The 224,530-nt window shown below is 66.6% G+C and carries 209 protein-coding genes, 5 tRNA genes, 1 other RNA gene and 2 pseudogenes (2 of these 217 only partly in view); 114 read left to right on the top strand and 103 right to left on the bottom strand.

The window, feature by feature from the left end; genetic code table 11:
* The 8 genes in view from gspF to ACW170_RS10890 are tightly spaced (at most 40 nt apart) and all read left to right on the top strand, a layout consistent with a single transcriptional unit that may run on beyond the window.
* Positions 1-85, top strand: partial view of a type II secretion system inner membrane protein GspF gene (gene gspF, locus ACW170_RS10855; RefSeq protein WP_492086695.1) — the end only. 1,136 nt of this gene lie to the left of the window's left edge; 85 of the gene's 1,221 nt are visible here — the last part of the coding sequence; its start codon lies off the left edge, out of view; its stop codon occupies positions 83-85.
* A gap of 13 nt (positions 86-98) precedes the next feature.
* Complete coding sequence (gspG, locus tag ACW170_RS10860) at positions 99-548, top strand: type II secretion system major pseudopilin GspG (protein WP_492086696.1); 450 nt, start codon at positions 99-101, stop codon at positions 546-548.
* Positions 549-588: 40 nt separating this feature from the next.
* On the top strand, positions 589-981 hold the full coding sequence (locus ACW170_RS10865; RefSeq protein WP_492086697.1) for a GspH/FimT family pseudopilin: 393 nt from the start codon (positions 589-591) through the stop codon (positions 979-981).
* Positions 974-1,366 (top strand): type II secretion system minor pseudopilin GspI, encoded by a 393-nt coding sequence (gene gspI, locus ACW170_RS10870; RefSeq protein WP_492086698.1) that lies wholly within the window; start codon positions 974-976, stop codon positions 1,364-1,366. Before ACW170_RS10865 ends, gspI begins: the two co-directional genes overlap by 8 nt.
* Positions 1,367-1,392: 26 nt before the next feature.
* Positions 1,393-1,977, top strand: coding sequence for a type II secretion system minor pseudopilin GspJ (gene gspJ / locus ACW170_RS10875; protein ID WP_492086699.1), 585 nt, complete (start codon positions 1,393-1,395; stop codon positions 1,975-1,977).
* A gap of 26 nt (positions 1,978-2,003) precedes the next feature.
* The gene (gspK, locus tag ACW170_RS10880) at positions 2,004-2,960 is read left to right on the top strand and encodes a type II secretion system minor pseudopilin GspK (RefSeq protein ID WP_492086700.1); all 957 of its coding nucleotides are present in this window, start codon (positions 2,004-2,006) and stop codon (positions 2,958-2,960) included.
* On the top strand, positions 2,957-4,057 hold the full coding sequence (gene gspL, locus ACW170_RS10885; protein ID WP_492086701.1) for a type II secretion system protein GspL: 1,101 nt from the start codon (positions 2,957-2,959) through the stop codon (positions 4,055-4,057). The genes gspK and gspL overlap by 4 nt, the downstream gene beginning before the upstream one ends.
* Positions 4,054-4,524 carry a type II secretion system protein M gene (locus ACW170_RS10890; RefSeq protein WP_492086702.1) on the top strand — a complete coding sequence of 157 codons (471 nt, stop codon included), beginning with the start codon at positions 4,054-4,056 and terminating at the stop codon, positions 4,522-4,524. Before gspL ends, ACW170_RS10890 begins: the two co-directional genes overlap by 4 nt.
* 4 nt (positions 4,525-4,528) lie before the next feature.
* Here ACW170_RS10890 and ACW170_RS10895 read toward each other — a convergent pair whose 3' ends face one another.
* The 3 genes from ACW170_RS10895 to ACW170_RS10905 all read right to left on the bottom strand — a co-directional run bounded on the left by ACW170_RS10895 (position 4,529) and on the right by ACW170_RS10905 (position 8,875).
* On the bottom strand, positions 4,529-5,545 hold the full coding sequence (locus ACW170_RS10895; protein ID WP_492086703.1) for an SMP-30/gluconolactonase/LRE family protein: 1,017 nt from the start codon (positions 5,543-5,545) through the stop codon (positions 4,529-4,531).
* 34 nt (positions 5,546-5,579) lie between these two features.
* Positions 5,580-6,674: a Gfo/Idh/MocA family protein gene (locus ACW170_RS10900; protein WP_492086704.1), complete on the bottom strand. Its 1,095-nt coding sequence runs from the start codon at positions 6,672-6,674 to the stop codon at positions 5,580-5,582.
* Between the two features lie 113 nt (positions 6,675-6,787).
* Positions 6,788-8,875, bottom strand: a complete 2,088-nt coding sequence (locus ACW170_RS10905; protein WP_492086705.1) for a TonB-dependent receptor — start codon at positions 8,873-8,875, stop codon at positions 6,788-6,790.
* Positions 8,876-8,925: 50 nt separating this feature from the next.
* Here ACW170_RS10905 and ACW170_RS10910 point away from each other — a divergent pair, with 50 nt between their 5' ends.
* Complete coding sequence (locus ACW170_RS10910; RefSeq protein ID WP_492086706.1) at positions 8,926-10,125, top strand: acetyltransferase domain-containing protein; 1,200 nt, start codon at positions 8,926-8,928, stop codon at positions 10,123-10,125.
* A gap of 318 nt (positions 10,126-10,443) precedes the next feature.
* On the opposite strand, the gene ACW170_RS10915 is transcribed toward ACW170_RS10910, so the two are convergent.
* Positions 10,444-10,519, bottom strand: a tRNA-Lys gene (locus ACW170_RS10915).
* Positions 10,520-10,675: 156 nt separating this feature from the next.
* Here ACW170_RS10915 and ACW170_RS10920 point away from each other — a divergent pair.
* Both ACW170_RS10920 and ACW170_RS10925 read left to right on the top strand, forming a co-directional pair.
* Positions 10,676-12,097: an amino acid permease gene (locus tag ACW170_RS10920; protein ID WP_492086707.1), complete on the top strand. Its 1,422-nt coding sequence runs from the start codon at positions 10,676-10,678 to the stop codon at positions 12,095-12,097.
* Complete coding sequence (locus ACW170_RS10925; RefSeq protein WP_492086708.1) at positions 12,097-12,450, top strand: Hpt domain-containing protein; 354 nt, start codon at positions 12,097-12,099, stop codon at positions 12,448-12,450. The genes ACW170_RS10920 and ACW170_RS10925 overlap by 1 nt, the downstream gene beginning before the upstream one ends.
* Here the strand turns inward: ACW170_RS10925 and ACW170_RS10930 are convergent.
* From ACW170_RS10930 to ACW170_RS10950, 5 genes and pseudogenes are all read right to left on the bottom strand, one after another.
* Complete coding sequence (locus tag ACW170_RS10930) at positions 12,411-12,506, bottom strand: hypothetical protein (RefSeq protein ID WP_492086709.1); 96 nt, start codon at positions 12,504-12,506, stop codon at positions 12,411-12,413. The genes ACW170_RS10925 and ACW170_RS10930 overlap by 40 nt on opposite strands.
* 115 nt (positions 12,507-12,621) lie before the next feature.
* Positions 12,622-12,717 (bottom strand): annotated as a pseudogene (locus ACW170_RS10935) (type II toxin-antitoxin system RelE/ParE family toxin); the annotation flags it as partial.
* Positions 12,710-12,898, bottom strand: a complete 189-nt coding sequence (locus ACW170_RS10940; protein ID WP_271166428.1) for an antitoxin — start codon at positions 12,896-12,898, stop codon at positions 12,710-12,712. The gene ACW170_RS10940 and the pseudogene ACW170_RS10935, both read right to left, overlap by 8 nt.
* A 25-nt stretch (positions 12,899-12,923) precedes the next feature.
* Positions 12,924-13,256 (bottom strand): chorismate mutase, encoded by a 333-nt coding sequence (locus ACW170_RS10945; protein ID WP_492086710.1) that lies wholly within the window; start codon positions 13,254-13,256, stop codon positions 12,924-12,926.
* A gap of 40 nt (positions 13,257-13,296) precedes the next feature.
* Entirely contained in the window at positions 13,297-14,124 is an 828-nt protein-coding gene (locus ACW170_RS10950) for a ferredoxin--NADP reductase (RefSeq protein ID WP_492086711.1), read from the bottom strand.
* Positions 14,125-14,232: 108 nt separating this feature from the next.
* Here ACW170_RS10950 and ACW170_RS10955 point away from each other — a divergent pair, with 108 nt between their 5' ends.
* From ACW170_RS10955 to egtB, 6 genes are all read left to right on the top strand, one after another.
* Positions 14,233-16,482, top strand: coding sequence for a S9 family peptidase (locus ACW170_RS10955; RefSeq protein WP_492086712.1), 2,250 nt, complete (start codon positions 14,233-14,235; stop codon positions 16,480-16,482).
* Positions 16,416-17,924: an amidase gene (locus ACW170_RS10960; RefSeq protein WP_492086713.1), complete on the top strand. Its 1,509-nt coding sequence runs from the start codon at positions 16,416-16,418 to the stop codon at positions 17,922-17,924. Before ACW170_RS10955 ends, ACW170_RS10960 begins: the two co-directional genes overlap by 67 nt.
* Positions 17,925-17,956: 32 nt before the next feature.
* Positions 17,957-18,235 carry a SemiSWEET family sugar transporter gene (locus ACW170_RS10965; protein WP_492086714.1) on the top strand — a complete coding sequence of 93 codons (279 nt, stop codon included), beginning with the start codon at positions 17,957-17,959 and terminating at the stop codon, positions 18,233-18,235.
* Positions 18,236-18,509: 274 nt separating this feature from the next.
* The gene (locus tag ACW170_RS10970; RefSeq protein ID WP_348684333.1) at positions 18,510-18,815 is read left to right on the top strand and encodes an SCP2 sterol-binding domain-containing protein; all 306 of its coding nucleotides are present in this window, start codon (positions 18,510-18,512) and stop codon (positions 18,813-18,815) included.
* Between the two features lie 172 nt (positions 18,816-18,987).
* Positions 18,988-20,199, top strand: coding sequence for an acyl-CoA dehydrogenase family protein (locus tag ACW170_RS10975; RefSeq protein ID WP_492086715.1), 1,212 nt, complete (start codon positions 18,988-18,990; stop codon positions 20,197-20,199).
* 117 nt (positions 20,200-20,316) lie between these two features.
* Positions 20,317-22,485, top strand: coding sequence for an ergothioneine biosynthesis protein EgtB (gene egtB, locus ACW170_RS10980; protein ID WP_492086716.1), 2,169 nt, complete (start codon positions 20,317-20,319; stop codon positions 22,483-22,485).
* A gap of 849 nt (positions 22,486-23,334) precedes the next feature.
* Here the strand turns inward: egtB and ACW170_RS10985 are convergent.
* From ACW170_RS10985 to ACW170_RS10995, 3 genes are all read right to left on the bottom strand, one after another.
* Positions 23,335-24,360, bottom strand: coding sequence for an IS110 family RNA-guided transposase (locus ACW170_RS10985; protein WP_492086240.1), 1,026 nt, complete (start codon positions 24,358-24,360; stop codon positions 23,335-23,337).
* A 237-nt stretch (positions 24,361-24,597) separates the two neighbouring features.
* Complete coding sequence (locus ACW170_RS10990) at positions 24,598-24,819, bottom strand: con-10 family general stress protein (RefSeq protein WP_291752576.1); 222 nt, start codon at positions 24,817-24,819, stop codon at positions 24,598-24,600.
* 117 nt (positions 24,820-24,936) lie between these two features.
* Positions 24,937-25,101 carry a hypothetical protein gene (locus ACW170_RS10995; RefSeq protein WP_197019705.1) on the bottom strand — a complete coding sequence of 55 codons (165 nt, stop codon included), beginning with the start codon at positions 25,099-25,101 and terminating at the stop codon, positions 24,937-24,939.
* 109 nt (positions 25,102-25,210) lie between these two features.
* On the opposite strand from ACW170_RS10995, the gene ACW170_RS11000 reads away from it, so the two are divergent.
* Positions 25,211-25,504: a hypothetical protein gene (locus ACW170_RS11000; RefSeq protein WP_492043289.1), complete on the top strand. Its 294-nt coding sequence runs from the start codon at positions 25,211-25,213 to the stop codon at positions 25,502-25,504.
* A 161-nt stretch (positions 25,505-25,665) separates the two neighbouring features.
* On the opposite strand, the gene ACW170_RS11005 is transcribed toward ACW170_RS11000, so the two are convergent.
* Complete coding sequence (locus ACW170_RS11005; RefSeq protein WP_492086717.1) at positions 25,666-26,367, bottom strand: MBL fold metallo-hydrolase; 702 nt, start codon at positions 26,365-26,367, stop codon at positions 25,666-25,668.
* Between the two features lie 192 nt (positions 26,368-26,559).
* Between ACW170_RS11005 and tig the strand changes: the two genes are divergently transcribed.
* The 4 genes from tig to ACW170_RS11025 all read left to right on the top strand — a co-directional run bounded on the left by tig (position 26,560) and on the right by ACW170_RS11025 (position 30,125).
* Positions 26,560-27,903 carry a trigger factor gene (tig, locus tag ACW170_RS11010; protein WP_492086718.1) on the top strand — a complete coding sequence of 448 codons (1,344 nt, stop codon included), beginning with the start codon at positions 26,560-26,562 and terminating at the stop codon, positions 27,901-27,903.
* Positions 27,904-28,077: 174 nt separating this feature from the next.
* Positions 28,078-29,001, top strand: coding sequence for a hypothetical protein (locus tag ACW170_RS11015; RefSeq protein WP_492086719.1), 924 nt, complete (start codon positions 28,078-28,080; stop codon positions 28,999-29,001).
* Positions 29,002-29,082: 81 nt separating this feature from the next.
* Positions 29,083-29,730 (top strand): ATP-dependent Clp protease proteolytic subunit, encoded by a 648-nt coding sequence (locus ACW170_RS11020; protein ID WP_492086720.1) that lies wholly within the window; start codon positions 29,083-29,085, stop codon positions 29,728-29,730.
* Between the two features lie 74 nt (positions 29,731-29,804).
* On the top strand, positions 29,805-30,125 hold the full coding sequence (locus tag ACW170_RS11025) for a hypothetical protein (RefSeq protein WP_492086721.1): 321 nt from the start codon (positions 29,805-29,807) through the stop codon (positions 30,123-30,125).
* A 13-nt stretch (positions 30,126-30,138) separates the two neighbouring features.
* Here the strand turns inward: ACW170_RS11025 and ACW170_RS11030 are convergent, their stop codons facing one another.
* A complete protein-coding gene (locus tag ACW170_RS11030) occupies positions 30,139-30,795 on the bottom strand; it encodes an HAD-IB family hydrolase (protein WP_492086722.1) in 657 nt (218 codons plus the stop codon).
* Positions 30,796-30,989: 194 nt separating this feature from the next.
* Between ACW170_RS11030 and clpX the strand changes: the two genes are divergently transcribed.
* The 4 genes from clpX to ACW170_RS11050 all read left to right on the top strand — a co-directional run bounded on the left by clpX (position 30,990) and on the right by ACW170_RS11050 (position 36,230).
* Positions 30,990-32,258, top strand: a complete 1,269-nt coding sequence (gene clpX / locus ACW170_RS11035; RefSeq protein ID WP_066551632.1) for an ATP-dependent Clp protease ATP-binding subunit ClpX — start codon at positions 30,990-30,992, stop codon at positions 32,256-32,258.
* Between the two features lie 1,080 nt (positions 32,259-33,338).
* Positions 33,339-35,735 (top strand): endopeptidase La, encoded by a 2,397-nt coding sequence (gene lon / locus ACW170_RS11040; protein ID WP_492086723.1) that lies wholly within the window; start codon positions 33,339-33,341, stop codon positions 35,733-35,735.
* Between the two features lie 110 nt (positions 35,736-35,845).
* Positions 35,846-36,121: an HU family DNA-binding protein gene (locus tag ACW170_RS11045; protein WP_492086724.1), complete on the top strand. Its 276-nt coding sequence runs from the start codon at positions 35,846-35,848 to the stop codon at positions 36,119-36,121.
* A gap of 32 nt (positions 36,122-36,153) precedes the next feature.
* Positions 36,154-36,230: transfer RNA gene (locus ACW170_RS11050), tRNA-Val, on the top strand.
* A gap of 53 nt (positions 36,231-36,283) precedes the next feature.
* Here the strand turns inward: ACW170_RS11050 and ACW170_RS11055 are convergent.
* From ACW170_RS11055 to ACW170_RS11080, 6 genes are read right to left on the bottom strand one after another with little or no spacing between them, the layout of a single operon-like run.
* Positions 36,284-38,218 carry an alpha-L-fucosidase gene (locus tag ACW170_RS11055; protein WP_492086725.1) on the bottom strand — a complete coding sequence of 645 codons (1,935 nt, stop codon included), beginning with the start codon at positions 38,216-38,218 and terminating at the stop codon, positions 36,284-36,286.
* Positions 38,219-38,231: 13 nt separating this feature from the next.
* Positions 38,232-40,553: a GH92 family glycosyl hydrolase gene (locus ACW170_RS11060; protein ID WP_492086726.1), complete on the bottom strand. Its 2,322-nt coding sequence runs from the start codon at positions 40,551-40,553 to the stop codon at positions 38,232-38,234.
* Entirely contained in the window at positions 40,550-41,977 is a 1,428-nt protein-coding gene (locus ACW170_RS11065) for a glycoside hydrolase family 125 protein (RefSeq protein ID WP_492086727.1), read from the bottom strand. The genes ACW170_RS11060 and ACW170_RS11065 overlap by 4 nt, the downstream gene beginning before the upstream one ends.
* A complete protein-coding gene (locus ACW170_RS11070; RefSeq protein ID WP_492086728.1) occupies positions 41,974-44,565 on the bottom strand; it encodes a glycoside hydrolase family 3 C-terminal domain-containing protein in 2,592 nt (863 codons plus the stop codon). Before ACW170_RS11070 ends, ACW170_RS11065 begins: the two co-directional genes overlap by 4 nt.
* On the bottom strand, positions 44,562-47,168 hold the full coding sequence (locus tag ACW170_RS11075) for a beta-mannosidase (protein WP_492086729.1): 2,607 nt from the start codon (positions 47,166-47,168) through the stop codon (positions 44,562-44,564). The genes ACW170_RS11070 and ACW170_RS11075 overlap by 4 nt, the downstream gene beginning before the upstream one ends.
* Entirely contained in the window at positions 47,165-49,465 is a 2,301-nt protein-coding gene (locus tag ACW170_RS11080; RefSeq protein ID WP_492086730.1) for a beta-N-acetylhexosaminidase, read from the bottom strand. Before ACW170_RS11080 ends, ACW170_RS11075 begins: the two co-directional genes overlap by 4 nt.
* 194 nt (positions 49,466-49,659) lie before the next feature.
* Here ACW170_RS11080 and ACW170_RS11085 point away from each other — a divergent pair, with 194 nt between their 5' ends.
* Complete coding sequence (locus ACW170_RS11085; protein WP_492086731.1) at positions 49,660-50,397, top strand: GntR family transcriptional regulator; 738 nt, start codon at positions 49,660-49,662, stop codon at positions 50,395-50,397.
* A 50-nt stretch (positions 50,398-50,447) separates the two neighbouring features.
* Positions 50,448-53,345, top strand: a complete 2,898-nt coding sequence (gene galA / locus ACW170_RS11090) for a beta-galactosidase GalA (protein ID WP_492086732.1) — start codon at positions 50,448-50,450, stop codon at positions 53,343-53,345.
* Positions 53,346-53,393: 48 nt separating this feature from the next.
* Here the strand turns inward: galA and nagE are convergent, their stop codons facing one another.
* The 7 genes from nagE to ACW170_RS11125 form a co-directional block, all read right to left on the bottom strand.
* On the bottom strand, positions 53,394-55,097 hold the full coding sequence (gene nagE, locus ACW170_RS11095) for an N-acetylglucosamine-specific PTS transporter subunit IIBC (RefSeq protein WP_492086733.1): 1,704 nt from the start codon (positions 55,095-55,097) through the stop codon (positions 53,394-53,396).
* Positions 55,094-57,610, bottom strand: coding sequence for a phosphoenolpyruvate--protein phosphotransferase (gene ptsP, locus ACW170_RS11100; protein ID WP_492086734.1), 2,517 nt, complete (start codon positions 57,608-57,610; stop codon positions 55,094-55,096). Before ptsP ends, nagE begins: the two co-directional genes overlap by 4 nt.
* A 29-nt stretch (positions 57,611-57,639) precedes the next feature.
* On the bottom strand, positions 57,640-58,782 hold the full coding sequence (nagA, locus tag ACW170_RS11105; protein WP_492086735.1) for an N-acetylglucosamine-6-phosphate deacetylase: 1,143 nt from the start codon (positions 58,780-58,782) through the stop codon (positions 57,640-57,642).
* Positions 58,779-59,813: an SIS domain-containing protein gene (locus ACW170_RS11110; RefSeq protein WP_492086736.1), complete on the bottom strand. Its 1,035-nt coding sequence runs from the start codon at positions 59,811-59,813 to the stop codon at positions 58,779-58,781. Before ACW170_RS11110 ends, nagA begins: the two co-directional genes overlap by 4 nt.
* A gap of 67 nt (positions 59,814-59,880) precedes the next feature.
* Entirely contained in the window at positions 59,881-60,624 is a 744-nt protein-coding gene (locus ACW170_RS11115) for a copper homeostasis protein CutC (protein WP_492086737.1), read from the bottom strand.
* Positions 60,624-61,619 carry a glycosylasparaginase gene (locus ACW170_RS11120; protein ID WP_492086738.1) on the bottom strand — a complete coding sequence of 332 codons (996 nt, stop codon included), beginning with the start codon at positions 61,617-61,619 and terminating at the stop codon, positions 60,624-60,626. Before ACW170_RS11120 ends, ACW170_RS11115 begins: the two co-directional genes overlap by 1 nt.
* 174 nt (positions 61,620-61,793) lie before the next feature.
* Positions 61,794-62,363: a chemotaxis protein CheD gene (locus tag ACW170_RS11125; RefSeq protein WP_492086739.1), complete on the bottom strand. Its 570-nt coding sequence runs from the start codon at positions 62,361-62,363 to the stop codon at positions 61,794-61,796.
* 164 nt (positions 62,364-62,527) lie between these two features.
* On the opposite strand from ACW170_RS11125, the gene ACW170_RS11130 reads away from it, so the two are divergent.
* Positions 62,528-63,043, top strand: coding sequence for a Dps family protein (locus tag ACW170_RS11130; RefSeq protein WP_492086740.1), 516 nt, complete (start codon positions 62,528-62,530; stop codon positions 63,041-63,043).
* Positions 63,044-63,123: 80 nt separating this feature from the next.
* Positions 63,124-63,486: a hypothetical protein gene (locus ACW170_RS11135; protein WP_492086741.1), complete on the top strand. Its 363-nt coding sequence runs from the start codon at positions 63,124-63,126 to the stop codon at positions 63,484-63,486.
* Between the two features lie 103 nt (positions 63,487-63,589).
* Here ACW170_RS11135 and ACW170_RS11140 read toward each other — a convergent pair whose 3' ends face one another.
* The 3 genes and pseudogenes from ACW170_RS11140 to ACW170_RS11150 form a co-directional block, all read right to left on the bottom strand.
* Complete coding sequence (locus ACW170_RS11140; protein ID WP_492086742.1) at positions 63,590-64,684, bottom strand: tyrosine-type recombinase/integrase; 1,095 nt, start codon at positions 64,682-64,684, stop codon at positions 63,590-63,592.
* Between the two features lie 68 nt (positions 64,685-64,752).
* A pseudogene (locus ACW170_RS11145) lies at positions 64,753-64,869 on the bottom strand (helix-turn-helix domain-containing protein); the annotation flags it as partial.
* Positions 64,869-65,441: a hypothetical protein gene (locus ACW170_RS11150; protein WP_492086743.1), complete on the bottom strand. Its 573-nt coding sequence runs from the start codon at positions 65,439-65,441 to the stop codon at positions 64,869-64,871. The gene ACW170_RS11150 and the pseudogene ACW170_RS11145, both read right to left, overlap by 1 nt.
* 533 nt (positions 65,442-65,974) lie before the next feature.
* Between ACW170_RS11150 and ACW170_RS11155 the strand changes: the two genes are divergently transcribed.
* The 3 genes from ACW170_RS11155 to ACW170_RS11165 are packed head-to-tail and all read left to right on the top strand — an operon-like array spanning position 65,975 to position 68,453.
* Entirely contained in the window at positions 65,975-66,304 is a 330-nt protein-coding gene (locus ACW170_RS11155; protein ID WP_492086744.1) for a plasmid mobilization protein, read from the top strand.
* The gene (gene traI / locus ACW170_RS11160) at positions 66,301-68,094 is read left to right on the top strand and encodes a TraI/MobA(P) family conjugative relaxase (RefSeq protein ID WP_492086745.1); all 1,794 of its coding nucleotides are present in this window, start codon (positions 66,301-66,303) and stop codon (positions 68,092-68,094) included. The genes ACW170_RS11155 and traI overlap by 4 nt, the downstream gene beginning before the upstream one ends.
* 8 nt (positions 68,095-68,102) lie before the next feature.
* Positions 68,103-68,453, top strand: a complete 351-nt coding sequence (locus ACW170_RS11165; RefSeq protein WP_492086746.1) for a DUF2293 domain-containing protein — start codon at positions 68,103-68,105, stop codon at positions 68,451-68,453.
* A 399-nt stretch (positions 68,454-68,852) separates the two neighbouring features.
* On the opposite strand, the gene ACW170_RS11170 is transcribed toward ACW170_RS11165, so the two are convergent.
* The 5 genes from ACW170_RS11170 to ACW170_RS11190 form a co-directional block, all read right to left on the bottom strand.
* Positions 68,853-69,014: a hypothetical protein gene (locus ACW170_RS11170; RefSeq protein ID WP_492086747.1), complete on the bottom strand. Its 162-nt coding sequence runs from the start codon at positions 69,012-69,014 to the stop codon at positions 68,853-68,855.
* 461 nt (positions 69,015-69,475) lie between these two features.
* Positions 69,476-69,928: a colicin E5-related ribonuclease gene (locus tag ACW170_RS11175; RefSeq protein WP_492086748.1), complete on the bottom strand. Its 453-nt coding sequence runs from the start codon at positions 69,926-69,928 to the stop codon at positions 69,476-69,478.
* Between the two features lie 603 nt (positions 69,929-70,531).
* The gene (locus ACW170_RS11180) at positions 70,532-74,692 is read right to left on the bottom strand and encodes an RHS repeat-associated core domain-containing protein (RefSeq protein ID WP_492086749.1); all 4,161 of its coding nucleotides are present in this window, start codon (positions 74,690-74,692) and stop codon (positions 70,532-70,534) included.
* Between the two features lie 519 nt (positions 74,693-75,211).
* Positions 75,212-75,445, bottom strand: coding sequence for a hypothetical protein (locus ACW170_RS11185; protein WP_492086750.1), 234 nt, complete (start codon positions 75,443-75,445; stop codon positions 75,212-75,214).
* Between the two features lie 357 nt (positions 75,446-75,802).
* Entirely contained in the window at positions 75,803-76,738 is a 936-nt protein-coding gene (locus tag ACW170_RS11190; protein ID WP_492086751.1) for a helix-turn-helix domain-containing protein, read from the bottom strand.
* Between the two features lie 153 nt (positions 76,739-76,891).
* On the opposite strand from ACW170_RS11190, the gene ACW170_RS11195 reads away from it, so the two are divergent.
* Positions 76,892-76,976, top strand: a tRNA-Leu gene (locus ACW170_RS11195).
* A gap of 145 nt (positions 76,977-77,121) precedes the next feature.
* On the opposite strand, the gene ACW170_RS11200 is transcribed toward ACW170_RS11195, so the two are convergent.
* Positions 77,122-78,696, bottom strand: a complete 1,575-nt coding sequence (locus ACW170_RS11200; protein ID WP_492086752.1) for an amino acid permease — start codon at positions 78,694-78,696, stop codon at positions 77,122-77,124.
* Between the two features lie 154 nt (positions 78,697-78,850).
* Here ACW170_RS11200 and hrpB point away from each other — a divergent pair, with 154 nt between their 5' ends.
* Together hrpB and ACW170_RS11210 are read left to right on the top strand one after the other, a co-directional pair.
* Positions 78,851-81,286, top strand: coding sequence for an ATP-dependent helicase HrpB (gene hrpB / locus ACW170_RS11205; RefSeq protein WP_492086753.1), 2,436 nt, complete (start codon positions 78,851-78,853; stop codon positions 81,284-81,286).
* A 62-nt stretch (positions 81,287-81,348) separates the two neighbouring features.
* On the top strand, positions 81,349-82,635 hold the full coding sequence (locus ACW170_RS11210) for an MFS transporter (RefSeq protein ID WP_492086754.1): 1,287 nt from the start codon (positions 81,349-81,351) through the stop codon (positions 82,633-82,635).
* On the opposite strand, the gene ACW170_RS11215 is transcribed toward ACW170_RS11210, so the two are convergent.
* Genes ACW170_RS11215 through ACW170_RS11225 form a run of 3 tightly spaced genes read right to left on the bottom strand, consistent with a single transcriptional unit; the run spans position 82,632 to position 85,753 of the window.
* Positions 82,632-83,441: a TrmH family RNA methyltransferase gene (locus tag ACW170_RS11215; RefSeq protein ID WP_492086755.1), complete on the bottom strand. Its 810-nt coding sequence runs from the start codon at positions 83,439-83,441 to the stop codon at positions 82,632-82,634. The genes ACW170_RS11210 and ACW170_RS11215 overlap by 4 nt on opposite strands.
* Positions 83,438-84,349 carry an RsmD family RNA methyltransferase gene (locus ACW170_RS11220; protein ID WP_492086756.1) on the bottom strand — a complete coding sequence of 304 codons (912 nt, stop codon included), beginning with the start codon at positions 84,347-84,349 and terminating at the stop codon, positions 83,438-83,440. The genes ACW170_RS11215 and ACW170_RS11220 overlap by 4 nt, the downstream gene beginning before the upstream one ends.
* An 18-nt stretch (positions 84,350-84,367) precedes the next feature.
* Positions 84,368-85,753, bottom strand: a complete 1,386-nt coding sequence (locus tag ACW170_RS11225; protein WP_492086757.1) for a glycosyltransferase — start codon at positions 85,751-85,753, stop codon at positions 84,368-84,370.
* A gap of 129 nt (positions 85,754-85,882) precedes the next feature.
* Between ACW170_RS11225 and ACW170_RS11230 the strand changes: the two genes are divergently transcribed.
* From ACW170_RS11230 to ACW170_RS11245, 4 genes are read left to right on the top strand one after another with little or no spacing between them, the layout of a single operon-like run.
* A complete protein-coding gene (locus tag ACW170_RS11230) occupies positions 85,883-86,512 on the top strand; it encodes a TetR/AcrR family transcriptional regulator (protein WP_492086758.1) in 630 nt (209 codons plus the stop codon).
* On the top strand, positions 86,509-87,312 hold the full coding sequence (locus tag ACW170_RS11235) for an ABC transporter substrate-binding protein (RefSeq protein ID WP_492086759.1): 804 nt from the start codon (positions 86,509-86,511) through the stop codon (positions 87,310-87,312). Before ACW170_RS11230 ends, ACW170_RS11235 begins: the two co-directional genes overlap by 4 nt.
* On the top strand, positions 87,309-88,298 hold the full coding sequence (locus ACW170_RS11240) for a FecCD family ABC transporter permease (RefSeq protein WP_492086760.1): 990 nt from the start codon (positions 87,309-87,311) through the stop codon (positions 88,296-88,298). The genes ACW170_RS11235 and ACW170_RS11240 overlap by 4 nt, the downstream gene beginning before the upstream one ends.
* Positions 88,298-89,053 carry an ABC transporter ATP-binding protein gene (locus tag ACW170_RS11245; RefSeq protein WP_492089169.1) on the top strand — a complete coding sequence of 252 codons (756 nt, stop codon included), beginning with the start codon at positions 88,298-88,300 and terminating at the stop codon, positions 89,051-89,053. The genes ACW170_RS11240 and ACW170_RS11245 overlap by 1 nt, the downstream gene beginning before the upstream one ends.
* On the opposite strand, the gene ACW170_RS11250 is transcribed toward ACW170_RS11245, so the two are convergent.
* A complete protein-coding gene (locus ACW170_RS11250) occupies positions 89,047-91,107 on the bottom strand; it encodes a lytic transglycosylase domain-containing protein (protein ID WP_492086761.1) in 2,061 nt (686 codons plus the stop codon). The two genes, ACW170_RS11245 and ACW170_RS11250, sit on opposite strands and share 7 nt — an antisense overlap.
* 125 nt (positions 91,108-91,232) lie before the next feature.
* Between ACW170_RS11250 and dapA the strand changes: the two genes are divergently transcribed.
* Positions 91,233-92,117 (top strand): 4-hydroxy-tetrahydrodipicolinate synthase, encoded by an 885-nt coding sequence (gene dapA, locus ACW170_RS11255; RefSeq protein ID WP_492086762.1) that lies wholly within the window; start codon positions 91,233-91,235, stop codon positions 92,115-92,117.
* The gene (gene smpB, locus ACW170_RS11260; protein ID WP_008259266.1) at positions 92,117-92,590 is read left to right on the top strand and encodes an SsrA-binding protein SmpB; all 474 of its coding nucleotides are present in this window, start codon (positions 92,117-92,119) and stop codon (positions 92,588-92,590) included. Before dapA ends, smpB begins: the two co-directional genes overlap by 1 nt.
* A gap of 311 nt (positions 92,591-92,901) precedes the next feature.
* Here smpB and ACW170_RS11265 read toward each other — a convergent pair whose 3' ends face one another.
* Together ACW170_RS11265 and ACW170_RS11270 are read right to left on the bottom strand one after the other, a co-directional pair.
* Complete coding sequence (locus ACW170_RS11265; RefSeq protein ID WP_492086763.1) at positions 92,902-93,540, bottom strand: uracil-DNA glycosylase; 639 nt, start codon at positions 93,538-93,540, stop codon at positions 92,902-92,904.
* Complete coding sequence (locus tag ACW170_RS11270) at positions 93,537-94,079, bottom strand: LabA-like NYN domain-containing protein (RefSeq protein ID WP_492086764.1); 543 nt, start codon at positions 94,077-94,079, stop codon at positions 93,537-93,539. Before ACW170_RS11270 ends, ACW170_RS11265 begins: the two co-directional genes overlap by 4 nt.
* Here ACW170_RS11270 and folK point away from each other — a divergent pair.
* The 10 genes from folK (at position 94,078) to ACW170_RS11320 (ending at position 103,125) form a co-directional block, all read left to right on the top strand.
* Entirely contained in the window at positions 94,078-94,653 is a 576-nt protein-coding gene (gene folK / locus ACW170_RS11275; protein ID WP_492086765.1) for a 2-amino-4-hydroxy-6-hydroxymethyldihydropteridine diphosphokinase, read from the top strand. The genes ACW170_RS11270 and folK overlap by 2 nt on opposite strands.
* 85 nt (positions 94,654-94,738) lie before the next feature.
* A complete protein-coding gene (gene rpoZ / locus ACW170_RS11280; protein WP_492086766.1) occupies positions 94,739-95,098 on the top strand; it encodes a DNA-directed RNA polymerase subunit omega in 360 nt (119 codons plus the stop codon).
* 89 nt (positions 95,099-95,187) lie between these two features.
* The gene (locus ACW170_RS11285; RefSeq protein ID WP_492086767.1) at positions 95,188-97,389 is read left to right on the top strand and encodes a RelA/SpoT family protein; all 2,202 of its coding nucleotides are present in this window, start codon (positions 95,188-95,190) and stop codon (positions 97,387-97,389) included.
* Positions 97,390-97,428: 39 nt separating this feature from the next.
* A complete protein-coding gene (gene pyrE, locus ACW170_RS11290; protein ID WP_492086768.1) occupies positions 97,429-98,013 on the top strand; it encodes an orotate phosphoribosyltransferase in 585 nt (194 codons plus the stop codon).
* Positions 98,014-98,037: 24 nt separating this feature from the next.
* On the top strand, positions 98,038-98,778 hold the full coding sequence (locus tag ACW170_RS11295; protein ID WP_492086769.1) for a pyridoxine 5'-phosphate synthase: 741 nt from the start codon (positions 98,038-98,040) through the stop codon (positions 98,776-98,778).
* A complete protein-coding gene (gene acpS / locus ACW170_RS11300; protein WP_492086770.1) occupies positions 98,775-99,176 on the top strand; it encodes a holo-ACP synthase in 402 nt (133 codons plus the stop codon). The genes ACW170_RS11295 and acpS overlap by 4 nt, the downstream gene beginning before the upstream one ends.
* 330 nt (positions 99,177-99,506) lie before the next feature.
* Positions 99,507-100,220 carry a signal peptidase I gene (gene lepB, locus ACW170_RS11305; RefSeq protein ID WP_492089170.1) on the top strand — a complete coding sequence of 238 codons (714 nt, stop codon included), beginning with the start codon at positions 99,507-99,509 and terminating at the stop codon, positions 100,218-100,220.
* Positions 100,220-100,930, top strand: a complete 711-nt coding sequence (gene rnc / locus ACW170_RS11310; protein ID WP_492086771.1) for a ribonuclease III — start codon at positions 100,220-100,222, stop codon at positions 100,928-100,930. Before lepB ends, rnc begins: the two co-directional genes overlap by 1 nt.
* Positions 100,927-101,874 carry a GTPase Era gene (era, locus tag ACW170_RS11315; RefSeq protein WP_492086773.1) on the top strand — a complete coding sequence of 316 codons (948 nt, stop codon included), beginning with the start codon at positions 100,927-100,929 and terminating at the stop codon, positions 101,872-101,874. The genes rnc and era overlap by 4 nt, the downstream gene beginning before the upstream one ends.
* A 6-nt stretch (positions 101,875-101,880) precedes the next feature.
* Complete coding sequence (locus tag ACW170_RS11320) at positions 101,881-103,125, top strand: serine hydrolase domain-containing protein (RefSeq protein ID WP_492086774.1); 1,245 nt, start codon at positions 101,881-101,883, stop codon at positions 103,123-103,125.
* A gap of 205 nt (positions 103,126-103,330) precedes the next feature.
* Here ACW170_RS11320 and scpC read toward each other — a convergent pair whose 3' ends face one another.
* Complete coding sequence (scpC, locus tag ACW170_RS11325; protein WP_492086775.1) at positions 103,331-104,842, bottom strand: succinyl-CoA:acetate CoA-transferase ScpC; 1,512 nt, start codon at positions 104,840-104,842, stop codon at positions 103,331-103,333.
* 186 nt (positions 104,843-105,028) lie between these two features.
* On the opposite strand from scpC, the gene ACW170_RS11330 reads away from it, so the two are divergent.
* From ACW170_RS11330 to recO, 3 genes are read left to right on the top strand one after another with little or no spacing between them, the layout of a single operon-like run.
* A complete protein-coding gene (locus ACW170_RS11330) occupies positions 105,029-105,634 on the top strand; it encodes a flavodoxin family protein (RefSeq protein ID WP_492086776.1) in 606 nt (201 codons plus the stop codon).
* A gap of 22 nt (positions 105,635-105,656) precedes the next feature.
* Entirely contained in the window at positions 105,657-106,169 is a 513-nt protein-coding gene (locus tag ACW170_RS11335) for a nuclear transport factor 2 family protein (RefSeq protein ID WP_492086777.1), read from the top strand.
* Complete coding sequence (recO, locus tag ACW170_RS11340; RefSeq protein ID WP_492086778.1) at positions 106,169-106,900, top strand: DNA repair protein RecO; 732 nt, start codon at positions 106,169-106,171, stop codon at positions 106,898-106,900. Before ACW170_RS11335 ends, recO begins: the two co-directional genes overlap by 1 nt.
* Positions 106,901-106,932: 32 nt before the next feature.
* Here the strand turns inward: recO and ACW170_RS11345 are convergent, their stop codons facing one another.
* On the bottom strand, positions 106,933-107,424 hold the full coding sequence (locus tag ACW170_RS11345) for a hypothetical protein (protein WP_492086779.1): 492 nt from the start codon (positions 107,422-107,424) through the stop codon (positions 106,933-106,935).
* Between the two features lie 372 nt (positions 107,425-107,796).
* Here ACW170_RS11345 and ACW170_RS11350 point away from each other — a divergent pair, with 372 nt between their 5' ends.
* The 11 genes from ACW170_RS11350 to ACW170_RS11400 all read left to right on the top strand — a co-directional run bounded on the left by ACW170_RS11350 (position 107,797) and on the right by ACW170_RS11400 (position 111,532).
* Positions 107,797-108,135, top strand: coding sequence for a RebB family R body protein (locus ACW170_RS11350; protein ID WP_267513023.1), 339 nt, complete (start codon positions 107,797-107,799; stop codon positions 108,133-108,135).
* Between the two features lie 35 nt (positions 108,136-108,170).
* Positions 108,171-108,494 (top strand): RebB family R body protein, encoded by a 324-nt coding sequence (locus ACW170_RS11355; protein WP_492086780.1) that lies wholly within the window; start codon positions 108,171-108,173, stop codon positions 108,492-108,494.
* Positions 108,495-108,567: 73 nt separating this feature from the next.
* Entirely contained in the window at positions 108,568-108,945 is a 378-nt protein-coding gene (locus ACW170_RS11360; RefSeq protein ID WP_492086781.1) for a RebB family R body protein, read from the top strand.
* The gene (locus ACW170_RS11365; protein ID WP_492086782.1) at positions 108,942-109,298 is read left to right on the top strand and encodes a hypothetical protein; all 357 of its coding nucleotides are present in this window, start codon (positions 108,942-108,944) and stop codon (positions 109,296-109,298) included. The genes ACW170_RS11360 and ACW170_RS11365 overlap by 4 nt, the downstream gene beginning before the upstream one ends.
* 23 nt (positions 109,299-109,321) lie before the next feature.
* On the top strand, positions 109,322-109,546 hold the full coding sequence (locus tag ACW170_RS11370; protein WP_267513027.1) for a RebB family R body protein: 225 nt from the start codon (positions 109,322-109,324) through the stop codon (positions 109,544-109,546).
* 3 nt (positions 109,547-109,549) lie between these two features.
* A complete protein-coding gene (locus tag ACW170_RS11375; protein WP_492086783.1) occupies positions 109,550-109,885 on the top strand; it encodes a RebB family R body protein in 336 nt (111 codons plus the stop codon).
* Between the two features lie 18 nt (positions 109,886-109,903).
* Positions 109,904-110,137 (top strand): RebB family R body protein, encoded by a 234-nt coding sequence (locus ACW170_RS11380; protein WP_008262209.1) that lies wholly within the window; start codon positions 109,904-109,906, stop codon positions 110,135-110,137.
* A gap of 31 nt (positions 110,138-110,168) precedes the next feature.
* Positions 110,169-110,549, top strand: coding sequence for a hypothetical protein (locus ACW170_RS11385; RefSeq protein WP_492086784.1), 381 nt, complete (start codon positions 110,169-110,171; stop codon positions 110,547-110,549).
* Between the two features lie 22 nt (positions 110,550-110,571).
* Positions 110,572-110,922 (top strand): hypothetical protein, encoded by a 351-nt coding sequence (locus ACW170_RS11390; RefSeq protein ID WP_492086785.1) that lies wholly within the window; start codon positions 110,572-110,574, stop codon positions 110,920-110,922.
* A 20-nt stretch (positions 110,923-110,942) separates the two neighbouring features.
* Positions 110,943-111,224, top strand: a complete 282-nt coding sequence (locus ACW170_RS11395; RefSeq protein WP_492086786.1) for a hypothetical protein — start codon at positions 110,943-110,945, stop codon at positions 111,222-111,224.
* Positions 111,221-111,532 carry a hypothetical protein gene (locus ACW170_RS11400; RefSeq protein WP_492086787.1) on the top strand — a complete coding sequence of 104 codons (312 nt, stop codon included), beginning with the start codon at positions 111,221-111,223 and terminating at the stop codon, positions 111,530-111,532. Before ACW170_RS11395 ends, ACW170_RS11400 begins: the two co-directional genes overlap by 4 nt.
* A gap of 99 nt (positions 111,533-111,631) precedes the next feature.
* On the opposite strand, the gene ACW170_RS11405 is transcribed toward ACW170_RS11400, so the two are convergent.
* The gene (locus ACW170_RS11405; protein ID WP_492086788.1) at positions 111,632-114,925 is read right to left on the bottom strand and encodes an autotransporter outer membrane beta-barrel domain-containing protein; all 3,294 of its coding nucleotides are present in this window, start codon (positions 114,923-114,925) and stop codon (positions 111,632-111,634) included.
* A 324-nt stretch (positions 114,926-115,249) separates the two neighbouring features.
* Here ACW170_RS11405 and ACW170_RS11410 point away from each other — a divergent pair, with 324 nt between their 5' ends.
* Positions 115,250-116,500, top strand: a complete 1,251-nt coding sequence (locus tag ACW170_RS11410; RefSeq protein ID WP_492086789.1) for a glycosyltransferase — start codon at positions 115,250-115,252, stop codon at positions 116,498-116,500.
* Between the two features lie 84 nt (positions 116,501-116,584).
* Here ACW170_RS11410 and ACW170_RS11415 read toward each other — a convergent pair.
* A tRNA-Asp gene (locus tag ACW170_RS11415) sits at positions 116,585-116,661 on the bottom strand.
* An 84-nt stretch (positions 116,662-116,745) separates the two neighbouring features.
* Positions 116,746-116,822: transfer RNA gene (locus ACW170_RS11420), tRNA-Asp, on the bottom strand.
* Positions 116,823-117,214: 392 nt separating this feature from the next.
* On the opposite strand from ACW170_RS11420, the gene ACW170_RS11425 reads away from it, so the two are divergent.
* Positions 117,215-117,943, top strand: coding sequence for an RNA polymerase sigma factor (locus ACW170_RS11425; RefSeq protein ID WP_492086790.1), 729 nt, complete (start codon positions 117,215-117,217; stop codon positions 117,941-117,943).
* On the opposite strand, the gene ACW170_RS11430 is transcribed toward ACW170_RS11425, so the two are convergent.
* Positions 117,940-119,670 carry a cytochrome c biogenesis protein DipZ gene (locus ACW170_RS11430; protein WP_492086791.1) on the bottom strand — a complete coding sequence of 577 codons (1,731 nt, stop codon included), beginning with the start codon at positions 119,668-119,670 and terminating at the stop codon, positions 117,940-117,942. The two genes, ACW170_RS11425 and ACW170_RS11430, sit on opposite strands and share 4 nt — an antisense overlap.
* A 149-nt stretch (positions 119,671-119,819) precedes the next feature.
* Between ACW170_RS11430 and parC the strand changes: the two genes are divergently transcribed.
* Entirely contained in the window at positions 119,820-122,033 is a 2,214-nt protein-coding gene (parC, locus tag ACW170_RS11435; protein ID WP_492086792.1) for a DNA topoisomerase IV subunit A, read from the top strand.
* Between the two features lie 172 nt (positions 122,034-122,205).
* Here the strand turns inward: parC and ACW170_RS11440 are convergent, their stop codons facing one another.
* Both ACW170_RS11440 and ACW170_RS11445 read right to left on the bottom strand, forming a co-directional pair.
* Positions 122,206-122,943, bottom strand: coding sequence for an arginyltransferase (locus ACW170_RS11440; RefSeq protein ID WP_492086793.1), 738 nt, complete (start codon positions 122,941-122,943; stop codon positions 122,206-122,208).
* Positions 122,944-123,057: 114 nt separating this feature from the next.
* A complete protein-coding gene (locus tag ACW170_RS11445; RefSeq protein ID WP_492086794.1) occupies positions 123,058-123,957 on the bottom strand; it encodes a flagellar motor protein MotB in 900 nt (299 codons plus the stop codon).
* Positions 123,958-124,082: 125 nt separating this feature from the next.
* Here ACW170_RS11445 and ACW170_RS11450 point away from each other — a divergent pair, with 125 nt between their 5' ends.
* A complete protein-coding gene (locus tag ACW170_RS11450; RefSeq protein ID WP_492086795.1) occupies positions 124,083-124,943 on the top strand; it encodes an NAD(P)-dependent oxidoreductase in 861 nt (286 codons plus the stop codon).
* A gap of 4 nt (positions 124,944-124,947) precedes the next feature.
* On the opposite strand, the gene ACW170_RS11455 is transcribed toward ACW170_RS11450, so the two are convergent.
* Both ACW170_RS11455 and ACW170_RS11460 read right to left on the bottom strand, forming a co-directional pair.
* A complete protein-coding gene (locus tag ACW170_RS11455; protein ID WP_492086797.1) occupies positions 124,948-125,373 on the bottom strand; it encodes a GNAT family N-acetyltransferase in 426 nt (141 codons plus the stop codon).
* Between the two features lie 68 nt (positions 125,374-125,441).
* Positions 125,442-127,676, bottom strand: coding sequence for a S9 family peptidase (locus tag ACW170_RS11460; RefSeq protein ID WP_492086798.1), 2,235 nt, complete (start codon positions 127,674-127,676; stop codon positions 125,442-125,444).
* 92 nt (positions 127,677-127,768) lie between these two features.
* Here ACW170_RS11460 and ACW170_RS11465 point away from each other — a divergent pair, with 92 nt between their 5' ends.
* Positions 127,769-128,587 carry a trypsin-like serine peptidase gene (locus tag ACW170_RS11465; RefSeq protein ID WP_492086800.1) on the top strand — a complete coding sequence of 273 codons (819 nt, stop codon included), beginning with the start codon at positions 127,769-127,771 and terminating at the stop codon, positions 128,585-128,587.
* A gap of 20 nt (positions 128,588-128,607) precedes the next feature.
* Here the strand turns inward: ACW170_RS11465 and ACW170_RS11470 are convergent, their stop codons facing one another.
* On the bottom strand, positions 128,608-130,392 hold the full coding sequence (locus ACW170_RS11470) for an acyl-CoA dehydrogenase (RefSeq protein ID WP_492086801.1): 1,785 nt from the start codon (positions 130,390-130,392) through the stop codon (positions 128,608-128,610).
* 119 nt (positions 130,393-130,511) lie between these two features.
* Here ACW170_RS11470 and ACW170_RS11475 point away from each other — a divergent pair, with 119 nt between their 5' ends.
* Positions 130,512-131,063, top strand: coding sequence for a cytochrome b (locus tag ACW170_RS11475; RefSeq protein ID WP_492086802.1), 552 nt, complete (start codon positions 130,512-130,514; stop codon positions 131,061-131,063).
* A complete protein-coding gene (locus ACW170_RS11480) occupies positions 131,060-131,989 on the top strand; it encodes an L-threonylcarbamoyladenylate synthase (RefSeq protein WP_492086803.1) in 930 nt (309 codons plus the stop codon). The genes ACW170_RS11475 and ACW170_RS11480 overlap by 4 nt, the downstream gene beginning before the upstream one ends.
* Before the next feature lie 13 nt (positions 131,990-132,002).
* Here the strand turns inward: ACW170_RS11480 and ACW170_RS11485 are convergent, their stop codons facing one another.
* From ACW170_RS11485 to yaaA, 3 genes are read right to left on the bottom strand one after another with little or no spacing between them, the layout of a single operon-like run.
* Positions 132,003-133,067, bottom strand: a complete 1,065-nt coding sequence (locus ACW170_RS11485) for a patatin-like phospholipase family protein (protein WP_492086804.1) — start codon at positions 133,065-133,067, stop codon at positions 132,003-132,005.
* A 24-nt stretch (positions 133,068-133,091) separates the two neighbouring features.
* Complete coding sequence (locus tag ACW170_RS11490) at positions 133,092-133,949, bottom strand: 3-hydroxybutyrate dehydrogenase (protein WP_492086805.1); 858 nt, start codon at positions 133,947-133,949, stop codon at positions 133,092-133,094.
* 53 nt (positions 133,950-134,002) lie between these two features.
* Entirely contained in the window at positions 134,003-134,773 is a 771-nt protein-coding gene (yaaA, locus tag ACW170_RS11495; RefSeq protein WP_492086806.1) for a peroxide stress protein YaaA, read from the bottom strand.
* Positions 134,774-135,047: 274 nt separating this feature from the next.
* On the opposite strand from yaaA, the gene ahpC reads away from it, so the two are divergent.
* Both ahpC and ahpF read left to right on the top strand, forming a co-directional pair.
* Complete coding sequence (ahpC, locus tag ACW170_RS11500; RefSeq protein WP_492025561.1) at positions 135,048-135,611, top strand: alkyl hydroperoxide reductase subunit C; 564 nt, start codon at positions 135,048-135,050, stop codon at positions 135,609-135,611.
* A 159-nt stretch (positions 135,612-135,770) separates the two neighbouring features.
* On the top strand, positions 135,771-137,357 hold the full coding sequence (ahpF, locus tag ACW170_RS11505) for an alkyl hydroperoxide reductase subunit F (RefSeq protein ID WP_492086807.1): 1,587 nt from the start codon (positions 135,771-135,773) through the stop codon (positions 137,355-137,357).
* 41 nt (positions 137,358-137,398) lie between these two features.
* Here the strand turns inward: ahpF and ACW170_RS11510 are convergent, their stop codons facing one another.
* From ACW170_RS11510 to ACW170_RS11525, 4 genes are all read right to left on the bottom strand, one after another.
* Positions 137,399-137,596 carry a hypothetical protein gene (locus tag ACW170_RS11510; protein WP_492086808.1) on the bottom strand — a complete coding sequence of 66 codons (198 nt, stop codon included), beginning with the start codon at positions 137,594-137,596 and terminating at the stop codon, positions 137,399-137,401.
* A gap of 122 nt (positions 137,597-137,718) precedes the next feature.
* A complete protein-coding gene (locus tag ACW170_RS11515) occupies positions 137,719-138,375 on the bottom strand; it encodes an HAD family hydrolase (RefSeq protein ID WP_492086809.1) in 657 nt (218 codons plus the stop codon).
* A gap of 8 nt (positions 138,376-138,383) precedes the next feature.
* Positions 138,384-139,148, bottom strand: coding sequence for a nucleoside triphosphate pyrophosphohydrolase (gene mazG, locus ACW170_RS11520; protein WP_492089171.1), 765 nt, complete (start codon positions 139,146-139,148; stop codon positions 138,384-138,386).
* 26 nt (positions 139,149-139,174) lie between these two features.
* Complete coding sequence (locus tag ACW170_RS11525; RefSeq protein ID WP_492086810.1) at positions 139,175-140,533, bottom strand: MFS transporter; 1,359 nt, start codon at positions 140,531-140,533, stop codon at positions 139,175-139,177.
* Between the two features lie 135 nt (positions 140,534-140,668).
* Here ACW170_RS11525 and ACW170_RS11530 point away from each other — a divergent pair, with 135 nt between their 5' ends.
* The 3 genes from ACW170_RS11530 (at position 140,669) to ygiD (ending at position 143,035) form a co-directional block, all read left to right on the top strand.
* Positions 140,669-141,526 carry a D-alanyl-D-alanine carboxypeptidase family protein gene (locus ACW170_RS11530; RefSeq protein ID WP_492086811.1) on the top strand — a complete coding sequence of 286 codons (858 nt, stop codon included), beginning with the start codon at positions 140,669-140,671 and terminating at the stop codon, positions 141,524-141,526.
* Positions 141,527-141,669: 143 nt separating this feature from the next.
* The gene (wrbA, locus tag ACW170_RS11535) at positions 141,670-142,272 is read left to right on the top strand and encodes an NAD(P)H:quinone oxidoreductase (protein WP_492086812.1); all 603 of its coding nucleotides are present in this window, start codon (positions 141,670-141,672) and stop codon (positions 142,270-142,272) included.
* A 4-nt stretch (positions 142,273-142,276) separates the two neighbouring features.
* A complete protein-coding gene (gene ygiD / locus ACW170_RS11540; RefSeq protein ID WP_492086813.1) occupies positions 142,277-143,035 on the top strand; it encodes a 4,5-DOPA-extradiol-dioxygenase in 759 nt (252 codons plus the stop codon).
* A 43-nt stretch (positions 143,036-143,078) separates the two neighbouring features.
* Here the strand turns inward: ygiD and ACW170_RS11545 are convergent, their stop codons facing one another.
* Complete coding sequence (locus ACW170_RS11545) at positions 143,079-144,623, bottom strand: AMP-binding protein (protein ID WP_492086814.1); 1,545 nt, start codon at positions 144,621-144,623, stop codon at positions 143,079-143,081.
* A 171-nt stretch (positions 144,624-144,794) separates the two neighbouring features.
* Here ACW170_RS11545 and lipA point away from each other — a divergent pair, with 171 nt between their 5' ends.
* From lipA to lpdA, 14 genes are all read left to right on the top strand, one after another.
* On the top strand, positions 144,795-145,757 hold the full coding sequence (gene lipA, locus ACW170_RS11550) for a lipoyl synthase (RefSeq protein WP_492086815.1): 963 nt from the start codon (positions 144,795-144,797) through the stop codon (positions 145,755-145,757).
* Between the two features lie 7 nt (positions 145,758-145,764).
* Positions 145,765-146,217, top strand: a complete 453-nt coding sequence (locus ACW170_RS11555) for a type II toxin-antitoxin system RatA family toxin (protein WP_492086816.1) — start codon at positions 145,765-145,767, stop codon at positions 146,215-146,217.
* A complete protein-coding gene (locus ACW170_RS11560) occupies positions 146,214-147,329 on the top strand; it encodes an NAD(P)/FAD-dependent oxidoreductase (RefSeq protein ID WP_492086817.1) in 1,116 nt (371 codons plus the stop codon). The genes ACW170_RS11555 and ACW170_RS11560 overlap by 4 nt, the downstream gene beginning before the upstream one ends.
* Positions 147,326-147,850 (top strand): GNAT family N-acetyltransferase, encoded by a 525-nt coding sequence (locus ACW170_RS11565; RefSeq protein ID WP_492086818.1) that lies wholly within the window; start codon positions 147,326-147,328, stop codon positions 147,848-147,850. Before ACW170_RS11560 ends, ACW170_RS11565 begins: the two co-directional genes overlap by 4 nt.
* A gap of 145 nt (positions 147,851-147,995) precedes the next feature.
* On the top strand, positions 147,996-148,178 hold the full coding sequence (gene rpmF, locus ACW170_RS11570; RefSeq protein ID WP_035305966.1) for a 50S ribosomal protein L32: 183 nt from the start codon (positions 147,996-147,998) through the stop codon (positions 148,176-148,178).
* Positions 148,179-148,289: 111 nt separating this feature from the next.
* The gene (locus ACW170_RS11575; protein WP_492086819.1) at positions 148,290-148,907 is read left to right on the top strand and encodes a hypothetical protein; all 618 of its coding nucleotides are present in this window, start codon (positions 148,290-148,292) and stop codon (positions 148,905-148,907) included.
* An 87-nt stretch (positions 148,908-148,994) separates the two neighbouring features.
* Positions 148,995-150,272, top strand: a complete 1,278-nt coding sequence (eno, locus tag ACW170_RS11580) for a phosphopyruvate hydratase (protein ID WP_267513073.1) — start codon at positions 148,995-148,997, stop codon at positions 150,270-150,272.
* A 138-nt stretch (positions 150,273-150,410) separates the two neighbouring features.
* Positions 150,411-150,710, top strand: a complete 300-nt coding sequence (locus tag ACW170_RS11585) for an FtsB family cell division protein (protein WP_492089172.1) — start codon at positions 150,411-150,413, stop codon at positions 150,708-150,710.
* Between the two features lie 133 nt (positions 150,711-150,843).
* Positions 150,844-151,872, top strand: coding sequence for a pyruvate dehydrogenase (acetyl-transferring) E1 component subunit alpha (gene pdhA / locus ACW170_RS11590; RefSeq protein ID WP_271165954.1), 1,029 nt, complete (start codon positions 150,844-150,846; stop codon positions 151,870-151,872).
* Positions 151,873-151,875: 3 nt separating this feature from the next.
* Positions 151,876-153,246 carry a pyruvate dehydrogenase complex E1 component subunit beta gene (locus ACW170_RS11595; protein WP_492086820.1) on the top strand — a complete coding sequence of 457 codons (1,371 nt, stop codon included), beginning with the start codon at positions 151,876-151,878 and terminating at the stop codon, positions 153,244-153,246.
* Complete coding sequence (locus tag ACW170_RS11600; RefSeq protein WP_492025543.1) at positions 153,243-153,542, top strand: DUF5076 domain-containing protein; 300 nt, start codon at positions 153,243-153,245, stop codon at positions 153,540-153,542. Before ACW170_RS11595 ends, ACW170_RS11600 begins: the two co-directional genes overlap by 4 nt.
* Positions 153,539-154,831, top strand: coding sequence for a pyruvate dehydrogenase complex dihydrolipoamide acetyltransferase (locus tag ACW170_RS11605; protein WP_492086821.1), 1,293 nt, complete (start codon positions 153,539-153,541; stop codon positions 154,829-154,831). Before ACW170_RS11600 ends, ACW170_RS11605 begins: the two co-directional genes overlap by 4 nt.
* Before the next feature lie 15 nt (positions 154,832-154,846).
* On the top strand, positions 154,847-155,326 hold the full coding sequence (locus ACW170_RS11610; RefSeq protein ID WP_492086822.1) for a glutathione peroxidase: 480 nt from the start codon (positions 154,847-154,849) through the stop codon (positions 155,324-155,326).
* Between the two features lie 2 nt (positions 155,327-155,328).
* Positions 155,329-156,735: a dihydrolipoyl dehydrogenase gene (gene lpdA, locus ACW170_RS11615; RefSeq protein WP_492086823.1), complete on the top strand. Its 1,407-nt coding sequence runs from the start codon at positions 155,329-155,331 to the stop codon at positions 156,733-156,735.
* A 59-nt stretch (positions 156,736-156,794) separates the two neighbouring features.
* Here the strand turns inward: lpdA and ACW170_RS11620 are convergent, their stop codons facing one another.
* The 5 genes from ACW170_RS11620 to ACW170_RS11640 form a co-directional block, all read right to left on the bottom strand.
* Entirely contained in the window at positions 156,795-156,977 is a 183-nt protein-coding gene (locus ACW170_RS11620; RefSeq protein ID WP_055753752.1) for a DUF3606 domain-containing protein, read from the bottom strand.
* A 79-nt stretch (positions 156,978-157,056) separates the two neighbouring features.
* A complete protein-coding gene (locus tag ACW170_RS11625; RefSeq protein ID WP_492086824.1) occupies positions 157,057-158,148 on the bottom strand; it encodes a PLP-dependent cysteine synthase family protein in 1,092 nt (363 codons plus the stop codon).
* Between the two features lie 95 nt (positions 158,149-158,243).
* Positions 158,244-160,601 (bottom strand): ATP-dependent helicase, encoded by a 2,358-nt coding sequence (locus ACW170_RS11630; RefSeq protein ID WP_492086825.1) that lies wholly within the window; start codon positions 160,599-160,601, stop codon positions 158,244-158,246.
* Between the two features lie 353 nt (positions 160,602-160,954).
* Positions 160,955-161,674, bottom strand: a complete 720-nt coding sequence (locus ACW170_RS11635) for an SIMPL domain-containing protein (RefSeq protein ID WP_492086826.1) — start codon at positions 161,672-161,674, stop codon at positions 160,955-160,957.
* Between the two features lie 25 nt (positions 161,675-161,699).
* Entirely contained in the window at positions 161,700-161,924 is a 225-nt protein-coding gene (locus tag ACW170_RS11640) for a ribbon-helix-helix domain-containing protein (protein WP_492086827.1), read from the bottom strand.
* A 152-nt stretch (positions 161,925-162,076) separates the two neighbouring features.
* On the opposite strand from ACW170_RS11640, the gene ACW170_RS11645 reads away from it, so the two are divergent.
* Positions 162,077-162,970: a DMT family transporter gene (locus tag ACW170_RS11645; RefSeq protein ID WP_492086828.1), complete on the top strand. Its 894-nt coding sequence runs from the start codon at positions 162,077-162,079 to the stop codon at positions 162,968-162,970.
* Positions 162,971-162,972: 2 nt separating this feature from the next.
* On the opposite strand, the gene ACW170_RS11650 is transcribed toward ACW170_RS11645, so the two are convergent.
* Together ACW170_RS11650 and ACW170_RS11655 are read right to left on the bottom strand one after the other, a co-directional pair.
* Positions 162,973-163,164 (bottom strand): DUF4169 family protein, encoded by a 192-nt coding sequence (locus tag ACW170_RS11650; RefSeq protein WP_492086829.1) that lies wholly within the window; start codon positions 163,162-163,164, stop codon positions 162,973-162,975.
* Between the two features lie 2 nt (positions 163,165-163,166).
* On the bottom strand, positions 163,167-164,405 hold the full coding sequence (locus ACW170_RS11655) for a patatin-like phospholipase family protein (RefSeq protein ID WP_492086830.1): 1,239 nt from the start codon (positions 164,403-164,405) through the stop codon (positions 163,167-163,169).
* Positions 164,406-164,561: 156 nt separating this feature from the next.
* Here ACW170_RS11655 and ACW170_RS11660 point away from each other — a divergent pair, with 156 nt between their 5' ends.
* Both ACW170_RS11660 and ACW170_RS11665 read left to right on the top strand, forming a co-directional pair.
* Positions 164,562-164,801, top strand: a complete 240-nt coding sequence (locus tag ACW170_RS11660) for a DUF2171 domain-containing protein (RefSeq protein WP_492086831.1) — start codon at positions 164,562-164,564, stop codon at positions 164,799-164,801.
* 89 nt (positions 164,802-164,890) lie between these two features.
* Entirely contained in the window at positions 164,891-165,286 is a 396-nt protein-coding gene (locus tag ACW170_RS11665; protein WP_492086832.1) for a YccF domain-containing protein, read from the top strand.
* A 157-nt stretch (positions 165,287-165,443) separates the two neighbouring features.
* Here ACW170_RS11665 and ACW170_RS11670 read toward each other — a convergent pair whose 3' ends face one another.
* On the bottom strand, positions 165,444-166,355 hold the full coding sequence (locus ACW170_RS11670) for an alpha/beta hydrolase family protein (protein WP_492086834.1): 912 nt from the start codon (positions 166,353-166,355) through the stop codon (positions 165,444-165,446).
* 92 nt (positions 166,356-166,447) lie between these two features.
* On the bottom strand, positions 166,448-167,839 hold the full coding sequence (fumC, locus tag ACW170_RS11675) for a class II fumarate hydratase (protein WP_492086835.1): 1,392 nt from the start codon (positions 167,837-167,839) through the stop codon (positions 166,448-166,450).
* 81 nt (positions 167,840-167,920) lie between these two features.
* Here fumC and ACW170_RS11680 point away from each other — a divergent pair, with 81 nt between their 5' ends.
* Positions 167,921-168,541, top strand: coding sequence for a peptidylprolyl isomerase (locus tag ACW170_RS11680; protein WP_492086836.1), 621 nt, complete (start codon positions 167,921-167,923; stop codon positions 168,539-168,541).
* Entirely contained in the window at positions 168,538-168,894 is a 357-nt protein-coding gene (locus ACW170_RS11685; protein ID WP_492086837.1) for a RusA family crossover junction endodeoxyribonuclease, read from the top strand. The genes ACW170_RS11680 and ACW170_RS11685 overlap by 4 nt, the downstream gene beginning before the upstream one ends.
* Here ACW170_RS11685 and ACW170_RS11690 read toward each other — a convergent pair.
* The 4 genes from ACW170_RS11690 to miaA all read right to left on the bottom strand — a co-directional run bounded on the left by ACW170_RS11690 (position 168,863) and on the right by miaA (position 171,520).
* Positions 168,863-169,624 carry a C13 family peptidase gene (locus tag ACW170_RS11690; protein WP_492086838.1) on the bottom strand — a complete coding sequence of 254 codons (762 nt, stop codon included), beginning with the start codon at positions 169,622-169,624 and terminating at the stop codon, positions 168,863-168,865. The two genes, ACW170_RS11685 and ACW170_RS11690, sit on opposite strands and share 32 nt — an antisense overlap.
* A gap of 63 nt (positions 169,625-169,687) precedes the next feature.
* Complete coding sequence (locus ACW170_RS11695) at positions 169,688-170,158, bottom strand: SspB family protein (RefSeq protein ID WP_492086839.1); 471 nt, start codon at positions 170,156-170,158, stop codon at positions 169,688-169,690.
* Positions 170,159-170,248: 90 nt separating this feature from the next.
* Positions 170,249-170,616: a transfer-messenger RNA gene (gene ssrA / locus ACW170_RS11700) on the bottom strand.
* A 10-nt stretch (positions 170,617-170,626) separates the two neighbouring features.
* Complete coding sequence (miaA, locus tag ACW170_RS11705) at positions 170,627-171,520, bottom strand: tRNA (adenosine(37)-N6)-dimethylallyltransferase MiaA (RefSeq protein WP_492086840.1); 894 nt, start codon at positions 171,518-171,520, stop codon at positions 170,627-170,629.
* Positions 171,521-171,573: 53 nt separating this feature from the next.
* On the opposite strand from miaA, the gene ACW170_RS11710 reads away from it, so the two are divergent.
* Both ACW170_RS11710 and ACW170_RS11715 read left to right on the top strand, forming a co-directional pair.
* On the top strand, positions 171,574-172,650 hold the full coding sequence (locus ACW170_RS11710) for an Mrp/NBP35 family ATP-binding protein (protein ID WP_492086841.1): 1,077 nt from the start codon (positions 171,574-171,576) through the stop codon (positions 172,648-172,650).
* Positions 172,651-172,725: 75 nt separating this feature from the next.
* A complete protein-coding gene (locus ACW170_RS11715) occupies positions 172,726-173,823 on the top strand; it encodes an NADH:flavin oxidoreductase (RefSeq protein ID WP_492086842.1) in 1,098 nt (365 codons plus the stop codon).
* A gap of 19 nt (positions 173,824-173,842) precedes the next feature.
* On the opposite strand, the gene ACW170_RS11720 is transcribed toward ACW170_RS11715, so the two are convergent.
* The 5 genes from ACW170_RS11720 to udk form a co-directional block, all read right to left on the bottom strand.
* On the bottom strand, positions 173,843-174,163 hold the full coding sequence (locus tag ACW170_RS11720; protein ID WP_159851431.1) for a YbjQ family protein: 321 nt from the start codon (positions 174,161-174,163) through the stop codon (positions 173,843-173,845).
* A gap of 9 nt (positions 174,164-174,172) precedes the next feature.
* Positions 174,173-174,700 (bottom strand): dihydrofolate reductase, encoded by a 528-nt coding sequence (locus ACW170_RS11725; RefSeq protein WP_492086843.1) that lies wholly within the window; start codon positions 174,698-174,700, stop codon positions 174,173-174,175.
* The gene (locus ACW170_RS11730; protein ID WP_271165981.1) at positions 174,697-174,996 is read right to left on the bottom strand and encodes a nucleoside triphosphate pyrophosphohydrolase family protein; all 300 of its coding nucleotides are present in this window, start codon (positions 174,994-174,996) and stop codon (positions 174,697-174,699) included. The genes ACW170_RS11725 and ACW170_RS11730 overlap by 4 nt, the downstream gene beginning before the upstream one ends.
* A complete protein-coding gene (locus ACW170_RS11735) occupies positions 174,996-175,853 on the bottom strand; it encodes a thymidylate synthase (RefSeq protein ID WP_492086844.1) in 858 nt (285 codons plus the stop codon). The genes ACW170_RS11730 and ACW170_RS11735 overlap by 1 nt, the downstream gene beginning before the upstream one ends.
* A gap of 101 nt (positions 175,854-175,954) precedes the next feature.
* Entirely contained in the window at positions 175,955-176,602 is a 648-nt protein-coding gene (gene udk / locus ACW170_RS11740; protein WP_492086845.1) for a uridine kinase, read from the bottom strand.
* Between the two features lie 159 nt (positions 176,603-176,761).
* Between udk and ACW170_RS11745 the strand changes: the two genes are divergently transcribed.
* Both ACW170_RS11745 and ACW170_RS11750 read left to right on the top strand, forming a co-directional pair.
* Complete coding sequence (locus ACW170_RS11745; protein WP_492086846.1) at positions 176,762-178,396, top strand: long-chain-fatty-acid--CoA ligase; 1,635 nt, start codon at positions 176,762-176,764, stop codon at positions 178,394-178,396.
* 15 nt (positions 178,397-178,411) lie between these two features.
* Positions 178,412-179,098: a DUF1499 domain-containing protein gene (locus ACW170_RS11750; RefSeq protein WP_492086847.1), complete on the top strand. Its 687-nt coding sequence runs from the start codon at positions 178,412-178,414 to the stop codon at positions 179,096-179,098.
* Here the strand turns inward: ACW170_RS11750 and ACW170_RS11755 are convergent.
* The gene (locus tag ACW170_RS11755; RefSeq protein WP_492086848.1) at positions 179,095-179,997 is read right to left on the bottom strand and encodes an MBL fold metallo-hydrolase; all 903 of its coding nucleotides are present in this window, start codon (positions 179,995-179,997) and stop codon (positions 179,095-179,097) included. The two genes, ACW170_RS11750 and ACW170_RS11755, sit on opposite strands and share 4 nt — an antisense overlap.
* A gap of 546 nt (positions 179,998-180,543) precedes the next feature.
* Here ACW170_RS11755 and ACW170_RS11760 point away from each other — a divergent pair.
* Together ACW170_RS11760 and ACW170_RS11765 are read left to right on the top strand one after the other, a co-directional pair.
* Positions 180,544-183,630, top strand: a complete 3,087-nt coding sequence (locus ACW170_RS11760) for a TonB-dependent receptor (RefSeq protein WP_492086849.1) — start codon at positions 180,544-180,546, stop codon at positions 183,628-183,630.
* A 132-nt stretch (positions 183,631-183,762) separates the two neighbouring features.
* Positions 183,763-184,332, top strand: coding sequence for a hypothetical protein (locus ACW170_RS11765; protein ID WP_492086850.1), 570 nt, complete (start codon positions 183,763-183,765; stop codon positions 184,330-184,332).
* A 42-nt stretch (positions 184,333-184,374) separates the two neighbouring features.
* Here the strand turns inward: ACW170_RS11765 and metH are convergent, their stop codons facing one another.
* From metH to ACW170_RS11785, 4 genes are all read right to left on the bottom strand, one after another.
* Complete coding sequence (gene metH / locus ACW170_RS11770) at positions 184,375-187,041, bottom strand: methionine synthase (protein WP_492086851.1); 2,667 nt, start codon at positions 187,039-187,041, stop codon at positions 184,375-184,377.
* Between the two features lie 169 nt (positions 187,042-187,210).
* A complete protein-coding gene (locus tag ACW170_RS11775; protein ID WP_492086852.1) occupies positions 187,211-188,305 on the bottom strand; it encodes a homocysteine S-methyltransferase family protein in 1,095 nt (364 codons plus the stop codon).
* Positions 188,305-189,258 carry a methylenetetrahydrofolate reductase [NAD(P)H] gene (gene metF / locus ACW170_RS11780; protein WP_492089173.1) on the bottom strand — a complete coding sequence of 318 codons (954 nt, stop codon included), beginning with the start codon at positions 189,256-189,258 and terminating at the stop codon, positions 188,305-188,307. The genes ACW170_RS11775 and metF overlap by 1 nt, the downstream gene beginning before the upstream one ends.
* Positions 189,258-190,232 carry an ArsR/SmtB family transcription factor gene (locus ACW170_RS11785; protein WP_492086853.1) on the bottom strand — a complete coding sequence of 325 codons (975 nt, stop codon included), beginning with the start codon at positions 190,230-190,232 and terminating at the stop codon, positions 189,258-189,260. Before ACW170_RS11785 ends, metF begins: the two co-directional genes overlap by 1 nt.
* Positions 190,233-190,349: 117 nt before the next feature.
* Here ACW170_RS11785 and ACW170_RS11790 point away from each other — a divergent pair, with 117 nt between their 5' ends.
* Positions 190,350-190,751, top strand: coding sequence for an EF-hand domain-containing protein (locus ACW170_RS11790; RefSeq protein WP_492086854.1), 402 nt, complete (start codon positions 190,350-190,352; stop codon positions 190,749-190,751).
* Between the two features lies 1 nt (position 190,752).
* Here the strand turns inward: ACW170_RS11790 and ACW170_RS11795 are convergent, their stop codons facing one another.
* The 7 genes from ACW170_RS11795 to ACW170_RS11825 form a co-directional block, all read right to left on the bottom strand.
* Positions 190,753-191,679, bottom strand: coding sequence for a 2-hydroxyacid dehydrogenase (locus tag ACW170_RS11795; RefSeq protein ID WP_492086855.1), 927 nt, complete (start codon positions 191,677-191,679; stop codon positions 190,753-190,755).
* On the bottom strand, positions 191,676-192,008 hold the full coding sequence (locus ACW170_RS11800) for a DUF5615 family PIN-like protein (RefSeq protein ID WP_492086856.1): 333 nt from the start codon (positions 192,006-192,008) through the stop codon (positions 191,676-191,678). The genes ACW170_RS11795 and ACW170_RS11800 overlap by 4 nt, the downstream gene beginning before the upstream one ends.
* Positions 192,005-192,238 (bottom strand): DUF433 domain-containing protein, encoded by a 234-nt coding sequence (locus ACW170_RS11805; protein ID WP_492086857.1) that lies wholly within the window; start codon positions 192,236-192,238, stop codon positions 192,005-192,007. The genes ACW170_RS11800 and ACW170_RS11805 overlap by 4 nt, the downstream gene beginning before the upstream one ends.
* A 24-nt stretch (positions 192,239-192,262) precedes the next feature.
* Positions 192,263-193,930, bottom strand: a complete 1,668-nt coding sequence (gene ettA / locus ACW170_RS11810; RefSeq protein ID WP_492086858.1) for an energy-dependent translational throttle protein EttA — start codon at positions 193,928-193,930, stop codon at positions 192,263-192,265.
* 883 nt (positions 193,931-194,813) lie between these two features.
* A complete protein-coding gene (locus tag ACW170_RS11815; RefSeq protein WP_492086859.1) occupies positions 194,814-196,604 on the bottom strand; it encodes a response regulator in 1,791 nt (596 codons plus the stop codon).
* 69 nt (positions 196,605-196,673) lie between these two features.
* The gene (cobS, locus tag ACW170_RS11820) at positions 196,674-197,678 is read right to left on the bottom strand and encodes a cobaltochelatase subunit CobS (RefSeq protein ID WP_492086860.1); all 1,005 of its coding nucleotides are present in this window, start codon (positions 197,676-197,678) and stop codon (positions 196,674-196,676) included.
* Positions 197,679-197,735: 57 nt separating this feature from the next.
* Entirely contained in the window at positions 197,736-198,164 is a 429-nt protein-coding gene (locus ACW170_RS11825) for an organic hydroperoxide resistance protein (protein WP_492086861.1), read from the bottom strand.
* A gap of 138 nt (positions 198,165-198,302) precedes the next feature.
* On the opposite strand from ACW170_RS11825, the gene ACW170_RS11830 reads away from it, so the two are divergent.
* Both ACW170_RS11830 and prfB read left to right on the top strand, forming a co-directional pair.
* Positions 198,303-200,720: a penicillin-binding protein 1A gene (locus ACW170_RS11830; RefSeq protein ID WP_492086862.1), complete on the top strand. Its 2,418-nt coding sequence runs from the start codon at positions 198,303-198,305 to the stop codon at positions 200,718-200,720.
* A gap of 121 nt (positions 200,721-200,841) precedes the next feature.
* Positions 200,842-201,964, top strand: a protein-coding gene (prfB, locus tag ACW170_RS11835) for a peptide chain release factor 2 (RefSeq protein ID WP_492086863.1) whose coding sequence is annotated in 2 segments (ribosomal slippage) — positions 200,842-200,910 and positions 200,912-201,964 — 1,122 coding nt in all. Because the reading frame shifts where the segments join, the coding sequence is not laid out codon by codon here.
* 40 nt (positions 201,965-202,004) lie between these two features.
* On the opposite strand, the gene ACW170_RS11840 is transcribed toward prfB, so the two are convergent.
* The 5 genes from ACW170_RS11840 to ACW170_RS11860 form a co-directional block, all read right to left on the bottom strand.
* Positions 202,005-202,607 carry a bactofilin family protein gene (locus ACW170_RS11840; RefSeq protein ID WP_492086864.1) on the bottom strand — a complete coding sequence of 201 codons (603 nt, stop codon included), beginning with the start codon at positions 202,605-202,607 and terminating at the stop codon, positions 202,005-202,007.
* The gene (locus ACW170_RS11845) at positions 202,588-203,736 is read right to left on the bottom strand and encodes a M23 family metallopeptidase (RefSeq protein WP_492086865.1); all 1,149 of its coding nucleotides are present in this window, start codon (positions 203,734-203,736) and stop codon (positions 202,588-202,590) included. The genes ACW170_RS11840 and ACW170_RS11845 overlap by 20 nt, the downstream gene beginning before the upstream one ends.
* Before the next feature lie 192 nt (positions 203,737-203,928).
* Positions 203,929-204,396, bottom strand: a complete 468-nt coding sequence (locus tag ACW170_RS11850; protein ID WP_492086866.1) for a peroxiredoxin — start codon at positions 204,394-204,396, stop codon at positions 203,929-203,931.
* A gap of 137 nt (positions 204,397-204,533) precedes the next feature.
* Complete coding sequence (gene tyrS / locus ACW170_RS11855) at positions 204,534-205,787, bottom strand: tyrosine--tRNA ligase (RefSeq protein WP_492086867.1); 1,254 nt, start codon at positions 205,785-205,787, stop codon at positions 204,534-204,536.
* A 66-nt stretch (positions 205,788-205,853) separates the two neighbouring features.
* Positions 205,854-206,588, bottom strand: coding sequence for a class I SAM-dependent methyltransferase (locus ACW170_RS11860; protein WP_492089174.1), 735 nt, complete (start codon positions 206,586-206,588; stop codon positions 205,854-205,856).
* Positions 206,589-206,793: 205 nt separating this feature from the next.
* Between ACW170_RS11860 and ACW170_RS11865 the strand changes: the two genes are divergently transcribed.
* The gene (locus ACW170_RS11865; RefSeq protein WP_492086868.1) at positions 206,794-207,312 is read left to right on the top strand and encodes a DOMON-like domain-containing protein; all 519 of its coding nucleotides are present in this window, start codon (positions 206,794-206,796) and stop codon (positions 207,310-207,312) included.
* The gene (locus ACW170_RS11870; protein ID WP_492086869.1) at positions 207,309-208,511 is read left to right on the top strand and encodes an exo-beta-N-acetylmuramidase NamZ family protein; all 1,203 of its coding nucleotides are present in this window, start codon (positions 207,309-207,311) and stop codon (positions 208,509-208,511) included. Before ACW170_RS11865 ends, ACW170_RS11870 begins: the two co-directional genes overlap by 4 nt.
* A 7-nt stretch (positions 208,512-208,518) precedes the next feature.
* Here ACW170_RS11870 and ACW170_RS11875 read toward each other — a convergent pair whose 3' ends face one another.
* The 4 genes from ACW170_RS11875 to metC all read right to left on the bottom strand — a co-directional run bounded on the left by ACW170_RS11875 (position 208,519) and on the right by metC (position 214,739).
* Positions 208,519-209,931: an FAD-binding oxidoreductase gene (locus tag ACW170_RS11875; protein WP_492086870.1), complete on the bottom strand. Its 1,413-nt coding sequence runs from the start codon at positions 209,929-209,931 to the stop codon at positions 208,519-208,521.
* Between the two features lie 185 nt (positions 209,932-210,116).
* Positions 210,117-212,213: a DNA topoisomerase IV subunit B gene (gene parE, locus ACW170_RS11880; RefSeq protein WP_492086871.1), complete on the bottom strand. Its 2,097-nt coding sequence runs from the start codon at positions 212,211-212,213 to the stop codon at positions 210,117-210,119.
* Entirely contained in the window at positions 212,188-213,537 is a 1,350-nt protein-coding gene (locus ACW170_RS11885; RefSeq protein WP_492086872.1) for an O-antigen ligase family protein, read from the bottom strand. The genes parE and ACW170_RS11885 overlap by 26 nt, the downstream gene beginning before the upstream one ends.
* A gap of 23 nt (positions 213,538-213,560) precedes the next feature.
* Positions 213,561-214,739 (bottom strand): cystathionine beta-lyase, encoded by a 1,179-nt coding sequence (gene metC / locus ACW170_RS11890; RefSeq protein ID WP_492086873.1) that lies wholly within the window; start codon positions 214,737-214,739, stop codon positions 213,561-213,563.
* An 81-nt stretch (positions 214,740-214,820) separates the two neighbouring features.
* Between metC and ACW170_RS11895 the strand changes: the two genes are divergently transcribed.
* Together ACW170_RS11895 and ACW170_RS11900 are read left to right on the top strand one after the other, a co-directional pair.
* Positions 214,821-215,915 (top strand): amino acid ABC transporter substrate-binding protein, encoded by a 1,095-nt coding sequence (locus ACW170_RS11895; protein ID WP_492086874.1) that lies wholly within the window; start codon positions 214,821-214,823, stop codon positions 215,913-215,915.
* 33 nt (positions 215,916-215,948) lie between these two features.
* On the top strand, positions 215,949-217,277 hold the full coding sequence (locus ACW170_RS11900) for a dicarboxylate/amino acid:cation symporter (protein WP_492086875.1): 1,329 nt from the start codon (positions 215,949-215,951) through the stop codon (positions 217,275-217,277).
* A 6-nt stretch (positions 217,278-217,283) separates the two neighbouring features.
* Here ACW170_RS11900 and sseA read toward each other — a convergent pair whose 3' ends face one another.
* From sseA to ACW170_RS11915, 3 genes are read right to left on the bottom strand one after another with little or no spacing between them, the layout of a single operon-like run.
* Positions 217,284-218,123 (bottom strand): 3-mercaptopyruvate sulfurtransferase, encoded by an 840-nt coding sequence (gene sseA, locus ACW170_RS11905; RefSeq protein ID WP_492086876.1) that lies wholly within the window; start codon positions 218,121-218,123, stop codon positions 217,284-217,286.
* Positions 218,124-218,138: 15 nt separating this feature from the next.
* Positions 218,139-219,359 (bottom strand): class I SAM-dependent methyltransferase, encoded by a 1,221-nt coding sequence (locus ACW170_RS11910; protein WP_492086877.1) that lies wholly within the window; start codon positions 219,357-219,359, stop codon positions 218,139-218,141.
* A gap of 22 nt (positions 219,360-219,381) precedes the next feature.
* Positions 219,382-220,848: a cryptochrome/photolyase family protein gene (locus ACW170_RS11915; RefSeq protein WP_492086878.1), complete on the bottom strand. Its 1,467-nt coding sequence runs from the start codon at positions 220,846-220,848 to the stop codon at positions 219,382-219,384.
* Positions 220,849-220,945: 97 nt separating this feature from the next.
* Between ACW170_RS11915 and kdsA the strand changes: the two genes are divergently transcribed.
* The 4 genes in view from kdsA to ACW170_RS11935 are tightly spaced (at most 18 nt apart) and all read left to right on the top strand, a layout consistent with a single transcriptional unit that may run on beyond the window.
* Positions 220,946-221,824 (top strand): 3-deoxy-8-phosphooctulonate synthase, encoded by an 879-nt coding sequence (gene kdsA / locus ACW170_RS11920; protein ID WP_492086879.1) that lies wholly within the window; start codon positions 220,946-220,948, stop codon positions 221,822-221,824.
* Positions 221,825-221,842: 18 nt separating this feature from the next.
* On the top strand, positions 221,843-223,297 hold the full coding sequence (rfaE2, locus tag ACW170_RS11925; RefSeq protein ID WP_492086880.1) for a D-glycero-beta-D-manno-heptose 1-phosphate adenylyltransferase: 1,455 nt from the start codon (positions 221,843-221,845) through the stop codon (positions 223,295-223,297).
* 8 nt (positions 223,298-223,305) lie between these two features.
* Positions 223,306-224,295, top strand: coding sequence for an ADP-glyceromanno-heptose 6-epimerase (gene rfaD / locus ACW170_RS11930; protein ID WP_492086881.1), 990 nt, complete (start codon positions 223,306-223,308; stop codon positions 224,293-224,295).
* Positions 224,292-224,530: the 5' end (the start) of a DUF3089 domain-containing protein gene (locus ACW170_RS11935; protein WP_492086882.1), read on the top strand. It continues 859 nt past the right edge of the window; only the first 239 of its 1,098 coding nucleotides appear in the window; it begins with the start codon at positions 224,292-224,294; its stop codon lies beyond the right edge, outside the window. The genes rfaD and ACW170_RS11935 overlap by 4 nt, the downstream gene beginning before the upstream one ends.

Below are 224,530 nucleotides of genomic sequence, written 5' to 3' on the forward strand. Positions count from 1 at the left end.
CGTGGTCATGGGCGGGGTGGTCGCGATGATCGTCCTGTCGATCCTGCTGCCCATTCTTCAGATCAACACCCTGGCCATGGGGTGAGGAGAGTTTAGTCATGACGTCAGAACATCAGAACAAGCGGCGCAAACGTCAGGGTTTCACCCTGGTCGAGCTCATGGTGGTCATCGTCATCATCGGCCTGCTGGCGACGGTGGTGGCGCTGAATGTCCTGCCCAGCCAGGACCGGGCCATGGTCGGCAAGGCCAAGGCGGACATCTCGGTTCTGGAACAGGCGATCGAGACCTATCGGCTGGACAATCTGAACTTCCCCACTGACCAGCAGGGGCTTCAGGCTCTGGTCGCCGCGCCCGCCGGCCTGGCCCAGCCGGAACGCTATCGCGAGGGCGGCTATGTGCGCCGCCTGCCCGAAGATCCGTGGGGCAACCCCTACCGCTACCGTCGTCAGAGCACGCACGGCCAGCAGTTCGACGTCTTCTCCCTGGGAGCGGACGGCAAGGAAGGGGGCGAGGGCAATGACGCGGACCTCGGCAACTGGCAGGGCTAGGCTTCAGCGTCGCCGTTCGGGATTCACTCTGGTCGAGCTGATGGTCACGATCACGGTCATCGGCCTGGCGGCCGGGGCGGTGGTCCTGTCGATGCCGGACCCCCGACCGGCCGTGGGGCTGGAAGCGGAACAGTTCGCCGCCCGGCTGTCGCGCGCCCGTGAAGAGGCGATCCTGACCAACCGCCCCGTGGCGGCGGAGGCGGACGCCTCGGGCTACGGATTCGCCAGCTTCGACGGCGCGACGTGGACGCCGTTGACCGGCGTCTTCATCGCCCGGACCTGGGGCGAGGGCGTCGCCGCGCCCGCCGATCCGATCCGTATCGTCTTCGATCCCACCGGGATCGCCGACCCGGCGCAGGTGCGCCTGACCCGCGACAACCAGTCCCGCACAGTGGCGGTCGACGGTGCGGGCGAGGTGTCGATCAATGATTGACGAAATTCCTGTTCAAGCCGCGAAACGCTCAGCGTCGCGCCACGGCTTCACGCTGATCGAAATGCTGGTGGCCCTGGCGGTCTTCGCCCTGGCGGCCATGGCCTTGCTGAACCTGTCGGGCGAAAGCACACGGTCGGCGGTGCGGGTCGAGGCGCGCACCCTGGGCGGGGTCGTGGCCGAGAATATCGCGGCGGAGACCATGATCGCCCCCAGCCTGCCGGTCGGGGAAAGCGCCGGGGAGGTGCAGATGGCCGGTCGCATCTGGCGCTGGCGTCGGATCGTCACGGGAACCGAAGTCCCCGGCATGGGACGGATCGACGTGCGGGTTTCCACCGATGAGGGGCAGGTGGCGGACCGCGTTCTGTTCCGGGCGGCGGGATCATGAGGCCCGGGCGCATGAGGTGGGGGCGCATGAGGCGAGGCGGCTTCACCCTGGTCGAGGTGCTGGTGTCGCTGGCGATCTTCGCTGTGCTGGCCGGCGCGGGGGCCCTGATGCTGAGCCAGACCATCGACACCCGGTTCGCCGTGCGGGCCGAGACCGACCGGGTCGGCGACATCCAACGGATGCGGGCCCTGCTGAAGGCCGACCTGGCCCAGGCCGCGCCCCGTCGCACCCGCGCGCCGACCGGCCGCCCCCTGCCGCGCGCCCTGATGGGGCAGGAAACGCCGGGCGATCCGATCCTGACCCTGGTCCGCAACGGCTGGTCCAATCCGAGCGAGGCGGCGCGGCCGTCGTTGCAGCGGGTCGAATACCGGGTGGTCGACGGGCGGCTGGAGCGACGGGTCTCGCCCTATCTGGACGGCGCCCGCGCCGGCCCGCCCCAGGTGCTGTGCCGGGGGGTCAAGGACGCCGTCGTGACCTTTATCCAGGACGGGTCGGAGGCCCAGGCCTTCATCTCGTCCAGCGATCGGCCCCTGCCGGACGCCGTGCGTATCGTCATGACCCTGGACGGCGTCGGTCGGCTGGAACAGCTGTTCCTGGTGGCCTCGGCATGAGCAGGGGACGGGCGTCGCGCGAGGGCATGGCCCTGTTGACCGTTCTGCTGCTGGTTGCGGTGATGGCGGTGGTGGCGGTCGCCATTCTGGACGACGTCCGCTTCTCGGTGCGCCGCACGACCAACGCCGAAACCCAGGCCCAGGCCCAGTGGTACGCCGCCGGCGCCGAAAGCCTGGCGCGGCGCCAGATCGCCGATCTGATCCAGGCGAACGGGACGCGCACGCCGATGGAGCCGCGCTGGAACGGTCGGGTCATGGAATTCCCGGTCGAGGAGGGGGCGATCCGCGCGGTCGTCACCGACGGCCAGAACTGTTTCAACCTGAACGCCCTGGTCTATGGCCAGGGCGAGGATCTGTTCGCCCGGCCCGAGGGCGCGGCCCAGTTCATCGCCCTGGGAACCGCCCTGGGTCTGTCGCGCGCTCGTATGACCGCCGCCGCCGCCGCCCTGACCGATTGGATGGACAATGACGCCGAGGCCTCGGCCGGCGGGGCGGAAGATGCACGCTACGCCGGTCTGGCGACCCCCTATCGCACCGGCGGCGTCATGCTGGCCGACGTCAGCGAGATGCGGGCGGTCGCGAACATCGACGCCGACCTGTACCGGCGGCTGCGGCCCTATGTCTGCGCCCTGCCGACGACCGCCCAGGCGCGGCTGAACCCCAACAGCCTGACCCCGGCCCAGGCGCCGCTGCTGGTGATGTTGACGCAAGGGGCGGTGGGCTTGCAGACCGCCCGCGCCGTTATCGCCGCCCGCCCTGTTTCCGGCTGGTCCAGCGTCGAGGCCTTCTGGACGCAACAGGCCCTGAAGAACTTCACGCCTGATGAGGAAACCCAGGCGCAAGTCTCTCTGCTGACCCGCTATTTCGATCTTCGGGTCGATATCGACTACGGCGGCGCCCACGCCGTCCGCACCGCTCTTTTGTACGCTGCGCCGGACGGCGCCGTGCGTACCATCATTCGCCGCTGGACCCCTGAAGAATGAGCCAGACCCGTATCGTCATCATCCCGCCGGCGGCCTCGATGCCGGCCAATTTCCTGACGTTCGACGCGAACGGACGGGTGCTACAGCGCGGAGCCCTGCTGCTGGAGGACGCGGCGGCGACGCCGGACGTCCGCACGGTGGCCGTGGCCCCCGGCGCCGACGTCCTGGTGCGCTGGCTGGACCTGCCGGTCGGGGGCGCGGCCCAGGTGCGGGCCGCCGCGCGCTGGGCGCTGAAGGACGATCTGGCCGGGGATCCGGAACGGACCGTGGTGGCGGTCGGACCCGTCACGGCCGAGGGGCCGCGTCTGGTCGCCGCCGTCGGGGCGGGCCTGCTGGAGGCCTGGATCGACTATCTCGCCGGGCTGGGGATTACGCCGGTCGTCATCGTGCCCGATTGTCTGGCGCTGCCGGAACCGGAGGGGGAGGGGCTGAACGCCGCCGCCTTCGGCGCCGACATCGCCCTGCGCGGCGCCCGGTTCGCGGCCACCGTCCAGCCGGACCTGGTCGAAGTGGTGGCGGCGGGTCGTGCCGTGGTCGGCATCAAGGATCGCGAGACGCTGGAGCGGTTGCTGGCGGTCGCCGCCGCTGCGCCGGCCATCGATCTGTTGTCGGGCGTCGAGCGTCGGCGCGAGACCGCGCGCGGCGGCTGGCGCTTGGCCGCAGCCCTGGCGGCGGCCCTGGTCGTCTCGCCCCTCATTCTGACGGTTGCCGCGGGTGCGCGCGACCAGATCGCCGCCGACCGGGCCGAGCGCCGCACCCTGGCGCTGATTGCCGAAATCATGCCGGACGCAGCCGAGGCCGCCGATCCGGTGGAGGAGGCGCGTCGTCGCCTGGCCGTCGCCCCGCCGCCCGGGGGGCTGACGACGGCCGCCGCCGCCCTGTTCGCCGCAGTGGAACAGGTCGAGGGGGCGGAACTGGACAGTCTCAGCGCCGATCCCGCCAAGGGGGTGCGCGCCACCGTCAGCTATCCGGCCTTCTCGGACCTGGAGACCCTGCGCACCGCCATGGCGGCGGCGGGCTTGTCGATGTCGGACGCCTCGACCGTCGAGGACGGCGGCAGGGTGGTCAGTGAAGTCGTGATAGGAGGCGCCGTATGAACGGCCTGATGTCTCAAGCCGCCGCCTGGTGGGACGGCCGCACCCTTCGCGAGCAGCGGATGTTGGCGGTCATGGGGCTGGCGATCGGCGCCGTCCTGGTCTGGCTTCTGGTCGTGCGGCCGGTCTGGGCCTGGCGCGCCGACACCGCCGATGCGCGCGTCGTCGCCGAGGCGGACCTGGCGATGGTCCAGGCCGCCGGCGGTCGCCTGGCTCACGCCGCTGCGCCGGGCGACGTCGATGTTTCGGCCGTGGTCGCCGAGGTCGGGTCGATGACGGGTCTGACGCCGGTCATGGGCATGTCGGCGGACGGGGGCCTGGGCTTCAGCCTGACCAATGTGTCCTCGACGGCCGCCTTCGGCTGGCTGGCGGCCCTGCAGGAGCGCAAGATTCAGGCGACCGCCCTCAATGTCGTCGAGAACGCCGATGCGACCCTGAGCCTGGAAGGGACGCTCGCGCCCGCGCCCTGACCGCTCAGCCGCGCGTCACGGTGCGCAGTTTCAGCAGCCGGTCGCCCGCCGTGATGAACAGGGTGCGGCCGTCCTCGCCGAAGGTGCAGTTGGCCGCCGCGCCCCCGGTCTGGATCAGGCCGAGCGCCCGGCCGTCCGCCGCCAGCACATGGACTCCGCCCGGGCCGGTGACGAACAGACGGCCCTCGCGGTCCACGGCCATGCCGTCGGGCAGGCCGGGATTGGCCGGACCGACCAGATCGGTGAAGTCCTTCAGCACCCGGCCGCTGGCGGCGATGTCCGCCGCGGTCAGATCGTAGGCCATCAGCACGGCCCGCGCCGGGTCCGACACCGCGACATAGAGGGCGCGCTGGTCGGGCGACAGCGCGACGCCGTTGGGGAAGGTCAGGTCGGCGACCACCAGGGTCACCCCGCCCTGGGGGGCCAGTCTATAGACGCCGTTGTGCGCCTGCTCCTTCAGCGGCGACTGGTCCATGTCCTTCAGCCCATAGGGCGGGTCGGTGAAGAAGATCGCGCCATCTGACGCCTGAACCAGGTCATTGGGCGAGTTGAACCGCTTGCCCTCGTATTGCGTCGCCAACAGGGTCTTGGCCCGCGTGGCCAGATCGACCCGAGCGACGGCGCGGTTGCCGTGATCCGCCATCAGGATCGAGCCCGTCGGACCGACGATCAGGCCGTTCGATCCCGGCTCGCGGAAGCCCGAGGCGTCCGGTCCGTCATAGCCGGACGGCTCCATGAAGACCGAGGCGCCGTCTTGTTCCGACCAGCGGTGGATCCGGTTGTTCGGCACGTCGCTGAACAGCAGATAGTCGCCTTCGGCGATCCAGACGGGGCCTTCCGACCAGGTGAAGCCGGACGCCAGGGTCTCGATCCGGGCGTCCGGGCCGATCAGCCTGTCCAGCGCGGGGTCCAGGCGCACGACGCCGACGGCGAGAGGCGACTCCTTCGCCTGCGCCAGGGTCGAAAGGCCGGCGGCGCCGGCGACACCACCGGCAAGAACGAGGCGACGCGAAAGGGTCAAGGCGGATCTCCGGAAGAGGCGATGGGTCTGGGGTTCAGAGCGAGACGGCGCGGCGTTCGCGGGCGGAGCGATAGATGGCCTCGATGATCCGCATGTCCCGCAGGCCTTCTTCGCCCGCGACAATGGGCTCGGCGCCGGTCATCACACACTGCGACAGATGGTCCAGCTGGGCCGAGAACTGGTTCTGCGGCGCTTCCGGAACGGGATGATCCTCGGTGCGCCAGTCCTTGAGGCGGCGCAGGCGGTTGCCCGAATAGGCAGTCGCCGGCTCGGCGTCGACCCAGCCCTTGTCGCCGACCATGCGGAAGCGGTTGTGGTTCGACCCATAGGAAGAGACGCAGTTGGCCTGGGCGCCCGAGGGAAAACGAAGCTGGAAATTGATCATGTCCTCGACCTCGCGGAACTTCGGGTCCGACCGGTCGGTCGTTTCCGTCGCCGTCACCTCCACCGGCTCTTCGCCCGTCAGATAGCGCGCGGCCTGGAGGCTGTAGATGCCGATGTCCATCAGCGAGCCGCCGCCGGCTAAGGCCCGGTTCAGCCGCCATTGGGTTGGATCGCCGATAGTGAAGCCATGTTCGGCCGTGACCACGCGGGGCCGGCCGATCTCACCTGAGCGGGCGATCCTCATCGCCTCGCGGTTGGCCGCCTCGAAATGGCAGCGATAGCCGATCATCAGCTTGCGGTCGGCCGCGCGGCAGGCGGCGATCATTTCTTCCGCCTCGGCCGCCGTATTGGCCATGGGCTTTTCGCACATGACGTGCTTGCCGGCCGCGGCGGCGCGCAGGGTGTATTCGTGGTGCATCCCGTTCGGCAGGATCACATAGACGATGTCCACGTCCGGGTTGTCACGGATCGTGTCAAAGGTCTGGTAGTTGTAGAGGCCGCGGTCGGGGACGCCGTATTTCGCGGCGTAGCGCCGCGCCTTCTCGGGCGAGCCGCTGACCAGGGCCGTGACGCGCGAATGGCGGCATTCGGCGAAGCGCGGCAGGATGACGTCCGCATAACCGCCCAGACCGACGATGGCGTAGCCCAGCCGCCGCTCCGGCGCCTGCGCGGCCAGGGCCGAGGCCGGGGCCAGGCCGGCCGCGGCGGCGCCTAGTTTCATCATGGTTCGGCGCGTGGGGGTCATGATCGTCCGCTCTTCCACTGGATTTTGACGCGCCGACATACTGACCGGCGTTTGCCGCCGGGGGCAAGCCATGATCCTCGGGACCTGCCCCCTCGGCTTCGAACTTTGTCCTTCTACAGGGCCAGCCGCAGCGAGGCGCGGATGCTGCGCGGCGCGCCCGGGAAGATCCATAAGGCGCTGTACGAGCTGGCGGCGTAGCGCTCATCGAACAGGTTATCGATCTCGACCCGCGCCGTGACCTGAGGCGTGATCCCGTATTCGACCGCCGCCTTGGCCTTCCAATAGTCCGGCAGGCGCACCGGGTTGACGGTCAGGGCGCCGGCCCGGTCTCCGACGTAGGCTGCGCCCGCCATCAGGGACCAGTCCGTGCCGTGCGGCGTTGCGAACCGGCCGATCACGAACAGCGATCCAGAGTGTTCCGGCACATTCAGCACCGCGTCGGTGGCGAAGGCGCTGTCGTCGGCCTTGGCGTCGGTAAAGGCGTAGTTGGCGACCACCTGCCACGCCTCGCCGACCCGCACCGATCCGTCCAGCTCGATCCCGCGCGAAGTCAGCTTGCCGACCGGCGCCAGATAGTTGGCGTCCACCGGGTCACTGGTCAGGATGTTGGTCTTTTCGATGTCGAAGACGGTGGCCGCCAGGTCTATCCCCTCCCAGGCGCCAGACAGGCCGATCTCGTAGCCCTTGCCCTCTTCCGGGGCGAAGCCGGCGCCGGTCCGGCCCGTGCCCGAGTTCAGCACGAAGGATTCGCCGTAGCTGGCGTGGGCCGTCAGATTGTCGGTCAGGCGATAGCGGGCGGCGAAGCGATAATCGACCGGGCTGTCCTTGTTCTCGCCCACGGCGCCGGTGCGGTTGTTGCGGATGGTCTGGCTGTAGTCGTCCCAGCGCAGGCCCGCGACCAGGCTGAGACGGTCGTTCACCTCCCACAGGTCCTGGGCGTAGACGGTGACGACCTCGCGCGTTTCGAGATTGTCGGTGAAGGGCAGGGGCGTGGGGCTGGGGACCGCGCCATAGACGGGATTGAACAGGTTGATCGGATAGGGGTTGGCCGCCGTCGGATTGATCCTCAGCCACTTCTCGCCATAGGTCAGTTGATAGGCCTTCACGCCGAAGCCCAGAGTGTGGACGCCCAGGCCGGTGGCGACCACGCCGTTCAGTTCCAGACGGGCCGACAGGTCCTCGACCGTGAAGTCGCGGCCCCGACGTTGGCGCCACAAGGTGTCGCCGACCAGGCGCGAATGGTCGCTGGACAGGCCCTTCAGCGAGCCGCCCCGCCAGGCCACGCCGCCGTTCAGGCTCCAGTTGTCGCTGATCTGGTACTCGCCGGTGATCTGGTGCCGTTCGTTGCGGAACCGCGTCGGGCCGTCGCTGGGCTCGCCGTAATAGTTCGACTCCGGCAGGGCCAGGGCGTCGCCGTTGACCGCCGGCATGCCTCGGTCGAACAGGGTCGAAAAGACGGTGAACTCGCCGACATAGGTCAGGCGGAGGGCGTCGTTGGGCCGCCAGGTCAGGGACGGGGCGACCGAGGTGCGGTCCATCCCCACATGGTCGCGCCAGCCCTCGCTGGTCTCGCCCGCCAGCACCAGCCGCCCGGCAAGGGTTTCCGAGATAGGGCCGGTCACGTCCAGTTCGCCGCGCCTCAGGCCGAAGGAGCCGACCGTGCCGGTGAAGACCGCATCGGGAGTGAAACGCGGAGTCTTGGAGACGATGTTGATCCGGCCCGCCGCGTCGATGTCGCCGAACAGGGCGCCGGCCGGGCCCTTCAGCACCTCGATCCGCTCGGCCGTGGCGGGGTCGCGCGGCGGCGCCATGCCCCGGTTGGCCAGGAAGCCGTCGACATAATATTCCGCCCCGCCGTCGGGCGTGCCCAGGAAACCGCGGATAGCGAAATTGTCCATCACCCCGCCGCGGTTGTTCTGCTGGCTGACGCCGCTGACCAGTTCCAGAGCGTCGGACAGGCGGGTGGCCCCGACGGCGTCCAGCAGGTCGCTTTCGATGGAGCGGCTGGACGGAGACATCCGCTCGGTCACCGCGCCGACGCCCAGGGTGCGGTCGTGCGGGGCCGTGCGACGACCCAGAACCACGATCTCGCCGACGGTCGCGTCCGCGCCCGGCTCCAGGGTCGGCTCCAGCGCGGCGGGGGATTCGGCGTTGGCGGCGGCCAGCAGGCACAGGCTGGCGCAGCTCGAAAGCAGGGACACGTGAAACTCCGTTGAAACGTTATAAAGTATCGGCTATCCGCTTCCGCCTGATGATGTCAACCGCTGCAACGCTTGCGCCCGCCTCCGTCGCCCCGCCCGAACAGGTCCGTTCGGCCGGTCGCATCCGCTCGATCGACGCCCTGCGCGGCCTGGTGATCCTGCTGATGCTGGTGGACCATGCGCGGGAGTTCTTTTTCATCCACGCCCAGGTCTCGGACCCGATGAACCTGGAGACCACATCTCCAGCCCTGTTCTTCACCCGTCTGTCGGCCCATCTGTGCGCGCCGGTGTTCGTGGCCCTGACCGGACTGGGCGCTTGGCTTTATGGCAACGGCAGAGGGGGAGGGGCGGTCGGCGCACGGGCGGCGTCCGACTTCCTGCTGAAACGCGGCCTGTTTCTGGTGGCGCTGGAGCTGACGCTTGTCGGTTTCGGCTGGAGCTTTTCCTTCTCGCCCCAGATCATCTATCTCCAGGTCATCTGGGCCATCGGCCTGTCGATGATCGCCCTGGCCGCCCTGGTGCATCTGCCGCGCCCGATCCTGATCGCCGTCGGCCTGATCATCATCCTGGGTCACAATCTGCTGGATCCCATCACCATCGCGGCGGGCCAGCCGGGCCATGTCCTGTGGGCGGTGCTGCACGACCGCACCCTGATCGACCTGCCCTGGGGCGGTCAGGTTCGGACCTCCTATCCCCTTCTGCCCTGGATCGGCATCGCGGCTCTGGGGTACGCGATCGGGCCTTGGTTCGTCGGCGATGCGTCGTCGCGTCTAAGGCGTCTTGTCCTGACGGGCCTAGGCGCCCTGACGCTGCTGGTCGTGCTCCGGGGGCTCAATGTCTACGGCGATCCGACGCCCTGGGCCGTCCAGGCCACGCCGCTTCATACGGTCATGAGCGTGCTGAACCTGACCAAATATCCGCCCTCGGCCGACTTCGTCCTGCTGACGCTAGGCGTCGGCGCCCTGGGTCTCGCCGCCCTCGAGCATGGGCCGGCGCGATTGACGGGCCTCCTGGCCGTCTTCGGCGGGGCGCCGCTGTTCTTCTATCTGATCCACATCTACGGGCTGCACCTGCTGTACCTGTCGGCCCTGGCCCTGTTCGGCGCCAACCAGGGCGACAGCTTCGGCGTGCCCGGCGTCGGCTGGCTGTGGACCATCGCCGCGGTCGTCGCCATGCCCTGCTGGTTCGCCTGTCGCTGGTTTGCAGGGGTCAAGCGACGCAGTTCCCAGCCGTGGATGCGCTACCTCTGAACGTCCTTACGTGGCGGCTCATCGTCGCGCTCGCCCTTGTCGTGATTGTCTCGCGCCTCGGACGCGGCATCCAGCATTCGGATGGCCGACAAGTCGGCTTCCTGGGCCGTCATGCGGATCGAATCCTGCGACGGGTCCTCGACAACGACGGCGTCCTTTGACGCCCGTGGCGTTAGAGGGCCTTGGCGGGTTGAACTACGGTCAGTCATGCCAACTGAACACAGCGACCTGTGTGCGGTTCCTGCCCTTTGGCCAAACGCGCAAAAAGCGCCCTTAGGGGCGCCGACCGCTAACCAGTTGATTTTAAGGGAAAGACGATGGTGGGTGATGTAGGGTTCGAACCTACGACCCGCTGATTAAGAGTCAGCTGCTCTACCAACTGAGCTAATCACCCGACCGGTCGTCTTGTCTGCGGCGAAGGCGACTGCCTTGCCGAAGGGCGCTCCTACTACCCACCCGCCGGGGAGTTGGCAAGCGCTTTCGCAAACTTTCTTTGACGGGCATGGTCCGCACGGAATCGGTCGCGTGGGGCGGCGGGGGAGTGAGCATCATGGCCTTCTGGAACCGGCGTCGTTCGATCGACGTCATGACGGTGCCGCACGACGGACCGGCGCTGAAGAAGACCCTCGGCTGGCCGCATCTGATGCTGCTGGGCATCGGGGCCATTGTGGGCACGGGCATCTATACGCTGACGGGCGTGGGGGTGGAAAAGGCGGGACCGGGGATCATCGTGGCCTTCGCCATCGTGGGCGTGATCTGCGCCTGCGTCGCCCTGGCCTATGCCGAACTGGCGACCCTGATGCCGGCCTCAGGCGGGGCCTATACCTATAGCTATGCGGCGCTCGGCGAGGCGATCGCCTGGATCATCGGCTGGAGTCTGATCCTGGAATATTCGCTGGTGGTCAGCGCCGTGGCCGTCGGCTGGTCCGAATATGCGGTCGGTTTCCTGCGAACGCTCGATATCCTTATTCCCCAGGCCCTGGCGGCGGGGCCTCATGCGGACGGGATCGTCAATGTCCCGGCGATCGCCATCATCCTGGCGGTGACCGGCCTTCTGCTGCTCGGCACCAAGGAGAGCGCAACGGTCAATGCCGTGCTGGTGGTGGTCAAGTGCAGCGCCCTGCTGGTCTTCATCGCCGTGGTCGCGCCCGCGTTCGACCCGGCCAATTTCGAGCCGCTGATGCCCTACGGCTTCAACAAGAACGGCCCGGCGGGGGCGGAGGTCGGGGTCATGGCGGGGGCGGCCATCGTCTTCTTCGCCTTCTACGGCTTCGACGCCGTGGCGACGGCGGCGGAGGAGACGCGCAATCCGGCCCGCGACCTGACCATCGGCATCTTGGGCTCCATGATCATCTGCACCATATTGTACATGCTGGTGGCGGCCCTGGCGGTCGGATCCATGCCGTTCGGCCAGTTTGCCGACAGCGGCGAGCCCCTGGCCCTGATCCTGCGCATCCTGAACCAGCCGCTGGCGGCCCAGATCGTGGCCGCGGCCGTCATCGTCGGCGTGCCGACGGTGATCCTGGCCTTCTTCTATGGCCAGACCCGCATCTTCTACGTCATGGCGCGCGACGGCCTGCTGCCGCGCCGTCTGGGCCGGGTGTCGCAGCGCGGGGTGCCGGTGGTGGTCACCCTGTTCACCGCCGTGATCGTCAGCATCCTTGCCGGCCTGCTGCCGCTGGACGAGATCGCCGCCCTGGCCAATGCGGGGACGCTGGCGGCCTTCACCGCCGTCTGCGCCAGCCTGCTGGTCCTGAGGGTCCGCGACGCGGTGCGCACGCGGGTGTTCAAGGCTCCTCTGGCCTGGATCATCGGTCCGCTCGGCATCGCGGGTTGCCTGTATCTGCTCTTCAGCCTGCCCGTGAGCACCCAGGTCTGGTTCCTGATCTGGAACCTCGGCGGCCTAGTCGTCTATTTCGTCTGGTCGTCGAAAAACTCGCGCCTGGCCAAGGGCGAGGAAGAGGCCGCCTGATGGCGCGTCGCGACCTGACCGGCGCCGTCGACTTCAGCGTGCTGGAAGGCATGACCGGCGGCGACGCGGCGATTTCGGAAGAGGTGCTGGGCCTGTTCGTCGAACAGGCCGCCCTCTGGTCCGCCCTGCTGAATCCGAAAGTCGACGGCTGGCGCGACGGGGTCCACACCATCCGGGGCGCGGCGGCGGGCATCGGCGCCGGCGACCTGGCTGCGATCTGCGCCGAGGCGGAAGCCGCAGAACAGGCCCTGGCGGCGCCGGCGCTGGAGCGGGTCCGAACGGCGATGGACGCCGCTCTAACTGACGTCGCCGCCTATCGGCACGAGCTGATGCTGCGGGGGTTGCGGGGGTAGTCCAAATCCTGTGCGGCGTGGCGAATGTCGAGGATGACGACCAGGTCGTTCGCCACGCGATAGCGGATCAGATACGGCGGAATATGGGTCAGCTGGCGACCCGCCGCTGATCGGCGCGCCGCGCTCCGGAAACTCGGACAGACTGTCGCCCGCCGTCTTCAGGCGCGTGGAAATCCGCTGACTGGCCAGCGGGTTAAAGTCGGAAATATGGGCTTTGATCGAACGGAGGTTCCGAAGAGACCGGACCGTCCAGATCACCCTAGTCATCCAGGCCCCAGGATGCGGGCGGCGGTCCTTCCTCGGGCGTGCCCCAGGTCAGAAGCCACTTCGAGACCTCTTCATGAGGCACGACCCGACCGGCCGCGAAGTCAGCCTCGGCCTCCGCCAGCGAACGTTCGTCCGCTTCGGCGTCAGGCGGGTTGAAGATGGAAGGTTCCGGGCGAGCCATGGCTGAAGATTACCACCGTTAGGCGTCAGCGCCGAGTCCGGTCGTAGGCGGCGAACTCATGCGCGATGCATCGGTCGATCAGCAGGCGCCAGACCGGCTCGGCGATCTCGGGCGACAGGTGATGGGCCTCGGCGGCGGTCAGGACCTTGGCCACCACGTCGTCGATGCGGGCCTGGTCGAAGACGGCGTCGCGGTCGGGCTTGATGCGGGCGGCCGCCTCCATATAGCGCTGGCGTTCGGCCAGCAGGGCGACCAGGGCGCGGTCCAGGGCGTCTACGCCCTGACGGACCTCGGCCATCGACTGGCATTCGGCGGGATCGACGCGGGCGTCGACGGCGACAAGGGCAGGGTGGTGCATGGTCGTGGGGTTAGCCGCTCAAGCCGCCCAAGCCAAGACGTCAGCCGACGAAGGCGCGTTCCAGCACATAGTCGGCGGGTTCGGCGTTGGAGCCTTCTTTGAGCCCATAGGTCTCCAGCAGTTCGCCCGCTTCCTTGATCATGGCCATGGAGCCGCACAGCATGGCGCGGTCGCGGGCGGGGTCAAAGCCCTCGGGCAGGCCCAGGTCGCGGAAGAAGTCGCCCGACTTGATGCGGTCGGTGATCCGGCCGGGGGTCTGGAACTCCTCTCGCGTGACTGTCGGATAATAGGTCAGCTGCGCCCTGGCCTCGTCGCCGATCAACGGGTCGTCGTGGATCTCGCGGGTGAAGAAGTCGCGATAGGCTAGGTCCGCGACACTGCGCACCGTGTGGATCACATAGACATGGCCGAAGCGGGAATAGGTCTCGGGGTCACGCGCCACGCTCAGCCAGGGCGCCAGCCCTGTGCCCGTGCCGATCAGGAACAGCCGCTCGCCGCCGGTCAGGGCGTCCAGCACCAGGGTGCCGGTCGGCTTCTTGCCCATCAGCACCGTGTCCCCGGCCACGATCTTTTGCAGCCGCGAGGTCAGGGGGCCGTCCGCGACCTTGATCGAGAAGAACTCCAGCTCCTCGGCCCAGCAGGGGCTGGCGATGGAATAGGCGCGCAATACGGGTTTCCCGCCGTCTTCGCCCGGCAGGCCGATCATCACGAACTCGCCCGAGCGGAAGCGGAAATCCTCGGGCCGTTTCAGCGCGAAACTGAACAGGCTGTCGGTCCAGTGGCGGACCCACAGAACCTCCAGTTCGTTGAACGGGCTGGCTTTCATAGGAGCGGGCACAGGAGCGGGGGAGAGGGCTGCGTCTGTCATCGAGCGCCTCTCTAATCTGAGAACCCCTCGCAGGGAAGGAAAAGCCGCCACTGGAACGGCGACTTTTCCTAGTGACGGCTTGCAGAAGCGCCGCTAGCGTCACCGACCATGCGCACAGTTCTCCTTGCTTCGACCATCCTCCTCTCGGCCGGTTCAGCGGTCGCCCAGGAGACGCCCTCCAACATCCTGACGCCGGAACGGGTCTTCTCCAGCCCCAGCCTGAACGGCCCGGTGGCCAAGGGGGTCAGCCTGTCGCCGGACGGCCAGCTGGTCGCCTTCCTGCGCTCGCGCGAGGACAATGTGGACGTCCAGGACCTGTGGGCCGCCCCGACCGGCGAGGGCGAAGCCTACAAGCTGATCGACGCCCGCGCCCTGGTGCCTGACGCCGGCGAACTGTCCGAGGCCGAGAAGGCGCGGCGTGAGCGGATGCGCATCAGCGCGCGCGGCGTGGTCGATTACTCGTGGGACAAACAGGGCCGCTACATTCTGGCGCCGCTGGAAGGCGACATCTTCCTGGCCAGCCGGGGCGACGGCAAGGTCCGCCGCTTGACCGAAACCGCCGCCGACGAGATCGACGCCAAGGTCTCGCCAAAGGGCAATTACGTCTCATACGTCCGCGACCAGAACCTGGTGATCTATGACCTGGCCACCGGCCAGGAGACGTCGATCACCGATGACGGCGCCGGCCTGATCACCTGGGCCACGGCCGAGTTCATCGCCCAGGAAGAGATGGACCGCGACACCGGCTATTGGTGGAGCCCCGACGAACGCTACATCGCCCTGACCCGCGTGGACGAAAGCCCGGTGGACATCGTTCCTCGGTTCGAGATCACCGGCGCCGGCGCCACCATGGTCGAGCAGCGCTATCCCCGCGCCGGCCGCCCCAACGCCCTGGTCGAACTCTATGTCAGGGATCAGCAGACCGGCGCACGGGTCAAGGTGGACCTGGGGTCGAACACCGACATCTATCTGGGGCGGGTTGATTGGGCTGACGACGGCAAGACCCTGTATGTCCAGCGGCACTCGCGCGATCAGAAGACCCTGGACCTGCTCAGCGTCGATCCGGCCACCGGCACCGCGCGCGTGATCCTCAGCCAGAAGGCCCAGGCCTGGGTCGATCTGAACAATGACTTCCATGTGCTGCCGGACGGCCGGTTCATCTGGTCGAATGAGGACAGCGGCTGGCGCCACCTGTATCTGTACGACCGCAACGGGCGTCAGCTGCGGTCCATCACGCGGGGCGACTATCCGGTCAAACATCTCGACGGCGTCAACGCACAGACCGGCGAGGTCTATTTCACCGCCTCGATGCGCGACGGCAAGGAACTGCCGATCGAGCAGCAGATGTTCCGCGCCAGCCTGAACCGCACGGTCGATCCCGTGGCGGTGACCCCGGCCGGCGGTTGGTGGAACGTCTCGGTCAATGGGCCGGCGACGGCCTATGTCGGCAACTATTCCGATCCGAAGACCCCGCCCCAGTCGGCCCTGTACCGTATCGACGGCACGCGGATCCGCTGGATCGAAGAGAACAAACTCGACGCCGACCACGCCTTCGCCCCCTATGTCTCGCGCCTCCAGACGCCCGAGTTCGGCACGATGCAGAGCCACGGCGAAACCCTGGTCTGGCGCATGACCACGCCGCCCGACTTCGATCCGTCGAAGAAGTACCCGGTGGTGATGCAGGTCTATGGCGGCCCCGGCACCGGCGCCGGCGTGCAAAAGAGCTGGCAGCCTCTGACCAACCAGCTGCTGACCGAGGCCGGCTATATCGTCTTCCGCGTCGACAACCGCGGCGAGGGCGACCGGTCCCAGGCCTTCGAGACCAGCATCTATCGCCGCCTGGGCATTCCTGCGGTCGAGGATCAGACACTGGCCGCCAAATGGCTGAAAACCCTGCCCTATGTCGATGCGGACCGGATCGCCATGATGGGCTGGAGCTTCGGCGGCTTCCTCAGCCTGCTGGCCGTCACCGAGCCCGAGGCCGGGCTGGCCTCGGCCCTCGCCGGCGCCGCGCCGACCGAGTGGAGCCTGTACGACACCCATTATACCGAACGCTACTTGTCCACGCCTCAGGACAATCCGGACGGCTACGCCGCCACCGACGTCCTGCCGCGCCTCGATGATCTGACCGGTCGTCTGCTGATCCTGCACGGCATGGCCGACGACAATGTCATCTTCGGCAACGCTACCCGAGTGATCGACGCCCTTCAGGCCAAGAGCACGCCGTTCGAGATGATGCTCTATCCCGGCCAAAGACACGGCGTCCGCGGCGAACCGAGGCAACTGCAGCAATGGCGAACCTATCTCGACTTCCTGGACCGCACGATCGGCAAGCGCGCGGAACCGGCCGCCGACTGATCCTGTCAGCTGCGGTCGCGCTGTCCCTGGCGGGATGCGCGGCCGGTGCGGGCGGTCAGGCCGGTGAATATCCGTCGGCAGCGACGGTGGTCGCGGCCGGTCGTCTGAACGACAGCGCCCATTCGGTCTTGTTCTGGAACGAGGCTTCGCCGACCGGCGGCGGCGTATCCGCCGTGTCCGGCATGCCGATCCTGCTGAAGGACAATATCGAAACCGCGGACATGCCGACCACTGCCGGGTCTCTGGCTTTGGCGAACAATGCGCCGGGCCGCGACGCCGCTCTGGTGGGCCGGCTGCGGGCCGGGGGCGCGGTCATCGTCGGCAAGACCAATCTGTCGGAATGGGCCAACATCCGGTCGTCGGACTCGATCAGCGGCTGGAGCGCGGTCGGCGGCCAGACCCTGAACCCCTATGACCCCGCCCGCACCCCGTGCGGCTCTTCTTCCGGCAGCGGCGCGGCGGTTGCCCTGGGGCTTACGCCCGCCGCCATCGGCACTGAGACCGACGGCTCGATCACCTGTCCCGCCTCGGTCAACGGGATCGTTGGATTCAAGCCCACGGTCGGCTTGGTCTCGCGCACCCACATCGTGCCGATCAGCCATTCCCAGGACACCGCAGGCCCGATGGCGGCGACCGTTCGCGACGCCGCGCGGGTGCTGACCGTCATCGCCGGTTCGGACCCTGCCGACGCCGCCACGGTCGAGGCGGATGTTCGCAAGACCGACTATGTCGCCGCCCTGGACGCCGGGTCGCTGCGCGGCGCGCGGATCGGGGTTATGCGCTTCCTCCGGGGCTATTCGCCCGAAACCCAGGCCGTGTTCGAACAGAACCTCCAGGCCCTCCGCGACGCGGGCGCCGTGCTGGTCGACTTGCCGGAAGGCCCCAACAGCCGCACCCTAGGCGAGGCCGAGTTCAAGGTGCTGCTGTATGAGCTGAAGCACGATCTGAACGCCTATCTGGCCTCGACCGACCCGACCCAGGTCAGGGCACGCACCCTGGCTGACGTCATCGCCTTCAACGCCGCCGAACCGCGCGAGACCGTGCTTTTCGGCCAGGACATCTTCGAACAGGCCCAGGCCTTGGGCGGGCTGGACGACCCCGACTATATCGCCGCTCGCGCCACCTCGCTGCGACTGGCGGGGGATGAGGGGATCGATCGGCTGATGCGCGGCGAGAATCTGGTGGCCCTGATCGCACCCACGACCTCGCGCGCCTGGACCAATGATCCCAAGGACGACGACGACATGCAGGGCGCGGCCAGCCGTCTCGCCGCCGTCGCCGGCTATCCCCACCTGACCGTGCCGATGGGGTTTGATCGGGATATGCCCGTAGGCCTCAGCTTTATTGGGGGAAAATGGGATGACGCGCGCATCCTTTCGCTCGGTTACGCCTTCGAACAGGCGACGCAGGCGCGGCGGCCACCGCCTGTCTCCCGGCCCTGACATCGGGCGGTTGCGGCCGCAGGGAATGCGGCATGAGCGACCTGATCGCCAATATCGTCGGCTCGGCTGCTGCGGTCTGTTCCGTGACCAGTTTCGCGCCCCAGGCGATCAAGATTTGGAAGGAACGCGACGCCTCGTCGGTCAGTCTGAAGACCTATTCCCTGACCGTGACCTGTTTCGCCCTGTGGGTGGTCTATGGGGTGATGACCCAGGCCTGGCCGGTGACCATCGCCAACTCATCCGCCCTGGTCATGGCCTCGGGCGTGCTGGCGATGAAATGGCGCTTCCGTGACGGCGATCCCGACGCCTGACTGCCGGATTCTCCAGGTTTGATCCGGATCAAGGCGAGGCCCGAGCAGCGGCGCGAGGGTAGGGCAAAGGAGATTTTCCATGCCCCACGACGCCGTTCCCTTCGTCGCCGCCATCGTCGCGGCCTTCGTCTTCTTCATGGGCGCGCTGGGCCTGGCCAGCCTCTATTCGCGCTCGTCCTCCGACAAGTGACGACAGCTTTACCCGACGTGATCTTGGCGCCTCGTCCGATGCGGGCTACGGCAGGGGTCTCAACGTCCAAGGGAGACGCCCCCAATGCCTGATCTCGCACAAGTCACCGACCACATCCGCAACGCCGTCGGCGACAACTCCGGTCTGGGCAAGACCGTGAAGCTCGACCTCGGCGACGAAGGCAAGATCTTCATAGACGGCGCCTCGGTGCCGAACACCGTCACCAACGAAGACAAGCCCGCCGACGCCACCGTCTCGATGAAGTGGGACGACTTCATGGCCCTGTCGGAAGGCAAGCTGGACCCGATGATGGCCTTCATGCAGGGCAAGCTGAAGATCGCCGGCGACATGATGATCGCCCAGAAGCTGGCCCCGCTGCTGAAGCGCTGATGCCAGGCTGAGCAACAGTTGATTGCGGCGCGGCTCCCCCGGAGCCGCGCCGTTTTCGTATCAGCGCCCGCAAGCGCATGATCGTTTCAGGAGGAACCGCTCTGCGGTTCCGATGGAAGCGTGAATCATGCGCTCGCAGAAAATTGGCGCGACCGAAAAACGAGGAAACGACATGGACTTCAGACATTCCGACCGCGCCCTGGACTGGCACGCCCGCGTGCGCCGTTTCCTCGACGAACAGGTCATCCCGCGCGAGGCCGAATATTTCGCCCAGGTGCGCGAGAACCCGAACCGCCAGCCCCCGGTCATGGAGGCCATGAAGGCCGCCGCGCGCGAGGCGGGCCTGTGGAACATGTTCCTGCCCGGAGACCACGGCGCCGGCCTGACCAACCTCGACTACGCCCCCCTGGCCGAGATGATGGGCGCCCATCTGTGGTCGTCGGAGGTGTTCAATTGCAACGCCCCCGACACCGGCAATATGGAAGTCCTGCACATGTACGGCGACGCCGCCCAGCAGGACCGTTGGCTCAAGCCCCTGATGGCCGGCGAAATCCGCTCGGCCTTCCTGATGACCGAGCCCGAGGTCGCCTCGTCCGACGCCACCAATATCCAGACCCGGATCGAGCGCGACGGCGACCACTATGTCATCAACGGCCGCAAATGGTGGTCGACCAATATGGCCCATCCGAACGTCGCCGTGACCATCGTCATGGGCAAGACCGACCCGGACGCCGCGACCCACGCCCAGCAGTCCCAGATCATCGTCCCCGTCGACACGCCCGGCTTCCGCGTCGAGCGGATGCTGTCGGTGTTCGGCTATGACGAACGTCCCATCGGCCACGCCGAGGTGGTGCTGGAGAACGTCCGCGTCCCCGCCTCGAACCTGATCGCCGGCGAGGGCCGGGGGTTCGAGATCGCGCAAGGGCGCCTCGGCCCCGGCCGTATCCACCACTGCATGCGCGTGATCGGCGCGGCCGAGCGGGCGCTGGAGCTGATGGTGAAGCGCCTCTTGAACCGCACCGCCTTCAGGAAACAGCTGGCCGAACATTCGGTCTGGGAGCAGAGGGTCGCCGACGCCCGCACCAACATCGAGATGTGCCGCCTGCTGGTGCTGAAGGCCGCCTGGATGATGGACGAGGCGGGGGCCAAGAACGCCCGCTCCGAGATCGCCCAGATCAAGGTCGCCGCCCCCCGCATGGCGCTTCAGGTCATCGACGACGCCATCCAGGCCTTCGGCGGCGCCGGCGTCTCGGGCGACACGCCCCTGGCCGAACTCTATGCGACGGTGCGCACCCTGCGGATCGCCGACGGCCCGGACGAGGTTCACAACCGCAGCATCGCCCGGCTGGAATACGCCAAACACGGCGGCAAGCCGGTACGTTGAATTCACCGTTACGCTTCCTAGATCAGGGGAACTCCGGCTGAGGCGTGACGTTCGTTCTGCTTGGACGACGCGACGCCCGCCGGGGCTTCGGGGCTGAGGCGGGACGGAACGGCTGACATGAATGCTCGCTTCGAGCCCGATACGCGGGCGGCGTCGGATGTGGCGCGTTTCAGGGAGACCCGGGCCGCCATGCCCGCCCTGGCCGACGGCCTTTCGCCCGAGGACCTGTCGGCCCAGTCCATGCCGGATTGCAGTCCCGGCAAATGGCACCTGGCCCACACCAGCTGGTTCTTCGAGGCCCTGATCCTGGCGGCAGACCCGGATTACCAGCCGGTCGATCCGCGCTTCCAGCAACTGTTCAACTCCTACTACGAGGCCCTGGGCGAACGGGTGCCCCGGCCCCAGCGCGGTCTGATGACCCGTCCCTCGGTGGACGAGGTCCTGGCCTATCGGCGCGAAATCGACCGGCGCATGGCCGCCTGGCTGGCCTCGGGGCCGTCCAGCGGTCAGCAACTCTATCTGTTCGAACTGGGCCTGCACCACGACCAGCAGCATCAGGAGCTGTTCCTGATGGACCTGCTGAACCTGATGTCCCGCTCGCCGCTGGACCCGGCCGCCTACGCGGTCGAGCCGCGACAGGCCCCGTTGGAGCCCCCGCGCGGCGGCGTCGTCGCCTTCGACGGCGGCCTGGTCTCAATCGGCCACGACGGCGCCGGTTTCGCCTTCGACAACGAGGGGCCCTCGCACCGGGTCTGGCTCGAGCCCTTCGCCCTGGCCGCCGACCTCGTGACCAACGGCGACTGGCTGGGCTTCATCGCCGATGGCGGCTACGCCCGACCCGAGCTGTGGCTGTCCGACGGCTGGGCCACGGTCAAGGCCGAGGCCTGGACCGCGCCTCTCTATTGGCGCCGCGACGGCGACGGCGACGACTGGACGGTCATGAGCCTGACCGGCCGCGTTCCCGTCGATCCCGCCGCCCCGGTGCGTCATGTCAGCTTCTACGAGGCCGACGCCTACGCCCGCTGGGCCGGCAAACGCCTGCCGTCCGAGGCGGAATGGGAGCACGCCGCCACCACGGCCCCCGACGCCTTCTCCAACCTGTCGGGCGAGGTCTGGCAGTGGACGTCCAGCGCCTACGCCCCATACCCCGGCTTCCAGCCGACGCCGGGCACGGCGGCCGAGTACAACGGCAAGTTCATGGCCAATCAGATGGTGCTACGCGGCGGGGCCTTCGCCACGCCGCCCGGCCATGCCCGCATCACCTATCGCAACTTCTTCTACCCCCAACAGAGGTGGGCCTTCATGGGTCTCAGACTGGCCGAAGACGCCCCGCACGAGCGCAAGGTTTCCCCCGAGGACGACCCCCAGACCGCCGCCTTCCGGCGTGACCTGGTCCAGGGCCTGTCGCGTGGCCAGAAGGCCGTGCCGCCCAAATGGTTCTACGACGCCGAGGGCTCGCGCCTGTTTGAGGACATCACCGCCCTGCCGGAATATTATCCGACCCGTCAGGAGACGACCCTGCTGCGCGACCGCGCCGCCGCCCTGACCGCCGACTTCGGCCCCGACGCCGTCCTGGTCGAGTTCGGATCGGGGGCCAGCGAAAAGACCCGTCTGCTGCTGGACGCCGCGCCTGACCTCGGCGCCTATGTGCCGCTGGACATCAGCGAGACCGCCCTGCTGGACGCCGTCGCCCGCCTGTCCGCCGACTATCCGGCCCTGCGGGTCCAGCCGGTTCTGGGCGATTTCGAACATCTGTCGCCCTTGCCGGACGATCTGCCGCATGGCCGGCGCATCGGTTTCTTCCCCGGATCGACCATCGGCAATCTGGAGCCTGACGAGGCGGTGCGGTTCCTGGCCTCGGCGCGCCGGATGCTGGGGGAGGGGGGCCTGTTCATTCTCGGCGTCGATCTGGTCAAGGATCCCGCGACCCTGGTCGCCGCCTATGACGACAGTCAGGGCGTCACCGCCGCCTTCAACCGAAACCTCCTCGTCCGGGCCAACGCCGACCTGAACGCCGATTTCGACCTCGACGCCTTCGCCCACCGCGCCGTCTGGAACCCGGATCAGTCCAGAATGGAGATGCACCTCCAGGCCGCGCGCCAAACCGGCGCCCGCGTCGGCGACAGGGCATTCAGCTTCATGGCCGGAGAGACGATCCATACCGAAAGCTCGCGCAAGTTCACGCAGGATTCGGTCGAGGCACTGGCCAAGGAGTCCGGCTGGTCCATGGCCGGTTTCGAGGTTTCGCCCGAACCCCGCGTGGCCCTGGCCCTGCTGCGGGGGTGAACCCTGTGGCGAGCCTTAGCCAAGGCCGACGACGCCTACAGTCGCGATCTGAAGGTCGGCTTTCTGACGGTGGGTCAATTTCACTTCGCGACCCGTTGCGGACCTTTAGAAAGTCCGCTTCGGAGTTATAGCCAAGCTGTGGCCGGTGGAAATTTTCCCTTAGTCAGGCGTCGGCCTGGGACCCCATAGTACTTGTCTGTTCGGGCTCGGCCCCTCTCATTTTCGACGGTGACGGTGAATGTCCTCAGCGCCCCAAGAGTGGACCGTTCTACGGACCAACAAACCGTCACCCCACGAATGAGCGCAGGATCTACGTGGTGGCTTTCACACATCGATGTTAGCACCTGAGGCGCATGCGAGAGGCCAGCCGCCAAGGAAGCACCGGCCACACCACGAAGCACCGTTCCCCTAAGAAAATCTACCTCCAACACCTTCTCGGCGCTTTGTTCGGCGTCTCTGTAGACATCAATGTCCCACAGATTGAATGCAAGGCTTGAGCCGCTGCCAAGCGAGTCAGCGAGGTTGTGGCCGATCGAGGCTAAGACGCCGAGCTTCATCGATTTATGCTATCACTCCTCAGTCCGCTTCCCATCTGTGGACGCCCCCCTTCAGCGCAAGAGTGAATCCGAGAGTTTCTGACACGTAGTCGGATGCTGCCATCTGTCCGGCCTTTACTGCGGCGGCGTACCGTCGCTGGCCTATATGGGAGTTCGCGGATCCGGTCCAAATCACCCAAAGCGTGCTCGAGGCACGGTGGAAAGCCCTGGTTTTCCTGATCCCGTCTCGCCGACTGTTGCGCCATATGCTCCTTCGCTCATCCTACGCTTCGACGTCTCGCGTTCGTGCTGGCTAGGCCTGCACGCCCGGAGCTCGGTAGACATCGCCCTTGGCCATGAGCGCCCAGACGATGCGGGCGTTCTTGTTGGCCAATGCGACGATGATCAGCATCTTCGGCTTTCGCGCCAGCATCTGGTCGAGCCATGACCCTGCCGGCGCGCCTCGGATGGCGGCCTGTTTTATGACGGCGCTGGCACCGATGGTCAGAAGCCGTCGAAGTGTTCGCTCGCCCATTTTGGTGATCGCGCCGAGCTTTTGCTGGCCACCGGTGGATCGCTGTCGCGGCGTGAGGCCCAGCCAGGCGGCGAAGTGACGGCCGCTCTTGAAGGCTTCGTGGGAGGGAGCGAGGGCGACCAGAGCCGTCGCCGTGATCGGACCGATCCCCGGGATGGTCATCAATCGACGTGCGACCGGATCATGCCTGGCGCGCGAGGCGATCTCCGCGTCGAGCACAGCGATCTGCTGGTCGAGCGTTCGCAAGGTCGAGACCAGAACCAGCAAAATGGTGCGCGCGGCGGGCGGAAGCGCTTCGGCCGGATCCTCCACGCGAGCGATCAGGCGCTCGACGTGCGGCACGCCCTTGGGAACGATCCAGCCGTACTCAGCCAAGTGACCGCGCAGGGCGTTGATCGTCTGGGTGCGCTGACGCACCAGCAGGTCGCGGGCGCGAAAGACCACACTGCTGGCCTGCTGCTCTTCCTGCTTGAGCGGCACGAACCTCATGCTGGGCCGCTGCGCCGCCTCGCAGATCGCCTCTGCGTCGGCCATGTCATTCTTCTGACGCTTCACGAACGGCTTCACATAGACCGGCGGGATCAGCCGGACTGTATGGCCCTGGCGGGTCAGCTCTCGACCCCAATGATGGGCGCCAGCACAGGCCTCCATCGCCACGACACAGGGGGGAAGGCCCGCGAAGAACGCCAGCAAACGTCCTCGCCCCAACTTCTTGCGAAACACCACCTCGCCCGCAGCATCCGCGCCATGCGCTTGAAAGATGCTCTTGGCGAGATCCAGACCAACAGTGCTAACCTGTCCCATGGACGCCTCCTTCGAGTGTTGTTCAACACCCTCACTCTGGCACATCGATGCCGTCGGGGGGCGTCCACCCCATCACCCATAACAGCCGTTTGAAAGGTCCGCTTACGGGCGCCGGCGTCCGACCTTTGCCCGTGTCGCTGTCTCTCTCATTCAGGACTTGTCCGCAGAGCCACGGGGAACAGAAAAAGGGCGGCGCATCTTCGACGCGCCGCCCTGCAGACTCTCACTGAAGCCGTATCACTCGGCTTCGTTCGAAGCCGCGTCCTTCTTCGGCCCATGCGAGGCCTCGCCGCCCTTGCGTCCGGCCTGGGCCGCCAAACTGCGGTCTTGAGAGAAGCTTCTCTTTTCGCTGGGGACGCTGGCGCCCCCTTTGCGCGCGATCTCGCGCTGCCGTTCCGGATCCATCGAGGCGAAGCCTCGCTTGGAAACGCCGGAGGGTCGCGTGGGTTGGCTGTCCATCGGTGTTCCTTTCAGTGCTGCGGTTGCGCTTGCCGAAGTGAACCCTGTGACTCCGTGACGGTTCCGTGCGGAACTTCGTTTTACTGTCCCGCCTCTGAACGTCTTTGTGGTTTGACTTCAATCGGCTCCGTAGGGGCGGGAATCACCTTCGCCGCCGCCGCCGGGCTCCATCGGCGGCATTTCGTCGGGCGTGTCGGACGGATCGATTTCGGGCTGGGGCGTCGGGTCCGGCTGGATCTCGGGTTGCGGCGTTCCGGGGGGCGTGGGTTCGACATAGGTCATGGTCTTCTCCTTTGACGCTGAAAGAACGCCACGCGACCCGCAATGTTCACGGCCGGGTTGGAACTGGATCGGGGCGCGCCGGTTCAGTGTCCGAACCCCGGAGATCCCCATGACCCAGACCCCCATCACCCCCGCATCGCCCGACGACATCGTCCTGGAAGACGACACCCTGACCCAGCGCCTGGACCGTCAGGCCGACGCCATCCTGGCCGAAGGCGAGCGCCGCAGCTTTGAAGACACGACGTCCCTGCGTCAGGCCCTGCGCGACGACGCCGAACTGATCCGCAGCAAGGTTGTCGGCCGGGTCGAAACCGCCCGCGACGGCATCCGCGACCAGCCGATGAAGACCACCCTCTACGCCCTGGGCGTCGGCGTCATCATCGGCATGCTTCTGCGCCGCTAAACAGACACCCTCTCCCATCGGGAGAGGGCTTGAGCGCACGAGAGCGCAGCGATCGTCCTTGCGCGAAAGGGTGAGGGTAAGGTGGTGCGAGTTGGCCCGCCGCCGGACCCCTCATCCGGTCCTTCGGGCCACCTTCTCCCGCAAGGGGAGAAGGAAGGATTCTAAGCCGGCCCCACCGGTTCCCGCTGGATCGGCGCCCTTTGCAGCGCCGCATCCGACACGAAGGGATTGGTCCGCCGCTCCTCGCCGAAGGTCGAGATTGGCCCATGTCCCGGCACGAAGGTCACGTCGTCGCCCAGCGGCCACAGCTTTTCGACCACGGCGCGGATCAGGGCGGGCGGATCGCTCATCGGGAAGTCGGTGCGGCCCACCGACCCCTTGAACAGCACGTCGCCGACCTGGGCGAATCGCGTCGCGCGATTGAAGAAGATCACATGGCCCGGCGTGTGACCGGGGCAGTGGCGCACCTCCCAGGTCGTTTCGCCCAGACCGACCGTGTCCCCGTCTTCCAGCCAGCGGTCGGGGGTGAAGGGCCGCGCGTCCGGCAGGCCGTACATCCGGCCGCTTTCCACGATCCGGTCGATCCAGAACTGATCGGCCTTCTGCGGCCCTGTGATCTGGACTCCGGTCTTCTCCTGCATCTCGGCCGCGCCGCCGGCGTGATCAAGATGGCCGTGGGTGATCCAGATCTGGTCCAGGGTCAGGCCGCGCCGCGTCACCTCGCCCAGAACTGCATCCACCGAACCGCCCGGATCGATCACCGCCGCTTTGTTCGTGGCGGTGCACCAGACGGTGGTGCAGTTCTGCTGAAGCGGCGTGACGGGCGTGACGAAGACGCCGATGGGGGAGGCGGGCTGGCTCATCCGTCCTACATAATCGCCCCTGCGGCGCGAAACCACCGTCTGACGCCACGCTCGCGTTGACCTTTGGGGCCCTTCTCGACATAAGGGCGGGCTTCGAGGCGCCGCTCTGCAAGGGGCGGCCTTCTTGCTTTATCCATTTCGCGCCGACCGTTTCGACGGTCCATGCGCCCCAGAGCGTCAGAAATCCCGACCATGCAAGTCGTCGAAAAGTCGAACGAAGGCCTCAGCCGCGTGCTCGCGGTCACCATTCCCGTCGCGGAGCTGAACGAGAAGCTCGAAGCCCGCGTCAAGGAAGTCGCCCCGCAGGTGAAGCTGAAGGGCTTCCGTCCGGGCAAGGTGCCGGTCGCCCACGTCAAGAAGACCTTCGGCCGCGAGTTCATGGGCGAGATCATCAACGCCGAACTGAACGAGACCAGCCAGAAGGCCCTCGACGAGGCCAAGATCCGTCCGGCCGCCCCGGCCGAGATGAAGCTGACCTCCGACATGGACAAGGTCATGGCCGGTCAGGAAGACCTGGCCTATGAAATGGCCCTGGAAATCATGCCGGACTTCACCCCGGTCGATCCCAAGACCCTGAAGCTGGACCGCCCGACCTACGAAGCCTCGGACGCCGATCTGGACGAGGCCCTGACGGAGCTGGCCGGCCAGGCCAAGTCCTACGAGGACAAGAAGGGCAAGACCGTCAAGGCCGCCGAGGGCGACCAACTGACCATCGACTTCCTGGGCAAGCTGGACGGCGAACCCTTCGACGGCGGCGCCGCCGAGGACGCGGACCTGGTGATCGGCTCGGGCCGCTTCATCCCCGGCTTCGAAGAACAACTGACCGGCGCCAAGGTGGGTGAAGAGAAGACCATCGAGGTCACCTTCCCCGAGAACTACCAAGCCGCCCACCTGGCCGGCAAACTGGCCACCTTCGACGTCAAGGTGAAGGCCATCAAGGCCGAGGTCGAAGCCAAGGTCGACGAGGACTTCGCCAAGCGCATCGGTCTGGAATCGCTGGACAAGCTGAAGGAACTGCTGAGCCAGAACCTGAACCAGCAATACGCCGGCGCCGCCCGTTTCAAGCTGAAGCGCGCCCTGCTGGACCAGCTGGACACGGCCCATGACTTCCCCCTGCCGCCGAAGATGGTCGAGGCCGAGTTCGACGGCATCTGGCAACAGGTCGAGGCCGACAAGACCGCCGGCCGTCTGCCGGAAGAGGACGCCGCCAAGTCCGACGCGGACCTGAAGGCCGAATATCGCAAGATCGCCGAGCGCCGCGTGCGCCTGGGTCTGGTCCTGGCCGAGATCGGCCGCGCCAACAACGTCCAGGTCACCGACCAGGAGCTGAACGCCGCCCTGCTTCAGGAAGCCCGCAACTATCCGGGCCAGGAACAGGCCGTCCTGAACTTCTACCGCCAGAACCCCAACGCCGCCGCCCAGATGCGCGCGCCGATCTATGAGGAAAAGGTTGTCGACCTGATCGTCGGCCTGGCCGAAGTGACCGACACGCCGATCACCAAGGAAGAGCTTCTGAAGGAAGACGAAGAGGCGTAATCGCCCTTCGTCCTCTCAGGGCGGAAACGAACCGTTTCAAGGGGTTCGCGCTTGCGCGAGCCCCTTTCTTTATCTGAACGGGAGAAGCGGGTCGCCTCTGCCGACCGCCGTCTTTTGCCCTCCCGTTGCATTCCAGAGGATTTGAGGTAGCGTCGCTCCAGTAAAAGCGGAGGGATGCAGATGCCGTCGGCCTTGTTAGCCTTGTCTCTCGCCCTTGCGACCCAGGATCCGTCCGCCGTTCTCGACGATGTGGTGGTGACGGCGCCGCCGCTGACGCCAGAGGTCGCGCGATCCTATGTCGATCGCATAGCCAATCCTCCGCTTCGCGCCCTAAGTCTGGCCACGTGGCGAACGCCCGTGTGTCTGCTGGTCGAAAATCTGGCCCCTGAGGCGAAGTCGGTCGTGACGGCGCGGATTGTCGCCCGGGCTGAGAACCTCGGAATCAAGGTCGGGGAGGGATGCCGACCGAACCTGGTCGTGATTTTCACATCGGACGGCTCAGCAACCGCGACCGATCTGGTTTCCGCCGTGCCAACTCTGTTCCGTTTGAAGGCGGGTGAGCCGCAGGGGGACCGGCAAGAGCTTGCTGCGTTCGAGACGACAACGGCCCCCGTCCGCTGGTGGACCATGTCCGGCGACTTCAGCACGTGGCGAGGGGCGTTTTTGACGTCGACGCAAGGTGAGGATCAGTTCGGGCTAAACTCGGAGCAAAACGGCAGTGCGCCGACCCGGACGTCTGATCCGGGAGAGATCTATTCGAACCAAAGTCAGGTCCGAGCCATCATTCGATCCACTGTCGTTGTCGACACCCGTCAGACGGGCGGCGTTTCGACCGAAGCCTTGGCGGACTACATCGCCATGGTGGCCTTGGCCGAAGTGGATCCGGACGCAGACACGAAGAAGTTTCCGACCATCCTCAATCTTTGGGACGAACAGGCGGATCTCCCGGCGATGACGACTTGGGGCTGGGCCTATCTGCGCGGGCTTTACAAGGCCCAGGATCTTCGGATTACAGGCAGCATCTCGCCCATGCGCTCGCGCTTCCAGCTCAATGAGATCGCCCGGTCCATGACTCGCGTGGACCCGCAATCCCCCTAGACTTGCGTCCTGGGCGATGCGACGCGATATGAAGGGTTGCTGCGGTGCTGCGACAGCGGCCGATTCCCTTCAAGGACCTTTATGCGCGATCCGATCGAACTGATGAACATGAACCTGGTCCCCATGGTGGTGGAGCAGTCCAGCCGGGGCGAGCGCTCCTTCGACATCTTCTCGCGCCTGCTGCGCGAGCGGATCATCTTCCTGACGGGCCCCTTCGAGGACGGCATGGCGTCGCTGATCTGCGCCCAGCTGCTGTTCCTGGAGTCGGAGAACCCCAAGAAGGAAATCTCCATGTATATCAACAGCCCCGGCGGACAGGTGTCCTCGGCGCTCGCGATCTACGACACCATGCAATACATCAAGAGCCCGGTTTCGACCGTGGTCATGGGCATGGCGGCCTCGGCCGGCTCGCTGATCCTGACGGCCGGCGCCGCAGGCCAGCGCATCGCCCTGCCGAACGCACGCATCATGGTGCACCAGCCGTCGGGCGGCTTCCGCGGCCAGGCTTCGGACATCGAACTGCACGCCGCCGACATCCGCTACACCAAGAAGCGTCTGAACGAGATCTACGTCCACCACACCGGCCGGACCTACGAAGAAGTCGAAAAGACCCTGGACCGCGACCACTTCATGTCGGCCGAGGACGCCAAGACCTGGGGCATTGTCGACCACGTCTACGACAAGCGCGAACAGGCTGACGCCGACGGCGTCAAGACCCCGGGCAACTAGGCCCTTCCACGACACGGCGAGAAGGGCGCGCCCTGGCGGCGCGCCTTTTTCCATTTTCGACTATCGGAACCGAGATGCAGTTCACACGCGATCCCAGCGGCACGGTCGAGGTCGACGGCGAGACCTACGCCTGGGAGATCCGCCGCCAGCCCCAGCCCAAGGGCGGCAACACCTGGGAGGGCATGGCCGTCTCCCTGCGCCACGTCGATTTCAAGCGCGAGGCCATCATCCAGTTTCCGCCGCCCTTGCGCCCCAACGGCCGGCCGGACGTCGAGAAGCAGCGGGTCAATGTCGACGCCGTGCGCAACGCCGTCGCATCGGCCATCGAGGCGGGATGGGACCCGGCGTCGCGCGGCAAGGCCGTGGTCTTCGACGTCGACGCCGACGGGAACTGACCCCGCCGAAGCCTCAAGGCCGGCCGGTGAAGACCCGGAACCCGGCCTCCTGCGCCATCGCCAGCATCTCGCGGTCGCCCGAGGTGTCGCCATAGGCGGCGCTCAGCGTCATATCGTCGCCGTAGGCGGCCTTCAGCCGCCGCACCTTCTCCTCGCCCCGGCAATTGGGGCCGGCGAAGGCGTCGGTCACGCGGTCCTGCGCATCGAAGGCCAGCTGCGTGCCCAGCAGGGCCTCGGCCCCCAGCCGACGCGCGAAGGGCGCCACCGTCGTCTCGGGCGAGGCGGTCACAATTACGCGATGAGCGCCGCGCCGGCCCCAGTCTTCCCAGACCGCCAGCGCATCGGGCCGCATCAGCCGCGACCAGGTCTCGTCTGCGAACCGCTCCGCCTCGGCCTCCAGCCTTTCCCGCGTCTCTCCAGCGAGGAATTCCTTCACCGAGGCGGCCTTGATCCGGCCCCGGTCCCGGTGCCGCCCATAGGCCGCCAGGGCAGGGGCCAGCTTGACCAGCCCCAGGGCCCAGCCGCCCGGCCCGGCCTTCCAGCGAAGGAATTCGGTGAAACTGTCGCGCACGGTCAGTGTGCCGTCGAAATCGAAGGCCACAATGGGCGCCGCCTGTCCCGATTTGATCTGGGACTGGCGCAAATCCTGCAGGCTTCCCATGTCAGACATTCGCCTTGATCCCCAACGAAACTGATCCATCCACGCACTGCAACAATCCCATGCCGCCTTCGGGGTTGTCGTCGAACGTGGGATGGGTGATTGTCATTTTTTGAAGACCTTTGCGTCCAGAGTGCTGGAATCAACGTGGAGGAAGCGCGTCTCGGGCCATTTCGGTCCGCTCCGCGGGAGTGAGATAAGGGTCTATGACCAAAGCAGCCGGCACCGACGCCAAAAGCACCCTCTACTGCTCGTTCTGCGGAAAGAGCCAGCACGAGGTCCGCAAACTTATTGCGGGCCCGACCGTGTTCATCTGCGATGAATGTGTCGAACTGTGCATGGACATCATCCGTGAAGAGCACAAGATCGGGTTCAAGAAGACCACCGACGGCGTCCCCACGCCGAAGGAGATCCGCGACGTCCTTGATGACTACGTCATCGGCCAGTCGCACGCCAAGAAGGTCCTCTCGGTCGCGGTCCACAATCACTACAAGCGCCTGAACCACGCGACGAAGAACAACGACGTCGAACTGGCCAAGTCCAACATCATGCTGATCGGCCCCACCGGTTCGGGCAAGACGCTGCTGGCCCAGACCCTGGCCCGAATCATCGACGTGCCCTTCACCATGGCCGACGCCACGACCCTGACCGAAGCCGGTTATGTGGGCGAGGATGTCGAGAACATCATCCTGAAGCTGCTCCAGGCCTCGGACTACAATGTCGAACGGGCCCAGCGCGGCATCGTCTACATCGATGAAATCGACAAGATCAGCCGCAAGTCGGACAATCCCTCCATCACCCGCGACGTCTCGGGCGAGGGCGTGCAGCAGGCCCTGCTGAAGATCATGGAAGGCACCGTCGCCTCCGTGCCCCCGCAAGGCGGCCGCAAGCATCCGCAGCAGGAGTTCCTGCAGGTCGACACCGCCAACATCCTCTTCATCGTCGGCGGCGCCTTCGCCGGCCTGGAGAAGGTGATCTCGGCGCGCGGGGCAGGGGCCTCGATCGGCTTCGGCGCCCAGGTCAAGGAGATCGACGAACGTCGCACCGGCGACATCCTCAAGGGCGTCGAGCCTGACGACCTGATGCGCTTCGGCCTGATCCCCGAATTCATCGGCCGTCTGCCCGTGCTGGCGACGCTGGAAGACCTAGACGAAACCGCCCTGGTCACCATCCTGACCGAGCCCAAGAACGCCCTGGTCAAACAGTACAAGCGCCTGTTCGAGATGGAGAATGTCGAACTGACCTTCACCGACGACGCCCTGATCGCCGTCGCCAAGAAGGCCATCACCCGTAAGACCGGCGCGCGGGGCCTGCGTTCGATCCTGGAAGGCATCCTGCTCGAAACCATGTTCGAACTGCCGACCTTCGAGGGCGTCGAAGAGGTGGTGGTCAACGCCGAGGTCATCGACGGCAAGGCCCAGCCCCTGCTGATCTATTCCGAAGCCTCCAAGAAGAAGGCTGACGGCGCCGCCTGATCGGGCATCGCCTTTGCACTGAAATGAAGGGCCGGAGCGACAACGCTCCGGCCTTTTTTTCACCTCCCCGTCGGCGAAGGCCGACGGGGAGGACAGGCGGGAGCGTCAGCGAGCGCCAGGCGGGGGCGACTCGGTGTCAGACGCTGGCGTGGTCATCACCACCGCCAGAGTCGCCCCCTCCTGGTCGCAAGCGCGACCTGTCCTCCCCCCGCGCCTTCGCGGGCGGAGAGGTGACTTGCTCCTCAGACCCTCCCCCGCTGCGGGGGAGGTGGGCCGGCGTCCGCGCAGCGGACCAGGCTCGGAGGGGGGAGTGTCGCCTGAAGTAAGACTTCCCCCATCGTCAGGCGTGTCGCTGCGCGCCACGGCCTGACACTTCCCCCGCAAGCGGGGGAAGGTCTTCAGCGCGCACAATGACGCTGGTCCGCTCCTAAAGATTTCAACGCTCTAACAGAATCTCACCCCCCACTTCTAACCACCCCTCAAAACGCGCGCATACTCCTGTCGGTCTCGTCGCTAGGAGGGCTCGTAAGGCCTGCGACCTTGCGGCGGCGGGAGCGTAGGGATCAGGGGCGGGGGTGGGATTCCCTCGCGCCGCATGACGGTGCATCGGTGGGCTCATCCCGCGCAGAAACGTCGGCGGAGGACTCGGGGTTAGGAACCCGGTCGCACTCGGGACGATCCTTCGCAGGGATCGCCGACCTGACGCAGGCCATGGGGAAGAGGCATCACAACTGCCGCTTCAATATCCCCGGCCGGCAGAAACACCCTGCGCGCGGAGCGTCTGTCTTCGTCGAAACGGTAAAAACTATTCTCTCCGGGCGAGGCCCGGCGCTCCGTCCCGCCCTCCGAACTTCGCAGCGAAAGCGCGTCGGCGCCGCCGCTCGCCCGGCGTCACCCGATGCCCTTAAACCACGCAGATGTGGGCGGTTCGGCCGTCACGCTTGAACCGGGGCGCTTTCAAACCACATACTCATCCGAACGCCGTCGGAATCGACGGGCCGTCATGCGCCGGTCGGGCCTCTTGCCCGATCGACTGTGGCGGCGGGCCGGCGATCATCAATGGCCCAGGAGTACGCATCCATGACTGAATCCAAGATCCTGCCCGTCCTGCCGCTGCGCGACATCGTCGTCTTCCCGCACATGGTCGTGCCGCTCTTCGTCGGCCGCGAGAAGTCGGTGAAGGCCCTCGACGAGATCATGAAGGGTGACAAGCAGATCCTTCTGGCCACCCAGAAGAACAGCGTCGACGACGATCCGTCGCCCGACGCCATCTATCCCATCGGCGTGCTGGCCAGCGTGCTGCAGCTGCTGAAACTGCCCGACGGCACCGTCAAGGTCCTGGTCGAGGGCAAGGGCCGCGCGCGCCTGACCCGCTTCACCGATCGTGAGGACTATTTCGAGGCCGAGGCCGTCGAGATCGAGGACGAGCCCGGCGAGGCCTCCCAGGCCGAGGCCATGCTGCGCGCCGTGGTCGAGCAGTTCGAGAACTATGTGAAGCTGAACAAGAAGGTCCCGCCCGAGGCCCTCAGCTCCATCCCCCAGATCACCGACGCCTCCAAGCTGGCGGATTCGGTCGCCGCCCATCTGTCGGTCAAGATCGCCGACAAACAGGGGCTGCTGGAAACCATCGACGTGCCCAAGCGGCTGGAGAAGGTCTATGGCCTGATGGAGGGCGAAATCTCCGTCCTTCAGGTCGAGAAGAAGATCCGCTCGCGCGTGAAGCGCCAGATGGAGAAGACCCAGCGCGAATATTATCTGAACGAGCAGATGAAGGCGATCCAGCGCGAGCTGGGCGAGACCGACGACGCGCGCGACGAGATCATGGATCTGGAGAAGCGCATCCGGAAGACGCGCCTGTCCAAGGAGGCGCGCACCAAGGCCGAGGCCGAGGTCAAGAAGCTGCGCAACATGTCGCCGATGTCGGCCGAATCGACCGTGGTCCGCAACTATCTCGACTGGCTGCTGTCCGTGCCGTGGGGCAAGGCCAAGCAGAAGACGATCGACCTCAACAAGGCGGAGGAGATCCTCGAGGAGGACCACTTCGGCCTGGAGAAGGTCAAGGAACGGATCATCGAATATCTGGCCGTCCAGGCCCGCACCGGCAGCCTGAAGGGGCCGATCCTGTGCCTCGTCGGCCCTCCCGGCGTCGGCAAGACCTCGCTGGCCAAGTCCATCGCCAAGGCGACCGGGCGTGAATATGTCCGCATGTCCCTGGGCGGCGTGCGCGACGAGAGCGAGATCCGCGGTCACCGCCGGACCTATATCGGCTCCATGCCCGGCAAGATCATCCAGTCGATGAAGAAGGCCAAGACCACCAACGCCTTCGTCCTGCTGGACGAGATCGACAAGCTGGGGTCCGACTGGCGCGGCGACCCGTCCTCGGCCCTGCTCGAGGTGCTGGATCCGGCTCAGAACTCGACCTTCGGCGACCACTATCTGGAAGTGGACTACGACCTGTCCCAGGTGATGTTCGTGACGACGGCGAACAGCCTGAACATGCCGCAGCCGCTGATGGACCGGATGGAGATCATCCGGGTCTCGGGCTACACCGAGGACGAGAAGGTTGAGATCGCCAAGCGTCACGTCCTGCCCAAGCAACTGACCGACCATGGTTTGAAGCCGGGCGAGCTTGTCATTCCGGAAGACACCATCCGCGACCTGATCCGCTACTACACCCGTGAAGCCGGCGTGCGCTCGCTGGAACGCGCCCTGGGCGGTCTGGCCCGCAAGGCCGTGCGCGAGATGGCCAAGACCAAGGTCGCCTCGATCACCGTCGATGCGGAAAAGCTGGCCGACTATGCGGGCGTGAAGAAGTTCCGCTACGGCGAGACGGACGAGGAGGATCAGGTCGGCATCGTCACCGGTCTGGCCTGGACCGAGTTCGGCGGCGATATCCTCACGATCGAAGCCATCAAGATGCCGGGCCGCGGCCGCATGACCGTGACCGGCAATCTGAAAGACGTGATGAAGGAGTCGATCTCGGCGGCGGCCTCCTATGTCCGCTCGCGGGCCCTGGACTTCGGCGTCAAGCCGCCGGTGTTCGAGAAGACCGACATCCACGTCCACGTGCCGGACGGCGCCACGCCCAAGGACGGTCCGTCCGCCGGCGTCGCCATGACCGTGGCCATGGTCTCGGTCCTGACGGGGATCCCGATCCGCAAGGACATCGCCATGACCGGCGAGATCACCCTGCGCGGACGGGTCACCGCCATCGGCGGCCTTAAGGAGAAGCTGCTCGCGGCGCTCCGCTCGGGCGTCAAGACCGTGCTGATCCCGCAGGAGAACGAGAAGGACCTGGCCGACGTGCCCGACAATGTGAAGTCGGCGTTGGAGATCGTGCCGATCTCCACGGCGGACGAAGCCCTGAAATGGGCCCTGATCGGTCCGTTGACGCCGGTCGAATGGGACGAGGCCGCCGAGCCTCTGCCTGCGCCTGTTCCGCCGCTTGAAGGGGCGACGGCGACCGTCAGCCACTGAGACCCGACTTAAGTCGAATGCTAAACGCCGCCGACATTCATGTCGGCGGCGTTTTCGCTTTTGACGCGAGCGCCAATCCGCCGTTTACTGACGGTCAAGGGGAGGACGACATGACAAAAGCCGAACTTATCGGCCGCATGGCCGCAGCCGCGAACATCAGCCGTGATCAGGCCAAGACGGCGCTCGAAGCCTTCACCGAGGGCGTGGTGGAGGCCCTGACCCAAGGGCGAGACGTCAAGCTGATCGGCTTCGGCAGTTTCACCCCGATCGATCGCAAGGCCGGCGTGGCCCGCAACCCCCAGACCGGCGAGACCATCGCCCGCGCCGCCTCCCGCACCGCGCGCTTTCGCCCCGGCGAGGGTCTGAAAAGCGCCTTGAACGGCTGACGACCGCAGGGCATAAGCCCGCTTCGGTTCAAGGGCGGCTAGCTCAGCTGGTCAGAGCATCTCGTTTACACCGAGAGGGTCGGCGGTTCGAACCCGTCGCCGCCTACCACCGTCCTGGGAACGGCCGTGCCGACGGTGTTCCGATTGTCCCCGCCTCTTTCCTTAGGGTTTGAAACCGCCGATGCCGGCGATGGCGAGCCGAGCGGCGGGAACGGCGGTCTCGGCAAAGCTGAAGCGCATGTACCGGGCTGTTCTGGGGCCGGCGAAGGCGACCCTCTGGGTGGAGAGGGCGTAGGCGATGTTGGACAGTTCGCCGGTCGCCTCGGGCGTCCAGCGGGTTCCGTCGGTGCTGAGTTCGACGCGGTAGCCGCGCGGAGGCGCAGCGCCCCGGATGGGATGGCGGGCCGGGGTCAGGCTGAAGCCGCCCAGATCCTGGACCGCGCCCAGGTCGAGGGTGACGGTCGCTGGTTGCGACGGCGTCGGCGCAGGCAGGATCCAGGCGGTGGAGACCTCAGTATCGAGCAGGGCCTCGGCGCCCGGAGCGCTCGATTCGACGATCCGCCAGCCGGCGGTGGACAGGACCTTCGGATCGCTGGACGCAACCGGCGGGACGGCGACGGGCGCGACCGAACGGAAGACAGAGAATTCGCTGATGGCGGGGCAGGCCGGCGCCTCCAGCACGCGCAGCCGCAGACGACGGGCCTTGATCGGCTGGTCCAGGCGGATGATGCGCTGGGCCGAGATACACTCATGCTCGGCCAGGACGCGCCATGCGCCCTCCACCTCGGCCTCGACGGCGAAACGGGTGACGCGCACGCCGAGCGGCAGATATTCGCGCAGACGGATCAGGTCGAAGCTCTGTTCAGACGCCAGGTCCAGCGTCAGGCTGGGGGTGACGACGTCGTCGGGCGTGGACCAATAGGTTTCGCGGTCGCCGTCCAGCACCCGGGCGGGCTCATAGCCGTGGCCGCGCACATGGCTGGCCGAGACCGCGGCGCCGTCCGCCAGATTGACGGCGAAACTGGCCCGGATCGCATCGCCGAAGCTCTTCAGGATGCGGACGTCCTGATCCGGGATGCGGCCGCGCCGGTCGGGCGGGATGTTCAGGTTCATATTGGTGCCGCGCCCGACCGAGGTGTCGAAATAGCGGACCAGATTGGCGGGGCTCCGGACCTTGCCGTCCTCGTCGGCGTGGAAGAACCAGCCGGGGCGGATCGAGGTGTTGGTCTCGGCCGGCCACCACAGGGGGGCGCCGCGCACGCCCGAATTGCCCTCGCTCTGGACATAGGGATGGGCGGGCATGGTTGGCCAGCAGGGATCGCCGGCGATCCCGTCCTCGTTGCCCACCCAGCGAATGTCGGCGCCCATGGGATCGAAGGTGCAGGCCATCGGCTGATGGCTGTGGACCAGGGCGACGATCGAGGGCCAGTTGTAATAGGCGGGCGCGTCGATCTGGCGCGTCTCGCGCGCGCCGCCGTAGTAGCCGTCGCCGCCGTTGGCCCCGTCGAACCAGAACTCGAACAGCTCGCCGTAGCGGGTGCACAGCTCGACCACGTGCTTGCGGAAATAGTCGATATAGGCGGGGCGGCCGTATTCGGCGTGGTTGCGATCCCACGGCGACAGATAGATGCCGAAGCCCATGCCCGCGCGGCGACAGGCGGCCGCGACCTCGCCGACGATGTCGCCCTTGCCGTCCTTGTAGGGGCTGTTGCGGATGCAATGCTCGGTCAGCATCGTCGGCCACAGGCAGAAGCCGTCGTGGTGTTTGGCGACCAGGATGACGCCCTTCAGATTGCCGGCCTGGGCGGCGGCGACGATCTGGTCCGCATCGAAATCGGTCGGGTCGAACATCGACGGAGATTCGTCGCCGTAGCCCCATTCCTTGTCCGTGAAGGTGTTCATGGCGAAGTGGACGAAGGCGTATTGTTCACGCTGATGCCACCGCCACTGACGTTCCGAGGGCACGGCGCCCCACGGTGCGGGCGAGGCTGCGGGCGGGGGAGCGAGCGGTCGGTCGGCGGCGAGCGCCGGCAGGGCCGGCAGCGCCGATGCGAGCACGCCCGAGGCGATCAGGGTGCGGCGGGAAATCTCGGTCATTTGAGGCTCCGGATCAGGCAGGCGTGCGGCCGTTGGAGGGGGGGCGGTCGGCCAGGGCGCGGCCAAAGGCGGGGTTCGGCGTGGCGGCCATGGTGAAGTGCAGCGTGCCGCCTTGGGCCAGTTCAGCGTGGGAAATCCAGCTCCTGGTCCAAGGGTGGCCATTCCAGGCGACGGCAGCGACATAGGGTGTGTCCGGCCGGTTGCCTGGCGCATCGATGATCAGGGTGCGCCCCTCGCCGAGGCTGACCTCGGCCCGCTCGAACAGCGGCGACCCGAAGACATAGGCCGCCTCGACCGGATCCACAGGATAGAAGCCCAGGGCGGAGAAGATGAACCATGCGCTCATCTGGCCGCAGTCGTCATTGCCGATGATGCCGTCAGGATCGTTCTTGTACATCTCGGCGCATAGTCGGCGAACCATGGCCTGGGTCTTCCAGGGCGCGCCGACATAGGCATACAGATAGGCGGCATGCTGATCGGGCTCATTGCCATGAGCATACTGGCCGACCAGACCGGAGATGTCGGGCGGAGCATTGTCGGGAAGAGTGGACGGGGCGTTGAACAGGGCGTCGAGCTTGGCCTCATAGCGGGCGTCGCCCCCCATATGGTCGATCATGCCGTACAGGTCGTGCTGGTTCAGGAAGGTGGCCTGCCAGCCGTTCGCCTCGGTATAGTCGCGCCACCACGGCTTGGGCATATGGCCGAGCTGGATCGGATCATAGGGAGTCCACCAGCTGCCGTTCTCGAAGCGTGGGCGAGCGAAGCCGATGTCGCCGTCGATGACGTTGCGCCAGTTGCCCGACCGTTTGGCCAGCCGCTCTGCGTCGTCCGTCTGGCCCGCCGCCAGGGCGAGGCGGGAGGCCGCCCAGTCGTCATAGGCGTATTCCTGGGTGCGGCTGACGCTTTCGAACACCTTGTCGGCCGGCACATAGCCCAGGCGGTCGTAGGGCTCGCGGCCCAGACTGTTGTCCTTGTCCGGGGCGGAGAAATCAAAACTGCGCTTGGCGATGGCGGGCCAGGCGGCGGCGTAGTCGGCGGGTATCCCCTTGGCCAGAGCTTCGGCCAGCACGGGGACGGCGTGCCAGCCGATCATCGTGCCGGTCTCCTTGCCCTGCAGCGGCCAGACAGGCGGCCCGTAAGGCGACTGAACGGTCTGACGGATCAGGTCGTCGACGAACTGTTTCGTTCGAGCCGGCGCGATTAGCGTCAGCAGCGGGTGCAGGGCGCGGTAGGTGTCCCACAGGGAGTAGGTGCTGAACGCGGCCTCGCCGGAGGCCGCAGCGTGCATCTGTCCGTCCAGTCCGACGTAGCGCCTATCGACGTCCGAAAACAGGGTCGGCGCCAGCTGGGCGTGATAGAGGGCGGTCGTCAGGATGACGCGTTGATCCTCCGTGCCGCCCCGCACCTTCACGGTGTCCAGATGCTCATGCCAAAGGTTTGCGGCCTGGCGGCGCACCTGATCGAAGTCCCAAGCCTGGGCCTCGACCGCCAGGTTCGCGCGTGCTCCAGCCGCATCGACGGCGGACAGGCCGCAGCGCACCAGCAGAGGCGCGGAACCGGCGTCGTCAAAATGGAGCACGGCTTTTAACCGCTTGCCCGCCACGCCGTCGCTGCCGGCCGGCTGGGGGGCGTCGTCTTCGCCGTAGAAGTCGATCCGATCCGGCGCGCGTGAGAATTGCATCGCAAAGAAGATGCGTCGGCCCTTGGCCCAACGGAACACGCGTCGCGTTCCCGTCAGCGTCCCGTCGGCCTCCATATTCAGCAAGGCCTCGTCGATCAGCGGTCGGGTGTCGGACGAGTCGAGCACGAGGTGCGACAGGTCCAGCAGAAGATGGCCCTGACCCGCAGGGAAGCGATAGCGGTGCCAGCCGACGCGAGGGGTGGCGGTCAGCTCGGCTTCGACGCCGGACTCCAGCAAGACGCGATAATAGCCGGGCTCGGCCTGTTCGCCGCTGAAGTGCTGACGATAGCCCGATGCGGGATCATTCTCGGCGCCCGGCAGCAATTTGACCGGGCCGACGCGCGGGGTCACCAGGACGTCGAGCATGTCGCCGATACCGGTCCCCGACAGGTGGGTGTGCGAGAAGCCCAGGATGGTCTTGTCATCGCGATGGTAGCCGGAACAGGTCTCCCATCGTTCGACGCCGGTGTCGGGGCTGAGCTGAACCATGCCGAAGGGCAGGGTGGCCCCGGGATAGGTGTGGCCGGTCCCACCGGTGCCGATGAACAGGTTGGCGACAGAACGGGAGGGGCGGTCGCCGGCTGCGGCCGGTAGGGCGGCCAAGGCGAGGCCTGCGCCGGTGGTGGCGAGGAGTTGGCGGCGCGAGGGGGTCATAGCGACTCCGACAACAGCTGGGGGTGGGCGTCGGCGAGGTGGACGATCAGTTCGCCGAACAGGCCGTTGGCCCAGGCGAACCAGGATCGGGTGAAACGGGTCGGATCGTCCTGGTCGAAGGCCTCGTGCATGAAGCCCGTGGCGGCGTCGGTGTCGCGCAACTGGTGCAGACAGGCCCGGATCACGGCGGGATCGTCGGACGACAGGGCGCGGATGATCAGGGACATGGGCCAGACCTGGCCCAGGCCGACATGGGGGCCGCCTATGCCCTCGGCCGCGCGGCCCTTGAAGAACCAGGGATTGTCGGAGCTCCAGGCCGCATCGCGGGTGCGGCGCCACAGCGGGTCGGCGGGGCTGACGCAGTTCAGATAGGCGAGGCTGGACAGGGAGGGGGCGTTGGCGTCGTCCATGAAGACGGCGTTGCCGAAGCCGTCGACCTCATAGGCCCAGACCTCGCGCCCGTCGCGCAGGCGCATGGTTCCCCATTGGCGCAGGGCGGCCTCGACCTCGTCGGCCAGGGCCGTGGCCTGGGCGGCCAGGACGGGATCGGGACGGGCCTCGACCGCCAGGACGGCCAGCTCGCGCAGGGTGGCCACGGCGAACAGGTTGGCGGGGATCAGGAAGGGATAGAGACAGGCGTCGTCCGAGGGCCGGAAGGCCGAATGGATCAGCCCGACCGGCCGGGTCGGATTGCCCTGGCCCCACAGCAGGGTCTCGGTCGGCTGGTTGGCCTTGCGCCGGAAACGATAGGGTCCGGGACCGTCCTTGCGCTGCTGTTCGCGCAGGGTCCGCACGGACGCGGCCGCCGCTGCGGCCCAGGTCGCGTCGAAGGGGCGCTGGTCGCGGGTCTGGCGCCAATAGCCGTAGGCGAGACGGATCGGATAGCAGAGGGAGTCGATCTCCCATTTCCGCTCGGCCACGCCGGGCTTCATCTCCGTCTCGTCGGACAGGGCCCATTCAAGATTCGAGGCGGCCGAAGGGTCTTCCATGAAGGCGTTGGCGTAGGGGTCGATCAGGATCGACCGGGCCTGGCGGGCGATCAGCCCCCGGAAGACGTCGGCCAGGGCGGAGTCACGGTTCGCCAGATGCAGATAGGGCTTCAGCTGCGCCGCCGAGTCCCGCAGCCACAGGCAGGGGATGTCGCCGGTGATGACGAAGGCGTCGGGCGCACCGTCCACCTGGGACATCCGTACGGTGGTGTCGAGGGTGTTCGGATAGCAGTTGGCGAACATCCAGCGCAGTTTCGGATCTGCGATACGGGCCGAGACGCGCTGGATTTCCGCCTCGACGGCGACGTTGGTGAAGCGGCGATCCGACACGGCGGGGCGGCGGCTGATGAAGGGGGCGGCGGGGGGCGCTGCGAGCGCCGGGGCAGCGGCCAAGGCGGCGCCCGTGGCGAGAAGGGCGCGTCGGGTCGGGATCATTTCGGCAACTCCACAGCCTGGCCGGTGACGACGAACTGGGTCCAGACGCCGTCGGCGTCGCCCGGCTGACCGCCGCCCAGCCAAAGACGATAGGCGCCCGGCAGGACGCGGCGCGTACCCGTGCGGTCCACGCTGCTCATGGCGCGCGGGTCGATGGTCAGTCTGACCTCGCGGGTCTGGCCCGGCGCGACGGACACCCGCGCGAATCCGGCCAGCTGACGTTGCAGCACCGGGTCGGTCAGATTGCCCTCGCGTCCGGCGTCGGGCGGCAGGAGATAGGCCTGGACCACCTCCTCGCCCGGGCGCGCGCCGGTGTTGCGGAGCGAGACGGCGACCTCAAGCGGCTGGCCCGCGCCGATCGTCTCGGGGAGGCGGGGCGGCTGATAGGCGAAGCGGGTGTAGCTGAGGCCGTGACCGAAGGACCAGGCGGGCGTGCCCGTGAAGTAGCGGTAGGTCCGCTCCTTCATGCCGTAGTCGGTGAAGGCCGGGAGGTCGGCGCTGGAGGCGTAGATCGTCACCGGCAGACGGCCGGACGGATTGACGTCGCCGCTGAGGACGGAAGCCAGGGCGGTTCCGCCCTCGACGCCGGGGTACCAGAGTTGCAGGACCGCCTCGGGCTTTAGGTCGCCCAGCGACACCGCGCTGCCAGAGGCGATGACCACCACCAGGGGCTTCCCGGTCGCGGCCAGCGCCTTCAGCAGGTCGATCTGGGGCTCGGGCAGGATCACCTCGGAGCGGTCGCCGCCGACGAAGCCGGGGGCCGAGACGCGCAGGGCCTCGCCTTCCAGATCGGGCGACAGGCCGACCACGGCGACCACGACGTCAGACGCCGCCGCTGCGGCCACGGCTTCGGCGCGTTGATCCTCGGCGGGGGCGATCCAGCGCAGCCGGATCCCTTCGTCGCCGCCGTTGTGATCCAGCTCCAGCCGGATGTCCGAGGGGCGGTCGCCGGCGACTTCAACCTCGAGGCCGGAGCCGCCGATGATGCTGTCGATCTGTTTGACCCCATCGACCCAGAGCCGCACCGCGTCATGGGCGGGGCAGGCGTGCCAGCAGGCGGGGCCGTCGATCATCAGGCGATAACGGCCGGGCGCGGGGGGCGTGAACAGGCCGGTCCAGCGCGCCTTGAACGGCGCCGTCTTGGTCAGGTTCAGGTCGATGCGGCGGTCGCGGCCGCTGCGGATCACGCGGCCGTCTGCGTCGCGGACCTCGACCTCCAGGCCGGGCCGGCCGCCGCTGCTCAGCGCCGTTTCGGGGACGACCACCGGGGTGTTCTCGGCCAGAGGACCGCCCTGGGCGTAAGAGATCCGCGCCGCGCCGAAGCGCGCCCGCAGACCTTCCAGCGGCGTGACCGGATCCATGGCCGCGCCGTGGTAGTTGCCCTCGAGAACATTGAGGTCGTCGGCGTTGGCGCCGATGACCGCGATCTTCTGGTTCTTCAGGGGCAGAAGGTCGGTGCGGTTTTCCAGCAGGACGATGGACTTCTCGGCGGCTTCGCGCGCCAGGGCGCGGTGGTAGGCCGTGCCCACGGCGGTCGCCGGGATCGAGTCCCAGGGCGAGCGGCCGTCGATGACGGCGCCCAGGGCGCGACGGGCGGCCAGCGCGCGATCCAGGGCGGCGTCTACCAGGGCTTCATCGACCAGGCCCGCGCGCACGGCGGCGGGCAAGGCGCGATAGGCGCCGCCGCAGTTGATGTCGGTGCCGCCTTTCAGGGCGGCGGCGGCGGCGTGGGCGGCGTCGGGCTGGCTGTGATGGAACAGATAGATGTTGGCCACGGCGTCGCAGTCCGACACCGTCACGCCGGTAAAGCCCCAGTCGCCGCGCAGACGGTCGATCATCAGGGCCGATGAGGCGCAGACCGGCACGCCGTGGATGGCGTTATAGGCGCACATCAGGGACTGGGCCTTGCCGTCCACCACCGAGGCGCGGAAGGCGGGCAGATAGGTGGCCTCGAGGTCATGCGGCGAGACATTGACGGAGAAGCTGTCGCGCCCCGCCTCGGGCCCTGAGTGGACCGCCAGATGTTTGGGCGCAGCGATGACCTTGGGATGGTCCGGGTCCGGGCCCTGTAGCCCCTGGACGAAGGCGACGCCGAGGCGGCCGGTCAGATAGGGGTCTTCGCCATAGGTCTCCTGACCCCGGCCCCAGCGCGGATCGCGGAAGATATTGATGTTGGGGGACCAGATTGTCAGGCCCTCGAACAGGTCGCGGCCGGCGTTGGTCGGACGGGCGTTCCACTTGGCGCGGGCCTCGGTCGAGGTTACGTCCCCGACGCGTTGCACCAGATCGACGTCCCAGGTCGCGGCCAGGCCGATGGCCTGGGGGAAGACCGTGGCCTGGCCGTTGCGGGCCAGGCCGTGCAGGCCCTCGTTCCACCAGTCATAGGCGGGCAGCCCCAGCAGGGGCTCGGCCGGGGCGGCGTTCATCAGCTGGGCCGCCTTGCGCTCCAGGGTCAGGCCTTCGCCTGAAGTCGTCGGAGCGGGGGCGTCCGAGGGGGCGCAGGCGGCGCAGTTGACCGATTGGGCCGCTGCGGGGGCGGCGAAGCCGGCCGCCATCAGCAAGGCCAGAACTGCGGTGCTGTGTCTCATGGTTGGGCCAGGGTGCGAAGGGTGAGGGCCTGACGCAGCGCTTGCGGATTTGCGGCGCTGTCCACCGTCACCGTCACGCTCTCGCCGGGCAGGAGATCGAATCCATTGTCGGACGGGGTCGCCGCGACGACGCCGAAATCGATCATGACCGCGCGCGCCAGATTGGCGGCGGTGACGGTCAGGCGGTCGCCGTCCCAGCGAGTTGAAAGGCCGGGGTCGGGATAGGCCATGTCCTTGGGCTCGGCCCGTTCGATGACGGCGCGGCTGACGCGGCGTCCGTCCAGGCTCAGTTCTGCGACGGCATAAGTGCTCTGGGCCGGGGCGGCGCCGAACAGCTCGGCGTCGTCAATATTGAGGACATCGACGGCGGACAGCGGATTCAGCGTCACAGCGCCGCCGCGCTCGGCCAGAACCTGGCCGTCCATGCTCAGGGTGCGCAGCGTCCAGCGACCGGCCACCGGGGTCGTGGCGTCGGACACCAGGGCGATCCGGGTCAGTTCGGCGCGGCGTTCGGCGACGATGGCCTGGGGCGCGAAGAAGCGGCGGGCGGCGTGGTGCAGCAGCTTGGGCCGGCCGTACCAGTCGATGCTGGACCAGGAGATGGCCGGCCAGGTGTCGTTCAGCTGCCAGTACAGCGAGCCCATGGTCACGGGACGGCAGGCGCGATGGTGCAGGGCCGCCGTGCGGATGGCGTCGGCCTGCATCACCTGGCTGAGATAGACCAGGTCGGCGAAGTCGCGCGGCGTACGGTGGTGCTGGGCCAGATAGAAGAGGATGCGGGCATTGCCTTCACCCGAGAGGAATTTCTGGTGGGCCTTCATCACCGGACTGTCGGCGGTCAGGTCTGTCGTCCCGGCAAAGGCGGCGATGGTGGCCAGGCCCGGCATGGCCTGGAAGCCGTATTCCGACATGAAACGCGGGCAGCCGTCGGTATAGCGTTCGATCGGCTTCGAGCCCGACCAGACGTCCCAGAAGTGACGGTCGCCGTCCCGGTCGGTGTCGGTGGGGGTCTCGTAGTCGGTCGAGGGCGAACCCGGCCAATAGGGCACGTCGGCGTCGCCGCGCGTCACCGCCTCACGCAGGACCCGGTCGAACAGAACCGCCATATGGGTTCCGATCCGTTCCTGCTCGTCCGGCCCGACCGCCCGTTTGAAGGCCTTGCGGTCGGACCAGTTCTCCCAGCCGGACAGGACCTCGTTGTTGCCGGCCCAGATCACCAGCGACGGGTGGGCCTGCAGCCGTTCGACCTGTTCCGTCGCCTCGACCGCCACATTGTCGCGGAAGTCGGCGCCGGGGGGCGTGACGGCGCCGCCGAACATGAAGTCCTGCCAGACCATCAGACCCAGCTCGTCGGCGACCTCGTAGAAGGCCTCGTCGGGATAATAGCCGCCGCCCCAGACGCGGATCATGTTCATATTGGCGTCGGCGGCCATACGCAGCACGTGCGCCTGATCCTGGCGGCTGACCCGGGCGGGGAAGTTGTCGAACGGGATCAGATTGGCGCCCTTCATGAAGATGGGCACGCCGTTGATCTTGAGCCCGAAACCGCCGTCGTCGCGCATCAGTTCGACGGTGCGAAGCCCTGTGCGTTTCGAGGCGGTGTCGCTGTCGCGGCCGTCTTCGACCAGGGTTGCGGAGACAGTGTAGAGTGGTTGGTCGCCATAGCCGATCGGCTGCCAGCGACGCGGGGCCGGGATGGTCACCGGGACAGAAAGCCGGTTGGCGCCGGGGGCGAGGCCGGCGGGGCGGGTCTGGGTCTGGGTCCGGCCGTCGGGGCCGGTCAGATCGACGCGAACCAGCACCGCAGTCGCGGTGTCCGCCGTGATGTCGAGGCGGGCGTTGATCCGAGCCTCGGCGTCGGTCACGGCCTCCTGGTCGATGGTCAGGGTGTCGATCCGGGCGTCGTCCCAGGCGTCGAGCGACACCGGCCGCCACAGGCCGATGTTGACGATCCGGGGACCCCAGTCCCAGCCGTAATGATATTTGGGCTTGCGGATATAGGGGGAGGTCTGGCGCCCCTTGGGTTCGTCGCCGAAGGCGCTGTCGTACTCGCCGGGCAGGGGATGGGCCTCGGCCAAGACCATGGGCTGAAGCGTGTCGATCGGCGAGGCGAAGGTCACGGTGATCGTATTGGCCCCCAGCTTCAGCAGGGGTTTCGCATCGGCGCGCCAGCGCCGATGGGCGTTGTTCGCCGACAGTAGGACCGTGCCATTGACTCGCACCGTGGCGAAGGTGTCGAGCCCGTCGAACACCAGATCGAGATGGCCGCGCGCCATCATCTCGGGCGTGACCTCAAGCGTGCGTCGGTATTCCCAATCGGTCAGTCCGGCCCACTGGATGTCCGCCTCGTTCCTGCCGACGAAGGGGTCGGTGACGAGACCAGCGGCGATCAGGTCCTGCTGCACGCTGCCGGGCGTCCGGGCCGGCAGCCAGCGGGCGGCGCGTGGGTGGGCGCGAACGGCCTCGACGTCGGCCGGATCGATCCGGAACGACCAGCCGCTGTCGAGCGGAGTGGTCTGGCGTTCGCCGGCGAAGGTGGGGGCCGTAATGGCCCAGGACAGGGCTATGCCCAGGGCGAGTACGCTGACGCGATGCGATCTCACTGTGCCGCCTCCAGGGTGACGCCGCCGACGGCGTAGAAATAGTCGCCGATGGGAGAGGTGAAGGTCATGCACAGGTCGCTGTCGGTCAGACCGGCGGGCAGGGCGCCGGCGAAACGCATCTGCACCGGCGCGGCGGCGGGGTCGGGCAGGGGGAAGGTTCCGACCGGGGTTCCTTCGCATCCGCCAGCGCGGACGATCAGTTCGCCGAACTGGGTTGCGGCGAAATAGTGTTTCATCCGCTTGAAATCATTGGCGATGCCGAAGTTGTAGGGCAGGCGCGACACGTCGATGTCAAAGCCCTTGGCGACCGAGAGCGGCGCGTTCCGCCAGTTCATGCAGTCGTCGAAGATGTTGGCGTTATAGGCCGGGGCCACCGCGCCGGAATCCGGATCCAGCGGCAGGCGCAGCTCGATCCCGCCCATACAGGCGGACAGGGCGTTGACGTCGGCGGTGAGCAGGGCTGCGGGGCGGGTCTCATAGGTGCGGGGCGCGGCCAGGGCCTGGTCCCCGGCGCCGAAGGAGGTCGCGCGGATGGTCACGCCCAGGGGCGTGGTCAGGGGTTGGGCGTAGGCCGCCGAGGTCGGCGAGGGTTCGGAGCCGTCCAGGGTGTAGCGGATCACGCCCTGTCCGGTCTGGCTGGCTAGGGCGACGGTCGCCTGGCCGGTGCGGACGGCGTCGGAGCGGGCGACCTGGAGCGTGTAGCCGACGGCGAAGGCGCTGTCGGCGGCGGGCACGCCGGCCCGTTTCCAGCGGGCCATCTGGGGCTCCAGCCGGTGGAGGAAGCCGGGGAAGTCGCGGGTCTGCGAGCCGGACCAGATATTGTCGGCGAAGGCGGCCAAGCGCGGGAAGGTGGCGTGCCACACCAGGGCCGGGGTCGAGAGATATTCCGACCAGGCGTTCATCTGGGCGCCCAGCACATGGTGGCGGTCGGCGGGCGCTATGGCCTGGGGCATGGGGTCGTAGCCATAGACCCGTTCCAGGGTCATGGCCGGATTGGCCGGCCGCATCGGCGGCTCGCCCGGCAGCCAGGACTGGATATTGTCGAGATACAGGATGGGCGCGGGCGACAGGACGACGTCATGCCCCTCGGCCGAGGCTTCGATCGCGCCCTTCTCGCCCTGCCAGGACATGACGGCGGCGGACTGCGGCAGGCCGCCGCCCTCGAGGATTTCGTCCCAGCCGATAAGCACCCGGTCATGGGCCCGCAGATAGGCGTCGAACTCGCGGATCAGCGCGGACTGAAGGCCGTTTTCGGTCGCGATCCCTTGTTCGCGCATCAGGGCCTGGACGCGGGGCGAGCGTTTCCACTGGTCCTTGATCGCTTCGTCGCCGCCCAGATGGATGTACTGGCCGGGGAAGATGTCCATGATCTCGTCCAGCACCGCCTTGACGAAGGCGATCCCTTCCGGACCGGGGTCGAGCAGATAGGGATTGACGCCCCAGTCGCCCGAGACGGGCGGACGGTCGCCGAAGACGCCCAGCTCGGGATAGGAGGCGACGATGGCCTGGGCGTGGCCCGGCAGGTCGATTTCGGGGACGATGGTGACGCCCCGCGCGGCGGCATAGGCGACCAGATCGCGCATCTCGTCCTGAGTATAGAAGCCGCCATAGCGTTTGGGCGGTTCGTTTCCGGCCGACGGCGTGGTGCGCCAGGCGCCGATCCGCGTCAGCTCGGGGTAGCGCTTGATCTCGATGCGCCAGCCCTGGTCGTCGGACAGGTGCAGATGGAGGACGTTCAGCTTCAGCGCCGCCATCTGGTCGATGGAGGTCTTCAGCGCCGAGACCGGTTGGTAGTGGCGCGCCACGTCGGCCATATAGCCGCGCCAGGGGTAGGCCGGACGATCCTCAATGATCATGGCCGGGACGGCGACGGGCTGGCCGAAGGCGGTGTCGGGCGACAGCAGTTGAGCCAGGGTCATGGCGCCGTACAGCAGGCCTGAATCCGTCGAAGCGGTGATCCGCACTCCGGTGTCCGACACCTCGAGCCGATAGGCGCCCTCGCCGACGACGCTCGCGTCGCGGTCAAGACGCACGGCGCCGTTGGTCGCTGTGCGCAGCTCAAGCCCCCGCGTCGTTCGAACCTGATTGATCAGCAGTCGCGCCACGGCGGCCGCGCCCGCGCCCGAACCGACGACGCCGGCGCCGTTCGTGATGGAAAAACCGCCCGCCGTCCGCGTGACCGACGCCGGCATGGGAATTAGCGGCAGGGGGGAGGCGGTCTCGGCAGTGGCCGAGGCTGATGATGCGTGAAGAAGGGCCCCCGCCCAAACCGCCGCGATCATGGCTTTCTGCATCATCCCACCCTCTTTGGTCCGATTTTGGTACTGTCGCACGATGGCGCCCTCTCGACGGGGCGTCCAGCCCTATCCGGTGTGACGAATCGTCGTTTTCCAGCCGCTATGCCGCTTAATGGTATTGTGAATTCCCTATTCTCCATGCGAGGACGAACATGGATCGGTTCTGAACCGGCGGCAGGAAGATCGAGAGGGGCATGTCTTTTTCGCAACGGATCGGCGCGCTGTCGCCGAGCAATGTGGCGCCACTTTACATCCAATTGCGCCAGCTGATTCGGGACGCCATCGCCGCCGGAACCCTGGCGGAGGGCGACGCCTTGCCGGCGGAGCGGGATCTGGCGACCGAATATGACGTGTCGCGCATCACGGTGCGCCGCGCGATCGGCGATCTGGTGGAAGACGGGCTGCTGAGCCGTCGTCGTGGCGCGGGCACCTTTGTCGCCGGCCGGGTCGAAAAGAATTTCTCAAAACTGTCCTCCTTCTCGGAAGACATGGTGGCGCGGGGCCGGGTGCCGAGCAGCCGCTGGGTGGCGCGCGCCTCGGGCACGGTGACGCCGGAAGAGGCCATTGCGTTCGGCGTGTCGCCCGGCGTTCCGGTCCATCGGTTCCAGCGCATCCGGTTCGCGGACGAGACGCCGATGGCGCTGGAGTTCTCGACCATCCTAGGCACGGCCCTGCCGTCGCTGGAGGCCGTGGAGGATTCGCTTTACGCCGCGCTGGAAGCCAACGGGATGCGCCCTGTCCGCGCCCTTCAGCGCCTGAGGGCCGTACCGTTCGGCGGCGAGCATTCGAAGATGCTGGGCGTGTCATTGGGCAGCCCTGGGCTGTTGATCGAACGACGGGCCTTCCTGAGGGACGGGCGGACCGTCGAGCTGACGCGGTCCTATTATCGCGGCGACGCCTATGACTTCGTCGCCGAGCTTTCGGACATCTGAACTCTATTCGCCGGCGCGTTGCGGCGGCCCAGTATTTGCGTGGAGCCGCCATGATCGTCGACCGCCGCAACCTGTTGATCGGCAGCGCGAGCACAGCGGGATTGATGATCCCCGGCGTCGCATCAGCGGACGCCGGCCGAGAGGCCGCGCGCGCAACCGGCGCCGGCGCCCTGCCGATGCCCGCGCCCCTGAATACCTTGCCCGAGCCTCTGCCGGTCGAGGATCCGTCCCGCATCAGTCTGGATCTGGGGTGGCTGTTTCATGAAGGCGACATTGTCCCCCCGCCGCCGGCCGACCATCACAACACCTATTTGAACGCCAAGGCCGGCAATGCGCGGGGCGCGGCGGCCATGGATTATGACGACAGCGACTGGAGCCGTGTGCGCCTGCCGCACGACTGGGCGGCGTCCCAGCCCTTCGTCGAGACCGCCAACATCTCCCAGGGCTTTCGGCCGCGCGGGATCGGCTGGTATCGGCGGACGATCCGGCTGGACCCGGCCGACCGCGGCAAGACCATACTGCTGCAGTTCGGCGCCATCGCCACTCACGCCACCATCTGGGCCAACGGCAGCACCGTGGCGCACAACTGGTCCGGCTATAACAGCGTCGAGGTGGATCTGACGCCGTTCGCCCGGTTCGGCGACGAGCTGAATGTGATCGCCATCCGCGTCGATGCGGAAGCCATGGAGGGCTGGTGGTACGAGGGCGCGGGCCTGTATCGCCATGCCTGGCTGACGGTGCGCGCGCCGGTCGCCCTGATCACCGACGGGGTCCACTGCGATCCGCGTCAGGACGCGGACGGCGGCTGGCGCGTGCCGGTCGAGGCGACCCTGTTCAACGTGGGACGTGACCCGGCCCAGGTCGAGGTCCAGGCCAGCCTGCTGGACCCGCACGGCCGAACTCTGGCGACGCGGCGCGCGCCGCTGGCGGTTCCCGCGCTGGAACGGGCGGTGGCGTCGGTGTCGATTCCCGTCGCCGATCCCGCGCTTTGGTCCGTTGACCAGCCGACGCTCTACACGGTCCTGGCCCAGGTGCTGGTCGATGGGCGCGTGGTGGATGAGCGGCGTATCGCGGTCGGTTTCCGCACCCTGAGATTCGATGCGGACCAGGGCTTCTTCCTCAACGGCCAGCCGCTGAAGCTCAAAGGCGTCTGTATCCACCAGGATCATGCGGGCGTCGGGGTGGCTCTGCCGGACGCCCTGGTGCGCTGGCGGTTGGAGCGGCTGAAGGCGATGGGCTGCAACGCCATTCGCAGCGCCCACAACGCGCCGGCGGTCGAGTTCCTGGACCTGTGCGACCGGATGGGCTTCCTGGTCATGAACGAGAACCGGGTGTTCAACCCGGCGCCCGACTATATGGCGCAGCTGGAGTGGCTGGTCCGGCGCGACCGCAACCACCCCAGCGTGATCCTGTGGTCGGTGTTCAACGAGGAGCCGATGCAGGGCTCGGAAGCCGGGGTCGAGATGGTTCGCCGTATGGCCCACGCCGTAAAGGCGCTGGACGATGCGAGGCCCGTGACGGCGGCGATGAACGGGGCCTTCTTCGAGCCGGTCAATGTGTCGAGCGTCGTCGATGTGACCGGCTTCAACTACTACCAAGGCGACTATGATCGCTTTCACGCGCTTCATCCGACCCGGCCGATCACCAGTTCGGAGGACACCAGCGCCTTTGAGACACGGGGCACCTTCGCCAGCGATCCGCGTGCCAATGTGGTCACCTCGTATGACACCGAGGCGGCGAGCTGGGGCGATACGCATCGCAAGACCTGGAAGGCGATCATGGATCGGCCCTTCGTCGCCGGTGGCTTCGTCTGGACCGGGTTCGACTATCACGGCGAGCCGACGCCGCACGCCTGGCCTACCATCGCCAGCTTCTTCGGCATCATGGACCTGTGCGGCTTCCCCAAGACGGCCTTCGATATTCACCGGGCGCACTGGGTCGATGATCAGGACGTGGTGTCGATCACGCCGCACTGGACTTGGCCGGGGCGCGAGGGACAGCCGGTTCCGGTGTTGGTCATGTCGAACGCTGAGGAAGTCGAACTGAGACTTAACGGACGCTCGCTGGGTGTCGTGGCCTGCGACCGGATCATGGGGGCGGAATGGACTGTGCCCTATGAGCCGGCTCGGATAGAGGCCATCGCCCGGCGGGCCGGACGGGTCGTCGCCACGGCGGCGCACGAGACCACGGGCGCGCCGGTTCGTCTGCGGCTGACGCCGGCGCGGACGGTGATGGCGGGCGATGGAGAGGATGTTCAGCCGATCACGGTTGATGCGGTGGACGCCGCTGGACGCCATGTGCCGATCGCCAACCTGCCCGTGACTTTTGATGTGGCGGGGGCGGAGATCATCGGCCTGGGCAATGGCGATCCTAACAGCCACGAGCCGGAAAAAGGCGCGGCGCGGTCGTTGTTCAACGGTCTGGCGCAGGTGATCGTTCAGGCGGCGGCGGGGAAGGGACGGATCGTCGTGACGGCGTCGGCGCCCGGACTGCGGCCCGCGCGGCTGGCGGTCGAACGGCTGGATCGGGCGGCGCCCCGGTACGCGCCCGTTCTGGTCCCGGCGCAGCCGATCCTGGGGTGGCGGCGGTCGCCGGCCCTGGCGCAGCGACCCGACCCGAGCCTGGCGCCGACCGACGGCGACAACAACAGCTGGGCCTTCGTCCGCAGCGGCGTGACGACCGGCGCGGAGCCGACGCGGAACTGGCGGGTCTATCGCACGGCGATGAAGCCCTGGCGCGCCGTCGCCCAAGAGGGCGGGGTGTTGCAGTTTGAAGGTCTGTCTGGCGCGGTCTCGCTGTGGATCGACGGCCAGGCGACGCCCCTGAGGGACGGTGTCGCCGCGTTCGGTCCCGGCGCCGGCGAACGCCGTGTCACGCTGATCATTGAGGCGGCGCCGGGCGAAGCGTCGGGCGTGACCGGGCCGGTCAAGCTGAAGGCCCTTCGCTGAAGATCGACCAGACGGCGGCCCTTGCGGTCGCCGTCTGGCTTGCTGCGATCAGCCCAGCAGGTGCACGACGGCGGGCGAGGGGCGGCAGGCGCCGCGGGGGCCCGCTGTCGCCAGAGCCTGGTCGTCGATCAGGGCCGGTTCAGCCACGACCACGCGGACGCGTCCGTGATGTCGGGTGCTGGACAGGATATTGTCCATGCCGCCCAGAGCCTTCACCAGAGCTGCGGACAGGGTGGGCGCGTCCTGAGCGCTATCGGAAGGCGCGGCCGAGACGGACGGAACGGCGACCTGATTCGGCGCCGCAGTGACTGGACGGGCCAGGGCGTCGCGGATTTCGACGGCGACGATGTCCGCCACGGGGCCCAGCACGACCTGGAGCGCATGGTCCGACGGGCGCACGATCCCGAGTGCGCCCAGGGTCTTCAGGGCCGCCGCATCGACGGCGTCCTGACGCGCCACGATCAGGCGCAGGCGGGTGGCGCAGGCGTCGACCTTGGTGATGTTCACCGCGCCGCCCAGGGCGGAGATGAAGGCCGTGCCGCGATCGGTCAGGGCTGCGTTCTGGGTCGGGGCGGTCGGCTCGTCCTTTTCGCGTCCCGGCGTCGGCAGGTCGAAACGCTCGATGACCAGGCGGAACAGGCCGTAATAGACGGCGAAATAGACCAGTCCGACGGGGATGAGCAGCAGGGGCCGCGTCGCCTTGCCGAAGCTGAGCACATAGTCGAACAGGCCGGCCGAGAAGCCGAAGCCCAGCTTCACGTTCAGCAGGTCCATCACCGCCATGGACACGCCGGTCAGCACCGCGTGGATGACGTAGAGGGCCGGCGCCAGGAACATGAAGGTGAACTCGATCGGCTCGGTCACCCCTGTCAGCGCCGAAGTCAGGGCCAGGCTGAACAGCAGCCCGGCGACCGCGCGACGCCGTTCGGGGCGGGCGGCGTGATACATGGCGAGACAGGCGGCGGGCAGGCCGAACATCATCACCGGGAAGAAGCCGGTCATATAGCCGCCGGCGGTGGGGTCGCCCGCGAAGAAGCGCCGCAGATCGCCGCTGACGCCCTGATAATCGCCCTGAACGAAGAAGAAGAAATTGTTCAGGACGTGGTGCAGGCCGGTGACGAGGAACAGTCGGTTGAACATCCCGTACAGGAACAGGCCGACGCTGCCGCTCTGGGAGATGGAGTCGCTCATCGTCGCGATGGCGGCGCTGATCCCGGCGTTGCCGAGGCCGACGGCGGCCGCAAGCACAAGACCCGCGACGCCCGCCGCGATCGGCACGAACCGGCGGCCGCCGAAGAAGGCTAGGTAGGAGGGCAGTTTCAAGCCCGAGAAGCGGTTGTAGAAGACGCCGCCGACCAGGCCCGACAGGATGCCGATGGGCACGTCCAGCTTGGCCATGGCCTTGGCCTTCCAGGCGACGACGGCGAGATCTGCGCCCGGTCCTGTGAGGCCGGCGGCGGCCTCGGGCGGCACGGCCAGCAGGGCCTTTCCGGCCTCGGTCGCGACCAGGAAACAGACCACGCCGCCGAGGCAGGCCGCGCCGTCGCCGTCCCGCGCGAACCCGGTCGCCACCCCAATGGCGAACAGCAGGCCCAGGTGGGCGAAGATGGCGTCGCCGGCGGCGGCGAGGAAGGGAATGTCGAGCAGGTCGGCCTGGCCCAGGCGCAGCATCAGCCCCGCGACAGGCAGGACGGCGATGGGCAGCATAAGGGCGCGGCCCAGGGGTTGGAGGGCCTCGAGCAGCGACTTCATGCGGCGAACTTCCGTGCGAGCGCCCGAACCTCGGCGGCGGAGGCGCAATTGAGGGCGGCGGCGGCGTGGCCGCGGCACGCCGCAGAGTCGAGGCTGGAGACCAGGGCCTTGATCGCGGTGACGCGTGCGGGGGCGGCCGACAGCTCGGTCACGCCCAGGCCGATCAGGATGGGAACGGCCAGACTGTCGCTGGCCAGGCCCCCGCACACCCCGACCGGCGTCTGGCGGCGGGCGGCGCCGCGGCAGGTTTCGGCGATCAGGCGCAGGACGGCGGGATGCAGGCCGTCGACGCCCGCCGCGACCGACGGATTGCCGCGATCCATCGCCAGGGCGTACTGGGTCAGGTCATTGGTGCCGATGGAGAGGAAGTCCGCCTCCTCCGCCAGCAGATCTGCGGTGACGGCCGCCGCCGGTGTTTCCACCATGACGCCCAGGGAGACCGGGGAGGTGATGGAGAGCTCGGCTTTCAGCCGATCCAGCACGGCGCGCACCTGGCGCAGTTCGTCGAGGCTGGCGATCATCGGCGCCATGATGTGGAGCGCGCCGGTCGAGGTTACGGCCAGGATGGCCCGAAGTTGGGCCTCGAGAACCTCGGGATGGGCCAGGCCGACGCGGATGCCGCGCAGACCCAGGGCCGGGTTTTCCTCGGCCGCGATCGGCAGATAGGGGGCGGGCTTGTCGCCGCCGATATCCAGCAGCCGGATGATGAGCGGGCGCGGCGACAGGGCGTCGGCGATGGCCTGATAGGTCGCCGTCTGTTCCGAGGCCGTCGGCTGAACGTCCCGTTCGAGAAACAGGAATTCGGTGCGCAGCAGGCCGCAGCCTTCCGCCCCGGCCTCGACCGCCGCGCGGGCGTCGTCCACCGAGCCGCAATTGGCGTATGCTTCGATCCGCACGCCGTCGCGGGTGCGGCAGGGGATGTCGCGGGCGTCGCGAGCGGCGGCGATCCGTTGTCGCTCCGCTTCGATCTGCGCGCGCGCCTGGGTCAGGCGGGCGTCATCGGGCGCCGGCTCGACCACGCCCTCGTCCCCGTTGACGATCAGGCAGACGCCGTCGGTCACGCTGTCCAGCACCGGCCCCAGGGCCACGACCATGGGCAGACCCGCTGTCGCGGCCAGGATGGCGGCATGGGAGGTCGGGCCGCCGCCTTCGACGCACAAGGCCACCGCGCCGCGACGCGCCAGATCGACGACGTCCGACGGCAGGAGATCGCGGGCCACCACAACGGCGTCGGGGGGCAGGGGCGCGCCGGCGGTCTCGGCTGTGCCAGTCAACTGTTGAAGGACGCGCCGTTCAAGATCGAGCAGATCGTCCGCGCGTTCCGCCATTCGGGCGTCGCCGCCGGCGCGAAGGGCGGCCGCCTGTTCGCGGATCGCCGCGCGCCATCCGGCGCAGGCGCTGCCGCCGGCCTTGATGACAGATGCGGCCGCTTCGACCAGCGACGGGTCGGTGAGCATGGATGCGTGTGCGGTCAGGATCGCCTGTTCGTCGGAGCTCGCCCCGATCTTGGCCTGCGCAAGGCGGACGCCGACCGCGTCGAGCGCCGCGTCCAGGGCGGCGTGTTCCGCCGCAGGGTCCGTAGCCGTCTCTGCGAAGACGATTTCCGCCACCTGCAGTCGATGGGCGACGCCGATGACCCGCCCCGGCGCTGCCGAGACCCCGACAAGCCGCCCGTCGTCCGGGATGGCGCGGGGCGGAACAGGGGCGATGACGGATGGGGCCGGATGGAGCGGCTCGCCGCGTTCGCCCATGCCGTCCTCGATCAGGCCGGCGACGAGGGCCACCGCCCGTTCGGCGTCAGGACCGGTGGCGGAGACAACAATGGTGTCGCCATGGCGAACGCCCAGCGCCATCACGGCGATGGGGCTGGTCAAGGCGGCCCGGCGCTCGCCGTGAACCAGTGCGACTTCCGCCTCCAGATCCACCGTCGCCTCGCGCAGGCGCGCGGCGGGTCGGGCATGGATGCCGTGCATCATGGCGACATGGACGCTGAGTTGCGCCCGGTCCGGCGGCGTCAACGGATCTGGCGAAGTCGCGGCGGTCTCGGTCGAAGCTTGTTCCGACAGGGTCAGGATCGGCGCGCCCGCTGCGACCGAACCCTCGCCCGCACGCGACGAGATCGAAAACCGCTCGGCGCTGGTGATGATCACCGGCGTCACCGCCGCGCTGGCGTTCTGGACGATGTCATCGAGATCCAGCGTGATCAGAAGATCGTTGCGAACGACCCGGTCGCCGACCGCGACGCTGGCGCTGAAGGCGCGACCGCCCAGCGCGACCGTATCTACGCCGACATGGATCAGCACCTCGACGCCCTCGTCCGTCAGAATGGCGATGGCGTGTCCCGCCGACTGCAGGCTGGTCACCACGCCGTCGCAGGGCGCCACAACACGATCGCCGGTGGGATCGATGGCGACGCCGTCACCCAGGACGCCGCTGGCGAACACGGGGTCGGGAACGGCAGTCATCGGGGTCAACCAACCCTGGATCGGCGCCGTGATGATGATGTTCGCCATACTGTCTTCCCCCGAAAATCAAGCGCCGGTCAGTGGAGTCGTTGACCGCCGACCCATACGCCCGCCGGTTGAAGGTCCGCCGTCAGCCAGACCCAGTCGGCGCGGAGCCCGGGAGCCAGCGCGCCTCTGTCTTCAGACAGCCCCAGGAAAGCTGCCGGACTGGTCGAGGCCATGGCGACCGCCTGGGGAACCGTAATCCCAGTACGGGCGATGATCCCGCGCACAGCCCCCGCCATGTCTAGGTCAGACCCAGCTAGCGTGCCGTCCTCGCTGACGCAGCGGCCGTCGCGAACCCTGATGCGCCGGCCTTGCAGCATGAAGTCCTTCGTGTCCGCGCCGACGCAGGGCATGGCGTCGCTGACTAGCATGAAGCGATCCATAGGCCGGGATCTCAGAGCGATACGCAGGGCGGCGTCATGAACATGGTGCCCGTCCGCGATGACTCCGCACCAGACCTGTTGATCGTCCAGGGCGGCGCCGACGAGGCCCGGCGCCCGATGGTGCAGCGGCGTCATGGCGTTGTAGAGATGAGTGACGCCGGTCATGCCGGCGGCGAACGCGGCCTTGGTCGTTTCGTAGTCGGCGTCGCTGTGTCCGGCCGATACACGCACCCCGGCCTGGGCCAGGCGTGCGATGTCGGCGGGTTGGACCCGTTCCGGGGCCAGTGTGACGACGACCTTGCCTCGACGGGGACGCGTCAGCAGGGCGATCAGGTTCTCATCCAGGCGGCTGAAGCGGCTGGGGTCATGGATGCCTTTGCGCGCTGTGCTGATGACCGGACCTTCGATGTGGACGCCCACGACGCCGGGCACGCCGGCTTCGATCGCTGCGTCCACGGCGTCCAGGGCGGCGGCGATGACCTCGGGCGTGTCGCTGATGATGGTCGGCAGAAGGGCCGTGGCGCCGAAACGCCGGTGCGCCTCGGCAATCACGGCGACGCCGTCCACCGTCGGTTCGTCGTTGAACAGGACCCGGCCGCCGCCGTTACACTGGGTGTCTATGAAGCCGGGGGTCAGCCAACCGCCTGCAAGATCTATGATCGCGTCAGCCGAGGCTGGCGCCGCGCCGACGTCCAGGGCTGTGATGCGGTCGCCCTCGATCGTGATGGTCCCGGCGGCGTGAACCCCGTCGGAGACGACGATGGAGCCGCCGGTGAAGTGCAGGCGAGTCATACGGTTTCCGTCACCTTGCGCAGATGGGGCGGCGCGTCCGGGTTGAGGCCGCGCGACACGGATAGATGGGCGGCCAGACGATAGAAACTCTGAATCATCAGGATGGGCTCTATAGCCGGGTGGGCGGCGAAGGTCGGGAGCGGGCCCGCGCCTGATTGGGCGTCGGCCAGCAGGGTTCTGGCGCCACGAGCGGTGAACTCGGCGGCGACGGCGCGGACGGAATCGCCGGCGATGTCGGAACCCGCCATCAGCAGGACGGGGAAGCCCTCGCCGACGATGGCCATGGGGCCGTGCCGGACTTCGGCCGCACTGAAAGGCTCGGCCTGGACGCCGCAGGTCTCCTTGAGCTTCAGCGCCGCCTCCTGGGCCACGCCTAGGCCGAAGCCGCGACCGATGACGAACAACTGGTCGGCGTCCATCAGGGAGGCGGCGGCGTCGCGCCAATCCAGGGATGCGGCGCGCCGCAGATCATCCGGCAGTCTGGCCACGGCCGCCTGAAGGTTGGCATTCTCGGACCATGCGGCCACCAGCGCCGCAACGCCCGCCAGTGAGGCGATAAAGGATTTGGTGGCCGCGACCGCGAGCTCGGGTCCGACGTTCAGCCCCGCCAGCGTGTCCGCCCGCTCGGCTAAGGGCGAGGTCTCGTCATTGACCAGGGCGACGACCTGAGCGCCGGCGGTGCGTTGGGCATCGACAGAGGCCAGCAGGTCGGGGCTGCGACCGCTTTGCGAGATCGCCAGGCAAAGTGCGCGGCCGGGCGCGCTGGGGGCGCCGTAGACGGAGGCAATGGAGGGAGCCGCCGATGCGACCGGCACGCCGACAAAGGTCTCAATCAGATATTTGGCGTAGGTGGCGGCGTGATCGGAAGATCCTCGTGCGACCGTCACCACCACTGCCGGGGGCGTCGTGCGCAGTTGCGCGCCCAGAGCCTGAAATGCGGCAGCGTTTTTCTGGAGCATATGCTCCACGGCGTCGGCGGCTTCGAGCGCCTCACGTTCCATGACGGTCGCCGTCAGCGCCAATTTGACCACGAAAGACTCAACCCCTGATGACATATCACTGGAGGTTGATAGGTAATATATTGGTATTGTTCAAGGGCTATTTGCTCTGTCCGTTCAGGGCTTTTCGCATTGCAGCAACTTGCGCGACGGCCGTCCTGCGAGTCGCCGGGGCGACGAACCCGAACTCGAGCAAACGCGGATCCTGCCCATCTGCGCCGACGGGTTCGCTGCAAGAGGCATGGAAGGCCGTAAGGCCGCCCGCCAGAAGCGGGGCGACATTGGCCGCGTTGACGCCGCCGCCGGGCATGATGGTCAGGCGACCGTCGGCCTGTTCGTGCAAGGCGATCAGGGCGGAGACGGCGTCCGACGCGCGCGGACGGCCGCCCGAAGTCAGGATGCGGTCGAACCCCAGGGCCGCCGCCTGTTCCAGGGCCTGGCCGAGGTCAGGGCAGAGGTCGAAGGCGCGATGTAGGGTGACGTCGGCCCCGCTGTTGATCCGACGGGCCTGGCTGATCCATTGTTCCAGCCGCGCCAGGTCCAGTCGGCCGTCCGATAGGCCGGCGCCGACCACTACGCCGGCGGCGCCCAGGTCAAGCGCCCGCGCAATATCGTCCGCGATCAGCGCCGCGTCCTGGTCGTCATAGGTGAAACCGCCTTCGCGGGGGCGGATCAGGACATGGACGGGGCAGGGTCCGCGCGTCGCAGCGGCAATGGCTGCCGCAGAAGGCGTGAGGCCACCGACCGAGGTGGCGGCGCACAGCTCGACCCGGTCTGCGCCGCCTGCCGTCGCGGCCTCGACATCGGCCGTGGTCCCGACGCAGACCTCGAGCAGGGGCGTCATCAACTGGCGAACAGCGAGGCGGCGGTGCGGACCTGGGTCACGCCGGACGTGTCCGTCACCGCATAGACGAAGCCGGGCAGCAGGCAGAATGCGCCGACACGGCCGTGCCGGTCCATGGCCAGGAAGCCGACCTGAACTCCACGGATCGCGTCGCCGCGCAGCCCGGCGATATGGCGCACGACCTCTTCGCAGGCGGCCTGGGGAGAGGCGCCGGCGCGCATCGAGGCGACCACCCGGGCGCTGCCGGCGACCCGGGTGACTTCTTCGCCGACCCCGGTCGCGGTCGCGCCGCCGACATCCTTTTCGACATAGAGGCCCGAGCCGACCTGGGGCGAATCCCCGATGCGTCCGCGCATCTTGAAGGCCATGCCAGATGTCGTGCAGGCGCCGGCGAAACGGCCGTCCGGGTCACGCATAAGAAGGCCGATGGTGTCGTGATCCAGCGCGCCGCCGGAAGTGCGGTATCCGGTCCGCTCGACGTTCGCCTGGGGGCTGTAGTCCGCCGTCTTCAGCCAGTCGCGCCAGGCGGCCTCGGCCTCGGGGGTGAGCAGATTGGTCTGCGGGAAGCCCTGATCGCGCGCGAACCGGGTGGCGCCTTCGCCGACCAGAAACGTGTGCGGGGTCTTTTCCATCACGGCGCGCGCCACCGAAATGGCGTGGACGGTGTCTTCCAGAGCGGCGACGGCGCCGACGCGGCCCGTATCGTCCATGATGACCGCGTCCAGGGTGACGCGCCCGTCCCGGTCAGGGTAGCCGCCGAAGCCGACGGAATGGTTGGAGGCGTCGGCCTCAGGCACGTTGGCGCCCGCCTCGACTGCATCCAGCAGGGATCCACCGGCGCGGCGACGAGCATAGGCCGCGTCATTCGCCGCCGCCCCGAAATCCCAGGTCGAGACGATAAGCGCGTTCGAGTCGGCGGGCGCCGAACCGCTCGGGGAAGCGGACGCGGATCTGGTGTGGGCGGCAAGGCCGCCGACGGCCGCCATCACAGACATCACGGAGCGCCTGCTGATCATCATCGACCTCGTTCAATCCTATAGGGGAGCGCCGTTCTGGAACCGGCATCTATGGAGGAGAGGTATCGCGCAGGGTATGCATTGGCAATAGATTGGGTCTAGCGGTTTGAGGCGTCGGCAAGCTCGTTTGGACGTCCGGCGCCTGGATCTGCTTCAGCTGCGGGCCTTTGGGGCACCCAACGGCGTCTGAGTGACCTTGCCGGAAACAGGCCAGTACTCAAGCCTGCAACCCAGCGACCCGAGGCAGGGCGCATCGATGATCGTAACGCCCCGGTCGGCGAGGAAATCCAGCGCGAAGGCGAGGTTGCGTTCCCCGACATTGTAGAATGACTCGCTTGCACTGGCGCCGCCGAAGACGACGGCTTCCAGGCGTTGGAGCTTGGCGCCCTTGGCCAAGAGTGCGTCTATCAGGCAGGGCGTCAGATAGTCGCCGTAACGCGATAGATCGGAGTCTTCTTTCCTCGGCGTCGGCGAGTGGGGAAGGACGAAATGATTCATCCCGCCGATCCCTCGTTGGGGGTCGCGAATACAGGTGGCCACACAGGAGCCGAGAACCGTCGTGATCACGGCGTTGGGGTCGTCGCTGATGCAGTACTGCCCCTGGGCGATGGCGGTATGGCTTACGGGACGGCCATCGTCGTCCCACACCCGACTGCAGATGTTGTATCGCATGATGTCTGAGCCGGACGGACTTGGGCGAGCCAAGTCAGAAATCTCGACCATGACCAACATTGGTTTACTGAGGGTGTAGGGAACGGTCGAATCGGCGGAGATCGAGCCGCAGAGGCGGCCGCGCACAACAGCCGCAAAAATGGCGGACGGCGGGGCTTTCGCCGGAGCGTGTCCCTCACTAGCTTGACGATACGCTGAACCCGAGGAGAAGCATCATGGCCACCGCCCGCGAAAAGCGTCTGGCGCCGCTCAGAACCCCAACCAGCCTGTCTGAAGAGGCGACGCGGGATATTTCGGCCGCCCTGACCGGCCTGCTTGCGGATGTCTTTGCGCTCTATATCAAGACCAAAAATTTCCACTGGCATGTCTCGGGGCCGCATTTCCGCGACTACCACCTGCTTCTGGACGAACAGTCGGCCGAGATCCTGGCCATGACGGACCTGATCGCCGAGCGCGCCCGCAAGATCGGCGGGACCACCCTGCGTTCCGTTGGTCAGATCGCCCGCGAGTCGCGGGTGCTCGATAACGACGCCGACTATGTGGATCCGCTCGACATGCTGGCCGAGTTGCGGGACGACAACAATGACCTGGTGGCTCGGATGCGCGAGGTCCATGACCTATGCGACGAACACAAGGACATCGCCACCGCCAGCCTGCTGGAGAATTGGGTCGATGAGACCGAGAAGCGGGTCTGGTTCCTGTTCGAATCGGGCCGCCGCGGCAACGTCTGAGGCTGCGCGTCCGGAACTCTCCCTGCTTGCCAAACCTTAACGGACGGTAATAATCCCGTTGCGTCAGGTTGGAGGGGTGGATGCGGATTGCGGTAGTCGGCTGTGGCTTGGCGCTGGGATTCGTCGTGGCGGCGGCGCCGGTGCGGGCGGATATGTCCGAAGCGTTCGGCAATACGATCGTGTCCCACTATCCTAACGGCCAGTGGGTGAAGCATTTCTTCGAGCCGGACGGGCGGTATGAATCCCAGTTCTCGGACGGGCACCAACTGAGCGCCCGCTGGAGCCGCGAGGGCGACAAGATCTGCCTGAGCGGCTTCCGCCCACGCCAGATACTGCCGCGCTTCTGCAGCCGCATGGTGGAGGCCGATATCGGTCAAAGTTGGCAGGCGCGCGATCCCCTGGGGCGCACTATTCGCAACGAACTGGTCGCCGGTCGTCGTTGAAGCCGGTTGGGCTCTTGTCAGGCGCGGCCCGCCCCTCTAGAGCCCTCTGCCTGCCCATGCGGATGTGGCGGAACTGGTAGACGCACTGGATTTAGGTTTCGGGTCATCCCACCTCCTGTGTGTTGTTATCCTTGTCCTTTTTAGAAATCTCGGCCTCCGTGTGGGGGATGTTGTGACCAAGTGCGGCGAGCACGTCGGCGTCAGAGACGTGCGCGTAGCGAGCCGTCGACGTGATGCTCTCGTGCCCCAAGAGCTGCTTCACCACAGCCAGATTTCCCGATGCCTTCAGGGCTGTCGTGGCGGCGTGGTGGCGCCTGTCGTGAACTGGGCGTGCGTCCGCGATCTTTGCGGTCTTGAGCGCGGACTGGGAGGCGGCCTGGTGGCCCCTGGGCGTGATTGCTTGCAGCTTGCCGTTCGGCTTCTGCCTGAACCAGACGGTGTCGAGCTCAGCATCTAGGGCCCGCCCCATCCTGGCCTTCATGTCCGAAAGGTCGTTGGGCAGTAGCGGGAGGTAGTGGGTCCCGCCGTTCTTACGCGCCCTGAGCGCCACCCGGCCGCCGGCGACGTCGATAGCGTCCAGTGGGAAGAAGGCTTCGGTCAGACGGACGCCGTAGCGGTTGATGAAGTCGAACAGCGGCTGGTGCCAGTCGGGTAGGGCGGCGCGCCAGGCGTCGATCTCGGCCCCGCTGAAGGTCCTTGTCCGGCCCTTAGGCTCCTTCAGCCGCAGATCGCTCCATGGGATCTCCCGTACCCTCAGCTCCAAGTTCCGCCGAGCGAAGCGCAGTATCGGCCGAAGCGTGGTGTCTATCAGGTCCCGATTGACGGTGCTGTTGGAGGGCAGTTTTCCTTGGCGCGTTGTCTCGACCCGGCGCCGACTGATGGCGGTCTGAACCTCAGCCGCGCCGATGGTCGAGATCAAGGCTTCGCCGTCGAAATGGCGCAGCATGATGTTCAGGCGGAAGGCTACAGTGGCCTCGGCCTTGGTCCCCGCCACCTTGGCCTTGAACCACTCCACTGAGACCTCCTTCAGCGTCCGGCCTTGGGCCGCGTCAGATGCTCCCAAGGCAAGATCTCGGCGGAGGTTGTCGAGGACCTTTTGGGCATCGCCCTTTTTCCTGCAGCGCGTCGTGCCGCGAAATCGCTCGCCTGTGAACCAGAAGTCGTAGTGCCAGGTGTCGCCGCGCCGATGGAGGGACATGTTTCGCCTCGTGTGTAGCTGTCGAGGTCGTCAGAGCGGATGCGCCACTGGCGGCCGGTTTTGATAGCTCGGATGTACCGTTCGTTGATGAGGTTCATCACCGTCTTCTCCGAAAGGCGAAGAGCATCGCAGACTTCCTTCAGGGTGAGGAGTGTGGGTATGGCCGGAGTTGTCGATGCCGACATTAGCTGACCAGTGCGTCATGACGGCGGACAAAGGGGTGATCGACGCCGCGCACGCAGTTCATGGCGAGGTGAGCTGCAATGGCTCCCAGTCTTGTTGACGTAACCTTGGCCCTCGTCGCGTTGTCGCACGGGCCGACCGATTTCAGGCTTTCTAGAATTGGGGTGGGCTGCGGCAATCCGTCTTGCGTAAAGCGCAGATACACGTCCTCGCCGCTCCGGACGTAGACGTTGATATCGCCCGACCATCCGAAGCGGTCGTGGCGAATAATAAATGAGATTTCAGACGGCCTTCGGTCCCCGGCTCCTGTCGTTTCCGAGGGCGAGCATTCGCCATTGGTGTACTGCTCCAAGAGGAGCGTCAGGCATGCCAACATAGTCGCGCCTGGCTCCAGGCCGATCCCAACCGGTCGTTGACTGAGTGGAAACTTCCCGTGATCGCCGTCGTACGTGCGGCCCTCGGATCCTTCGAGGAGACGCAAGTTCCCGACATGCCGAAGAGTATCGGCAGCGCGAGTGTTGTCGCCGCCGGCGGCCACCGCGAGCAGCATGGCGGCAACATCGCGCTCCTTCATCTGGGCAGCGCTACGGCCTCGCCCCCCTGTCGAGATGTAGCCGGCCTCTCGAAGTGACCTGGCCAAGACAACCAAGCCCGGCTCTGGGTCACCAGTCACGAGGGCGAGCACTTCAACGAGCTGTGAAAGATTTGCCATGCGCCATTAGTGCCTTGCACAAATGGAGAAAGCAAGCTTCATATGTGCATCACGCAAATGGAACTGATCGTACGCTATGTGAGCCCCGCCGCAGGTCTCCTCGCGTTAAGGCCCCATGAGAAAGGATGCGAATAGATGCGAATAGATGCAATTTCGTGCCTTCCCGGGGGCGAGCTTCGCTGGGCGTCGGAAGGCAAAACAAGGCAAATCAACGCAATATCTGCGACGCGCGGTTGGAAGTGTGCCCCACTTTCCATGATTTGCGTTCCTTTGCCTGGCGTTAGAGGGCAGGATATGCATTCCGATATCAGTTCGCAGTGCTCCCTCCCTCGTAATGCGGCTTACTCGCCTTCGGCTCGACGCTCCGCTGGCGCGGGGTTTTGGAGGGCCGCAGCATGAGCGGCGCTCGGGAGCGCGGGCTTCGCATAGTGCTGAGTGACGACGAGCACGCGCGCATTAAGGCCACTGCCGCCTCGGTCGGAATGTCGATGGCGGAGCTGGTCCGTCGGCTCACGCTGGGGTACGAGCCCAAGTCCCGATTGGACGGCGAGCGGGTCGAGGAGATCATCCGCACCAGGGGCGATCTGAATCGCCTGGGCAACCTTTTGAAGCTGTGGCTCGATCAGCGGCCAGGCGAGGGCGCGAGCTCTCAAGAGGTCGCGGCCCTAGCCGAGCAGATCGCCGCCACATCGGAGGAAATCCGTCACAAGGTGCGCGCCCTTTGATCGCGCATCACATCGCGCGCAAGGCCGGGGCCGGCGCCTATACGCGGCTCGGCTGCTATATCCTCGACATCAAACATCCCACCGACGAACAGGCCTTCGACCGGCTCGCTGGCTATGTCGTTGATCGCGTCGGTGGCGGGCATCGGGTGGTCGCCGCGCGGGTGACCAACTGCGCCGACGACGATCTCGAGATGGCCATCACCGAGATTGAACTGGTGCAGGCCCGAAACACGCGGTCGCAGTCGGACAAGTCCTATCATCTGGTCATCAGTTTCCCCGACGGCGAACGGCCGACCCTGGAGCAGCTCCGCGACATTGAGGATCACCTCGTCGCGGCGATAGGCTTCTCGGAGCACCAACGGATCTCCGCCGTCCACGACGACACGGACAATCTTCACATCCATGTGGCGATCAACAAGGTACACCCGAAGACCCTGAGGAATGTCGCCCCCCATAACGATTATCCCAAGCTGATGGCGGCGTGTCGCGAGCTGGAGCTGCGGCATGATCTCCTGCTGGATAACCATGGGCTGGTCAGCGATCAGATCCACAATCTTGGCCAGGAGGCTGAGCCGACGCGGACGCCGGAACGGGCCAAGACGATGGAGGCGCACTCTGGGCGCCAATCGCTTTCGGGCTGGATCGCGACCCATGCGCGCGATGACATTCTGACGGTCGCCGCCACAGCCTCGTCTTGGGAGGCCGTTCATGAGGTCTTCGCCCGATACGGCTTGGAGCTTCGGCCAAAGGGGGCAGGGCTGGTCGCCGGAGTGCCGGGCACAAAAACCTGTGTGAAGGCCAGCAGCATCGACCGGAGCCTATCCGCCAAGGCGCTGACCGACCGTCTCGGCGCGTATAAGGCGCAGTTCTACGACTATGGGCGACCGCAACAGACCTATGACGGCGCCGTTCAGCGCAGCGCCCAAGCCCGCCGTCTTCACGCCGACTATCGGGCGGCCCGCACGGAGGCCGAGCGAGGGCGCGCCGCCGCCATGGCCGAGGTCAATACGCGGCACGGCCACTACGCCCAACGTCTCCGCGAGCATTATCGCAAGGAGAAGGCGGGCGTCCGTATAAGACACGACTTGCGAGGGCCGCTGCGCCGCGAAGCCCTCGGTCGCGTCGAAGCGTCCAGAAAGTCGGCCTATGCCGAGCGAGACCGGCTCCTGGCCGAGGACCGGGCGGCGGTGAAGGCCGCGCATCCTCTTCCGACCTGGCAGGGTTTTCTCGAGGAGCAAGCATCGCGTGGGGACGAGGCGGCGCTGTCTGCTCTGCGCTCGCGCACGATTCGCCGGGCTGGTTCTTTCGGCGACATCATCACCGCCCAGGATCTCCGAGCCGTGCAGGACGTCCTGTATCAGCCGCGCATGCCGACGGTCATGCGAAACGGCGATGTGGTCTATCAGACCCGCGACGGCGGCCGCGTCACGGATCGAGCCGCGGAGGTCCGGACCGACACCCTGTCACGCGAAGCCGCGTTTCTGGCCTTGGCCCTGGCGTCGGATCGCTTCCCCGGCCAGCCGCTCGTTGTGGAAGGCAGCGACGCCTTCCGCGCGGCGGTCCTCGAAATGTCGCTTCTGCCGTGGCTCCAGGTGACGTTCGCGGACCCTGCCTTGGAGAAGGCGCGCAGAAGCGTCGCGCACGAGGAAGAGCGGAAACATCCGGCGCCGGAGCCGGTCCGAAGGGCGACCACGCCCCGTGCTGAACTGCGAGGGGATGACCGGTTGATCCAGATCGAGAGAGAGCGCGATCACTCACGGGGTCGAAGCGGTCCAGAGCTCAGCCTTTAGGAACCCGAATGGCAAAATCACGCCGCGCGAAGAAGGCCGCACAGTTCACACTCGAACGGGTGCTGTCCCACCTCGACAACAAACATCCTGGGCTCCCGCCCGAACTGCGTCAGCGCTTTGGCGGCGAGATCGCTGACAGGCTCTGGCAGCCGCCTGTCAGCCTTGGACAAGCCGTCGGCATCGTGATGTCCACCTACGTCCGGCACGAACAAACCGACTACGACAGCCTTATGCGGAAGCATAAGCTGACGCGCGAGGAGGCGCGTCAGGTGGTGAAGGCAGAGCATGACGAGCAGCTGCGGTCGTGGTCGAAGGCCGATAAGCCGCTTCCTAATGGCCCCATGAGCCGGGGCTCGTAGTTAAGATCCGCGAGCATTCCGGAAGCGCCGGCGACTGGCCAGCCTTCACGATTGCGCCGCTGCCGCTGGCCTTCGATTTCTGAACTGCTATAGTGATCCACCTAATCCATTGTTTCGACAATACAATTGATGATGCGACGCGAGGTGGATCACTAGTGATCCATTTTGCGCCCGAACATTGCATCTTATATTCAAAGACTTAGGGGCACCGCAGGTGTGCGTAAGGTGTGCATCGTTCCCACTCCGGAACGATCCCTCCAATCGGCCCCCTCCGGGGCACTGTAATTTTGATCTGTAAGCGGAAGGGTTCCACGCCCGGCGAACCGACCCTCTAGGCGTTCATGCACCCAACACCAGGACCACGGCGCGGCGCCCGGCCGGGACGACCTCGAGGACGGATCACCTGGGAGAATGTTCGGTCGTGCACGAGGCGGCCGCATCCGACCTGACCGGCAACCCCATCAGCCAGTGCATGAAGCCGTGGAACAGCGGACCCAGCACCAGCCACCACAGCACCAGCCCCGTCAGGCCGCCCAGCGCGAACATCACCACGTCCATCATCCGATCCACCTCCGCTCGGCTCGATCAACGAGGCCAATCGCCGGCCGTTCCCGCCCCACGGCCAAGCCTGTCAGACATTGCCGGCGCAAAGCCTATCCTGCCCTCGGTCGCCACGGCCGTAAAAGCGGGCAACTCAGGGCAAGTCGTTGAGGGCGCAACAATCGATGGCCAAGCAAGAGGTTACGACACCCCTTTTATATTGCCCTCTTAGTCAGCAACCTCGAATACAACGTGCTCACCTTCATCAGCAGCAGATAGAGCTTCGGTTATCCGCTCAGACACCAAGCTTGACCAATCCTCTCGCTCTAAATCACTTCTGTAGATCGTGTACCTCATTGAAGGTCGCGTACTAAATTCAGACAAATACAAACACTCCAAATCAAACAATAGGTTGCCCGCATTTTTTCTGGAATTTATGTATTCAATCAAATCACTCGGTTCAATTCGATTACAGCTTGACGTCACTTCGGCCCCCCAACGATGTCTCGGTCAGGAATCCAGTCAGGATCATTTTTATTAGAAATTTGAACCAAATCACCCGTCACGTCATCTACAATAACATATTGATTTTTACTTACAAAATAGGCAGTTGCAGGGTTGCTTGTAGCCCGATTAACAGTCGTTCCGGTTCCTATATTGTTTACAGTCGCCTCACCAATACTCACTGGATCCCAACCTCTACGGACCATTTGATTTGGCTTACTCTCAACAAATCTTGTCGCATTGATTTCTGACCACGCTCTGGCTGGCGTCACAGAGGATGTCCTCAAGCCGCTTTGCGTCAGCGCCACGACAGACCCGCCAAGTTCAACAAGGCCTACGCCAGCCTCGGCGATCTGATAGGCAGCCGCCCCATAACCTGCGACCTCTACCGCCGCCAACGCTGCTTCATGATTGTAAGTACCAACTTGCATTCCCGTTGCGCTGTAGATCGGGACAGGCCCGCCAAACACAGTGCAGGTGATGGCGCAGTTCGTATCCTGCATCATCCCGGTCGGATCAGTCGCATTCACCGGATCGTTTGCGACGTATGATCCGCTTGACGCGGCCCGGCCGTAGCGGTGGCGTTTTCCCTTGGTGCGTCTGAGGCTTACGGGTCCGCGCACGGAGGCGCGGCGGGCCGGAGCCGGAATCGCCCTTGAAGCCCCTTTCGGACTGGCTAAGGAAAATGCCAGGCGGGCTTCTCTCTCGACAGGTTTCGAATGGCGTCCGAAGCGCTTCGGGCCAGCGACCTAACCTTGATCCATTCAGGGTCGTCGATGACCTCTTGTGGATCACTTCGGTCCAGTGAGTGATCGAGCTTATCTATGGCGGCGATTAGACTCTCGCAAGTTCTGCGAGGGACCGAATCTTCCACACCAGCAGTAAATTGCCGAAAAGCCTGATCATCTAGAAGTTGACTTAGGAGTTCTTCGAAAGAGGAAACCTCCGGACCGACTCCGGTCCAAGCTCTAACCTGAAAATCCCGATCAGACATATGATCAAGTATATCGATGATTTGATTGACCCACGCTTGATCACTCACGTTCTATACGCCCCCTATAACGATATTGACTGAGAGGAATGTGCGCTTCCGCAGACTGACCACTTACGATCCTCCCATTGGCGTCAATGGGATTAGATCCGACGTTCTCGCGGACGTAAGGCTGTTGTTGGGCGGCTTGAGGACTACGAGGATTGCCCGGCATCACTCGCACGGTGTTCCTCGCATTATTTGGATCGGTATAAATCGTCCCCGAATCTCTACTGACGCCCCCCCTGGTCGGCGTTGCGACATAGCTTTCCGGAACCCCCGCCGGTCTAACCGGTGTGACGGGAACGGATGTTCCCGCCGTTACGCGAACTCCCGTGCCAATGGTGGAAATCGCCCGACCGCCCGCCACGACTTCAGGCTGGAGAGTAACGGCACCTACCACTTGGACGGCAGCGCCAACGACCTCCATCGATTCCCCAGGGTGAGACTGAACCCACTCAACACCTCCGCGGAGGGCTTCGCCTGCCCGGCGGAAATCCTCTTGGGTGATATTCTGGCTGCCGGGAACGGTCTGTCTCCCGTCCGGGTCGGTGTTGTTCACCGGATCGTTTGCGACGTAGGCATACAGGTTCAGCCCGGCCTCATACCCCACGGGGTCCGTCTGCACGAACCGACCCAACCCAGGGTGATAGGCGCGGGCCTTGTAATGATAGAGGCCGAAGTCCGGCAGCCAGAGTTGGCCGGTGTACTGGAGGCGCCCGACATTCCCTGCGCGGGGCTGGCCGTATTCGTCGTAGGCCAGGCTGTAGTCCCCCGTGCCCGACGGTCCGCTGACGGCGATGCTGGAGCCTCGCTCGTCGGCGAGGGTGTAGTTGGGCGTATTGGCCGTGTTCCCCTGGTAGGCCACGATCAGTTCATCCGCCCACGGCCCTCTTACAAGCCGATTGTTGATCGTCGTCCCGGTGGCCGCCGTAACCACTGCCGTCAGCCTGTCTCCGTCCGACAAATACCGCCCACCCGCAGTTCCGACCATCTGTTGCAGCCGGTCCAGCGGATCGTAGGCCAGGCTAGAGCCGCCGCTGCTCAGCAGCCGATTGGCCGCGTCGTACCCATAGGTCCGCACGCCGTCTCCGGTCAGATTACCCTGACTGCTCCAACTGACCGTGGCGTTGCCCGCCGAGATCGTCTGGTTGCGACCGTTGTTGGCATAGGTCGTCTGGCCGACGGTCGGCGTATAGACATAGGCGCTGTTGCTAACCGTGCGTGAGACGATCTGCGACGCTGGATTGTACGACAGCCCGAATGTCACGTCCGAGCTGCTCCCCGCCAGATCGTGGGCCAGCGACGTCAGCCGGGAAGCGTTGTCCCAGACATTGACGGTCGAGGTTCCGTTGCCCCGCGTCAACAGGGTCCGGCGTCCAAGATCGTCATAGGCGAACTCCGCCACCAGGGTGTTCGCAGCCCCTTGACGCAGGCGACGCATCGCATCGTCCAGGTCGTACTCGTAGCTGACGTAGAAGGCGTCCGGCCAGGTCAGTCGCGTACGCCGCCCCGCCAGATCGTATTGCATCGACATGACGCCTAAGGCTTGACCGTCCGTCAGTTGTCGCCCCAGGGCGTCCCAGGTCGAGGTGACGGTCGCTCCGCCAGGGAAGGCGGCGCTGAGGCGCCGGCCCAGCAGGTCATAGGTGAAGGCGACGTCGTTCGTCCCGGCCGGCGCATCGACCAGGGTGATCCGGCCAAGGGCGTCAAAGGTGGTGTTGAAGATCAGACCCGCACGCGTGCGTTTGGTCGTGGGATTGTCGGCGGCGTCGTAGCCGTACTCCTCGTAGTCCGTCGTTGACGACCCGCCGCCCGACGGATTGGGGAAGCGCAACCGGCTGACCCGGTCGAACCCGTCATAGACATAGGTGGACAGATTGCCGTTTCCGTCCGTGCGGGTGGCGACCTTGCCGTTGGTGGTCCAGGTCTGGCTCTCGGTGATCGTCGTGCCCGACAAATAGCCGCTGGTGGTGCTGAGCAGTCGGCTGACGGCGTCGTAGGTGTTGTAGGTTATCCGGTCCGGACCGAAGCTCCCCTGAGCGCCGAGCGTGCAAGCCGAGGCGGGCAAGGATCCATATTGGGCCGGGTTCATCCGCACCGTCGAGCAGGTCAGACGACCAGCGCTGTCGTAGGTGTACTGGGTCGCCATGGCGTCGGCCGAGCCGGCGGCGGCGATGTCGAGGATCTTGCGGCCTTGGGCGTCATAGGCCGTGGTCGCGGTCTGCAGGGCCGAGAAGGCGGACCAGTTCGCATCGGTCTGGCCAGGCGTTGTTCCCCGCTCGACCATCGTGGCCTGGCCGTCGGCGTTGTAGGTCGTGCGGGTCGCGGGATAGAGACGGCTGCCTGTCCCGTCCGGATCCGGTCCGATCACCCCGACCTGTTGGCGCATGGCGTCCCAGACGTAGCGCGTCGTGTCGGCGGCGCCGGCCAGAGGGCCGTTGACGGTCAGAACATTCCCCACCCCGTCGTAGGTGGTGGTGGTCATGGCCGTCAGCGTCCCGTTTCCAGAACCGCCGGAGATCGACACCGGCAGCAGGTTGCTTGCGGCGCCGGAGCCGCCGGCTTGATAGGTCGTCGAGGTCAGGACCTCATCGGCCACTCCGTCGCAAGTCGCCAGAGAGGCGCAGGCGGACATCTCCGTCTGTACATAAACCGGCGTCGCGGCCTGGGTCGGCGCGGCGGCGGCGGATTGCCTGTACCATGCCGATTTCTGCGTCCAGGCATACCTGGTCTGCGGACGCACCGCTCCGGTCGTGGGTGCAGGAGACGTGATGGACAGAAGATTGCCGGCCGCGTCATAGGTCAGATCAGTGACGCCGCCGCGCGCGTCGGTGATGGAGGTCGGCCGGCCGCATTGCGACGGACTAGTTGGGCACGACGAAGAATAGCCCGCATAGACGTTGACGGCGGCCAGCCCCGAACCTGGCTTTGCGATACGTTCCAGCCGACTAACATCGCCCCAGGCGGTGTAGTACCAGCGATCACGATTGCCTTCGGGATAGTCAATCCGCGCCAAGTGGAAAACCCCATCGTAGGCGTAGTCTGTCGTCTCGTTCTCGCCGTTAGTCGCCGACGTGATGCGGTTGACGCGCTGGGTCGAGGAGGGGTCGGGTCTGGTCCAGGAGATTTCAACCGACGAGTCCGACGCGCCGGGCCCATTAATCTCGGTCGTGGTCGTATAGACGGTCGGCGGGTTCACCGGCGCCGCGCCATAGGTGTAGCCCCAGGTCCCCACACCATCAGAAACCGAGGCGGTCTTCTCGCCAGTGATGTCCCGCGTCAGGGTGATATTCTGTCCGCTAGCCAGAGTGGGGCGACGGATGCCGGACAGCCAGCCGCCCGGGAACAGAAGGCGGGTTACGTTGCCCAGCGCGTCCGTAACGGTGCGCTCGGTCGTGGTCTGGGTGAAGGTCAGGCTCGGCCAAGTCTGGGAGAAGTTGCAACTATTGGCCGTCGGCGCACAGTAGTCCACGGCGTTGTTCAGAGCCACGACCTTGCTCAGCCGGTACCAGTCGGTGTTCCAGACATTCGATCCATATTCGAAATGCAGCTGATAGCCGTAGGTGTTGGTGACCGATTGAAGGCGGCGGGCCTCAAAGCCGTCCGTCATCACCACCGACGAATAGGTGTAAGTCAGCACCTCTCCATTCGGCCGGGTCAGCGTCGAGATCAGCCCGCCGTTGGCCACGTAAGGAGAATAGGTGACCCCACCGTCGAACTTGGCGATGGAACCGTCTGGGGCTGTGTAGCTATAGGCGCCGCTCGTCTGCACCAGCGCGCCGGCGCCGTCGATCAGCCGAAACTCCCCCGCCGACGTCCTTCTGTAAACAGCAGACGCCCCCTGAACGGTGACGGTGTACCAGGGGACCAGCGGCCCCGGCCCGAAGAACGGCGCGTAGGACACCATGCCCGAGGTGCTGTGGCGCCAGTCGCCGACGCCGGTGTCGAACGTCGCCGTGTAGCTCAGGCCACCCTGGCCCTTCGGTCCCACGGAGATCTCGGGCGTTGTGTAGATGAATGACCCGGTCGCTAGGTTGACGCCATTGCGATCAATGGCCTGGTAAGGTGCGGGCGGTGGGATCTGGGGCGCCTGCGCCGAACTGGCGAACGCGCTCACGGCGACTGCTGCGAAGACGAGAATGCCGAGGATGCCTCCCTTCATTGGTCGCCGCCCCTGCCAGTCGGCGATGAATTGGGGGAGGCGGGCGGCCCCGCCGGTTCATTCCTCGAAGACGTCACCTGTTCGGAAGAGGCGGACGAAGATGACGAGCCACGCGATGTCGTAGAGCTGCCGGTCGCCGTTATCCGGCTGGTGCGGTTGTTGGCTGCATCGTAGCTATAGGTGGTCACTGTGCCGTTTGGACGGGTGACGGTGATCACCCGCCCCAGGGCGTCGTAGGTGTAAGACTGCGCCCTGGATTGACGGGAGAGAACGAGGCTCGCGATCAGGCCGCCGACTGATGCCAGCAAGATACGTCTAGATTGCATGAACTCCCCCTATGCGAGCAGGGTGCGACCAGGATCGCGGCGGTGTCAAGGGGCCGCGTTCCAACATGGCCTGGCCTGTCGTCAGCCAATGGACAAAACCGGTGGCGCCGACTTCTCAGATGGGCCGATGTGTCGGCGCTCGACAGCAACTCGGGCGAAAGATGTGTCTATGAATCTAAATGAAAGGGCGCATTTATCGCGACGTGGCGGGTGCTTTTTTTCGATCCGCGATGCGCATGAACACCAAGGCCAGAACTATCAGGCCGAAACTCAAGATGGAGCGCGCCACCTCGGCCTGTCCCGACCACCCTTGGCTAACAATCAGGCCGTAGCTGCCGCCAAAACCGCACAGAAGCGACGCTCGCCGCCACCAGCCTTCGCGATGGAACGAGGGAGGCGTAAGGTCGTCAGCAATGGCGTCGTCCAACAACGCCCTGGTCGGGCCGGTCAAAGGGTTCGCTCACCGGCCCAATCTTCCATCAAAAGTGGGCATGGCGCTGGCGCGGGCTGGTCATCTCGGTCGGCAGACCCAGGGCAGCGATCTTGACGCCGGGTGGGCAAGTTCGTGGCTGACTACAGATATTGCGCTTCCGCCGAGTAGAGCCGCGGGGCTCCCGGTACCGCAGCGGCGGTCAGAATGCTCCCCGTGAAGCTAGCTTGGCGCGCCCGGAAGGGCTTCAGGGTGTCTGGGCGTCAAACTGTTCGCCTTGGCTTGCGCCAAGTGCCGGCACGTGTTCCTAGCCGCTTGGACTGGCTGAGCCGTACTTCGGTGGATGATTGTCGCTCAGGCCCATGAGGCGGCCTTACTTCCGGCTGGATCGTTTGCGGGCTGAATAGTAGCGTCCGGATTGGCCATACAGTAGGCTAGAATGTCCCTCGGCACCCGACTGTTGGGCGTGTCAGGAGCTGGGCCGTGTTCGTCGGTTTTCCAGAGACGGGGATATCGTTGCCAGGCACGAACCCTCCACATCCACGCCTTCGCAGCGTGCGGTTTGTCGGCAAGGAATATGTTGTCCGAATTTGGCATGTACGCTTCCCAACTGCGCTTCTCGGTCAGCCATGAGTGAGCAGGTCCCATGAAGCGACCGTTCTGGTCCTTGGCGTTCGGGCTGTCCGCGACGAACGCTGCTACGGCGATTCTGAGCGCCTTCGGATCGATTCCCTCGGCCTCCAGCAATGACACGGCTTGACGCACCCTCGCTCGATTCGACCAACTGGCAGACGCTGACGGGATCAATGTGAATATCGCTGACGATTCGATTTCGCATTGCGGCGAGACAGCTGCAGATTTTTCATTGGGTTCTTTCATAGGGTTGAGGGGCCGCTGATGGACCCTTTTAACCGTCAGGAATGGCCCCTTTTGTTCATTTGATCGGGGCCGTTGATGGCCCCTTTTGTCGCCTGAAATGGGTTCGTCGGTGGACCCTTTGAGCGAGTGCATTAGGGGGCGGTACTCGTTAGCCCTCCCGCGCCCGGAGCTGACGATCACCTCGATGTGCCGCCGCTCTCGCAGTTCTTTCACGACGCGCTTTAGGGTGGTCTCACTGATACTCAGCATTTTCGTGAGAACGCTCTGAGAAGGCCAAGCGGTACCGGTCTCCCGATTGAGGAATCGCAGGGCAAGGAGCGTGCACAGGCGGGCTCCGACATGGCTCAAGCCGACATCTGCTGTGACTTGATCCAGCCAGTCCAGCTTTTCGACGGTGAAGCGGTCAGACATCGGCTTCGCCTGATGAGAACGCCTGAGGAACGTACTGTGGGGGATTTTGTGACGCGTACCTTCCGGTTTGTGCCGTATAGGCCCGGTTTGTTCCGTTTCGTGGCCTATTGCTTAGGCGCTGAAACGCCCCTAGAAGGCCCGTCCTGCCTACACGCGGATGTGGCGGAACTGGTAGACGCACTGGATTTAGGTTCCAGCGCCGAGAGGCGTGGAGGTTCGAGTCCTCTCATCCGCACCAAAGCAAAAAGGCCTCGGATCGATCCGGGGCCTTTTCTTGTTTTGGCCTATCGCCCTCGCGGGCTACTTGAGGCCGGTTTTGGGCTGGTCGCCCTCAGGACTTATGGCCGTTTTGGTTGGCCTGCCTGAGGACATCAGCGCGTGTCTCAGCTGATCGGCGGGACGGGCGGGGGCGGCAGGTCGCTGTCCGCCTCGTGGACCTCGATCAGGCCGCGTCCCAGATGGCTCTTGCGATAGCCATACAAGAAATAGATCAACAGGCCGACGCCGCCCCAGATCGGCAGCACCATCTTGGCGTCGTGCGGCAGGTTCCAGAACAGGAAGGCGCAGCCAAAGGCCGAAAGGGGTGCGAAGACCCAGATCAGCGGCGTCCGGAACGGACGTTTGCGGTTCGGTTCCTTGACCCGAAGGATCAGCACCGCGATCGACACCATGAAGAAGGCGAACAGGGTGCCGGAGTTCGAGATGTCGGCCAGTTTGCCGACGGGGAATAGGGCGGCGCCGATGGCCACGGCGATGCCGGTGACGGCCGTCACAATATAGGGCGTCTTCCACTTCGGGTGGATCTTGGTCAGACCTTCCGGCAGCAGGCCGTCGCGCGCCATCACGAAGAAGATGCGGGTCTGGCCGTAGATCATCATCAGGATGACCGAGGGCAGGGCCAGCAGGGCGGCGGTGCCCAGGGCGTTGCCGATCTGGGGATGACCGATCACGCGCAGCACGTGGGCCAGAGCCTCGTTGGAGCAGACCAAGGCCTCGGCGTTGGTTGGAAGGGCGCAGGCGGCGACGAAGGCGGGCGAGCCGGGTTGGACGGCTTCGCCGGCCGCGCCGAGGACCGGCTGCGCGCCGATGGCGCCGGCTGCACCCAGGGCGACCAGCAGATAGAAGACGGTGCAGATGGCCAGCGAACCGATCAGGCCGATGGGCACGTTGCGCTGCGGGTTCTTGGTCTCTTCAGCCGCCGTAGAGACGGCGTCGAAGCCGACATAGGCGAAGAAGATCGAGGCGGCGGCGCCGACGATTCCCATGCCCGAAGAGGCGCCGAACATGCCGTTCGGCGCGAAGGGCGACAGGTTGGCCGTCTTGATCACCGGCAGGGTGATGACAATGAAGACGGTCAGGGCGACGACCTTGATCAAAACCAGGACAGCGTTGACCCGCGCCGATTCCGTCGTGCCGAGCATCAGCAGGCCGGTGACCAGCAGGGCCACCACGATGGCGGGGATGTTGACGATGCCGACCGAGAAATCGGGCATAGGAATGATGCCGTTCATGGCCCAGGTCGGTCCGGCGGATAAGAGGTCAGGGAAGTCGAACCCGAGCCCCTGTTCTATCAGCCCCAGAACATAGCCCGACCAGCCCACCGACACGGCCGAGGCCGCCACGGCGTATTCCAGAATCAGGGCCCAGCCCACGCACCAGGCGAGCAACTCACCCATAACGGCGTAGGTATAGGTGTAGGCCGAGCCCGATACTGGGGCCATGGCCGCCAGTTCCGAATAGCAGAGCGCGGCAACGGCGCAGACGGCGCCGGCGATGACGAAGCTGACCATCATGCCTGGGCCGGCCTTCTGCGAAGCCGCAGCCGTCAGCACGAAGATGCCGGTGCCGATGATGGCGCCGATGCCCAGCAAGGTCAGTTGAATAGGTCCGAGCGACCGATGAAGCGACTTCTTCTCGGCCGTGGCCAGAATCGCGTCGAGCGACTTAATGCGCCACATAAATATCCCCACGTTTACAGCGGCCCCTCGGCCGCGTCGGCGGGACGCTAGCGGCGGATAGCGGGCCGCGCAACGCGCATGACGACGGGGTTAAGCGCTCACGACGCTTTCGTGATCGTGGCGCATCGGGGGCGCATCGGGCTAAAGGCGGGTCATGTTGCCGATTCACGCGGTTCTCGAACCCCTGAAAACCGCTCTTGAGGGTGGAAACACGGCGGTCCTGGCCGCCCCGCCGGGCGCGGGCAAGACGACGGTCGTGCCCCTGGCGTTGCTGGACCAGGCTTGGCTGGAGGGGGCACGGATCCTGGTGCTGGAGCCACGCCGTATCGCCGCACGGGCCGCCGCAGACCGGATGGCGAGCACTCTGGGCGAGACCGCAGGTGGAACCGTCGGCTATCGCACCCGGTTGCAGAGCCGGATCGGACCAAAGACCCGGATCGAGGTGATCACCGAAGGCGTCTTCACCCGGATGATCCTGGACGACCCGGGCCTGGAGGGGGTGGGCGCCGTCCTGTTTGACGAATTCCACGAGCGCAGCTTGGACGCCGACTTGGGTCTGGCCCTGGCGCGGGAGACGCAAGCCCTGTTGCGGGAGGACCTGCGGCTGCTGGTCATGTCGGCGACGCTGGACGTGGCGGGGGTGTCGCGTCTGCTGAATGGCGCGCCGGTGATCGAGGCGGAGGGGCGGGCCTATCCGGTCGAGACCCGCTATCTGGGGCGTAATCCGTCTGAGCGGTTCGAAGAGGCGATGGCGCGGGCCTGTCTGACGGTGCTGGGCGAAGAGACGGGGTCGGTGCTGGCCTTTTTGCCGGGGCAGGGCGAGATCCACCGGGTGGCGCGACTGGTCAACGAACGGCTGCGGCTGCCGAATGTGGATGTGGTTCCGCTGTACGGCGGGTTGGATCGGGCGGAGCAGGACCGAGCCATCGAGCCGGCGGCGGTGGGCCGGCGCAAACTGGTGCTGGCGACCTCGGTGGCGGAGACCAGTCTGACCATCGACGGGGTGCGGGTGGTGCTGGACGGCGGCCTGTCGCGCGTGCCCCGGTTCGAACCGTCCAGCGGCCTGACGCGTTTGGCCACGGTGCGGGTCAGCCGGTCGTCGGCCGAACAGCGGCGGGGACGGGCGGGGCGGACCGAGCCAGGCGTCTGCTATCGCCTGTGGGACGAGGAACAGACGCGGGGTCTGGTTCCGCATCAGCGGCCGGAGATTCAGGAGGCGGACCTGACCGGTCTGGCGCTGGACCTAGCGCGGTGGGGCGCGCGGTCGGTCGAGGGGCTGGCGTTGCTGGACCCGCCGCCGGCCGGGGCCATGGCCGAGGCGCGCAAGGTGCTGACTCGGCTGGGGGCGCTGGATGCGGAGGGAGGACTATCGGATCATGGACGACGCCTGACGCGCATCCCGCTGTCGCCGCGCCTAGCCCATATGGTCGCCGTGGCCTCGGACGCCGGGGATGCCATGACCGGGGCGCGGATCGCCGCGATACTGAGCGAGCCGGGTCTGGGAGGGAACGGAATCGATCTGGCGGATCGGCTGGTCGGGCTGGACCGGGATCGGTCGCCGCGGGCGCGGGATGCGCTGAAACTGGCCGAGCGTTGGGCGCGGACGGCGGGCGGGGGAGCGAGCGGATCGGTCGAGCCGGGTCTGCTGCTGGCCGAAGCCTTTCCCGAACGGATCGCCAAGGCGCGGGGCAAGGCTGGGGAGTTGCTGCTGGCCAGCGGACGGGGTGCGATGCTGGACGCGACCGATCACCTGGCGCGCGAACCCTGGCTGGCCGTCGCGGAACTGGGTGGCGGCGAGGCGCGCGACCGGGTGCGGCTGGCGGCGGTGTTGGATGGCGCACGGATCGATGCGGATCTGGAACGGTTGATCGAGATCGAGGATCGGCTGGTCAAGGAACCGTCGGGCCGGATGGTGATCCGGCGCGCGCGGCGCATCGGCGCCTTGGTGCTGGACGAGAAGGTTATCGGCACGCCCGACGCCAAGGCCATGACGGCGGCCCTGCAGTCCCAGGTGGAGGCCGAGGGGCTGGGCGCGCTGAACTGGGGCGAGCAGGCGGCCGGGCTGCGGGCGCGGCTGGGGTTCCTGCACGGGCTTGATCCCGCCTGGCCCGAGGTGGCGGACGCAGCCTTGCTGGAGGCGCGGGCCGATTGGCTTTGGCCGTTGCTGGAGGGTGCGCGGTCCTTGGCGTCAATCGTTGATGGGCGATTGGCTGAGGCCTTGCGAAGCCTGATTCCCTGGGACCTGCAGAGGAAGCTGGATGAACTGGCGCCAGTGCGGTTGACGACGCCGCTGGGATCGGCGGGGATCGATTATGGCGCCGAGGGCGGGCCGCGCGTGGAGATCCGCGTGCAGGAGCTGTTCGGCGTCACCACCCATCCGACGGTCGGAGGCGGGCGCGTCCCCCTGACCCTATCGCTGTTGTCGCCGGCGCGGCGGCCGGTGCAGGTGACCAAGGACCTGCCGGGTTTCTGGGCGGGGTCCTGGGCGGCGGTGCGGTCGGACATGCGCGGCCGCTATCCGCGCCACCCCTGGCCGGAGAACCCGGCTGAGGCGCAGGCGACCAACCGGGTCAAACCGCGCGGAACCTGAGGCGCGGGCTTGACCGGGGCGGATGATCAAGCAATGCCTTTGCGCCCAAACAGGATTCCGCCGTGTCTGACGCAAAGACGATTTCGCCGACCGCCCGAAAGGGGCGGGTTCTTTTCGCCAGCCTGATCGGCACCACGATCGAATTCTACGACTTCTACATTTACGCCACGGCGGCGGTGCTGGTGTTTCCGAAGCTGTTCTTCCCCGGCGCCGATCCGACGACGGCGATGCTGTCGTCCTTCGCCACCTTCTCCATCGCCTTCTTCGCGCGGCCGATCGGCGCCCTGGCCTTCGGCCATTTCGGGGATCGGGTGGGGCGCAAGGCGACGCTGGTGGCGGCCCTGATGACCATGGGCGTCTCGACCGTGGCAATCGGCCTGTTGCCGACCCATGCCTCGGTCGGGATCATCGCGCCGCTGTTGCTGGCCCTGTGCCGGTTCGGACAGGGGCTGGGCCTGGGCGGCGAATGGGGCGGGGCCGTGCTGCTGGCGACCGAGAACGCCCCTCCGGGCAAGAAGGCCTGGTTCGGCATGTTCCCGCAGCTGGGCGCGCCGATCGGCTTCATCCTGTCGACGGGCGCCTTCATCGTGCTGACCTCGACCATGAGCGAGGCGCAATTCGAGGCCTGGGGCTGGCGGCTTCCCTTCCTGGCCAGCGCCCTACTGGTGTTCGTCGGCCTGTGGGTCCGGCTGAAGATCCACGAGACTCCAGAGTTCCAGAAGGCGGTGGACCGCAACGAGCGGGTCAAGGCACCGGCCGTCACCTTGTTCGCCCATCACAAGATGGCGTTGTTTCTGGGGACGTTCAGCGGGGTGACGACCTTTACCCTCTTCTATCTGATGACCGTCTTCGCCCTGGGGTGGGCGACCACGGGGATGGGGCTGGCGCGCGGCGACGTCCTGCCGGTCCAGTTGATCGGGGTGCTGTTCTTCGCAGCCTTTATTCCGGTGACGGCCCTGCTGGCGGACAAGTATGGGCAGGTGAAGGTGCTGATTGCCTCGTCGGTCGGGATCGGTCTGTTCGGGGCCCTATTCGCGCCCCTGTTTGCGGCGGGGCTGACAGGTTTGCTGATTTTCTTCGCCCTGGGGTTCGGGCTGATGGGCTGCACCTATGGCCCTATCGGCGCGGCCATGGCGCGGCCCTTCCCGACGACGGTTCGCTATACGGGAGCGTCGATGGCCTTCAATCTGGCCGGGATCGTCGGGGCGTCGCTGGCGCCCTATCTGGCGACCTGGCTGGCGCGGAACTATGGGCTGGCGGCGGTCGGCGGCTATCTTGCCCTGTCGGCCGTGGTGACCATCCTGGCCCTGTGGGGCATGGGGCGGGTCAGTCCGGAGACCGAACTCTAGGTTTCGTCCGTGGCGGCGTAGACCATGATGCCGGTCGCGATCGCCAGGTTCAGGCTGTCGGCCCGGCCGCGCATCGGGATCTTGACGTTGACGTCGCAGGCGGCGGCCAGATCGTCGGTCAGGCCGGCCTGTTCATTGCCCATCAGGATCAGCGACGGCTTTTGCATTACGGCTGAGCGGTGACTGACCGTCGCATCCAGGCGGGTGCCGACGACACTGCCCGGCCAGGTCTTTCGCCAGGCCAGGAAGGATTCGGGGTCGGTCCTGGTGATCGAGACAGCGAAGACCGAGCCCATGGTCGCGCGCACGGCCTCGACCGAATAGGGATCGACGCAGTCGCCGATCAGGATGACGCCGCCGCATCCGGCCGCGTCGGCGGTGCGGATGATGGTGCCCAGATTGCCGGGATCGCGCACCTGTTCCAGGGCCACCCAGCAGGACGCCGAGGCCGGATCCAGGCTGTCCAGCGGGGCGTAGGCCTGGTCGAACACGCCCAGCACGGTCTGCGGATTGTCGCGGCGGCTGATCTTTTCGAGGATGGCGTGGGTGACGATGATGATGTCGCCGCCGGCGTTGCGCGTCTCGGCCTTGGCCCGGTCCAGCAGAGGGTGGGGGCGGGCCTCTTCGCCGACCAGCAGCATGCGCGGCGCGCGGCCCAGGTCCAGGGCCTCGCCGATGAACTTCAGACCTTCGGCCAGGAAGGCGCCGGTCAGGTCGCGTTCCTTGCGCATGTGCAGGGCGCGAACGCTCTTGATCGTGTCGTTCGTCAGGGAGGTGATGACGCGATATTCGTCTCGGGCGCTCATCGGCTCCACCGCGCGAAGAAGGACAGGCCGATGGCGCGGGCGTCCGGGCCGTCTTCTGAGAGGGCCAGTTCGCCCCAGTCGATGCGGCCGCCGCGATCATGCGTCGCCTCGGCCATCAGATGGGCCAGGGACAGGCCCGAGACCCGGGCGGCATAGGCGTTCAGCAGCAGGAAGTCGGCGTCGTCGGCCAGAAGGGCGGCGCAATCCTTCAGCAGAAGCGGCATGTCTTCGAATAGGCGCCAGACCTCGCCGGTCGGGCCGCGTCCGTATTTGGGCGGGTCCAGGATGACGCCATCGTATTTGGAGCCGCGACGGACCTCGCGGGCGACATATTTGCGGGCGTCCTCGACGATCCAGCGGATCGGGTGCTGGCTCAAGCCGGACTGTTCGGCGTTTTCGCGGGCGTAGGCGACCGACTTCTTCGACGCATCGACGTGGGTGACCTCCGCGCCGGCGGCGGCGGCGGCCAGGCTGGCGACGCCGGTGTAGCCGAACAGGTTGAGAATCTTCGGCGCTCTGCCGGCTTCGCGCGCGAAGCTGCGCACGCGGTTGTCCAGCCATTCCCAGTTGGCGGCCTGTTCCGGGAAGAAGGCCAGGTGGCGGAAGGGGGTGAAACGGCCGGTGAATTTCACGTCGCGCCATTTTAGGGGGAAGGCGTCAATTGGGCCGTGCTGGTCGAACCGCCAGCGGCCCGAGTCTTCCTCCTCCTGCTGGGGATCGAAGGTGGCCGTGGCCTTGTCGAAGGCGGTCGGATCACGGGGAGACCAGAAGCACTGGGGCTCGGGTCGAACCACAGTGTAGCGGCCGTAGCGTTCCAGTTTCTTGCCGTCGCCGGAGTCCAGCAGGGCGTAGTCGGACCAGCCGCGCGTCACAAGGGTTTCGGGAGTGGGGGAGAGCAGGGGCGCCATTATGCCGCTGATAGGCGGTCAGGCGGCCTCGCGTCCAGCGTCCACGGTCACGACTGGCGCGCATTCTACCTCTAGTTCCGCATCATGGACCGTTTTGTCCCAGACATGGGGCGCGACGATCAGGCGCCAAAACGCATGGATGAAGGCCAGGCTGAGCAGGGACCAGTAGGCTGGAGCGGCGAGCATGTCGGTCAGCCGATAGTCCAGGCCCGCGCGTCGTGCGCCGACCGCACAGCCCATCCAGGCGGCGATGATCCCCACGGCGAGCACCGCGAACGATGCTAGCGGGGTATCCGGGGCCATGCCGGCGTGTAGTCCCACCATCAGGGCCGAAATGATCCAGGCCAGGGTGGGGGCGTGACAGGCGGCGGAGACGATGGCGGCGCCCAGGGTCATGACCAGGGACAGCAGCCCCCGACGGCCAAGGGCCAGGGGCGCGCGGGTGTGGACGCCCCAGGTCTGCATATAGCCCTTGAGCCAACGCGTCCGCTGCGGCAGCCAACGCTCGAGCCCGCCGGGCGGGGTCTCCCAGGTCGGGCTTTCCAGCACGCCCAGCCGCCAGCCGGCCGACCACAGCCTGAAACCGAGATCCGCGTCCTCGGTCACATTGTGGGCGTCCCAGCCGCCCGCGGCGCGGAGCGCGGCGGTGCGCAGGTGATTGCTGGTGCCGCCGAGCGGAAAGGGCAGGTTCAAATGGGCCATGCCGGGCAGATTGACCTCGAACAGGGCGGCGTATTCGAAGGCGAACTGGCGGTCGAGGAAGCGCGTGAGGCCGGACCCGCTTCGCCGGATGCGAAGCGGCGCCTGGAGACAACCCAGTTCCGACGCGGCCGCGAAGCGCGCCGCAGCCTCGCGGAGCTGAGCCGGATCAGGCGCGTCTTCGGCGTCGTAGATGGTGACGAACTCCCCGGTCGCGGCGGACAGGGCGTGGTTCAGGGCGCGGGGCTTTGTCTGGGGCGAGCCCGGTGGGACGACGATGATCCGCAGCCAGTCCGGGCGGGGTGTGGCCTGGGCCGCATCTAGGGTCGCGCGGTCGTGGGCCTCAAGCACCAGAAAGCCTTCGAGCTGACGTCGGGGGTAGTCGATGCGCGATAGGTTTCGGATCAGCTGGGGCACGACAGCCGCCTCGTCGTGCAGGGCGGCCAAAATCGTGTAGCGCGGCCAGCGTGGGGGCTTGGGCGGTGACGACCGAGGGCGAAGGCTGGCGACCGCCAAGGCCGCGCGCCACAAGGCGCCGATGACGAAGCCGACCTGAAGCGCCACGATCAGCGCCATCAAGGTGGGGCGCGGCCAGGCGAAAAGCGCGGCCGTCAGGCCGCCGATCAGGCCGGACGCGATGAAGGATTGCCACAGGGTCGGCGTTCGCCGCGCGGCGCCCGACAGTCGTTGCCTGTGTTTCATCATGCCCGTTCGCCCCACGCTGCAGCTACATACAACCCAGAATACGCCAATGACACAACCGTGTTATGCAACGTCTGTTGGCTTCGATGACAGATTGTCGCTATTCAACGGCGGCCTGATCCGGAGTCGCCGTTGTCCGTCGTTTCGCCATCCTCGCGTTCAAATCGCAAACCCAAGGGCGAAGGCCATTCGCGGCGCGGTGAAATCCTGGCCGCCGCCGAACGCATCTTCGTCGAGCACGGCTACGAGGGCGCGACGATCCGCAAGATCGCCGACGAGGTCGGCCTGTCTTCGACGGCGCTCTATATGCATTTCCCCGACAAGGGGGCGATCCTTCAGGAGATATGCCGCGAAGCCTTCGGGCGGCTGATCGCGACCGGGGCCGCCCTGTCGGCGCTGGACGCCCCGCCCGAGGTGCGTCTACGGCGGATGATCGAGGCCTATGCCCAGTTCGGCTTCGACCATCCCAACGCCTATCGACTGATCTATCTGACCCGGCCCGTCGAGGCGCGCGAGGGCGCTCAGAGCCTGTCGCAGGAACTGGGGGCGGGGGTGTTCTCGGCCTTCGAGCAACTGGTCGTGGAGGCTGTGGCGGCGGGCCGGATGACGGGCGATCCGCGCACCATCGCCCAATCGATATGGGCCGCGACCCACGGCGTGGTCTCCTTGATGATCACCAAACCCTATTTCCCCTGGGTCGATCGGGACGCCCTGGTGAAGACCACCTTGGACGCCGTCTTCGCCGGCCTGCTGAAATCGTGAAGCCTGGCTGGGGGCTGGCGGCCGGGGCTGTAGTTTTGGCTACGGCGGGAGGCGTGGAAGCGCGGCCGCTGCGGGTCATGGCGCTGGATCAGTGCGCCGACCAATATGTCCTGGCCCTGGCCCCTGACGCCGACCTGGCCCTGTCGCCGCGCGCGGACGATCCCGACGCCTGGATGCGACGGGAGGCGGCAGGCCACAGACGCCTTCGCCCGACGTTGGAGGCGGCGGTCGGGTTCAAACCCGATGTGGTCGTGCGATATTGGGGCGGCGAGCCCCGGCTGCTGACGGCCTTGGAACAGCGCGGGTCCAAGGTGGTCACGATCGCGGACGCGACCGATCTGGACGGGGTGAGGGCCAATATCCGCGCGGCCGCGCAGGGATTGGGGCAGGTCGAGCGCGGGGCGCGGCTGGAACGGACGATGCAGGCCAAGCTGGATCGCGCCGCGCCGCCAACGGGACGCCCGAGGCCGGGGGCGGTTTATCTGACCTCGGGCGGCTACACGTCCGGGCCGGGTACGTTGATGGATGCGATGATGCGGGCCGCAGGGTTTCGCAATCTGACCACGGCGCCGGGCTTTGGCGCGGTCAGCGTCGAGCGGATCGCATTGCAGCCGCCGATCCGGTTCGTGCTGGGCTTCTTTGATCAGTTGCGCGCCGACTGGCGCGGGCCGGGGCGTCATCCGGTGGTGCGGCGCGCGGCCCAAGGGCGGACGGCGGCGAAACTGCCTGCGGCGGTGTTGACCTGTCCGGCCTGGTTCACGGCGGACGGGGTCGAGATGATGGCGAAGGGACGGCCATGAGCCGGACGGTTCGGTTGAGCCTGATCCTGGGACTGGTGTGCGTGGCGGCTGTGGCGGTGGCCATCCTGTTCGGCGAGACGGGGTTCGGCGGCGCCCAGTACGCCCAGGCGTTCGGCGATCCGGCGTCGGGACCGTGGGAGGTCTTGTGGCACGTGCGGGCGCCGCGTGCGTTGTGCGCCTTGATCGTCGGGGCCTGCCTGGGGCTGGCAGGGGCGGTGATGCAGGGCTTGCTCCGCAATCCGCTGGCCGATCCCGGGGTGCTGGGCGTGTCGGCGACGGCGGCTCTGGGGGCGGCCCTGTCCATCGTTCTGGGCGGCGCGGGCGTGGCGGGGCTGGTCGAGATGTCCGCTCTGGCCGGGGCCGTCGTGGCGGGAGGCCTGTTGATCGTCGCCGCCGGTCTGATGCGGGCGCCGGAGGCGCTGATACTGTTCGGCGTGGCCCTGTCCAGTTTCGCGGGAGCGGCGACGGCCCTGATCTTCAACCTGTCGCCGTCGCCCATCGCCCAGGCTGAAGTCATGTCCTGGCTGCTGGGATCGGTGCAGAATCGCAGCTGGGTCGATGTGGTCTGGGTCGCTCCTGCCTTGGTCGTCGCGGCGGTCTTCGCCGGGCTGTCGGCGAAAGGCTTGCGGATGTTGACCTTGGGCGACGAGACGGCGGCGGCCTCGGGCCTGTCCATGGGGCGGATGCGCGTTCTGGCGCTAATCGCGGCGGCGGTGGCGACGGGCGCGGCGGTGGCGGTGGCGGGCGTGATCGGCTTTGTCGGTCTGGCGGCGCCCCATCTGGTGCGGGCGGCTGTGCGAGGGGATGCGGGGCGTATTCTGGCGCCCTCCGCGCTGGCCGGCGGACTGATGCTGGTGGTCGCCGATCTGGCGGCGCGGCTGACGCCGACGGATCAGGAACTGAAGCTGGGGGTGTTCACGGCCCTGATCGGCGCGCCCCTGTTCGCCCTGATCGCCTGGCGGGCGGCGCGGGAGTGGCGGCTGTGATCGCGCCTCTGACGATGTGGGACGCCGACGCGACCCTGGGCGGTCGCAAGGTGCTGGATGGTGCGGACGTGCAGGTCGAATATGGCCAGCTGGTCGCGCTAGTCGGGCCCAATGGTGCGGGAAAATCTAGCCTAATCAAGGCGTTCGTGGGCTTGCTTGAACTGGATGGCGGCGTTGCTCGACTGAACGGCGACGATGTCAGGACGCTGTCGCCGCGAGAGCGGGCCCGACGCGTCGCCTATCTGCCGCAGGAACGCCGCATCGCCTGGAACTTGCCGGCGGTCGAGGTTGCGGCCCTGGGTGCGCCCTTCCTGTCGGGAGCCGGGGCCCTGGCGCGGGCCCATGCGGCCCTCGCCGAGGTCGGCATCGCCCATCTGGCGGATCGTGGCGTGGCCGAAATGTCGGGCGGCGAGCGGGCGCGGGTGCTGCTGGCGCGCGCCCTGACGACGGACGCCCCCCTAATGCTGGCGGATGAGCCCATCGCGGGGCTCGACCCGGATGCGCAACGGCTGGTGCTGGAGCGGCTGCGCGCCCGCGCCGACGGCGGGGCCGGCGTCTTGGTCAGCCTGCACGATCTGACGCTGGCGGCCGCCGTCGCCGACCGTATCGTGGTGCTGGACCAAGGACAGGTCGTGGCGCACGCCCCGCCCATGGAGGCTCTTGAGCCGGACGTGCTCCGACGCGTCTTCGGCCTCGACGGGCGCTGGATCGAGGGACCGGACGGGCCGCTGCTGGCGGCCCGCCGGGTTCAGTAGGCGACGTAGGGCCGGGGACCGGCGGCCGCGCCGCGCGCGATGTCGGCGGAGGGGGTCAGCGGGGCCGAACCGCCGTTCAGACGGGCCTTATAGACCGCCATATTCTCCATGACCCGCATCATATAGTTGCGCGTCTCGGTGAAGGGGGCGCATTCGATGAAGTCGATCGCCGCATTGGCGTCGCCGCGCGGGTCGCCGCAGCGGGCGATCCACTGGTTCGGACGGGCCGGGCCGGCGTTGTAGCCGACCGTGGCCAGCAGCATGGAGCCGTTATTGGCCGCCATCAGCTCGCCCAGGTGATAGCTGCCCAGGGTCATGTTGTAGTCCGGATCCCACAGCTGTTCGGCGGAGAAGCTCATGCCCAGGCGGCGGGCGACGCCGGAGCCGGTGGCGGGCAGGAACTGCATCATGCCGCGCGCGTCGGCGCCGGAGCGGGCGCGGGGGTCGAAGCTGGATTCCTGGCGGGTGATGGCCTGGGTGAACTCAAGCGGCGCTGCGCCGGCGACCTGGGGCGGGACGCGGATCGGATACATGCGCTCAGGCAGGACGAAACCGCGCTGGCTGGCGGCGCGACCGACCATCATGGCGGTGAAGCCTTCGCCATAGCCGCGCGACAGGTCCATCAGCAGGGCCAGATCCTCGATCGTCGGCAGGTCGTTGTCCAGTTGATAGGCGAAGACCCGCAACAGGCTGGTCTCGCCGGTCTCGCCCAGGATGCGGGTGGCGCGGACGAGTTCGTTGGATTCGAAGCGGGCGATGTCGGCCTGGGTGGGTGCGGGTTCTCCGGGGAGTTGCAGGCTGGTCATGCCCGCCTTTTCGGCGGCGAGCTGGCCGTAGAAGGTCTGCCAGTGCTGGGCGCCGTTGCGGTAGTAGGTCAGGGCGGCGTCGCGCTCGCCCCGCGCCTCGGCGGCCCGACCCAGCCAGTAATAGGCGCGGCCCTGGGTGATCGGGGTGGAGGAGGCGGTGCGCAGGGCCTCGAAATGGCGGGCGGCGACCTCGGGCTGGTTCAGCTTGGTCAGGGCGACCCAGCCGGCGAAGAATTCGGCGTCCACCATCCGGTCGCCGGAGGTGAAGCCGTGGCCGTTCATGGCGTCATAGGCGGCGCGCCAATTCCCCTGTTGTAGTGCGTCGAGATAATAGTTGCGACGTTCGGTCCACAGGGTGTTGTCGCCGGCCGCATGGCCGGGCGCAGGCGGCAGATTGGCCAACAGAGGGAAGGCTTCCGACTGGCGGTTCTGCGACCGCAGGATGCGCACCCGTTCCAGCGTCACCGCCGGATCGGCCGCCTGGGCCGGGGTCAGGCCGGCGACGACGGCGTCGGGGCTGTAGGCGGTGCGCAGGCTCATGACCGTATTGGCGACGGCCGCCCGCTCCGGCGAGACGAGGTCCAGCATGGCGCGCGTCGCCGGACCGTGGGGGCCCAGCAGCAGCATGTTCAGCCGCGCCTCATGATCCGCCAGCGTCAGATCGCCGCCCCAGCGGGAGAGGATGCGCGATTGCGGCTCGGCGTCGAAGGATCGGGTCCGCCACCAGTCGCGAATCAGGGCGCGGGCCTCGCGGTGGCGTCCGCGCTGTTCGAGCGCCGAGGCGTTGGCGATGGCGCCTTGAACCGTCTCGGGCGGGTGGTCGGCGAACAGGGCCATGACGGCGTCCGGCGCGGCGCCGACGCGGTCCAGCACCATTTCGGCGGCGGCGCGACGTGATTCGGCGCGCGGCCAACCCTTCAACGCCGTCTGGGCCTGGGCGAGCTCGGCGTAGGAGAGTTGTTCGCCCGAGGTGTCGATCAGGGCCCATTCGATCAGTTTGCGGGCCGCCGGGTCGCGCAGTTGCGAAATCGCCGACTGTGCGCCGGAGACATCGCGGGCGCGCGCCGCCGCCAGCCCTTGGCGGAACAGCGCCGTGTCCTGATCATTGAGGACGCGGCCCTGATAGGTGGGGGTATAGCCGGGGACGGTTTGTGACACGGCGAAATAGGGAACGGGTTGACCAGGCAGGGCGTCCTGCGGGGTCGGGGCGAGGACGGCGAGGGCCGCCGCCAGGCTGGTCGCGATCATGATCTTTCCTGTTCTCATTCATCCCGGTTGCGGCGAAGCCGCTGGCGACCTAACGTCCCGCGCTCTCAAGACAGAGGTTCTGGACATCCGTCCATCGCCCCTCCCCACGCAGGCTAGCTAGTCCCATGACCGCCCCCTTGTTCAAGGGCGTGATCACCGCCCTGATCACACCACTTCATGACGGAAACGTGGACGAAGCCGCATTCGCAGCCCTCGTCGAGCGTCAGATCGCCGCAGGCGTGGACGGCATCGTACCCGTCGGCACGACGGGCGAGGGCGCCAGCATGGATCTGGACGAGCACAAGCATGTGATCGCCCTGTGCGTGCGGCTGGTGGCGGGGCGCGTGAAGGTCATCGCGGGCACCGGGTCGCCTTACACCAAGGAAGCCATCGAGCTAACCCGTCACGCCAAGGCGGTGGGGGCGGATGGGGCCCTGATCGTCACCCCCTATTATATCCGGCCTTCGCAGGCGGGCATGGCGGCGCATTTCGAGTCCGTGGCCGACGCCGTCGAACTGCCGATCCTGCTTTACAATGTGCCGGGGCGAACCGGCGCCGATCTGGCCAATGAGACGGTGGCGCGGCTGGCCGCGCATCCGAACATCGTCGGTATTAAGGACGCCACCGGCGACATGAGCCGGGCGAGTTGGATGCGCGCCAACATCAGCGGCCAGTTCGACCTGATCTCGGGCGATGATTCGAGCTATCTGGGTTACCACGCCCATGGCGGGGTCGGACTGATCTCGGTGGCGTCGAATGTCGCGCCCGAGGCCATGGTGGCGCTTCACAATGCGCTGGCGGCCGGGGATTACGCCGCCGCCCGCGACTGGCAGGATCGGCTGATCGGCCTGTGCAAGGCGCTGTTCCTCGACAATTCGCCTGCGCCGACGAAATACGCCCTGGCCCGCCTGGGTCTGTGCCGCGAGGAGGCGCGCCTGCCGCTGTCGCCGACCTCGGACGAGGTCAAGCCGTTGATTGATCGCGCCATGGCGGATGCGGGCGTCGTCTGATGGCGCCGCAACCCCAGTCGAAGTCCAAGGTGATCGCCGAGAACCGCCGCGCCCGGTTCGACTATTTCCTCGAGGACAATATCGAGGCCGGGATCCAGCTGCTGGGGACCGAGATCAAGGCGCTACGCGACGGCCGGGCCAATATCGCCGAAAGCTATGCGGCGGTGGAGGGGCGCGAGATCGTCCTGATCAACGCCGACATCCCGCCTTACAAACAGGCCAACCGCTTCAATCACGAGCCGCGCCGGCCCCGCAAACTGCTGTTGCACAGAAAGCAGATCGATCGGTTGATCGGCGCGGTGCAGCGCGACGGTCAGACGATCATTCCGTTGAAACTGTATCTGAACGACGCGGGCAAGGCGAAGCTTGAGATCGCTCTGGCCAAGGGCAAGAAGCTGCACGACAAGCGCGAGGCCTCGGCCGAACGCGACTGGCAGCGCGACAAGGCCCGGCTGATGCGGGACAAGGGCTAAGCCTGCTCGTCTGGGATTAGGCGAGGGGCCGGGCGTCCATGACCCCCGGCAGATCAGCGAATCCGTAGCCCGCTCGACCGGCGGTTCCGGCCGGCGGGGTGACGAGGCCGCCTGTAATCAAGGTCAGAGCGGTGACCGCAACCACTATGACCGCCGCCCAAATCGCGAGCCTGCGCTCGCTGCGTGAAAACACCCCGTTCGTGCGTCGCATAGTCCAGCCTCCCGCTGGGAGACGAACGCCAAAGGCTCGCCTCTGTTCCGCCTTATTTGAGATTGGCAGATTCGTGCGACAGGCGAGCAACATTTGATGGTTAGCGAGTGATCAGGTCTCGCGCCCGGTCGAAGACGGCTTCGAACATGGCGGGCGTCAGGCGGCCGGTATTCGTATTCAGTCGCGAGCAGTGATACGAATTCAGGATCACATAGCCGCCCGCTTCTCCTTCGGCCCCGTGGCCGGCGGGCATGGCCGAGGCCGGGCGGCCGAAAGCCTTCAGGATATTGCGGCGTGAGACGTCGCCCAGGGTGACGATCACCTTCAGATTGGGCAGCAGGGCCAGGCGATCAATAAGGAAGGGACGGCAGGTCGTCTCTTCGATCGGCAGGGGCTTGTTGCCCGGCGGGGCGCAGCGGACGGCGTTGGTGATCATACAGTCGACCAGCTTCAGGTCGTCATCGCCGTCCGGATCATAAGACCCATGAGCGAAGCCGGCCTTTAACAGAGTGTCGTACAGGAGCCAGCCCGCGTGGTCGCCAGTGAAGGGGCGGCCCGTGCGATTGGCGCCGGTGCGGCCCGGCGCCAGGCCGGCGACCAGCAGTCGCGCGTTCGGATCGCCGAAGGAAGGGGCGGGGCCGTTCCACCAGTCGGGGTTCTGACGCGCATTGTCTTGGCGATACTCCACCAAGCGGGGGCAGAGAGGACAGTCGCGCGGCGGCTCGGGCGTCAGGCTCATTGGGCGGCGCCGGTCTTGGGTCGGCCGAAATCGGCCATCAGGTCGTTCAGATCCAGGAAGGCGTCGGCCTGGCGGCGCAGTTCGTCGGTGATATGTGGCGGCTGCGTCTTCTGGGTTGAGATGACGGTGACGCGGACCCCTTTCGCCTGCACCGCCTGGACCACCCGGCGGAAGTCGCCGTCGCCGGAGAACAGCACGACGTGGTCGAGGTGCGGGGCCAACTCCAGCATATCGACCGCGATCTCGATATCCATATTGCCCTTGATCCGGCTGTGCCCGGATCCATCGGTGAACCGCTTCACCGGCTTGGTCACGACCGAGAAGCCGTTGTAGTCGAGCCAGTCCACCAGGGGTTTCACCGGCGAGAACTCTTCGCCCTCGACCACCGCCGTGTAATAATAGGCGCGTGTCAGGACGGATTTTTCGCGGAACCAGTCCAGCATCCGCTTGAAGTCCAGGTCGTGATGCAGGGCGCGGGCGGCGGAATAGAGATTCGAACCGTCGATGAAGATCGCCAAGCGGTCGGTGGGATGAAACATGGTCGAAGCCGTGGAAAGGGATGAAGAATATGGCGTCCCGGCGAGGGCTCCGGTCGATGTGGGAATCAACGGGGCGCTCGATCTGGACGCAGCAGTCATCGTGGCGCTGGGCTGTAATGACAAGGGGGTGTGGTCCTCTTGCCGCGAGGCGCTGGAAGCGGCGCTGGCGCGTTTCCGCAGTGAAGGGATCGACATCGTGGCCCGGTCGTCCTGGTGGTCGTCGATGGCCTGGCCCGATCCGCAGGACCCGCCCTTCCTGAACGGGGTGGTGATCGTTCAGACCCGCCACGATCCGCACGCCCTGATGGCGGCGCTGGGCCGGATCGAGGACGTGTTCGGTCGGCAGCGGTCCGTCCGCAACGCGCCGCGCACTCTGGATCTGGACCTGATCGCTTATGGCCGGCTGAGCGGTGATCTGGACGGACTGATCCTGCCGCATCCGCGCTCTGCCGAGCGGCGGTTCGTCATGGGGCCCATCGCGGAGATCGCGGCGGACTGGGTGCATCCGCACGGCGGCCTGGCGCGGGACCTGGCCGCCGCAGCGACCGTGGCGCAGGAGGCGCATCCGGTCTGATGCCGCACTTTCGCCCCGCTGGCGTTGCAAAACACAGTCCCTATCTGTATTTGACGCGGTTCTCCCCCGCGTTCGAGGAATTGTCATGGCCCGCGTCACCGTCGAAGACTGCATCGAGAAGGTCCAGAACCGCTTCGGCCTGGTTCTGCTCGCCGGTCACCGCGCCCGCAGCATCGCCAACGGCGCCGCCCTGACCATCGACCGCGATAACGACAAGAACCCCGTTGTGGCTCTGCGCGAGATCGCCGACGACACGGTCGTGCCGGACGAACTGCAGGAAACCATCATCACCACGCTGCAACGCGTAGATGAGCGCACCGAAGCCGAGGATGAGGCGGAAACCGTCGCCCTGCTGGCCGAGCCGCAACACATGAACATGGCCGAGGCCGAGCTGATCCGCGCCCTGCAAAGCGACCGCGACGGCGGCCAGGAGGAGCGGTACTGACGCCCGAGGGAGCCCCTGGCGTCACTATCCTGCCGGCGCGGACCGAAACGGTTCCGCCGGCGCCCCAAGCTGCGAACAAAAACGATCCCATGCCGACCGCGGATGATGCGGCGCCGGCGCCGAAGCGCGCGCCCATACTGCGCCAGTTCGAGCTGATCGAGGCCGTCAAGGCCTATGACCCTACCGCCGACGAAGCGCTTCTGAACCGCGCCTATGTCTATGCGATGAAGATGCACGGCTCGCAGATGCGAGCCTCGGGCGATCCCTATTTCGCCCACCCGATCCAGGTCGCGGGCATACTGACCGACTACAAGCTCGATACCGCCACCATCGTCACCGCCCTGCTGCACGACGTGGTCGAGGACACCTCGGCGACGCGCGACGACATCGCCCAGATGTTCGGCGAGGAGGTAGCGGTCCTGGTCGAGGGCGTGACCAAGCTGAGCCGGCTGGAGCTGCAGGCCGAGCACACGCGCCAGGCCGAGAACCTGCGGAAGTTCATCCTGGCCATCAGCCGGGACGTGCGGGTGCTGCTTGTCAAGCTGGCCGACCGTCTGCACAACATGCGCACCCTCCAGTACGTGAAACCGGAGAAGCGCGAGCGGATCAGCCGCGAGACCCTGGAGGTCTATGCGCCGCTGGGTCGGTCGATCGGCATTCATTCGATCGCGTCCGAACTCGAAGAACTGGCCTTCACCCACCTGAACCCCACGGCCAAGACCGCCATCGAGCGGCGGCTGGAGGCGCTGAAGCTGGAACACGGCCGCGCCATCGAGGGCGTGGCGGGCGAGGTCGAGCGGGTGTTGTCCGAGGCCGGGGTCGGCGCCCACGTCTTCGGCCGCCAGAAAACGCCCTATTCGATCTGGCGCAAGTTGCAGCGCAAGTCGGTCGGCTTCTCGTCCCTGTCGGACATCTACGGTTTTCGCGTGATCGTGGAGGCGGAAGACGACTGCTATCGCGCCCTGGGCGTCATCCACCGCGAATGGCCGATGGTGCCGGAGCGGTTCAAGGATTTCATCTCCACGCCCAAGTCGAACAACTATCGCTCGCTGCACACGACGGTCGTCGGGCCGCGGGGGCTGCGCATCGAGATGCAGATCCGCACTGAGGCGATGGACCGGGTCGCCGAGGACGGCGTCGCGGCCCACTGGCGGTACAAGAACAAGTCCTATGGCTTCGACCGCGAGGCGATGGAGCAGGGGGGCGGTCGCGACCCGCTGCAGAACCTGCGCCACCTGGTTCAGGTGATCGAACACGGCGAGGGCGGCGAGGACTGGGTCGAGCACGCCAAGCTCGAAATGTATCTGGATCAGGTCTTCGTCTTCACGCCCAAGGGGCGGTTGGTGACCCTGCCGCGCGGCGGCATGCCGCTGGACTTCGCCTATGCCGTCCACACCGAGGTTGGGGACACGGCCGTCGGCGTCAAGGTCAACGGCGAGCTGAAGCCGATGCGCACGCCGTTGCAGAACGGCGACGTGGTCGAGATCATTCGCGGGGCCAAGCGCGAGGTTCCTGCCGACTGGCGCAGCTTGACCGTCACGGGCAGGGCGCGGTCGGCCATCCGGCGCCATATCCGTACCTCCGAACGCGAGGAGTTCGTCAAATTGGGCCGGGTGGCGTTGCAGCAGACCCTGGCGCGTATCGACAAGACCTTGGCTGAAGTGTCGCTGAAACCGATACTGGAGACCCTGGCGGTCGCCGGCGACGATGATGTGTTCGAGAGCCTGGGGCGTGGACGGCTGTCGCCGACGACGGTGGCTGAGACCCTGTTCCCGGCGCTGAAGGGGCGGCTGAAGGCGGGGCCGGAGAAGCAGAGGATCGAAGGGGACACCGCCCGTCTGTTCGTCCGGGGCGGCGGGCTGACGCCCGGCGTCAGCGTTCATTTCGGCCAATGCTGCACGCCCGTGCCGGGTGATCGGATCGTCGGCATTCTGGAGCCGGAGGTGGGGCTGACCGTTCACACCATCGACTGTCAGTCGCTGGCGGCCTTCGCCGACGACGATTCGGTCTGGCACGACCTGCAATGGACGCCGCAGGCCGAAACCGACGCCGTGGCGGCGGTCCGCCTTAACGCGACGATCCGCAACGCGCCGGGCGTGCTGGGGCAGGTGACCACCCTGATTGGGGAGGCGGGCGGCAATATCATCAACCTGTCGATGGCCTATCGGCAGCAGGACTTTTTCGATGTGACCCTGGATGTCGAGGTCGAGGACGCGAAACACGCGACCATGATCATGGCTGCGCTGCGGGCCAATCCGTCGGTCGACAACGTCGATCGCGGTCGAGGCTGAGCCTTTCGCTCGGCGGGGCGAGGCGCTAAGACCGCCGCCATGAACACCCAAGACGTCCTCAACGAGTTCCGCGACGCCGGCGCCCTGCGCGAAGGCCATTTCGTCCTGTCTTCGGGCCTGCACAGCCCGGTCTTCCTGCAAAAGAATCTGGTCTTCATGCAGACCGATCGCTGCGAGCGGTTGTGCAAGGCGCTGGCGGACAAGATCGTCGCGACCGTGGGTCCGGTGGACGTCGCCATTTCGCCGGCCGTGGGCGGGATTATCCCCGGGTATGAGACTGCGCGTCACCTCGGCGTGCCGTCGATGTATGTCGAGCGCGAGGGCGGTCAGTTCAAGCTGCGGCGCGGCTTCTCGGTTGAGCCGGGGCAGAAGGTGGTGATGGTCGAGGACATCGTCACCACGGGCCTGTCGTCGCGCGAATGTATCGCCGCCATCCAGGCCGCCGGGGGCAAAGTCGTCGCCGCCGCCTGTATTGTGGATCGTTCGGGGGGCAAGGCGGATGTCGGCGTGCCCTTGATCGCGCTGGCGTCGCTGGAGGTGCCTGCCTATCCGGCCGACGCCCTGCCGCCGGAACTGGCGGCCCTGCCGATTGAAGATCCGGGCAGCCGCAGACTTTCGAAGTGATGTTCGGATTGGCGAGGAGCTGAGATGCGCGAACGGGTCAGGTTGGGCGTCAATATCGATCACGTCGCTACGGTGCGGAATGCGCGTGGCGGGACGCATCCGGACCCGGTTCGGGCGGCCGAGGCGGCGCTGGCCGCCGGGGCGGACGGGATTACCGCCCACCTGCGCGAAGACCGCCGCCACATCACAGATTCCGACATCGACGTGCTCAGCGCCCTGTGCGCTCGGGCGAGCAAGCCGCTGAACTTCGAGATGGCGGTGACGGACGAGATGCTGGCTATCGCCCTGCGTCATCGTCCTCATGCCGCCTGCCTGGTGCCCGAACGGCGTGAGGAAGTGACGACCGAGGGCGGGCTGGCGGTGGCCGGGTTCGAGGCGAGGATCGCGCCGGTGGCGAAAGCCTTGGCCGAGGCCGGGGTGCGGGTGTCGCTGTTCATCGAGCCGTCCGAGGCGCAGGTCGAGGCCGCAGCGGCGGTTGGCGCGCAGGTGGTGGAGTTCCACACCGGCCGCTATTGCCATCTGAACGATCCCGGCGAGCGGGAGGTGGAGTTCGAACGGATTGCAGCCGCTGCGGCACAGGCAGACATCCTGGGGCTCGAGGTCCACGCCGGGCACGGTTTGGATTACGACACGGCACCGCGCTTGCTGGCCATTCCTGAAATCCGCGAGCTGAACATCGGTCATTTCCTGATTGGGGAGTCCATCTTCGTCGGCCTGGATGCGGCGATCCGACGGATGCGGGCGGCGATGGACGCGGCCAAGTGATCATCGGCGTCGGCGCCGACCTGTCGGACATCCGGCGGATCCAGGCCTCGCTGGATCGGTTCGGCGAACGGTTCAAGCAGCGCTGTTTTACGGACATCGAGCGGACCCGGTCGGATCGGAAGCCGGACCCGGCCTGGAGCTACGCCAAGCGGTTCGCGGCGAAGGAGGCCTGCGCCAAGGCGCTGGGCACCGGGATGCGGGCGGACGTCTATTGGCGCGACATGGGGGTGGTGAATCTGCGCTCCGGACAGCCGACCCTGGCCCTGACCGGCCATGCCGCCGAGCATCTGGCGCGGCTGACTCCGGCGGGACATGAGGCGAAGATTCACCTGACTTTGAGCGACGAGCATCCGTATGCACTCGCCTTCGTGGTGATCGAAGCCTTGCCGCTGTCGTAATCGCGATATACCCCTCAGGGGACGACCGCGCAGACGCGGCAAGGGGATTCCTGACGCATGAGCGAAGACCAAAAGCCGCACGACGCCGACGCGGCCAAGACCGATGCGACCGATGCTGCGCCGGAGGCCGGCGCGGAAGAGGTCTATGTCTGGTCAGAGGCTGACAAGCCGGTAGAGACGACGTCCACGCCCGCCGCTGCCGCTCCTGGCGATTCTGGCAAACGCCCCGTGTGGAGCGATGACGGCGACGCGCCATTCGAGGAGACGTCGGCTGCGCCGGTTTATGCCCGCAAGGCGGCCAAGGCGGAGCCGACCGCTGGCGACGAGACGATGGAGATCGTGAAGACGATCTTCTTCGCCCTTCTGATCGCCATGGTGCTGCGGATCTTCCTGTTCCAGCCCTTCACCATTCCGTCGGCCTCGATGGAGCCCAACCTGTACGAAGGCGACTATATCGTCGTGTCGAAATGGTCGTACGGCTATTCGAAGCATTCGATCCCGTTCAGCCCGCCGCTGTTTGACGGCCGGGTGATGGGCTCGGCGCCGAAGCGCGGCGATATCGTGGTGTTCAAGCTGCCGCGTGACGACAAGACGGACTTCATCAAGCGGGTCATCGGCCTGCCGGGCGACCGGATCCAGATGATCTCGAACAAGCTGTATATCAACGACAGGCCGGTTGAAGACGTCGTGGTCAGCGAGCGCGAGATCAACGACATCTTCGGCGCTCATCCGGTGGCGCAGGTGCGCGAGACCCTGCCGGAGGGCAAGAGCTTCATGACCCAGGACTTCGGTCCCGGGAACGACCTGGACGATACGCCGGTCTATGAGGTGCCGGTCGGTCATTACTTCATGATGGGCGATAATCGGGACAACTCGATCGACAGCCGGGTCGAACAGTCCAGCGGCGTGGGCATGGTCCCGGCCGAGAACCTGGTCGGCAAGGCGCAGATCATCCTGTTCTCGTGGGAGCCCGGCGCGTCGCTGTTCAAGCCCTGGACCTGGGCCAATGTGCGGCTCGGACGGTTCTTCAACGTTCTGCATTGATGGCCAATCTGAGAGCTGAGGCGGTCGCGGCGTTGCAGGCGCGGATCGACCATTCCTTCAAGGATGCGGACCTGTTGGAGCGCGCCCTGACCCACGCCAGCGTCGGCGAGGGCGCGCCGGTCGGTGTTCATGGACCGCGCGACAACGAGCGGCTGGAGTTCCTGGGCGATCGGGTGCTGGGGCTGCTGGTGGCCGAGAAGCTGTCGCGGGACTATCCCACCGCTCACGAAGGCGAACTGTCGTCCAGCCTGCACGCCCTGGTCGACAAGACCGCCTGCGCGCGGGTGGGCGAGGCCTTGGGCGTCGGTCCGGCCCTGCGTCTGTCGCCGGGCGAGACCAAGACGGGCGGGCGTCGCAAGGCCGGGGTCATCGCCGATGCGGTCGAGGCCATCCTGGCGGCCGTCTATCTGGACGGCGGGCTGGAGGCGGCGCGAACCTTCTTCGACAAGGCCTGGGCCGCCGAGTTCGAGGCCCCGCCGTCGCGCACCGTGACCAACCCCAAGTCCGCCCTTCAGGAGTGGGCCCAGGGGCGGGGTCGGCCGCTGCCGACCTATCGCGTCGTGGATCGGACGGGTTCTGATCATGCGCCGACATTCACCGTCGAGGTGTCGGTCGAAGGCGTGGAGCCCTTGACCGCACTGGGGCGTTCGCGTCAGGAGGCGGAGAAGGCGGCCGCAACGGCTCTCCTCAAACGTGAAGGCGTCATTTGACCGATATTGAAAACCAGCGCGCGGGCTTCGCCGCCATTATTGGCGCGCCGAACGCCGGCAAGTCCACGCTGGTCAACCGGCTGACCGGATCCAAGGTCTCCATCGTCACCCAGAAGGTGCAGACGACGCGCTTCCCCGTGCGCGGCATCGCCATGGAAGGCGACGCCCAGATCGTGCTGGTGGACACCCCCGGCATCTTCACCCCGCGCCGTCGGCTGGACCGGGCCATGGTCGCCTCGGCCTGGGGCGGCGCACAGGACGCGGACGTGGTCGTCCACCTGATCGACGCCCAGTCGCACATCAACTCGGAAGGCCGTGACGGCACGGCGGCCGACCGCCGCTCGGCCGAAGACACCGAGACCATCATCGCCAATCTTCAGTCCACCGGGACGAAGGTGATCCTGGCGTTGAACAAGATCGACGGCATGCGTCGCGACACCCTGCTGGCCCTGTCGCAGAAGATGTTCGAGAGCGGCGTCTATGAGGAGGTCTATATGATCTCCGCCGCCAACGGCGACGGGGTCGAGGACCTGAAGCAGCGCTTGGCGCGGTCGATGCCCCAGGGGCATTGGCTCTATCCCGAGGATCAGGCGGCCGACGTGCCGGTGCGGGTTCTGGCGGCCGAGATCACGCGCGAGAAGGTCTATCTGCGCGTCCACGAGGAACTGCCCTATTCGGCGGCCGTGGAGACGACCAGTTTCGAGGAGCGCGCCGACGGCTCGGCCCGGATCGAACAGACCATCTATGTCGAGCGCGAGAGCCAGCGGCCCATCGTCCTGGGCAAGGGCGGTCAAACCCTGAAATGGATCGGCCAGAAGTCGCGCGAGGAGCTGAACGAGATCCTCGGCCGTCAGGTCCACCTGTTCCTGACGGTGAAGGTCGATCCGAAGTGGCAGGATTCGCGGGCGCTCTACGCCCAGTTCGGTCTCGATTTCGACGTCTGAGTTCCCGTGTTTGAAGTGCCGCGTACCCCTGGGGGCCATCCCCGGCTTGTTCTGGGCGTCCTGGGGGCGCTGATCCTCGGCGGCGTGGTCTGGGCCGGTTTTTCGACGTCGGTCAAACCCGTGAGCGATGCGATGCGGGCGGCGACCAGCCCCGAGACGCCGCCGCGACCGCCGCTGGTCGTGGTCGAGGATCTGCCGCAACTGGCCGCGAGGCTGGAACGCGAGGGCGCGGCTGGGCGGTTCATGGGCGGTGTTCTGGTGGCCAAGGGCGACCGGGTTCTGTTCCGCCAGGTCTATGGCAAGGCGAACTATGAGCAGGATCGGCCGCTGAAGCTGGACTCGCGGTTCCGGCTGGCCTCGATCTCCAAACAGTTCACGGCGGCGGCCATCCTGCGCCTGCAGGACGAGGGGAGGCTGAGCGTCTCCGACCCGGTCTGCAAATGGATCCAGCCCTGTCCCAAGGCGTGGGAGCCGGTGCGGATCAGCCACCTGTTGTCGCACACCTCGGGCATTCCGGACCTGATGGCGCGGCCGGGCTGGGGCATGCGGCGGACGACGCCGGCGACCCTGGATGAGCTGACCGAGGACTCGAAGCGGTTCGGCCTGCAGTTCGCTCCGGGGACCAAGGTTCGGTACGACAATGCGGGCTTCAACCTGGCGGCGGCCATCGTCGAGAAGGCCAGCGGCCGGCCCTATCAAGCCTATATGCGCGAGACCTTCTTTGGTCCTCTGGGCATGAAGGACAGCGGGCTGGACCTGGACGGCGGGGACCATGGGGCGATCATGGGTTACGCCAACTTCCCCGCAGGACTGGCGGCCCAGCCGAACGCCAACACCTCCATCGTCGCCGGCGCAGGCGCGGTCTATTCGACGCTGGACGATCTGCTGGTCTGGCAAAGGGCGTTGCACCGCGGGGCGCTGCTGAAGCCGTTCAGCTATCAGCAGATGCTGGCTGACCATGCGCCGGCGGACGCGCCCAAGGAGCGGGGCAGACCGCGCCGCGACTGGGGCTACGGCATATTCTCGAACCGGCTGGGCGATCAGGTCCAGCCCAGTTTCCAGGATCGCCAAATCTATCACACCGGCAGCTGGGGCGGGTTCCGCAATCTGATGCTGTACCAGCCTGAGGCCGATGTGACGGTGATCGTGTTGTCCAACAATTATCACCTGCGCGACCAGGTCTTTCTGATCAGCCAGCAGGCCATGGCCGAAGCCCTGGGCCGCGAGTTCCCGACGACCCTGGACCGATAGGCCCAAGCCGGCGGCATGGCGTAAAAACAGGGCGCCAAACGTGCCAAAGGCGCCAAACCTGCCAAACGCGCCATACCTCCGTCTCCCCATCAACACCGGCTCCCAGTCTAAGGGCGTTTGAGGGCGCGGTGAGATGAAGGGTGAAAACGGGGCGCAAAGCCTTGCGCCGCCGTGTTCAGGATGGATGGAAAATAAATTTGGGCCGTCAGGCGGGGAGCATGGACCCTGTGTCGATGTAGCGCTGGTGCCACGACAGGGCTTCGTTCAGCAGGTGGGGGGACTGGAGGCCGTAGGAGCCCTTCAGCGCGCGCTCGTAGTAGTCGTTGAGGCCGTCGCGGTATTTCGGATGGGCGCAGTGGGCGATGATCAGCTTGGCCCGCTGTTTCGGCGACAGGCCGCGCAGATCGGCCAGGCCCTGTTCGGTGACGATGACCTGGACGTCCTGGGTGATGTGGTCGACGTGGCTGGCCATGGGGACGATGGCCGAGATGGCGCCGCCCTTGGCCGTCGAAGGCGTGACGAAACAGGAGATGAAGGCGTTGCGCGAGAAGTCACCCGAGCCGCCGATGCCGTTCTGGATGCGCGACCCCATGACCTGGGTCGAGTTGACGTTGCCGTAGATGTCGGCCTCGATCAGGCCGTTCATGGCGATACAGCCCAGGCGGCGGATCAGCTCGGGATGGTTCGAGATCTCCTGCGGGCGCAGGATGATCTTGCCGCGGAACTGCTCCATCCGACTGTTCATATCCGCCGCCGCCTCGGGGCTGAGCGAGAAGGCTGTGGCGGAGGCGACGGTCAGCTTGCCGGCGTCCAGCAGGTCCAGCATCCCGTCCTGGATCACCTCGGTATAGGCGGCCATCCGTTCGAACGGGCTGTCCATCAGGCCCGCCAGGACGGCGTTGGCGACATTGCCGACGCCGGACTGAAGCGGCAGCAGGGCGGCGGGCAGGCGGCCGACCCGGACCTCGTGCTTCAGGAACTCGATCAGGTGGCCGGCGATGGCGCGGGCGTTGGCGTCCGGCGCGGCGAAGGGCAGGTTGCGGTCCGGGGCCTCGGTCTCGACGATGGCGACGATCTTGTCCGGATCGCAGCGGAAGGTCGGCTGGCCGATCAGTTGGTCGGGCCGGGTCAGGGGGATGGGCACCCGGTCGGGCGGCAGGGCCGTGCCGTAATAGATGTCGTGCATCCCCTCCAGCGCCGGATTCTGCCAAGCGTTGACCTCGAGGATCACCCGCTCGGCCCGGTCCAGCCAGGTCTTGTTGTTGCCGATGGAGGAGGAGGGCACCAGGCTGCCGTCGGCGTTGATGGCCGAGACCTCGACCACGGCGGTGTCCAGCGGCCCCAGCACGCCCTGCCAGACCATGGGGGCCAGCTGGCTGAGGTGCATGTCCAGATAGTCCATCTGGCCGGAGTTGATCTTCTCACGCGCGATGGGGTCGGAGTTGTAGGGCAGGCGGCGTTCGATCCCGTCGGCCTTGGCCAGGGCGCCGTCCAGCTCCGGGCCGGTGGAGGCGCCGGTCCAGAGGTTCAGGCGGAAGGCGTCGCCGGCGGCGTGGGCGGCCTCGATTCGCGTAGCCAGGGCGGCGGGGACGGCCTTGGGATAGCCCGAGCCGGTGAAGCCGCTCATGCCCACGGTGGAGCCTGCGGGGATCAGGGCGGCGGCGTCCTGGGCGGACATCAGCCTGGAGCGCAGGGATTGGCTGCGAATACGCGACATGGAGCTCTTCAAGGTTACGGCCGGGGGGGGCTGGGCGTCTCGGGTAGGCGGCGCCGCGAAGGCGATCCATTCGACCTTGGTCGAGGATGGGCGGTGCGTCCATGATCTCCGTCAAATGATCCGTTCGATCCTATGGAACGCCAGACGGGACCGTCGGTTAGCGAGAGACCGCTAGGAAGGATCGCCATGAAAGCCCTTGTTCTGAACTGCACGCTCAAGCCGTCGCCGGAGACCTCAAGCACCGAAGCTCTCGCCAAGGTGGTGATCGACGAACTGGAGAAGGGTGGGGCCGAGGTCGAGATGGTCCGGCTGGTCGACCTGAACATCAAGCCGGGCGTGAAGACGGATCAAGGGGCCGGCGATGACTGGCCGGCTGTCCATGAGAAGATCATGGCGGCCAATATCGTCGTCTTCGCCACCCCGACCTGGGTCGGGCAGATGTCCAGCGTCTGTATGCGGGCCCTGGAGCGGATGGACGCCCTGTTCGAGGAGACGGACGACAGCGGCCGGCCTGTGGCGTTCGGCAAGGTGGGCGGCATCGTCATCACCGGCAATGAGGACGGCGCCCACCATATCGTGGCGACGGTCTCCCAGGCCCTGATCGACATGGGGTTCACCATTCCGGCGCAGAGCTGGACCTATTGGCACCTCGGCCCTGGAGCGGGGCCGGACTATGTCGAGACCGACGAGGGGCACGACTATTCGGATCGGGTTGGGCGCAACGCGGCGCGGAATATGCTGGCGCTGGCCAAAGTGCTGACACCGGACACCTACCCCGTTCCCGAAAGCTGAGAACAGGACTAGAACAGGCGACATGATCGCCGCTCTGTTCACCGCCCTGGTCCTTCAATCCGCGCCGCCGCTGGCGGCCATGGTCCCCGCGCGGGACGACCGTATCAGCACCGCCGCCCAACGGGAGGCGGACGAAGCGGCGGCGACCCTGGATCGGATGCACCAGGCGGCGGCGGATGCGGACGGCGCAACCTATTTCGCCCAGTTCAGCGACGGGGCACGGTTCGTAGGGACCGATGCTTCCGAGCATTGGGATATTCCGACCTTCAAGGCCTATGCGGAACCGATATTCGCGCGGGGGCAGGGGTGGACCTATCGGCCGTATGACCGGACCCTGATCGTCTCGGGCGACTTCGCCTGGTTCGACGAGAAGCTGGACAACGACTCCTATGGCGCACTGCGGGGGTCCGGGCTGCTGAGGCGGACCGGTCCGGGCGAGGTCTGGAAGATCGAGCAGTATGTGCTCAGTTTCACGGTGCCGAACGACAAGGCCAAGGCGGTCGTGGACGTGATCAAGTCCGCCGCTGCCGACTGATGGATTTCCATGAAGAGGCCTTCGTCCTGTCGGCGCGCAGCCATGGCGACACCGGCGCCGTGGTGGACCTGCTGACCGAGAACCACGGGCGGCGCGCGGCCTATGTGGCGGGCGGGGCGTCGCGGAAGATGAAACCTTTCCTGCAAGCCGGGGCGCGGGTGGTGGCGGACTATCGGGCGCGGACCTCGGATCATCTGGGCGGGGCGCGGTTGGAGCCGGTGGGCGAGGGGCCCAGCGCCCTGTTCGATGACGCCCTGGCCCTGACCGGCCTGGCTGCGGCGGCGGGGGTGGCCCAGGGCGCCCTGCCCGAGCGCGAACCGCATCCGGGGGTGTTTCTGGCCTTTGAGGCCTTGATGGGGGCCTTCGCCCTGCCGGACGTCTGGCCGGCCATCTTCGTGCGGTTCGAGGCGGGGCTGCTGGAGGACCTGGGCTTCGGGCTGGATCTGTCGAAGTGCGCGGCGACCGGGACGGCGGACGAGCTGATCTACGTCAGTCCCCGCACCGGGCGGGCGGTCAGCCGCGAAGCCGGCGCCCCCTATGCCGACAAGATGCTGACCCTGCCGCCCTTTATGCTGGGGGCGCAGGCCGGGCTGGTCGAGGGCGACGTCAAGGCGGGGTTCGACCTGACCGGGCATTTCCTGGAGCAGTTCGTCTTCCACCCTCAGAACAAGCCCTTGCCGCCCGCGCGGGTGTGGATGCTGGACAAGCTGGCCGAGACGGGGCGGCTGTAGAGCGCCGCCCCGTCTGCCGGCTCAGGCGGAGGCTATGGATTTTGCCAGACCATGCTGGCGATTCCGATCTCGTGGCCAGCGGTGTAGGTGATGGTGAAGCCTGCGAGCTGTGCAAGTTGGGCCTCCGATTCCGGCGAGAAGAAGATGCCGAGGACCATCCGGTGCGCCGGATTCAAGCCCATTCCCAGGTCGCCATGTAGCTTATAGGCGTCATAGCGAAGTCCGTTGACGAAGCCGTCCCAGTTCTGGAGGGACTCGCATTTCATCTCGACGACGATTTCGTCTGCGGGCGCGTTCAAGAAGGGATCGTTGACCAGGAAGTCGGCGCGCGTGTTGTCGGGATAGGCGCGGGATTCACGCATGATCCAGGCCTCCGGGGCCGAAGCGTTGACGCAGGCGGCGATCTCGGCCTGGGCCCAGGCCTCCCAGCCGCCGTTCAGGGGCCAGACGGTGCTGATTCGGTTGACGTTGGCGTTCGCCCAGCCCTGGACCAGGGTGAGGAAATCACGGGTGGAAAGCGGCATTGGACCAGGTCTCCGATGAGGGGCCGGCTTCACCGCCGGCGGTTGAGTGGGCGCGCGGGCGGCGCCAGGCGCGGAGGGCTCTCGCCGCGTCGCTTGAGCGGCGAGGCTGAGGAGCAGCAGGTCGAAAGCGGTCCCCATGGATGACACCTCCCCGGTCTGTTCGGCAGGGCGGGAAGCCATGACCCTGCGCCTGGATCGCCCGAGGGGATGACGGCGGGCGGCCCGCTCCGTGAACGAGCATGGAAAAAGAAAATCAACCAAGAGTAGTTCACATCCGTCTGCGTCGGACGTCTTACCTGTGGAGGTCGTCCTCAGCGGGGCCGGGCGATCTTCTTCCAGCGGGCCTCGATCCAACGGGTAAGGAGACAACTCATGGCTATTCCGACACCGGTGAACGGGCAGATCACCGACGCCGTCACCCAGGCGAATGTGAAGGTTCTAGGCGACGCCCCGGCTATGGCCATGGGGGCCATCTATCAGTCGCTCGCCCATTCCACGGGCATCCTCTACGAGAACGCCACCTCGTCGCAGCAGCAGCTGGCGATCGCGGCCCAGGCCGCCACCAACCAGGGCGTGATCCAGATCTACAGCGTCGACACCATGGCCGGCGCCGTGGCGACCTCGAAGATCGCCCAGTCCGATACGCCCGATAACATGCTGTCGCTGTTGACCGCGCTGCGCGCCGTCGGGCCGCACGCCGCCGTTTCCTGACTTTCGCTGCAACCCTCATTCAAAGGATTTGAGACATGGCGCTTCCGACACCCGTCAACGGCATGATCACCGACGCCGTCACCCAGGCCAACGTCAAGGTGCTGGGCGACGCCCCGGCCATGGCCATGGGCGCGATCTATCAGTCGCTCGCCCACTCGACCGGCATTCTCTACGAAAACGCCACCTCGTCGCAGCAGCAGCTGGCCATCGCCGGCCAGGCCGCGACCAACCAGGGCGTGATCCAGATCTACAGCGTCGACACCATGGCCGGCGCCGTCGCCGCGAGCAAGATCGGCCAGTCGGACACGCCCGACAACATGATGGCCCTGCTGACCGCCCTGAGGGCGACCGCAGCCTGACGCCGACGACGGATATCCCTGACTGCCGCGGCGGGAGGCTGGCGCCCGCCGCGCCCACCCCTGGAGGACGACCATGGCCGAGGCGAAGACGACCGACAAACCGGCGGACCAGGCCACGGAAGGCTCAACGGCGCGCCTGGGCGACTTCGAGGACGTCATGAAGCTGATGCTTGAGCTCAGCAAGAACCCGGCGACCGCCCCGACGGCGGAAGCGGTAGCCAACACCCTGCTGACCGTCATCGGCTCGGGGCCGAGCTTCGCGGCGATGCAGAGTCTGGTGGCCGCCAATCAGGCCAGCGGCATGATGTACCACAACGCCGTCGCCAATCAGCAGACCACCAATATCCTGGGCATGGTCGCCACCATGAACTGCGTTCAGGCCCTGATGGACAAGCCGTCCGTGATCCCCTGGCCGGATCTGGGGCCGCGTCGCGAGGAGGCGTTCGAATGAGCCCGCAGACGAGACGTGAGAAGCGCGAAGACCGGCGGGAGCCCGACTTCTGCCGCGAGGAGCCCCTGCTGCTGTGCGCCGGGGCGGGCATCTGCCAGGCCAGCCTGATCACCATCATGGCCTCGGCGGACGCCTTCGCCGCCCGGTTGGCGGCGTCCACCCATCATGCGGCGGAGCTGGCGACGCTGCAGACGCGCCACCTCGCCGCCAGTCTGGCGGAAATGCAGCCGCCGCGCGCGGCTCCGCCTGTGGGCGTCGGTCTCGCCGCGCCTGCAGCGATGGCGGCGCACGCCGTGTCCCAGGTCCGCCAGGACCCGCCGTCGGCCTTTTACGGCGCGCCGGTCGTCACCTGAGGAAAGAAAAGGGGGGCTTCGTCATGACAGACACCGTCAATTCGCAGATCACCGACGCCGTCACCCAGACCAACGTCAAGGTTCTGGGTGAAGGCCCGGCCGAGGCCGTGGCCATTTCGGTTCAGGCCGTGGCCCACGCCACCAGCCTGTCGGTCGAAAACGCCAGTCAGGCCCAGGGGGGGATGCAGCAGATCAACAATGCCGCGGTCGGCGCTCTGATCGCCAAAATCCTCGAAATTCCGGCCTGAGCCATGGCCTATCCGACCCCCATCAACAGCCAGATCACCGATGCGGTGACGCAGCAAAACCTGATGGTCCTGGGCGCCGCCTCGACCATCGCCATGGGCTCGATCTACCAGAGCGCCGCCCATTCCATGTCGATCGCCTTCGAGAACGCGGTCCAGGCGCAGCGCCAGGCGTCGATCTGCGCCCAGGCGGCGACCAACCAGGGGGTCATGCAGGTCTATGAGATGGGCAGCATGGTCTCGGCCCTGGCCACCACGCGGATCGCCCACAAGGCGCCTGCATCGAACAGTCTGGAAAACGCGCTTGTCCTGCTTGTCGCCCTTAAATTGCTGAAACTCTAGAACGTCAGGATCTGAACCATGGCCGCCGACACGCCCGTCAACTCGCAGGTCACCGACGCGGTCACACAGACCAACGTCAAGGTGCTGGGCGAAGCGCCGGCCCAGTCCATGGCGCTGGTCTATCAGAGCATGGCGCATTCGATCTCGCTGGCCATGCAGAATGCGCAACAGGCGCAAGGCGGGCTGCAGCAGATCGGCAACGCCGTGACCTCGAGCGCCGTCACCATGATCATGAACGCGGCGCAGAAATAAGCGCCAGGCCTGAAGAGAAAGCCGCTCTGCCGTGACCGATGCCGTCAACAGCCAGATTAAGGACGCCGTCCAGACCTCGACCAACTGGGCGCTGGGATTCGCGACCCTGGACGAGGGCACGCCGGCCAGCTCCACGCGGGTCTCGGCCGGGGGCGTCATCGCCTATGACAAGGCCACCCAGGCCGCCGCCCTGTCGGTCCAGGACGCCGCCGATTACCAGCGCAATGTCCTGTCGATCAGCACCACCGTCCAGGGCAAGGCCATGGCGATGATGCTGGCCTCGGGCGGGATGAACGAGCCGGCCCTGATCGCCTACGCCATGGCCCTGGTCAGTTCGTTCGCGGCGCCCATCGCTGCGGGGCTGGCGGCGGAGTCCGTCACCAAGGCCGTCCAGACCTTCCCTAGAAGCTGAACCCAGAACCAAGGAGCATGCCATGTCCAGTTTGACGGTGTTGAAGACCAGCGAAGCCGAGGCTGTTGTTGAAGAGGCCCAGGCGCTGGAGCGGGAGACGCGGGCCGACACCGAGGCGTGGCTGAACGCCGCCGCCGACCTGTCGAATGCTGAGCGACTGGAAGACAGTCAGGCGCGGTACCAGGAGTTGCGCGACGCCGCACAGAGGGTGGTCGCGCTGCTTTATCGCATTCAGGAGCCGATGCTGGCCGATCCCTATGCGCCCCTGGCGGCCGCCGAGATGGACAAGGCCAAGGCGCTGCTGGCGGATATCGAGGCGGGCGAACTGGTCGAGAAGGTCTCGCTCGTCCCGGCTTCGTCGGACAAGGAATGAGCCGGAAAAGGGGGCTTGCCATGGCCGAAGAACAGCCCGCAGCGCCGGCTGAGCCGGGGACGCCAGAACCCGTCAAGGATCCCGTCGTCCTGGCGGCGCAACGCATGGTCGTCGAGATGTTCAGCATGGCCGCCAAACAGATGCCTGACCTGATGAAGGCGCAGGTCCAGGGCCAGGCGCCGAACCAGGCGGCGGCCAGCGCCGAGGTTCAGAAGTTCACCGAGGGCATGCTCTCTCAGTTGCAGGCCCAGGTGACGCGGGCGCTGGGCGTGGAGCCCGAGACCAAGGGAGACAAGACGTGAGCGACGCCCATGGCGCGGCGGGCCGCCACCTGTATGATTCCATCTCGGAGCAGAAGCATTCGGTGGTCGACAGTTTCGCCGATCAACGCACCGTGCTGAAGCGGGCCGTGGCCGAACAGCGGCTGGCCGCCATGCCGGAAGACATGCGACGCGCCGAGATGGGGCCGTCGGCCCAGGTCAGCATCGAGATTGTCGAAGCCTTGCAGAAGATCATCGCCCGCGAGGTGACCCGGCAGCTGGATCTGGCCATCTGCGCCATGATCGAACGGAGCAAGGCGGAGGCGCCAGACGCGACGGCTAAGGCTTAAGGTCGCAGAGCGAGCCGGCTTTCAGCCGACGAGCGTCAAATGAAAAGGCCGCCGGATCGCTCCGACGGCCTTTTGTCGTTAGCTCAGGACGGCTTCCGATCAGAAGCGGAAGCTGGCCCGCAGCAGAAGCGAATAGCGGACATAGTCCTCGAGCAGTTCGGCGTCCCCGGTCAGGGACAGCATGCCCAGGTCGTTGCCCAGGTTCAGGCGGAAACCGAGGATCAGACCGCCGCCCTCGACCGAGTCGGGCGACAGGGTGAAGTCCGGCCCGCCGCTGGCGAAGCGGGCGATGGTCTCGCCGGCGTCGACCGAGAGATTTTGACGATAGCCGATGCGCAGTTCGGGGCGGATCCAGCCGTCGCGGCCAAAGCCGTAGCCCACATTCATCGCCGCAACAGCGGAGAAGATGTGGCTGTCGCGCGAATCGATGTCGAGGTCGAAGCCGTCGCCGCCGCCGCTTTCGGTGCGGGAGCCTTCCGACAGGTGGAAGAACTCGGCATAGACTTCGGGGCGCACGTTCAGGCGGCCGTAGTTGCGTTCATACGAGGCGCCGCCGGCCGCAGCGGCGGTCCAGCCGTGCCAGTCGGAGGTATTGTTCAGATAGACGCCGTCAGCGACCAGGGAGCGGTCGGCGCTGAAGCTGGCGTAGCCGCCGGCTGCGCGGGCCCAGGTCGTCCAGTACTGGCCCTGGGCGCGCCAGTAGAGACCCAGTTCCAGCAGATTGGCGGACAGGATTTCCTCGGCCTCAGCTTCAGGATCCTCGATGTCGGACGAGGTGAAGGCGGCCGTGACGCCGAAGGCCCCCATGCTGGAGCCCTTTTCGACGCCGCCGGCGACGCCGAAGCCTTCCGAACGGAAGCCGTAGGAATCGGTCTTGTCCTTGTCGGCGTAGAAGTTGATCTCCTGGACCCAGGCGCTGGTTTCGCCCGGAGCGGCGGAGGCGTTGCGGCCCGTCAGGGCGCGCGTCACGGCGTCGACGCCAGCCGACAGGGACATCAGCGGACCGCCCGAGTGATCGGGGAGCATCTGCTCATAGACGTTGGAGAAGTCCTCGCGGGTCGTCTGGCTGAGGAACAGGTTCTGCAGCGTCGTATTGTCGCCGAGGGCGGCGTAGACCGCGTCGAACGCCGAAGCCTCGACCGGGATCAGCCCGGCTTCCTGGGCGGTGCGACGGCGGGCGTCGATATAGACCTTCCCAGCGGCGGTGTCGGTCCCGGCCGAGACGACATAGAGGTAGGGCGAGTTCTCGCCCAGCAGGGTCTGGTCGATCGTCCCGACGGTCAGCGAACCCGCGGTGATGACGTCGAAGCGTGCCGGGTCTTGCAGCAGGGTGGCGAAGCGGACGCCCAGTGCGGCGCCGGTCGCGATATTGGCCGCGCCGCTGACATTGAACCCGCCGGCCTTGTTCGCCGCCGGATCAACGGTGAGCACCAGGGTTCCGTCCGCCCCGACGTTCAGACTGGAGATATTGGTGGCTGTGGTCTGGTTGGCGAACAGGGAGCCGTTCGTCACATTGAGCGACAGCCCGGCCGCATTGGTGATCGCGCCGGAAATCGCGGCGCCGCCGGTGATGTTCATCGTGTCGGCGCCGCCGCCAAACGAGATGTCGCCGATGATGGTGCCGTTCTCGACGTTCAGGGTGTCGCCGCCCGAGCCAAGCCGGATCGCGCCGACCATCGCGGGTTCAGCGCTGTCGGGCACGCCGTCCTTGTCGGTGTCGGTCGCTGTGCTGCCAGCGGCGGCGGCTATGCCGTACTGACGGAAGACCACCCCGGTGGTGTTGGCCGACAGGTCGACGGCTATGGCGTCGCCGTCCACCGCCGTGGTGTCGGTCGTGTCCTGGGTTCTGCCGACTGCGATCGTGCCGGCGTTGGTGAACTGGGTCACGCTTCCCGACGCGTCCCGAACGGCCACGGCGTCGCCGTGATTGCCGGTGAAGGCCGAGGTGATGAGGCCCGTGTTGGTCACGGAGGCGACATTGGCGCCGGCCCCGATCAGCACCCCGGTCGCGGTCGTTGCCGTATTACCGGAGCCGCCGGCCTGGATCGTGCCGGTGTTGGAGAGGGCAGGGGCGCTGACATTGGCGCCGACCCAGACGGCGGTCGCATCGGCCTTGGATGCAGAGGCGGAGATTGTGCCTTCGTTCCTGACGCCGCCGGCGACGGTGACGGCCTGGCCGCCGGTCACGCCCAACTGCAAGGCGCGCGCTTCAATGCCGGCATAGACGCCTGAGCCGCTTATGGCTCCTCGGTTGATCAGGCCGTAGGCGGCGTCGCCTGTGCCGACAGCGCCCAGGGTGACAGTGTTGGTCGCCGAGCCGATCAGGAGGGCGGGAGCGCCGCCCAGCGAGGTCAGGGACGCGGTCGTCTCGCTGCTGTCCAGAATGCCGTCGCCGTCGCGATCGGTGTCGTCACGGTTCTTGACGCCGTCGCCGTCGTTGTCTTCGTCGCCGTTCTTGACGCCGTCGGCGTCGTCATCGCCTTCGATGCCGGCAGAGCCGTAGGTCGGACCGGTGTCCAGCAGCACGCCGCCGTTGATGTCTGCGGCCACCCGGACGGCCGGGCCGCCTTGCAGCAGGTCGTCGGCGTCGAGGTCCTCGAGATAGAGGGCGGACTCCGACACCGTTCCCGATGTCGGTTTTGCGGACGGCGCGGTGGTGTAGCGATAGCCGGTCGTGGTCACGGCCGAGTGAATCTTCAGCGCGCCGCCCACGTCGCCTTCGATCGACACCCCGGTCGCGCCTGCGCCCGTCGCGGTGATCGAGCCGGCCAGATCGACATTGCCCGACACTGCGCCCGTGGTGCGAAGGCCGACCGTGCCGTCGCCCAACACGCGGACCGTGCTGAGGCTTTGCAGCCGGCCGTTCAGGTCTGTCTCGACCGCCAGGCCGTAGCTGTTGTTCCCCTCGACGGTGATCGCGCTGGTCGGTTCAAGGGTGATGTTGCCGGTGAAGGCGGAGGGGCCGGCGACGCGCACGCCATAGCGGCCCGTTCCGGTCGCAAAAGGCCCGTCGATATCGCCGTCGCCGTCTGTGTCCTTGTAATCCGCGTCTTCGAGCGAATCGGTGATGGAGATCGAGCCGCCCATGGCGAGCGATCCGGTGTTTCCGCCGTTGATGAGAATGCCGGTCGCGCCATCGGCCGACTTGGCCATGGTGATGGAGCCGCCGCTATCGACGTCCAGCGTATTGTTCGAATTCAGCGTCATCGCGGCGCCGGAGGTTACGGCGATCGAGCCGCCGCTGGCGATCCGAACGTTGTCGGCCGCCGTGCCGGTGGCGTTGGAGGTCTGGATCGGCGTGGTGCGAGCAGTCGAGACGACGACCTCAGCCTGAGCGCCCGTCACAGCCAGCAAGGGAGCGATCGCTACAGCGGTCGCGAGCAGAATACGCATTCGGAAGAAAACCCCTGGTGGCCACGCGATCACGAACAAGGCGGTCCATTACAGGATCGACGCCAACCTTGCTCAACTTTATCGAATTTGAGGCGAATGCAAGGCCGTGTTCAGCATGTTGCGGTTCAGCGTCAGGCGTGAAGCCTTGTGAAACGTCCCGTTTTGCGGGGCGTTGCGGCGGGTGCGGAAGGATTTCCGACGCGGCTATTGAGCTTTGCCACGCCGGGGTCTAGGGGCGGAAGCATGGTCAAACGCGTTTCACGACGACGCATCCAATCCACGCCCTTCGGCGTTGGCGAGCCCAGACCAGACGAGAACCTCTTCATGACACTGACCGACCTCGACGTTCACGAAAGCGAACTCCGGCTGATTCCCGGACTGGACGTCGAAGTCGCGGACACCCTCCGGGCGCTGAAGCTGGCGGCGATGGATGATCGGCCCCGGCTGGTGGACAGCACCATGTTGTATGCGCCGCGTTCCGGCGGGGTGAAACGCTATCTGCTGTCGAAGAAGGCCTGGATCGAGGCCAACCGGCCGGGGGTCAGTCATTCGCTGATCGTGCCGGGGGCGCGGCACAAGGCGCGGGCTGACGGGATCGTGCAACTGCGGGCGACGAAACTGCCTTTCGGGGACGGCTATCGCTGGCCCAGTTCGGTGAAGCGCTGGAGCGCCTGGGTAGCGGCGATGAAGCCGTCGATTATCGAGGCTGGCGACCCCTACACGCCCGGCCAGGGCGCCCTGGAAGCCGGACAGCGGGTCGGATGCCCCGTCGTGGGGTTTTGTCACTCCGATCCGGCTAGCCTGGCGGCCCTGCATTTCGGCGAATGGGCCAAGAAGCCGGTCGAAAAGCGCTGGGCCCGTCTGTTCTCCCAGTTCGACCGGGTGGTTTCGCCGAGCCGATTCATTGCGAGGCGTCTGGAAGAAGCGGGGGTGAACAATATCGTCATCCGGCCGCTGGGCGTCGAGATAGACACCTTCCGGCCTGAGCGTCGCGACCGCCAATGGCTGTTGAAGCAACTCGGCCTGGGCGAGGACGCCCGGCTGCTCTGCTTCGCCGGTCGGCCGGCCAAGGAGAAGAACGTCGATATCCTCATCGAAGCCGTCCAGAAGCTGGGCGCGCCCTATCATCTGGTGCTGGTCGGCGCCGGGTCGGGCATGCCGGACGAGGATCGGGTGATTTCGATGCCCTATGAGAAGGATCCGAAAGCGGTGGCCCGGATCATCGCCAGCTGCGACGCCTTCGTGCACGCTAACGACAAGGAGCCCTTCGGCCTGATCGTGCTGGAGGCCATGGCCTGTGGTCGTCCCGTGGTCGGGGTCAACGCCGGCGGCGTGGCCGAGACGGTCGATGAGTCGGTGGGGCAGTTGGCGGCCAGCGCCGAGGCCGGCGCCTATGCCGAGGCGGTCGAAGCCCTGTTTGCGCGGGACATCGAAGCCATCGGCCGGGCCGCGCGGGAAAAGGCCGTCAACCAGTTCGCCTGGAATCGGGTCTTCGAGGACCTGTGCATGGTCTATGGCGAGCTGACGGGCGAAGCCGCTTTCGTGCAGCCTGACGAGGCCTTCGCCGTCCACTGAGGCCGGCGCGAAAATCCAGGAAATGAGGCGATGTCTTCCGCCCGTCAGAGAGCGGGGGCGCGCCACTTCTTTGTCTGTAAGAAGTGGCGCGAGTGACGGGGCTCGAACCCGCGACCTCCGGCGTGACAGGCCGGCACTCTAACCAACTGAGCTACACCCGCGTTATCTGCGTCGAAACTTTTGAGTTGTTTCGAAAACTTAGAGAGGGAAGGCGGTAGCGCCACTCTGTCTATTTCTAGAAAGAGTGGCGCGAGTGACGGGGCTCGAACCCGCGACCTCCGGCGTGACAGGCCGGCACTCTAACCAACTGAGCTACACCCGCGTTTCCCGGCCGAAGCGACTGTGCGCCCCGGCGAGGGGCGTCGTTTAGGCGGGCTGACCCATCGCGTCAAGCGGCCTTTTCCGAGAAAGACCGACCATACTGCACGATAGGCTGTGGAGAAGATTCCGCCGGTCGCGCCAACCCCCTGTATGCGTCGCTCACACGCGGGCGTCCGGCCATTGTCGCGGGTTCTCAAGGCCAAGGAGACAAGGGCATTTACTTAGATTGCTCGTCCAGCCTTCACAAAAAGCGAAAACGCCCGTCTAGGTTGCATGGGTGGGCTGTGGCCGTGTTTGCAATGGCCTTCGGACAACCGCCCAGGGGGAGACGGAGGCCGGGGATCGAGCCTGTTCAGGCTTGGCGGTCTTCTTCACGGGAAGGGGAATGACGCCATGACCATCGTCCCGCTGTTTCCAGATTGGAATGCGGAGAAGGGCGAACAGGCGAATTCTGCGGAGCCTGTGGCCGGGCCCGCGCGTCCGTCTAGAGCCTATGGACCATCGCGGCGTTCGCCCTCGCCGGTGGAGGTTCTGGCCAGGGCGGGCGGAGGAGGGCGTGGGCGGTCTGTGACGCCTGCCGAGGTCATCGCGCAGTCCCTGGACCGGAGGCCCGCGCTGGATCATTTCTGGGCGGTGTGGATGGCGCATCAGACCGTTCTGCGGCAACGGAGCCTTCGCCTCAGCGGCGGCAATCGCGCCGACGCCGAGGATGCGCTGAGCGCCGCCATGGTCCGGGCCGCCCAGGCCTTCGAGCGACAACCGATCCAGAACCCGGGCGCCTGGTTGGTGCGGATCCTGCACAACACCTGCATGGACCAGCATCGCCAGAACGCCAGTCGGGTTCCGATCAAGACCGAGGACGATGATCTGCCGCCGCCGTCGGCGGCCGCCTGGGCTGCGGCTGAGCCCTCGCCGGAGGATGTCTTGTCTCAGCAGGAGAGCGACGCCGCCTGGGGACGGGCGATGAGGGCCCTGCCGGCGAGCCTGGTCGAGCCGCTAAAGCTTCATCTGGACGACTGGAGCGACGAGCAGATCGCCGCCCATCTGAACATCAGCCGCGAACTGGTCAGAAAGCGTCGCCAGTTGGCCCGCAAACAGCTGCGGCTTCTGCTGGATATCTAGCCGAAGGTGAAGGCGAAGACCTGGGCGCCGGGATCGAGGAACTCGATCTCGAAGGTGCGTTCGCGGATCGGGCCGGATTGCCGCACCAGCTGGTACAGGCGCTGCCCGTCGATGCGTCCCATGCCCTGGGCGTCGATGTCGGACCCGGCGGCGGCCCCCGGCGCCTGGCCGTCGATCAGGACGCGGAACCTCGGCGCTGAGCCGGCGGCGCTGGGCGCCATGACCAGATGAAGATCGCGGGCCTTGAAGCGGAACGCGATCCGGCCGTCGGCCGCCGTCAGTTCGGCGTGTTCGCGGGTCACGCGCCACGCGCCGGTCAGGCTCCAGTCGTTGAGGGCCAGCGGACTGGCGGCATAGGTCTTGATGGCATCCCGGGCGAAACCGCCGGGCGAGCGGAAATTCTCGGCGCGGGCGTAGCCGACGTAGGTTTCGGGCGAGCCGAGCTGGCCCATGTCGGCGGCGGCCTCGGCGCCCTGGGCCTGCACCTTGACCACGTCCGCGGCGACGTTCGCAGCGCCCGCCTCCTTGAGCAGTTGCTGGATCACCCGTTCGGATCCGTCGTAGTCGCCTTCGCCGAAATGGTGGTGGCGGATGCGCCCCTGGGCGTCGATGAAATAGTGGGCCGGCCAGTACTGGTTCTTGAAGGCGCGCCAGATGGCGAAGTCGTTGTCCATGGCGACCGGATAGTCGACGCCGAGGCGGCGGACGGCGTCGCGGACATTGGCCTCGGACTTCTCGAAAGCGAATTCGGGCGTGTGGACGCCGATCACGACCAGTCCCTGGTCCTTGTACTTCTCGGCCCAGGCCCGGACGTAGGGCAGGGCGCGCAGGCAGTTGATGCAGGAGTAGGTCCAGAAGTCGACGACCACGACCTTGCCGCGCAGTTGTTGCGGCGTCAGGGGCGGGGAGTTGATCCAGGTGGTGGCGCCGGTAAATGCGGGCAACCGGCCCTCCACCGGCAGATTGGCCAGGTCCGTCGGCGCTGCGTTCGTGGGCATGCCTCGACCGATGCTGCTGAGCAGCGCCTGTTCCAGTCGCCCGGTGCTTCCGGCCGAAATTCGGGTCAGCAGGCCCGTGTCCAGGCCCAGGCCGATGGCGACCACGCCAATCAGCACCAAGGCGCCCAGGCCGCGCCGCACCCATTCGCCGACGCCCAGCGCGCCCTTCATGGCCTTGAACACTCGTCCGCCGACCAGCAGGGCCAACGCCAAGGAGGTGGCGGCACCCGCCGCATAGGCCAGCAACAGCACGGTCGAGCCGACGCCCGCGCCTTGCAGGGCCGCGCCGGTCAGGATGACGCCCAGGATGGGGCCTGCGCAGGGCGCCCACAGCAGGCCGGTGGCTACGCCCAGCAACAGGGAGGCGCGGACGTCGCCCTGGTCTGCAGAGCGGCGCTCGACGCGATCGGTCAGCCAGGAACCGGCCGCCACAAACGGCCGCATCAGCCGATCGCCGATGGAGGGCACAAGCAGGCTGAGCCCCAGGACGGCCATGACCGCAAGCGCGATCCAGCGACCGACCTCATTGGCGCGCACGGCCCAGCCCCCGCCCAGGGCCGCCAGGGTCGCTACGCCGGCGAAGGTGACGGCCATGCCGACCAGCAGGGGCAGGCCGTTGCGGACGAACGGCCGGCCGGCGCGGGCGAAGACGAAGGGCAGGACCGGCAGGATACAGGGGCTGACAATGGTCAGGGCGCCAGCGAGATAGGAGAGCAGGAACAGGATCATGAAGGCGGGCCTGACGTGACGGGTGTCACTCACATACGAAGCGGAGAGGCGTTCGGTTACCCTTTGGCGCACGATCTCCCACAGATAGACGCCCTGTCTTGTCTCGAACGGGCTAGACTTCGCGCTTCCGATCCCCGATTCGCTGGCCCATGACGATCCACGCTCCGCCGCCGGAAGGCGGCCGTATCATCGACGAGCCTATGGAGACGGCCCTCAGCCGTCGCTATCTGGCCTACGCCCTGTCGACCATCACCAACCGCGCCCTTCCCGATGTTCGGGACGGGTTCAAACCCGTGCACCGGCGCATCCTGTACGCCATGCACCAGATGCGGCTGAACCCGCAGGCGGCCGCGCGCAAATGCGCTAAGGTCGTCGGCGAGGTGATGGGCGGATACCACCCGCACGGCGACGCCTCGATCTATGAAGCCCTGGTGCGCCTGGCCCAGGATTTCGCCCAGCGCTATCCGCTGGTCGACGGGCAGGGGAATTTCGGCAATATCGACGGCGATAGCGCCGCAGCCATGCGCTATACCGAGTGCAAGCTGACGCCGGCGGCCGTGCTGCTGCTGGACGGGATCGATCAGGATTCGGTCGATTTCCGCGCCACCTATGACGATCAGGACGAGGAGCCGATCGTTCTGCCGGCCGGTTTCCCCAACCTGCTGGCCAACGGCTCGTCGGGCATCGCCGTGGGCATGGCCACCTCGATCCCGCCGCACAATGTCGGCGAACTGATTGACGCCTGCCAGATGTTGCTGGACCGGCCCGAGACGACGACGGCCGAGCTGGTGCAACTGGTGCCCGGACCGGACTTCCCAACCGGCGGGGTCGCCGTGGAGGGCCACGCTTCGATCCTGGACGCCTATGAGACGGGCCGGGGCGGGGTGCGGTTGCGGGCGCGCTGGGAGACCGAGGACCTTGGGCGTGGCGTGTGGCGGATCATCGTCACCGAGATGCCGTACCAGGTGCAGAAGTCGCGCCTGATCGAAGCGCTGGCGGACCTGATCGAGCACAAGAAGGCGCCGCTGCTGGGTGACGTGCGCGACGAGTCGGCGGAAGACATCCGCCTGATCCTCGAGCCCAAGAACCGCACCATCGAGCCCGAGATGCTGATGGAGAGCCTGTTCAAGCTGTCGGACCTGGAAGTCCGCTTCCCGATCAACATGAACGTGCTGGACGCCGACGGCACGCCGCGCGTCATGGGGTTGAAGCCCTGTCTGCGCGCCTTCCTGGATCACCGGCGCGAGGTTCTGAACCGCCGCTCGCAATGGCGGATCGCGCGGGTCGAGAAGCGGCTGCACCTGCTTGAAGGCCTGCGGGTCGTCTTCCTGAACCTGGATGAGGTGATCCGGATCGTCCGCGAGGAGGAACAGCCCAAGGCCGTCCTGATCGCGCGGTTCGGCCTGACCGAAGTCCAGGCCGACTTCATCCTCGACACCCGGCTGCGTCAGTTGGCGCGTCTGGAAGAGATGACGATCGAGAAGGAGTTCAAGGAGCTTTCGGAGGAACTGGCGAACCTTCAGGCCCTGACCTCGTCAGAGGGCAAGCAGTGGAAGGCGATCTCTAAGGAGCTGGAGGCGGTGCGCAAGGCGCTGATCTCGCCGCGCCGGACGACCATCGCCGAGGCCGTGGATTCGTCGGCCTTCGTGGCGCCCGAGGCCTTTATTCCCCGCGAGGCGATCACCGTCATCCTGTCGGAACGGGGCTGGATCCGCGCCGCCAAGGGCAAGGTGGAGGATCCGTCGGAGCTGAAGTTCAAGGAAGGCGACCAACTGGCCTATCTGGTGCCGGCCTATACGACCGACAAGCTGCTGGTCGGGGCGTCGGACGGGCGGATCTTCACCATCGGGGCGGACAAGCTGGCGTCCGGTCGCGGGCATGGCGAGCCGCTGCGCCTGATGATCGATCTGGACGAGAAGGCCGAGATCATCAATGTCCTGGCGCACCAACCGGGCGGGAAGCTGCTGATCGCGTCGAAGGCCGGCTATGGCTTTATCGCGCCGGAAGACGACACCCTGGCCCAGAAGCGGGGCGGCAAACAGGTGCTGAACGGCGACATGCTGGCCATGTTGCGGATTCTGCAGACGCCGACGGCCGACCACGTCGCGACGATAGGCGAGAACATCAAGACCCTGGTCTTCCCCTTGGCCGAACTGCCCGAGATGGGGCGCGGCAAGGGGGTGCGGCTGCAAGGCTTCAAACAGGGCGGGCTGGCCGACGTCACCGTGTTCAACGCCGAACAGGGGCCGGAATGGGCCGACGGCGGCGGACGGCGTCGCAATTGGCCGGACTGGAAGGACTGGCTGGGCAAGCGCGCCGGGGCCGGACGTCAGGGGCCGCGAGGCCTTCGGAAGTTCAGGTAGGGTTGGCCTCTCCCACACCCTGCGGCGGAGGGGGGCGGAGGCGTAGCCGAAGCCGGGTGGGAAGGGCCGGGCGATACATCGCTTGCTCCGATGGCGCGCCCCCTGCCGGGCCGCCCCCACCCCGTTGCTGCGCGACGCCCCTCCCCGGACGGGGAGGGAGAAGGCGGTTCGGCTAGTCCTCCAGCCGCGACCAGCCCAGCTTGCCGAGCACTTCCATGGGGCGGAAGTCGGCCTTGTAGTCCATCTTCTCCGAGCCCCGGACCCAGTAGCCCAGATAGACATAGGGCAGGCCGACCTGGGCCGCCTGGCGGATATGGTCCAGGATGGCGAACCGGCCCAGGCTGCGGCGGTCGAGGCTGGGGTCGTAGAAGCTGTAAACCATCGACAGACCGTCCTTCAGCAGGTCCGTCAGGGTGACGGCGACCAGGTCGCCGGGGCCGCCGTCGTCGGAGGCCAGACGATATTCGATCAGGTGGGTGCGGACGGCGGTGTCCTCGACCATGGCGACATAGTCGAGCCAGCCCATGTCGCTCATGCCGCCGGTCGGGTGACGGGTGGTCAGATAGCGGCGCAGCAGCTGAAACTGTTCGGTCGTGGCCTCGGCCTCGACCAGATCGCGCGACAGGTCGGCGTTACGCGACAGGACCTTGCGCTGGGACCGGCTGAAGGCGAACTCGGGCACGGGAAGCCGGACGGAGACGCAGGCGTCGCAGGCTTCGCAAGCCGGGCGATAGGCGATGTTCTGGCTGCGGCGGAAGCCGGCCAGAGTTAGTTCGTCATTGACGTGGGCGCCGTCGGAGAAGGGCAGGTTGGCGAAGACTTTTCGTTCGGTCTTGCCCGGCAGATAGGGACACGGCGCGACCGAGGTCATGAAGAACCGGAGTTGTCGTGTCGGAACGTGCTGGGTCACGGCTCTATGTCCGCACCCGAACGGGCCAAAAATGCGACGGTCGAAGGCTCATGCCTGGATTTGCCGTCATTGACGGCCCGGCCGCAAGCGCCTGGGCGCCACAGCCGCCCACGATCACAGCGAGGTGTCCATCGGCAGGACCGGCGCCTCTCGCAACAGGACGATGGCGATACGGCGATTGCCTTGCAGCGTGGGGTCGTCGGGGTAGAGGGGGTCGGAACCCGCCTTGCCGGCGACCGAATAGACCCGGTCGGGGTCTACGCCGGCGTTCTGGAGCACCAGTCGAGACCCGTTGGCGCGTTCCGAGGAAAGGGCCCAGTCAGCGGGGGCGCTGGCGCGGTTGGAGCCGGGCGTTGCGCTGGTGTGGCCGGTGATGGAGATGCGGTTCGGCAGTTGGTTGATGACCTTGGCCACGGCGCGCAGCAGGACCTGGGCGCGCGCGTTCGGCCGACCCGAGTTGTTGTCGAACATCGAGCGGCCCTCCTGATCGACCAGTTGGATGCGCAATCCTTCGGGCGTCTGGTCGACGATCAGCTGTTTCGACAGCTCGGCCAGTTCCGGCATCGACTGCATGGCCTGGCGCAGGGATTCGGCGGCGCTGGCGAATTCGGCGGCCTCGCGCTTCTGGATCTCGGCCTGGAGCGCGGCCTCGCTGGCGGATGACAGGTCCGAGGTGGCGCCGGCCGTGCTGGCGTCTGCTGGCGCTTCGGGCGCGAGTTGTTCGATCACGGATTGAGAGCCCGAGCTCTTGGGGCCGTCGTCGCCCAGGGCGGTGCCGCCCAGGATGCCGCCGGATCCAGACGTGGTCTCGGACACGCTGGCCGGGGCGAAATAGTCGGCGATGCCGCGCTTTTGCTCTGGATCGGTCGTGTTGATCAGCCACATCAGCAGGAAGAAGGCCATCATGGCGGTCACGAAGTCCGCATAGGCCACCTTCCAGGCGCCGCCGTGGTGGCCGCCGCCGGACACCTTCTTGACCTTCTTGATGAGGATCGGACGATCGCTCACGGACATGGACGCACCCCGGGAATTTCCTGTCCCAATGTGGGGCGCCAAGGTTAACCGCGCGTTGATCCGAGGCGAGCGGCTTGAACGCCCGCCCGACGCGGCCTAGTCCGGGCTGAACCAAGGAGCCTGTCATGAAGATCGCATTCGCCGGCCTGGGCGTCATGGGCGCCCCGATGGCGCGTCATCTGGTGCAGGCCGGCCATGATGTCGTCGGCTTCAACCGCACGACCGCCAAGGCGCAGACCTGGGCCGAGGCGACGGGGGGGCGGTTCGGCGAGACCGTCGCTGAGGCGGCCCAAGGCGTCGAACTGTTCATCCTGTGCGTCGGTAATGACGAGGATGTGCGGTCGGTCGTGACCGAGGCCTTGCCGCATCTGGCCGAGGGGGCGGTGATCGTCGATCACACCACGACCTCCGCCAAGCTGGCGCGCGAGATGGCCGAACTGGCTGCGCAGCAGAGACGGGCTTTCGTCGACGCCCCGGTGTCCGGCGGTCAGGCCGGGGCCGAGAACGGCCAGCTCAGCGTCATGGCCGGCGGCGACGCCGGGGCCCTGGCCAGGGCGGAGCCGGCGCTGAAGGCCTATTCGAAGGCGATCAAGCACATGGGGCCTGCGGGGTCGGGGCAGTTGACCAAGATGGTCAATCAGATCGCCATCGCCGGCGTGGTCCAGGGTCTGGCCGAGGCGGTGCATTTCGCCCAGGTCGCGGGCCTGGACACCGACGCCGCCTTCGACGCGGTGTCCAAGGGGGCGGCCCAGAGCTGGCAGATGGACAACCGCTGGAAGACGGCGGCCAAGGGCGAGTTCGAGTTCGGCTTCGCCGTCGACTGGATGCGCAAGGATTTGGGGCTTGTGCTGGACGAGGCGCGGTCGAACGGCGCGCGTCTCGCCGTGACCGCCCTGGTCGACCAGTTCTACGCCGAGGTGCAGGCCATGGGCGGCAATCGGTGGGACACTTCCAGCCTGGCGGCGCGGCTCCAGTCGCGCGACTGACGGGCTATAGGCGTCGATACATTAGGTGGAGGCCGACCAGACCGTGCGCGGGATGGTCGAAGGCTTCGGGGACTGTGGCGAGGATCTCGAAGCCGAGTGACTTCCATAGGGCGACGGCGATGGCGTTGGTCTCGACCACCGCGTTGAACTGCATCGACCGGAAGCCGGCCTCGCGGGCGAAGGCAAGCGCGGCTTCGCCCAGACGCCGGGCGACGCCGCGACCACGGGCCTCCGGGGCGACCATGAAGCTGCCGTTGGCGACATGGGCGCCGTTGCCGGGGCGGTTGGGGACGATCTTGGCGGCGCCGATCACCCGGCCGTCTTCGACGGCGACCAGGACGCCGCCGGGCTGGGGCGGCGTCCAGAGGGCCCTGGCGACCGTCTCGCTCATGTCGAGCGGATAGGCGTAGCTGTCGCCGGCGCGGGTCACGCCTTCGATGATCGGCCAGAGATCCGGCCAATCATCGTCCGTCGCCAGGCGGATTTCGGGAACGGAAATCAGGCGGCCTCCCAGCCCTTCTCGACGGCCCAGACGGCGAAGGCGTAGTCGTGGGCGACTTCCTTCAGATAGTCGAACCGGCCGGCCGCGCCGCCGTGACCGGCCTCCATATTGATCTTCAGCAGGACCGGCTTGCCCGAAGTGGTCGCGGGCCGCAGTTTGGCGACCCACTTCTCAGGCTCCCAATAGGTGACGCGGGGGTCTGACAGGCCGCCGGTCGCCAGGATGGCCGGATAGGCTTTCGGGCCTACCTGATCATAGGGACTGTAGCTCATCATATAATCGTAGGCCTCCGGGTCCTCGATCGGATTGCCCCACTCGGGCCATTCCGGCGGCGTCAGCGGCAGGGAGGTGTCGCTCATGGTGTTGATGACATCGACGAAGGGCACCTGGCCGATGACGCCGGCCCACAGGTCGGGCCGCATGTTGTTGACGGCGCCCATCAGCAGACCGCCGGCGGATCCGCCCTGGGCGACGATATTCCCGGCGGCGACATATTTGCCCGCGATCAGGTGTTCGGCGGCGGCGATGAAGTCGGTGAAGGTGTTCTTCTTCGTCATCCGGCGGGCGTCCAGAAACCAGCCCCAGCCCTTGTCCGAACCGCCCCGGATATGGGCGATGGCGTAGATCCAGCCGCGATCCACGAGCGAAAGGCGGTTGGTCGAGAAGCTGGCGGGCATGGGGATGCCGTAGGAGCCGTAGCCGTAGAGCAGCAGGGGCGCCGAACCATCGACGGGCGTCGACTTGCGACGCAGCACCGTGACCGGCACCAGCTGTCCATCCGACGCCGGGGCGTTCAGACGTTCGACGACATAGTCCGCGATATTGTGGCCGGACGGGATCTGCTGGGTCTTGCGCAGGGTCCGCTCACGCGTCGCCATGTCGTAGTCGAAGGTCTGGGTCGGGGTGGACGGTGAGTTGTAGCTGTAGCGCGTATTCGTCGTCTCGAACTCGGAGGCGCCGGACAGCGACAGGGCGAAGGCGGGTTCGTCGACGGCGATCTCGTGCTCGGCGCCGGCGCGGTCGCGGATGATGATGCGGGTATTGGCGTCGGCGCGTTCCTGGCGAGCCAGGTGGTCCTTGGTCAGGTCCAGGCCTTCGATGTAGCGGCCGGGCGTGTGCGGGACCAGATCGGTCCAATGGGCCTTGGACGGGGTCGCGGTTGGCGCCTGGGCGATCTTGAAGTCGATGGCGTCGTCGGCGTTGGTCCGGATCACCCAGCGGTCGCCCCAGTGATCGACGTCGTAGCGGATGGCCACCACGCGCGGTTCCAGCACCACCGGCGTTGCTGTCGGGGTGGATGCGGGGATGTAGCGGGCCTCGGAGGTCTCCTGATTCTGGATGCTGATGACGATGAACTGGTCGTCGGCGGTGCGGCCGACGCCGATGAACATGCCGTCGTCTTCTTCCTGATAGACCAGGGTCGTCTCGCCGCCGCGTGCGGGGCGGCGGAAGATCTTGTCCGGCCGTCCGTTGTCGTCGCGGTTGGTCCAGAAGATCCACTGGCTGTCGGGCGAGAAGGTGAAGTCGCCGTTCGAATTCTCGATGGGGTCGGGCAGGACGGCGCCGGTCGAGAGGTCCTTCACATAGATCTTGTGCACCTCGGACCCCTGGGCGTCCTCGGCATAGGCGAACAGGGCGTGGTCGGGGCTGTGAGAGGCGGCCGAGACTTCGGAATAGGCCTTGCCCTTCGCCAGTTCGTTGGCGTCCAGAAGCAGTTGGGGCGTGGGGGCCACGACGAAGTTTTTCGTCACCGGCTGACCGTTCACCATCCATGCGCCCTGGCGTTCGACCCGCATGTAACGGGGATGCTGGTCGCCCGTGCGGTACTCGACGAAGTAATTCCAATCGCCGTCGGCGGCGGGAACGGAGCTGTCGTCTTCCTTGATGCGGCCGCGCATCTCCGCGAACATCGCCTCCTGCAACGGCACGGTGGAGCCCATCATGGCTTCGCGGTAGGCGTTTTCGGCGGTCAGATGCTCCTTGACCTCGGCCTTGATCAGGGTCGGATCTTTCAGCACGGCCTGCCAGTTGTCGTCCTTCATCCAATGATAGTCGTCGGTCCGGGTGCGCCCCAGCTGTTCGATGACGAAGGGGATCTTCTTGGCGACAGGAGGTTGAGGCATCGAGGTTCCGGCAGGTTTGGCGGGCATAGCAAAAGCGGGGGCAAAGGCGGGGGAGGCCGCAGCGGCGGCTGTCGCGGCCGTGGAAAGGATCAACTGGCGACGGTTCATAGGCTAGGCCCCCTTTATTCGGATGACCGGAGCTTGTGCGTGGCCTATGGCCGACGTCAAATGAAGAAAAGCCGGGGAAGTGCTTTCCATTGATGTTCGACCTTCAGACTCAGCCGACGCCCTATGTCGAGGCGGCGCAGACCGAACGCCGTCCTGCGTGGGACCTGACGGTATCGCTGATCAACGCGACGGTTCAGATTGACCAGCCCACCGGAGACGGGACGCGGACGGTGGGGACCGGTTTTCTGCTGAACGCGCCCCGGCCGGACGGCACGCCGCGCATCGTCCTGGTGACGGCCGACCATGTTCTGAGCCGAATGCCGGACGCCGACGCGCGGATCGGTTGGCGAACGGAACTGCCCGACGGCGGGTGGCGGTTCGATCCCCAGCCGCTGACGATCCGCGATACGGCGTCCGATCCGCTTTGGACCAAGCCGGAAGACCGTGATGTGGCGGTGATGGAGATCACGGCGCCCGAGGCCTTCGCCCGCGCCGCCATCCCGATGGCCTGGCTGGCCGACAAGGACACGTTCGATGCGGCTGAGGTCGGGCCGGGCGACGACATGCTGTCGTTGGGCTTTCCGCGCGGCCTGTCGGCCAACCGGGCCGGGTTCCCGATCCTGCGGGTGGGTCGGATCGCCTCCTGGCCGCTGACGCCGATCAGCGCCTTTCCGACCTTCCTGCTCGACTTCGCCGTCTTCCCCGGCAACTCGGGCGGTCCGGTGTTCTGGACCCCGACCGTGCAGCGGCAGGCGGATGTCGAGAAACCGATCCATCCCTATGTCGCCGGGGTGCTGACCCAGGAAGTCATCGTGCAGGAAGAACGGCTGGGGATCGGGGTGGTCGTCCATGCCGACTATATCCGCGAGGCGGTGGCCCTGCTGGATCAGAAGGCCGCGCCGGCGCCCTGAGGCGCCGGGCGCTCGCCGCCTCAGCCGGTCAGGGCTTCGGCGGTCAGGCGTTGCAGCAGATCGCCGCCCTGGCCCACGGCCGCGAGGCGGCTGGAGACATGGCCCAGGACGTTGGCGGCATAGACCTCGTACAGGTCCAGCTTGCCTTGCAGCCAGACGGGATCGCCTTCGCCGGCGTCCAGCCGCGCCTTGGCGGCCAGGGCGCCCTTGGCCAGCATCCAGCCCCCGACCACGTCGCCCATCAGTTTGAGATAGGCGTCGGCGGCGGCGAGAACATCGGCGGCGCCGTCCGCGTCGGCCTTGCGGTCCAGGAGCCAGAGGGTGGCGTCCTGCACCGCCTCAATGCCCGTGGCGAACCGCTCGAGGGGCTTGCCGGAATAGAGGACGCCCAGCTGCGTCAAGGTCGCCTTCATATCGGCGATCAGGGCTTTGGCGGCCTCGCCGCCGTCCATCGACAGTTTGCGACCGACCAGGTCCATCGCCTGGATGCCGTTGGTGCCTTCGTAAATCGGGGCGATGCGGGCGTCGCGATAGTATTGGGCGGCGCCGGTCTCCTCGATGAAGCCCATGCCGCCGTGGATCTGAACGCCCAGGGAGGCGACCTCGCAGCCGACGTCGGTGGACCAGGCCTTGGCGATGGGGGTGAACAGGTCCTCGCGGGCCTTCCAGCGGCGGCGATCCTCCTCGGTTCCGGCGTGACGGGCCAGGTCGGCGGCGACGCCCGTCGACAGGCAGATGGCGCGGGCGGCCGAGGTCTTGGCCTTCATGACGCTAAGCATCCGGCGCACGTCGGGATGGTCGAAGATCGGAGCATTGGCCTCGCCGGTCCAGACCGAACGGCCCTGGCGACGGTCCAGCGCATAGGCCAGGGCGTGCTGATAGGCGCGCTCGGCGATGCCGACGCCCTCGACGCCGACGGCGAGACGGGCGGCGTTCATCATCACGAACATATGGGCCAGGCCCTCGTTCGGGCGACCGACCAGTTCGGCGCGGGCGCCCTCATAGCTCATGACGCAGGTGGGGGAGGCGTGGATGCCCAGCTTGTGCTCGACGCCGACAGGGCGGAAGGCGTTGCGCTCGCCCAGGCTTCCGTCGTCGTTCACCGCGAACTTGGGCGTCAGGAACAGGCTGATGCCCTTGGGCCCCTTGGGCGCGTCAGGCAGACGAGCCAGCACCAGGTGGATGATGTTGTCGGTGGCGTCGTGATCGCCCCAGGTGATGTAGATCTTCTGGCCGTTCAGGGCGTAGGTCCCATCGCCGTTCGGCGTCGCCGTGGTGATCAGCGATCCCAGGTCCGATCCCGCGCCCGGCTCGGTCAGGACCATGGCCCCGGTCCATTCGCCGCTGACCAGCTTGGTCAGATATTTGGCCTTCTGGTCCTCGGTCCCGACCTGGTCCAGCGCCTCGATGGCGGCGAGGGACAGCATGGGGCAGAGGCCGAAGGCCATGTTGGCGGAATGGACCGTCTCATAGGCCGCCAGCTCCAGCGCCTTGGGCAGGGCCTGGCCTCCGACCTCGGCGGGGGCGGACAGGCCGGTCCAGCCGCCGGCGGCGAACTGGCGATAGGCGTCGGCGAATCCGGGCGCGGCAGTGACGGCGCCGTTCGTATAATGAGAGCCTTGCTGATCGCCGATGCGGTTCAGAGGGGCGAGCACCTCTTCGGAGAACTGGCCAGCCGCCTCCAGCACCGCCCCGGCGACATCGCTGTCGTAATCCGGGAAGGCGCCGGTTGCGGAGACGTCGGCCATGCCGGCGATCGCCTCAAGGGTGAAGGCCAGGTCACGAACGGGGGCGCGGTAGCTCATGGGTTTCCTCGATCTGTCTTCAGGCCTAAGTGCCTGTTGGTCGCCTGATCTAGCAAGCGACTTGGCGCGGGGGCCTTCGTCAGGGCACACTGGCGCCCTGCCGCAACGGAATGGAAGTCATGGCCGAGCCCCGCAATCGCTATTCCACGGTGTCCCTGGCGCTGCACTGGATCATCGCACTGGGCGTTCTGACGCAGGTGCTGCTGATCACCGCCCATGAGAACACCGAAGGGCCTCTGTCGGGTCAGTTCGTCATGCTGCACAAGTCGGTGGGGATCACGATCCTGGTCCTGACCCTGGCGCGAATCGGCTGGCGACTGGCGCACCCGGCCATTCCCCTGCCGGTCGAGACGCCGCGCTGGCAAAAATGGACGGCGCGGGCGACCCATGTGCTGTTCTATGTGGTCCTGATCGCCATGCCGATGACCGGCTGGCTGGCGTCCTCGGCCGCCGGGCGCGAGATCGCCTGGTTCGGCCTGTTCGACTGGCCGCTGCTGCCGGTCGGCGGCGGACGTGAGACGGCGGGGCGGCTGATGGACGTGCATGAGCTGGTGATGAAGGGGCTGTATGTCCTGATCGCGCTTCATGTGCTGGGTGCGCTGAAGCATCAATTTATCAATCGTGACAACGTGCTTCATCGGATGATCCCGCTGATCCCGCGTCGGCCATGAGCCCGCGAGGCGGCGACACGCCTGAACAGGCCGCAGAGGCCTTGCGGCGCGGCGAACTGATCCTGCTGCCGACCGAGACCGTCTATGGGCTGGGCGCGGACGCTGGTCGGGCGGAGGCGGTGGCGGCCATCTTCGAGGCCAAGGGGAGGCCGCGGTTCAACCCACTGATTTCCCATGTCGCCGACGCCATGGCGGCGGAAGCGATCGGGGTGTTCGACGCCCAGGCGCGGGCTTTGGCGGAGGCCTTCTGGCCGGGGCCGCTGACCCTGGTGACGCCGGTGCGGGATCGCGACCGGGTGTGCGATCTGGCGCGGGCCGGGCTGGACAGCGTCGCTATCCGGGTTCCGGGCCATGCGGGGGCGAGAGCCGTCCTGTCGGCCTTCGGCGGACCCGTCGTGGCGCCCTCGGCCAATCGGTCGGGGCGGCCCAGCCCGACGACCTTCGCCGACGCCGTGGAGGAGACCGGGTTCGCCGTAACGGCGGCCGTGGACGGCGGGCCGTGCGCGGTGGGACTGGAGAGCACGGTCGTATCGGTGCTGGGCGGACGGGTGTCGCTGCTGCGACCGGGCGCCGTGACCCGCGCCGAGATCGAGGCCGTGGTCGGGGTGTTGGCGGAGGGCGGCGAGGGGCACAGGTCGCCGGGGCGGCTTGCCGTCCACTATGCGCCGGACGCCCCGGTGCGGATCGATGTGGTCGAACCCCGTGAGGGCGAGGTCCTGCTGGGCTTCGGGGCCGGGGTGGGGGAGCCGCGCTGGAGCCTGAGTCCGTCGGGCGATCTGCGAGAAGCGGCCGCCAACCTGTTCCGATTGTTCCGGGAAGCGGATCGGACGCATCCTGCGGGCATCGCCGTGTCGCCTATCCCGGTCCAGGGGCTGGGCGAAGCGATCAATGACCGGCTGCGTCGCGCCGCCGGTTTCGTGGGTTAGGGCGAAAGCCGCCTCAGCCGAACCGGGCCTGGAGATCGACGCTGGATTGACGTCCCACGCAGGGCAGGCAGGTGGCCAGCCAGTCTTCGGCGGCGGCGCGACCCCGGCTCTTGAGGTCGTTGAGGAAGCTCCATTCGGTGTTGAACTTGGATCGGAGCGACAGGTCCGCCAGCCAGCCGTCCGCCTCGATGGCGTGGAGCCGGACCTGGCGATAGGCGCCGGCGCCGTGTTTCAGCTGGCCGTCGGCGATCATCTCTGCGGCCATGGCGATGGCGCGCAGTTCGGCGATCAGGGGGGCGTTGAAGACGATTTCGTTCAGCCGGTCGACGATGTCGCCGGCGGCGCGCGGGGTCTCCTCACGGACCATGGGGTTCAGGGTCACCAGAAGGACGTCGTCGGGCGTGTCGTCGCCGGTCAGGGGCCACAGGGGGGGATTGGTCAGATAGCCGCCGTCCCAATAGGGTTCGCCCTCGATCTCGACCGCCTGGAACAGGTGGGGCAGGCAGGCCGAGGCCATCAGGACGTCGGCGCTGATCTCGCGGGTCTCGAAGACGCGGGCCCGGGCCTGACGGACGGCGGTGGCGGCGACGAACAGTTTGATGTCAGAGGCCTGGACTGCGCCGAAATCGACCGCCGCCTTCAGAACCCGCTTCAGAGGATTGTGGTTCAGGGGATTGAATTCGTAGGGGCTCATGGACAGGGCCAGGCTTTCGCCGGCGCGCCACAGCGGCGTGTCCTTGATCCAGTCGGGAGCCTGGGCCGGGTTCCACAGGGCGCTGTCGCCGAAGACGTTGCGGCCGCCGGACTGGTTGATCTCGCGCCAGAGCTTGTCGAGGGCGGCGCGGGCGTCGCCGGCGGCGAGACCCGAGACCAGGGCCGTCCCGTTCATGGCGCCGGCCGAGACGCCCGAGACGGCGCGGAAATCGAACCGGTCGTCTTCGAGCAGCCGGTCGAGGACGCCCCACTGGAAGGCGCCGTGGGAGCCGCCGCCTTGCAGCGCCAGGGACAGGGGGCGCCGCCCCGATGGAACGGCGACGATGTCCGCCGGTTCGGCGGCCTTGCGTTTGAAGATCGCCATGCCGCCGCTCCCTAGATCATTGGTCTATTGCGCGGTCCAGCCGCCGTCGATGGAGAAGCTGGCGCCATTGGCCGAGGCGCCGAGGTCGCTGACCAGATAGAGGAAGAGGCCCGCCAGCTGGTCGGTGGTCACGAACTGTTTGGTCGGCTGGGCCGCCAGGATCACGTCCTTCAGCACCTGCTCCTTGGTCAGGCCGCGGGTGCGGGCCTGATCGGCGATCTGTTTCTCGACGATCGGGGTCTCGACGAAGCCGGGGCAGATGGCGTTGCAGGTGATATTGTCCTGGGCCAGTTCCAGGGCGACGGTCTTGGTGAAGCCGACGATCCCGTGCTTGGCCGCGACATAGGCCGACTTGAACGGGCTGGCGACCAGGCCGTGGGCCGAGGCCATGTTGATGATCCGACCGCGCCCCTGGGCCTTCATGATCGGGATGGCCGCCCGCGTGGCGTAGAAGGCCGAGGACAGGTTGATTGCGATGATCTGCTCCCACTTGTCAGTGGGGAATTTCTCGACGGATTCGACGTGCTGGATGCCGGCGTTGTTGACCAGGATGTCGAGCCGACCGAACTCGTGCTTGGCGAAGGCGACCATGTCGGCGATCTCTTCGCCGCGCGTCATGTTTGCGGCGTGATAGCGGACCCGGCCGCTGGACGAGGCCTCCAGCCCGGCGCGGGTGCGTTCGATCTCGGCCGGATCGCCCAGACCGTTCAGCACCACATCGCCGCCGCGCGCCGCCACCGCCCGCGCCAGGGCCAGGCCTATGCCCGAGGTCGAGCCCGAAATGACCGCGACCTGGCCCTTGAGGTCGCCGATGTCGCGAAAGACCGGGGCGTCGCCGTGGGCGGCGCCGGGCCCCTTGGATGACTTCGACCAGTTGAACATGGATCCGCCCTTTGGTTCTTTGGCGAGAGACTAGCGGGAGGAGGGGGCGGGGATCAAGAATTTCCCGATCTGATGAATATCCACTCGTTTTCGGTCGAGGCGGCCTTGTCGAACTTGTAGCCGTCGCGGTCGAAAGCCTTGAGATCCTCGACCCGTTCCACCCGCTCGTCGATAGCGAACCGGGTCATGGCGCCCCGGGCCTTCTTGGCGAAGAAGGAGATGATGCGGCTCTCGCCGTTTTTCTGTTCGCGGAACTGGGGGGTGACGACCGGCAGTTTCAGGGCCTTGGCGTCGACGGCGCCGAAATATTCCTGGCTGGCGAGATTGACCAGGGTCGGGTCGGCGTGACCTTCGGCGTCGGCGTTCAGCTGTTTCGAAATCCTGTCGCCCCAGAAGTCGTAAAGGCTGGAGCCGCGCCGGGTCTTGAGCCGCGTGCCCATTTCCAGCCGATAGGGCTGGATCCGGTCCAGCGGGCGCAGCAGGCCGTAGAAGCCGGACAGGATGCGCAGCCGGTCCTGGGCGAAATCGAGGGCCCGGGCGTCCAGTTCGCGCGCCTTCAGGCCCTCATAGACGTCGCCGGCGAAGGCGAAGGCGGCCTGGACGCCGTCAGTTGATTCGGGGGCGAAGGCCTTGAATCTTTCGACATTCAGGGTGGCGAGATCGTCGGAAATCCCCATCAGGCGACGCAGATCGGCCTTGGTCTGGCGCTGGGCGGTCGTGGACAGGCTGGCGGTGTCCTCCAGAAAACGGCGTTCCGTGCCGGGGATGGCTGGATCGGCTTCGGCGAAGTCGAGCCGCTTGGCGGGAGAGAGGACGATCAGCAACAGGCGGCTCCTTGTCAGCGCCGCTCACATAGGCCGCTTCGGCGACGATTTGAACCGGGCGCGGCGCGAGGCCGCCGAGGCTTGTGAGCGAAGCCAGTTGAGGACGGCGCGCATGACAATCAAACCGGGAAGTTGGGCGAGCATCACCCACTCAAGGCAATAGGGGTCTATAAATAAAATCTATCACGCGCCTGCAAATAAGTGATTGGGTTTATCTGCTGCGGTGCGGTAGGAAACGGGCCTCCCCAATCTCTTGCGTAAATGGAGGCCCTGCATGGCCCTTATCAACACGACCATCAAACCCTTCACGGCTGAGGCCTATAAGGACGGCAAGTTCCTGACGGTCACGGACGCCGATGTGGCGGGCAAGTGGGCGATCTTCTTCTTCTATCCGGCCGACTTCACCTTCGTCTGCCCGACCGAGCTGGAAGACCTAGCCGACCACTACGCCGAGTTCCAGAAGCTGGGCGTCGAGATCTATTCGGTGTCGACCGACACCCATTTCTCGCACAAGGCCTGGCACGACTCGTCGCCGGCCATCGGCAAGATCACCTACACCATGTTGGGCGACCCCTCGGGCCTCGTGACCAACAACTTCGACGCCATGCGTCCGGGCGTGGGCCTGGCCGACCGTGCGACCTTCCTGGTCGATCCGGACGGCGTGATCCAGTTCACCGAGACCACTTCGGAAGGCATCGGCCGCAACGCCGCCGAACTGCTGCGCAAGGTCAAGGCCGCGCAATATGTGCGCTCGCACCCGGGTGAAGTCTGCCCGGCCAAGTGGGAAGAAGGCGAAGCCACCCTGGCCCCGTCGCTCGATCTCGTCGGCAAGATCTAAGACCGATGCGACCCATCGGGTCCGGCCCGGCGCCGGACCCGTCCGTCGGCGGGGGCGCGTTGCGTTTCCAGCCCCCGCCGACATTCTTCTTCATGTCTCGCCTCGCCCGCGGTCGGGCTTGCAGGCGTCATGAGTTCAACTGTTTCAAGGACCTCTCCCATGCTGGACGCCAATCTGAAATCTCAGCTCGAGGCCTATCTGAAGAACATCGTCCATCCGGTCGAACTGGTCGCCTCGCTGGGCGCCGGGCCGAAGTCGATCGAGTTGAAGACCCTGCTGGAGGAAATCGTCTCGGTCTCGCACGGCAAGGTCGAGATGGGGCGCGACTATGACGACGAGCGCCAGCCCAGCTTCCTGATCCGCAGGAAGGGCACGGACATCGGCGTGCGGTTCGCGGGCATTCCGCTGGGCCACGAGTTCACCTCGCTGGTGCTGGCCCTGCTGCACGTCGGCGGCCATCCGTCCAAGGCGGCGCAGGAGGTGATCCAGCAGGTCAAGGACCTGGACGGCGACTATGTGTTCGAGACCTATTTCTCGCTGTCGTGCCAGAACTGCCCCGACGTGGTGCAGGCCCTGAACCTGATGAGCGTGCTGAACCCGCGCATCAAACACGTCGCCATCGAGGGCGGCCTGTTCAAGGACGAGGTCGAGGACCGCAAGATCATGGCCGTGCCGACGGTCTTCCTGAACGGCGAACTATTCGGTCAGGGCCGGATGGAGCTGGAGCAGATCGTCGCCAGGCTGGATTCGGGCGCCGAGGCGCGGGCCGCCGAACGGCTGAAGGCCAAGGATCCGTTCGACGTCCTGGTCATCGGCGGCGGCCCCGCCGGGGCGGCGGCCGCGATCTATACCGCGCGCAAGGGCATCCGTACCGGCATCGCGGCCGAGCGGTTCGGGGGCCAGGTGCTGGACACCATGGCGATCGAGAACTTCATCTCGGTGCCCCATACCGAGGGGCCGAAACTGGCCGCCCATCTGGAACAGCATGTCCGCGAATATGAGGTGGACATCATGAACCTGCAAAAGGCGGCCAAGCTGGTGCCGGCCAAGGTTCCGGGCGGACTGCACGAGGTGGTGCTGGAGAACGGCGCGAGCCTGAAGTCGCGGACCGTCATCCTGGCCACCGGCGCGCGCTGGCGCCAGATGAATGTGCCGGGCGAGGACCAGTACAAGAACAAGGGCGTGGCCTATTGCCCGCACTGCGACGGGCCGCTGTTCAAGGGCAAGCGGGTGGCGGTGATCGGCGGCGGCAACTCGGGCGTCGAGGCGGCCATCGACCTGGCGGGCATCGTGGCCCATGTGACCCTGATCGAGTTCGACAGCGAGTTGCGGGCCGATGCGGTGCTGCAACGCAAGCTGGCGACCCTGCCGAACGTGCGGATCGTCACCTCGGCCCTGACGACCCAGGTGCACGGCGACGGCGAGAAGGTGACGGGCCTGTCCTACAAGGACCGCAACTCCGACGCTCATCACGACGTCGATCTGGAAGGCGTCTTTGTCCAGATCGGCCTGGTGCCGAACACCGAATGGCTGAAAGGCGCCGTAGGCCTGACGACGCGCGGCGAGATCGAGGTGGATCACCGAGGCGAGACGTCCCAGCCGGGCATCTTCGGCGCGGGCGACGTGACGACCGTGCCCTACAAGCAGATCGTGGTGGCGATGGGCGAGGGCTCCAAGGCGGGGCTGGCGGCCTTCGACTATATGATCCGCACGGTTCCGGCGAAGGAAGAGGTCGTGGCGGCCTGATCGTCAGGTCCGCCGGCGGCTTAGGACGGGTCTTTCGGTCGTTACTTCAAGGCGACCTGGTCGAAGATCCAGCAGAACGCCAACAGCAGGACGAGGCCCTGTGCGAACAGGCCGCCCAGGCCTGGCGCACTGCCGGCGTGTGATCCGCCCGCGTAGGCTTCGCGGGTCTGGGCCTCCTCGCGGGGGCGCGTCGGCGGGGCGTCGTAACCCCCCGTGCAGCTATGCTTGTCGTCGTTCACTCGCCCGCTCCCTCGCCTGAGTGTCATCCCATCGAGCCGATGCTGTACGGCGAAGCCTAAAGCCCAGGTATAGAGATTGGGTTACCGGCGGTTTGCCACGCGCAAGCCGGCGGGAGCGACGTCTAGCGATCCATGAAGGCGGCGACGGCGGCGTAGCTGTCGGCGATATGGTGGGCCCCGCGCGCGACCAGCCGGTCGGCGTGGCCGTCGCGGATATGGCCGCCGGCGGTCAGGCCGACCACGGTCATGCCGGCGGCGACTCCGGCGGTGACGCCCGCCTCGCTGTCCTCGATCACCAGGACGCGGGCCGGGTCGACGCCCATGCTGTCGGCGGCGTGCAGGAAGATGTCGGGGTGGGGCTTGCCGCGCTCGACCACCAGGCCGGTGAAGACGGCGCCGTCGAAATGGTCGGTCAGGCCGAACAGGTCCAGGCCGACGCCGATCCAGTCGGGGCCGCTGGACGAGGCGATGCAACGGGCTTCGGACCGGGCGGCGACGAAGTCGATCATGCCGGGGACGGGCTTGAGGTGGATCGGCGCGCGGGCGCGGCAGGTCGCGAACCAGGTCGTGTGGAAATCTTCGGGGCAGGGCCGGCCCAGGGCGGCCTCGACCGCCGGCCGGTTGTCGCGCCAGCGCTTGCCCGTATAGGCGGCGAGGACATCGTCCAGGCTGGTGGGCAGGCCGATGGCGGTCAGCTGCTCGGCCATGACGGTGCTGTTCAGCACCTCGCTGTCGGCGACGACGCCGTCGTAGTCGAAGATGATCAGGTCGTAGGGCATGCGGCGGCTCAGGATGGCGAGCCGGCCTTCTCGGCGACCTTTGCGGCGTCCCAGAGGCGGTCCATCTCCTCCAGCGTCGATTGGTCGGGGGTGCGGCCGTCCTTAGCCAGTTCAGCCTCGATGAAGCCGAAGCGGCGCACGAACTTGGCGTTGGTCGCGCGCAGGGCGTCTTCGGGCTCGACGTCCAGCTTGCGGGCCAGGTTGGCGACGACGAACAGCAGGTCGCCCAGCTCCTCGCGCGCCTTGGCCTTATCGCCGGCGGCGATCTCGACGCGCAGTTCCGCCACCTCTTCGGCCAGCTTGTCGAACACCTCGTCGGTCGAGGGCCAGTCGAAGCCGACGCGGCCGGCGCGCTTGGTCAGCTTGGCGGCGCGGGTCAGGGCGGGCAGGCCGACGGGGACGTCGTCGAGGACGCCGGGCTTTTTGCGGTCCTTGCGTTCGGCGGCCTTGATGGCTTCCCAGGCGACGGTCTGTTCTTTTGAAGACCGTTGGGCTTCGTCGCCGAAGACGTGGGGGTGGCGGCGTTCCAGCTTGTCGGCGATGGCCGTGACCACGTCGTCGAAGGCGAACAGGCCCTGTTCCTCGGCCATGCGGGCGTGGAAGACGACCTGGAACAGCAGGTCGCCCAGTTCGCCCTTCAGCTCGTTCAGGTCGTTGCGCTCGATGGCGTCGGCGACCTCGTAGGCCTCTTCGATCGTATAGGGGGCGATGGTGGCGAAGGTCTGCTCCACGTCCCAGGGGCAGCCGCCGTCCGGGTCGCGCAGGGTCTGCATGATGCCCAGCAGGCGGTCGATGGGCGTCACGCCTTGGCTCCCGCGTCGCGGGCGTCGAGGGCCTGGCGGATCTCGTTGTGGCGGGCGGCGGTCAGGGGGTAATTCTTCAGCGCCCAGCCGGCCAGCACAAGCAATACGCCGGGGATCAGGATGAAGAGGATCTGCAGCGTCAGCAGGGCGGTGTCGCTGTTGCCGTCCGGGCCGGGAACGGCGCGGAAGCCGACCCACTGGAGGATCAGATAGGGCACGAGGGCGACGACGTGGCCGATCTTGGTGGTGGCCGAGAGGATGGACAGCATCAGGCCGGTGCGGTCGACGCCGGTCTCGAACCGCTCCTGGTCGCCGGCGTCGGCCATCATGGCGCGGGTCAGGAACAGGCCGGCGGCGTAGGGCAGGCCGGCGATGAACATGACCACGGCGGTCAGGACGAAATTGCCGCCGGGGACCAGGGTGGCGCCGACGTAAAGGACGGCCGAGACGAGGCTGGCGATCGCCAGGCCCCGGTCCTTGCCGACCCGGGTCGCCAGCCAAGCCCAGAAGGGGGCGCCGCACAGGCCGGCGACGAAATAGAACAGCATGAACAGCCCGGCCTCGGTGTGATCATAGCCGCGGATTTGGCCGAAGAAGAAGAACAGCAGCGAACCGGTGATGCCCGGCGCCACGCCCAGCAGCAGATCGGCGATCAGCAGCTTGCGCACCACGGGCGTCTTCAGCAGGGCCAGATAGGCGGCGAGACTGCCGTGCGGTTGATCCCCGGCGGTGACGGGCTCGGGTACGGCGACCATGGCCAGGCCGATGGTGACCGGCAGGGCGATGATGATGCCCCAGCCCATGATCCGCACCCCGTCGGCATAGGTTCCGATGCCGGTCTGGACCACCACGGTCGGCAGGACCAGGATCAGCACCACGCCGATGATGTTGAACACCTGCCACCAGCCGTAGACGCGGCTGCGCTGATCATATTGCGGCGCGAGAACGGCGGCCCAGCCCAACTGGCCCAGGGTGCCGATGGAGAAGCCGAGGTAGAGAAACAGCAGCCAGCCGAACAAGTAGATCGGCGGCGCGCCCGGCTGAACCACGACGAACATCATCAGGGCCGCCAGCATCAGCATCGGCGTCGAGATCGCCATCCAGGGGCGATAGCGGCCGAACCGGGTCTTGGTCTTGTCCATGCCCCAGCCGAGGAAGGGATCGAAGACGATGTCGATCAGACGCACGGCCATGAAGACGGTCGCGACCACGCCCAGCTCAAGCCCGACGTGGGTGGCGTAGAACTCCGGCAGGGTGACGGGCAGGGCGACGCCAAAGGCCGCCAGCGGCAGGCAGGGGCCGGAGAAGGCGGCGAGCACGGCGTTGGAGCGACGGGGCGCGGCGGCGGCGGTCATGCGACGGGTCCGGGACAGCCCGGATGAGTCGGGCCGACGCAAGATTGCAGGTTTGGACGCGGGAGCGGAGTCGGATTCGGGCGGAAGGCCGTCTGCGCGCTTGCTCCTGAGGGCCGCTTGAGGCTTGCTGGGGAGATGTGGCGAAGTCTTCTCGCGTTTCTGACGATCTGGCTGGTTCTGGCCTTCGCCGGCGCAGCGCGCGCGGCGGGGCCGTGCCATACCAACGCCGACGTCTGGGGCGAGGAGGCCCTGGCCAATGCGGCCTCGGCCTATGGACTGGAGTGGGCGCCGTTCGGGGCGACCGAGTACGGCTGGAGGACCTATGTCCCGCTGATCCAGCAGGAGCTGCACACCCAGTGCGGACCCGGCACGCCGATCTTCGCCTCGCAGCTGGCGGGGTTCCAGCAGACCCATGGCCTGACCCCGACCGGCCTGTTCGACGCCGCCACCTTCCAAGTGTTGCGAGGTTTGTGGCAGGAGCGCCGGCCGTTCGTGATGGCGCGGACCCGAGGGGAATGTCCCGATCCGCCGCCGATCAATCAGCTGGGCTATCTGGTCGCCTCGGAAGAACACGCCGACCGGCTGACCCGGTTGCTCCGCCGTGACGTGCTGGACGCCTATCGCCGCCTGGTCGAAGCCGCGCGTGCGGAGGTTCCAGAGGTCGCCGCCGATCCCGAACTGCTGCAGATCTTCTCGGGCTTTCGCGATCCCGAGGCGGACGCTGCCCGATGCGCCCAGCAGGGCAATTGCGACGGTCTACGCCGGGCGGTCTGTTCACCGCACCGGACGGGGACGGCGGTTGATATGTATGTCGGCCAGGCGCTGGGGCGGGGCGTTGATTCGACCGCGCCGGCCAGTCGAGAACATATGGCGCGGGGGGCAACCTATCACTGGCTGGTCGCCAACGCCGGGCGGTTTGGCTTCGTGCCCTATGTCTATGAGCCCTGGCACTGGGAATATGTGCGGCCTTGGGATCCGGCGTTCGCGCCCTGAACATCCAGCAAAATTTCATGAAGCCAATCGCCCGTTTGCGCGCTGAAGCGTGAAGGGGGGCTTGCGCCAAGGCAGGCGGCGCGCCAGATTAGCAATGGTCATTGTTGCGAATAATGGCCCAGTCACCCAATGGAGTTCTTCTGATGCCCAAGATTCTCGTCCTTTATCATTCCACCTACGGCCATATCGAAGCCATGGCGGAAGCGGTCGCCGAGGGCGCGCGGCAGATCGAAGGCGCCGTCGTCGATATCAAGCGCGTGCCCGAACTGGTGCCCGAGGAACTGGCCAAGGCGTCCGGTTACAAGCTGGACCAGGCGGCGCCTATCGCCAAGGTCGAGGACCTGGCCAACTATGACGCCATCATCATCGGCGCCGGCACGCGTTTCGGCACCGTCGCCTCCCAGATGCGCAACTTCCTGGATCAGACCGGCGGCCTTTGGTTCAACGGCGCTCTGGTCGGCAAGGTGGGCGGCGCCTTCACTTCGACGGCGACCCAGCACGGCGGCCAAGAAACGACCCTGATGGGCCTGGTCCAGACCCTGATGCACCATGGATTGATCGTCGTGGGCCTGCCCTATTCCTTCCAAGGCCAGATGAACATGGACGAGATCACCGGCGGCAGCCCCTATGGCGCCACCACCCTGACCAAGGGCGACGGTTCGCGGATGCCCAGCGAGAACGAACTGGACGGCGCCCGCTTCCAAGGTCGCCACATCGCCGAGATCGCCAAGAAGCAGTTCGGCTGATCCGATGCGCCAGCCCGCAGTCTTCTTCGGTCACGGTTCGCCGATGAACGCTCTGGGCGGTCCCTATGGGGCCGCCTGGCGCGACCTGGGCGAAGCTGTGGGCAGGCCGCAGGGGGTGGTGATGATCTCCGCCCATTGGGAGACGCGCGGGCTGGGCGTCACCGCGCAGGAGCGGCCCAAAACCATCCATGATTTCGGGAACTTCCCGCGTGAACTTCATGAGTTTCAATATCCCGCACCTGGGTCGCCTGAACTGGTGGCCCAGGTCGCGGAACTGACCGGGGCGGTGCAGACGACCCAATGGGGTCTGGATCACGGAACCTGGTCGGTGCTGTGCCATGTCTGGCCGGACGCCGATGTGCCGGTGGTGCAGCTGTCGCTGAACCGGGAGCTGACGGCGCGTCAGCACTATGAGTTGGGCAAGGCTCTGAGGCCGCTGCGGGACGAGGGGATCGTCATCGCCGGCTCGGGCGACTTCGTCCACAATCTGCGGACCTGGAAGCGGGAGCCGGGGGGCCAGCCCTATGCCTGGGCGACCGGGTTCAACGAGGCGGTGAAGGCGGCTTTCGAGAGAGGCGACCACGAGGCCCTGATCGACTGGGTGGGGCTGGCTGAGGACGCGCAACTGAGCGTGCCGACCGACGAACATTTCCTGCCGGTGCTGTATATTGCCGCCCAGCAGGCGCCGGGCGAGCCGGTGAGCTTTTTCAACGACAGCATCGACGGCGGGTCGATCTCGATGACGGGCGTGCGGATCGGGTGATCTTCACCTCTCCGTTCGCCTGCGCGAACGGGGAGGTGAAAAATCAGGCGCTTTCGACCATCTTCTGGATCGTCACATAGTCGGTCTTGCCGCTGCCCAGGACAGGGACTTCGGCGACCTTGACGATCTTCTTGGGCACGATCAGCTCGGGGGCGCCGTTGGCGCGGGCCCATTCGGCCAGGGGGGCGACCTCGGCCTCGGCGTGGTCGGTGACCAGGACCAGTTTTTCGCCCTTGCGGGTGTCGGGGATGGAGACGACGGCGTGGCGCTGGTCCGGCCAGACCGCGCCGGCGATGCCCTCGACCGCCGTCAGGGAGACCATTTCGCCTCCGATCTTGGCGAAGCGTTTGGCGCGGCCCTTGATGGTGATGTAGCCCTCGGCGTCCACATCGACGATGTCGCCGGTGTCCAGCCAGTCGTCTTCGACAGGCGACCATTCCAGCGGCTCGGCCGAGGTGACATAGCCGCTCATCACATTGGGCCCGCGCAGATAAAGGCGGCCGCCGTCTGCGATGCCTTCGACCGGCTCCAGCTTCCAGTCCAGACCCGGCAGGATCTGGCCGACCGTGCCGGGGGCGTTGCGGTCCGGGTGGTTGACGGCGACGACCGGCGAGGCTTCGGTTGCGCCGTAGCCTTCCAGCAGTTCGACGCCGCCGAACTTGGTGTTGAACAGGTTGCGGGTTTCCTCGCGGACCTTCTCGGCGCCGGCGACCACGAACTTCAGGGTGGCGAAATCGTCGGCCTCGGCGACGCGGCCGTACTGGTTCAGGAAGGTGTCGGTGGCGAACAGGATCGAGGCGTTCACCTGGGGCAGCAGGTCGGTGATCTGTTTGGCGTGCAGCGGCGACGGATACTGGAAGGCCTTCAAGCCTTGAAGCAGCGGCAGGATGACCCCGCCGGTCAGGCCGAAACAGTGGAAGGTGGGCAGGGGATTGAACATTACCCATTCCGGCAGCAGGTCGATATGAGCCGCGACCTGACGGGCGTTGGCGACCAGGTTCTTCTGGCTCAGCACCACGCCCTTGGGCGTGCCGAAACTGCCCGAAGTGAACAGGACGACGCCCGGCGAGTCCGGATCGGTCTTGACGCGGAAACGCTTGGGCGCGGCGCCGGCGGCGAGGCCGTACAGCTTGTCGGCCAGGCCGATGGTCTTTCGCACGTCGTCCAGCCAGACGACTTCGGCGACCGTTTTCAGTTCGACGATCAGGTCGTCAAGCTTGGCCTGGTCGATGAAGCGTTTGGCGGTCAGGACCTTCTTGACGCCCGAGGCCTTGATGGCGGCTTTCAGATTGGCCTCGCCGGCGGTGAAGTTGAGCATGACCGGCACGCGGCCATGCGCGTGCAGGCCGAAGAAGGTGACGACGACGCCCATGGACGACGGCAGCAGGATGGCCACCCGTTCGCCCAGCTCGGTCATGTGCGCGATCTTGCGGCCCAGGACGAAGGCGGCGCGGATCAGGCCGGTGTAGGTGAGGGGATGGCGATCCTGGTCCTCCAGGATTTCCTTGTCGCCGAAGCGGGCGCGCGCATCGATCAACGCGTCGATCAGCGAGGTGTCGTACAGCGAGGGATCGAGGGCCTGGCGCAAACGCGTCTCCTGCGGAGGGCGCGAGGGGCCCTCTCTGTTGTCGGGCGTCCGTCATTAATGACGCGACGGCGTCTTGAAAAGATAGGTTACGCGGCGTGAGTTCCCAAGCGCGCCATCATCTGTAACCGCCTGTGGCTTGCCATTGGACGTCGGAAGGCCGAAATACCGGCCATGGTCACCCTGATCGACACCCTTCAGCGCAAGCCGTCGGAGCTGCGCCACCCGGAAAAGCAGAACCGTCCGGAGTCGGTCGTTCTGAAAAAGCCCGACTGGCTGCGCGTCAAGGCGCCCGGCTCGGGCCAGTATAATGCCACCAAGGACATCGTCCGCTCCAAGGGTCTGCACACGGTCTGCGAAGAGGCGGCCTGCCCGAACATCGGCGAGTGCTGGAGCCAGAAGCACGCCACCCTGATGATCATGGGCGACACCTGCACGCGGGCCTGCGCCTTCTGCAACGTCAAGACAGGCCTGCCCCAGCCGCTGGACCCGGAAGAGCCGGGCAAGGTCGGGCTGGCGGTGGGGCAGATGGGGCTGAACCACGTGGTGATCACCTCGGTTGACCGCGACGATGTGGCGGACGGCGGGGCGGCTCACTTCGCAGAGGTGGTGCGCCAGATCCGCCTTCAGGCGCCGAACACGACCATCGAGATCCTGACGCCCGACTTCTTGCGCAAGGACGGGGCGGCGGCGGTGATGATCGACGCCAAGCCGGACGTCTTCAACCACAACCTCGAGACCGTTCCGCGCCTGTATCTGAAGATCCGGCCGGGCGCACGCTACTTTCATAGTCTGCGCCTGCTGCAGATGGTCAAGGAGCGCGACCCGGAACAGTTCACCAAGTCCGGCATCATGGTCGGCCTGGGTGAGACCAAGGAAGAGGTCATGCAGGTGATGGACGACATGCGGTCCGCCGGCGTCGACTTCATCACCATCGGCCAGTACCTGCAGCCGACGCGCAAACACGCCGCCATCGACCGGTTCGTCACGCCGGAAGAGTTCAAGGCCTATGAGGCGATCGCCCGGGCCAAGGGCTTCCTGATGGTGTCGTCTTCGCCGCTGACGCGTTCGTCGCACCACGCCGGCGACGATTTCGCCCGGCTGAAGGCCGCGCGCGAGGCGCAGCTGCGCCGCTAAGGTTCGAATGGCCGTCCACCGCGTAACGCGCATTCTTCCCTATGCGCCAGAACAGCTTGCCGATCTGGTCGCCGACGTGCGCGCCTATCCCGACTTCGTGCCCTGGGTCACGTCTATGCGGGTCTGGAACGAGCGGGCTGAGGGCGAGGGCGTCGCCGTGCTGGACGCGGAGGCTGGTGTCGGCTTTTCCTTCCTGAAGGAGCGGTTCTCGACCTGGGTCCGGCATGATCGCAATGCGCCCAAGGTTGAAGTCGGCCTGTTGCGCGGGCCGTTCAAGCATCTGAAGAACCGGTGGGAGTTCTTCCCGCATCCCGACGGCGCGCGGCTGGAGTTCATGATCGACTTCGCTTTCAAGTCCCGCATGCTGGATATGATGCTGTCGGCCAACTTCGACCGGGCGGTGGAGAAGCTGATCGGCTGTTTCGAAGCCGAGGCGCAGCGGAGGTACGGCGGCCGATGAATTTCGATTTCGACGCGACCGTCGTGGGCGCCGGGGCTGTGGGCCTGGCCTGCGGTCGGGCGTTGTCGAAACGGGGCTTGACGGTGCTGGTGCTGGAGAAGGAAGGCCATATCGGCCAGGGCGTCTCGTCGCGCAATTCCGAGGTGATCCACGGCGGCCTCTATTATCCAACCGGATCGCTGAAGGCGCGCTTCTGCGTCGAGGGGCGGCGGGCACTTTATGACTTCCTGGCTAGCCGCAAGATTGATCATCGCAAATGCGGCAAGCTGGTCGTGGCCACGCAAGAGGCCGAGGTCCAGCGGATCGAGGCCATTTTCGAACAGGCGACGGCCAATGGGGTCGAGGGACTGGCGCATCTGACCGGCGCCCAGGCGCGGGCGCTGGAGCCAGAGCTGAACGCCCACGCCGCTATCCTGTCGCCCGAGAGCGGTCTGTTCGACAGCCACGGCTATATGCTGGCCCTGCAGGGCGAGATCGAGGACGCGGGCGGATCGGTCGTGGTGTCGGCCCCGTTCGAGGGCGCTGAATCGCGGCCGGGCGGCGGCTTCACGATCCGTGTGGGCGGGGAGGGGGCGATGGAGGTCTCCAGCCGCCTGCTGGTAACGGCGCCTGGCCTGTCGGCGCAGGCCGTCGCGGCGGCTGTAGAGGGTTATCCGGCAGACGACATTCCGGCGGGCCATTTCGGCAAGGGGATCTATTTCCGCATGGTCGGCAAGGCGCCGTTCGACCGGCTGATCTATCCGCCGCCCATTCCCGGCGCCCTGGGCACGCATTACCGCAAGGATCTGGGCGGCCAGGCCGTGTTCGGTCCCGACCTGGCCTATGTCGCGACCGAGGATTATTCGGTCGATCCGGCCAAGGCGGAGGTGTTCGCCGCCTATATCCGTCGCTTTTGGCCCGGCCTGCCCGACGGCGCCCTGACACCCGACTATGCTGGGATCCGGCCCAAGCTGCATGGTCCGGGCGAACCGCAGCCGGACTTCCAACTGCACGGCGTCGAGCACCACGGGATAGCGGGGCTGATGGCCCTGTTCGGCATCGAGAGCCCTGGCCTCACCAGCTCGCTGGCCATCGGCGAGTCGGTGGCCGCGGCCCTGGCGGAGGCGTCGTGATCTCTCAACTCGTCACGCCGCGCCTCGTTCTGCGACGGGCGAGGCCCGATGATGTCGATGATCTGCATCAGGTTTTTTCATCGCCGGAAGCGATGCGATGGTGGTCGACGCCGCCGCATGAGACCAGGGACAAGACGGCGGAATGGCTGGACAGCATGATTGCCGCTGACCCTGAAAGCAGCGATGACTTCGTCATCGAGGCTCAGGGTCGGGTCATCGGCAAGGCGGGCTTCTGGCGGCTGCCCGAGATCGGCTACATCCTGCACCCGGGCCATTGGGGGCGGGGTTTGGCGACGGAAGCTCTGACCGCTGTGATCGATCATGTGATGACCACGCGGGATATCGATGCGGTGACTGCGGATGTCGATCCCGCTAATGCCGCGTCCATTCGGCTTTTGACGCGTTTGGGCTTCGAACAGACGGGGGCCGCCAGCCGAACCTGGCTGGTCGGGGGCGTCTGGATGGACAGTCTTTACTTCGGCCTGAACCGTGATCGCTGGAAGTCGCGCAAGACGCCTTGAAATCGTCGTGCGGTTCATGCATAAGCCGCGCCTCGCGTGGCGGCTCGGCGTTCTTCTCTCGAAGGACTGGGGCCGCCGCTATTGTTTTCGCGCTTGATCAGGCTTCGGCTCTGGGCGGCGCCCGACTTAGAAGATTGAGACGGACATGGCCGTTCCGAAGCGGAAAGTATCCCCCTCGCGTCGCAACATGCGCCGCGCCCACGACGCCCTGAGCTCGAACGTCTATGTCGAGGACAAGGACACCGGCGAGCTGAAGCGCCCGCACCACATCGACCTGAAGACCGGCACCTATCGCGGTCGCCAAGTCATCACGCCGAAGGAAGACTAGTCTTTCGAAGGCTTCCGGTTCGACCGGACGAAGTTTTTTACGGCGCGCGGTCACCCGCGCGCCGTTTTCGTGCGTTCTGAGAGGTGAAGCTTCTCTGAAGGATGCACGCCCATGATTCGTTTCGCCGCCGTCAGCGCTGTGGCGCTGCTCACGCTCGCCGCCTGCGAACGCCGTGACGACTCCGTGGCCCAGCCGCCTTCGGCCGCAGCGCCGGCGCCCGCCGAAGCGACCCCGCCGGCGCCGGTCGATGCATCGACCCTGACCGCAGACGGTCTGGGCCCGGCGCGAATCGGCATGACGCGCGCCGAGCTGGTGCAGGTGTGGGGCGAGGATTCGCAGCCCGATGCGGTCGGTGGGGCCGATCCGGAAGCCTGCGACGAGTTTCATCCGGTGAATGCGCCCACCGATGTGCGGGTGATGATCCAGAACGGGGTGCTGACCCGGATCACCGCAGCCCGGGAGGCGACGACCAAGACGGATCGCGGCTTTGGAGTCGGCGACACCGGAATGGCGATCAAACAAGCCTATGGCGGCGCCGTCTTCGCGCAATCGCATAAGTACTGGCCAGCGCCGGCTGAGGATCTGTTTGTCTGGTCGCGCGGCGGATCGACCGCCTATGTGACCGATCCCGCCGCGCGCGGGATTCGCTACGAAGTCGGAACGGACGGCAAGGTGACCATGGTTCACGCCGGCGACCCGTCGATCCAACTGGTCGAAGGCTGTTCCTGACGGCAAGCGGCAACAGGCATTGGCGATTCGCGGGGAGACGGCTAAACCCCTCGAACCTGTTTTCCGCCTGAGCCAAAGAGCCGAGCCATGACCGACATCGCCGACATCGTCGCCCGCCAGATCCTCGACAGCCGGGGCAATCCGACGGTGGAAGTCGATGTGATCCTCGATGACGGCTCGTTCGGCCGCGCCGCCGTTCCGTCGGGCGCCTCGACCGGCGCACACGAAGCCGTCGAACTGCGCGACGGGGACAAGGATCTGTGGGGCGGCAAGGGCGTGCAGAAGGCGGTCGACGCCGTCAACGGCGAGATCTTCGACGCCCTGTCCGGAATGGACGCCGAGGACCAGCGTCGTCTGGACGAGGCGATGATCGACCTGGACGGCACGCCCAACAAGGCCCGTCTGGGCGCCAACGCTATCCTGGGCGTGTCCCTGGCGGCGGCGAAGGCCAGCGCCATCTCGGCCGGTCTGCCGCTGCACCGCTATATCGGCGGCGTCTCGGCCCGCGTCCTGCCGACGCCGATGATGAACATCATCAACGGCGGCGCCCATGCCGACAATCCGATCGACATCCAGGAGTTCATGATCCTGCCGACCGGGGCCGAGACCTTCACCGACGCCCTGCGCATGGGCACGGAGATCTTCCACGCCCTGAAGAAGCAGCTGAAGGACGCCGGCCACAACACCAACGTCGGCGACGAGGGCGGCTTCGCCCCGAACCTGGCCTCGGCCGAAGAAGCCCTGAGCTTCATCACCAAGGCGGGTCAGGCGGCCGGCTATCTGGCCGGCGAAGACTTCCATCTGGGTCTGGACGTCGCCTCGACCGAGTTCTTCAAGGACGGCAAATACATCATGGCCGGCGAAGGCAAGACTGTCGATGCCGAGGGCATGGCCGCCTATCTGGTGGATCTGTGCGAGCGTTTCCCGATCGTTTCGATCGAAGACGGCATGGCCGAGGACGATTTCGACGGCTGGCGCCTGCTGACCGAGCGCCTGGGCGACCGGGTCCAGCTGGTCGGCGACGACCTGTTCGTGACCAATCCTGCGCGTCTGGCCGCCGGCATAGGCGAAGGCCTGGCCAACTCCATCCTGATCAAGGTCAACCAGATCGGCACCCTGTCCGAGACCCTGGACGCCGTCGATATGGCCCACCGCGCCGGCTATACCTCGGTGATGAGCCACCGTTCGGGCGAGACCGAGGATTCCACCATCGCCGACCTGGCCGTCGCCACCAACTGCGGGCAGATCAAGACCGGCTCGCTGGCCCGCTCGGACCGGGTGGCGAAATATAACCAGCTGCTGCGCCTGGAAGAGATGCTGGGCGACCAGGCCGTCTATTTCGGCGACGGCATGCTGCTGCGCTAAACCCGTGAATTGTCGGCGGAGAATCAGCGTTCTTCGCCGACTTTCTTACGGTCAAGCTACATTTTGTTAGGCATTTTCGGGCACAGTTCGTGAACTGTGTTTTTCGCGCTCAGAAGGAGCGTTTGAGTGCCCGAACGGATGAAACCGTACCGCCTTTCCCTCGCCCTGTTGCTGTTGCTCGCCTATCTGGGCGTGCAGGCTCTGACGGGCGAGCGCGGCCTGCTGAGCGGATCGTCACGCGACGCCCTGATGGGGCGGCGTGAGGGCCAGCTCGCCCACCTGACCGAACAGCGGCGCGATCTGGAGACGCGGGTGCGCTATCTGCGCACCGACAGCCTTTCCAAGGACCTGCTGGAGGAGCGCGCGCGCGCCGTTCTCGGCTTTTCCGACCCGCGCGACTATGTGATCCGCGTTCAGGCGCAACCCGTTCAAGGGTAAAAACTCTCGCCACTTGAACTATTGTTACAGCCGAGCCCGCACCCCTTTGCGTTCCGGGAAGGAAGGCTGCTAAAGCCCCCTTCCGTAACGATAAGAAGGCGTCGCTCCCCGGCGCCTAGCCGGGAGATGCCGGATGGCGAAAGCCCCAGCCAAAGCCGCTCAGACCACTGCGCCTGACAAGCTTTCAAATACGCCTTCGGCGTCCAAGGAGGACCTCCTCCGCTTTTACCGCGAGATGGTTCTCATCCGCCGCTTCGAGGAGCGTGCGGGCCAACTGTACGGCATGGGTCTGATCGGGGGCTTCTGCCACCTGTACATCGGCCAGGAAGCCGTGGCCGTCGGCGTTCAGGAGAGCGTCAAGCAAGGCCACGACAAGATCATCACCGGTTACCGCGACCACGGCCATATGCTGGCCGCAGGAATGGATCCCAAGGAAGTCATGGCCGAGCTGACCGGCCGCATCGGCGGTTCGTCGCGCGGCAAGGGCGGCTCGATGCACATGTTCGACGTGCCGACCGGCTTCTACGGCGGTCACGGTATCGTCGGCGCCCAGGTGTCGCTGGGCACGGGCCTAGCCTTTGCCGGCAAGTACCGCGGCGATGATTCGGTGGCCTTCGTCTATTTCGGCGACGGCGCTTCGAACCAGGGTCAGGTCTACGAGAGCTTCAACATGGCCCAGCTGTGGAAGCTGCCGGCCATCTACATCATCGAGAACAACCAGTACGCCATGGGCACGAGCATTGAGCGCTCGTCGTCCACGACCCAGCTCAGCCAGCGCGGCGCCAGCTTCGGCATTCCGGGCGAGCAGGTGGACGGGATGGACGTCATCGCGGTTCGGGATGCTGTCAAGAAGGCCGTCGATCGCGCCCGCGCCGGCGAAGGCCCCTATATCCTCGAAGTGAAGACCTACCGTTATCGCGGTCACTCGATGTCCGATCCGGCCAAATACCGGACCAAGGAAGAGGTGGACGAGGTCAAGAAGACGCGCGACCCGATCGACCACATCAAGACCCTGCTGGCCGCCGCCAATGCGACGGAAGACGAGCTGAAGGCCATCGACAACGAGATCAAGGCCATCGTCGCCGAGGCCGTTCAATTCGCCCAAGAAAGCCCGGAGCCTGATCCGTCCGAGCTTTATACCGACGTCTACGTGGAGGCCTGATCCGTGACCGACATCCTCATGCCGGCGCTGTCCCCCACGATGGAAGAGGGCACGCTGACCAAATGGCACATCAAGGCAGGCGACACCGTGTCGGCCGGCCAGGTGATCGCCGAGATCGAAACCGACAAGGCCACGATGGAAGTCGAGGCCGTGGATGAAGGCGAAGTGTTGGAAATCCTGGTCGCCGAGGGTTCGGAGAACGTGAAGGTCAATACGCCGATCGCGCGTCTGGCCGGCGAAGACGGTGCGGCTTCGCCCGCGCCCAAGGCTGATGCTCAGGCCGATACGCCCAAGGCGACCGCCGAGGGCAAGACCGGCGATCCCGAGAAGGCGCCGACCCAGACCTCGACCCCCAAGGTCGAACTGCGCGACCCGGAAATCCCGGCCGACGCCAAGCTGGTCAAGACGACCATCCGCGACGCCCTTCGCGACGCCATGGCCGAAGAAATGCGCCGCGACGACAAGGTCTTCCTGATCGGCGAGGAAGTCGCCCAGTATCAGGGCGCCTACAAGGTCAGCCGCGAGCTGCTGCAAGAGTTCGGCGACCAGCGCGTCGTGGACACCCCGATCACCGAGCACGGCTTCGCCGGCCTGGGCGTCGGCGCGGCCATGGCCGGGCTGAAGCCCATCGTCGAGTTCATGACGTTCAACTTCGCCATGCAGGCGATCGACCACATCATCAACTCGGCCGCCAAGACCCTGTATATGTCGGGCGGTCAGATCCGCGCGCCCATCGTCTTCCGCGGCCCGAACGGCGCCGCCTCGCGCGTCGGCGCCCAGCACAGCCAGGACTATTCGGCCTGGTACGCCCAGGTTCCGGGTCTGAAGGTCATCGCGCCCTATGACGCGGCCGACGCCAAGGGCCTGCTGAAGGCCGCGATCCGCGACCCGAACCCGGTCGTCTTCCTCGAACACGAGATGATGTACGGGCTCGAGTTCGACGTGCCCGAGGTTGAGGACTACGTCCTGCCGATCGGCAAGGCCAAGGTTCGTCGCGAAGGCAAGGACGTCACCATCACGGCGCACAGCCGCATGGTCGGCTTCGCCCTCCAGGCCGCCGAGAAACTGGCCGAGGAAGGGATCGAGTGCGAGGTCGTCGACCTGCGCACCCTGCGTCCGTTGGACACCGACACCATCGTCGAGAGCGTCAAGAAGACCAGCCGCCTGGTCTCGGCCGAAGAGGGCTGGGGTCCGATGGGCGTCGGCGCCGAGGTCGTGGCCCGGGTCATCGAACACGCCTTCGACTATCTGGACGCGCCGCCGCTGCGGGTGCACCAGGAAGACGTGCCGCTGCCCTACGCCGCCAATCTGGAAGCCCTGTCGCTGCCGGGGGTGGACAAGATCATCGCGGCCGTGAAGCAGGTGATGGCATGAGCCTTGACGAGAAGGCCCTGGCCATCCCTGAACAGCTGAGCCAGGTCGATCCCGCACAGGTGACCGAACTGGCGCGGATCTGGTGGGGCGGAACCACGCCCCACATGAACATCCGCCCGGCGCTGAACGAACCCCGCCACATGGGGACGGTTCTGGCCGAGTGCGCCTGGCACTTCTCCAACGCCTACGCCCAGATGGCGGGTCTGGACCAGAAGGAGGCCTTTAAGGCCATCTGCGACGGCTGGACCGACGCTCACGCCCGCGCCGCCCTGACCGAGAAGGAAGTTGCTCAATGACCGACATCCTGATGCCCGCCCTGTCTCCTACCATGGAAGAGGGCGTTCTGGCCAAGTGGCATGTCAAGGTGGGCGACGTCGTCTCCGCCGGGGACGTGATCGCCGAGATCGAAACCGACAAGGCCACGATGGAAGTCGAGGCCGTGGATGAGGGCGAGATCACCGACATCCTGGTCGCCGAAGGCTCTGAGGGCGTGAAGGTCAACACCCCAATCGCCCGTCTGAAGGACGAGGGCGGGGCCGCGGCGCCGAAGCCGGCCGCCAAGGCTGAAGAAGCCCCCACGCCTGAAGCCGTTCCGGCCGCCGCTGAGGCGCCGAAGGCCGCTGCAGCGTCCGCCGCCCCGGCTCCGGCCGCGCCGAAGTCGGACAGCGGCGAACGTATCTTCTCGTCGCCTCTGGCGCGTCGCATCGCCGCCCAGAACGGCGTCGATCTGAAGTCTGTCAAGGGCACTGGCCCGCACGGCCGGATCGTCAAGCGCGACGTCGAAGCCGCCGGCAAGGGCGCCGCCCAACCGGCCGCTGCGACGACCGCCGCCGCCGCGACCTCGGGCATTGCGCCGCGTCAGGTGCAGTCGCTGGCCCAGATGGGGATCCCGGACGGCAGCTACGACCTGATCCCGCTGGACGGGATGAAGAAGGCCGTGGCGCGTCGCATGGTCGACAGCATCCAGAACGTGCCGCACTTCCCGCTGTTCATCGACTGCGAGATCGACCAGCTGATGGCCGTTCGCGCCAAGGTGAACAAGCTGCTGGAGCCGCAGGGGATCAAGGTGTCGGTCAATGACTTCGTCATCAAGGCTGCGGCCCTGGCGCTGAAGATGGTGCCGGAGGCGAACGCCTCCTACACCCCCGAAGGCATCGCCATGCACCACAACGCCGACGTCTCGATGGCGGTGGCGATCGACGGCGGCCTGATCACCCCGATCATCAGGAAGGCCGAGACCAAGGGGTTGGCCCAGATTGCGACCGAGTCCAAGGACCTGGCCAAGCGCGCCCGCGAACGCAAGCTGAAGCCCGAAGAGTTCCAAGGCGGCACCTTCTCGGTGTCCAACCTGGGCATGTTCGGCATCAAGCAGTTCACCTCGATCATCAACGAGCCTCAGGGCTGTATCATGAGCGTGGGCGCGGGCGAGCAGCGTGCGGTCGTCAAGAACGGCCAGGTCGTTCCGGCCACGGTCATGACCGTGACCCTGACCTGCGATCACCGCGTGGTGGACGGCGCGACCGGCGCGCGCTTCCTGCAAGCGTTCAAGCCGCTGATCGAAGATCCCGTCGCGATGCTGGCGTAAGGGGAGGCTGAGGTCATGACCTCGGTCTATGACTTCTCCGCCCGCGCCATCGACGGCACGGAGGTTTCGCTGGACCGTTTTCGCGGTCAGGCGCTGCTGATCGTCAATACGGCGTCCAAGTGCGGTTTCACCGGCCAGTATAATGGGCTGGAAAAGCTGCACCGGACGTTCGTCGACCGTCCGTTCGAGGTGCTGGGCTTTCCCTGCAACCAGTTCGGCGACCAGGAGCCGGGGCGGGCGGCGGAGATCGCCGCCTTCTGCGCCACCAGTTTCGACGTGACCTTCCCCTTGTTCGACAAGGTGGAGGTCAATGGGCCGAACCGGCATCCGCTGTACGCTTGGCTGGCGCAGCAGAAGCGCGGCTTCCTGGGCGCGACATCCATCAAATGGAACTTCACCAAGTTCCTGACCGACCGCGAGGGCAGGGTGGTCGCCCGCTACGCCCCGCAAACTGAACCCGAGGCCATCAAGGCCGACATCGAGAAGTTGATCTGATCATGGCTGCTGAATTCGATCTCGTCGTCATCGGCTCGGGCCCCGGCGGTTACGTCGCGGCCATCCGCGCCAGCCAACTGGGCCAGAAGGTCGCCATCGTCGAGCGCGAGAACCTGGGCGGCATCTGCCTGAACTGGGGCTGTATCCCGACCAAGGCCCTGCTGAAGTCGGGCGAGAAGTTCGAGAGCCTGAGCCATCTGAAGGAATACGGCCTGTCGGCGTCCGGCGCGTCGTTCGACTTCGACGCCATCATCCAGCGCTCGCGCGGCGTCGCGGCGACGATGAACAAGGGCGTCGCCTTCCTGATGAAGAAGAACAAGATCGAGGTGATCGAGGGTTCGGCCAAGCTGGAGAAGGGCGCTGCGGCGCCCAAGGTCGTGATCGCCCTGAAGGCCGGCGGTTCGCGCACGGTCGAGGCCAAGGCGGTCATGCTGGCCGTCGGCGCCCGCGCCCGCGCCCTGCCGCAGATCGGCCTGGAGGCTGACGGCGACAAGATCTGGGCCTATCGCGACGCCCTGGCGCCGAAGAAGCTGCCCAAGTCCTTCGTGGTCATCGGCTCGGGCGCTATCGGCATCGAGTTCGCCAGCTTCTATCGCGCCCTGGGCGCCGAGGTGACGGTCGTGGAGGCGGTCGAGCGCATCATGCCGGTCGAGGACGAGGAGGTCTCCAAGGCCGCCCAGAAATCGTTCGAGAAGCGCGGCTTCAAGTTCAAGCTCGGCGCCAAGGTGACCAAGGTCACCAAGACCGGCGCCGGCGTGAAGGTGGACATCGAGGTCGGCGGCAAGGCCGAGACGCTTGAGGCCGAGGTCTGCATCTCGGCTGTCGGCATCACCGCCAACACCGACGGCATCGGCCTGGAGGCGCTGGGCGTCGAGCTGGACCGCGGCCATATCAAGACCGACGGCCACTGCCAGACCAACGTCAAGGGCCTGTTCGCCATCGGCGACTGCGCTGGCGCGCCCTGGCTGGCGCACAAGGCTAGCCACGAAGGCATCCACGCCGCCGAATTCATCGCCGGCTACAAGACCCCGAACGTCCATTCGCCCATCGCCGGCTGCACCTACGCCCAGCCGCAGGTCGCCTCGGTCGGCGTCACCGAACAGGCCGCCCGCGCCGAGAAGCGCGAGGTCAAGATCGGTCGCTTCCCGTTCCGCGTGAACGGCAAGGCCGTGGCCGCCGGCGAGATCGACGGCTTCGTCAAGGTGATCTTCGACGCCAAGACCGGCGCCCTGATCGGCGCCCATATGATCGGCCACGAAGTCACCGAGATGATCCAGGGCTATGTCACCGCCATCACCATGGAGGCGACGGAAGAGGACATCCACGGTATCGTCTATCCGCACCCCACCATGTCGGAAGCCATGCACGAGGCGGCGCTGGACGCCTACGGGCGTGTGCTGCACATCTGAGTCAGAGACTTAACCGGCCTCGGAGCAATCCGGGGCTGATTTGCTTCAGGTGAACTCAGTCAGCGCTTCTTGCCCAGTTCCGCGGCGATGTCCTTGGTCATGCGGCCGACCTTGCGGTGGGCGGCGGTGATCTGGTCCTTGGTCACGCCCCAGCGTTTCATCCAGTATTCGACCGACTGACGCTCCGATAGGTCGATTCGGTCCTTGTCGATGAAGCCGCGCTTGTCCTTTAGTCCCGCCATGGTCGGCTCCTGTTGAGGTTTTGACCGTTCCGGCCGCTTGGGCCTTCTTAGACCTGTCCGCCCCAACGAAACAGGCGGTTCAGGCCTCCGGCAAGACGCCTGTTTCGAAGAAGGCGTCCAGGCGGGCTTCCCAAGGCGCCGTGTCCAGGCCCTGGGCGGCGATCCAGGCGTCGTCGAAATAGGTCGAGGCGTAGCGGTCGCCGTGGTCGCACAGGATCGACACGATCGAGCCGCACTCGCCCGCGCGCGCCATTTCTTGGGCCAGCTGGACGCAGGCCCACAGGTTGGTGCCGGTCGATCCGCCGCAGGGGCGGCCCAGACGCCGGCTGAGCACGCGGGTGGCGGCGATGGAGGCGACATCGGGCACGACCATCATCCGATCCACGACGTTGGGAACGAAGGAAGGTTCGACTCGCGCGCGACCGATGCCCTCGATCAGGGACGGACGGTCGAGGCTGGTCTGGACCGTCGCATCGGCCCAGTGGCGGTGAAAGACGGAGGCTTCCGGATCGGCGACGCAGATCCGGGTGTCGTGGCGGTTGAAACGGGCGAACCGACCGATGGTCGCCGAGGTGCCGCCTGTGCCCGCCCCGCACACGATCCAGCGCGGCACGGGGCAGGGCTCGCGTCGCATCTGGGCGAAGATGGACTCGGCGATATTGTTGTTGCCGCGCCAGTCCGTGGCTCGTTCGGCATAGGTGAACTGGTCCATGTAGTGGCCGCCCAGTTCGTCGGCGAGCCGCTGGCTTTCCGAATAGGCTTGGCCCGGAACGTCCACGAAATGGCAGCGTCCGCCGTAGAATTCGATGGCGGCGATCTTCTCCTGGGCGGTCGAGCGCGGCACCACGGCGATGAAGGGCAGGTTCAGCATCCGGGCGAAATAGGCCTCGGACACGGCGGTCGAACCGCTGGACGCCTCGACAATGGTCATGCCCTCGCCGATCCAGCCGTTGCTGAGGGCGTAGAGGAACAGCGACCGCGCCAGCCGGTGCTTCAGGCTGCCGGTCGGGTGGCTGGATTCGTCCTTCAGATACAGGGCGATGTCCGACAGAGCCGGCATGTCCACCGGGATCAGATGGGTGTCGGCCGAGCGGTTGTAGTCCGCCTCGATCCGCCGCATGGCCCAGCTAAGCCATGCGCGATCAACGGTGGGACGGGCAGGGGCGGACATGGCGGACTCGGTCGTAGACGGGAAGGCGATGGCTTAGGCCAAAGCTTGGCCGGCGGCAAAGTCGGATGAGGCCCGGCGCGTGGGTTTGGACCCGTCTACTCCGCCTTCTCCACGAAACTGTCGATGACCCGTTTCTCGCCGGCTTTTTCGAAATCGACCAGCAGTTTATTGCCCTCGATGACGCGGACGTGGCCGTAGCCGAACTTCTGGTGGAAGACCCGTTCGCCCTTTTTCCAGCCGGAGCCGGACTTGGGATCGGCGGTGGCGATCAGGCGGCCGTCGCCTTCGATGACGGCCTTGCGGGCAGGGATCCTGTTCGGCGTCTGGGCGGCGGTGAAGCTTTGGGCGCGTTTCCAGCCGGGGGAGGAATAGCCGCTGCCGAAGGAGGGCGCATCGTCCCAGCGGCTCTTGGCCTCCTTCATGCCCGTCGAGGCGCCATAGTAGCCGGTGTCGGATTGCGGATCGACGTGGGCGATGGGCAGTTCGTCGACGAAGCGGCTGGGCAGTTGCGAGGTCCAACGGCCGTAGACCAGGCGGTTGGCGGCGAAGGATATCCGGGCGTCCTGCTTGGCGCGGGTGACGCCGACATAGGCCAGGCGGCGTTCCTCCTCGAGGCCCTTCTCGCCCTTTTCGTCGATGCTGCGCTGGCTGGGGAAGACGCCTTCCTCCCAGCCGGGCAGGAAGACCAAGGGGAACTCCAGCCCCTTGGCGCCGTGCAGGGTCATGATCTGCACCGCCCCGTCGCCGTTCGGATCGTCGCTGTTGGCGCGTTCCAGGTCCATGACCAGGGAGACGTGCTCCAGATAGGCCTGCAGCGTCTCGAACTGCTGCATCGACTGGGTCAGTTCCTTCAGGTTATCCAACCGCGTCTGACCGCTGGTGCGGTCGGCCTTCTGCATGTCGGTGTAGCCGCTCTCCTCCAGCACGGTCTCCATGACCTGCCAGTGGGGCGTGGTCTCGGACAGGGTGCGCCAGCGGTCGATGTCGCGCACGAAGTTGGACAGGGCGGTGCGGGTGCGGGCCTGAAGCTCGTCGGTGTTGATCAGGCCGCGCACGGCGGTCAGGGCCGACAGATCGTGCTGGCGGGCGATCTGCAGGACCTTCTGAACGCTGGTGTCGCCGATGCCGCGCTTGGGCACATTGACGATCCGCTCGAAGGCCAGATCGTCGTCCTCGGATAGGATCAGCCGCAGATAGGCATGGGCGTCGCGGATTTCGGCCCGTTCGAAGAAGCGCGGCCCGCCGATGACCTTGTAGGGGACGGCCAGCATGACCAGCCGTTCCTCGAAGGCCCGCATCTGGAACGAGGCGCGGACCAGGATGGCCATGTCCTTGTACTTCAGGCCCGGCTCGCCGGCATGGGGACGACGCGCGGTCTCGATTTCGTCGGCGATCAGCCGGGCCTCGGCCTCGCCGTCCCAGACGCCGCGCACCCGCACCTTGTCGCCGCTGTCGTCCTCGGTCCACAGGGTCTTGCCCAGCCGGTCGCGATTGGCGGCGATCAGGCCCGAGGCGGCGCCCAGGATGTGGCTGGTCGAGCGATAGTTGCGCTCCAGCTTGACGATCTTGGCGCCGGGGAAGTCGCGCTCGAAGCGCAGGATGTTGTCCACCTCGGCCCCGCGCCAGCCGTAGATAGACTGGTCGTCGTCGCCGACGCAGCAGACATTGCCGGTCGAGGCCGTCAGCAGCCGCAGCCACAGATACTGGGCGACATTGGTGTCCTGATATTCGTCGACCAGGATGTAGCGGAAGCGGCGTCGATATTCGTCCGCTAGATCCGCGTGTTTCGACAGGATGGTGATGTTGTGCAGCAGCAGGTCGCCGAAGTCGCAGGCGTTCAGACTGCGCAGGCGGGCCTGATAGGCGGCGTACAGGCCCTGACCCTTGCCGTTGGCGAAGTCCTCGCCGGGCGGCAGCTTCTCTGGCGTCCAGCCGCGGTTCTTCCAGTGGTCGATCAGGCCGCTCAGCGACTTGGGCGTCCAGCGTTTGGTGTCGATGTTGGCGGCTTCCAGCAGCTGTTTCAGCACCCGTTCCTGGTCGTCGGTGTCCAGGATGGTGAAGCTTGATTTCAGCCCGACAAGTTCGGCGTGGCGACGCAGGATCTGGGCGGCGATGGAGTGGAAGGTGCCCAGCCACCGTAAGCCTTCGGCCGAAGGGCCGATCAGATGGGTGATCCGCTCGCGCATCTCGCGTGCGGCCTTGTTGGTGAAGGTGACGGCCAGCAGTTCCCAGGGCTTGGCCCGGCCGGTCGCCAGGATATGGGCCAGACGGGTGGTCAGCACCCGCGTCTTGCCGGTGCCCGCGCCGGCGAGGACCAGGACCGGCCCCTCGGTCGTCTCGACCGCCTCGCGCTGTTCAGGGTTAAGGCCCGCCAGATAGTCGCGCGCCTCACCCTCCTGCGGCGCGCGCGCCCGGGCCAGGTCTGAAATACGGGGGGCGGGAAGATCGGTCACAGGCGGGAAAAGGTCCGGTCAGTCAGAATCGAATAGGGGAACATAAGGGGACCGGAAGGCGATGTCAGGGCCGCCGCAGAAATGAAACGGCGGAACCGCCTTGATCGACGGCCTGTTCACCATAGCGATGCAACGAAAGGCGCAGAGGATGACGCGACCGCCGAACAAGAGACCGGGACGAGACACAGGCGGCTGGCGCGCCTTCGCCCTGGGCATGCTGGGGATGTTCGTCGTGATCACCGTATGGATCGCACTCTTTGAGACCACTGGAGAACGGGAGATCGACGAGGTCCGAAGCGAGCGGCCTCTGTCCGAGGCCGTTCGTCCGGATGAGGGCCGAGAGGCTGGGCCCTCTATTTCAGACTATAGGTGATGGTGGTGACGACCCGGACCTTCTTGTCGATGGAACCGGACTCGTCGCCGCCCGAACCGTCGCGCGGCAGGATCTCGAACGAGCCTTGGGTGGCCTGACGGATCGGACCCAGGGGCGTGCCGGAGTCCTTGGCGAACTGTTCCGCGCCGGTGCGCGCCGCCGCCGTGCCCTCGGCGATCATCTGGGGCCGGACGGCGTTCAGCTTGGTGAAGATATAGGACGGGCCCTGGAAGTCCTGCAGCACCACGCCCTGGCGCACGAGGTCGTTCAGGGCGCGGGTGGTGGCCTGGACCCGGGCGACATCGCCGGTTCGGACGATGACCGTCTGGGCCAGGATGAAGCGGGGGCCGCCGTTCTGGGCGCTGTATTCGCGCGAGCGGGTGTCGGCGACCTCAAGCCGACCCAGATCGACGGCGTCGGCCGGATAGCCCTGGGTCTTCAGGAACTGCCGCACCAGGGCCAGATCGCCGTCGATGCGCGCCTGGACCTCGGACAAGACCTCGCCCGAGGCGGTGAAGCGCAGCGGCAGAACGGCCAGATCCGCCTTCACCTCGCGTTCCGACAGACCGCGCACCGTTACGGTTCGGTCGCCGGCGCGGGCATGGATCACGCCCTGGCCGATCAGCGCGCCGGCCCCGATCAGGCCGACAGCCAGCAGGCCCCCGAAGGCGGCGGCGGGGATCAGGCGTTGGGTGTCCATGTCGGGCTCCTTTTGAAGGCCAATGCTACGCTTTCGGCCCGTGCTCCGCCACCCAGGACAGGGCCAGAAGACGGCAGGCGGAGGCGAGCGGCCGGCGACCACGGTTCGCGTCGATGTCGGCCAGAAGCTGGGCCTTGCTGAAGCCGCGCGCGGCGGCGATCCGGTCCAGAACGGCCCAGAACTCCGGCTCCAGCGCCACCGAGGTCGCATGCCCGGCCAGCACGACCGAACGTTTGGCCAGACCGCTCATGGTGCGGGGCGTCGTCGATGCGCGAGCGGGATCATGGGGCTGATGCGCATGGCGGGTCTCCTGTACGGCGCAGTTTGTCACACTCGGGCGCAAGACGTGAGCGGCGCTGGAGGGGGGACGGTGATATGCGGGCGTCGCCTTCGGAGCCTTGCATGAGTCGCCCCTTCACGATCCTCGCTATCCTGACCTGCGCCCTTATCTGGGGAACGACCTGGTTCGCCATCACCCTGCAGCTGGGGGTGGTGGATCCGATCGTGTCCATCGTCTGGCGGTTCGGCCTGGCGGCGGTCGTGCTGTTCGCCTTTTGCGCCGTGACGCGGCGGCCGCTGCGCCTGACCCGCGCCCAGCATCTGGCGGCCGTGGGGCAGGGCGCTTTCGTCTTCGCCGTCAGCTACGGCTTTGTTTATGCGGCGGAAGAGCGGGTCGCATCGGCGGTCGTCGCCGTCATCTTCGCCGCTCTGGCCTTCGTGAACCTGGTTCTGTTTCGCCTTTTGGAAGGGCAGAAACCCGCCGCCGGCGCCTGGCAGGGCGCGGCTCTGGGGATTGGCGGCGTCGCTGTGCTTTCGTTCGGACAGTTGTCGGGCGCGGGCGTGTCCGCCGGATCGGCGCCGGCTCTGGGCATTGGCTTCGCCCTGATCGCGGTCGTCGCCTCGGCCTTCGGCAACTGGTTCGCCTGGCGGGGACAACAGGCCGGGGCGCCGGTGATGGCCGCGACCGCCTGGGCCATGGCCTATGGCACGGCAATGCTGGCGATCTATGGATTTGCGACGGGCGTCGAATGGCGGATCGAGCCGACGCCCGCCTATGTCCTGTCGCTGCTGCACCTGTCGCTATTCGGGTCGGTCATCGCCTTCGGCCTGTATTTCACCCTGGCGCGGCAGCGGGGCTTCGCCCTGGCCAGCTATATCTCCGCCCTGACGCCGCCGATCGCCGTCATCATGTCCGTCCTGTTCGAGGGCGCCCATGTCGGGGTGACCATGTTGATCGGGCTGGCCCTGGTCCTGGCTGGGCAGGTTTTGCTGATCCGGGCGCCGAAGACGGCCTGATTTCAATCCGTCGGCTTTTCGCCGTCCAGCTTTTGGCCGTCGAGCAGACGAGCCGCCCGCGTCTGCTCGGTCTGAGCGGCCTTCTTCTGCCCCTTGGTGCGGCCGTGAGCGACGCGGTTCGCCGCAGCCTGGGCCTTGTCTTCGGCCTTGGCGCGGACCTTACGGGCCCGGTTCAGGTTGATGATGTCGGCCATGGCTAGTCCTGAGGCGCCGCCGTCGCCGGCGTCTCCTTGGGCTTGAGAGCCTCGGGCACCTGGTCGGCCGGCAGTGTGGAAGGGGGAATGAAAGCGGGCGCGGATGCGGTCTGGTCCAGTCGGGTCCAGCCGTCGGCCGACCGTCCGCGTTCGCGGCCCAGGTCGAACAGCGCGGTCATGGTCTTCTGGTCGAACTTCAGGCTCGAGGCCTCGACGTTGTCGGGAATGGCGGCCAGCGACAGGCTCATGCCGTTGCGCTGGGCGAAGGCCGCCGTCGTCGCCAGATGGGTGCGCAGCGAGGCCTTGCTCATACTGTCGTAGCTGCGCATCAGGATGGCGGTCAGCCGGCCCGGCGTGACCCCGTCATTGCGCCCCACCTGTCCGTTGACGACGACATAGAGGGCGCCGCCGCCCGGCCGGTCCGTACCCCGGGTCCAGAGAGACAGGTTTTCGGGGATGGCCAGGAACGGCGTATTGACCCCTCCGTCGGCGTGCATCTCCATCACCACGGTTCGGTCGGGTTGAAGTCCGGCGATCAGCACCGGCGGAAACACGCCGGGTATGCTGGCCGAGGCGACCAGCACCTCCTTGAACAGGGCGCGCGAATTGTCGTCGTTCTGGCTGGCCAGAAGGCCCATGTCCCAGATGACCGTCTCCTGGCTGTCCAGGTTGGTGGTGGCGACCAGCAGGCGGCGGCCCTTGGCGTGTTCGCGGGCGATGGCCGTCAACAGGTCCGGCGTGACGTTGTCGTCCACCAGATCGCGCAGGGCGCCGGCGCTGAACAGGCTGGGGTAGAGGAAGATGGCCAAGCTTCTCCAACTGAGCAGGCTGCTGGCGCCGCCGTCGGTATAGGCGTGACCCAGTTGCGGGTCCCATTCGGACCCGGCGAAGGCGAAGGGGGCGGCGAGCGCTCCCGTGCTGACGCCGGTGACGATGTCGAACACCGGACGGTCGCCCCGTTCGGTCCAGCCGACGAGAACGCCCGCGCCATAGGCCCCGTTCGCGCCCCCTCCCGACAAGGCCAGGATCGACAAGTCATGGTTCTTGGTGAGTCGTGAGCCGACCTCCTCGGTGAAGGCTTCCAGCCGGGCGTAGTCATTGGCGCGGATGCGGGGGTCCCGCGCTGGCGCTAGGGCGCCGTCGGCGAGGCGCAAAGGTCCGACGGGACGATCCAGGGTGCCGCAAGACGCGACCGACAGGGCCATGACGACGGCCAGCAGGCTGGAATAGATCCGTCTCATCCGATGCCTTCTCCGCCGATCCCAGGCTGCACTCATACCGCTCGAGTGAAGGGTCTGTCATCACCGGGAGACGACGGCAACAAGCGCTGCGGTTTGAAACCGTGCGACTCGACGAACGTTCGTTCAGGCGGAACAACAAACTCAAGGACAATCGCCATGGTCGACGCAACGCTCATCAAGGAACATCTGGAAGTCGTGGGATCGGACGGCGGTCATGTCGGTCGCGTGGACCATGTGCTCGGCGACCAGATCGAGCTGGCGAAGCTGGATATGGCGGGCGGGTTCAAGCACCACATGATCCCGGTCAGCTGGGTCGAACGGGTCGACGACAAACATGTCCACCTGAACCTGACCCAGGACGACGCCAAGTCGCGCTGGACCGAAAAGCCGCACTAGGCCGCGGGTTTCGGCGAATTAATGAAGGCTCCGCTGTCGCCGGCGGGGCCTTCGTTCTATCTGGAGGACATTGTTCTCGGAGGGACGCGATGATCCGACTGATCCTGAATATTCTGTGGTTCATCTTCGGTGGGTGGCTGTCCGGCCTGTTGTGGCTGCTGGGCGGCGCGATCCTGGCCGTCACCATCGTGGGGCTGCCCTGGACATTCGCGGCCTGGCGGATCGCCAGCTATTCCTTCTGGCCGTTCGGACGTGAAGTCGTCTGGCGTGAGCCGGATGCGACGGCGCTGGGGGCGGGGTGTTTCGGCATCGGCCTGAACGTGATCTGGTTCGTGGTCGCAGGCTGGTACATCGCTTTGACGCACGTGCTGATCGCGGTCGCCGAGGCCATCACGATCATCGGCATTCCCTTCGCCCTGAAGGACCTGGAACTGGCCAAACTGGCCCTGGCGCCGATCGGTCGGACGATCCGCGACAAGCCTTAAGCTCAGTCGCGCTTAGTCCTACGCTTGGTAGATCCAGGTGTTGAGATGGCCGAGGAGGATCGGCGAGGAGCCGTCTTCCACGGCCAAGACCGGAAAAGGAACAGAGCCAACCCTGGCCAAGGCAGGCCCGCCGCGCACGGCAGACCTGCCAGGAGGGTCATAACAGTTCGGCGGCCGCTGCCGACATGGCCTTGAAGTCGTGACCGACGTCAGGCGCCGTCTGGAGCTTCCAGCGGAGGGGAACATTTCGAGTTGCGGCGTCGGCTTGTGCCGCGCGGAACAGGGCCTGCCCCCGCGCGAGGCGATGCGGTCCCTGAGCCATGGCGCGGGCTGACTGGTCCAGCCGCCCCTGGTCAGCTGAAGTGTCAAGCTCCCCGAGCAGCAAGGTCAGTTCCACGCCATAGGCGGCAGGAAGATCATGCGGCACGCCGCCAACGCCAAAGGGATAGGCGATCTGCGGGTCGGGGAAGGTATAGGTGCCCGCATTGGCCGCCACCGCGCGACGGATCCGTGCTTCCGGCTTTAGCATCACCATGCGCTGGACGAACTGCCCGCCGGCCGAATGCCCGAAGATGTCATAGGCGGGGAGCCTCCAGGCGTTGTCGGCCTGTAGCCGATCGAAGATGTTTTCGATGGCTGTGAACGCCCACTCTTCCTCGCGAGTCAGGGCGCCGTAGACCGTCTTGACGTTACCCTCCTGGTAGTCACGGGTGACGTAGCGAGCGAGGCGGTTGTCGAACTCCGGGGCCACCAGCAGAAGCCGCCGCTGTTCGGCGGCGCCTACCCAGGCGTCGAGGTAATCCTCGGCGTTGCGTCCCATGCCGTGCATGATGAAGACGACCGGATCGCCAGTCGTCCATGCCGCTGGCCGATAGGTCCAGACGCGTAGCGTTCTGCGGGGCGAATTCGTATAGGCGGGGACGACGACAGCAGCCTTGCCGACGGGGGTCGGAGCCGGCGAGGTCAGAGCCGGGCCCTGGGGCAGCCAGTGGGCGTAGCCATAAACTAGCAGCGCAAGTGCAAGCGCCGCGAGCAGGCCCGTGCCTGCCGCGATTTTCAGAACTTTCATGGTATTCAGATAACCCCGGACGCCCCCAAACCTAAGCTAGGGCGCAAGCTTGGCCGTGTCCAGAGGCGGACGGGGAGCGGGCGAGCAATGGGTCAGCCCGGCGAGATCATCTTCTCCGGACGCACCGCCTCGTCGAACTCGGCGTCGGTCAGATAGCCGCCGCCGACGGCTTCCTCGCGCAGGGTGGTGCCGTTCTTGTGCGCGGTCTTGGCGATCTTGGCGCAGATATCATAGCCCAGCTTGCCGTTCAGGGCCGTCACCAGCATCAGCGAGTTGTTCAGGCCGCGCGAGATGTTGTCCTCGCGGGCCTCGATGCCGACGACGCAGTTGTCGGTGAAGCTGATGGCCGCGTCGGCGACCAGGCGGACCGACTGCAGGAAGTTGTAAGCCATGACCGGGTTGTAGACGTTCAGCTCGAAATGCCCCTGCGAGCCGGCGAACGTGAGCGCGGCGTTGTTGCCGAACACCTGGGCGCAGACCTGGGTCAGGGCCTCGCACTGGGTCGGGTTGACCTTGCCCGGCATGATCGAAGAACCGGGCTCGTTCTCCGGCAGGGCCAGTTCGCCCAGGCCCGAGCGCGGGCCGGAGCCCAGGAAGCGGATATCGTTGGCGATCTTGAACAGCGAGGCGGCGACCGTGTTGATCGCGCCGTGGCTGAAGACCATGGCGTCATGGGCGGCCAGGGCTTCGAACTTGTTCGGCGCGGTCGTGAAGGGCAGGCCGGTGATCTCGGCGATCTGGGCCGCGACCTTTTCCGCGAAGCCGACGGGGGCGTTCAGGCCGGTGCCGACGGCGGTGCCGCCCTGCGCCAGTTCCATCAGCTTGGGCAGGGTCTGTTCGATCCGCTCGATGCCATTGGCGACTTGCTGGGCATAGCCGCCAAACTCCTGACCCAGGGTCAGGGGCGTGGCGTCCTGGGTGTGGGTGCGGCCGATCTTGATGATGTGGGCCCAGGCCTTGGCCTTTGCGTCCAGGGCGGCGTGGAGGTGCTTCAAGGCCGGGATCAGGTCGTTGACCACCTGTTCCGCACAAGCCACATGCATGGCGGTCGGATAGGTGTCGTTCGACGACTGGCTCATGTTAACGTGGTCGTTGGGGTGGACCGGCTTCTTGGAGCCCATCTCGCCGCCCAGGATCTCGATGGCGCGGTTCGAGATCACCTCATTGGCGTTCATGTTCGACTGGGTGCCCGAGCCCGTCTGCCAGACGACCAGAGGGAAGTGGTCGTTCAGCTTGCCTTCGATAACTTCGTTTGCCGCCTGGATGATAGCCTCGGCCAGGGCGGGGTCGAGCTTGCCCAGGTCGCGGTTGGTCTCGGCGGCGGCGCGCTTGACGATGCCCAGGGCGCGCACGACCGGCAGGGGCTGTTTCTCCCAGCCGATCTTGAAGTTCCCCAGCGACCGCTGCGCCTGGGCGCCCCAGTAGCGATCAGCGGCGACCTCGATGGGGCCGAAGGTGTCGGTTTCGATGCGGACGTTGCTCATGCGCGGATCTCGTCTCTCAGACGTGGCGGTTGGTTGCGCGGCGGTGTAGCACGAGAGCGGGACAGGGCAAGGCGAGGCCGGATGATGAGATCAAAGGCGATACTGGCGGCGACGTTGCTGGCGCTGGCGAGCTGCGCCAGTCTTCCTGCGGACCCGGCGCGTCCCAGGGTCGTGCTGGACACGACGGCGGGTCGGATCGTCTTGGCGCTCGACGCCGCCGCTGCGCCGATCAGCACCTGCAACTTCATCGGCTATGTCGTCTTCGGGGGCTACGACAACGGGTCCTTCTTCCGCACGGTCGTCCGCGCGACCAATACGGCCAACCCCAATCCCATCGACGTCATTCAGGCGGCGACCCCCCGCGGCAGCGATGACGACTCCCGGCCTCCCATCGTGCTGGAGCGCACGCGCGACACCGGGCTGCGCCATCTTGCCGGGACTGTTTCCATGGCGCGGGGCGCCCCGGACAGCGCGACTTCCAGCTTTTTCATCGTCACTCAGGACACGCCTAGTCTCGACTTCGGCGGCGCCCGAAACTCGGATGGTGAGGGGTTCGCAGCGTTCGGACAGGTGGTCGAGGGGCTGGACGTGGCGCGCCGCATCCAGCGGATGCCGGCAGACGATGCGGAGCAGCTCACTCCGCCGGTGACGATCCGTTCCGCACGATTGCTGGACGCGGCGCCGGCCGTCTGCACCCAATGACGAAAGCCTGGATCGGGACGGGCAAGGTCCGGGCGCGGGAGGACGGCGAGGCGGTCGAGATCGTCATCGAAGGCCTGACCACCCAGGCCAAATACTACAAGCCGCTGGTCTATGAGTTCATGCGCAAGGAATGGGCGTCACGACCGTCGTGGGGCGATCATGTCGTCGAAATCCGCATGGAGCATGTCGGCGAACCACCGTGGATGGACCTCGACAACCTGGCCAAGGCGCTGCTGGATTCCATCAAGGGCTATCTGTTCCACGACGACAGTCAGGTCGCCCGCCTGGTGGTGGAACGCCATGAAGGCGAGCGGGAGCGGATCACGATCCGATCCTATCCCCGGAAGGCCTGAACCTCAGGGTCGGCAGCAATAGTTGCATAGTGGCCCCGATCGCGGTCTGGGGCTCGGACGCGGGCGTCAGGCCCTCGGCCTGTTCGCGGGCGGCGACGCAGGCGGTTGTGGCGCGGGACAGGGCGATGAAGTCCGGCGCGGTCTTCAGGCTGTCCAGCACGCATTCGTCGAAATAGGGATAGGTCGCATCGGCGGCGCAGCCGAACGACGACCGGTCGCGGCGGGCGGCGGTCATCACCATGCGATTGGGCGCCTTCAATCCATCGATGAATATTCCGGAGAAACAGGCGGACAGCACGACCACCGTCGGGCGGTCGCCGCAGATTCGGCGCAGGATCGGAATCAGGCGTTCCGGCTCCAGGGTGGCTCCCGGCCCGAAGACCAGGCCTTCGGGCGAGCCGTGCGAGGTGACGTAGAACAGGCAGCCGCGCGGCGCGCGTTCAGCGGCCTCGGCGAAACGACGCAGGCTGTCTTCCGCCTCGACTGGGTTGGGGACGTCTGGCCTAAGGCTGACGCTGACCATGGCGTCAGGATCGAAGCCGGCCTTTTGGAAGGCGGCGGTCAGGTCGCGCTGAGCGTTGTCGAAGGCGGCGATGGCGCGGCCGTCACTGTCGCGCCAGTCGGCGGCGATTACCGCCGAGGCCCAGCCATCGAAACGGCTTTGGGCATGGGCCGCGCAGCCCATGACCATCAGGCCCAGCACCGAGAGCGCCGCCATGAAACGAAACATCGCGTACCCCTCCGCCTTGGTCTGCTCCCAGAGCTTATCGCGAGGTGGCGAGTAGGGAAGGGCCTACTTTTTCCGGAACTGGTCCAGTGACACGACCTTGGGGCCGTCCGAGCCGGGCGTCGGATCTTCGGGCGGGGTCGCTTCCTCGACCGCTTCGACAATCTCGGGCTCGTCGAACTGCAGCAGGAACTGGACGCTGGGATCATAGAAGCGGGTGACGGCCGAATAGGGCATGGCCAGGGTGCGCGGAACGCCCCCGAACCGCAGCTTGACCGAGAACCGGTCGGCCTCGACCTGCAGGTCCTCGTACTGGTGCTGCAGCACCACAGTCATTTCGTCCGGGTATTTGGCCAGCATGTCCGGCGGAATGCTGACGCCGGCGGCGCGGGTCTTGAAGGTGATGTAGAAGTGGTGCGCGCCGGGCAGGCCTTCGGCCAGAACATGTTCGAGCGCAGAACGGATCACGCCGCGCAGCGCTTCATGCGCCAGCCGCTCGTACTGCATCTCGTCGACCGGAGGGGTCTGGTCGGTCATCGTCACCTCGCAATTGAGCGCGACTGATAGCGGCGCAGGCGCGAGCGCGAAAGATGCGAAAGAGGTAAACGAACAGGATATGAAGGATTAAGCGCCGGGATTCTGTTGCCAGGCTCCCGACAGGCCCCGCCCAAGGATCTGAACCCCTAGGACTTAAGGTTCGAAATCACCCGAACCGCATTACGCGGCGAGAGCGACTTCTCCAGCGAAGTTATCGTTCGCAGTTAGAAAATGGCCCGATACGGTAGGCCAGGACGAGCGAAAGCAATCCTCTTTACACGTCCGTCGATGCTAGTCGGCCCCATGACGCCTCCGCCGATAACGCGGGGAAGAGAATGGTGGAGCCGCCGGGAATCGCACCCGGGTCCGGTCCGCTTATTACAAGCGCGTTTATCGCTATAGTCCGGCCGAAACCGGACAAGACCAATATAGGCGCTGCGCGGACGCTTTCCAAGCGTCGCGTGCGCTTCAGACCCGCGTCCAGTCCGGGGTCTGGTTCCTGAACCAGGTCAGTTGGCGTTTGGCGTAGTTCCGGGTCGCCTGTTTCAGGGCGTCGATCGCTTCATCCCGGCCGATCTCTCCGGCCAAATATGCCGAGAGTTCGCGCACTCCGACCGCCTTCATGGCGGGCAGATTTGGGGACAGGCCTCGCGCGATCAGCGCGCGAACCTCCTCGAGCGCGCCGTTCTCCATCATCAGATCCACACGCCGGTCGCAGTTTGCGTAGAGGGCGGCACGATCGGATTCGATGACAAGCCCTGTCCACGACCCCGGCGCGAGCAGCGGACGTGTATCCGCCTTCCAGTCGCTCAAGGCGCGCCCGCTTGCAGAGTGGACGCTCATAGCCCGGATCAACCGCTGGCGGTCGCCTTGCTCGATGGTCCGGGCGGCGTTGGCGTCGTGCTCGGCCAAACGGGCGCGGAAGGCCACTTCGCCCCATGCGGCATAGTCCGCATCCACCGTGTCGCGGACGTTCTGAGGGACGGGGGGGATATCCGCCAGTCCGCGCGTCAGGGCGTTGAAATACAGGCCGGTGCCGCCGACGAGGATCGCCGGCCGGCCTTCGGCGTGCGCGGCGTCCAACAGATCTAGGGCGGCCCGGCTCCACTTGCCGACCGACCAGACCTCCGCCGCGTCGGCGACGCCGTACAGTCGGTGGTTGGCCTGGGCCTCTTCTTCCAGCGAGGGGCGGGCGGTGAGTATGCGCAGGTCTGCGTAGAGCTGTTGGCTGTCCGCATTGATGATCACGGCGCCGGTCTCGAGCGCCATCTTCAACGCCAGGGCGGATTTCCCCGAGGCGGTGGGGCCGGCGAGCAGGGTGACTAATGGCGGCTGGGACAAATCGAGGCTCGCGGGCGGCATCCATGGGCGATAGAACGCGCCCCTTATCGCCTGCAAGTCCTGTGGAGACCGTCTTGGTCGAACGTTCCGTCGTCATCGCCGCGCTAGACGCAGTCAAAGACCCGGTTTCCGAGCAGGGGCTGATCGCGGCCGGCCTCGTTCAAGGGCTGGTGGTTGCTGATGATCGGGCCGGTTTTGCACTGGAAGTCGATCGCAGTCTGGTCGCAACCTATGCGCCTGTCCGTGACGCCGCCGAGGCGGCGCTTAAGGCCGTGCCCGGTATGAACCGGGTGTCGGTGATCCTGACGGCCGAGGCTAAACCGGGGCTCAGCAAGCCGGCGCCGCGCACGGCCGGTCTTTCGAAGGCCGCTGTGGATCAGGGGCGCGCCAAGGCGCCGGTCCCGACCGACCGTCCAGCCCATGTTCGTCGCGTCCTGGCCGTGGCCAGCGGCAAGGGCGGGGTGGGCAAGTCCACGGTCGCGGTGAACCTAGCGGCAGCCCTGGCGGCGCGCGGCCTGTCGGTCGGAATACTGGACGCAGACGTCTATGGCCCGTCGCTGCCGACCATGCTGGGGATCAGCGGCCAGCCCGCCTATGAGGACGGCGCCATTGTTCCGCACGTCGCCCATGGAATGAAGGCCATGTCGGTCGGCCTGCTGACCAAGATGGACGACGCCATGATCTGGCGCGGGCCGATGGCGTCGCAGGCGATCACCCAGATGCTGAGCCAGACCCGGTGGGGCACGGCCGAGGCGCCGCTGGACGTGCTGGTGGTTGATCTGCCCCCCGGCACCGGCGACGTGCAACTGACCTTGATCCAGAAAACGCCGCTGGACGGCGCCGTCATCGTCTCGACGCCGCAGGAAGTGGCTCTGGCCGATGCGCGGAGGGCGCACACCCTGTTCCAGCGGGTCAATGTGCCGACGCTGGGTTTGATCGAGAACATGAGCGGTTCGGTGTTCGGACAGGGCGGCGCAAAGACCGAGGCCGAACGTCTGTCCATTCCCTTCCTGGGGGACCTGCCGCTAGACGCCGCCTTGCGCGAAGGCGGTGATGCGGGTTTGCCCGTTGTGGCGGACAACCCGAGTGGTGAAATCGCTGTCCGGTTCGCCGCGATCGCCGATCAGGTGGCGGCCGCCCTGGAACTGTAGAAACTTCACGGCAGGGGGTTTTCAAACGCAACTGTATTCGCCACCTTGGGTCTTACCGATACCCAAGGAGATCCGATGAGCGTCGACGCCCTGTTTCGTCCCTTCACTATCAAGGGGCTGACCCTGCCCAACCGCATCGTCATGGCCCCCATGACGCGGTCCTTCTCGCCCAACGGAATCCCGACCTCAGACGTCGCCGGCTATTATCGTCGCAGGGCGGAAGGCGGCGTGGGGCTGATCGTCACCGAGGGCACGGTCGTGGAGCGGCCCGCCGCCCGTAACGACGCCAATGTTCCGGTCTTCCACGGCGACGCCCTGCCGCAATGGAAGACGGTGGTGGACGAGGTCCACGCCGCCGGCGGCCTGATCGCGCCGCAGATCTGGCACGTCGGTTCGGCGCGCGGCCAGGGCGCGGACTGGGTCCCGCTGGGCCAGGTGGACAGTCCGTCTGGCATGACTGCGCCCGGCAAGGCCAAGTATGAGCCGATGACCGAAGAGGACGTCGCCGACACTATCGCCGCCTTCGGTCGTTCGGCGCGCGCGGCGCGGGAGCTGGGCTTCGACGCCGTCGAGATCCACGGTGCCCACGGCTATCTGATCGACCAGTTCTTCTGGGGCGGAGTCAATGTGCGCGAGGACCGCTGGGGCGGCCCGACCATAGCCGACCGCGCCCGGTTCGGCGCCGAGGTGGTCAAGGCGGTGCGTGAAGGCGTCGGCGACGACATCCCCGTCATCCTGCGCCTGTCGCAATGGAAGCAGCAGGATTTCGCGGCCCGGATCGCCGAAACGCCCGACCAGATGGTCGAATGGCTGACGCCGCTGTCAGACGCGGGAGTGGATGTCTTCCACTGCTCGCAGCGCCGCTTCTGGGAGCCGGAGTTCGAGGGGTCGGACCTGAATTTCGCCGGATGGACCAAGAAACTGATGAACAAGCCGACCATCACTGTGGGCTCGGTCGGTCTGGACGGCGAGTTTATCGCGGCCTTTGGCGGCGAGGGTTCCAAACCCGCCTCGCTGGACGGCCTGGTGCGCAGACTGGAGAACGAAGAATTCGATCTGGTCGCCGTGGGGCGCGCCCTACTGGCTGACCCGCAATGGGTGCAGAAAATCCGCGACGGCCGGTCTGACGAACTGCGCAACTTCGAACGCGCAGACCTGATGACCCTGTCCTGACCTGAGACGTCGAGCCGGTTCAGGCCGGCTCGACGATCACGCCCGTGCCGTAGCACAGCACCTCGGTCACGCCGGGCATGATCTCGGTGGCGTCGTAGCGAACGGCCAGTATGGCGTTGGCGCCGTGGGCCTCGGCGTGTTTGACCAGTTCGTCATAGGCTTCCTGACGCCCGGCCTCCGCCAGTTTCACATAGGCGCCGACCCGGCCGCCCAGCATCGACTGGACCCCGCCGATGGCGTCGGAGATGGCGTTGCGTGAGCGCACCGTCACGCCGCGCACCAGGCCGATATGGCGAGTGACGCGGAAACCGGGCAGGTCGTTGGTGGTCGTGACGTACATCGACTTCTCCTAGCGGCGTTCCAGCACCCGGAAGGTGAAGGCGTGATCGTCCTTCTCGCCGGCCGGGTGTGATTCCGAAGATACCTCGATCCAGGCCGTTTCGTCGAATGCCGGGAAGACGGCGTCGCCCTCGGGCGAGGCCTCGACCTCGGTGATGTAGAGGCGTTTGGCGCGTGGCAGGACGGCTTCGAACACGGCGGTGCCGCCGATGACGCAGATTTCGTCCACGTCGTCCTCTTCGGCCGTTTCGCGCCCGATCTCTATGGCCTCGTCCAGAGTGGCGCAGACCAGGGCGCCCTTGGACATGCCGTCGGCCTCATAGGACTCGTCCTTGGTCAGCACCAGGTTCAACCGGCCGGGCAGGGGCTTCAGCGGCAGGCTCTCCCAGGTCTTGCGGCCCATCAGACAGGGTTTGCCCACGGTGATGGCCTTGAATCGCTGCAAGTCGCTACGCAGCCGCCAGGGCAGGTCGCCGTCGCGGCCGATGACGCCGTTGCGTCCGCGCGCGACGACCAGGGAAATCAGGGGAATGGTCATGCTTTTGGCTCCAGCCATTTGAGCCATTTGCGCCGCATGGCCGTCTCCAGATCAACGCCTGCGCCCGCGCAATAGATCAGCAGCATGCCCAGGACGTCGGCCGCTTCGTCGCCCAACGCGTCAGCGTCGGGCGTGCCTCGCGCGCGGCCGGACAGACGCAGATGCTCGGCCGTCAGCTCTCCCAGCTCTTCCTGGAGCTTCAGCAGCGCCCAGTCGCGGTCGCGGTCGATCTGGTGTTCGGCGGCGTAGATGTCCGAGATGCGCAGGACGGCGGCCTGCAGCGACTTGAGGTCCATCAAACGGCCACTGCGGCCTTGATGTGCGGCCAGGCTTCGTAACCCTCAAGCGTGAAGTCCGACAGTTCGAAGGCGAACAGGTCGGTCTTGGGCGCGATGTGCATGACGGGTAGAGGAAGGGGCTCGCGCGTCAGCTGGAGCTCGGCCTGTTCCAGATGGTTCAGATACAGGTGGGCGTCGCCGAAGGTATGGACGAAGTCGCCGGGCTCCAGCCCGACCACCTGGGCCAGCATCAGGGTCAGCAGGGCGTAGGAGGCGATGTTGAAGGGCACGCCCAGGAAGACGTCGGCGCTGCGCTGGTACAGCTGGCAGCTCAGCTTGCCGTCTGCGACGAAGAACTGGAACAGGCAGTGGCAGGGCGGCAGGGCCATGTCGTCGACGTCGGCCGGGTTCCAGGCGGTGACGATGTGGCGGCGGCTGTTGGGGTTGGTCTTCAGGCCGTGGACCAGTTTCTCGATCTGGTCGATGACCCGGCCGTCAGGCGCAGTCCAGGACCGCCACTGCTTGCCATACACTGGGCCCAGTTCGCCCTCGGCGTCGGCCCATTCGTCCCAAATGCGAACGCCGTTGTCCTTCAGCCAGCCGATATTGGTCTCGCCGCGCAGGAACCACAGCAGTTCGACGATGATCGAGCGCAGGTGCAGCTTCTTGGTCGTCAGGACCGGGAAACCCTTGGACAGGTCGAACCGCATCTGACGGCCGAAGACGCCCAGGGTTCCGGTTCCGGTGCGGTCGTCGCGGCGTGCGCCATTGTCCAGAATGTCGCGCAGCAGGTTCAGATACTGCCGCTCGGGATGATCTGCGGCGGCTGCGGCCGTTCGGGCCTGGAGTTCGACGGTGGCGACCTGAGCGTTCATGACGAGAGCTTGCCTCAGATTGAGTGATTCGAAACGCGGAACCCGCGGCTGCGCGGACGGCGTCCACAGAAAACGAATCGGTTCGCCTTCGATGGGCGCCCTCAGGCCTCGAGCAGGGGAAGCAGCAGGGGGTGGGCGAGGACGGGCGCCGCCAGGCGCACCACGGCCTGCGGATCCTCCAGGCGAACCGCCGCCGTGGCGTCGGCGATGATGAAGTCGGCGTGGGTGCGCGACGGCTCGGTCAGGCGTTCGTGGCCGGGTCGTACAGTGGCCAGATACTGGGCCACGACCGAATCCGCTGACCGCCCGCGCTCGGACTGATCGCGCAACAGGCGGCGGATGAAACGGATGTCAGAGGGGGTGTCGACGAAGACCCGGATGTCGAACAAGGCGGTCAAGTCGGCGGTGCAGAGCACATGGGTGCCTTCGACAATAACCACCTCGGCCGCCGGGATCGGTTCGCCGCCCGGTTCGCGTCCGTGGTGGATGAAGGAATAGAGGGGCGCGGTCACCGAACGACCGGCCTTGAGTTCCTTCAGATCTGTGATCATCAGGTCATGGTCGCGGGCGGCCACATCGTCGAAATCGAAGGTCGCGGCGTCGAAACCGGGCAGGCTGGCGGCGTCCTTGTAGTAGGAGTCCTCGCGCACCAGCACCGCCTTGCCTTCAGGCAGGGCCGAGACCAGCGCCTCCGCCAGGGTGCTCTTGCCGGAGCCGGAGCCCCCCGTGATCGCGATCAATATAGCCATGGGCCGCCTTCTAGGGCGCCGGGCGTCTCAGCGCCACGGGAGACGATCCGTCGCGCGAGGATGACGTTGCGTTACGTTGCTTATCGCTGATCACCGATGATAGCGTCTGTTCAAGCGTCGCAGCCAAGCAGACGCACCAAGGGACAAGGAAGACGCACCATGCTGGGCTTGATGCAGGACTGGCCGTTGACGGTCGACAAGATCATCGATCATGCGAAGAACTGGCATGGCGACCGCGAGGTCGTCACCCGCTCGGTCGAGGGCCCCATTGTCCGCACGACCTACGGCCAGATCCACGACCGCGCCAAGCGGGTGTCCAACGCGCTGAAGGCGTGGGGCATACAGCCGGGCGACCGGGTCGCCACCCTGGCCTGGAATACCGATCGTCACATCGAGACCTGGTACGGCGTCATGGGCATGGGGGCGGTCTGCCACACGCTGAACCCCCGCCTGTTCCCGGAGCAACTCGTCTATATCATCAACCATGCCGAGGACCGGGTCATCTTCACCGACCTGACCTTCGTGCCGTTGCTGGAAGCCATCCTGCCGCATATTCCCAAGGTCGAGCGGGTCATTATCATGACCGACGACGCCCATATGCCGCAGACCCGTCTGCCGCGCGCGGAATCCTACGAGCGGATCGTGGCGGAACAGTCCGCAGACGCGGTCTGGGGCGCGTTCGACGAGAACACCGCCTGCGGCCTCTGCTACACCTCGGGCACGACGGGCAATCCCAAGGGGGTGCTGTATTCGCACCGCTCGAACTTCCTGCACACCTTCATGGCGCTGCAGTCGTCGGTGGTCGGCGGCAAGACCAGCGACGTCATCCTGCCGGTGGTGCCGATGTTCCACGCCAATGCCTGGGGCATCGCCTTCGTCGGTCCCGCCTCAGGCTGCAAGCTGGTGATGCCGGGCGCCCGGATGGACGGCGAGGCCCTGTACGAACTCCTCGAGAGCGAGGGTGTCACCTTCTCCGCCGCCGTGCCGACGGTCTGGCAGGGACTGTTGGCCCATATGCGGCAGAACGGGCTGAAGCTCTCGACCGTCAACCGGGTGCTGATCGGCGGTTCGGCCGTACCCGAAAGCCTGATCCGCGCCTTCCATGACGACTATGGCATCGAGGTGCTTCAGGGCTGGGGCATGACCGAGACCTCGCCTATCGGCACCCTGTCGAACATGACGCCCGAGACGGCGGTCCTCCCGTTCGAGGACCAGCTGAAGTACCGCACTAAACAGGGGACGCCCCCGCTGGGGATCGAGCTGACGCTGAAGGATGACGCGGGCCGCGAACTGCCGCACGACGGTGCCACCTTCGGCCATCTTATGGTCAAGGGGCCGACCGTGGCTCGTGGCTATTTCCGCGAGGAAGGTTCGATCCTGGACGCCGGCGGCTTCTTCGACACCGGCGATGTGGCGACGGTGGATGAACTGGGCTTCATGCAGATCACCGACAGATCCAAGGACGTGATCAAGTCCGGCGGCGAATGGATCAGCTCCATCGAGATCGAGAACATCGCCGTGGGCCACCCCAAGGTCGAATTGGCCGCCGTGATCGGCGCGGCGCACGCCAAATGGGATGAACGCCCGGTCCTGCTGGTCAAGCTGAAGGACGGCGAGGCGCTGGACAAGCAGGAGCATCTCGATTTCCTGCAGGGCAAGATCGCCAAATGGTGGATGCCGGACGACGTGGTGGCCGTGGACGAGATTCCGCTGGGCGCCACCGGGAAGATCGACAAGAAGCTTCTGCGCGAGCGGATGAAGGACTACCGTCTGCCGGACATCCAACCCGCCTGATCCCATGGAGCGTCGATGCCGTCGGCCAAGCCTGTTCCCACGCTGATTCCCTGGCTGACCGCCCTGACGGCGGCGCCGCTGGTTCTGGTGGTGGCGGCGATGGCCGCGACCCTGTTCGGCGGGATGGATCGGGCGATCACCTATGATCTGCTGACCTGGAAAGTGGGGCAGGGACTGGCCTGGGTCGGGTGCATCGCCGCCCTGGTCGTGGCGGTCCTGACGCTCCGGGATTTCGGGCGGCGTTGGATCTACGCCGCGATCGCCCTGATCCTGGCTGGCGCGACCCTGGGCGTCTTCCTGTATCAGGGCCAACGCTTGGCAGAACCGACCCCGCGTGACATCAGCACCCATGTCGCCGAACCTCCGACCTATCGCCGTCTTGAGGCTCTGCATCCTGACGCCTCGGGCCTGACGGGGCCGGAAACCTGCCCTGCCGCCCGTTCGATCCCGACCCAGGTCCTGGCGCAACAGGCAGTCTCGGCCCTGGTGGACGCGGGCTTCCCCGTGGTTCGGGCCGCCACCTTCGAGGTGGAAGGGGTTCATGAAGGCGCTTGGTTCGGTTTCGCCTATGACGCCGTGATTCGAATCCGGCCCGGCCGCACCGATATCCGCGTCGCCGCGCGTGATCCGCGACCTGATGGCGGCGCGACCTGTCGCCTGATGGGCAAGATCGTCGCTGCGCTGGAAGATGAAGTCCGTTAGACGGGACGGAATTCGGCGTGGAGCCCAGATTCGCCGGCGACCGTCGCCGCGCCGTCTTCCACCAGCTTGATCAGGTGAGCCAGGACTGACAGCGACGCCGCCGGCCAAAGCCGTTGGTCCACTGCCGCATAGAGGGCAGGGACCATCTGTGCTGCTGTGCGGTCGCCGGCCATAAGCCGTTTCGTAACCTGGGCTTCCCGCTCTAGCCGATGCGCCCGATAGGCCTCTAGAAAGGGCGCTGGATCCGTCACCGGGGCCCCGTGCGTCGGCCACAAGGTCGCAAAATCCCGGGCGATCACGACGTCCAGGCTGGCCATATAGTCCCGCATATTCCCGTCCGGCGGCGCCACGACGCTGGTCGCCCACCCCATGACGTGATCGCCGCTGAAAAGGGCGTTTTCCTCTTTCAGAGCGAACGCCATGTGGTTCGAGGCGTGACCGGGCGTGAAGATCGCCTCCATCGTCCAGCCGGCGCCTTCAATCAACTCGCCGCCAGCGAGAACGACGTCGGGCGCGAACCCCGCGTCCTCGTCTTCGTCCAAGGCGCCTGAGGCGTGGGTCTCGCGCGCCGGCGGTCGCGCCGCCAGAATCGTAGCGCCTGTTCGCTCGGCGAAGGGGCGGGCGAGGGGGGCATGATCGCGGTGGGTGTGGGTCACCAGAACATGGCCGACCGTTCGCCCTTCGACAGCCGCCAGCAAGGCGCTCAGATGCGAAGCGTCGAGTGGTCCGGGGTCGATCACCGCGACAGTTGCTCCCGCCTGCGGCCGGCCCACGATGTAGGTCCCCGTTCCCGTGAAGGTGAAGGGCCCCGGATTTTCAGCGATCACCCGCTGCACGAGCGGTGAGACCTGGTCCCGACGCCCATAGGCGAACTCGAAATCACGGACGAAAGGAATCACGGTCGATTGCTCCGAAGCTGGCCTGCGCCTTGCCTTAACGCCTCGGTAACCTCTGTCGGAGCGCCGGTCATGGCCCGTTCTATCGCCTTCGCTGTCTCAAATCGGCTCCAGCCCATTGTTGCGGCCTTCATTTGTCTCATGGCGGCGCAACTTATCATCGCCTCCTGCACCCCGGAGCCGGCGCCATATGCGAGCAGGGTTGAGATTGAAAGGTAAGACGCTTGATCCGGGAGGCGTTGCAAGCGGAGCAGCGGAGCGTCCAATTTTCCCGCAATCCTAATTGTATAAAAGATTACCCCGAGTTGCGCCCAATTTAAGCATCGTTTGGGCTCTTGTAGCCGGATGTGGCGCAATTGTGTTCCAATAACGAACCTTCTGCCCTCATGTGGCCATATTACGACAGGTCCGCGACTAAAGGGTTACGGGACTGTAATAGTCGTAGCGTGCCGCCTTAGCCTGATTAAGGTCCATCATAATCTACGCGCATGGGGGCGTGGAGTTGTGCAGCTGGCGTCCATGTGTGGCGCTGGTTGCGTTATGGAGGACTTGATTTTGAAGATCCAAACCATTCGAGAGCGCCTGTTGGCGGGCACGATGATTGGGGGCGTGGCCCTGGCGGCTGCGGTCGCTCTACCCGTATCGGCTGTAGTGTTCTCGCCGACATCGGCGAGCGCGCAAGACTTTTCGTCCGGCACACTTACTGGGGCTGTCACGAATGAAAGCGGCGCGCCTGTCGCTGGCGCTACGGTAGAGATCCGTTCTTCGGAACAAGGTTTTGTGCGCAACGCGACCACTGACGCCTCGGGGAATTTCCGTGCCGCTCTGGTGCCGATCGGAAGCTACGTCGTCACTATTCAATCTGCGGGTTATGAGCCGATTTCCCAAACCGCGCAGGTCAGCCTGGGCGGCACCTCGTCCTATGCCTTCGCCCTGTCGCCGGCCGGCGCTTCGGGTGCGACCGCGCTGGGCGAAATCGTCGTAACCGGTGCTCGTCGTTCTCTAGACTTCAACCGCACCACGACCGGTTTGACCGTCGATCTAGAGGAATTGGTTGAGAAGGTCCCCGTCGGCCGTAGCATCACCGCAGTTACACTGCTCGCACCCGGCACTTCAGAAGGCGACAACGCCTTCGGTTCGTTGCCGTCCATCAGCGGCGCCTCTGTCGCCGAAAACGCCTACTATGTGAACGGCCTGAACGTCACGAACTTCGCCAACTTCCTGGGCGGTTCGACCATTCCGTTCGACTTCTATCGGTCGGTCGAGGTGAAGACGGGTGGCTATTCGGCTGAGTTCGGCCGTTCGACCGGTGGCGTGGTTAACACCGTCACCAAATCGGGCAGCAATGAATTTATGCTTGGCCTGCATGCCAACTGGGCCCCAGATAGCCTGCGCGAGCAATCTCCAGATACGTACACAGCTCGAAACGCCCTAGATGAGGCTGATTCGACTAGCTACGTCGTAGAACTGGGCGGCCCAATCATCCGGGACCGACTATTCTTCTATGGCTTGACCGAGCTCCGTGACATCGAAAGTTCGGATAGCTCGATATCTGGACGCAGCACTACCATCCAGACTTCTGATGACCCGTTTTATGGAGCCAAATTAGATGGCTATATAACGCAAAACCATCGACTCGAATTTACATACTTCGATACAACGCGGTCTACTCAGGCTGATACATACGCGTTCAGCCCAGTGACCGATGAGACCGGTGCGTATCAAGCTAGTACGCTTTATGAGTACGGTGGAGAAAGCTGGGTTGGGCGTTATACAGGAACGATAACTGATTGGCTTACCATTTCAGCCGCTTACGGTAAGAATAAAGATCGAGACTCAACCGTTCAAACGAGTGACGCATTCTACGCGGAAGACCAGATTACGGGCACTCCGACGCGAGTTAGTCCTAATCAGGCAGGTACGGTAAATTCTCTTGTCGAGTTGGAACGTGAGTTCTTCCGCGCAGACGCGGATATGTACTTTAGTTTCTTGGGCGACCACCATATCAGGTTTGGTTACGATAAGGAAAAAAATAGCCTCCTTTCTGTTTCCCAACGCCCAGGTCCATTCCAAGGATCGTACGCGTATCATGAAGCGTCAGCATCCGATCCGCTTGTAGACGGTGGAAACATCGCTGCAGGAGAACACTACATCGAGGCGAACATCTTTATTTCGGGTGGTTCATTTAGTGGAGAGAACGAGGCGTATTACATCCAAGATGAGTGGGATGTTAATGATCGCCTAACGCTCAACCTTGGGGTGCGTCTTGATAAATTCGTCCTCAACAACTTGGTTGGTCAAGAGCTGACCAATTTCGATGGAGAAATAGGCCCTCGTCTCGGGTTTGCTTATGATCCATCCGGCGACGGTCGCAGCAGGGTTTATGGCTTCTGGGGCCGGTACTATATGCCGATCGCTGCGAACACGGCCTCTCGCATGGGGGGGCAGGAGCTCTACTACTCTGAGTACTTCCGCACTCCTGCTGGTTACAATCCAGCAGCCTATCCAGGCACCCTTCCTTATGATGCTAACGGTGCGCCGATTGGTCTGGGGGCACAGATCGTCGGCTGGGCAGATGCTACTGCCTGCCCGGATGGCCCTGGATTTGGAACCAACGGCGTTGACGGCTGCCGGGTGACGAGCACGGGCGAACTGTACGATGCGACGACTCAGATCGGCCAGAACCTCGAATCAACCATGGAGGAAGAGATCATTCTGGGCTACGAGCGTCAGTTCGGTGACCTTTGGAGCGCTGGTCTGTCGTTCACCTTCCGTGACCTGAAGCGTTCGGCTGAAGACATCGCCATCGACGCCGCGGTGCTCGACTACTGCGACGCCGAAGGAATCGCTGGCTGCGACGATATCTGGACCGGATTCCACCAGTACGTGATCCACAATCCGGGCAACGCCTTGGAAGTGATCCTGTCTGACCCGCTTCCCGGTGAGACTGAACGGCGTACCGTCACGCTCTCGGCAAACTCGCTGGGTTACCCGCCCATCAAGCGGCAGTATCAGGCTCTGCAGTTCCAGTTCGAGCGTGCAAACGACGGTGTCTGGGGCATCCAAGGCTCCTACACCCTGTCCAAGAGCAGCGGCAACTTTGAAGGCTATGTGAAGTCCGATAACGGTCAGGACGATTCCGGCGCTACGACGGACTTCGACCAGCCGGGTCTAATGGATGGTGCGGACGGTCTGCTGCCGAACCACCACGCGCATACCTTCAAGCTGTTCGGGTCATATGCGCTGACCCAAAACCTGACGCTGGGCGCTAACGCGACGCTGCAATCACCGCGCGCCTATGGTTGTATTGGCCGGCACCCGACCGATGCCTTCGCCGGCGCCTACGGTGTGGCCTCTTGGTACTGCCAAGGTGTGTTGACCCCGCGCGGCCAATCGTTCTCGGGCGAATGGTATCGCAACGTTGACCTGTCGGCGCGTTACTCGATGGCAGACATCTTGCCTTTCGGTAACCTGGTTCTTCGTGCGGATGTGTTCAACGTCTTCAACTTCGAAGAAGCGACCGATTTCCGTGAGCGGGGTGACCTGTCTTCCGGTTTGCCTGACCCGAACTACCGCAAGCCGATTGCCTATCAGTCGCCCCGGTATGTTCGGATCGGCTTCGACTGGACGTTCTAATAACTATTGATGTGTGAGCTGGGCGGCGGACTTCGGTTCGCCGCCCTTTTTTTGTGCGCCCCACTGGCGCCATTTTAGCGGTGGAGCGTTGGGCTACCACTCGGGCGCCAGCGCCCTCGCACCTGGAATACCATGCTGAAATTTGCCGCCGCCGCGATTGTGGCGACCCTGTCGTTGTCGAATACCGCCTTCGCTCAAGATCAGGACGGACCGATCGTCACCGGAAATCGGGGCGCCGAAACCGCTGACGCCCTGAAGGTGCGGGAGGCGATCGCCTATGCGAATCCGCTTCCGCGCGGCGCGCCGACGCAGGATTATCCGCTGGTGGCCTGGTGCGATGCGCTGGTCACGGGGCATGCGGATCTGGGCGAGACCCTGACTGACCGTACGCCTGAGGACGTCGAACTGGTGCGACTGGGACGACTGGAAGCGCAGGATTTCCGCAGTGCTCTGGCGGCGGCAGAGCCGCGCCAGACGGCGGCGGCCAAGGCTGCGGCGCAACAGGCGGCGGCGGCTGTGAAGGCTCAATGGGCGCCCCTGTTGGCCAGCGAGGACGAAGCGGCGCGGAGCCAGTCGTTTGGGCTGTTCTATGGTCTGCCGGGGCGGTGCGAGCATGCCGCCCGGCGTATTCGGAATAACATCACGACGCCGCCGGCGACCCCGGCCGAAGTCGGGCTTGAGGCGCCGGCGCCCGCCAACTGATCGGCAGACGATGGACTATGGAACGGCGGTCTGAGCCTCTGCTCAGGCCGCCGTTTCGCGTCTGGCGGCGTAGGGGTCGTAGTTGAGGATGGGGGCCAGCCAGCGTTCGCAGGTCGCCACGTCCCAGCCCTTGCGCCGGGCGTAGTCCTCGACCTGATCCAGATCGATCTTGCCGACGCCGAAATAGTGGCTGCCCGGATGGCCGAAATAGAGGCCCGAGACCGAGGCGGGAGGCGTCATGGCGAAGCTTTCCGTCAGGGCCATGCCGGCGTTGGTTTCGGCCTGGAGCAGGCGGAACAGGGTGGCCTTTTCCGTATGGTCGGGCTGAGCCGGATAGCCGGGGGCGGGTCGAATGCCTTGATATTGTTCGGTGATCAGGTCGTCGATGCCGGTCGACTCGTCGGCGGCGTAGCCCCAGAGCTGGGTGCGGACTTCCTTGTGCAGCCGCTCGGCGAAGGCCTCGGCCAGACGGTCGGCCAGGGCCGTGGCCAGGATGGCGGAATAGTCGTCGCCCGCGTCCTTGAACCGTTTGGCGATCTCCAGCTCGCCATGGCCGGCGGTGACGGCGAAGGCGCCGATATAGTCCTCGCCCTGTTCGGCGATGAAGTCGGACAGAGCCAGGTTCGGCTTGCCGTTCGACTTCTTGATCTGCTGGCGCAGGGTGTGGAACCGGGCGATCTCGGCGTCCCGGCCCTCGTCGGCGAAGACGATGACATCGTCGCCGTCGGCGCGGGCGGGCCAGAAGCCGACCACGCCCTTGGCCGTGAACCACTTCTCGTCGATGATCCGCGTCAGCATGAGCTTGGCGTCCTCGAACAGGTCGCGCGCGGCCTCGCCGACGATCTCGTCCTCCAGGATCAGCGGATAGCGGCCGATCAGCTCCCAACTGGCGAAGAAGGGGGTCCAGTCGATGTGGTCGGCCAGGTCCTGCAGATCCCAGGCGTCGAAGGCCTTCACGCCGATGAAGGACGGCTTGCCGGGCATGGGCTGGGTCGGGTCGATGCGGAAGCGGTTCTCGCGCGCCTGAGCCAGTGTGGCGCGCGCCTTGACCTCCTGGCCGCGGGCGTACTGCTCGCGGATGCGGATATATTCGTCGCGGGTGGCGGCTTCGTTCTTGGCGCGCTCGGTCTTGGACAGCAGGCCGGAGACCACGCTGACGGCGCGCGAAGCATCGACGACATAGGTGGTCGAACCCCGGCGATAGGCGGGCTCGATCTTGACCGCCGTGTGAGTGCGGCTGGTGGTGGCCCCGCCGATCAACAGGGGGATGTCGAAGCCGCGCCGCTCCATCTCGGCGCCGACGAAGACCATCTCGTCCAGCGACGGGGTGATCAGGCCGGACAGGCCGATGATGTCGACCTTGTGCTCGACGGCGGCGTCCAGGATCCGGTCGGCCGGGACCATGACGCCCAGGTCGATGACCTCGTAATTATTGCACTGGAGCACGACGCCGACGATGTTCTTGCCGATGTCGTGGACGTCGCCCTTGACCGTGGCCATCAGGATCCGGCCCGCCTGTTCGCGCGGCTTGCCGGCCTTTTCAGCCTCCATGTAAGGCTCCAGCCAGGCGACGGCCTGTTTCATGACGCGGGCGGACTTCACCACCTGCGGCAGGAACATCTTGCCTGAGCCGAACAGGTCGCCGACCACATTCATCCCGTCCATCAGCGGACCTTCGATGACGTGCAGGGGCCGGTCGAATGAGAGGCGGGCTTCTTCCGTGTCGGCGTCGATATATTCGGTGATGCCGTTGACCAGGGCGTGGGCGATGCGGGCGGCGACCGGCTGATCGCGCCATTTCAGATCGACGACGCGGGCGACGCCCTTGTCGCCCTTGTAGTTGGGGGCGATGTCGACGAGGCGTTCGGTGTTGGAGACGTTCGTCCGCTGCGGACGGTTCAGGATCACGTCCTCGACCGCCTCGCGCAGGGTCGGGTCGATGTCGTCATACACCGGCAGGTCGCCGGCGTTGACGATGCCCATGTCCATGCCCGCCTGGATGGCGTGATACAGGAAGACGCTGTGGATCGCCCGGCGCACCGGCTCGTTGCCGCGGAAACTGAACGAGACGTTCGACACGCCGCCGCTGATCCGGGCGTAGGGCAGGGTGGTCTTGATGACCTTGACCGCCTCGATGAAGTCGACGGCGTAGTTGTCGTGCTCCTCGATCCCCGTCGCCACGGCGAAGATATTGGGGTCGAAGATGATGTCCTCGGGCGGGAAGCCGACCTCGTTGACCAGGATGTTGTAGGCGCGGGTGCAGATCTCGATCTTGCGGGCGGCGGTGTCGGCCTGGCCCACCTCGTCGAAGGCCATGACCACGACGGCGGCGCCATAGCGCAGACAGGCGACGGCCTGTTCGCGGAACTTGGCCTCGCCCTCCTTCATGCTGATCGAGTTGACGATGGGCTTGCCCTGGACGCACTTCAGGCCCGCCTCGATCACCTCCCATTTGGAGCTGTCGATCATCACCGGCACACGGGCGATGTCGGGCTCGGCCGCGATCAGGTTCAGGAAGGTCCGCATGGCGACGGCGCCGTCCAGCAGGCCCTCATCCATGTTGATGTCGATGATCTGGGCCCCGGCCTCGACCTGTTGCCGGGCGACGTCCAGGGCGGCCGAATAGTCGCCTTCGACCACCAGCTTGCGGAATTTGGCCGAGCCGGTGACGTTGGTCCGTTCGCCGACGTTGATGAAGGTGGGTCTCATGACTGTCCTCCCTCTCCCATTGGGAGAGGGCTTGAGCGCACGGCGGCGAAGCCGTCGTTCTGGCGCGAAAGGGTGAGGGATAGGCGGTGCGAGTTGGCCCACCGGAGAACCCTCATCCGGCCCTGCGGGCCACCTTCTCCCAATGGGAGAAGGAAAGAACGCGTCGCCATCACGCCACCATCTCGAAGGGTTCGAGCCCCGAGAGCCGCAACGCCACCGGCCTTTCGGGGATCGCGCGGGGCTTCAGCGGGGCGACCTCTTCGGCGACGTGCTTGATGTGGTCCGGCGTGGTGCCGCAGCAGCCGCCGACGATGTTGACCAGGCCCGACGCCGCCCATTCCTCAATGAAGTGCGCGGTCTCGTGCGGTTCCTCGTCGTACTGGCCCATGGCGTTGGGCAGGCCGGCGTTGGGATAGGCGGCGACCAGGGTGTCGGCGACGCGGCTGAGTTCGGCGATGAACGGCCGCATCAGGTCGGCGCCCAGGGCGCAGTTGAAGCCGACCGCGAAAGGCTTGGCGTGACGCACGCTGTTCCAGAAGGCCTCGGCCGTCTGGCCCGACAGGGTGCGGCCCGAACGGTCGGTGATGGTGCCCGAAATCCAGATGGGCAGGGCGTCCATGCCCTCGTCTTCCAGGTCCTTGATCGCCTTGATCGCGGCCTTGCAGTTCAGCGTGTCGGTGATGGTTTCGATCAGATACAGATCGACGCCGCCCTCGTTCAGCGCCTTCACCTGATGGCGATAGGCCTCATAGACCTGGTCGAAGGTCACGCTGCGGGCGCCGGGGTCGTTCACGTCGGACGACATGGACAGCATCTTGTTCAGCGGGCCGATGGAGCCGGCGGCGAAGCGCGGCTTGTGCGGCTCCTTTTCCGTCCAGCGGTCGGCGGCGGCGCGGGCCAGTTTGGCGCCTTCCAGATTGATGTCCCACACCGCCTGGGCGTCCAGGGCGTAGTCCTCCTGGGCGATCGTGGTGCCGGAGAAGGTGTTGGTCTCGGAGATGTCGGCGCCGGCGCCGAAATACTGGTCGTGCAGGTCCGAGATGATGTCGGGGCGGGTGATGCAGAGGATGTCGTTGTTCCCCTTCATCTGGTGCGCCTCGTCATAGCCGTTGGCGGCGACGAAGCGGTCGGCGCGGAAGTCGGCTTCGGACAGGCCGCGACGCTGGATCATCACGCCCCAACTGCCGTCGAGAACCAGGATGCGTTGCTTGGCCGCCTGGTGCAGGGCGGCGATGCGTTCGGCGCGGGTGAGGGGGGAGGTCATTACGCCACGGCCTTGGTTTCACGCACGCCCAGCACGCGGCAGATCGCATAGACCAGATCGGCGCGGTTCAGGGTGTAGAAGTGGAAGTCGGAGAAGCCTTCTTCCTGCAGACGGGCGCAGGTTTCGGCGGCGACCGAGGCGGCGAGGAGTTTGCGCGTCTCGGGATCGTCGTCCAGCCCGTCGAAGTGAGCCTTCAGCCAGTCGGGGATGCTGGTCCCGCAGGCGCCGCACATCCGGGTCAGGCCGGCGAAGTTGGACACCGGCATGACGCCGGGGATCAGGGGAATGGCCACGCCCGCCGCCCGAACCCGGTCGCGGAAGCGCAGGAAGGCGTCGATGTCGAAGAAGAACTGGCTGATGGCGCGGGTGGCGCCGGCGTCCACCTTGGCCTTCAGCACATCGATGTCGTGGTCGATGGAAGGGCTTTCAGGGTGTTTTTCGGGATAGGCGCCGACTGTGACGTCGAAACCGCCGACGCGACTGATGGCGGCCGTCAGTTCGGTGGCGTTGGCGTAGCCGTCGGCGCGGGGTTGATAGACGCCGCCGATGCCGCCGCCGCCGGGAGGATCGCCGCGCAGGGCGACGATATGATCGACGCCGATGGTCTTGTAGCCGGCGATGACCTCATCGACCTCGTCGCGGCTGGCCTCGACGCAGGTCAGGTGGGCGGCGGGTCGCAGCGCGGTCTCGGCGATGATGCGCTGGACGGTGCGGTGGGTCCGTTCGCGGGTCGAGCCGCCAGCGCCATAGGTTACGGAGACGAAGGCCGGGTTCAGCGGCTCGAGGCGACGGATCGCCGTCCACAGATTGGCCTCGGCCTCGTCGGTCTTGGGCGGGAAGAATTCGAAGGAGACGCGAACGGCGTCCTGGTTCGAGCCGGCGCGGGCCACAGGGCCCAGCGGCGACAGCAGCAGGGCGCGGGCTTCGGCGAGATTGGTCGAGGACGCAGCCATCATGCGGTCTTTCTGGCCTGGGCCAAGGGTGCGGCGACGGGGCGTTCCGCGGTCCAGATTGTTACGGTGAGGCCCTCATTGTCGGGCGGCAGGGCGACGGGCGGGGACGGCGCCAGACCGCTGTCGGTCAGCCAGCCGTTGATCTCCTGATCCGCGAAGCCCAGGCGGCGATGCTGATGCGCCTCGCGCATATGTTCGAAGCCGTGCGGGGCGAAATCGACGATCACCAGCCGGCCGCCGGGGCAGACCAGGCGTGCGGCTTCGGCGACGGCGGCGAAGGGGTCGGCCAGATAGTGCAGGACCTGGTGGACGATCACCAGATCGGCGCTGGCGGCGGGCAGGCGGGTGGCGAAGATGTCGCCGTGGCGCAGCTCGACCTTGTTCAGGCCCGCCTTGGAGACATTGGCGCGGGCGATGTTGAGCATATTCTGGCTCAGATCCAGCCCGACAGACATCTTGGCCTTCTTGCCGAACAGGGTCAGCATCCGGCCTGAGCCGGTGCCCAGATCGACGACGCGTTTGAACGGGCCGGGGCCGACGGCGGCTTCCAGCGCCGCTTCGACGGCGCTCTCGCTGACATAGAGAGAGCGCAGTCGGTCCCACTGGGGGGCGATCTGTTCGAAATAGGATTCGGCGGCCTGCTGGCGATCCTTCTGGACCTCGCTCAACCGACGATGATCGGCCTCTCCGGCGTCGTCGGCGAGAATGTCCAGCACGGTGTCGATCAGCCGGCGGGCCTGGGCGTCGTGCGACAGGCGGTAGTAGACGCGAGCGCCGTCCGGAAACCGCTCGATCAGGCCGGAGTCGGTCATCAGCTTCAGATGGCGTGAGACGCGGGGCTGGCTCTGGTCGAGAATCCGCGACATCTCCATGACCGAAAGCTCTTCGCTGGCCAGCAGCGAGAGGATGCGCAGGCGAGTGGGTTCGCCGGCGGCGCGAAGGGCTTCGACAGTCTGGTCGGCGGTTAAACTCATCCGATCATATAAAGATATCCTTATATGATTTGGCAAGCAAAAACGACCTCGTACATGGCGCGACGGGAAAGCTTCAGTCCGCCGTTTAAGGACACGCAATCCCTTTGGAGTGGTTCTATGCGTAGTCTCCTGATCTCCACCCTCGCCCTCGTCGCCGCCGGGCCGGCCCTGGCGCAGAGCGATTTTCCCGAGCCGCCGATGGGCGGGCAGATGTCCGGCCCGCCGCCGATGGGGGGGATGCGTCCGCCGGAGCGCGAGACCCTGGCCGAAATGAAGACGCGGATGAGCGGGATGTTCGACCGCATCGACGCCAATCATGACGGCGTGATCAACGCGTCGGAACTGGCCGGTTCGCCGGGCGGGCGGATGCTGAGACGTGCCGACGCCGATGGAAACGGGCTCATCACCAAGGCCGAAATGGAAGCCGGCGCCGAGACCATGTTCAAGGCCATGGACAAGAACGGCGACGGCGTCGTCACGGCCGATGAACGCCCGCAGCTGGGCCGCCGACCTGACTGAATCACGCGACCGGCGTCTTCAGCGGCTGGCCCGAGAAATGCGCCTGAAGATTTTGCATCAGCAGCATCAGCATGCCCTGCACCCCGGCGGTCGTCGCGCCGGCGGTGTGGGGCGTCAGGACAAGGTTCGGCACATCGGCCCAGCGTGATGGCGCGGTCGGCTCATCAATGAAGACGTCCAGGGCGGCCTGGCCCAGGGCGCCGGATTTCAGCGCGGCGATCAGGGCGTCCTCGTCGATCACCTGGCCGCGCGAGACATTGACCAACAGGCCGTCGGGGCCCAGGGCCTCGAGCACTTCGCGCGAGATCAGGCCGCGATTGGTGTCGTCGGCCTTGCAGGCGACGACCAGGATGTCGCTGGCCTTGGCCAGGGCCAGCAGGCTGTCGGCGCGGGGCCATTCGGCGTCATGGGGGCGGGGGCCCCACCAGGCGACTGCCATGCGGAAAGGCTCGGCGCGGTCGGCGACCGCCTTGCCGATTGCGCCCAGGCCGACGACGCCCAGTTTCTGGCCGCCGACGGAGGCGGTGATGGTCCGGGTCTCTGCGGTCCAGCCGCCCGACCGGACCTGACGGTCCCCCGCGACGATCTGGCGGCGTGCAGCCAGGATCAGGCCCAGGGCGTGATCGGCCACGTCTTCATGATTGACGCCCGGCGCATGGGTGACGGGCAGGCCGCGTTCACGGCACCAGTCGATGTCGATCCCATCGTAACCGGAGGTGAAACAGGCGATCAGGTCGAGAGCGGGGAGTTGTTCGATCAGCGCCTTGTCCAGCGGCGCCTCGCCGGCGACGATCAGGGCGCGGATGTCGTGGGCGGCCTCGATGGGCGGGCCTTCCCAGAAGCGGTAGACGTCATAGGCGCTCTCAAGCAGTGGCGAGAGCGGGGAGAGATGCCGCTGCATGATGAGAACGGCGGGGCGTTGGGTCATGGTCGGACCTCCACAATTGCCTCGCCGGCGGTCAGCTGGGCCACCACGCGGGGCCAGTCGCGCCGCACGATGGCGTAGAGTTCGTCGTTCGAACAGTTTCCGAGGTTGAGGTGGACAAGATGCTGACGGCCGGCGTTACGCTGCGCCAGCAAAAGGAAGTCCTTGTCCTTGCTGACGACGACCGCCCCTCGTGACGCCGCCAAGGCCCAGATTTCCCGGTCGCCTGCCGTGGCCAGCCCCATCAATCTGACGTGTTCGACCTCATGATCGAATGCGGTGATCACATCGATCAGGCGGACGGGCAGGTTCTGATCGAGCAGGAATTTCAAGCCGCAGCGGCCGCCACCGAATGATCGAGCGCCCGCGCGGCGTAGGTCAAGGCGGCCCGCAGGTCGTCGGCTTCCAGTTCTTCGTAGTCGGCAAGGATCTGGGCCTCGGTCATCCCGGAGGCCAGCCAGCCGAGAATGTCGTGCACCGCGATACGCATGCCCCGGATGCAGGGGCGACCGGCGCGTTTGCCGTCTTCGATCGTGATGCGGGACAGAAGATCGTCGCTCATGTCCCGCATCCTATCACAGATCAATCAGCGCCCGAACTTCTGGTGCTGGATGCGCTTGGGGATGATGCTGTCGGCGCCCAGGCGACGCATCTTGTCCTGTTCGTAGGCTTCGAAATTGCCCTCAAACCATTCCACATGGCCGTCGCCTTCGAAGGCGAGGATGTGGGTGGCCAGACGGTCCAGGAACCAGCGGTCGTGGGAGATGACCACGGCGCAGCCGGCGAACTCTTCCAGGGCCTCTTCGAGGTTCTGCAGGGTTTCGATGTCCAGGTCGTTGGTCGGTTCGTCGAGCAGGATCAGATTGCCGCCCGAGGCCAGGGTCTTGGCCAGGTGCACGCGGTTGCGTTCACCCCCCGAGAGCTGCCCGACCTTCTTCTGCTGGTCGCCGCCCTTGAAGTTGAAGCTGCCGACATAGGCGCGGGTGTTGATCTCTCGCTTGCCGACCATCATCACATCTGTGCCGCCGGAGATGGCCTGCCAGATGGTCTCGTCCGGCTTCAGGTCGTCGCGCGACTGGTCGACATAGGCCAGTTTGACGGTCTCGCCGACCTTGATCGTGCCGCCGTCGGGGGTTTCCTGACCGGTGATCAGCTTGAACATGGTCGATTTGCCGGCGCCGTTAGGGCCGATGACGCCGACGATGCCGTTGGGCGGAAGTTTGAAGGTCAGATTGTCGAACAGGGTCTTGTCGCCATAGGTCTTGGCCAGGCCTTCGACTTCCAGCACGACATTGCCCAGGCGGGGGCCGGGCGGGATCTGGATGTGGGCGTGGGTCTGGGCGCCGCGCATCGATTCCTGTTCCTCGACCATCCGCTCATAGGCGGCCAGACGGGCCTTGGACTTGGCCTGACGGGCCTTGGCGCCCGAACGGACCCATTCCAGTTCGCGGGTGAGGGCGCGCTGGCGAGCTTCCGATTCCGACTGTTCCTGCACGACGCGCTTGGTCTTGGCTTCCAGCCATGAGGAATAATTGCCCTCGTGCGGGTGGCCCTTGCCGCGGTCCAGCTCCAGCGTCCATTTGGTGACGAGGTCCAGGAAGTAGCGGTCGTGGGTCACCAGGATGACGCAGCCGGGGAAGTTTTCCAGGTGGTGCTGCAGCCAGGCGACGGATTCGGCGTCCAGGTGGTTGGTCGGTTCGTCGAGCAGCAGCATGTCGGGCTTGGACAGCAGCAGGCGGGCCAGGGCCACGCGGCGCTTCTCACCGCCGGACAGGTTGGTGACTTCCCAATCGTCGGGCGGGCAGCGCAGGGCGCCCATGGCCATTTCGATGCGGCTGTCGATGTCCCAGACGTCGCCGGCGTCGATCTTTTCCTGGAGAGAGGTCATCTCCTCCATCAGCTCGTCGGTGTAGTTCTCGCCAAGTTCGGCGGCGACGGCGTTGAAGCGGTTGACCCACTGCTTCTCTTCGCACCAGGCCTCGACGTTCTCGCGGACGTTCAGGCTGTCGTCGAGCTTGGGCTCCTGCTCCAGATAGCCGCGCTTGATGCCGTCGGCGGCGCGGGCCTCGCCCGTGAACTCGTTGTCCAGGCCGGCCATGATCTTCAGCAGGGTGGATTTACCCGAGCCGTTGACCCCGACGACGCCGATCTTGGCGTCGTTATAGAAGCTGAGCCAGATGTTTTCGAAGATCTTGCGGCCGCCGGGGAAGGTCTTGGTCAGACCCTGCATCTGGAAAATATATTGCTGCGCCATGAGGTGCGGTTTCGCCCTTCGGGTTTCGTCGGATGGGGAGGTTTGGGCGGATGTAGCGATCCTGAGGCGAGAGAGCAAATGAGGCGAAGACATGCGCAAGCGCCTTCGCCGGTTTGGGGCGAAGTTGGGGAGGGCGTGGGACGCCGGGTCTGCACCCGGGGTTTGGAGTTTTAATTGCCGTTTCGGCGCAGTCGTCGTCCCACGCGGTCGTTTTCCACACGCGCTCCGGCTGGCGGCCCTAGCCTTCGAGCCTTGCCGGATCGGCGGGCCGCCTTGCGACGGCTTCGCCGGGGCGGACATGCCGACGTAGGTCGACAGCGGTCCGCTTTCCTAAGCGTGCGGCGAGCAGGAGACGGCATCCATCGCCGCCCCTAAGGACCCCGGCGGTCTCCATCCCGCCGGCTTCATCGCTCGACCACAGCCCCGCCGCCGTCGGGGCGCTGGATCCGACGCCCTCCCCATCGGCGGGGATGGGAGGAGGTTACGCGCGTTGGCTGCTATGGCGCGGAAGTCGGGGTGAGATTCTTTTAGAGCGTTGAAATTGTTCGAGACGGACCAGCGTCATTGTGCGCGCCGGGTCATGTGATCGACCGTAACAGACCTTCCCCCGCTTGCGGGGGAACTGTCAGGCCGTGGCGCGTAGCGACACGCCTGACGATGGGGGAAGTTTTCTAGTTCGAGCAAGACTTCCCCTCCGACCCTGGTCCGCTGCGCGGACGCCGGGCCACCTCCCCCGCAAGCGGGGGAGGGTCTGCTGCTCCGGTGGTGGTGATGACCACGCCAGCGTCTGGCGCCGAGTCGCCCCCTCCGGGCGCTCGTTGACGCTCCCGCCTGTCCTCCCAGTCGGCCCTCGCCGACGGGGAGGTGAGCGAGGCGGCGGCGGTCAGGCGTCGGCGGCTTGGCGTGCGGCCTGCAGGACGGCCTGGAGGGCGGAGGGTTCGATGGGTTTGCGCAGGACGCCGTCGGCGCCGGCGGCCATGTAGCGGGCCACGTCCTCGTCAAACACATTGGCGGTGAGCATATGGATCGGGAGGCCGGGACGGCCCGCGGCGGCCTCGGCGGCGCGGATGGCGGTCACGGCCTCTACGCCGTCCATGACCGGCATCATCACGTCCATCAGCACCAGGTCGAAGTGCTCGGCGGCGACGGCCTGGACCGCCTCCTGCCCGTTCTCGACCAGGACCAGGTCCAGACCGAAGGCCTGGAACAGGAGGGTCAGCAGCTTGCGATTGGCGGGATGGTCCTCGGCGGCGAGGACGCGGAGCGTGGTGGAAGCCTCGACCGCGCCTTGGGCGGCCAGCCCGGCGTCCGCAGGCCGAACGGTCGGGCATGGCGCGGGCTCGGCTGTGAAACGGACCCAGAAGACAGCGCCTTGCGCGCCGTTTTGCGGCTTGGCCGCGCGGACGCCGAGGGCGCCGCCGAGCGCCTGGGCGGAAGCGCGGCACAGGGCGAGGCCCAGGCCGGCGCCCCCGGCGGCGCGACCGAGGGCCAGTTGTTCGAAGGGTTCGAAAATCCGCTCGCGCTGATCCTTCGGCACGCCGGGGCCCTGGTCGTGAACCTCGAGATCAAGGTCGATACGGCCGTCGGCGGCGGGCAGGGCGCGGGCCAGGATGCGGATGGTCCCGGACGGCGTCAGCTTCAGGGCGTTGGATAGATAGTTGATCAGGATCTGTTCGACCCGGGCCTCGTCGGTCAGGACCAGGAAGTCCCCGCGCCGGCCCTGGAGTTCGACCTCGAGCCTGAGACCCAGTTCGTCGACGCGGGCGCGCCAGACGCGGGCGACCGCCTCGATCCGGGCGGCGACATCGACGGGGGCGAGGCGAAGATCGACCTGGCCCGATTCGATCTTGGAGATGTCCAGGGCGCCGTTCAGCAGGCGAAGCAGCATGCCCCCGGCCTCGGCCATATCGTCGATGACGGCGGCCTCGGCCTTGGGACGGCGACGGCCGCGCAGGACTTCGGTCAGGCCGAGGATGACGTTCAGCGGGGTGCGGACCTCGTGGCTGATCATGGCCAGGAAACGGGACTTGGCCTTGTTGGCCCGTTCGGCGGCGGCGCGGTTGACCTCGGCTTCAGCCAGGGCGGCGCGAAGCTCTCGCGAGCGTTCCGTGACCGCGATCATCAAGTCGATGGCGTCGCGGTCGCTACGCCACTGACGCCAGGCGGCGGCGCTGACGCCCAGGACGAACAAGGCCACGGCGCCCAGAAGGCGGGGGTCAGAACCGACCTGATACGAGGCGATCACCATGACGGCGATCGACGGTGGCAGAACGGCGGCGACGAAGCTTGCGCGGCTGATATGGACCTGATGGGCGCCGACCATCAGATTGCCGGCCAGAAGCAGGCGAAGATAATTGAGATGCTCCGGTTCGGTCCGCCAGGCGGCGAGAATGAACAGGGCGTTGTGGCTGGCCAGACAGAGGGTGACGATTTCTGCGGACAGGCGGAACCTGCGGGCCGCGCCTGGGGCGTCGGGTCGCGCGCGGGCGGTCTGAACCGCGTGCCAGAGCGGGACATAGAGACCGAACTGGAAGACCGCGAAATTCGCCGCCCATCCCCATCCCAGCACCCAGAAGGTCAGGATCACGATCGCGGCGATGGTGGCCAGCCGGACCGGGAACATGTCCCGATACCGGTCGGCATAGGCTTTTAGGTAATCTGTACTGTCGGCCACTACGCCAAGTCCCCACTTCAAGCGTGGCCATAAACCAGGGAGTTTAACGAGGCATCAATCGTGAGGGTTTCAGCCCACCTTCACCCGCGTCGCCGCCTCGGGCAGGTCCTCGCCGAAGGCGCGCTGGTAGAACTCGGCGATGGTGGGGCGTTCCAGTTCGTCGCACTTGTTGAGGAAGGTCAGGCGGAAGCTGAGCGCCAGGTCGCCGCCGAAGATGATGGCGTTCTGGGCCCAGGTGATGACGGTGCGGGGCGACATGACGGTGGAGATGTCGCCGTTCATGAAGGCGTTGCGGGTCATGTCGGCAACGCGGACCATGGCGGCAATGCGACGGCGGCCCTCGGCGTCCGACCATTCGGGCACCTTGGCGGAGACGATCTCGGCCTCGACGTCGTGGTCGAGGTAGTTCAGCGTCGTGACGATGTTCCAGCGGTCCAACTGGGCCTGATTGATCTGTTGCGCGCCGTGGTACAGGCCCGTGGTGTCGCCCAGGCCGATGGTGTTGGTGGTGGCGAACAGGCGGAAATGCTTGTTCGGGCGGATGACCCGGTTCTGGTCCAGCAGGGTCAGGCGGCCCTGGGCCTCGAGCACGCGCTGGATCACGAACATGACGTCGGGGCGGCCGGCGTCATATTCGTCGAACACCAGGGCGACGGGGCGTTGCAGCGCCCAGGGCAGGATGCCCTCGCGGAACTCGGTGATCTGTTTGCCGTCCTTGAGGACGATGGCGTCCTTGCCGATCAGGTCGATACGGCTGACGTGGCTGTCCAGGTTGACGCGGACCAGGGGCCAGTTCAGGCGGGCGGCGACCTGTTCGATATGGGTCGACTTGCCGGTGCCGTGATAGCCCTGGACCATGACGCGGCGGTCGAAGGCGAAGCCGGCGCAGATGGCGATCGTGGTCTGGGGATCGAAGCGATAGGCCTCGTCGATCTCGGGTACATGGCTGTCGCGCTCTGCGAAGACGGGCACGGTCATGTCGCTGTCGATCCCGAAGGCCTCGCGCAGGGTCACGCGGCGGGCGGGTTCGAGCGTCAGCAGGGGATCGGGGAGGGCGTCGAGCAGGGAGGTCATGCCTCCATCTAGAGGCGCCGCGCGCGCGGCTCAACACGCGCGCGGCCCTTCCGGCGGTTATTTCGCGCTGAGGCGAACATCCACATTGCCGCGCGTGGCGTTGGAGTAGGGGCACACCTGGTGGGCTTTCTCGATCAGGTCGTCGATGACGGCCTGGTCCAGGCCGTGGTCGGTGACGGTCAGATCGACGTCGAGGTTGAAGCCCTCGCCCTTGCTGTTCTTGCCGAAGCCGATCCCGGCGGTGATCTTGGTGTCCGGACCGACCGGGGTTCCGGCCTTGCCGCTGACCAGACGCAGGGCGCCGAGGTAGCAGGCGGCGTAGCCTGTGGCGAACAGCTGTTCGGGATTGGTGCCGTCGCCGCCCTTGCCGCCCATTTCCTTGGGGGTGGACAGTTTGACCTCGATCTTGCCGTCGTCGGTGGCCGAGCGGCCGTCTTCGCGGCCGCCGCCGGAGGCTGTGGCCTGGGCGCGATACAGAACTTCCATGGTGGGCTCCTGTGGATTGGGAAGGCTTCAGATGGGGACTTAACGGGAGACGGGAAGGGGGCGTTGCATCCGCGCCCTAGCCTTTGGGGGGCGACGCGGGCTAAAGCACGATTTCGGGGCGCGTCGTCGGAGTACGCAGTGAAGATTGCCGAACGCTGGTTCGTATGGGCGGGCATGGTTCTGCTGGGCGGCATCGCCCTGGCGGGGTTGGTGGTCGCCGTCTATGCGGCATGGCTGTTTCATGACCTGCCGGACGCATCCGAGCTGGCCGATTACCGGCCGCCGACGGCGACGCGGGTCTATGCAGGCGACGGCACCCTGATCGGCGAGTTCTCGGACGAGCGGCGAATCTATGTGTCGTATGACCAGATTCCCGAGACCGTCGTGCAGGCCTTCCTGGCCGCCGAAGACCGCAACTTCTTCCAGCACGGCGGGATCGACGTGGGCGGCATCGGCCGGGCCTCGATCAAGAACGTCTTCAACCTGGTGCAGGGGCGCCGGCTGGAGGGCGGATCGACGATCACCCAGCAGGTGGCCAAGAACGTCCTGCTGACCAACGAATCGAGCCTGAACCGCAAGCTGAAGGAAGCCATCCTGGCCAATCGCCTGGAGGCGACCCTGTCCAAGGAGCAGATCCTCAACCTGTATCTGAACGAGATCTTCCTGGGCTATCGCTCGTTCGGCATCGCCTCGGCCGCCTATAATTATTTCGGCAAGTCGTTGGCGCAGCTGACGCCGGACGAGGCGGCCTTCCTGGCGTCCCTGCCCAAGGGGCCGAACAATTATCACCCCAAACGCCACCCCGGCGCGGCCAAGGGGCGGCGGGACTGGGTGCTGGGCGAGATGGAGCAGAGCGGCTGGCTGACCGAGGCGCAACTGGTCGAGATGCGCGCCCGGCCGCTGGCCACGCGCGATGCGCCGCAGCGGTCGGAATACAAGGACGCCGACTTCTTCGTGGAGGAGGCGCGGCGTCAGGCGGCGGCCAATCCGGACTTTGGAGCGCAGCTGCGCGCCGGCGGCTTCTATATGCGCACCACCCTGGATCCGACGCTGCAGACGGCGGCGCGCCAGGCCCTGATGCAGGGTCTGGAGAATTATGACCGGCGCCACGGCTGGCGCGGGGGCTGGGGCACGACGGACTTCGCCGAGGGCTGGCAGGCCGCCGCCCTGAAGGAACAGGCGCCGCCCGAACGCCGCACCTGGCAGGCCGCCGCCATCGAGAGCGTCAGCGGGAACAATGTCCGCATCCGCACCGCCAAGGACGACGAGAGCGGGACCCTGATCGCCGCCGACGCCGCCTGGGCCAACGCCAACAAGCAACTGCGGCGCGGCGAGCTGATCTTCGTCGAGAAGAAGAACGGCCAGTTCGCGCTGAAACAGGTGCCGCGCGTCAATGGCGCCCTGGTGGCGATCGAGCCTCAGTCGGGCCGGGTGCTGGCCATGGTGGGGGGCTATTCCTACGCCCTGTCCAGCTTCAACCGGGCGACCCAGGCGAAACGCCAGCCCGGGTCGGCGTTCAAGCCCTTCGTCTATTCGACGGCGCTGGAGGGTGATTTCACCCCGGCCTCAATCGTGTTGGACGCCCCGATCAGCTTCGCCGGCGGGGCCAACGGCCAGCGCTGGACCCCCGAGAACTACAGCCGCGAATATTACGGGCCGCAGAGCCTGAGGCGCGGGCTGGAGCTGTCGCGCAATGTCATGACCGTGCGTCTGGCCGAGGCCGTGGGCATGAAGAAGATCGTCGATCAGGCGGATCGGATGGGGATTCCCGGCCTGACGCCGAACCTGTCGGTGTCGCTGGGCGCCGGCGAGGTGACGCCGCTGGAGATCACGGCCGCCTATTCGGCCTTCGCCAACGGCGGGCGCCGGATCACGCCTTATCTGATCGACTATGTGCAGGACCGCGACGGCGAGACCATCTTCCGCGCCGACAACCGCAGCTGCCGCGACTGCGGCCGGGGCTTCTCGGGCCAGGAGTCGCCGCGTCTGCAGCCGCGCGGAACCCAGGTGATCGACCCGATCACCGCCTATCAGATGAGTTCGATGCTGGAGGGCGTGGTCCAGCGGGGCACCGCCGCCAGCGCCCGCGGCCTGGGCCGTTGGGTCGCGGGCAAGACCGGCACGACCAACGAGTACCGCTCGGCCTGGTTCGTCGGCTTCACCACGGACGTGGTGGTCGGTGTCTTCATCGGCTTTGACGACAACCGTTCGCTGGGATCGGGCGAGACCGGCACGACGGCGGCGGTGCCGGTGTTCATCGACTTCATGCAGACGGCGCTGAAGGAACGGCCGGCGCGGCCGTTCGTGCGGCCCAAGAACGCCGTCTTCCGCACCGTGAACGGGATCGAGGAAGCCTTCCGCCCCGGCACCGAACGCCAGGCCCCGGCGCCGACCCAGGCGCCGACCCAGCCGGTCGGGCCGCAGAATTATTACGACGTCGTCCGTCGTGAACAGGAGGCCGCCGCCGCCGCCGCCGGCGCCAACGCCCCGCCGCCGCCCGCCGCCGCGCCGCCGCCGAAGAAGGCGCCGGCTGAGGACTTGAGCGGACTGTACTGAGGCTCTAGGTAGGCCCTTCGAACGGCGCGTCCTCGTGGCGCGCCGTTCTTCATTGTTCCTGCCCTATCGTGAAGCCTGCGGGCTTCACTGCTTGAGGGCCTTGTGTCGCTGGGAGATTGCGATGAGACCGGATGTCGAGGCCATGAAGGCCGACATCGAGCAGAGCGTCGCTCTGCTCAGGAGGCGTCTTTGACTGGGATGTCGCTCTAAGAAAGCTCGATGAGCTGAATGCGCGGGTCGAGGATCCGACGCTGTGGGACAAGCCCGACGAAGCCCAGGCCGTCAGCCGCGATCGCTCGCAGCTGGAAGCCAAGATCAACACCGTCAAGGCGATGGAGCAGGACCTCGAGGACGGGGTGATGCTGGCCGAGATGGCGGATGAGGAAGGCGACGAGGGTGCGCTGGAAGATGCGCGCGCGTCGCTGCGCGGCATCAAGGACCGTGCGGCGCGGGCCGAGCTGGAGGCCCTGCTGTCCGGCGAGGCCGACGGCAACGACGCCTATCTGGAAGTCAACTCCGGCGCCGGCGGCACCGAGTCGAACGACTGGGCCGGGATGCTGCTGCGGATGTATTCGCGCTGGGCCAAGGCGCACGGCTATGAGGTCACGATCGAGGCCTATGAAGAAGGCGAACAGGCGGGGGTCAAGTCGGCCACCATCCTGGTCGCCGGGCCCAACGCCTATGGCTGGCTGAAGTCGGAATCGGGCGTGCACCGTCTGGTGCGGATCAGCCCCTATGACGCGGCGGCCAAGCGGCACACCAGCTTCGCCTCCATCGGGGTGTCGCCGGTCGTGGACGACACGATCGAGATCGACATCAATCCGTCCGACGTGCGCACCGACACCTATCGCGCCTCGGGCGCCGGCGGTCAGCACATCAACAAGACCGACTCAGCCGTGCGCCTGACCCACGTTCCGACCAATACGGTCGTGGCCTGCCAGGCCGGCCGGTCGCAGCACCAGAACCGCGAAATGGCGTGGAAGATGCTGCGAGCGCGCCTGTACGAGCTGGAGTTGCAGAAGCGCGAGGCGGCGGCCCAGGCCCTGGCGGACGCCAAGACCGACATCGGCTGGGGTCACCAGATCCGATCCTATGTGCTGCAGCCGTATCAGATGGTGAAGGACCTGAGGACCGAGGTCGAGACCTCGGACACCCAAGGGGTGCTGGACGGCGATCTGGACGCCTTCATGGGCGCGGCCCTGGCGGCGCGGGTCGGCGAGACGCGCGGATCGAACGTGGACTGAAGGCCTCCTCCCCATCCGTGATGGGGAGGAGACGTTTCGTTCAGACCGCGGCCTTTTCAGCCGGCTTGTCGGACGAGGCGTCCGACGCCGAGGCGACGATCACCGGAGCCGGCGACGCGGGGCTGGCGATGGGCGCAGGCGCCGCTTGCGGCGCGACCGGGGTGACGGCGGCGGGCGCAGGGGCCTGGCGCTGGCCCTGGGCGACGCGGCCCTGGAAGAAGGCGCCGACGTCGATCGACAGCTGTTCGGCGGTGATGTCGCCGTCGACATAGGCGGTGGCGACCAGTTTGACCTGTTTGCCCTGGACGCCGCCGACGATACGGCCGCGCACCTCGATATAGTCGGCCTGGACATTGCCCTCGACCGCGCCGGTCTCGCCGACGATCAGGCGGCCGACGCGCACGTCGCCCTTGACCTGGCCGTCGATCTGAAGGTCGCCGGCGCCGGAGACATTGCCTTCGAACACGAGGTCCGACGACAGGGTCGACAGGCCGCGACCGCTCGGGACCGGCGAGGGCGTGGGCGTGGAAGGGGCCACGCCGGCGCGGGGCGCGGACGGCATGTCCGGCAGCGGCGGAATGACGGGCGCGCTCGGCCGAGGCGAAGGCGCCGGGGCGGGGGTTTTATTGGTCTTGTTGAACAAGTTGATCTCCTGCTCTGAGGAAGCGTGCGGGGTTCTGGGGTCGGCCGTTCAGCCAGACTTCGTAATGGAGGTGGACGCCGGTGGAGCGGCCCGTCGTGCCCATGGCGCCGATGCGTTGGCCGAGCGCGACCGACTGGCCGGGCTTGACCCCCAGGACGTTGAGATGGGCGTAGCGCGTCTTGAAACCGCGTCCATGGTCTAGCTCGACAGTATTGCCATAGCCTGAACGAACGCCAGCGAAGGACACGACGCCGGGGGCGGTGGCGTAGATCGGCGTGTTCAGGGGGGCGGCGAAGTCCTGGCCCTGATGGATGGCGGGGCGGCCGTTGAACGGATCGAAGCGAACGCCGTAGCCGGAGGTGGTGCGCGCCTGGGTCGGGCGTTTGAACGGCAGGCCCTTGGCGGCGTCGGTCAGGGCCCGCATCTCATGCAGATTGGTGGCGGCGTGGCGAATTCGGATGGCGAAGGGTTCATCCACGTCGAGGATCGCCGCCAGGGCGCGGGGATCGCGCGCCTCGACCAGCGGACCGCCCAGGGGGCCGGAGGCGGCGACATAGGCGGAAGGGTTGAGGCCGGCCAGGCGGAAGGCGACGCGCAGCCGCTCGGCCCGGGTCTGGGCGAAGTCCTCGGCGCGGTCCAGCAACCGTTCCTGGTCGAGGTGGACCGCCAGGATCCGCTGGATCGGGGGAGCGGACGCAGGGATGGGGGTCGGGGCCAGGGCCTTTTCCGCCCCTTCGACGCCGTGGAAGTCGGCCATGACATTGGTCAGGGCGGCGTGGCGCCGCTCGATCATCGCCGCGGTCTGCTCCAGCGATCCGTTGGCGGCCGACATGCGCACCACGGCGCTTTCCAGCCGGGCCTGAAGATCGGCGTTGAGGCGTTCGGAGGCGGCGCGGGCGCGGATGACCTCGGCGTCGGACCGGTGCTGGGCGATCAGGTCGAACAGGAAGGCGCCGGAGGCCATCAGCGACCAGCCCAGGGCGGCGACGGCCATAAGAGCGATCATCACCTGTCGCCGGGCGGTCAAGGCGAAGGCGCGGATGTCGTCATGGCTGCGCAGGTACAGGTAGCGCACCGGCAAGAAACGTTCGTGCCAGGATGGTTCCTGCGATTGTTCTTGCACACTCATAAGCAACGCCCCCACGTCGAGGTGAGGTTTATCCGGTGCAACGATGACACGGGCAAGACTGTTTAGCGCCCGTTAACCACGATTATGGCGCTAAGAGGACGTTATCACGCGATTGTTGATTGAGACTCGCGCTCGAAGGGAATTCGAGAATCGGCTTTTCAACCGGCTGGGTGTCGGGGCGGCGTGGAGCCGTCAGCCGAGGGCGCGGGCGGCGTCCAGAACGGCGGCGGCGTGGTCGGCCACCTTCACATTGCGCCAGGCCTTGGCGACCCGACCGTCGGCGTCGATCAGGAAGGTGGCGCGTTCGATCCCCATATATTCGCGGCCGTAGAGTTTCTTCTCCACCCAGACTCCCCAGGCCTCGCAGGCGGCGCCGTCCTCGTCAGAGGCCAGGGTTACGGCGAGGTCGTATTTGGCCTTGAACCTGTCGTGCTTCTTTACCGTGTCCTTGGACACGCCGATGACGGGCACGCCCAGGGCGGCGAAGTCGGGCGCGAGAGCGGTGAAGTCCTGAGCCTCGCGGGTGCAGCCGGTCGTGTCGTCCTTGGGATAGAAATAGACCACCGCAGGCTTGCCCTTGAGGGCGACGAGGGAGACCCGGCCGCCGTTGTCGGTCGGCAGGTCCAGGGCGGGAGCGGGCTGGCCTTCGGCAGCGGACATTTCATACTCCGAATGGGTCCGGCGAAAGCCGGGGCTGGTTCTGTCGCGCGACAATACGTCGGATCAGGCGCAGCGGACGCCTAGCCCGGCGAAGCTTGCGAAGCCCTGGGGCCCGAGCCTCGCCGGGATGAGCGGGATCAGATCGGACGAACCAGTACGATCTTCTTCTTGCCCGCCGCCAGCTTGATGACGCCGTCCTTCAGGTCGGCCTCTGTCAGCAGCTGGGCGCCGTCGGCCACGGCGTCGTCGTTGAGGCGCAGGCCGCCCCCCTGGGCCAGGCGGCGGGCCTCGCCGTTGGAGGCGGTCAGGCCGGCCTTGGTCACGACGGCGGCGATCATGGCGCCGTAGACCTCGGCCGCCGGAAGTTCGATGGTCGGCAGGTCGGCGGAGATCTGACCCTTTTCGAAAGCTGTCTCTGCGGCTGCGCGGGCCTTGGCGGCTTCTTCGGCGCCGTGCAGCATGGTGGTGGCGGCGTCGGCGAGGGCCTTCTTGGCGTCGTTGATGGCGGCGCCTTCCAGGGCCTCGTAGCCGGCGATCTCGGCGTCTGACAGGTCGGTGAACAGGCGCATGAAGCGGCCCACGTCGCCGTCCTCGGTGTTGCGCCAGTACTGCCAGTAGTCATAGGGCGACAGGGCGTCGGCGTTCAGCCAGACGGCGCCGCCCACGGTCTTGCCCATCTTCTGGCCCGAGGCGGTCGAGAGCAGGGGCGTGGTCAGGCCGAAGGCGGCCTTCTGGTCCACCTTGCGGGTCAGTTCGACGCCGTTGATGATATTGCCCCACTGGTCCGATCCGCCCATCTGAAGCGTGCAGCCGTAGCGACGGTTCAGCTCCAGGAAGTCGGTGGCCTGCATCAGCATGTAGTTGAACTCGAGGAAGGTCAGGGGCTGCTCGCGTTCGAGGCGCAGCTTGACCGAGTCGAAGCTCAGCATGCGGTTGACGGTGAAATGGGTCCCGTAGTCGCGCAGGAACTCCAGATAGCCCAGCTTCGACAGCCATTCGTCGTTGTCGAGCATGACGGCGTCGGACGGGCCGTCGCCGAAGGTCAGGAATTTCTCGAACACGCCCTTGATGCCGGCGATGTTCTCGGCGATCCGCGCTTCCGTCAGCAGGGGGCGCTGGGTGTCCTTGAAGGAGGGGTCGCCGACCTTGGTCGTACCGCCGCCCATCAGTACGATCGGCTTGTGCCCGGCCTGCTGAAGGCGACGCAGCAGCATGATCTGGATCAGGTGGCCGACGTGCAGCGACGGCGCGGTGGCGTCGAAGCCGATGTAGCCGGTCACGATCCCGGCGGTCGCGGCCGCGTCCAGCTCGGCCGGATGGGTGATCTGATGGATATAGCCCCGCGCTTGCATGGTGCGGAGGAAGTCGGATTTGAAGGCGTGTTCGGTCATGGCGGAGGCTCCGTTAGCAGGGATGCCGACGGTCGTCTTCACTTTCTGCAGGTCTGTCGGTTTGACCTAAGGCTTGACGGCTTCGACCCTGAGGAAGGTGGCCGGTATGTCCGTGGAGTCCGGCCCGGCGCGATTGTGGCGCTCGAAGAGGTCGATCAGTTCGGCCTCGAGCTGATCGGCCTTGTTCTCGCGCGCGGCGGCCTCGAAGGCGTTCATCGTCGGGCCGTAATAGGTCTTGAAGGTTTGCACGAGGTCGCGCGGAGGTTCGGCGTTGCGGAACACATAGGTGGCGCGCCGGCAGCTGATGTCCGCAGCGGACAGGCCGGCTGCGGTGAACCGCTCAATCACGACCTCTTCCACCCCCCAGGTCATCGGGCTGATGAAGCCGGGGGGCGGGGCGGGGGCGTAGGCGGCGCTGGTCTTCAGCACCTGGGCGATCAGGGTCGGATCGCCGGGAATCCAGTTGCCCATGACGATCCGCCCGCCCGGCTTGGCCACCCGGACCATCTCGCGCGCGACATCCGAGGGGCGCGGTGCGAACATCGCGCCGAACATGCTGACCACGAGGTCGAACCGCTCGTCGGCGGTATCCTGGAGATCGGAGGCGTCGCCTTCCCGGAAGCGGAGATTGGCCAGCCCGGCCGCTTCGGCGCGACGGTTGCCCGCGGCGACCAGATTGGCCGCGATGTCCACGCCGAGGACGGTGGCGCCGCGCTGCGCCGCCGGAAGCGCGGTCGTGCCGTCTCCGCAGCCGAGGTCTAGGACGTGGTGACCCGGCCGAGATTCAGACTTTCGACGAATTCTTCGCCGCTCGCGCGCATGGAGGCGGCAATACGGGTGAAATCGCCCTTCTCCCACAGAGCCTTATTCGGGTTCATGGCCGACCTCGTCTCCGATACCCGTGGTGTGTAACACCTGTGGCTGGAGAGGGCCATGGCGCATCTGCCGAAGTTCCGTCGTCGCCGGACCCCGTTGACCCCCGCCGCCCGTCCGATACGAAGGACGGATGCGCCTGCCCCTGATCCCGCACCCGATTTCGCCGCCCGCCGGGCTGACGCTGGAGGTCGAGGCGCGGCGGGCGGGGCGGGTGTTGAGCCTGGACTATGTCCTGGCGGGGCCGGTCGAGATGGTGCGCTGGCCGCAGGGGGCGGCGCGGGCGCGGACGGACGACCTGTGGCGGACGACCTGTTTCGAGGCCTTCGTGCGGACGGCGGACGGCTATGTCGAATATAATCTGTCGCCGTCGGGGGCCTGGGCGGCCTATCGGTTCGACGGCTATCGTGAGGGGATGCGGGGGCTGGAGATCGCGGCGCCCTTCATCGTCACGCGGATGGCGCCCGGGCGGTTTGGGCTGACGGTCGATGTGGAGCTGCCGGAGGATGCGACGGACGTCGTCGGCCTGACGGCGGTGATCGAGAGGCTGGACGGGGGGCTGGACGGGGCGATCGCCTATTGGGCCCTGGCGCATCCATCGGATAAGCCGGACTTTCATCATCCCGACTCGTTCGCGCTGGAACTGCCATGAATTTCGGTCTCGACCGCCTGCTGTCCGACGACGCCTCGAGGGCGCAACTGAAGGGGCGGCGCGTGGCGCTGCTGGCGCATCCGGCCTCGGTGACCAAGGACCTGGGTCATGCGGTGGATGCGCTGGCCGCCTGTCCCGAAATTACCCTGACCGCCGCCTTCGGGCCGCAGCACGGGATGAAGGGCGATCTTCAGGACAATATGATGGAGAGCCCGGATTATCGCGATCCGGTGCACGGCTTCCCGGTCTTCAGCCTGTACGGCGAGGTGAGGCGGCCCAGGGACGAGTGGATGGAGACGTTCGACGTCGTCCTGATCGACCTGCAAGACCTGGGCTGCCGCATCTACACCTATGTGACCACGCTGTTGTACGTGCTGGAGGCGGCGGCGAAACACGGCAAGTCCGTGTGGGTGCTGGATCGACCCAATCCGGCGGGGCGGCCGGTCGAGGGGCAGACGCTGAAGCCCGGCTGGGAGAGTTTCGTCGGGGCCGGGCCGATGCCGATGCGGCACGGCATGACCATGGGCGAACTGGGCCTGTGGTTCATCGACCAGTTCAAGCTGGATGTGGATTATCGGGTGGTGGAGATGCAGGGCTGGGCCCCCGAGGCGGGGCCGGGCTTCGGCTGGCCGCTGGGCGAGCGGGCCTGGGTCAACCCCAGCCCGAATGCGCCGAACCTGTCGATGGCGCGGGCCTATGCCGGGACGGTGATGCTGGAGGGGGCGACCCTGTCGGAAGGCCGGGGCACGACCCGGCCGCTGGAGCTGTTCGGGGCGCCGGACATCGATGCGCGGGCGGTGATCGCGGAGATGCACGCTCTGGCGCCGGAGTGGCTGGGCGGCTGCACCTTACGCGACATGTGGTTCGAGCCGACCTTCCATAAGCATGTCGGGAAACTGTGCAGCGGGGTGCAGATCCATGTCGATCACCCCGGCTATGGCCACGCGGCGTTCAAGCCGTGGCGGGTGCAGGCCCTGGGGTTCAAGGCGATCCGGCGGCTGTATCCCGACTACGACCTGTGGCGGGATTTCCCGTACGAGTATGCGTTCGGGAAACTGCCCATCGACGTGATCAACGGCGGACCCGGGCTGCGGGAATGGGTGGACGACGCGGCGGTGGGGCCGGGGGATCTGGATGCGGCGACGCGGCCGGACGAGGCGGCGTGGGAAGACGTCCGACGGCCGTTCCTGCTGTATTGACCCGGCGCTAGAACAGCACCGCGGGGTTCATGATGCGCTTGGGGTCGATGGCGCGGCGGATGGCGGCCATGGTTTCGATCTCGAGGGGGGATTTGTAGCGTTTGACCTCTTCGGTCTTCAGCCGGCCCAGGCCGTGTTCGGCGGAGATGGAGCCGTCATAGGTTCCGACAACATCGTGAACCACTTGCGAGCCTTCCTTCCAGCGACCGATGAAGGCGGGGATGTCCTGGCCCACGCCCGGCAGGATGTCGTAGTGCAGATTGCCGTCGCCGACGTGGCCGAAGACCGAGATGCGGGCGCCGGGGTGGAAGCGTTCGACGGCGGCCGAGGCTTCGTCGATGAATTCGGCGATGCGGCTGATGGGGACGGAGACGTCGTGTTTCCAGCCGCCGCCCTCGGGCTTGAGGGCCGCCGAATGTTCCTCGCGCAGACGCCAGAAGGCGGCGCGCTGGGCGTCGTTCTGGGCGATGGCGGCGTCGGTGATCAGGCCTTGCTCGAAGGCGACTTCCAGCAGGGCCTCCATCTGCGCCTCGGCGCCGCCGGGCGTGCCTGAGGCGATCTCGATCAGGACGTACCAGTCGGGGGTCGAGTCCAGCGGTTCGCGGGTGTCGGGGATGTTCTTGAGCACCAGCTCCATGCCCAGACGCTTCATCAGCTCGAAGGCCTCGACCCCGCCGCCGGTCTCGGCCTTGGCGCGGGCCAGAAGCTCGACCGAGGCGGCGGCCGTCTCCAGGCCGACGACGGCGACGGCGCGCGAGCGCATGATGGGGAAGAGTTTCAGGGTGGCGGCGGTGACGACGCCCAATGTGCCCTCGGCGCCGATCAGCAGCTGTTTCAGGTCGTAGCCGGTGTTGTCCTTGCGCAGGCGCTTCAGGCCCCGGAAGATCTCGCCGTTGGGCATGACCGCCTCAAGGCCCAGCACCAGGTCGCGCATCATGCCGTAGCGCAGCACCTGGGTGCCGCCGGCGTTGGTGGAGATGACGCCGCCGACGGTGGCCGACCCCTCGGCCGCGAGACTGAGCGGGAAATAGCGGCCGGCGGCCGTGGCCTCCTGTTGCGCCTCCAGCAGGGTCAGGCCGGCCTCGACCGTCATGGCGTCGTCCAGGGGGGTGACGTCGCGCACCGCGCGCATCTTGCGGGTGGACAGCAGGACCTCGCCGAAGGGGATCTGGCCGCCGACCAGGCCGGTGCCGCCGCCCTGGGGCGTGATGGCGACGCCTTCGCGGGCGCAGAGGGTCACGGCCCTGGCCGTTTCCTCGGTGGAGCGCGGGGTCAGCAGGATGGGGGTGTCGCCCGTCCAGCGGTTACGCCATTCGGTCAGGTAGGGGGCGATGACCTCGGGGTCCTGGGTCCAGCCGCCCGGACCGAGGGCGGCCTTCAGTTCGTCCAGAATGGCGGGAGAGGGGGCGGGCGTGCTCATGGCCCCCTTTTGTCAGGCGTGGCGGGGAGTGGGAAGGCGTTTTCGCCCATTCACAGCCGTCATCCTCGCCCTTGTGGCGAGGATCCATACGCTCGGTTTATGGGCGTGAGGCCCGTCGAAGACCGGGCGTATGGATCCTAGGCACGAGGCCTAGGATCACGAACACCGAAGGATCGCGACCGTGATCAGACGTCCAGGTCTTCTTTCACGAACTGAGCGTTTTCCTGGATGAACTGGAAGCGGGCGTCGGCGCGCTTGCCCATCAGGCGTTCGACCAGATCCTCGACGCCGGCCTCGGCGTCGGGGACGGTGATCCGGGCCAGGGTGCGCTTCTTCGGGTCCATGGTGGTCTCCTTCAGCTGGGAGGCCATCATTTCGCCGAGACCCTTGAAACGGCCGATCTCGGTTTTCTTGCCCTTGAAGACGCTGGCCAGCAGTTCGTCGCGGTGGGCGTCGTCGCGGGCGTATTCGCTCAAAGGGCCGGCCGAGATCCGGTACAGGGGCGGCAGGGCCATGAAGACCCGGCCCTGGCGGATGGTCTCGGGCATGACGCGATAGAAGAAGGTGATCAGCAGGGCGGCAATATGGGCGCCGTCCACGTCGGCGTCGGTCATGATGACGATCCGCTCATAGCGCAGGTCGTCGATGTTGAACCGGTTGCCGGGCTGGACGCCCAGGGCCAGGGCCAGGTCGGACAGTTCGATATTCTGGCGCAGCTTGTCCGCCGTGGCGGAGGCGACGTTCAGGATCTTGCCGCGCAGGGGCAGGATGGCCTGGGTGGTGCGGTCGCGCGCCTGTTTGGCCGAGCCGCCGGCCGAATCGCCTTCGACGATGAAGAGTTCGGTGCCCTGGGCCGATTGGCGGCTGCAGTCCGACAGCTTGCCCGGCAGGCGCAGCTTGCGGGTGGCGGCGGCGCGCTGGACTTCCTTGTCCTTGCGGCGGCGCAGACGGTCCTCGGCGCGATCGACGACGAAGCCGAGCAGGGCGTTGGCCTGTTTGGGGCTTTCGGTCAGCCAGTGGTCCAGCGGGTCGCGGAGCAGCTGCTCCACCAGCCGGGCGCCCTCGGGCGAGGACAGCCGGTCCTTGGTCTGGCCCTGGAATTCGGGATTGCGGATGAAGACGCTGATCAGGGCGCCGGCGTTGGCGACGACGTCCTCGGCCGTGATGATTGCGGCGCGCTTCTCGTTGGTCAGTTCGCCGTAGGATTTCAGACCCTTGACCAGGGCGGCCCGGAAGCCGGCCTCGTGGGTGCCGCCGTCGGGGGTGGAGACGGTGTTGCAGTAGGACTGGATGAAGCCGTCGGCCTCGCCGAAGCCGATGGGCGACCAGGTGACGGCCCATTCGAAGGCGCCCGCCTCGCCCTGACGCTCGGCGCGGCCGGCGAAGGCGGAGGTGACGGTCTCCAGTTCGCCGATCCGATCGGTCAGGGCGTCGGCCAGGCCGCCGGGGAAGTGCAGCAGGGCCTGGGTCGGGGTGGCGTCGGTGATCCGCTCGGGCGCGCAGGTCCATTTGATCTCGACGCCGCGGAACAGATAGGCCTTGGAGCGGGCCATGCGGAACAGGCGGGCGGGCTTGAAGGCCGCGCCCATGCCGAAGATCTCATCGTCGGGCTTGAAGCGGATCAGGGTGCCGCGCTTCTTGGACGGCTGAACCTGCTGGATCGGGCCCAGGACATTGCCGCGCGAGAAGGACTGTTTCCACTCGAAGCCGTCGCGCCAGACGACGACGTCCAGGTGCTCGGACAGGGCGTTGACCACCGAGACGCCGACTCCGTGCAGGCCGCCCGAGGTCTCATAGGCCTTGCCCGAGAATTTGCCGCCCGAGTGGAGGACGGTCATCACCACCTCCAGCGCCGACTTGCCGGGGTGTTTGGGGTGGGGATCGACCGGGATGCCCCGGCCGTCGTCGCGGACCGACAGATAGCCGTCGGCGTCCAGATCGACGGTGATCAGTTTGGCGTGGCGGGCCACGGCCTCGTCCATCGCATTGTCGAGGACTTCGGCGAACAGGTGGTGCAGGGCGCGTTCGTCGGTGCCGCCGATATACATGCCGGGCCGCTTGCGGACGGGCTCCAGCCCTTCCAGCACCTCGATGGATGAGGCGGAATAGGCGTTCTGGGCGCCGGCGGTCGGGGCTGGCGTTGCGGCTGCGGCGACGGGCGTCGGGACCGGTTTTGGCGCAGGGGCGGGCGCGGCCTGGGGCGGGGTCACCGCGACAGGTTTGGGGGCCTCGGGCTTGGGAGCGTCGGGCGTGTCGTCAAAAGCGAAGAGGTCTGCGGCCATTCACATAGTCTGAGGCGATTCGGAGCCGGTTCTGGTAGGCCCGTGTCGCCGGTCGAGCAAGCGGCGGTCGCACCGGAACCGGATCGAAGGTCACGGCGCGGGCCAGAATCGCCAGCATCAGCACCCAGGGCAGGTTGGCGTGGGTCAGAAGGACGCTCTCGGACAGGCTGAGCACAAAGAAACCCGCCATATAGCCGAGGCTCCAGAACCCCTCGCGGGCGCCCATGCCGTTGAGGCGGACCAGGATCAGGATGGCCGAGACGGCCATGAGGGTTCCGACGGCGACCGCGCCGGGCCAGCCCAGCTGGACCAGCAGATCGATCCAGCCGTTGTGGGCCGAGGGGACGGGCCACTGGGTCTCCAGCCGGATCTCCCGGGCAGGAATGGAATCAACGCCCCAGAAGGCGCTGAAGCCGTAGCCGGTCCAGGGACGGTCGGCGACCTTGCGCATCAGGGCGTCCCAGATCAGGGTCCGGCCGGTCAGGGAGGGGTCCTTGCCCAGGGCCTCGAGGATGGCGGCGGAATCGGTGTTCCAGACCCAGGCGCCGACGGCGGCGGTGACCACGCCCAGCCAGACGGCCGCGACAGTGACGGCTGCGCCGCCCTGTTTCAGCGTCCACCAGCCGCCGACCATGCCGACGCCCAGCATCCAGCACAGCAGGGAGGTCTTGGACTGGGTGGCCACGACCAGGAGGGTGGTCAGGGCGAAGGTCACGACGGCGACCCAGGGCTTGCGCCCATTCTGGGCCAGATGATCGGCGGCCAGGCAGGCGGCGGCGGAGACGGCGCCGACCACCATGACCAGGCCCATCTGGTTCTTCTCGTACCAGAGGCCGCGCCACAGGCCGGCGTTGTCGAACTGATGAACCCCGATGCGGGGGAAGGCGAAGACCATGATCAGACTGCCGACCGCCATGACCAGGCCGGTGTGCATCAGGACGCGCGGCAGGGCTGCGCCGCGGAAGACGGCGCCCAGATAGACGGCGAAGGCGCTGTTGATCGCCAGGGCGAGGACGCGCCGGTCGGTGACGCCGGGATCGATGGACCAGTATTGCGAGACATAGGCGAGGCCGACCAGTCCGCCGACCATCAGCCAGGCGGGCCAGGCGCGGACCACCTTCTCGAAGCGGAACAGGATCAGGCCCAAGGTGACGGCGTAGACCGGCAGCCAGATCAGGCGGAGGACCGGGTTCTCGCCCTGGTCCGGGGCGATGACGGGGGCGATCAGCGCCCCGGTCAACATGAAGACGACGAAACCCACCGCCCCCTGTTCCCAGGCGGGCGGGGCGTCCGAATCATCGATCTGGACGGGCGAGGCGTACACGGGGCGACTGTCGCCCCGGCCGCTTAAGGAAGGGTGAGCGCCGCGCGGAAGGCGGCGAAGCCGTGTTCGAGGTCGGCGATCAGGTCGGCGGGGTCTTCCAGGCCGATGTGGAGGCGGATCAGCTCGCCCTCCAGCGCGGGGGGCTGGTCGCGATAGGCCATCTGGTGGGTCTCATGGGTGATCAGGCTTTCGAACCCGCCCCAGGAATAGCCGATCCCGAACAGGCTAAGGGCGTCGAGGAAGGCGCAGCCGGCGGCGGCGTCTCCGCCTTTCAGCACGACGCCCATCAGGGAGGCGGCGCCGGTGAAGTCCCGCTTCCACAGGTCATGGCCGACAGAGCCGGGCAGGGGCGGATAGAGGACGCGGGCCACCTCGGGCCGGGCTTGCAGCCATTCGGCGACGATCAGGCCTGAACGCCCCTGTTCGCCGTAGCGCAGCGGCAGGGTGCGCAGGCCCCGCAGGGCCAGCCAGGCGTCGTCGGGCGAGACGTGCCAGCCCAGATCCTCGATCGTGTCGGCGACGGCGCGCAGGCAGGCGGGGGCGCTGGCGGCGATCCCGCCCATCAGGACGTCGGAATGGCCGGAGACATATTTGGTCAGGGCCTGGACGCTGACGTCGACGCCTTGGGCCAGGGGCTTGAAGGCCAGGCCCGCGCCCCAGGTGTTGTCGAGCATCGTCAGCACGCCGCGCTCGCGACAGGCGGAGGCCACGGCGGCGACGTCGATCATTTCGAAGGTCAGGGAGGCGGGCGATTCCATCAGGACCATGCGGGTGCGGTCGCCGAGGGCGGCGATCAGGCCCGCCGCATCCGTGTCGGCGGGCAGGAACCGGGTCGTGACGCCGCGCGCGGCCTGATAGCGGGCCAGGAAGCGGCGGGACGGGCCATAGACGGCGTCGGTGGCGATCACCTCGTCGCCGGGCCGGGTGAGGGCCAAGAGGGGCACGGTGACGGCGGCGAGGCCGGACGGGACGATGAAGGCGTCGGCCGCGCCCTCCAGATCGGCCAGGGCGGCGCGCAGCTGACGCGCGGCGGAGCCGCCGTCTAGGCCGTAGGTCGGGCCTTCGGCCTCGTCCCGCATGGTCTCGGCCCGGTCGCTGAGCATGGTCGAGGCGCGCTCGATGGGCGGATTGACCGGGCGGCGCCCCTGACCCCGGCGGGTGGCGGACGAGATCAGGCGGGTACGGTCCGAATGCGGCGACATGGCCTCTCCGATGGGTTGCGGATCAGGGCCTAAAGGCCTCTAAAGTCTGCGGGGCGCAAGCGGCGAGGGATGTGAAACGCGATGCGGATCTTGACGATCGGAGCCTTGGCGGCGGCGATGCTGCTGACGGCGGCGTGCGGACGCCGGGATGCGGATACGGCCCCGGAGGCCGAGACGCCTATCTCGACTGCGACCACGGCGACGGAACGGCCCGATAGTCCGACCCTGGCCGCCGTGAAGCGACGCGGACGGCTGAACTGCGGGGTGCATCAGGGGCTGGTCGGCTTCGCCTATACGGACAATCGCGGCCAGTGGCGGGGGTTTGACGTCGACTTCTGCCGCGCCATGGCGGCGGCCATATTCGACGATCCGGATGCGGTGCGGTTCGTGCCCCTGTCGGCGTCGGACCGGTTTGCGGCCCTGAACGAGGGACGGGTGGACGTGCTGTGGCGCAACTCGTCCTGGACGATGAGCCGGGATGCGGGCGAGGGGTTCGTCTTTGCCGGGATCAACTATTACGACGGCCAGGGTTTTCTGGTTCGCCGGTCGCTGAGCCTGGCCAGCGCCACGGAGCTGAACGGCGCCCGGATCTGCGTCCAGGCGGGATCGAACGCTCAGGCCAACGCCGACGACTTCTTCCGCTCGCGCGGCATCGCCTATCGCCCCGTCGTCCTGCCGACCGAGGAGGCGGCGCGCGACGCCTATGGCCGCGAGGACTGCGACGCCTTCAGCGCCGACATCTCGGCCCTGGCGGCCGCCCGGACCGTTCTGGCCGATTCGCAGGCGCACACGATATTGTCAGACGTGGTCTCGAAAGAGCCGCTGGGGCCGGTGGTCAAGGAGGGGGACGAGCGCTGGATCGCCCTGGTGCGATGGACCCTGAACGCTGTCATTCTGGCCGAAGAACTGGGCGTCACCCGCGAGAACGCGGAGAGCCTGTCTGAAAGCTCAAACGACCCGCGCATCAAGCGTTTGCTGGGGGGCGAGGGGGAGTATGGCGCCATGCTGGGCTTGTCGGACGACTGGGCCAAGAACGCCGTCCTGGCGGTGGGCAACTATGGCCAGATTTTCGACCGGAACCTGGGCTCGCAATCGCCGCTCGACCTAGCGCGGGGTTTGAACGCACAGTGGAACGCACGGCCTGGCGGCTTGATCTATGGTCTGCCGATCCGATAAGCGGCGCAGCTTGTGTCTTTTCCTGGGGGATAGATGACCGAGACCAAACGCGGGGGCATCGCCCTTCACTGGCTGATGCTGATGGGCTTCGCCGTCGGCCTGGGCGGAGGGCTGTGGGTCAATCTGACCCTGGGGGCCGATACGGCCTGGGTGATCTGGGTCACCGACAATGTCACGGGGCCGGCAGGGCAGATCTTCCTGCGCCTGCTGTTCATGATGGTCATCCCTCTGCTGTTCTCGGCCCTGGTGATCGGCGTCGCGGAGATGGGCGACCTGAATTCGCTGGGCCGGGCGGGGATCAAGACCCTGCTGCTGACCATACTGGTGTCCGGCATCGCGGTGGTGATCGGCCTGGTCATGGTCAATCTGTTGCAGCCCGGCCGGGGCGTCGATCCGGCCATGGCGCAGCAGTTGCTGGAACAGGGACGCGACGGCGCGGCCGGCATCGTCCAGAACGCGCCCGAGAGCATCCAGCTGGGAGACTTCTTCCTGGGGCTGGTGCCCTCCAACGCCGTGACGGCGGCGGCGGAGAACCAGATCCTGCCGCTGATGGTGTTCGCCCTGTTCTTCGGCATCGGCCTGGTCATGGCCAAGAGTCCCGCCACCGATCGCCTGCAAGAGGTGATCGAGGGGCTGCTGGAAGTGACGATGAAGCTGATCAACCTCTTCATCAAACTGGCGCCCATCGCCATCGCCTGCCTTATGTTCAACCTGGCCGCCCTGTTCGGCTGGGATCTGCTGGTGCGTCTGGCGGCCTTCGTCGGCGTGGCCGTCGGGGCCATGGCGATCCATATGTTCGTGGTCTATCCGCTGGTCATCTGGCTGCTGGGCGGGCGTTCGCCGTTCACCTTCTTCAGGGCCGTGCGCGAGCCCATGGTGGTGGCCTTCTCCACCGCATCGTCCAACGCCTCGCTGCCGGTGGCGTTGAAGGCGGCCGAGCATGAACTGAAGCTGCCCAGGAAGATCGCCCGTTTCGTGCTGACGGTCGGCGCCACCGCCAACCAGAACGGCACGGCCCTGTTCGAGGGGGTGACGGTTCTGTTCCTGGCCCAGTTCTTCAATATCGAGCTGAGCCTGACGCAGCAGGTCATCGTCATGCTGGTCTGTATCCTGGGCGGGATCGGCACGGCCGGGGTGCCGGCGGGGTCGCTGCCGGTGGTGGCCATGATCCTGGTCATGGTGAAGGTGCCGCCGGAAGGGATCGGCCTGATCCTGGGCGTCGACCGCTTCCTGGACATGTGCCGGACGACGCTGAACGTCACCGGCGACCTAGTTCTGGCCACGGTGGTCTCGCGCGGCGAGAAGGACGATGCGGTTGAATCCGTCGTGGAAGACACGACGCCGCCGCCGATCCTGGCCTGATCTAGGTCAGGCTTCGCTGACGACGGGGGTGTCGGCTCGGCCCCCCCATTCGGCCCATGAGCCGTCGTAGAGACTCGACGGCACGTCGAGCGTGGCGAGGGCCAGGGTGAGGATGGCGGCGGTGACGCCGGAGCCGCAGCTCGTGATGATCGGTCGGTCGAAGACCACCCCGGCGTCGCTGAACAGGGCGCGTAGCGCCTCAGGCTCCAGAAGCCGGCCGTCGTCGCCAATCACGCTGGGGAAGGGCAGGTTCAGCGCCCCCGGCATATGGCCGGAGCGCAGGCCGGCCCGGGGCTCCGCCGCCTGACCCGCGAATCGGGCCGCCGGCCGCGCATCCAGAATCTGAGCCTCGCCGGTCAGGGCCGCCAGTACGGTGGGCAGGTCGGCGACCGCGTCGCTGCGTCGCGATGCGGCGAATAACGCCGGGGGCGGGGTCTGCGCCGGACCCGAGACCAGAGGCCGCCCTTCGGCCCGCCAGAGCGGCAGGCCCCCGTCCAGCACCCGTACGTTCGTCGCCCCCATCAACCGGAAGGTCCACCAGACGCGCGGGGCGGAGCGCAGGCCGACCGTGTCATAGATGACGATGGTGTCGGTCGCGGCGATGCCGAGCGCGCCGACCGCCTCGGCGAAGGCGGCCGCGGTCGGCAACATGTGCGGAAGGTCCGAGCCGTGGTCCGAGACCGCTTCAAGGTCGAAGAAGACGGCGCCAGGCAGCCGGGCCTGATCGAAGTCCGCCTGGGCGTCCCGGCCGTCCAGATGCCACGACCCATCGACGATCCGCAGCGTCGGATCCTCCATCAGGGCGGCGAGGGCGTCGGTGGAGATCAGGGGGGAGGACTGGGGCATGCTCCCAGCCTAATGTCAGGCGCGGTCCAGCACCAGTTGCACCACGTCGGTCCGGCGCGAGCGGAAGCCGGCCTCGCAATAGGCCAGATAGAAGCGCCACAGCCGGCGGAACCGCTCGTCGAAGCCGGCGATGCGGCGGATGTCGCCCCAGGCGGCCTGGAACCGGTCGTCCCAGAGCTTCAGCGTCTCGGCATAGTCCAGGCCGAACCGTTCGATCGAGCCCCAGCCCAGACCGGCGGCGGCGACGACCGGCTTCAACCTCTCCTCGGACGGCAGCATGCCGCCGGGGAAGACGTATTTCTGAATGAAGTCGGTGCGGGCGTTGTATTCCTCGAACAGGGGCTCCTGGATGGTGATGATCTGGAGACCCGCCCGGCCGCCGGGGTTCAGGACGTCGTGGATCTTTTCGAAATAGGTCGGCCAGTATTCCATGCCGACGGCCTCGAACATTTCGATGGAGGCGACGCGGTCGAACCGGCCCTGGACGTCGCGATAGTCCATCAGGTCGATCGTCGCGCGGTCCGACAGACCGGCGTTGAACAGACGCTGGCGGGCGAAGTCGTGCTGTTCCTTCGAAATCGTCACGCCGGTGACCTGGGCGCCGATCTCGCGGGCGGCGAACTCGGCGAAACCGCCCCAGCCGCAGCCGATCTCCAGCACCGACATGCCGGGCTTCAGGTCCATCATCCGGGCCAGGGCGGCGTATTTGGCCTTTTGCGCGGTCTCCAACGGCGCGTCCGCCCGCTCGAACCGGGCCGACGAATAGGTCATCGAGGGGTCGAGCCAGGTCTGGTAGAAGGCGTTGCCCAGGTCGTAGTGGGCGTGGATGTTCTTCTTCGATCCGGTCTTGCTGTTGCGATTGCGCCGATGGGCCAGCCAGTTGACCGCCATCATCAGCCAGTTGCCGTCGAACAGGCGGCGGATGTGGTCGTAGTTCTCGACCAGGGTCTCCAGCAGGGCGGCCAGATGGGGGCTGTCCCATTCGCCGGCCATATAGGCTTCCGCGAAGCCGATGTCGCCGGCGGCCAGGACGCGGCGGGCGAAGCCGTAGTCTTTGACGTCCAGCACGCCGCTGGGGCCGGGGCGGGCGCCGTCCAGCACATGGGTCTCGCCATTGGGCAGGTGGACCGTCAGCCGGCCGAAGGTCCAGTTCGACGCCAGCAGCCGCAGCAGCATGGCGAACATGCGCGGGGTGCGGGCGGCGGCGGCCTCGATATCGACGGTGGCGACACTCATGCGGGAACCTCTTTGTGCGTCGTCAGTCATGACCGGCCTGGGCGTCTCGGCCGCTGACGGCCTTCAGGGCGTCGAGGGCGCGGGCGCGGGCCTGGGCATGATCCAAGATGGGGTGGGGATAGTCTTTGCCAAGTCGCACGCCGACGTCGCGCAGCACCTCGGGCGGCGCGGTCCAGGGCGACTGGAGCCAGCGGTCGGGCAGACGGCGCAGTTCGGGAACCCAGCGGCGGACATAGCCGCCCGTCGCGTCGAACTTCTCGCCCTGGGTGATGGGGTTGAAGATGCGGAAATAGGGAGCGGCGTCGGCGCCGGAACCGGCGACCCACTGCCAGTTCTGCACGTTGCTGGCCAGGTCGGCGTCGACCAGAGTGTCCCAGAACCAGGCCTCGCCCTCGCGCCAGTCGATCAGCAGGTGTTTGACCAGGAAGGAGGCCACGACCATCCTCACGCGGTTGTGCATCCAGCCGGTCGTCCACAGTTGACGCATGCCGGCGTCGATCAGCGGATAGCCGGTGCGGCCGCGCTTCCAGGCCTCCAGGCCGTCGGGATCGTCGCGCCAGGGCATGGCCTCATATTCCGGGCGGAAGGCCCGGTCGGTGATGGTGGGGAAATGGTAGAGCAGATGGGCCGAGAAGTCGCGCCAGCCCAGTTCGGAGAGGAACTTGGCCGCTTCACCCGCCGGGACTGCGCCGGCTTCCGCCGCGTCCTGGGCCTGCTGGGCCGCGCGCCATGGACTGATCTCGCCCCAGTGCAGATGGGGGGACAGGCGGCTGGTCGTGGGAAGGGCAGGATGGTCGCGGCCCTTGGCGTAGGTCTTGAGGCCCTGTGTGAGGAAGTCGGACAGGGCGGCGTCGGCGCCGGCCTCGCCCGGCGTCCAGTCGAAACCCTGGGACCAGTCGGGGCGGGTCGGGTGGAGACCCCAGTCGTCAACCGACTCGGTCTGGACGGCTTCGGGCGTGTCGATGCGGCGGGGGGCGGGCGTGGGCGGCGGCGGCTCGGCGGCGGCCAGCAGGGCCTTCATGAAGGGGGTGAAGACCTTGTAGGGCGCGTCCGATCCGTTCAGCACGGCGCCGGGCCGCGCCAGCAGCGACCCGTTGAAGCCCCGGCAGTCGACGCCGGCCGATTTCAGCTCATGGGCGATGTCGGCGTCGCGGGCGAAGGCGGCGGGTTCGAACAGCCGGTTCATAAACAGGGCGTCGGCGCCGGATTCCTCGATCAGACTCTGAAGCTGGGTCAGCGAATCGCCGCGACGCAGGATCAGCCGCGACCCGCGTTCTCCAAGTGAGGCATTCAGGGCGCGCAGGGACTTGTCGAGCCACCACAGCGAGGCCGCGCCCGCCGGACGATCCGGGTCGCGGTCCAGGATGAAGACCGGCAGGATCGGACGGCCGGTGGCGACGGCGTGATACAGGGCGGGATTGTCGTTCAGGCGCAGATCGCGGCGAAACCAAAGGACGACAGGCTTGGTGGCCACGCAGGCGAACTCCATGATAACTTGCGCTCATCCAGAACGAGCGCCACCTGATGGCCTCATAGCTGCGGCAAACGCCGCTCCCATAACGCCCGAACTTCGAAAGAGCCGCCTCGTGAGCCGACCCAACGCCGTCATTACGTTGTCCGAAGGTCTTCGGACGCCTGTCGTCATCGGCGGCGGCGCACGAATCGCCTTCATCGCCGGACCTTGCCAGATGGAGAGCCGCCAGCACGCGCTGGAAACGGCCCATGCGCTGAAGGAAATCGGCGAGCGGCTGAACGTCGGCATCATCTACAAGACCAGCTTCGACAAGGCGAACCGCACCAGCGCCAGCGCCGCGCGCGGCATCGGCCTGACGGACGCCATGCCGATCTTCGCCGAGATCCGCGAAACCGTCGGCCTGCCGACCCTGACCGACGTCCACTCCGAGGCCCAGTGCGGCCCGGTGGGCGAGGTGGTTGACGTGCTGCAGATCCCGGCCTTCCTGAGCCGCCAGACCGACCTGTTGCTGGCCGCTGCGGCGACCGGCAAGGCGATCAATATCAAGAAGGGCCAGTTCCTGGCCCCCTGGGACATGAAGAACGTCATCGCCAAGGTGGTCGGCGCCGGCAATCCGAACGTCATGGCCTGCGAGCGGGGCGCCAGCTTCGGCTACAACACCCTGGTCAGCGACATGCGCGCCCTGCCGGTGCTGCGCGAGATCGGCTGCCCGGTCGTGTTCGACGCGACCCACAGCGTGCAGCAGCCCGGCGGGCAGGGCACGTCTTCGGGCGGCCAGCGCGAGTTCGTGCCGGTTCTGGCCCGCGCCGCCGTCTCGGTCGGCGTGGACGCGGTCTTCATGGAGACCCACCCGGATCCCGACAACGCGCCGTCGGACGGCCCCAATATGGTGCCGCTGGATCAGTTCGAGGCGCTGGCCGCACAGTTGATCGCTTTCGACGACCTGGCCATCAAGATCGGGGCCAAGGCGCCGGTGGCGCAGGCCGCCTGAATCCTCTAGGTCGGGCGCATGTCTGACACCCTCGATCTGGGCGCCCTGCAACAGCTGCTGGAGCGCGTGCGCGACCTGAAGACGGCCTGCGTCGGCGACCTGATGCTGGACCGCTACGTCTATGGCGAGGTCAGCCGCATCTCGCCCGAGGCGCCGATCCCTGTGCTGCGCACCCGCCGGACCACGGCCATGCCCGGCGGCGTCGGCAATGTGGCGCGCAATGTCGCGGCCCTGGGCGGGGTGGCGCATCTGGGCGCTGTGACGGGCGAGGATGCGGCCGGAGCGGAGCTGCGCGACCTGATCGCCGCCGAGGAGCGGATCGTCGATTTCATCGACAGGCCGCTCGGCGCGGCGACCATCGTAAAGACGCGGTTCGTGGCGGCGGGCCAGCAGCTGTTGCGGCTGGACGAGGAGGCGGCGGCTGCGCCCCTGACCGAAACGGACGCGTTTTCAGGCGTCTCCGCCATTCTGCTGTCGGACTACGCCAAGGGGGTGGTCGGCGAAGCCTTGATCGCCTCGGCCCTTAAGGCGGCTCGCGAGACGGGGGCGCCGGTCATCGTCGATCCCAAGGGGCGGGATTTCGCCCGTTATGGGGCGGTGGACGTCATCAAGCCTAACGCGTCGGAACTGGCCGGGGCCACGGGCCTGCCGGTCGAGACGGACGCTGAGGTCGAGGCGGCGCTGGCGGCCCTGCTGGCGGGGACGACGGCGAAGGCCATCATCGTCACTCGAGCGGGCAAGGGTATGAGCCTGGCGCGGCGCGACGGGCCGGTGCGGCATTTCCCCGGTCGGGCGCGCGAGGTGTTCGACGTGTCCGGCGCCGGGGACACGGTGCTGGCGTCGCTGGGTCTGGCCCTGGGCGCCGGGGCCTCGCTGGAGACGGCGGTGCAGTTCGCCATCCTGGCTTCGGGCGTGGTGGTCGGAAAGGCCGGGACGGCCGTGGTCACGCCGTCCGAACTGATCGAGGCGGAGCTGAGCCAGCACGCCGTCGCCGCTCAGGCCAAGGTGACGCCGCTGGACGAACTGGCGGCCGAGGTCGAGGCCTGGCGGCGGCAGGGGCTGAAGGTCGGTTTCACCAACGGCTGTTTCGACATTCTGCACCGGGGCCATGTCGCCTATCTGGCCCAGGCGCGCGGCTGGTGCGACCGGCTGGTGGTGGCGCTGAACACCGACGCCTCGGTCAAGCGGCTGAAGGGCGAGGGGCGGCCGGTCAATGATCTGGACAGCCGCGCCGTGGTGATCGGCGGCCTGACCAGCGTGGACCGTGTGACGTCGTTTGACGATCCGACGCCCATCGCCTTGATCGAGCGGCTGCGGCCGGACGTGCTGATCAAGGGGGCGGACTATACGCGCGAGGGCGTGGTGGGCGGCGACCTGGTCGAGAGCTGGGGCGGGGTGGTCCGTCTGGCGGAATTCAAGGATGGGTATTCGACGACCCGGACGATCGAGAAGATGACGGGAAGCGCGCAATGACGCCCAGAATGATTGTTGTGACGGGCGGGGCCGGCTTCATCGGCTCCAATATCGTGGCGCGGCTGACGGCCGAGACGGCCTATGACGTGGTGGTCTGCGATCGGCTGGAGACGGCCGATCTGGCCAAGTGGAAGAACCTGGCCAAACATCCGATCGCCGACTTCTGGGCGCCGGAGGAACTGTTCGAGCAGCTGGAGCGTCATGCGGAGCGGATCGAGGCCGTGGTGCATATGGGCGCCATCTCGTCCACGACCGAGCCGGATGCGGATCTGATCCTGAGGACCAACTTCACCCTGTCGCGCGACCTGTGGGACTGGTGCGCGATCCGCAATGTGCGGATGATCTACGCCTCGTCGGCGGCGACCTACGGCGACGGCGAGACGGGGTTCAATGACGATGACGATGCGGACTCGCTGTCGAAGCTGAGGCCGCTAAACGCCTATGGCTATTCGAAAATGCTGTTCGACCAGTATGCGGTGCGTCAGTCGGAACGCGGCCAGGCGCCGCCCCAGTGGGCGGGGCTGAAATTCTTCAACGTCTATGGCCCCAACGAGGGGCACAAGGGAGGTATGAAGTCGGTTGTGGCGCAGATCTGGCCCAAGGTGGCCGCCGGCGAGACCGTCAGCCTGTTCCGGTCGCACAATCCGAACTATCCGGACGGGGGCCAGTTGCGCGACTTCGTCTATGTGGACGACGTGGTCGACATCATCGAATTCCTGCTGCAGTCGCCGGAAGTCTCGGGTGTGTTCAACGCGGGGTCCGGCCAGGCGCGGTCGTTCGACGATCTGGCCAAGGCCACCTTCGCCGCCGCCGGGAAAGACCCGTCGATCCAGTATGTCGACATGCCCGAGGCGATCCGCGACCGGTACCAGTATTTCACGCAGGCCCGTATGGACCGGATCCGCGCCGCCGGGTTCGAGGGCCAGTCCACCCCGTTGGAAGAGGGCGTGCGTCGCTACGTCCAGGACTTCCTGGCCCAGCCCGATCCATACAGATGAGACGTCTGACGACCCGGCAATGGATCGGCTACATCGGGTTCTGCCTGGTGTTCCTGCTGACCGCGGCGGTCGCGGTGTGGCGCGGCGACATCCTGCGCGCCGGTCTGGATCCTCAGGTGCCGTTCCAGACCTATGAGCCACCGCCGGCGCCCGATTACGCCGATCCGCGCGCCTGGGCCCTGCTTGACGCACGCGCGCCGGGGATGGGAGCGGCGAACGTCTTCTTCGTCCATTC

Source organism: Brevundimonas sp. FV2ps16 (assembly GCF_058681075.1).

What these genes read in the sequence shown, in the direction of transcription:
- ACW170_RS11025 (WP_492086721.1), top strand. Translation starts at nt 29,805, where the DNA reads ATGCAGTTCACACGCGATCCCAGCGGCACGGTCGAGGTCGACGGCGAG.
- ACW170_RS11350 (WP_267513023.1), top strand. Translation starts at nt 107,797, where the DNA reads ATGGCTATTCCGACACCGGTGAACGGGCAGATCACCGACGCCGTCACC.
- ACW170_RS11365 (WP_492086782.1), top strand. Translation starts at nt 108,942, where the DNA reads ATGAGCCCGCAGACGAGACGTGAGAAGCGCGAAGACCGGCGGGAGCCC.
- ACW170_RS11620 (WP_055753752.1), bottom strand. Translation starts at nt 156,977, where the DNA reads ATGGCGGGACTAAAGGACAAGCGCGGCTTCATCGACAAGGACCGAATC.
- ACW170_RS11070 (WP_492086728.1), bottom strand. Translation starts at nt 44,565, where the DNA reads ATGAGACACAGCACCGCAGTTCTGGCCTTGCTGATGGCGGCCGGCTTC.
- ACW170_RS11775 (WP_492086852.1), bottom strand. Translation starts at nt 188,305, where the DNA reads ATGACCTCCCCCCTCACCCGCGCCGAACGCATCGCCGCCCTGCACCAG.
- ACW170_RS11915 (WP_492086878.1), bottom strand. Translation starts at nt 220,848, where the DNA reads ATGGAGTTCGCCTGCGTGGCCACCAAGCCTGTCGTCCTTTGGTTTCGC.
- parE (WP_492086871.1), bottom strand. Translation starts at nt 212,213, where the DNA reads ATGGCCGCAGACCTCTTCGCTTTTGACGACACGCCCGACGCTCCCAAG.
- ACW170_RS11410 (WP_492086789.1), top strand. Translation starts at nt 115,250, where the DNA reads ATGACACTGACCGACCTCGACGTTCACGAAAGCGAACTCCGGCTGATT.
- ACW170_RS11690 (WP_492086838.1), bottom strand. Translation starts at nt 169,624, where the DNA reads ATGTTTCGTTTCATGGCGGCGCTCTCGGTGCTGGGCCTGATGGTCATG.
- ACW170_RS11560 (WP_492086817.1), top strand. Translation starts at nt 146,214, where the DNA reads ATGAATTTCGATTTCGACGCGACCGTCGTGGGCGCCGGGGCTGTGGGC.
- egtB (WP_492086716.1), top strand. Translation starts at nt 20,317, where the DNA reads ATGAATGCTCGCTTCGAGCCCGATACGCGGGCGGCGTCGGATGTGGCG.
- ACW170_RS10920 (WP_492086707.1), top strand. Translation starts at nt 10,676, where the DNA reads ATGGCCTTCTGGAACCGGCGTCGTTCGATCGACGTCATGACGGTGCCG.
- ACW170_RS11475 (WP_492086802.1), top strand. Translation starts at nt 130,512, where the DNA reads ATGGCCGAGCCCCGCAATCGCTATTCCACGGTGTCCCTGGCGCTGCAC.
- ACW170_RS11610 (WP_492086822.1), top strand. Translation starts at nt 154,847, where the DNA reads ATGACCTCGGTCTATGACTTCTCCGCCCGCGCCATCGACGGCACGGAG.
- lepB (WP_492089170.1), top strand. Translation starts at nt 99,507, where the DNA reads ATGGAGATCGTGAAGACGATCTTCTTCGCCCTTCTGATCGCCATGGTG.
- ACW170_RS11085 (WP_492086731.1), top strand. Translation starts at nt 49,660, where the DNA reads ATGTCTTTTTCGCAACGGATCGGCGCGCTGTCGCCGAGCAATGTGGCG.
- ACW170_RS11900 (WP_492086875.1), top strand. Translation starts at nt 215,949, where the DNA reads ATGACCGAGACCAAACGCGGGGGCATCGCCCTTCACTGGCTGATGCTG.
- eno (WP_267513073.1), top strand. Translation starts at nt 148,995, where the DNA reads ATGACCGACATCGCCGACATCGTCGCCCGCCAGATCCTCGACAGCCGG.
- ACW170_RS11745 (WP_492086846.1), top strand. Translation starts at nt 176,762, where the DNA reads ATGCTGGGCTTGATGCAGGACTGGCCGTTGACGGTCGACAAGATCATC.
- nagE (WP_492086733.1), bottom strand. Translation starts at nt 55,097, where the DNA reads ATGAAGTCGCTGCTCGAGGCCCTCCAACCCCTGGGCCGCGCCCTTATG.
- ACW170_RS10950 (WP_492086711.1), bottom strand. Translation starts at nt 14,124, where the DNA reads ATGACAGACGCAGCCCTCTCCCCCGCTCCTGTGCCCGCTCCTATGAAA.
- fumC (WP_492086835.1), bottom strand. Translation starts at nt 167,839, where the DNA reads ATGAGCAACGTCCGCATCGAAACCGACACCTTCGGCCCCATCGAGGTC.
- smpB (WP_008259266.1), top strand. Translation starts at nt 92,117, where the DNA reads ATGGCGCCGCAACCCCAGTCGAAGTCCAAGGTGATCGCCGAGAACCGC.
- ACW170_RS11585 (WP_492089172.1), top strand. Translation starts at nt 150,411, where the DNA reads ATGAAACCGTACCGCCTTTCCCTCGCCCTGTTGCTGTTGCTCGCCTAT.
- ACW170_RS11295 (WP_492086769.1), top strand. Translation starts at nt 98,038, where the DNA reads ATGCGCGAACGGGTCAGGTTGGGCGTCAATATCGATCACGTCGCTACG.
- ACW170_RS11080 (WP_492086730.1), bottom strand. Translation starts at nt 49,465, where the DNA reads ATGATGCAGAAAGCCATGATCGCGGCGGTTTGGGCGGGGGCCCTTCTT.
- ACW170_RS10970 (WP_348684333.1), top strand. Translation starts at nt 18,510, where the DNA reads ATGCCTGATCTCGCACAAGTCACCGACCACATCCGCAACGCCGTCGGC.
- ACW170_RS11650 (WP_492086829.1), bottom strand. Translation starts at nt 163,164, where the DNA reads ATGGCCGACATCATCAACCTGAACCGGGCCCGTAAGGTCCGCGCCAAG.
- metH (WP_492086851.1), bottom strand. Translation starts at nt 187,041, where the DNA reads ATGAGACCCACCTTCATCAACGTCGGCGAACGGACCAACGTCACCGGC.
- ACW170_RS11795 (WP_492086855.1), bottom strand. Translation starts at nt 191,679, where the DNA reads ATGACCCAACGCCCCGCCGTTCTCATCATGCAGCGGCATCTCTCCCCG.
- ACW170_RS11730 (WP_271165981.1), bottom strand. Translation starts at nt 174,996, where the DNA reads ATGGACCTCAAGTCGCTGCAGGCCGCCGTCCTGCGCATCTCGGACATC.
- hrpB (WP_492086753.1), top strand. Translation starts at nt 78,851, where the DNA reads ATGTTGCCGATTCACGCGGTTCTCGAACCCCTGAAAACCGCTCTTGAG.
- ACW170_RS11220 (WP_492086756.1), bottom strand. Translation starts at nt 84,349, where the DNA reads ATGGCGCCCCTGCTCTCCCCCACTCCCGAAACCCTTGTGACGCGCGGC.
- clpX (WP_066551632.1), top strand. Translation starts at nt 30,990, where the DNA reads ATGACCAAAGCAGCCGGCACCGACGCCAAAAGCACCCTCTACTGCTCG.
- ACW170_RS11865 (WP_492086868.1), top strand. Translation starts at nt 206,794, where the DNA reads ATGCGCCTGCCCCTGATCCCGCACCCGATTTCGCCGCCCGCCGGGCTG.
- ACW170_RS11380 (WP_008262209.1), top strand. Translation starts at nt 109,904, where the DNA reads ATGGCCGCCGACACGCCCGTCAACTCGCAGGTCACCGACGCGGTCACA.
- cobS (WP_492086860.1), bottom strand. Translation starts at nt 197,678, where the DNA reads ATGACCTCCCTGCTCGACGCCCTCCCCGATCCCCTGCTGACGCTCGAA.
- metF (WP_492089173.1), bottom strand. Translation starts at nt 189,258, where the DNA reads ATGGCTGCGTCCTCGACCAATCTCGCCGAAGCCCGCGCCCTGCTGCTG.
- rpmF (WP_035305966.1), top strand. Translation starts at nt 147,996, where the DNA reads ATGGCCGTTCCGAAGCGGAAAGTATCCCCCTCGCGTCGCAACATGCGC.
- ACW170_RS11375 (WP_492086783.1), top strand. Translation starts at nt 109,550, where the DNA reads ATGGCCTATCCGACCCCCATCAACAGCCAGATCACCGATGCGGTGACG.
- scpC (WP_492086775.1), bottom strand. Translation starts at nt 104,842, where the DNA reads ATGTCGCGTATTCGCAGCCAATCCCTGCGCTCCAGGCTGATGTCCGCC.
- ACW170_RS11140 (WP_492086742.1), bottom strand. Translation starts at nt 64,684, where the DNA reads ATGTCCCTCCATCGGCGCGGCGACACCTGGCACTACGACTTCTGGTTC.
- ACW170_RS11695 (WP_492086839.1), bottom strand. Translation starts at nt 170,158, where the DNA reads ATGACCGACCAGACCCCTCCGGTCGACGAGATGCAGTACGAGCGGCTG.
- ACW170_RS11720 (WP_159851431.1), bottom strand. Translation starts at nt 174,163, where the DNA reads ATGTACGTCACGACCACCAACGACCTGCCCGGTTTCCGCGTCACTCGC.
- pdhA (WP_271165954.1), top strand. Translation starts at nt 150,844, where the DNA reads ATGGCGAAAGCCCCAGCCAAAGCCGCTCAGACCACTGCGCCTGACAAG.
- ACW170_RS11895 (WP_492086874.1), top strand. Translation starts at nt 214,821, where the DNA reads ATGCGGATCTTGACGATCGGAGCCTTGGCGGCGGCGATGCTGCTGACG.
- ACW170_RS11345 (WP_492086779.1), bottom strand. Translation starts at nt 107,424, where the DNA reads ATGCCGCTTTCCACCCGTGATTTCCTCACCCTGGTCCAGGGCTGGGCG.
- tig (WP_492086718.1), top strand. Translation starts at nt 26,560, where the DNA reads ATGCAAGTCGTCGAAAAGTCGAACGAAGGCCTCAGCCGCGTGCTCGCG.
- recO (WP_492086778.1), top strand. Translation starts at nt 106,169, where the DNA reads ATGGATTTCCATGAAGAGGCCTTCGTCCTGTCGGCGCGCAGCCATGGC.
- ACW170_RS10925 (WP_492086708.1), top strand. Translation starts at nt 12,097, where the DNA reads ATGGCGCGTCGCGACCTGACCGGCGCCGTCGACTTCAGCGTGCTGGAA.
- ACW170_RS11200 (WP_492086752.1), bottom strand. Translation starts at nt 78,696, where the DNA reads ATGTGGCGCATTAAGTCGCTCGACGCGATTCTGGCCACGGCCGAGAAG.
- ACW170_RS10945 (WP_492086710.1), bottom strand. Translation starts at nt 13,256, where the DNA reads ATGCACCACCCTGCCCTTGTCGCCGTCGACGCCCGCGTCGATCCCGCC.
- ACW170_RS10910 (WP_492086706.1), top strand. Translation starts at nt 8,926, where the DNA reads ATGATGTCAACCGCTGCAACGCTTGCGCCCGCCTCCGTCGCCCCGCCC.
- ACW170_RS11625 (WP_492086824.1), bottom strand. Translation starts at nt 158,148, where the DNA reads ATGTCCGCCCCTGCCCGTCCCACCGTTGATCGCGCATGGCTTAGCTGG.
- ACW170_RS10960 (WP_492086713.1), top strand. Translation starts at nt 16,416, where the DNA reads ATGGCGAACCTATCTCGACTTCCTGGACCGCACGATCGGCAAGCGCGC.
- ACW170_RS10985 (WP_492086240.1), bottom strand. Translation starts at nt 24,360, where the DNA reads ATGGGACAGGTTAGCACTGTTGGTCTGGATCTCGCCAAGAGCATCTTT.
- galA (WP_492086732.1), top strand. Translation starts at nt 50,448, where the DNA reads ATGATCGTCGACCGCCGCAACCTGTTGATCGGCAGCGCGAGCACAGCG.
- parC (WP_492086792.1), top strand. Translation starts at nt 119,820, where the DNA reads ATGACGATCCACGCTCCGCCGCCGGAAGGCGGCCGTATCATCGACGAG.
- gspG (WP_492086696.1), top strand. Translation starts at nt 99, where the DNA reads ATGACGTCAGAACATCAGAACAAGCGGCGCAAACGTCAGGGTTTCACC.
- ACW170_RS11000 (WP_492043289.1), top strand. Translation starts at nt 25,211, where the DNA reads ATGACCCAGACCCCCATCACCCCCGCATCGCCCGACGACATCGTCCTG.
- ACW170_RS10890 (WP_492086702.1), top strand. Translation starts at nt 4,054, where the DNA reads ATGAACGGCCTGATGTCTCAAGCCGCCGCCTGGTGGGACGGCCGCACC.
- ACW170_RS11870 (WP_492086869.1), top strand. Translation starts at nt 207,309, where the DNA reads ATGAATTTCGGTCTCGACCGCCTGCTGTCCGACGACGCCTCGAGGGCG.
- ACW170_RS11525 (WP_492086810.1), bottom strand. Translation starts at nt 140,533, where the DNA reads ATGACCGCCGCCGCCGCGCCCCGTCGCTCCAACGCCGTGCTCGCCGCC.
- gspL (WP_492086701.1), top strand. Translation starts at nt 2,957, where the DNA reads ATGAGCCAGACCCGTATCGTCATCATCCCGCCGGCGGCCTCGATGCCG.
- lipA (WP_492086815.1), top strand. Translation starts at nt 144,795, where the DNA reads ATGGTCACCCTGATCGACACCCTTCAGCGCAAGCCGTCGGAGCTGCGC.
- ACW170_RS11790 (WP_492086854.1), top strand. Translation starts at nt 190,350, where the DNA reads ATGCGTAGTCTCCTGATCTCCACCCTCGCCCTCGTCGCCGCCGGGCCG.
- ACW170_RS11575 (WP_492086819.1), top strand. Translation starts at nt 148,290, where the DNA reads ATGATTCGTTTCGCCGCCGTCAGCGCTGTGGCGCTGCTCACGCTCGCC.
- ACW170_RS11660 (WP_492086831.1), top strand. Translation starts at nt 164,562, where the DNA reads ATGGTCGACGCAACGCTCATCAAGGAACATCTGGAAGTCGTGGGATCG.
- rnc (WP_492086771.1), top strand. Translation starts at nt 100,220, where the DNA reads ATGGCCAATCTGAGAGCTGAGGCGGTCGCGGCGTTGCAGGCGCGGATC.
- folK (WP_492086765.1), top strand. Translation starts at nt 94,078, where the DNA reads ATGGTCGAAGCCGTGGAAAGGGATGAAGAATATGGCGTCCCGGCGAGG.
- rfaD (WP_492086881.1), top strand. Translation starts at nt 223,306, where the DNA reads ATGATTGTTGTGACGGGCGGGGCCGGCTTCATCGGCTCCAATATCGTG.
- gspI (WP_492086698.1), top strand. Translation starts at nt 974, where the DNA reads ATGATTGACGAAATTCCTGTTCAAGCCGCGAAACGCTCAGCGTCGCGC.
- ACW170_RS11180 (WP_492086749.1), bottom strand. Translation starts at nt 74,692, where the DNA reads ATGAAGGGAGGCATCCTCGGCATTCTCGTCTTCGCAGCAGTCGCCGTG.
- ahpF (WP_492086807.1), top strand. Translation starts at nt 135,771, where the DNA reads ATGCTGGACGCCAATCTGAAATCTCAGCTCGAGGCCTATCTGAAGAAC.
- ACW170_RS11125 (WP_492086739.1), bottom strand. Translation starts at nt 62,363, where the DNA reads ATGGTCGAGATTTCTGACTTGGCTCGCCCAAGTCCGTCCGGCTCAGAC.
- ACW170_RS11130 (WP_492086740.1), top strand. Translation starts at nt 62,528, where the DNA reads ATGGCCACCGCCCGCGAAAAGCGTCTGGCGCCGCTCAGAACCCCAACC.
- ACW170_RS11355 (WP_492086780.1), top strand. Translation starts at nt 108,171, where the DNA reads ATGGCGCTTCCGACACCCGTCAACGGCATGATCACCGACGCCGTCACC.
- ACW170_RS11135 (WP_492086741.1), top strand. Translation starts at nt 63,124, where the DNA reads ATGCGGATTGCGGTAGTCGGCTGTGGCTTGGCGCTGGGATTCGTCGTG.
- ACW170_RS10965 (WP_492086714.1), top strand. Translation starts at nt 17,957, where the DNA reads ATGAGCGACCTGATCGCCAATATCGTCGGCTCGGCTGCTGCGGTCTGT.
- lpdA (WP_492086823.1), top strand. Translation starts at nt 155,329, where the DNA reads ATGGCTGCTGAATTCGATCTCGTCGTCATCGGCTCGGGCCCCGGCGGT.
- ACW170_RS10940 (WP_271166428.1), bottom strand. Translation starts at nt 12,898, where the DNA reads ATGGCTCGCCCGGAACCTTCCATCTTCAACCCGCCTGACGCCGAAGCG.
- ACW170_RS11405 (WP_492086788.1), bottom strand. Translation starts at nt 114,925, where the DNA reads ATGCGTATTCTGCTCGCGACCGCTGTAGCGATCGCTCCCTTGCTGGCT.
- ACW170_RS11270 (WP_492086764.1), bottom strand. Translation starts at nt 94,079, where the DNA reads ATGTTTCATCCCACCGACCGCTTGGCGATCTTCATCGACGGTTCGAAT.
- ACW170_RS10900 (WP_492086704.1), bottom strand. Translation starts at nt 6,674, where the DNA reads ATGACCCCCACGCGCCGAACCATGATGAAACTAGGCGCCGCCGCGGCC.
- ACW170_RS10975 (WP_492086715.1), top strand. Translation starts at nt 18,988, where the DNA reads ATGGACTTCAGACATTCCGACCGCGCCCTGGACTGGCACGCCCGCGTG.
- ACW170_RS11020 (WP_492086720.1), top strand. Translation starts at nt 29,083, where the DNA reads ATGCGCGATCCGATCGAACTGATGAACATGAACCTGGTCCCCATGGTG.
- gspJ (WP_492086699.1), top strand. Translation starts at nt 1,393, where the DNA reads ATGAGGCGAGGCGGCTTCACCCTGGTCGAGGTGCTGGTGTCGCTGGCG.
- ACW170_RS11645 (WP_492086828.1), top strand. Translation starts at nt 162,077, where the DNA reads ATGAGTCGCCCCTTCACGATCCTCGCTATCCTGACCTGCGCCCTTATC.
- rfaE2 (WP_492086880.1), top strand. Translation starts at nt 221,843, where the DNA reads ATGTCTGACACCCTCGATCTGGGCGCCCTGCAACAGCTGCTGGAGCGC.
- sseA (WP_492086876.1), bottom strand. Translation starts at nt 218,123, where the DNA reads ATGCCCCAGTCCTCCCCCCTGATCTCCACCGACGCCCTCGCCGCCCTG.
- ACW170_RS11445 (WP_492086794.1), bottom strand. Translation starts at nt 123,957, where the DNA reads ATGTCCGTGAGCGATCGTCCGATCCTCATCAAGAAGGTCAAGAAGGTG.
- ACW170_RS11165 (WP_492086746.1), top strand. Translation starts at nt 68,103, where the DNA reads ATGGCAAAATCACGCCGCGCGAAGAAGGCCGCACAGTTCACACTCGAA.
- ACW170_RS10955 (WP_492086712.1), top strand. Translation starts at nt 14,233, where the DNA reads ATGCGCACAGTTCTCCTTGCTTCGACCATCCTCCTCTCGGCCGGTTCA.
- ACW170_RS11785 (WP_492086853.1), bottom strand. Translation starts at nt 190,232, where the DNA reads ATGAGTTTAACCGCCGACCAGACTGTCGAAGCCCTTCGCGCCGCCGGC.
- ACW170_RS11680 (WP_492086836.1), top strand. Translation starts at nt 167,921, where the DNA reads ATGATGAGATCAAAGGCGATACTGGCGGCGACGTTGCTGGCGCTGGCG.
- ACW170_RS11655 (WP_492086830.1), bottom strand. Translation starts at nt 164,405, where the DNA reads ATGAGACGGATCTATTCCAGCCTGCTGGCCGTCGTCATGGCCCTGTCG.
- rpoZ (WP_492086766.1), top strand. Translation starts at nt 94,739, where the DNA reads ATGGCCCGCGTCACCGTCGAAGACTGCATCGAGAAGGTCCAGAACCGC.
- lon (WP_492086723.1), top strand. Translation starts at nt 33,339, where the DNA reads ATGACTGAATCCAAGATCCTGCCCGTCCTGCCGCTGCGCGACATCGTC.
- miaA (WP_492086840.1), bottom strand. Translation starts at nt 171,520, where the DNA reads ATGCCGCCCGCGAGCCTCGATTTGTCCCAGCCGCCATTAGTCACCCTG.
- ACW170_RS11265 (WP_492086763.1), bottom strand. Translation starts at nt 93,540, where the DNA reads ATGAGCCTGACGCCCGAGCCGCCGCGCGACTGTCCTCTCTGCCCCCGC.
- udk (WP_492086845.1), bottom strand. Translation starts at nt 176,602, where the DNA reads ATGGCTATATTGATCGCGATCACGGGGGGCTCCGGCTCCGGCAAGAGC.
- ACW170_RS11335 (WP_492086777.1), top strand. Translation starts at nt 105,657, where the DNA reads ATGATCGCCGCTCTGTTCACCGCCCTGGTCCTTCAATCCGCGCCGCCG.
- wrbA (WP_492086812.1), top strand. Translation starts at nt 141,670, where the DNA reads ATGCCCAAGATTCTCGTCCTTTATCATTCCACCTACGGCCATATCGAA.
- ACW170_RS11490 (WP_492086805.1), bottom strand. Translation starts at nt 133,949, where the DNA reads ATGTTCAACTGGTCGAAGTCATCCAAGGGGCCCGGCGCCGCCCACGGC.
- ygiD (WP_492086813.1), top strand. Translation starts at nt 142,277, where the DNA reads ATGCGCCAGCCCGCAGTCTTCTTCGGTCACGGTTCGCCGATGAACGCT.
- ACW170_RS11060 (WP_492086726.1), bottom strand. Translation starts at nt 40,553, where the DNA reads ATGACCCCCTCGCGCCGCCAACTCCTCGCCACCACCGGCGCAGGCCTC.
- ACW170_RS11120 (WP_492086738.1), bottom strand. Translation starts at nt 61,619, where the DNA reads ATGTCTGTGATGGCGGCCGTCGGCGGCCTTGCCGCCCACACCAGATCC.
- ACW170_RS11515 (WP_492086809.1), bottom strand. Translation starts at nt 138,375, where the DNA reads ATGCCCTACGACCTGATCATCTTCGACTACGACGGCGTCGTCGCCGAC.
- dapA (WP_492086762.1), top strand. Translation starts at nt 91,233, where the DNA reads ATGACCGCCCCCTTGTTCAAGGGCGTGATCACCGCCCTGATCACACCA.
- mazG (WP_492089171.1), bottom strand. Translation starts at nt 139,148, where the DNA reads ATGCAGACCCTGCGCGACCCGGACGGCGGCTGCCCCTGGGACGTGGAG.
- ACW170_RS11370 (WP_267513027.1), top strand. Translation starts at nt 109,322, where the DNA reads ATGACAGACACCGTCAATTCGCAGATCACCGACGCCGTCACCCAGACC.
- pyrE (WP_492086768.1), top strand. Translation starts at nt 97,429, where the DNA reads ATGAACACCCAAGACGTCCTCAACGAGTTCCGCGACGCCGGCGCCCTG.
- ACW170_RS11240 (WP_492086760.1), top strand. Translation starts at nt 87,309, where the DNA reads ATGAGCCGGACGGTTCGGTTGAGCCTGATCCTGGGACTGGTGTGCGTG.
- metC (WP_492086873.1), bottom strand. Translation starts at nt 214,739, where the DNA reads ATGTCGCCGCATTCGGACCGTACCCGCCTGATCTCGTCCGCCACCCGC.
- ACW170_RS11555 (WP_492086816.1), top strand. Translation starts at nt 145,765, where the DNA reads ATGGCCGTCCACCGCGTAACGCGCATTCTTCCCTATGCGCCAGAACAG.
- ACW170_RS11250 (WP_492086761.1), bottom strand. Translation starts at nt 91,107, where the DNA reads ATGATCGCGACCAGCCTGGCGGCGGCCCTCGCCGTCCTCGCCCCGACC.
- ACW170_RS11725 (WP_492086843.1), bottom strand. Translation starts at nt 174,700, where the DNA reads ATGACCATTCCCCTGATTTCCCTGGTCGTCGCGCGCGGACGCAACGGC.
- ACW170_RS11155 (WP_492086744.1), top strand. Translation starts at nt 65,975, where the DNA reads ATGAGCGGCGCTCGGGAGCGCGGGCTTCGCATAGTGCTGAGTGACGAC.
- ACW170_RS11600 (WP_492025543.1), top strand. Translation starts at nt 153,243, where the DNA reads ATGAGCCTTGACGAGAAGGCCCTGGCCATCCCTGAACAGCTGAGCCAG.
- ACW170_RS11685 (WP_492086837.1), top strand. Translation starts at nt 168,538, where the DNA reads ATGACGAAAGCCTGGATCGGGACGGGCAAGGTCCGGGCGCGGGAGGAC.
- ACW170_RS11805 (WP_492086857.1), bottom strand. Translation starts at nt 192,238, where the DNA reads ATGAGCGACGATCTTCTGTCCCGCATCACGATCGAAGACGGCAAACGC.
- ACW170_RS11015 (WP_492086719.1), top strand. Translation starts at nt 28,078, where the DNA reads ATGCAGATGCCGTCGGCCTTGTTAGCCTTGTCTCTCGCCCTTGCGACC.
- ACW170_RS11005 (WP_492086717.1), bottom strand. Translation starts at nt 26,367, where the DNA reads ATGAGCCAGCCCGCCTCCCCCATCGGCGTCTTCGTCACGCCCGTCACG.
- ACW170_RS10865 (WP_492086697.1), top strand. Translation starts at nt 589, where the DNA reads ATGGTCACGATCACGGTCATCGGCCTGGCGGCCGGGGCGGTGGTCCTG.
- ahpC (WP_492025561.1), top strand. Translation starts at nt 135,048, where the DNA reads ATGGCCCTTATCAACACGACCATCAAACCCTTCACGGCTGAGGCCTAT.
- ACW170_RS11765 (WP_492086850.1), top strand. Translation starts at nt 183,763, where the DNA reads ATGCTGAAATTTGCCGCCGCCGCGATTGTGGCGACCCTGTCGTTGTCG.
- ACW170_RS10990 (WP_291752576.1), bottom strand. Translation starts at nt 24,819, where the DNA reads ATGGACAGCCAACCCACGCGACCCTCCGGCGTTTCCAAGCGAGGCTTC.
- ACW170_RS11170 (WP_492086747.1), bottom strand. Translation starts at nt 69,014, where the DNA reads ATGATGGACGTGGTGATGTTCGCGCTGGGCGGCCTGACGGGGCTGGTG.
- ettA (WP_492086858.1), bottom strand. Translation starts at nt 193,930, where the DNA reads ATGGCGCAGCAATATATTTTCCAGATGCAGGGTCTGACCAAGACCTTC.
- ACW170_RS11735 (WP_492086844.1), bottom strand. Translation starts at nt 175,853, where the DNA reads ATGAACGCTCAGGTCGCCACCGTCGAACTCCAGGCCCGAACGGCCGCA.
- ACW170_RS11450 (WP_492086795.1), top strand. Translation starts at nt 124,083, where the DNA reads ATGAAGATCGCATTCGCCGGCCTGGGCGTCATGGGCGCCCCGATGGCG.
- ACW170_RS11285 (WP_492086767.1), top strand. Translation starts at nt 95,188, where the DNA reads ATGCCGACCGCGGATGATGCGGCGCCGGCGCCGAAGCGCGCGCCCATA.
- ACW170_RS11825 (WP_492086861.1), bottom strand. Translation starts at nt 198,164, where the DNA reads ATGGAAGTTCTGTATCGCGCCCAGGCCACAGCCTCCGGCGGCGGCCGC.
- ACW170_RS11225 (WP_492086757.1), bottom strand. Translation starts at nt 85,753, where the DNA reads ATGATGAAACACAGGCAACGACTGTCGGGCGCCGCGCGGCGAACGCCG.
- ACW170_RS11115 (WP_492086737.1), bottom strand. Translation starts at nt 60,624, where the DNA reads ATGACGCCCCTGCTCGAGGTCTGCGTCGGGACCACGGCCGATGTCGAG.
- ACW170_RS11065 (WP_492086727.1), bottom strand. Translation starts at nt 41,977, where the DNA reads ATGATCCCGACCCGACGCGCCCTTCTCGCCACGGGCGCCGCCTTGGCC.
- ACW170_RS11055 (WP_492086725.1), bottom strand. Translation starts at nt 38,218, where the DNA reads ATGACCGAGATTTCCCGCCGCACCCTGATCGCCTCGGGCGTGCTCGCA.
- ACW170_RS11850 (WP_492086866.1), bottom strand. Translation starts at nt 204,396, where the DNA reads ATGTCCGCTGCCGAAGGCCAGCCCGCTCCCGCCCTGGACCTGCCGACC.
- ACW170_RS11875 (WP_492086870.1), bottom strand. Translation starts at nt 209,931, where the DNA reads ATGAGCACGCCCGCCCCCTCTCCCGCCATTCTGGACGAACTGAAGGCC.
- ACW170_RS11175 (WP_492086748.1), bottom strand. Translation starts at nt 69,928, where the DNA reads ATGCAAGTTGGTACTTACAATCATGAAGCAGCGTTGGCGGCGGTAGAG.
- ACW170_RS11465 (WP_492086800.1), top strand. Translation starts at nt 127,769, where the DNA reads ATGTTCGACCTTCAGACTCAGCCGACGCCCTATGTCGAGGCGGCGCAG.
- ACW170_RS11635 (WP_492086826.1), bottom strand. Translation starts at nt 161,674, where the DNA reads ATGGACACCCAACGCCTGATCCCCGCCGCCGCCTTCGGGGGCCTGCTG.
- ACW170_RS11395 (WP_492086786.1), top strand. Translation starts at nt 110,943, where the DNA reads ATGGCCGAAGAACAGCCCGCAGCGCCGGCTGAGCCGGGGACGCCAGAA.
- ACW170_RS11910 (WP_492086877.1), bottom strand. Translation starts at nt 219,359, where the DNA reads ATGAGTGTCGCCACCGTCGATATCGAGGCCGCCGCCGCCCGCACCCCG.
- ACW170_RS11670 (WP_492086834.1), bottom strand. Translation starts at nt 166,355, where the DNA reads ATGAAAGTTCTGAAAATCGCGGCAGGCACGGGCCTGCTCGCGGCGCTT.
- ACW170_RS11030 (WP_492086722.1), bottom strand. Translation starts at nt 30,795, where the DNA reads ATGTCTGACATGGGAAGCCTGCAGGATTTGCGCCAGTCCCAGATCAAA.
- ACW170_RS11045 (WP_492086724.1), top strand. Translation starts at nt 35,846, where the DNA reads ATGACAAAAGCCGAACTTATCGGCCGCATGGCCGCAGCCGCGAACATC.
- ACW170_RS11480 (WP_492086803.1), top strand. Translation starts at nt 131,060, where the DNA reads ATGAGCCCGCGAGGCGGCGACACGCCTGAACAGGCCGCAGAGGCCTTG.
- ACW170_RS11215 (WP_492086755.1), bottom strand. Translation starts at nt 83,441, where the DNA reads ATGAGCGCCCGAGACGAATATCGCGTCATCACCTCCCTGACGAACGAC.
- ACW170_RS11390 (WP_492086785.1), top strand. Translation starts at nt 110,572, where the DNA reads ATGTCCAGTTTGACGGTGTTGAAGACCAGCGAAGCCGAGGCTGTTGTT.
- ACW170_RS10995 (WP_197019705.1), bottom strand. Translation starts at nt 25,101, where the DNA reads ATGACCTATGTCGAACCCACGCCCCCCGGAACGCCGCAACCCGAGATC.
- ACW170_RS11845 (WP_492086865.1), bottom strand. Translation starts at nt 203,736, where the DNA reads ATGAGTGTGCAAGAACAATCGCAGGAACCATCCTGGCACGAACGTTTC.
- tyrS (WP_492086867.1), bottom strand. Translation starts at nt 205,787, where the DNA reads ATGACCGAACACGCCTTCAAATCCGACTTCCTCCGCACCATGCAAGCG.
- ACW170_RS11665 (WP_492086832.1), top strand. Translation starts at nt 164,891, where the DNA reads ATGATCCGACTGATCCTGAATATTCTGTGGTTCATCTTCGGTGGGTGG.
- gspK (WP_492086700.1), top strand. Translation starts at nt 2,004, where the DNA reads ATGGCCCTGTTGACCGTTCTGCTGCTGGTTGCGGTGATGGCGGTGGTG.
- ACW170_RS11330 (WP_492086776.1), top strand. Translation starts at nt 105,029, where the DNA reads ATGAAAGCCCTTGTTCTGAACTGCACGCTCAAGCCGTCGCCGGAGACC.
- ACW170_RS11750 (WP_492086847.1), top strand. Translation starts at nt 178,412, where the DNA reads ATGCCGTCGGCCAAGCCTGTTCCCACGCTGATTCCCTGGCTGACCGCC.
- ACW170_RS11530 (WP_492086811.1), top strand. Translation starts at nt 140,669, where the DNA reads ATGTGGCGAAGTCTTCTCGCGTTTCTGACGATCTGGCTGGTTCTGGCC.
- ACW170_RS11640 (WP_492086827.1), bottom strand. Translation starts at nt 161,924, where the DNA reads ATGAGCGGTCTGGCCAAACGTTCGGTCGTGCTGGCCGGGCATGCGACC.
- ACW170_RS11360 (WP_492086781.1), top strand. Translation starts at nt 108,568, where the DNA reads ATGGCCGAGGCGAAGACGACCGACAAACCGGCGGACCAGGCCACGGAA.
- ACW170_RS11430 (WP_492086791.1), bottom strand. Translation starts at nt 119,670, where the DNA reads ATGATCCTGTTCCTGCTCTCCTATCTCGCTGGCGCCCTGACCATTGTC.
- ACW170_RS11425 (WP_492086790.1), top strand. Translation starts at nt 117,215, where the DNA reads ATGACCATCGTCCCGCTGTTTCCAGATTGGAATGCGGAGAAGGGCGAA.
- ACW170_RS11460 (WP_492086798.1), bottom strand. Translation starts at nt 127,676, where the DNA reads ATGAACCGTCGCCAGTTGATCCTTTCCACGGCCGCGACAGCCGCCGCT.
- ACW170_RS11485 (WP_492086804.1), bottom strand. Translation starts at nt 133,067, where the DNA reads ATGGCGATCTTCAAACGCAAGGCCGCCGAACCGGCGGACATCGTCGCC.
- nagA (WP_492086735.1), bottom strand. Translation starts at nt 58,782, where the DNA reads ATGACTCGCCTGCACTTCACCGGCGGCTCCATCGTCGTCTCCGACGGG.
- ACW170_RS11150 (WP_492086743.1), bottom strand. Translation starts at nt 65,441, where the DNA reads ATGAAGGAGCGCGATGTTGCCGCCATGCTGCTCGCGGTGGCCGCCGGC.
- ACW170_RS11605 (WP_492086821.1), top strand. Translation starts at nt 153,539, where the DNA reads ATGACCGACATCCTGATGCCCGCCCTGTCTCCTACCATGGAAGAGGGC.
- ACW170_RS11190 (WP_492086751.1), bottom strand. Translation starts at nt 76,738, where the DNA reads ATGTCTGACCGCTTCACCGTCGAAAAGCTGGACTGGCTGGATCAAGTC.
- ptsP (WP_492086734.1), bottom strand. Translation starts at nt 57,610, where the DNA reads ATGGCGAACATCATCATCACGGCGCCGATCCAGGGTTGGTTGACCCCG.
- ACW170_RS11470 (WP_492086801.1), bottom strand. Translation starts at nt 130,392, where the DNA reads ATGAGCTACCGCGCCCCCGTTCGTGACCTGGCCTTCACCCTTGAGGCG.
- ACW170_RS11715 (WP_492086842.1), top strand. Translation starts at nt 172,726, where the DNA reads ATGAGCGTCGACGCCCTGTTTCGTCCCTTCACTATCAAGGGGCTGACC.